191 protein-coding genes, 1 tRNA gene, 3 pseudogenes and 2 riboswitches (2 of these 197 running past the window's edge) are annotated in these 230,686 nt (G+C 56.0%); of the genes and pseudogenes, 83 read left to right on the top strand and 112 right to left on the bottom strand.

What is annotated here, in order from left to right; genetic code table 11:
- Positions 1-1,016, bottom strand: partial view of an acyl-CoA dehydrogenase family protein gene (locus I5192_RS21230; RefSeq protein ID WP_223118494.1) — the 5' portion only. It extends 145 nt beyond the left edge of the window; the window shows 1,016 of its 1,161 coding nt (coding positions 1-1,016); its start codon is at positions 1,014-1,016; its stop codon lies beyond the left edge, outside the window.
- 95 nt (positions 1,017-1,111) lie between these two features.
- On the opposite strand from I5192_RS21230, the gene I5192_RS21225 reads away from it, so the two are divergent.
- Positions 1,112-2,029 (top strand): GlxA family transcriptional regulator, encoded by a 918-nt coding sequence (locus I5192_RS21225; protein ID WP_223118493.1) that lies wholly within the window; start codon positions 1,112-1,114, stop codon positions 2,027-2,029.
- An 8-nt stretch (positions 2,030-2,037) separates the two neighbouring features.
- Here I5192_RS21225 and I5192_RS21220 read toward each other — a convergent pair whose 3' ends face one another.
- Positions 2,038-4,473, bottom strand: a complete 2,436-nt coding sequence (locus I5192_RS21220; protein ID WP_223118492.1) for an FAD-dependent oxidoreductase — start codon at positions 4,471-4,473, stop codon at positions 2,038-2,040.
- A gap of 189 nt (positions 4,474-4,662) precedes the next feature.
- Between I5192_RS21220 and I5192_RS21215 the strand changes: the two genes are divergently transcribed.
- The gene (locus tag I5192_RS21215) at positions 4,663-6,180 is read left to right on the top strand and encodes a trimethylamine methyltransferase family protein (protein WP_223118491.1); all 1,518 of its coding nucleotides are present in this window, start codon (positions 4,663-4,665) and stop codon (positions 6,178-6,180) included.
- A gap of 14 nt (positions 6,181-6,194) precedes the next feature.
- On the opposite strand, the gene I5192_RS21210 is transcribed toward I5192_RS21215, so the two are convergent.
- On the bottom strand, positions 6,195-7,169 hold the full coding sequence (locus I5192_RS21210; protein ID WP_170732758.1) for a LysR family transcriptional regulator: 975 nt from the start codon (positions 7,167-7,169) through the stop codon (positions 6,195-6,197).
- A gap of 100 nt (positions 7,170-7,269) precedes the next feature.
- The gene (locus I5192_RS21205; protein ID WP_170732757.1) at positions 7,270-7,956 is read right to left on the bottom strand and encodes a GntR family transcriptional regulator; all 687 of its coding nucleotides are present in this window, start codon (positions 7,954-7,956) and stop codon (positions 7,270-7,272) included.
- A gap of 102 nt (positions 7,957-8,058) precedes the next feature.
- Here I5192_RS21205 and I5192_RS21200 point away from each other — a divergent pair, with 102 nt between their 5' ends.
- Genes I5192_RS21200 through I5192_RS21180 form a run of 5 tightly spaced genes read left to right on the top strand, consistent with a single transcriptional unit; the run spans position 8,059 to position 12,877 of the window.
- Entirely contained in the window at positions 8,059-8,661 is a 603-nt protein-coding gene (locus I5192_RS21200; RefSeq protein ID WP_223118490.1) for an amino acid synthesis family protein, read from the top strand.
- Positions 8,633-9,445, top strand: coding sequence for an alpha/beta fold hydrolase (locus tag I5192_RS21195; protein ID WP_223118489.1), 813 nt, complete (start codon positions 8,633-8,635; stop codon positions 9,443-9,445). The genes I5192_RS21200 and I5192_RS21195 overlap by 29 nt, the downstream gene beginning before the upstream one ends.
- Complete coding sequence (locus tag I5192_RS21190; protein WP_170561568.1) at positions 9,442-10,362, top strand: flavin reductase; 921 nt, start codon at positions 9,442-9,444, stop codon at positions 10,360-10,362. Before I5192_RS21195 ends, I5192_RS21190 begins: the two co-directional genes overlap by 4 nt.
- Before the next feature lies 1 nt (position 10,363).
- Positions 10,364-11,401 (top strand): LLM class flavin-dependent oxidoreductase, encoded by a 1,038-nt coding sequence (locus I5192_RS21185; protein ID WP_170625539.1) that lies wholly within the window; start codon positions 10,364-10,366, stop codon positions 11,399-11,401.
- Between the two features lie 9 nt (positions 11,402-11,410).
- Positions 11,411-12,877, top strand: coding sequence for an aldehyde dehydrogenase (locus I5192_RS21180; RefSeq protein WP_223118488.1), 1,467 nt, complete (start codon positions 11,411-11,413; stop codon positions 12,875-12,877).
- A 33-nt stretch (positions 12,878-12,910) separates the two neighbouring features.
- Here the strand turns inward: I5192_RS21180 and hisD are convergent, their stop codons facing one another.
- The 4 genes from hisD to I5192_RS21160 form a co-directional block, all read right to left on the bottom strand.
- Entirely contained in the window at positions 12,911-14,185 is a 1,275-nt protein-coding gene (hisD, locus tag I5192_RS21175; RefSeq protein WP_223118487.1) for a histidinol dehydrogenase, read from the bottom strand.
- Between the two features lie 8 nt (positions 14,186-14,193).
- Positions 14,194-14,889, bottom strand: coding sequence for an aspartate/glutamate racemase family protein (locus tag I5192_RS21170; protein ID WP_223118486.1), 696 nt, complete (start codon positions 14,887-14,889; stop codon positions 14,194-14,196).
- Between the two features lie 35 nt (positions 14,890-14,924).
- On the bottom strand, positions 14,925-15,938 hold the full coding sequence (locus I5192_RS21165) for a D-cysteine desulfhydrase (protein WP_223118485.1): 1,014 nt from the start codon (positions 15,936-15,938) through the stop codon (positions 14,925-14,927).
- A 218-nt stretch (positions 15,939-16,156) separates the two neighbouring features.
- The gene (locus tag I5192_RS21160; RefSeq protein ID WP_170394403.1) at positions 16,157-17,131 is read right to left on the bottom strand and encodes a LysR family transcriptional regulator; all 975 of its coding nucleotides are present in this window, start codon (positions 17,129-17,131) and stop codon (positions 16,157-16,159) included.
- 176 nt (positions 17,132-17,307) lie between these two features.
- On the opposite strand from I5192_RS21160, the gene I5192_RS21155 reads away from it, so the two are divergent.
- From I5192_RS21155 to I5192_RS21145, 3 genes are all read left to right on the top strand, one after another.
- Entirely contained in the window at positions 17,308-18,303 is a 996-nt protein-coding gene (locus I5192_RS21155; protein ID WP_170394406.1) for an ABC transporter substrate-binding protein, read from the top strand.
- Between the two features lie 74 nt (positions 18,304-18,377).
- A complete protein-coding gene (locus tag I5192_RS21150; protein ID WP_170394409.1) occupies positions 18,378-19,184 on the top strand; it encodes a taurine ABC transporter ATP-binding protein in 807 nt (268 codons plus the stop codon).
- Positions 19,181-20,446, top strand: a complete 1,266-nt coding sequence (locus tag I5192_RS21145; RefSeq protein WP_170394412.1) for an ABC transporter permease — start codon at positions 19,181-19,183, stop codon at positions 20,444-20,446. The genes I5192_RS21150 and I5192_RS21145 overlap by 4 nt, the downstream gene beginning before the upstream one ends.
- Positions 20,447-20,581: 135 nt before the next feature.
- Here the strand turns inward: I5192_RS21145 and I5192_RS21140 are convergent, their stop codons facing one another.
- From I5192_RS21140 to I5192_RS21085, 12 genes are all read right to left on the bottom strand, one after another.
- Entirely contained in the window at positions 20,582-21,508 is a 927-nt protein-coding gene (locus I5192_RS21140) for a carbohydrate kinase (protein ID WP_223118484.1), read from the bottom strand.
- A gap of 39 nt (positions 21,509-21,547) precedes the next feature.
- Entirely contained in the window at positions 21,548-23,392 is a 1,845-nt protein-coding gene (locus I5192_RS21135) for a family 1 glycosylhydrolase (protein WP_223118483.1), read from the bottom strand.
- Between the two features lie 67 nt (positions 23,393-23,459).
- Entirely contained in the window at positions 23,460-25,373 is a 1,914-nt protein-coding gene (locus I5192_RS21130) for a beta-galactosidase (RefSeq protein WP_223118482.1), read from the bottom strand.
- The gene (locus tag I5192_RS21125) at positions 25,370-26,230 is read right to left on the bottom strand and encodes an SMP-30/gluconolactonase/LRE family protein (protein WP_170511969.1); all 861 of its coding nucleotides are present in this window, start codon (positions 26,228-26,230) and stop codon (positions 25,370-25,372) included. Before I5192_RS21125 ends, I5192_RS21130 begins: the two co-directional genes overlap by 4 nt.
- Positions 26,227-26,832, bottom strand: a complete 606-nt coding sequence (locus tag I5192_RS21120) for a 2-dehydro-3-deoxy-6-phosphogalactonate aldolase (protein ID WP_223118481.1) — start codon at positions 26,830-26,832, stop codon at positions 26,227-26,229. Before I5192_RS21120 ends, I5192_RS21125 begins: the two co-directional genes overlap by 4 nt.
- Positions 26,829-27,722: a 2-dehydro-3-deoxygalactonokinase gene (locus I5192_RS21115; protein ID WP_223118480.1), complete on the bottom strand. Its 894-nt coding sequence runs from the start codon at positions 27,720-27,722 to the stop codon at positions 26,829-26,831. Before I5192_RS21115 ends, I5192_RS21120 begins: the two co-directional genes overlap by 4 nt.
- Before the next feature lie 4 nt (positions 27,723-27,726).
- On the bottom strand, positions 27,727-28,494 hold the full coding sequence (locus tag I5192_RS21110) for an SDR family NAD(P)-dependent oxidoreductase (RefSeq protein WP_170625528.1): 768 nt from the start codon (positions 28,492-28,494) through the stop codon (positions 27,727-27,729).
- Positions 28,494-30,203: an IlvD/Edd family dehydratase gene (locus tag I5192_RS21105; protein ID WP_223118479.1), complete on the bottom strand. Its 1,710-nt coding sequence runs from the start codon at positions 30,201-30,203 to the stop codon at positions 28,494-28,496. Before I5192_RS21105 ends, I5192_RS21110 begins: the two co-directional genes overlap by 1 nt.
- 54 nt (positions 30,204-30,257) lie before the next feature.
- The gene (locus tag I5192_RS21100; RefSeq protein ID WP_170422850.1) at positions 30,258-31,598 is read right to left on the bottom strand and encodes an alpha-glucosidase/alpha-galactosidase; all 1,341 of its coding nucleotides are present in this window, start codon (positions 31,596-31,598) and stop codon (positions 30,258-30,260) included.
- A gap of 22 nt (positions 31,599-31,620) precedes the next feature.
- Positions 31,621-32,469: a carbohydrate ABC transporter permease gene (locus I5192_RS21095; RefSeq protein WP_170394442.1), complete on the bottom strand. Its 849-nt coding sequence runs from the start codon at positions 32,467-32,469 to the stop codon at positions 31,621-31,623.
- Position 32,470: 1 nt separating this feature from the next.
- Positions 32,471-33,397: a carbohydrate ABC transporter permease gene (locus tag I5192_RS21090; RefSeq protein WP_170394445.1), complete on the bottom strand. Its 927-nt coding sequence runs from the start codon at positions 33,395-33,397 to the stop codon at positions 32,471-32,473.
- 94 nt (positions 33,398-33,491) lie between these two features.
- Positions 33,492-34,751 (bottom strand): ABC transporter substrate-binding protein, encoded by a 1,260-nt coding sequence (locus I5192_RS21085; protein ID WP_170394448.1) that lies wholly within the window; start codon positions 34,749-34,751, stop codon positions 33,492-33,494.
- A gap of 140 nt (positions 34,752-34,891) precedes the next feature.
- Here I5192_RS21085 and I5192_RS21080 point away from each other — a divergent pair, with 140 nt between their 5' ends.
- From I5192_RS21080 to I5192_RS21070, 3 genes are all read left to right on the top strand, one after another.
- Positions 34,892-35,686: an IclR family transcriptional regulator gene (locus tag I5192_RS21080; RefSeq protein ID WP_170394450.1), complete on the top strand. Its 795-nt coding sequence runs from the start codon at positions 34,892-34,894 to the stop codon at positions 35,684-35,686.
- Positions 35,683-36,741: an ABC transporter ATP-binding protein gene (locus I5192_RS21075; RefSeq protein ID WP_170407775.1), complete on the top strand. Its 1,059-nt coding sequence runs from the start codon at positions 35,683-35,685 to the stop codon at positions 36,739-36,741. The genes I5192_RS21080 and I5192_RS21075 overlap by 4 nt, the downstream gene beginning before the upstream one ends.
- Positions 36,742-36,804: 63 nt before the next feature.
- On the top strand, positions 36,805-37,827 hold the full coding sequence (locus I5192_RS21070) for a proline racemase family protein (protein ID WP_223118478.1): 1,023 nt from the start codon (positions 36,805-36,807) through the stop codon (positions 37,825-37,827).
- 37 nt (positions 37,828-37,864) lie between these two features.
- Here the strand turns inward: I5192_RS21070 and I5192_RS21065 are convergent, their stop codons facing one another.
- A complete protein-coding gene (locus I5192_RS21065; protein ID WP_170561540.1) occupies positions 37,865-38,446 on the bottom strand; it encodes a YceI family protein in 582 nt (193 codons plus the stop codon).
- Between the two features lie 98 nt (positions 38,447-38,544).
- Between I5192_RS21065 and I5192_RS21060 the strand changes: the two genes are divergently transcribed.
- The 3 genes from I5192_RS21060 to I5192_RS21050 are packed head-to-tail and all read left to right on the top strand — an operon-like array spanning position 38,545 to position 40,942.
- On the top strand, positions 38,545-39,069 hold the full coding sequence (locus I5192_RS21060; RefSeq protein ID WP_255612221.1) for an RNA polymerase sigma factor: 525 nt from the start codon (positions 38,545-38,547) through the stop codon (positions 39,067-39,069).
- Positions 39,066-39,803, top strand: a complete 738-nt coding sequence (locus tag I5192_RS21055) for a hypothetical protein (protein WP_223118477.1) — start codon at positions 39,066-39,068, stop codon at positions 39,801-39,803. Before I5192_RS21060 ends, I5192_RS21055 begins: the two co-directional genes overlap by 4 nt.
- Positions 39,804-39,862: 59 nt before the next feature.
- A complete protein-coding gene (locus tag I5192_RS21050) occupies positions 39,863-40,942 on the top strand; it encodes a helix-turn-helix domain-containing protein (protein WP_223118476.1) in 1,080 nt (359 codons plus the stop codon).
- Positions 40,943-41,113: 171 nt separating this feature from the next.
- On the opposite strand, the gene I5192_RS21045 is transcribed toward I5192_RS21050, so the two are convergent.
- The 8 genes from I5192_RS21045 to I5192_RS21010 form a co-directional block, all read right to left on the bottom strand.
- Positions 41,114-42,190 (bottom strand): DUF2793 domain-containing protein, encoded by a 1,077-nt coding sequence (locus I5192_RS21045; protein WP_170646939.1) that lies wholly within the window; start codon positions 42,188-42,190, stop codon positions 41,114-41,116.
- 181 nt (positions 42,191-42,371) lie between these two features.
- Entirely contained in the window at positions 42,372-43,802 is a 1,431-nt protein-coding gene (locus I5192_RS21040; RefSeq protein WP_223118671.1) for a mannose-1-phosphate guanylyltransferase/mannose-6-phosphate isomerase, read from the bottom strand.
- Between the two features lie 77 nt (positions 43,803-43,879).
- Positions 43,880-44,773 (bottom strand): UTP--glucose-1-phosphate uridylyltransferase GalU, encoded by an 894-nt coding sequence (galU, locus tag I5192_RS21035; protein WP_170394477.1) that lies wholly within the window; start codon positions 44,771-44,773, stop codon positions 43,880-43,882.
- A 246-nt stretch (positions 44,774-45,019) separates the two neighbouring features.
- Positions 45,020-46,825: an ABC transporter ATP-binding protein gene (locus tag I5192_RS21030; RefSeq protein ID WP_223118475.1), complete on the bottom strand. Its 1,806-nt coding sequence runs from the start codon at positions 46,823-46,825 to the stop codon at positions 45,020-45,022.
- A gap of 1 nt (position 46,826) precedes the next feature.
- On the bottom strand, positions 46,827-47,756 hold the full coding sequence (locus tag I5192_RS21025; RefSeq protein WP_170732730.1) for an ABC transporter permease subunit: 930 nt from the start codon (positions 47,754-47,756) through the stop codon (positions 46,827-46,829).
- Between the two features lie 10 nt (positions 47,757-47,766).
- Positions 47,767-48,690: an oligopeptide ABC transporter permease OppB gene (gene oppB, locus I5192_RS21020; RefSeq protein ID WP_170422826.1), complete on the bottom strand. Its 924-nt coding sequence runs from the start codon at positions 48,688-48,690 to the stop codon at positions 47,767-47,769.
- A 66-nt stretch (positions 48,691-48,756) separates the two neighbouring features.
- On the bottom strand, positions 48,757-50,385 hold the full coding sequence (locus I5192_RS21015; protein WP_170407804.1) for a peptide ABC transporter substrate-binding protein: 1,629 nt from the start codon (positions 50,383-50,385) through the stop codon (positions 48,757-48,759).
- A 391-nt stretch (positions 50,386-50,776) separates the two neighbouring features.
- Entirely contained in the window at positions 50,777-52,012 is a 1,236-nt protein-coding gene (locus I5192_RS21010) for a lytic murein transglycosylase (RefSeq protein ID WP_223118474.1), read from the bottom strand.
- A gap of 132 nt (positions 52,013-52,144) precedes the next feature.
- On the opposite strand from I5192_RS21010, the gene I5192_RS21005 reads away from it, so the two are divergent.
- Genes I5192_RS21005 through I5192_RS20980 form a run of 6 tightly spaced genes read left to right on the top strand, consistent with a single transcriptional unit; the run spans position 52,145 to position 58,669 of the window.
- Entirely contained in the window at positions 52,145-53,107 is a 963-nt protein-coding gene (locus I5192_RS21005; RefSeq protein WP_170407810.1) for a cytochrome ubiquinol oxidase subunit II, read from the top strand.
- A complete protein-coding gene (locus I5192_RS21000; protein WP_223118473.1) occupies positions 53,104-55,194 on the top strand; it encodes a cbb3-type cytochrome c oxidase subunit I in 2,091 nt (696 codons plus the stop codon). The genes I5192_RS21005 and I5192_RS21000 overlap by 4 nt, the downstream gene beginning before the upstream one ends.
- Positions 55,191-55,823, top strand: coding sequence for a cytochrome c oxidase subunit 3 (locus tag I5192_RS20995; RefSeq protein WP_170394501.1), 633 nt, complete (start codon positions 55,191-55,193; stop codon positions 55,821-55,823). The genes I5192_RS21000 and I5192_RS20995 overlap by 4 nt, the downstream gene beginning before the upstream one ends.
- On the top strand, positions 55,816-56,142 hold the full coding sequence (locus I5192_RS20990; RefSeq protein WP_255612219.1) for a cytochrome o ubiquinol/quinol oxidase subunit IV: 327 nt from the start codon (positions 55,816-55,818) through the stop codon (positions 56,140-56,142). The genes I5192_RS20995 and I5192_RS20990 overlap by 8 nt, the downstream gene beginning before the upstream one ends.
- A 35-nt stretch (positions 56,143-56,177) precedes the next feature.
- Positions 56,178-57,155 (top strand): HlyD family secretion protein, encoded by a 978-nt coding sequence (locus I5192_RS20985; protein WP_170663498.1) that lies wholly within the window; start codon positions 56,178-56,180, stop codon positions 57,153-57,155.
- Entirely contained in the window at positions 57,152-58,669 is a 1,518-nt protein-coding gene (locus I5192_RS20980) for a DHA2 family efflux MFS transporter permease subunit (protein ID WP_170596162.1), read from the top strand. The genes I5192_RS20985 and I5192_RS20980 overlap by 4 nt, the downstream gene beginning before the upstream one ends.
- Here the strand turns inward: I5192_RS20980 and I5192_RS20975 are convergent.
- Together I5192_RS20975 and I5192_RS20970 are read right to left on the bottom strand one after the other, a co-directional pair.
- A complete protein-coding gene (locus I5192_RS20975) occupies positions 58,666-59,028 on the bottom strand; it encodes a CrcB family protein (protein ID WP_170465759.1) in 363 nt (120 codons plus the stop codon). The genes I5192_RS20980 and I5192_RS20975 overlap by 4 nt on opposite strands.
- Positions 59,025-59,432, bottom strand: a complete 408-nt coding sequence (locus I5192_RS20970; RefSeq protein ID WP_255612218.1) for a CrcB family protein — start codon at positions 59,430-59,432, stop codon at positions 59,025-59,027. The genes I5192_RS20975 and I5192_RS20970 overlap by 4 nt, the downstream gene beginning before the upstream one ends.
- 216 nt (positions 59,433-59,648) lie before the next feature.
- On the opposite strand from I5192_RS20970, the gene I5192_RS20965 reads away from it, so the two are divergent.
- A complete protein-coding gene (locus tag I5192_RS20965) occupies positions 59,649-61,229 on the top strand; it encodes an FMN-binding glutamate synthase family protein (protein WP_223118472.1) in 1,581 nt (526 codons plus the stop codon).
- A 6-nt stretch (positions 61,230-61,235) separates the two neighbouring features.
- Here I5192_RS20965 and I5192_RS20960 read toward each other — a convergent pair whose 3' ends face one another.
- Genes I5192_RS20960 through I5192_RS20945 form a run of 4 tightly spaced genes read right to left on the bottom strand, consistent with a single transcriptional unit; the run spans position 61,236 to position 65,152 of the window.
- A complete protein-coding gene (locus I5192_RS20960) occupies positions 61,236-61,892 on the bottom strand; it encodes an ABC-type transport auxiliary lipoprotein family protein (protein ID WP_170407827.1) in 657 nt (218 codons plus the stop codon).
- Positions 61,889-63,205, bottom strand: a complete 1,317-nt coding sequence (locus tag I5192_RS20955) for an MlaD family protein (protein WP_170394518.1) — start codon at positions 63,203-63,205, stop codon at positions 61,889-61,891. The genes I5192_RS20960 and I5192_RS20955 overlap by 4 nt, the downstream gene beginning before the upstream one ends.
- Positions 63,206-63,210: 5 nt before the next feature.
- Complete coding sequence (locus I5192_RS20950; RefSeq protein WP_170422811.1) at positions 63,211-64,026, bottom strand: ABC transporter ATP-binding protein; 816 nt, start codon at positions 64,024-64,026, stop codon at positions 63,211-63,213.
- Position 64,027: 1 nt separating this feature from the next.
- Entirely contained in the window at positions 64,028-65,152 is a 1,125-nt protein-coding gene (locus I5192_RS20945) for an MlaE family lipid ABC transporter permease subunit (protein ID WP_170422810.1), read from the bottom strand.
- A gap of 396 nt (positions 65,153-65,548) precedes the next feature.
- Between I5192_RS20945 and aspT the strand changes: the two genes are divergently transcribed.
- The 4 genes from aspT to I5192_RS20925 are packed head-to-tail and all read left to right on the top strand — an operon-like array spanning position 65,549 to position 71,528.
- Positions 65,549-67,234: an aspartate-alanine antiporter gene (gene aspT / locus I5192_RS20940; RefSeq protein ID WP_170394528.1), complete on the top strand. Its 1,686-nt coding sequence runs from the start codon at positions 65,549-65,551 to the stop codon at positions 67,232-67,234.
- Positions 67,235-67,252: 18 nt separating this feature from the next.
- A complete protein-coding gene (locus I5192_RS20935) occupies positions 67,253-68,869 on the top strand; it encodes a bifunctional aspartate transaminase/aspartate 4-decarboxylase (protein ID WP_223118471.1) in 1,617 nt (538 codons plus the stop codon).
- A 55-nt stretch (positions 68,870-68,924) separates the two neighbouring features.
- Positions 68,925-70,826: a PAS-domain containing protein gene (locus tag I5192_RS20930; protein WP_255612217.1), complete on the top strand. Its 1,902-nt coding sequence runs from the start codon at positions 68,925-68,927 to the stop codon at positions 70,824-70,826.
- A complete protein-coding gene (locus I5192_RS20925) occupies positions 70,827-71,528 on the top strand; it encodes a response regulator transcription factor (protein ID WP_170394537.1) in 702 nt (233 codons plus the stop codon).
- 76 nt (positions 71,529-71,604) lie between these two features.
- Here the strand turns inward: I5192_RS20925 and I5192_RS20920 are convergent, their stop codons facing one another.
- The 5 genes from I5192_RS20920 to I5192_RS20900 form a co-directional block, all read right to left on the bottom strand.
- Positions 71,605-72,915 (bottom strand): HlyD family type I secretion periplasmic adaptor subunit, encoded by a 1,311-nt coding sequence (locus tag I5192_RS20920; RefSeq protein WP_223118469.1) that lies wholly within the window; start codon positions 72,913-72,915, stop codon positions 71,605-71,607.
- Complete coding sequence (locus I5192_RS20915) at positions 72,899-75,031, bottom strand: type I secretion system permease/ATPase (RefSeq protein ID WP_223118468.1); 2,133 nt, start codon at positions 75,029-75,031, stop codon at positions 72,899-72,901. The genes I5192_RS20920 and I5192_RS20915 overlap by 17 nt, the downstream gene beginning before the upstream one ends.
- Positions 75,028-75,210 carry a hypothetical protein gene (locus I5192_RS20910; RefSeq protein WP_223118467.1) on the bottom strand — a complete coding sequence of 61 codons (183 nt, stop codon included), beginning with the start codon at positions 75,208-75,210 and terminating at the stop codon, positions 75,028-75,030. The genes I5192_RS20915 and I5192_RS20910 overlap by 4 nt, the downstream gene beginning before the upstream one ends.
- 367 nt (positions 75,211-75,577) lie before the next feature.
- A complete protein-coding gene (locus tag I5192_RS20905; protein WP_223118466.1) occupies positions 75,578-76,384 on the bottom strand; it encodes a SapC family protein in 807 nt (268 codons plus the stop codon).
- A gap of 64 nt (positions 76,385-76,448) precedes the next feature.
- Entirely contained in the window at positions 76,449-80,303 is a 3,855-nt protein-coding gene (locus I5192_RS20900; protein WP_223118465.1) for an Ig-like domain-containing protein, read from the bottom strand.
- Between the two features lie 349 nt (positions 80,304-80,652).
- On the opposite strand from I5192_RS20900, the gene I5192_RS20895 reads away from it, so the two are divergent.
- Positions 80,653-82,566 carry a hcalcium-binding protein gene (locus I5192_RS20895; protein ID WP_255612216.1) on the top strand — a complete coding sequence of 638 codons (1,914 nt, stop codon included), beginning with the start codon at positions 80,653-80,655 and terminating at the stop codon, positions 82,564-82,566.
- 20 nt (positions 82,567-82,586) lie between these two features.
- On the opposite strand, the gene I5192_RS20890 is transcribed toward I5192_RS20895, so the two are convergent.
- The 3 genes from I5192_RS20890 to I5192_RS20880 all read right to left on the bottom strand — a co-directional run bounded on the left by I5192_RS20890 (position 82,587) and on the right by I5192_RS20880 (position 87,325).
- On the bottom strand, positions 82,587-83,894 hold the full coding sequence (locus tag I5192_RS20890; RefSeq protein ID WP_170561493.1) for an HlyD family type I secretion periplasmic adaptor subunit: 1,308 nt from the start codon (positions 83,892-83,894) through the stop codon (positions 82,587-82,589).
- On the bottom strand, positions 83,894-85,633 hold the full coding sequence (locus I5192_RS20885; protein WP_170394562.1) for a type I secretion system permease/ATPase: 1,740 nt from the start codon (positions 85,631-85,633) through the stop codon (positions 83,894-83,896). Before I5192_RS20885 ends, I5192_RS20890 begins: the two co-directional genes overlap by 1 nt.
- Positions 85,634-85,993: 360 nt before the next feature.
- Positions 85,994-87,325 (bottom strand): nucleotide sugar dehydrogenase, encoded by a 1,332-nt coding sequence (locus I5192_RS20880; RefSeq protein WP_255612215.1) that lies wholly within the window; start codon positions 87,323-87,325, stop codon positions 85,994-85,996.
- 355 nt (positions 87,326-87,680) lie between these two features.
- Between I5192_RS20880 and I5192_RS20875 the strand changes: the two are divergent.
- Together I5192_RS20875 and I5192_RS20870 are read left to right on the top strand one after the other, a co-directional pair.
- Positions 87,681-87,806: pseudogene (locus I5192_RS20875) on the top strand (IS5/IS1182 family transposase); the annotation flags it as partial.
- Positions 87,807-88,046: 240 nt separating this feature from the next.
- Complete coding sequence (locus I5192_RS20870; RefSeq protein ID WP_223118463.1) at positions 88,047-90,026, top strand: bifunctional 2',3'-cyclic-nucleotide 2'-phosphodiesterase/3'-nucleotidase; 1,980 nt, start codon at positions 88,047-88,049, stop codon at positions 90,024-90,026.
- A gap of 89 nt (positions 90,027-90,115) precedes the next feature.
- On the opposite strand, the gene I5192_RS20865 is transcribed toward I5192_RS20870, so the two are convergent.
- The 11 genes and pseudogenes from I5192_RS20865 to glyA form a co-directional block, all read right to left on the bottom strand.
- Entirely contained in the window at positions 90,116-91,264 is a 1,149-nt protein-coding gene (locus I5192_RS20865) for an amidohydrolase (RefSeq protein WP_223118462.1), read from the bottom strand.
- 108 nt (positions 91,265-91,372) lie between these two features.
- Complete coding sequence (locus tag I5192_RS20860; RefSeq protein WP_170663629.1) at positions 91,373-92,389, bottom strand: GlxA family transcriptional regulator; 1,017 nt, start codon at positions 92,387-92,389, stop codon at positions 91,373-91,375.
- Positions 92,390-92,706: 317 nt separating this feature from the next.
- Positions 92,707-93,702 (bottom strand): helix-turn-helix domain-containing protein, encoded by a 996-nt coding sequence (locus tag I5192_RS20855; protein WP_170637185.1) that lies wholly within the window; start codon positions 93,700-93,702, stop codon positions 92,707-92,709.
- 96 nt (positions 93,703-93,798) lie between these two features.
- Positions 93,799-96,568 (bottom strand): annotated as a pseudogene (gcvP, locus tag I5192_RS20850) (aminomethyl-transferring glycine dehydrogenase).
- Positions 96,569-96,763: 195 nt separating this feature from the next.
- Positions 96,764-97,129: a glycine cleavage system protein GcvH gene (gcvH, locus tag I5192_RS20845; RefSeq protein WP_170393732.1), complete on the bottom strand. Its 366-nt coding sequence runs from the start codon at positions 97,127-97,129 to the stop codon at positions 96,764-96,766.
- 17 nt (positions 97,130-97,146) lie between these two features.
- Positions 97,147-98,241: a glycine cleavage system aminomethyltransferase GcvT gene (gcvT, locus tag I5192_RS20840; protein ID WP_223118461.1), complete on the bottom strand. Its 1,095-nt coding sequence runs from the start codon at positions 98,239-98,241 to the stop codon at positions 97,147-97,149.
- A 16-nt stretch (positions 98,242-98,257) separates the two neighbouring features.
- On the bottom strand, positions 98,258-98,680 hold the full coding sequence (locus tag I5192_RS20835) for a universal stress protein (protein ID WP_170393736.1): 423 nt from the start codon (positions 98,678-98,680) through the stop codon (positions 98,258-98,260).
- Positions 98,681-98,755: 75 nt separating this feature from the next.
- Positions 98,756-100,129: a sodium:alanine symporter family protein gene (locus I5192_RS20830; RefSeq protein WP_170393738.1), complete on the bottom strand. Its 1,374-nt coding sequence runs from the start codon at positions 100,127-100,129 to the stop codon at positions 98,756-98,758.
- 25 nt (positions 100,130-100,154) lie between these two features.
- Complete coding sequence (gene lipA / locus I5192_RS20825; protein ID WP_223118460.1) at positions 100,155-101,099, bottom strand: lipoyl synthase; 945 nt, start codon at positions 101,097-101,099, stop codon at positions 100,155-100,157.
- A gap of 14 nt (positions 101,100-101,113) precedes the next feature.
- Complete coding sequence (lpdA, locus tag I5192_RS20820) at positions 101,114-102,493, bottom strand: dihydrolipoyl dehydrogenase (protein WP_223118459.1); 1,380 nt, start codon at positions 102,491-102,493, stop codon at positions 101,114-101,116.
- Between the two features lie 11 nt (positions 102,494-102,504).
- Positions 102,505-103,758, bottom strand: coding sequence for a serine hydroxymethyltransferase (glyA, locus tag I5192_RS20815; protein WP_223118458.1), 1,254 nt, complete (start codon positions 103,756-103,758; stop codon positions 102,505-102,507).
- 146 nt (positions 103,759-103,904) lie between these two features.
- On the opposite strand from glyA, the gene I5192_RS20810 reads away from it, so the two are divergent.
- The 4 genes from I5192_RS20810 to I5192_RS20795 all read left to right on the top strand — a co-directional run bounded on the left by I5192_RS20810 (position 103,905) and on the right by I5192_RS20795 (position 106,967).
- A complete protein-coding gene (locus I5192_RS20810) occupies positions 103,905-104,507 on the top strand; it encodes a helix-turn-helix domain-containing protein (protein ID WP_170393747.1) in 603 nt (200 codons plus the stop codon).
- Between the two features lie 62 nt (positions 104,508-104,569).
- Positions 104,570-105,529: a dihydrodipicolinate synthase family protein gene (locus I5192_RS20805; RefSeq protein WP_223118457.1), complete on the top strand. Its 960-nt coding sequence runs from the start codon at positions 104,570-104,572 to the stop codon at positions 105,527-105,529.
- Positions 105,520-106,452: a proline racemase family protein gene (locus tag I5192_RS20800; RefSeq protein ID WP_223118456.1), complete on the top strand. Its 933-nt coding sequence runs from the start codon at positions 105,520-105,522 to the stop codon at positions 106,450-106,452. Before I5192_RS20805 ends, I5192_RS20800 begins: the two co-directional genes overlap by 10 nt.
- Positions 106,449-106,967, top strand: coding sequence for a putative molybdenum carrier protein (locus tag I5192_RS20795; protein ID WP_223118455.1), 519 nt, complete (start codon positions 106,449-106,451; stop codon positions 106,965-106,967). Before I5192_RS20800 ends, I5192_RS20795 begins: the two co-directional genes overlap by 4 nt.
- Here I5192_RS20795 and I5192_RS20790 read toward each other — a convergent pair.
- The 3 genes from I5192_RS20790 to thiB are packed head-to-tail and all read right to left on the bottom strand — an operon-like array spanning position 106,955 to position 110,137.
- Positions 106,955-107,647, bottom strand: coding sequence for an ATP-binding cassette domain-containing protein (locus I5192_RS20790; RefSeq protein WP_170393755.1), 693 nt, complete (start codon positions 107,645-107,647; stop codon positions 106,955-106,957). The two genes, I5192_RS20795 and I5192_RS20790, sit on opposite strands and share 13 nt — an antisense overlap.
- A complete protein-coding gene (locus I5192_RS20785; RefSeq protein WP_223118454.1) occupies positions 107,634-109,181 on the bottom strand; it encodes a thiamine/thiamine pyrophosphate ABC transporter permease ThiP in 1,548 nt (515 codons plus the stop codon). The genes I5192_RS20790 and I5192_RS20785 overlap by 14 nt, the downstream gene beginning before the upstream one ends.
- A complete protein-coding gene (thiB, locus tag I5192_RS20780) occupies positions 109,157-110,137 on the bottom strand; it encodes a thiamine ABC transporter substrate binding subunit (RefSeq protein ID WP_223118453.1) in 981 nt (326 codons plus the stop codon). Before thiB ends, I5192_RS20785 begins: the two co-directional genes overlap by 25 nt.
- 32 nt (positions 110,138-110,169) lie before the next feature.
- A riboswitch (TPP riboswitch) is annotated at positions 110,170-110,275 on the bottom strand.
- A gap of 179 nt (positions 110,276-110,454) precedes the next feature.
- On the opposite strand from thiB, the gene I5192_RS20775 reads away from it, so the two are divergent.
- Entirely contained in the window at positions 110,455-110,685 is a 231-nt protein-coding gene (locus I5192_RS20775) for a type II toxin-antitoxin system CcdA family antitoxin (RefSeq protein WP_223118452.1), read from the top strand.
- Complete coding sequence (locus I5192_RS20770) at positions 110,685-110,984, top strand: CcdB family protein (RefSeq protein ID WP_223118451.1); 300 nt, start codon at positions 110,685-110,687, stop codon at positions 110,982-110,984. The genes I5192_RS20775 and I5192_RS20770 overlap by 1 nt, the downstream gene beginning before the upstream one ends.
- A gap of 70 nt (positions 110,985-111,054) precedes the next feature.
- On the opposite strand, the gene I5192_RS20765 is transcribed toward I5192_RS20770, so the two are convergent.
- The 4 genes from I5192_RS20765 to I5192_RS20750 all read right to left on the bottom strand — a co-directional run bounded on the left by I5192_RS20765 (position 111,055) and on the right by I5192_RS20750 (position 114,565).
- The gene (locus tag I5192_RS20765; protein WP_170393765.1) at positions 111,055-111,465 is read right to left on the bottom strand and encodes a universal stress protein; all 411 of its coding nucleotides are present in this window, start codon (positions 111,463-111,465) and stop codon (positions 111,055-111,057) included.
- Between the two features lie 13 nt (positions 111,466-111,478).
- Entirely contained in the window at positions 111,479-112,786 is a 1,308-nt protein-coding gene (locus I5192_RS20760; protein ID WP_170393768.1) for a TRAP transporter large permease subunit, read from the bottom strand.
- A 160-nt stretch (positions 112,787-112,946) separates the two neighbouring features.
- Positions 112,947-113,996, bottom strand: a complete 1,050-nt coding sequence (locus I5192_RS20755; RefSeq protein WP_170393770.1) for a TRAP transporter substrate-binding protein — start codon at positions 113,994-113,996, stop codon at positions 112,947-112,949.
- Between the two features lie 68 nt (positions 113,997-114,064).
- A complete protein-coding gene (locus I5192_RS20750; protein ID WP_170393772.1) occupies positions 114,065-114,565 on the bottom strand; it encodes a TRAP transporter small permease subunit in 501 nt (166 codons plus the stop codon).
- Positions 114,566-115,193: 628 nt separating this feature from the next.
- Here I5192_RS20750 and I5192_RS20745 point away from each other — a divergent pair.
- The gene (locus tag I5192_RS20745) at positions 115,194-116,663 is read left to right on the top strand and encodes a PLP-dependent aminotransferase family protein (protein ID WP_255612214.1); all 1,470 of its coding nucleotides are present in this window, start codon (positions 115,194-115,196) and stop codon (positions 116,661-116,663) included.
- A gap of 58 nt (positions 116,664-116,721) precedes the next feature.
- On the opposite strand, the gene I5192_RS20740 is transcribed toward I5192_RS20745, so the two are convergent.
- The 8 genes from I5192_RS20740 to I5192_RS20705 form a co-directional block, all read right to left on the bottom strand.
- Entirely contained in the window at positions 116,722-116,937 is a 216-nt protein-coding gene (locus I5192_RS20740) for a hypothetical protein (RefSeq protein WP_170422521.1), read from the bottom strand.
- Between the two features lie 36 nt (positions 116,938-116,973).
- Positions 116,974-118,071 carry a hypothetical protein gene (locus I5192_RS20735; RefSeq protein ID WP_255612213.1) on the bottom strand — a complete coding sequence of 366 codons (1,098 nt, stop codon included), beginning with the start codon at positions 118,069-118,071 and terminating at the stop codon, positions 116,974-116,976.
- A 223-nt stretch (positions 118,072-118,294) separates the two neighbouring features.
- Positions 118,295-118,537: a hypothetical protein gene (locus tag I5192_RS20730; protein WP_170393778.1), complete on the bottom strand. Its 243-nt coding sequence runs from the start codon at positions 118,535-118,537 to the stop codon at positions 118,295-118,297.
- Positions 118,538-118,683: 146 nt separating this feature from the next.
- The gene (locus I5192_RS20725) at positions 118,684-119,913 is read right to left on the bottom strand and encodes an AGE family epimerase/isomerase (RefSeq protein WP_223118669.1); all 1,230 of its coding nucleotides are present in this window, start codon (positions 119,911-119,913) and stop codon (positions 118,684-118,686) included.
- A gap of 170 nt (positions 119,914-120,083) precedes the next feature.
- Positions 120,084-121,115, bottom strand: a complete 1,032-nt coding sequence (locus I5192_RS20720; RefSeq protein WP_170646806.1) for a YeiH family protein — start codon at positions 121,113-121,115, stop codon at positions 120,084-120,086.
- Positions 121,116-121,184: 69 nt separating this feature from the next.
- Complete coding sequence (gene pta, locus I5192_RS20715; protein WP_223118450.1) at positions 121,185-122,192, bottom strand: phosphate acetyltransferase; 1,008 nt, start codon at positions 122,190-122,192, stop codon at positions 121,185-121,187.
- A 193-nt stretch (positions 122,193-122,385) separates the two neighbouring features.
- The gene (locus I5192_RS20710) at positions 122,386-123,096 is read right to left on the bottom strand and encodes an aspartate/glutamate racemase family protein (RefSeq protein ID WP_170509055.1); all 711 of its coding nucleotides are present in this window, start codon (positions 123,094-123,096) and stop codon (positions 122,386-122,388) included.
- On the bottom strand, positions 123,093-123,797 hold the full coding sequence (locus I5192_RS20705) for a GntR family transcriptional regulator (RefSeq protein WP_170562158.1): 705 nt from the start codon (positions 123,795-123,797) through the stop codon (positions 123,093-123,095). Before I5192_RS20705 ends, I5192_RS20710 begins: the two co-directional genes overlap by 4 nt.
- A gap of 111 nt (positions 123,798-123,908) precedes the next feature.
- On the opposite strand from I5192_RS20705, the gene I5192_RS20700 reads away from it, so the two are divergent.
- Positions 123,909-125,603, top strand: coding sequence for a thiamine pyrophosphate-binding protein (locus I5192_RS20700; protein ID WP_223118449.1), 1,695 nt, complete (start codon positions 123,909-123,911; stop codon positions 125,601-125,603).
- Here the strand turns inward: I5192_RS20700 and I5192_RS20695 are convergent.
- Positions 125,564-126,484 (bottom strand): LysR family transcriptional regulator, encoded by a 921-nt coding sequence (locus I5192_RS20695; protein ID WP_170406952.1) that lies wholly within the window; start codon positions 126,482-126,484, stop codon positions 125,564-125,566. The two genes, I5192_RS20700 and I5192_RS20695, sit on opposite strands and share 40 nt — an antisense overlap.
- 96 nt (positions 126,485-126,580) lie before the next feature.
- Here I5192_RS20695 and I5192_RS20690 point away from each other — a divergent pair, with 96 nt between their 5' ends.
- The 6 genes from I5192_RS20690 to I5192_RS20665 all read left to right on the top strand — a co-directional run bounded on the left by I5192_RS20690 (position 126,581) and on the right by I5192_RS20665 (position 132,849).
- On the top strand, positions 126,581-127,714 hold the full coding sequence (locus tag I5192_RS20690; RefSeq protein WP_223118447.1) for an enolase C-terminal domain-like protein: 1,134 nt from the start codon (positions 126,581-126,583) through the stop codon (positions 127,712-127,714).
- Positions 127,711-128,961, top strand: a complete 1,251-nt coding sequence (locus I5192_RS20685; protein ID WP_223118445.1) for an FAD-binding oxidoreductase — start codon at positions 127,711-127,713, stop codon at positions 128,959-128,961. The genes I5192_RS20690 and I5192_RS20685 overlap by 4 nt, the downstream gene beginning before the upstream one ends.
- Positions 128,962-129,013: 52 nt before the next feature.
- Positions 129,014-129,988 (top strand): TRAP transporter substrate-binding protein, encoded by a 975-nt coding sequence (locus I5192_RS20680; protein ID WP_170393799.1) that lies wholly within the window; start codon positions 129,014-129,016, stop codon positions 129,986-129,988.
- Positions 129,989-130,058: 70 nt separating this feature from the next.
- The gene (locus tag I5192_RS20675) at positions 130,059-130,592 is read left to right on the top strand and encodes a TRAP transporter small permease (protein ID WP_170406962.1); all 534 of its coding nucleotides are present in this window, start codon (positions 130,059-130,061) and stop codon (positions 130,590-130,592) included.
- Between the two features lie 4 nt (positions 130,593-130,596).
- Complete coding sequence (locus I5192_RS20670) at positions 130,597-131,910, top strand: TRAP transporter large permease (protein ID WP_223118444.1); 1,314 nt, start codon at positions 130,597-130,599, stop codon at positions 131,908-131,910.
- A gap of 6 nt (positions 131,911-131,916) precedes the next feature.
- Positions 131,917-132,849, top strand: coding sequence for a hypothetical protein (locus I5192_RS20665; protein ID WP_223118443.1), 933 nt, complete (start codon positions 131,917-131,919; stop codon positions 132,847-132,849).
- Positions 132,850-132,879: 30 nt separating this feature from the next.
- Here the strand turns inward: I5192_RS20665 and I5192_RS20660 are convergent, their stop codons facing one another.
- Positions 132,880-134,196: a UDP-glucose/GDP-mannose dehydrogenase family protein gene (locus I5192_RS20660; RefSeq protein WP_223118441.1), complete on the bottom strand. Its 1,317-nt coding sequence runs from the start codon at positions 134,194-134,196 to the stop codon at positions 132,880-132,882.
- A gap of 580 nt (positions 134,197-134,776) precedes the next feature.
- On the opposite strand from I5192_RS20660, the gene I5192_RS20655 reads away from it, so the two are divergent.
- Positions 134,777-137,800: an AAA family ATPase gene (locus I5192_RS20655; protein ID WP_223118440.1), complete on the top strand. Its 3,024-nt coding sequence runs from the start codon at positions 134,777-134,779 to the stop codon at positions 137,798-137,800.
- Here the strand turns inward: I5192_RS20655 and I5192_RS20650 are convergent.
- Positions 137,774-139,435: a peroxidase family protein gene (locus I5192_RS20650; RefSeq protein WP_223118438.1), complete on the bottom strand. Its 1,662-nt coding sequence runs from the start codon at positions 139,433-139,435 to the stop codon at positions 137,774-137,776. The two genes, I5192_RS20655 and I5192_RS20650, sit on opposite strands and share 27 nt — an antisense overlap.
- Positions 139,436-139,453: 18 nt before the next feature.
- Positions 139,454-140,521, bottom strand: coding sequence for a hypothetical protein (locus I5192_RS20645; protein WP_223118436.1), 1,068 nt, complete (start codon positions 140,519-140,521; stop codon positions 139,454-139,456).
- A 119-nt stretch (positions 140,522-140,640) separates the two neighbouring features.
- Here I5192_RS20645 and I5192_RS20640 point away from each other — a divergent pair, with 119 nt between their 5' ends.
- From I5192_RS20640 to I5192_RS20620, 5 genes are all read left to right on the top strand, one after another.
- Positions 140,641-140,796: a hypothetical protein gene (locus tag I5192_RS20640; protein WP_170422553.1), complete on the top strand. Its 156-nt coding sequence runs from the start codon at positions 140,641-140,643 to the stop codon at positions 140,794-140,796.
- Positions 140,780-140,988: riboswitch (cobalamin riboswitch) on the top strand. Its footprint overlaps the gene before it by 17 nt.
- Before the next feature lie 101 nt (positions 140,989-141,089).
- Complete coding sequence (locus tag I5192_RS20635) at positions 141,090-141,446, top strand: DUF1636 family protein (protein ID WP_170393816.1); 357 nt, start codon at positions 141,090-141,092, stop codon at positions 141,444-141,446.
- A complete protein-coding gene (locus I5192_RS20630; protein ID WP_223118435.1) occupies positions 141,443-142,228 on the top strand; it encodes an ABC transporter ATP-binding protein in 786 nt (261 codons plus the stop codon). The genes I5192_RS20635 and I5192_RS20630 overlap by 4 nt, the downstream gene beginning before the upstream one ends.
- An 18-nt stretch (positions 142,229-142,246) precedes the next feature.
- The gene (locus tag I5192_RS20625) at positions 142,247-143,194 is read left to right on the top strand and encodes an ABC transporter substrate-binding protein (protein ID WP_170509081.1); all 948 of its coding nucleotides are present in this window, start codon (positions 142,247-142,249) and stop codon (positions 143,192-143,194) included.
- Between the two features lies 1 nt (position 143,195).
- Positions 143,196-144,209, top strand: a complete 1,014-nt coding sequence (locus tag I5192_RS20620) for an iron ABC transporter permease (protein WP_223118433.1) — start codon at positions 143,196-143,198, stop codon at positions 144,207-144,209.
- Positions 144,210-144,263: 54 nt separating this feature from the next.
- Here I5192_RS20620 and I5192_RS20615 read toward each other — a convergent pair whose 3' ends face one another.
- Complete coding sequence (locus I5192_RS20615) at positions 144,264-145,157, bottom strand: LysR substrate-binding domain-containing protein (RefSeq protein ID WP_223118432.1); 894 nt, start codon at positions 145,155-145,157, stop codon at positions 144,264-144,266.
- 255 nt (positions 145,158-145,412) lie between these two features.
- On the opposite strand from I5192_RS20615, the gene I5192_RS20610 reads away from it, so the two are divergent.
- Genes I5192_RS20610 through I5192_RS20595 form a run of 4 tightly spaced genes read left to right on the top strand, consistent with a single transcriptional unit; the run spans position 145,413 to position 151,732 of the window.
- Positions 145,413-147,866, top strand: a complete 2,454-nt coding sequence (locus I5192_RS20610; protein ID WP_223118664.1) for an FAD-dependent oxidoreductase — start codon at positions 145,413-145,415, stop codon at positions 147,864-147,866.
- Between the two features lie 15 nt (positions 147,867-147,881).
- A complete protein-coding gene (locus I5192_RS20605) occupies positions 147,882-149,402 on the top strand; it encodes a trimethylamine methyltransferase family protein (RefSeq protein WP_170393827.1) in 1,521 nt (506 codons plus the stop codon).
- 60 nt (positions 149,403-149,462) lie between these two features.
- Entirely contained in the window at positions 149,463-150,476 is a 1,014-nt protein-coding gene (locus I5192_RS20600) for an Ldh family oxidoreductase (protein ID WP_223118663.1), read from the top strand.
- A gap of 11 nt (positions 150,477-150,487) precedes the next feature.
- Positions 150,488-151,732, top strand: a complete 1,245-nt coding sequence (locus I5192_RS20595; RefSeq protein WP_223118662.1) for an FAD-binding oxidoreductase — start codon at positions 150,488-150,490, stop codon at positions 151,730-151,732.
- On the opposite strand, the gene I5192_RS20590 is transcribed toward I5192_RS20595, so the two are convergent.
- The 3 genes from I5192_RS20590 to I5192_RS20580 are packed head-to-tail and all read right to left on the bottom strand — an operon-like array spanning position 151,707 to position 154,285.
- Positions 151,707-153,095 carry an MATE family efflux transporter gene (locus tag I5192_RS20590; RefSeq protein WP_170562108.1) on the bottom strand — a complete coding sequence of 463 codons (1,389 nt, stop codon included), beginning with the start codon at positions 153,093-153,095 and terminating at the stop codon, positions 151,707-151,709. The two genes, I5192_RS20595 and I5192_RS20590, sit on opposite strands and share 26 nt — an antisense overlap.
- 12 nt (positions 153,096-153,107) lie before the next feature.
- Complete coding sequence (locus I5192_RS20585) at positions 153,108-153,695, bottom strand: helix-turn-helix transcriptional regulator (protein WP_223118661.1); 588 nt, start codon at positions 153,693-153,695, stop codon at positions 153,108-153,110.
- Between the two features lie 11 nt (positions 153,696-153,706).
- Positions 153,707-154,285: a carboxymuconolactone decarboxylase family protein gene (locus I5192_RS20580; RefSeq protein ID WP_170393839.1), complete on the bottom strand. Its 579-nt coding sequence runs from the start codon at positions 154,283-154,285 to the stop codon at positions 153,707-153,709.
- 269 nt (positions 154,286-154,554) lie between these two features.
- Between I5192_RS20580 and I5192_RS20575 the strand changes: the two genes are divergently transcribed.
- The 4 genes from I5192_RS20575 to I5192_RS20560 are packed head-to-tail and all read left to right on the top strand — an operon-like array spanning position 154,555 to position 157,950.
- Positions 154,555-155,301, top strand: a complete 747-nt coding sequence (locus I5192_RS20575; protein ID WP_304621969.1) for an amino acid ABC transporter ATP-binding protein — start codon at positions 154,555-154,557, stop codon at positions 155,299-155,301.
- A 1-nt stretch (position 155,302) separates the two neighbouring features.
- Complete coding sequence (locus I5192_RS20570) at positions 155,303-156,145, top strand: amino acid ABC transporter permease (RefSeq protein WP_170393841.1); 843 nt, start codon at positions 155,303-155,305, stop codon at positions 156,143-156,145.
- A 36-nt stretch (positions 156,146-156,181) separates the two neighbouring features.
- A complete protein-coding gene (locus I5192_RS20565; RefSeq protein ID WP_170393843.1) occupies positions 156,182-157,015 on the top strand; it encodes a transporter substrate-binding domain-containing protein in 834 nt (277 codons plus the stop codon).
- 53 nt (positions 157,016-157,068) lie between these two features.
- On the top strand, positions 157,069-157,950 hold the full coding sequence (locus I5192_RS20560; RefSeq protein WP_170646825.1) for an amino acid ABC transporter permease: 882 nt from the start codon (positions 157,069-157,071) through the stop codon (positions 157,948-157,950).
- Positions 157,951-157,957: 7 nt separating this feature from the next.
- Here the strand turns inward: I5192_RS20560 and I5192_RS20555 are convergent, their stop codons facing one another.
- From I5192_RS20555 to I5192_RS20545, 3 genes are all read right to left on the bottom strand, one after another.
- A complete protein-coding gene (locus tag I5192_RS20555) occupies positions 157,958-158,275 on the bottom strand; it encodes a non-heme iron oxygenase ferredoxin subunit (protein ID WP_170407016.1) in 318 nt (105 codons plus the stop codon).
- Between the two features lie 3 nt (positions 158,276-158,278).
- Positions 158,279-159,223 carry a fatty acid desaturase family protein gene (locus tag I5192_RS20550; RefSeq protein ID WP_223118660.1) on the bottom strand — a complete coding sequence of 315 codons (945 nt, stop codon included), beginning with the start codon at positions 159,221-159,223 and terminating at the stop codon, positions 158,279-158,281.
- 154 nt (positions 159,224-159,377) lie between these two features.
- Complete coding sequence (locus I5192_RS20545) at positions 159,378-160,463, bottom strand: hypothetical protein (RefSeq protein WP_255612254.1); 1,086 nt, start codon at positions 160,461-160,463, stop codon at positions 159,378-159,380.
- Positions 160,464-160,558: 95 nt separating this feature from the next.
- Between I5192_RS20545 and I5192_RS20540 the strand changes: the two genes are divergently transcribed.
- Entirely contained in the window at positions 160,559-161,488 is a 930-nt protein-coding gene (locus I5192_RS20540; protein WP_170407021.1) for a LysR substrate-binding domain-containing protein, read from the top strand.
- A gap of 96 nt (positions 161,489-161,584) precedes the next feature.
- Positions 161,585-162,634, top strand: coding sequence for an aromatic ring-hydroxylating dioxygenase subunit alpha (locus I5192_RS20535; protein ID WP_170422580.1), 1,050 nt, complete (start codon positions 161,585-161,587; stop codon positions 162,632-162,634).
- A gap of 34 nt (positions 162,635-162,668) precedes the next feature.
- On the opposite strand, the gene I5192_RS20530 is transcribed toward I5192_RS20535, so the two are convergent.
- Positions 162,669-163,472: a phytanoyl-CoA dioxygenase family protein gene (locus I5192_RS20530; RefSeq protein WP_255612253.1), complete on the bottom strand. Its 804-nt coding sequence runs from the start codon at positions 163,470-163,472 to the stop codon at positions 162,669-162,671.
- A 273-nt stretch (positions 163,473-163,745) separates the two neighbouring features.
- Here I5192_RS20530 and I5192_RS20525 point away from each other — a divergent pair, with 273 nt between their 5' ends.
- The 5 genes from I5192_RS20525 to I5192_RS20505 all read left to right on the top strand — a co-directional run bounded on the left by I5192_RS20525 (position 163,746) and on the right by I5192_RS20505 (position 171,699).
- Positions 163,746-164,996 (top strand): FAD-dependent oxidoreductase, encoded by a 1,251-nt coding sequence (locus I5192_RS20525; protein WP_223118659.1) that lies wholly within the window; start codon positions 163,746-163,748, stop codon positions 164,994-164,996.
- A 14-nt stretch (positions 164,997-165,010) separates the two neighbouring features.
- A complete protein-coding gene (locus I5192_RS20520) occupies positions 165,011-165,268 on the top strand; it encodes a sarcosine oxidase subunit delta (protein WP_170393857.1) in 258 nt (85 codons plus the stop codon).
- Positions 165,255-168,125, top strand: coding sequence for a 2Fe-2S iron-sulfur cluster-binding protein (locus I5192_RS20515; protein ID WP_223118658.1), 2,871 nt, complete (start codon positions 165,255-165,257; stop codon positions 168,123-168,125). Before I5192_RS20520 ends, I5192_RS20515 begins: the two co-directional genes overlap by 14 nt.
- 1 nt (position 168,126) lies before the next feature.
- Positions 168,127-168,615, top strand: coding sequence for a sarcosine oxidase subunit gamma (locus tag I5192_RS20510; protein ID WP_170509117.1), 489 nt, complete (start codon positions 168,127-168,129; stop codon positions 168,613-168,615).
- A gap of 291 nt (positions 168,616-168,906) precedes the next feature.
- Positions 168,907-171,699 carry a bifunctional aconitate hydratase 2/2-methylisocitrate dehydratase gene (locus I5192_RS20505; protein WP_223118657.1) on the top strand — a complete coding sequence of 931 codons (2,793 nt, stop codon included), beginning with the start codon at positions 168,907-168,909 and terminating at the stop codon, positions 171,697-171,699.
- Between the two features lie 74 nt (positions 171,700-171,773).
- Here the strand turns inward: I5192_RS20505 and I5192_RS22665 are convergent.
- A pseudogene (locus I5192_RS22665) lies at positions 171,774-172,083 on the bottom strand (transposase); the annotation flags it as partial.
- Between the two features lie 230 nt (positions 172,084-172,313).
- Between I5192_RS22665 and I5192_RS20500 the strand changes: the two are divergent.
- Complete coding sequence (locus I5192_RS20500; RefSeq protein WP_255612260.1) at positions 172,314-172,616, top strand: UDP-N-acetylglucosamine 2-epimerase; 303 nt, start codon at positions 172,314-172,316, stop codon at positions 172,614-172,616.
- Here the strand turns inward: I5192_RS20500 and I5192_RS20495 are convergent.
- Positions 172,613-174,115 carry a glycosyltransferase gene (locus tag I5192_RS20495; RefSeq protein WP_170562084.1) on the bottom strand — a complete coding sequence of 501 codons (1,503 nt, stop codon included), beginning with the start codon at positions 174,113-174,115 and terminating at the stop codon, positions 172,613-172,615. The two genes, I5192_RS20500 and I5192_RS20495, sit on opposite strands and share 4 nt — an antisense overlap.
- A 163-nt stretch (positions 174,116-174,278) precedes the next feature.
- Between I5192_RS20495 and I5192_RS20490 the strand changes: the two genes are divergently transcribed.
- From I5192_RS20490 to I5192_RS20480, 3 genes are read left to right on the top strand one after another with little or no spacing between them, the layout of a single operon-like run.
- The gene (locus I5192_RS20490) at positions 174,279-175,232 is read left to right on the top strand and encodes a Gfo/Idh/MocA family protein (RefSeq protein WP_170562081.1); all 954 of its coding nucleotides are present in this window, start codon (positions 174,279-174,281) and stop codon (positions 175,230-175,232) included.
- Positions 175,229-176,335, top strand: coding sequence for a formyltransferase family protein (locus tag I5192_RS20485; RefSeq protein WP_170562078.1), 1,107 nt, complete (start codon positions 175,229-175,231; stop codon positions 176,333-176,335). The genes I5192_RS20490 and I5192_RS20485 overlap by 4 nt, the downstream gene beginning before the upstream one ends.
- 4 nt (positions 176,336-176,339) lie before the next feature.
- A complete protein-coding gene (locus tag I5192_RS20480; RefSeq protein WP_223118655.1) occupies positions 176,340-177,422 on the top strand; it encodes a DegT/DnrJ/EryC1/StrS aminotransferase family protein in 1,083 nt (360 codons plus the stop codon).
- A gap of 63 nt (positions 177,423-177,485) precedes the next feature.
- Here the strand turns inward: I5192_RS20480 and I5192_RS20475 are convergent, their stop codons facing one another.
- From I5192_RS20475 to I5192_RS20455, 5 genes are all read right to left on the bottom strand, one after another.
- Positions 177,486-178,499, bottom strand: coding sequence for an NAD-dependent epimerase/dehydratase family protein (locus I5192_RS20475; protein ID WP_170611609.1), 1,014 nt, complete (start codon positions 178,497-178,499; stop codon positions 177,486-177,488).
- A 140-nt stretch (positions 178,500-178,639) separates the two neighbouring features.
- Complete coding sequence (gene phnY, locus I5192_RS20470) at positions 178,640-180,100, bottom strand: phosphonoacetaldehyde dehydrogenase (RefSeq protein ID WP_370644480.1); 1,461 nt, start codon at positions 180,098-180,100, stop codon at positions 178,640-178,642.
- Between the two features lie 29 nt (positions 180,101-180,129).
- Positions 180,130-180,465, bottom strand: coding sequence for a carboxymuconolactone decarboxylase family protein (locus I5192_RS20465; protein WP_223118653.1), 336 nt, complete (start codon positions 180,463-180,465; stop codon positions 180,130-180,132).
- 10 nt (positions 180,466-180,475) lie between these two features.
- Complete coding sequence (locus tag I5192_RS20460) at positions 180,476-181,237, bottom strand: amino acid ABC transporter permease (protein ID WP_170422752.1); 762 nt, start codon at positions 181,235-181,237, stop codon at positions 180,476-180,478.
- A gap of 10 nt (positions 181,238-181,247) precedes the next feature.
- Positions 181,248-181,988: an amino acid ABC transporter ATP-binding protein gene (locus tag I5192_RS20455; RefSeq protein ID WP_170407352.1), complete on the bottom strand. Its 741-nt coding sequence runs from the start codon at positions 181,986-181,988 to the stop codon at positions 181,248-181,250.
- 120 nt (positions 181,989-182,108) lie between these two features.
- On the opposite strand from I5192_RS20455, the gene I5192_RS20450 reads away from it, so the two are divergent.
- Entirely contained in the window at positions 182,109-182,879 is a 771-nt protein-coding gene (locus I5192_RS20450) for a transporter substrate-binding domain-containing protein (protein ID WP_170393886.1), read from the top strand.
- Between the two features lie 45 nt (positions 182,880-182,924).
- Complete coding sequence (locus I5192_RS20445) at positions 182,925-183,662, top strand: creatininase family protein (RefSeq protein WP_170393888.1); 738 nt, start codon at positions 182,925-182,927, stop codon at positions 183,660-183,662.
- A 31-nt stretch (positions 183,663-183,693) separates the two neighbouring features.
- Here I5192_RS20445 and I5192_RS20440 read toward each other — a convergent pair whose 3' ends face one another.
- The 6 genes from I5192_RS20440 to I5192_RS20415 form a co-directional block, all read right to left on the bottom strand.
- A complete protein-coding gene (locus I5192_RS20440; protein WP_223118652.1) occupies positions 183,694-185,406 on the bottom strand; it encodes an ABC transporter ATP-binding protein in 1,713 nt (570 codons plus the stop codon).
- Positions 185,407-185,410: 4 nt separating this feature from the next.
- The gene (locus I5192_RS20435) at positions 185,411-186,361 is read right to left on the bottom strand and encodes an ABC transporter permease (protein WP_170407343.1); all 951 of its coding nucleotides are present in this window, start codon (positions 186,359-186,361) and stop codon (positions 185,411-185,413) included.
- The gene (locus I5192_RS20430) at positions 186,358-187,335 is read right to left on the bottom strand and encodes an ABC transporter permease (RefSeq protein ID WP_170393893.1); all 978 of its coding nucleotides are present in this window, start codon (positions 187,333-187,335) and stop codon (positions 186,358-186,360) included. The genes I5192_RS20435 and I5192_RS20430 overlap by 4 nt, the downstream gene beginning before the upstream one ends.
- 88 nt (positions 187,336-187,423) lie before the next feature.
- Entirely contained in the window at positions 187,424-188,989 is a 1,566-nt protein-coding gene (locus I5192_RS20425) for an ABC transporter substrate-binding protein (RefSeq protein WP_223118651.1), read from the bottom strand.
- A 149-nt stretch (positions 188,990-189,138) separates the two neighbouring features.
- Positions 189,139-190,719: an ABC transporter substrate-binding protein gene (locus I5192_RS20420; protein ID WP_170393897.1), complete on the bottom strand. Its 1,581-nt coding sequence runs from the start codon at positions 190,717-190,719 to the stop codon at positions 189,139-189,141.
- A 209-nt stretch (positions 190,720-190,928) separates the two neighbouring features.
- The gene (locus I5192_RS20415) at positions 190,929-193,235 is read right to left on the bottom strand and encodes a Tex family protein (protein ID WP_223118650.1); all 2,307 of its coding nucleotides are present in this window, start codon (positions 193,233-193,235) and stop codon (positions 190,929-190,931) included.
- Between the two features lie 166 nt (positions 193,236-193,401).
- Between I5192_RS20415 and I5192_RS20410 the strand changes: the two genes are divergently transcribed.
- From I5192_RS20410 to I5192_RS20395, 4 genes are all read left to right on the top strand, one after another.
- A complete protein-coding gene (locus I5192_RS20410; protein ID WP_223118649.1) occupies positions 193,402-194,868 on the top strand; it encodes a DUF4173 domain-containing protein in 1,467 nt (488 codons plus the stop codon).
- Complete coding sequence (locus I5192_RS20405) at positions 194,846-195,523, top strand: response regulator transcription factor (RefSeq protein ID WP_223118648.1); 678 nt, start codon at positions 194,846-194,848, stop codon at positions 195,521-195,523. Before I5192_RS20410 ends, I5192_RS20405 begins: the two co-directional genes overlap by 23 nt.
- The gene (locus tag I5192_RS20400; protein ID WP_170422740.1) at positions 195,511-196,476 is read left to right on the top strand and encodes a HAMP domain-containing sensor histidine kinase; all 966 of its coding nucleotides are present in this window, start codon (positions 195,511-195,513) and stop codon (positions 196,474-196,476) included. Before I5192_RS20405 ends, I5192_RS20400 begins: the two co-directional genes overlap by 13 nt.
- 210 nt (positions 196,477-196,686) lie before the next feature.
- Positions 196,687-198,900 carry an NADP-dependent isocitrate dehydrogenase gene (locus I5192_RS20395; protein WP_223118647.1) on the top strand — a complete coding sequence of 738 codons (2,214 nt, stop codon included), beginning with the start codon at positions 196,687-196,689 and terminating at the stop codon, positions 198,898-198,900.
- A 385-nt stretch (positions 198,901-199,285) separates the two neighbouring features.
- Here I5192_RS20395 and I5192_RS20390 read toward each other — a convergent pair whose 3' ends face one another.
- From I5192_RS20390 to I5192_RS20335, 12 genes are all read right to left on the bottom strand, one after another.
- A complete protein-coding gene (locus I5192_RS20390) occupies positions 199,286-200,392 on the bottom strand; it encodes a transporter substrate-binding domain-containing protein (protein WP_170393909.1) in 1,107 nt (368 codons plus the stop codon).
- Positions 200,393-200,435: 43 nt separating this feature from the next.
- Entirely contained in the window at positions 200,436-201,698 is a 1,263-nt protein-coding gene (locus I5192_RS20385) for a transporter substrate-binding domain-containing protein (RefSeq protein WP_170465587.1), read from the bottom strand.
- A gap of 22 nt (positions 201,699-201,720) precedes the next feature.
- Positions 201,721-202,500, bottom strand: coding sequence for a PP2C family serine/threonine-protein phosphatase (locus I5192_RS20380; RefSeq protein WP_170393913.1), 780 nt, complete (start codon positions 202,498-202,500; stop codon positions 201,721-201,723).
- Positions 202,500-203,477, bottom strand: a complete 978-nt coding sequence (locus I5192_RS20375; protein WP_223118646.1) for an FHA domain-containing protein — start codon at positions 203,475-203,477, stop codon at positions 202,500-202,502. Before I5192_RS20375 ends, I5192_RS20380 begins: the two co-directional genes overlap by 1 nt.
- A 199-nt stretch (positions 203,478-203,676) precedes the next feature.
- The gene (locus tag I5192_RS20370; RefSeq protein WP_223118645.1) at positions 203,677-205,860 is read right to left on the bottom strand and encodes a protein kinase; all 2,184 of its coding nucleotides are present in this window, start codon (positions 205,858-205,860) and stop codon (positions 203,677-203,679) included.
- Between the two features lie 340 nt (positions 205,861-206,200).
- On the bottom strand, positions 206,201-207,490 hold the full coding sequence (locus I5192_RS20365; protein WP_223118644.1) for a dynamin family protein: 1,290 nt from the start codon (positions 207,488-207,490) through the stop codon (positions 206,201-206,203).
- Positions 207,487-209,529, bottom strand: coding sequence for a dynamin family protein (locus I5192_RS20360; RefSeq protein WP_223118643.1), 2,043 nt, complete (start codon positions 209,527-209,529; stop codon positions 207,487-207,489). The genes I5192_RS20365 and I5192_RS20360 overlap by 4 nt, the downstream gene beginning before the upstream one ends.
- A 68-nt stretch (positions 209,530-209,597) precedes the next feature.
- The gene (locus tag I5192_RS20355; RefSeq protein ID WP_170407298.1) at positions 209,598-210,461 is read right to left on the bottom strand and encodes a hypothetical protein; all 864 of its coding nucleotides are present in this window, start codon (positions 210,459-210,461) and stop codon (positions 209,598-209,600) included.
- A gap of 22 nt (positions 210,462-210,483) precedes the next feature.
- Positions 210,484-210,885, bottom strand: coding sequence for a hypothetical protein (locus tag I5192_RS20350; protein WP_170407295.1), 402 nt, complete (start codon positions 210,883-210,885; stop codon positions 210,484-210,486).
- 25 nt (positions 210,886-210,910) lie between these two features.
- Entirely contained in the window at positions 210,911-212,560 is a 1,650-nt protein-coding gene (locus I5192_RS20345) for a dynamin family protein (RefSeq protein WP_223118642.1), read from the bottom strand.
- 8 nt (positions 212,561-212,568) lie between these two features.
- On the bottom strand, positions 212,569-214,569 hold the full coding sequence (locus I5192_RS20340) for a dynamin family protein (RefSeq protein ID WP_170511876.1): 2,001 nt from the start codon (positions 214,567-214,569) through the stop codon (positions 212,569-212,571).
- Between the two features lie 2 nt (positions 214,570-214,571).
- Positions 214,572-214,985, bottom strand: coding sequence for a hypothetical protein (locus I5192_RS20335; protein ID WP_170393931.1), 414 nt, complete (start codon positions 214,983-214,985; stop codon positions 214,572-214,574).
- Positions 214,986-215,752: 767 nt separating this feature from the next.
- Between I5192_RS20335 and I5192_RS20330 the strand changes: the two genes are divergently transcribed.
- Positions 215,753-215,837, top strand: a tRNA-Leu gene (locus I5192_RS20330).
- Between the two features lie 50 nt (positions 215,838-215,887).
- On the opposite strand, the gene I5192_RS20325 is transcribed toward I5192_RS20330, so the two are convergent.
- Positions 215,888-216,505 carry a TetR/AcrR family transcriptional regulator gene (locus tag I5192_RS20325; RefSeq protein ID WP_223118641.1) on the bottom strand — a complete coding sequence of 206 codons (618 nt, stop codon included), beginning with the start codon at positions 216,503-216,505 and terminating at the stop codon, positions 215,888-215,890.
- Between the two features lie 161 nt (positions 216,506-216,666).
- Here I5192_RS20325 and I5192_RS20320 point away from each other — a divergent pair, with 161 nt between their 5' ends.
- The 5 genes from I5192_RS20320 to I5192_RS20300 all read left to right on the top strand — a co-directional run bounded on the left by I5192_RS20320 (position 216,667) and on the right by I5192_RS20300 (position 221,210).
- A complete protein-coding gene (locus tag I5192_RS20320) occupies positions 216,667-217,596 on the top strand; it encodes an AEC family transporter (protein ID WP_170509273.1) in 930 nt (309 codons plus the stop codon).
- A 102-nt stretch (positions 217,597-217,698) separates the two neighbouring features.
- Positions 217,699-218,532, top strand: a complete 834-nt coding sequence (gene fghA, locus I5192_RS20315) for an S-formylglutathione hydrolase (protein WP_170663463.1) — start codon at positions 217,699-217,701, stop codon at positions 218,530-218,532.
- 3 nt (positions 218,533-218,535) lie between these two features.
- Positions 218,536-219,996, top strand: a complete 1,461-nt coding sequence (gene sthA / locus I5192_RS20310) for a Si-specific NAD(P)(+) transhydrogenase (protein WP_170393939.1) — start codon at positions 218,536-218,538, stop codon at positions 219,994-219,996.
- Complete coding sequence (locus I5192_RS20305) at positions 219,993-220,448, top strand: YaiI/YqxD family protein (protein ID WP_170393941.1); 456 nt, start codon at positions 219,993-219,995, stop codon at positions 220,446-220,448. Before sthA ends, I5192_RS20305 begins: the two co-directional genes overlap by 4 nt.
- Positions 220,449-220,589: 141 nt before the next feature.
- Positions 220,590-221,210: an HAD family phosphatase gene (locus I5192_RS20300; protein ID WP_170625675.1), complete on the top strand. Its 621-nt coding sequence runs from the start codon at positions 220,590-220,592 to the stop codon at positions 221,208-221,210.
- A gap of 1 nt (position 221,211) precedes the next feature.
- Here I5192_RS20300 and I5192_RS20295 read toward each other — a convergent pair whose 3' ends face one another.
- Positions 221,212-222,453, bottom strand: a complete 1,242-nt coding sequence (locus tag I5192_RS20295; RefSeq protein WP_223118640.1) for an MFS transporter — start codon at positions 222,451-222,453, stop codon at positions 221,212-221,214.
- A gap of 148 nt (positions 222,454-222,601) precedes the next feature.
- Here I5192_RS20295 and zapE point away from each other — a divergent pair, with 148 nt between their 5' ends.
- On the top strand, positions 222,602-223,660 hold the full coding sequence (zapE, locus tag I5192_RS20290) for a cell division protein ZapE (RefSeq protein WP_223118639.1): 1,059 nt from the start codon (positions 222,602-222,604) through the stop codon (positions 223,658-223,660).
- A 43-nt stretch (positions 223,661-223,703) separates the two neighbouring features.
- Here zapE and I5192_RS20285 read toward each other — a convergent pair whose 3' ends face one another.
- From I5192_RS20285 to I5192_RS20270, 4 genes are read right to left on the bottom strand one after another with little or no spacing between them, the layout of a single operon-like run.
- Positions 223,704-224,978 carry a folylpolyglutamate synthase/dihydrofolate synthase family protein gene (locus I5192_RS20285; RefSeq protein ID WP_223118638.1) on the bottom strand — a complete coding sequence of 425 codons (1,275 nt, stop codon included), beginning with the start codon at positions 224,976-224,978 and terminating at the stop codon, positions 223,704-223,706.
- Positions 224,975-225,907: an acetyl-CoA carboxylase, carboxyltransferase subunit beta gene (gene accD, locus I5192_RS20280; RefSeq protein WP_170393952.1), complete on the bottom strand. Its 933-nt coding sequence runs from the start codon at positions 225,905-225,907 to the stop codon at positions 224,975-224,977. Before accD ends, I5192_RS20285 begins: the two co-directional genes overlap by 4 nt.
- A gap of 59 nt (positions 225,908-225,966) precedes the next feature.
- Positions 225,967-226,866 carry a CPBP family intramembrane glutamic endopeptidase gene (locus I5192_RS20275; RefSeq protein WP_223118637.1) on the bottom strand — a complete coding sequence of 300 codons (900 nt, stop codon included), beginning with the start codon at positions 226,864-226,866 and terminating at the stop codon, positions 225,967-225,969.
- Positions 226,856-229,951: an ABC transporter transmembrane domain-containing protein gene (locus I5192_RS20270; protein WP_223118636.1), complete on the bottom strand. Its 3,096-nt coding sequence runs from the start codon at positions 229,949-229,951 to the stop codon at positions 226,856-226,858. Before I5192_RS20270 ends, I5192_RS20275 begins: the two co-directional genes overlap by 11 nt.
- Before the next feature lie 233 nt (positions 229,952-230,184).
- Here I5192_RS20270 and I5192_RS20265 point away from each other — a divergent pair, with 233 nt between their 5' ends.
- Positions 230,185-230,686, top strand: partial view of a DUF6478 family protein gene (locus I5192_RS20265; protein ID WP_223118635.1) — the 5' portion only. 260 nt of this gene lie beyond the right edge of the window; only the first 502 of its 762 coding nucleotides appear in the window; the start codon lies at positions 230,185-230,187; its stop codon lies off the right edge, out of view.

The following is a 230,686-nucleotide window of genomic DNA, read 5'->3' as shown; positions in this document are numbered from 1 at the left end:
TGCAGCGTCGTATCCGTGACCTTTGCCAGCATTTCCGAAGCATAAAGCTTGGCCGAGGCAATCTCGCGATTTGAGGGCAAGTCCTGATCCAGTCGCCATGCGGCCGCGAGCGTCAGCCAGTCAGCAGCGTCGATCTCGGTGATCATGTCGGCGATCTGAAAGCCGACACCCTGAAACTTACCGATCGGCTGGCCGAATTGCTTGCGTTCAGCCGCGTAGTTCAGCGCATAATCAAAACAGCGCCGCGCGCGCCCGACCGAAAAAGCAGCAACCGTCAGGCGCGTTGCATAGAGCCACTCGTTCATCACGGCGAAACCGCCATCGACCTCGCCCAGAACCTGTGCGTCGGGCAAACGGCAATTGTCAAAATACAGGATATAGTTCTTGTAGCCTTTGTGGCTGACTGAGTTGTACCCCTCGCGCACTTCAAAACCCGGCGTACCACGATCTACGAGGAAGGTAGTGATCCGTTTTTTGGGGCCTTTCGGAGTTTCATCCACACCTGTTGCGATGAACACGATGAAGAAATCCGCGTGCTCCGCGCCCGAGATGAAGTGTTTCGAACCGTTGACGACCCAGTCACCGCCATCGCGAATGGCCTGACATTTCATGCCCCGAACATCTGACCCCGCGTCAGGTTCGGTCATAGCTAGAGCATCCATCTTTTCGCCACGCACGGCAGGCAACAAATAGCGTTCACGCTGGTCGGCGTTGCAGGCCATCAGGATATTCTGCGGGCGACCGAAGAAGTGGGTCAATGCCATCGAACCTCGGCCGAGCTCGCGTTCGACAAGAGTGAAATCAAGATGCGAGAGACCCGCGCCACCAACTTCTTCGGGGAAGTTACAGGCATAAAATCCCAGTTCAATGCATTTCCGCTTGATTTCGTCGCCCAGCTCTTGCGGCACCTGTCCGGTGCGTTCGACCTCAGCTTCGTGGGGGTAAATCTCGTTCTCAACAAAGCTCCGCACTGTTGAGACGATCATTTCCTGTTCTTCGGTTAAGCCAAATTGCATGACGCGTTCCCCTGATGTCTGATTGGCAATGAAACGTAATTGCCTGACACGATGACATGCAGTAATCGTACGATATCATGCCGAGTTAGAAAAATTTGACCCAGATCTATAACTTTTTGCTGTTCGACGGGTTCTCGAACCTTTGCCTCGCCAACATGGTTGAGCCATTGCGCGCGGCGAACACTTTGGCGGGGCAGGATCTCTATGCCTGGCAGTTTTATTCACCCCATGGTGCGCCAGTTCAAAGCTCCAGCGGGTTGCAGGTCGCGCCGCATGGAGCGATGGGCATTGAGGCGGGTGATGCTTTGGTTGTCATGCCGTCTTATGGGTATCTGGAACACTCGGTTCCCGATACTCATCGCGCTTTGCGCAGGGCCGCAACCCGTCATCGCAAACTGGCTGGTCTGGACACAGGGAGTTGGTTGCTCGCGCGTGCGGGACTGTTGGAAGGGCATCGCGCGACCATTCACTGGGATGAACTTTCCCGGTTCGAAGAAACTTTTACCGATGTCGAGGTCGTGCAGGAACGTTTTGTGATCGACCGGGACCGGATCACCTGTTCAGGCGCGATGGCTGCTTATGATCTGGCGACTGCGCTGATTCTCGCGGATCACGGGCCGCTGTTGTCGATGGAGGTGGCGCATCTTCTGATGAACCGTGGTGAACCAAGTGCTGCTTCACCACAGATGAAATCCGAAGACAGGCTGGTGAATCGGGTGCTGGGCGTCATGCAGGGCACGTTGGATGCGCCAGTAATGATAAAGGATATCGCTCGTCAGCTCGGGTGCTCTCAAAAGAAGATTGAGACCCGGGTTTTGTCCGAGCTGGGTGTAACACCGCAGGCGCTCTATCGTCGCCTGCGTCTGAATTTGGCGCGTAAACTTGCGGTCGAGACCCAGCAGTCCGTGGCCGAGATCGCCAGCCGCTGCGGGTATGAGAACCCAAGCGCAATGACGCGGGCGTTCCGGATGCAATTCGGGCAGACACCAACAGCCTATCGAAACGGGGAGTAACTTTGGGATTAGCCTCGCACGCGTGAGAGGTCCGGGTCATACGGGGACGGCGCAATCACCTCGGCAGCGATCATTTCTCCGCACAGGTCAAGTTGCATTCGGCTGCCGGGTTCGGAAAATTCCGGATTCACAAAGCCGTAAGCAAGGTTTAGCCCTGTTCTGTGGCCCCAGTCACCTGACGTGATCGTACCAACAACCATGTCGTCCAACATCAGAGAGGCTCCAGCATAGGCAGGTGCTTTGATTGTATCGATTTTCAGGCTTACCAGTTTCTTTTGAGGCCCGTTCTCAAGGCGTCTCTGCAACGCGTTTCGGCCAATGAAATCGCCTTTGGTCAGTTTCACGAACCGATCCAAACCGGTCTCAAACGGGTCGAACTCTGTGAGCAGATCGGCTTTCCAGTGCAAGAACCCTTTCTCCATCCGCATGGACTCGACGGCGCGAGCACCAAATAATTTCAAGTCATGTGTCTCGCCAGCTTTTCTGAGCGCCAGATAGGCCGCGTATAGTGAGGCGTTCGGGACATGTATCTCGTAGGCCAGTTCCCCTGAGAAGCTGATATTCAATACAGTTGCTGGCGCGAACCCGACAAAGCACTCGCGAACTGACAGCCAGGGAAAAGCTTCTCGCGACCAGTCTCCTCGAGCACAAGCGGACAGCACGTCGCGCGATTTGGGTCCGGCCAGCACTAATATTGTCTGATCATTGGTGAGTGAGCGGATTTGCACATCTTCGCCATCATGCAGATGCGCCTTTAGCCAGTCCATATCATGGTATTCGCTGGCGGCGGCGGACCCGTACCAGACCCGTGCCGGGCCGCGATCACTCGCGGGAAGGTTGGCGATGGTGGCCTCGGCTTTGACCATCCCGTGGTGGTTCAGCAGATAACCAAGGCCGACCCGCCCGTCGCGTTTTGTCACCGCGCCGCACATCATCCGATCCAGAAACCGATGCCGATCGGTTCCGGTGATTTCCAGCCGGTTGAAGCCGTTAACTTCGGCCAGTCCGACATTTTCTTGAAGGTTTCTGATTTCCGCTGCCACGACGTCAAAGGTCTCATCAAAACTGAAACTCAGCGTTGGGTGAAAATCTGGTGCAGGCTTGATGTAGTCGACCCGCTCCCAACCGTTGACCACTGTAAATTCAGCCCCTTCTGCTGCGAGGATCGGGGTCAGCGGTGTGGTTTTGGCGGGGCGACCGGCAGGCCGGTGTTCATGCGGGAAATGAAAGCGGAATTCATTCTGGTAATCTTCGATGGCTTTCAGCGCGGTCAGCTCCACATTTGTGTGGCCGGTAAACCGACGCGGATCAAGGCACCAGGTGTCATAGCAGGCTTCGCCATGAACGATCTGTTGGGCCAGCAGCCAGCCATGGCCACCCCCTTCGCCCAAACCCGCGCGCAGACCGATGATGCAGAAAGCATTGCGCTTTCCGGGGATTGGCCCGACCAAAGGTGCGCCGTCAATTGTGTAGGTGATCGGACCATTCACCACTGTATGAATGCCGACATCCATCAGTGCAGGCATGCGTGCGAAGGCACCTTCCAGCACATCCGTCACGCGGTCCAGATCGTCAGGGCACAGCGCGTTCACAAAATTCGGATCGATCCCGTCCATGCCCCAGGTTTTGCAATCCTGCTCGTAGAAGCCGACCAGCAAGCCGTTCTTCTCCTGCCGACAATAATAGTCGCTGATCGGACAGCGCAGCAGAGGCATCCGATGGCCTGCGTCGCGGATTGATGCGATTTCTTCTGTCAGAAAATACTGATGCTCCATCGAAGCGACAGGGTGGTGCACGCCCATCATAGCGCCCACTTCGTTGACCCGATAACCACAAGCGTTAACTACGATATCGCAGTCAATATTGCCGTGTTCCGTGTGAACCGTCCAGGTATCGTCCTTGTGCTGTGTCAGTCCTGTGACCGGAGTATTGCGATATACCTCGGCCCCGGCTTTGCGCGCACGGCGTGCCAGAGCTTGGCACAGTTGAGCCGGATCGATGTCGCCATCTAGCGGATCCCATAGCCCTCCTAAAAGGTTGTCGGTGGAAATCAACGGGTGCCGGCGGGCGCATTCCTCTGCATCTATGACCTCGAAATGCACATCCATTCCGCGCGCCATAGACGCAAAATGGTGGTACCCCTGCATCTGCTCAGGCGTATTTGCAAGCCGGATGCCGCCGTCACCGTGGTGGTAGTTGATAGGATAGTCCGGATCCTCGGCCAGTTCCTTATACAGGTTGATCGAGTGGGTCTTCAGACCAACCATGGTCTGGTTCATGCCAAAATTGGTCACTTGCGCGGCCGAATGCCAAGTTGTGCCGCTGGTCAACTCATCGCGCTCGACCAGCACCACATCGGTCCAACCTTCACGGGTCAAGTGATACAGAGTCGAGCAGCCGGCGATACCGCCGCCAATAACGACCACTTTAGTGCGCGATTTCATCAAGGACCCTCCGGTAGGTAGTCTTTTGGGGATTAGCCTGTTCTGTCAGTTGGTTCACAAGCGGTTGGATATTGTTACGTAAAAAATCGAAAATAAAAGCTCATTAACTCGTAGTAATTCGAATGCGGTTGAAATTGGCCCTGGGCGTTTAGTTGAATTGATCAACCTGATGCGGTTGGAGGATCACAAATGGCTGCGCAGCAGGCGAAAAGGTCCGGTCGAAAAGGACGTATCGCACAGCGAGCTGAAAAGCCTGCGCTCGACCCCTGTCCGCCAGGTCAACCGGGAGGCGCTTACAAACCCTTGACTGGGTTTGAGCTTGAGCGGATTTACAACACGGCTCTGGATCTTCTTGAGAAGCTGGGGATCGGCGAGGTGCCGGATCGCTTGCGTTCTGATTTGTTGGCGGTTGGGGCGCAAGATAGCGGGGAGGGGAGGATACTTTTTTCGCCTCAACTTGTGGAACAGGCGATTGATCAGGCCGCCAAGACCTTCGTTCTGCACGGGCGTGATCCAGCCCGATCCATCGAAGTTGGCGGTAATCGCGTCTATTTCGGAACCGGAGGGGCGGCGGTTCAGACGCTTGATCTGCGCAGTGGTCACTATCGGCCTTCGACCTTGCAGGACTTGCATGATTTCACGCGTCTTCAGGATGTCTTGCCAAATGTCAGCTGGTTCACCCGCTGTTGCGTTGCAACCGATCTGGAGGAAACCTTCGATCTGGATGTGAACACCGTCTATGCGCTGTTGAAGAATACCTCCAAGCCCACCGCGACGTCTTTTACATTGGCGCAGCACGTTGCGCCAATTGTTGAGATATTGGATATCGCAGCCGGGGGACCCGGTGAATTCGCAAAACGCCCGTTCATGAAAGCACATATAAGCCCGGTGATCTCGCCGATGCGCTACGGTGAAGACGCGGTGGATGTGGTCTACGCCTGCATCGAACACAATATTCCGATTTCTTGCATCACCGCTGCTCAGGCCGGCGCGACTGCACCGGCGACCTTGGCTGGTTTTCTGGCGCAGTCATTGGCAGAAACCCTTGCGAGTCTGGTAATGGTCCACGCGATCCAGCCCGGGTTTCCTATGGTCTTTTCGAATTGGCCACTGGTGATTGACCTTCGGACCGGCGCGTTCTCAGGTGGCAGCGGAGAGACGGCTGTCCTGAATGCAGCATCAGCACAATTATCAAATTGGCTTGGGCTGCCTTCAGGCGTGGCCTGTTCGATGTCTGATGCCAAGGCGATCGATGCTCAATACGGGATGGAAAAGGGACTGACCTCAATGGCGGCGGCGCTGGCAGGTGGTAATCTGATCTATGAAAGCTCAGGCATGACGGCCTCGTTGCTGGGTGCAAGTTTTGAGGCGTTCGTGTTGGATGATGAGATGCACTCGTACACCTACCGCGCTTTGAGGGGGATAGAGGTGACACACGAGAATCTGGGCTTTGACGCAATCTGCGAAGCAGTTCTGGGCGAGGGCCATTTTCTGGGTGGTCAGCATACTTTTGCGGCCATGGAACGGGATTACTTTTATCCCTCACTCGCAGACAGGGATGAGCCCCGGACTTGGGCAGAAAACGGAGCGCAAGATGCCTGGAGCCGCGCGCGACATCGGGCTCAAGAAATTTTGCAGACCCATACGCCAAGATACCTGTCAGACGAACAGGATCGGCAAATCCGAGATCGCTTCAACATTCTTTGAAAGCTGATCCAGTGCTATTCGATAAGTTTGAAACTATCCGTCAGCCACGGGATATCATCGCGCAGTGGGGAAATGATGCGGTCATTGATCAATGATCGGGTTTTGGCATCCACAAGCTCAATCACTGATCTTGAACAATCCGGCGTCGCGACCAGCGCCAGTGTGCGTGCAAAGCTCTTGCCCGGAAATGGGTGCATGCACAGCTTTGATTGGAACCGCTTTGCCCGAGAATACAGCAGCGGCGTCGTGATGGTCCAACCCGCACCGGAGGACACCATCGACATCAGCGTCTGATTGTTGCTGCATTCAAACCTGTGAGAGGACGAAATCCCCATCCGGCGTAATTGGGACTCGATCTGGCGCGCGATGATCAGATTGCTGGAATATCGTAGAAACGGCAATTTGGTTCTACCCTCAACAATGTCTTGCAAAGACTTGTCATTCACCGCAGGCAAAACGATCACAAATGGATCGCGCAGAAGGGGGCGATCCTGCAGATCGCGCATTCGTTCGCTAGGAGTAGTGGAAATCCCCAGATCCAACTGCCTGTCGCGCAGCATGTCGATAATCGCGTGGCTGGAATCCGTGTGGTACATGAAATCACAGGCGGGCATATTCGCGTAAAGATAGACCGCCAGCTCTGGAATGATGTCGCTGTCGAAGTCTTCGATCGTGCCGAAACGCAGATAGCTGGCCTCGGTGATGCTTCCTGCAGACGCTTCGGCCTTGGCCTTTCGGATCAGGTGCAGCGCATCGTCGATATTGCGCAGGAAGACCCGGCCCTTTGGGGTCAGAACCATGGGTCTACGGGTGTGGTTGAACAGCTCAACGCCCAGATGGTCTTCGAGATTGCGCAGGTGATGGGAAACGGTGCTTATCGTCAGCCCTGTTTCCTTTGAGGCCGCCTGTAGCGAGCCCTTTTGCGCGCATATCTGAAACAGTTCCAGCCATTTGAGGCTGAGGTCTTTCGGAGTAGACTGACGCGGCATTCCGGTGCTTTCGTGAGATCAGGGCATTCCCGGCAAATCTACGCAGATAATGAGAGCTTTGATATCAGAATCTTGGAATTCTGGCTCAATTGCCGAGCACTCAGGTTTCAGAGCTTTCCAAAAAGCCGCGCGCGGTCTGTGCAGCATCCGCGATATGGCTTTCGACTGCTTTTCGGGCTTTGGCAGGATCACCACTGAGGATGGCATCATGGATGGCAGTCATGTGGCTCATCCCAGAACGCTCTCGATTCCGCGCTGCGAGGGTCAAGGCCCGCAGGCGGCTGATCCGGCCGTTCAGACGTTGCACGACATCCCAGGCGATGCTGTGCCCAGCCTGTAAAAAAATCATTTCATAGAAGCGAGTTGTGGCCTGTAGCAGATTTGACCATTCGGTGTCATTCTGCGCCGCGCCCACTGCTTTCAATGCCTTGCCCAGATCGTTTGCGAAACCTGTCTCATGCGCTTGTGCACAGGCGGCGGCGGCTGAGCCTTCTAGCTGTAAGCGGATGTCATAGATTTGCCGCGCTTGGTCCCAGCTGAGGGTCGAGACGATTGGCCCGCGGTTGGGGATAATTTCAACCAAACCTTCGGCTTCCAGAAACCGGATCGTCTCGCGGATGACGGTGCGGCTGACACCAAGCTGATCGCAAAGCGGGCGTTCAACAAGCCGCTCACCGGGGGCAAAATGCCCGGCGATGATCGCTTCGCGCAGGCGCGCTTGCACGATATCCCGCAAGGTTTGCGGTGCTTTTTCGATCTTTTGTAGGGTGGAGTCGGTGTTCATCATCGACGCTTTCATATCTGTGGTACGGATCCGGAACAAGTATGATTGACATATCGTATTATGGTATACCATATTCTCGACCAAAGGCTTGCCAAAGGAATCACCATGTCCGCCGAAATTCGAAAAACGCTTCTGCATGTCGAAGACACTCTGATCGAGGGTGGTAAGTTGGCGGACACTCCGCTGAAGCTAATTGCCGCAATAGCTGTCATTCGGAACCCTTGGGCTGGTCAGGGTTTTGTCGAAGATCTTGGCCCCGCGATCCGCGATTGCGCCCCCGGATTGGGGGAGTTGCTGACCAAAATGATTTTGGATGCTTCAGGTGGCGGCGACCGCGTCGAAGCCTATGGAAAATCCGCGATTGTGGGCTTGAACGGAGAGGTCGAGCATGCGTCGGCCCTGATCCACACGCTGCATTTTGGCAATCATTATCGCAAAGCAGTCGGCGCGAAATCCTACCTTTCCTTCTGCAATACGCGCGGCCCTGCCAATGCGCCGCTGCTGATCCCCTTGATGGACAAACATGATGGGGGTCGTCGCTCTCACTACCTTACGATCCAGACTTCGGTCGCAGATGCACCTGCGGCAGATGAGATTCTGATTGCACTGGGTGCATCGATTGGAGGGCGGCCGCACCACCGGATCGGGGATCGCTATCGGGACATCGAGGAACTTGGTCATGACGTTGACAACCCTGCAGCTGTCTAACTCGGGCCGATCAGTCGCGTTCAGAGAGGCGGGCGAAGGGCAACCGGTCTTTATGATCCATGGCGTTGGCATGCAATCTGCGGCCTGGGGCCCTCAGTTTGACACGCTGAGCCAGCATTGCCGTATAATTGCGGTTGATCTGCCGGGGCATGGAGGCAGTGACCGTCTGTCATCTGGAAGCCAATTGCCGGATTTTGTTGGCTGGATGCATGATGTTGTCGACGCATTGAATCTGGCTCCGGTCGCAATCATCGGGCATTCAATGGGGGCTCTGATTGCCGCCGGCTTTGCGGCGGAGCACCCCGACATCACTAGCCGTGTTGCTATGTTGAACGGCGTCTTCTGTCGCGATGCCTCAGCCCGCGCCGCAGTCATCCAACGGGCCGCTGAAATCAGCGCGGGTCGAGTTGATCTGGAAACGCCGTTGTCGCGCTGGTTTGGTGACAGTCCGGGTGATCTGGCTGCCCGTGCGCAGGTGGCGTCGTGGCTTGGGTCTGTGGATCAACGAGGCTACGCCATCGCCTATTCCGCTTTTGCGCGGGGCGATGCCACCTACGCCAGCAAGATGAATCGGATTTCATGCCCGTTTCTGGCGCTCACCGGCGACGGAGACTCGAACTCAACCCCGGCTATGTCACAAGCTATGGCCGCAGCAGTTCAAAACGGTCGGGCCGTTGTGATCCAAGGCCACCGACATATGGTGAACTTGACAGCACCCGATGAAGTAACAGCGCATCTGGTTGAATGGCTCGGCCAGCCCGCCGAAGAAAGGATTGCGCAATGACCTCACTTGATCCCCGCACGCTGCGAAATGCATTTGGAGCGTTCATGACGGGCGTCACCGTGGTTACGTCGCATGATACCCAAGGTAACCCGATCGGGTTTACCGCGAACTCGTTCACATCCGTCTCACTAGACCCGCCGCTTGTGCTGGTTTGTCTCGCCAACAGTTCAAAGAACTATGACGCATTGATTGCCGCAGACGGGTTTGCCGTCAATATCCTGTCAGAGACACAGATCGAGGTATCCAATACCTTTGCCCGGCCCGTCGAAGACCGGTTTGCCAGCGTCGAGTGGCGGCGTGGACCTGCGGGATCGCCGTTGATCGATGGGTCGTCGGCCTGGTTTGACTGCTCTATGCACAAAACCGTCGAAGCGGGGGATCATGTGATCCTGATCGGCGAGGTCAAAGCCTTCGACAATACTCCGGCACCCGGTCTCGGATATGTAAGGGGGGCCTATGTAACACCATCAACAGCTGCTGGTGCCTTGATGCAGGACACCGGCCTGATCGTCTCAGCCTTGATCGAACGCGCAGGTGAGGTTCTGTTGATCGATGCCGGTGACGGCGCGCTTGCACCGCCCGAGGCAGTGGTTGGGTCAGAAGGTGTTTCAGCGGCATTGGAACAATTGATTGAGGCCACCGGGCTGACCGCAGAGCCGGGCTTTGTTTATTCGGTTTACGAGGATGCAGAGAAAAAGCGTCAACATATCGCGTTTCTGTGTCAGGCCGCAGATGGTGAGCCGAAGAAAGGTAATTTCGTCCCACTGGATGTCGTATCCTTTGGCACTGTAACCGACACGGCGACCCGAACCATGCTGGAACGATTGTCCGAGGAATCCCGGCTGGGAGATTTTGGCATTTACTACGGAAACAAGAACAGCGGCGAGGTTCGCCCGATTACACGAGGAGGTCACTGACATGCGGTTTTCGCTTTTCGTTCATATGGAACGCACCTCTCCCGATCAGGACCAGCAGGAGCTGTATGAAAACTTCATAGAACTGGCCAAGATCGCTGATGCGGGTGGTATGCATGCGGTCTGGACCGGCGAACATCACGGGATGGATTTCACCATCTCGCCGAACCCGTTCCTGAATATCGTCGATCTGGCACGCCAGACCAACAATGTGCGTCTGGGAACCGGAACCGTTATCGCTCCGTTCTGGCATCCGATCCGGCTGGCCGGAGAGGCCGCAATGACGGACATGATCACGAATGGCCGTTTGGATCTGGGCATCGCGCGTGGCGCCTACAGCTATGAATACGAGCGGATGGTGCCGGGGCTGGACGCCTGGGAGGCAGGCCAGCGTATGCGCGAGCTTGTTCCGGCAGTGCGGGGTCTTTGGGAGGGCGATCATGCGCTGGACGGAGAGTTTCATTCTTTCCCGGCAACCACATCTTCGCCCAAGCCTCTGCAACAAAACGGTCCACCGATCTGGGTTGCCGCGCGCGATCCCAACAGTCATGAGTTTGCGGTATCGAACGGTTGTCACGTGCAGGTCACCCCTTTGTGGCAGGGCGACGAAGAGATCACCCGGCTGATGGATACGTTCAACGCAGCCTGCGCCAAATTCCATGACGTCCCGCGCCCCGAAATCATGCTGTTGAACCACACCTATATCGCCTCGGACGAGGCGGATGCCCGTCGCGCGGCGGAAGAGATCAATCGCTTTTATTGCTATTTCGGCGCGTGGTTCAAAAACGAACGCCCTGTGTCGCAGGGTCTGATCCAGACGCTGAGCGATGACGACATCGCTAACCATCCCTTCTATTCGCCCGAGGCGATGATCCGGGACAATGTGATCGCCACGCCTGACAAAGCAATCGAACGCCTCAAGGGCTATAGCGATCTTGGATATGATGAGTATTCTTTCTGGATCGACAGTGGGATGAGCTTTGAGCGCAAGAAAGCCTCGCTAGAGCGGTTCATCGCGGACGTCATGCCCGCCTTCGCCTAAGGAGAGAAAATGCGGCAGTTTCAGCACTATATCGGCGGCACGTTTTCGGATGGGACCGCGCATTTCGACAGCCTTGATCCCGCGACGGGCACCGTTTGGGCGAAAATGCCTGAGGCCCGAACACATGATGTGAACGCCGCGGTTGAGGCTGCGTGTTCAGCGCTGAATGCCCCCGAATGGGCGACCATGACAGCAACGGCGCGTGGTAAACTGTTGTACCGGCTGGCCGATCTGGTCGCCGAAAATGCTCAGACCTTAGCCGAGCTTGAAACGCGCGATACCGGCAAGATCATTCGCGAAACCTCTGCTCAGATCGCCTATGTCGCGGACTACTACCGTTACTATGCCGGATTGGCGGACAAAATCGAAGGGGCGCACCTGCCGATCGACAAGCCCGACATGGAGGTTTGGCTGCGCCGCGAACCAGTTGGTGTGGTGGCCGCCATAGTGCCGTGGAATTCGCAACTGTTCCTGTCTGCGGTCAAGATTGGCCCGGCGCTTGCCGCCGGTTGCACAGTCGTTCTGAAAGCATCCGAAGATGGTCCGGCCCCGATGCTGGAATTCGCGCGTATTTTCGATCAGGCAGGCTTCCCGCCCGGAGTTCTGAACGTCATCACCGGCTTCGGGCCGGAATGCGGCGCCGTTCTGACCAGTCACCCGGATGTCGATCATGTTGCCTTTACAGGCGGCCCGGAAACCGCGCGCCATATCGTGCGCAACTCGGCTGAAAACCTCGCTTCGACTTCGTTGGAACTGGGCGGAAAATCCCCGTTCATCGTGTTCGAAGATGCCGATATCGAAAGTGCTGTGAACGCGCAGGTCTCGGGGATCTTTGCTGCGACCGGGCAAAGCTGCGTGGCGGGATCGCGATTGGTAATCTCTGACAAGATCAAAGATGAGTTTCTGGCCCGGCTCACCGAAAAAGCGGGTGAGATCGTGATCGGGGCGCCCGATGACCTAAAGACCGAGGTTGGCCCGCTGTGCACTCAGGCTCAGCTTGTGACTGCTGCAGATCTGGTTGCTGATTCCGTCTCGGCAGGGGCTACCGTGATAGCGGGTGGGCAACCTTTGGACCGTGAGGGGCACTATTTTCCACCGACAATCATTGATTGTACGGACGCGCCTGATGCGCCCTGTCTGACGCGCGAAGCCTTTGGTCCGATCCTCTCGGTGGTCAGTTTCGGGACCGAAGCGGAGGCGGTACAAATAGCCAACAACACCGCGTTTGGGCTGGCGTCGGGTGTCTTTACCAAAGACTTGACCCGCGCACATCGAATGATCCGCAGAATTCGGGCTGGCATTGTCTGGGTTAACACATATCGCGCTGTCAGCCCGATTGCTCCATTCGGAGGTCATGGACTGTCGGGCCACGGGCGCGAAGGGGGCCTACAGGCGGCGCTTGATTACACACGGGTCAAATCGGTCTGGTTGCGCACAAGCGACGATCCGATCCCCGATCCGTTCGTGATGCGGTGAATCTGACTAATCAACAGCATCCTTGGGCCAGATTTAGCACACTTTAGACAATCGCATTTCTGCCGCGCGTGCGTGGCCTTCCATGCCTTCCATCCGACTGATCCTAGCAGTGCGTTCAGCAAGCTCGTGCGAGGCTTGCGCTGAGCAGCGCTGCCATGTCACCGTTTTGGTGAATTTATGCACTGACAGACCGCCGGTATATCGGGCCGCTCCGCTTGTCGGCAAAACATGATTTGGCCCGGACGTCTTGTCGCCGAAGGGCACTGTTGTTTCGGCACCCAGAAACAGCGATCCATAGGTGGTCAGTTGGTCCAGCCACCAATCCAGGTCCTCGGCGATCACCTGCAGATGTTCGGGCGCGTAGTTATTGGCGACCCTGGCAGCCTCGTCGCGGCTGTTGCAAAGAATGATCTCGGCCCGGTCGCGCCATGCCGTGCGCGCTGCACTAGCGTTCGGCTCGGGAAGACTTTCGATCAGGGCATCGGCGCGCGCGATAACACCCTGGGCCAAAGCTTTATCGGTGCTGACCAGCCAGACAGGGCTATCGACGCCGTGCTCGGCTTGGCTCACCAGATCCCAGGCGACAGTCTCGATCGATGCTGTGTGATCGGCAATGACCAAGGTATCGGTTGGACCTGCAAACATGTCGATGCCAACCTTACCAAACAGCATCCGTTTCGCCTCGGCGACATAGGAGTTTCCCGGACCGACAAGAATGTCGGCTGGCCGCGCACCAAAAAAGCCATGGGCCATCGCAGCAATCCCCTGAACTCCGCCCAAATTCAGGATCAGATCTGCACCGCTAAGGTCCATCGCATAAACTATTGCATCAGGGATGCCCGCACCGGGACGCGGTGGCGAGACCGCCGTGATGTGGGACACCCCAGCCACCTTTGCCGTGGTAATTGTCATCAACGCACTTGCGATATGGCTATACCGACCACCAGGAACGTAGCATCCCGCGCTCGAGATCGGGATCTGTTTCTGACCTGCAATCAGGCCGGGCATCACCTCGATCTCGCATTCGCTCACCGTGGTCATCTGCGCTTCGGCGAATCGACGGATATTGGCATGGGCAAAGCGGATGTCGTCTTTGACCTGTTCAGGCACGCGGTCACATGCGGCTTTGCGCGCTTCATCAGTCAACACGAACTCTCCCGTCCAGCCATCGAGCGTTCCGGCATAGCGCCGAACGGCCTCTTCGCCCTCACGCTCGATATTGGAGAGCATGATTGCGACGATATCGCGGATATCCGAATTTTCTGCATCGGGGCGGGGCAGGGCGGTTTTCAGATAAGAGACGGCCATGGGAAACCTCAACGCGTCAGAGAGTGGGAGTGGATAGCGCCCGCCAGAACATCGACGGTGTCGATGATCGGAACGCTTTTGGGCAAGTCGCGGGTGAGCAGAGAGAATTCGGAGCAGGCCACAAACAAAAGCGCGGCACCCCGGCCCGAAAGGGCGTTAGCAGCGTCGGAAAGTGTGCTGAGTGCAGCGCCGGTTGGCCCTTCAGATTTGATGTGGCGGATCGTGCCGAGCATCCTATCTTCATCCTCGGGCCAGATTGCGGTAAATCCGGCGCGGTTCAGGGGGGCGTCAAAAATTCCGACCTTTCGCAGCGCTGGGGAGGCAAGAATTCCGACCTGGCTGCCAGAAGGCAGGAGCTGCGCCGCTTGATCCACGGACAGGTCTACCATGTTTAGAAAGGGGATCGAGACGGCGTCCTCTATCTGCGCCGCATAGTGGTGTGCGGTGTTACACGGCATCGCAAGCGCGGTTGCCCCTGATTGCTCCAATCCTCTCGCCATATCGGCCAGAACCGGCCCGGGATCAGACCCGTTGCCCTCGATCAGGTGCGCGATGCGGGAAGGCACCTGTGGGTTCATGTCAATCAATAGTGGCAGGTGATCGGCATCATCCGCCGCCTGTACCTTGGATAACACGCGCTGCTGCAACAGAATTGTCGCCTCTGGGCCCATTCCGCCCAATATGCCGGTGACGCGGGGTTTCATGCAAAGACCTGCTTGCTGGAACTTATCACCGTGATTTACAGATTGACCCAGCGGTCGGTGTGATCGAAAGCGAAATCATAACCGAACAGGCCAACCGAGCCTCCGGTATGCAAGAACACCACGCGCTCATCCTTGAACGAGCCCTTGCGCGCCAGATCGATCAGACCGGCGGCCCCTTTGGCGGAATAGACCGGGTCGAGCAGAATGCCTTCCAGTTCGGCAAACATGCGGATCGCCTCAATGCCGCTTTCGGTCGGCAAGCCGTAGCCGTCGCCTACATAGTCGGTATTGGCCATCACATCCTCGCGCCGCACCACGTCTGGGCAACCCAATTTCTCAGCCGTGTTGCAGGCTAGATCATAGACCATCTGCTCTTGTTTGGGCTGCGGCGCGCGGGTGCCAATGCCAAGAACCGGAATGCCCGTATTCATGGCGCAAAGCCCGGTGACCAGCCCGGCTTGCGTGCCCGAGGAGCCCGTCGCATGCACCACGCGATCGATTTTGAGACCGGCGTTATTGGCTTGGCTCACAAGCTCTAGCGCGCAGTTTACATAGCCAAGCGCTCCGGTCGGGTTCGAACCTCCGCCCGGAATGACATAGACGTTGTGACCTTCTTCACGCTTCTTCGCGGCCGAACGCTCCATCTCGGCGGGCATGTCGTGGCCGCCGGGAAACTTCTCGGTGGTTGCGCCATGCAGATGATCCAGCAGGACATTGCCATTGTTGTTGTAGTTGGCGTTGTTATAGCTGGTGCGGTCTTCCAGTAGGATATGACATTTCAAACCCAGCCGGGCAGCGAATGCAGCGGTTTGACGCGCATGGTTCGATTGCGTTGCCCCTTGTGTCATCACCATGTCTGCGCCTTGTTCGAGCGCTTCGCCGAACAGAAACTCTAGTTTGCGGGTCTTGTTGCCACCCGTCGACATGCCGGTGCAGTCGTCTCGCTTGATCCAAAGATCGATTCCCAGAGCCTCGGACATACGATCCATCCGTTCAAGCGGTGTTGGCAGATGGGCAAGAAAAACACGGGGAAAACGGGAAAGATGCATCAAGCTGTCCTGATCTGGGCCCGGCACATGGTTCAAGACCGGTAGGTCTTGCCAACATGGGCCGCTGGGTAGGTTTCTGGGTTTAGAATGCCGCCTGTAGTCAAGCTGCAAGGTCAGGCCTAATCACAGCGGATGGGGCGCGTCGGTCAAGCGCACTGTACCCGGTTTCGAAAAAGCCGGAAAATAACTTCGATATTGCGCTCAGATTACCTGGTTGCTCATTCGGGGGGTGCGGGAATGGTTCGAAAGTCGTCATTCAACCACGGAAACCGCGAATTCATAGGCTCGGTCACATGACGACGGATCAGGTTTTGCAGTGTGTTGTGGATCAGTCGTGTGGTTGTCGACGGATAGATATTGGTCGTGAACAACGATACGGTACGCGCAAAGCTTTTGCCCGGGAAAGGTAATGCGCGTGTATCTTTGTGGAATCGTCGTGCGCGATAGTAGCTGGCAGCAGTCGTGATCGTCCAACCACTGCCCCCGGCGACAAGTCCGATAATTGACTGATTACATTCAAGTTCGAACCGGTTGGGCAGGTTGATCTTGCTACGGGTTAGCTGAATTTCGATGAGTCTGCCTATGGTGTGATCACGCGAATATCGTAAAAGCGGAAGCGGACTGTCTGATTTGGTCAGTTCCTCGACCGGTCCGTCATATGCGGGCGGAAGAATGACGATAAACGGATCTCGAAGTAGCGGGAATTCGATTAACCCCTCAAAGTGCTCAGGAGGTCGGGTCGCAACGCCTGCATCCAGCTTTTGAGACTGCAGTTTGTCAAGAATCTCATGGCTGGGGCGGGTAAAGTGGCGAAAATTGCACCGCGGCAGGCTTGCAGAGAGATGACGGAACAGTTCTGGCGCGACCCGGCTGTCAAAATCGTCAATCAGGCCCAGACGCAAATCTGTTGCATGTTGCCAACTGCCCGAGCGAAGCTCGGCCTCGCCCCGTTTCAAGGCGATCAGGCCGTCATGCACATGTCGTGAGAACACCGTGCCTGCGGGTGTCAGACCCATTGGTCTGCGGCTGTGGTCCACCAAATCCACATCCAGCGCCTTTTCAAGACTGCGCAAGTGATTGGAGACCGTACTGATTGACAAACCGGTTTCAGCTGACACCTTTTGGATTGAACCCAACTTGGAAATAAGTTGGAAGACCTCCAGCCACCTGAGACTGAGTGCTTTCTTTGTCATCGGGTGCTCCCAAACCAGCGAACTATCAGTCAAAAGCGAAACAAAGTTTCGCTTTTTACGCAACCAGTATTTTGATTTACTAATTCAACGCGTAAGGACTATGGTTTTTCTACTGTTCCAGAGTTCGGACGTTTCAAGAGCCGACAAGTGGAACCAGCAGGGAGAAAATAGTCAAAATGATCAAGAAATATCTGCTCACAACAGCATATGCCGGGATTGCGGCCGTTACCGCTTCACAAGCCGCCGCGCTTGATGAACTGACGGTTGCATATTTCCTCGAATGGCCGATGCCGTTCCAGTATGCGAAAGCAAACGGAACCTACGAAGAAGAACTGGGCGTCAAGATCAACTGGGTGTCTTTCGACACCGGTACCGCCATGTCAGCTGCGATGGCCTCGGGTGATGTACAGATCGCGGTCAGCCAAGGGGTACCACCGTTTGTGGTAACCACTTCGGCCGGTCAGGACATCCAGATCGTCGATGTGGCGGTCAGCTATTCAGACAACGACAACTGCGTTGTTGCCGAAGCGCTTGAAATCGACAAGGGCAATGCGGGTGAATTGAACGGCAAGAAGGTCGGTGTTCCGATCGGCACAGCTGCGCATTACGGTTTCCTGTCGCAAATGTCTCACTTTGGTGTCGACATCGGTTCAATGGAAATTGTTGACATGGCTCCGGCCGATGGCGCCGCGGCATTTGCGCAGGGCAACCTCGATATGGTTTGCGGCTGGGGTGGCGCGCTTCGTCGCATGACCGAGCATGGCAACATCCTGCTGACCGGTGCTGAAAAAGAAGAGATCGGTATCCTGGTGTTCGACGTCACTAGCGCTCCGGCAAGCTTCATCGAAGAAGAGCCCGAGCTTCTGTCGAAGTTCCTTAAGGTTACCGCAGATGCCAACGCCAAGTGGAACGCAGGCGACAGCAAAGATGAAATGCTGCCGGTGATTGCCAAGGATGCTGGTATGGATCCTGCAGACGCTGAAGCCACAATCGCGACTTTCACCTTCCCGTCAGTTGAAGACCAGCTGTCCGAGAAGTGGCTGGGAGGTGGCGCGCAAGACTTCATGCAGGGTGTTGCAAACGTGTTCGTGTCGGCAGGCAGCATCGAATCCGCTCTGGATTCGTATGATGGTGCCGTTAATGCAGGCCCGCTGACAGCTGCGAATAACTAATCACGCAGGACATTTCATGCGACCGGCCCCGGTTTCGGGCCGGTCGACAGCTATGAAAGCAGGAAGGAGGCAGGATGCCTGAACTGGACATCGTAGAATTGTCCATGCGCTTTGACTTACCCAACGGCTCCTCAGTACAGGCCCTACAAGATGTTTCACTCAGCCTTAAAGAGGGTGAGCTGATGTCTGTCCTTGGCCCGTCGGGCTGTGGTAAAACGACGTTGCTGAACATCGTTGCAGGATTTCTGGCGCCGACATCTGGCAAGATTGAACTGAACGGCCATCTGGTCAAAGGCCCTGATGCTGAACGCGGGATGGTGTTTCAGAAGGGCGCGTTGTTCGAATGGATGAACGTGCGGGAAAATGTCGAGTTTGGCCCGCGTATGAAAGGCATGCCCAAAGCCGAGCGTGACCAGATTTCCGACCATCTGCTTGAGGTCGTGGGGCTGCAGGATTTCAAGGACAAGGCGGTTTATGAACTATCGGGCGGGATGCAGCAGCGTGTTGCGTTGGCGCGGTGCCTGGCAAACGAGCCGGACGTCATCCTGATGGACGAACCGCTGGGTGCTTTGGATGCGCTGACCCGTGAGAAAATGCAGGGCCTTGTCCTGAAGCTTTGGAAAGAAACGGGCAAGACGATCATCCTGATCACCCACTCGGTCGAAGAGGCCTTGTTGCTGGGTGAGCGTTTGATTGTCATGGCCCCCAGACCGGGGCGCATTCACCGCGAATACAATCTGCCTTTTGCTGAACGCGGTGTGAATGCCGATCTGCGTGATGTGAAGAAATCCGAAGGTTTTGCGGAAAAGCGCGATGAGATCCTCTCGATGATCTGGGAGATGGAAGAAGAAATTATGGGTCGGACGGAGCAGGCATCATGATTGTACTTCTCTTCTATATCGGCCTGTTCGGTGGCGCGTTTTTCATCGTCTACGCGTTACGCCGCGGTTTGCAATCGCGTCAGGATTTCACAAGCTTGAAAACTGTGACTTTCGGCGACGAAAGTGCCGTACGAGCGGATAGGGCTGCGTCGATAATCTCGGTTCTCGTGATCTTTGTGATCTGGGCGGCTTTCACCGGCTCGAAGTTGTTTCCGATCCATGTGCCGGGCCCATTTGTGGGTGATACGCAATTCACCTATACGCTCGAAAACGCGGATGGCAGCACGGATGAAGCCACGATTTTTGTTCGCGTTCCAGCCTTCGGTGAGGAAGCAGAGAAATTCGAGGTCGAGCCCGGCAGCGGATTTGCCAAAGACGATGCGGTTGCCGCTGCTGCGGGCCGCTCATCGACGATCCTGTTCGACAAGAACGATGATGCCAAACGTAATGAGGGTGCAAAGATCGTCGCGATCAACGGCACACCTATAGGTGAAGGCCAAAAGGTTGATACAGGCGATGGTACCGTAACGCTGACCGGGAAAGGGGCGATCAGTTTCACCCCCAAACAGGGCTTGCAGATGAACCCCATCTGGCTTCCAGCCCCTGAAACCGTTGTGGCCCGGTTCTTTGAGATTGCGAATGAAGGCTACCAGAACTTCTCGCTTTGGGAGCATCTGGGCTGGTCGCTGTTGCGCGTGATTGCTGGGTTTATCGCAGGTGCGCTTGTGGGGATTCCGCTGGGTTATGCAATGGGCCTATCCGGTTGGTTCCGCGGCTGGTTCGATCCGATTGTCGAGTTCATGCGACCGGTGCCGCCACTTGCGCTGATCCCACTGGTGATCATCTGGTTCGGCATCTGGGAGACCGGCAAGATCGTTCTGCTGTTCCTTGCGGCCCTTTGGATCATGACCATCGCCGCGCGGGCTGGTGTGTCCGGTGTGAACATCTCGAAAATCCACGCAGCGTATTCTCTGGGGGCGTCGAAATGGCAGATCATGCGCCATGTGATCGTGCCCAACTCGCTGCCCGAGATTTTCACCGGTGCACGTGTGGCTATGGGTGTCTGTTGGGGAACTGTTGTTGCGGCTGAACTGGTTGCCGCACAAAAGGGCGCCGGCATGATGATCATCGCCGCATCCAAATTCCAGCTGACTGACATTGTCATCATGGGGATCGTCCTTATCGGGGTGATCGGATATGGAATCGATATCCTGATGCGCAAGGCCGAGAACTGGCTGGTGCCATGGAAAGGCCGCAGCTGATCGGTCTTTCCGATACTGTGGTAACAAAGCGGCCCCCGAGCAATCTCGGGGGCCTTTTGTTTCAGCTGCGATTAAGAACGCGGCGTTGGACCTTGCTGCTGTCTTAGCTTGAACACGGCATCGGTCTGTATACCTTCAGAGCTCCTGTGCCCAAGGCGGGTTTGCCCCCGCTCGGGATACGGTGACGGCAGCGACCTTTGCACCGTATTCAAGCGCGTCGCGAAGACTGCTTGTGGGCAAAGTGCGCAAGGCGGGCTTGTTGAGATGACCGGTTTGGCTTAGCGCAGCCAGCACACCTGCGTTGAACGTATCGCCAGCACCAACAGTATCCACGACCTTAACTTTCTGGACGGGTACGGATACGTCCGTTCCATCAGAAAGATAGCCTGTCGCGCCATCCCCCCCTTTGGTCACGATTGCAATCGCTGGTCCTGCTCGAAGCAGCAGTGGAATTTTCTCGGCATGGCTTTCGGGGCCCGGTATAATCCAATCAAGGTCTTCATCGGAAACTTTAATGATGTCGGTCTTTGCGATCATACGGTTCAAGCGGGTCCGGTATCGCGTCTGATCCTTGATAAAGCTGGGTCGAATATTGGGGTCCAGCATTACGGCACGATCCGCGCCATGACGATCAAGTGTGGCCGCGTAGGCATCGGCACAGGGTTCGCAAGCCAGGCTGATCCCTCCGAAATACAGTGCGGAAACGCCCGGTAGTTGATCCGGCATGTCTTCGGGCCGCAGCATCCGGCCCGCCGTATTCTCATCGACAAAACTGTATGTGGCGTGCCCATCCCGCAACTGCACGAATGCAAGTGTCGTAGGACGGTCCGAGCGGATAACGTGCGAGGTCGCGACATGGCTGATCTGCAAGGCGGCGATCAACTGTTCTCCGAACATGTCCGTAGATAGCCCTGACAGAAGCCCCGTTTGAATGCCCAAACGACCCAATGCAATTGCTGTATTGAAGATCGCGCCGCCGGAATGTGGCACAAACCCTTTGCTGCCAGAAACCGTTGGTTCGGCAATCATATCGATCAGAGCTTCTCCACAGCACAGGATCATTCTGCTATCCCTCGGCCTGCTTGAAAATGCGCGGCCAAATTACCGTGCCAAGGCATTCTTACAGAAATTGTTAGCGCCAACAATGCCAAACTCATCCTGTTCTGACACATACAGGTTCATCGATTGCCGCAATTCATCGAACCGCCCACCCGCGTTGAAGGCACGCAGAAAATCCTGACCAAACAGCCAGCGGTTCTTTTCGGCCACCCCGCCAACCAGAAACACACCTCCGGAGGGGATAAGAGCAACAGCAAGATCGCCCATTATGGCGCCCAGATGCTCGGTAAACATTCGCGCCGCTTTGACAGCGCAGGTATCCGAGCCGTCCTGCGCATCCTGCAGAATGTCTTTTGCCGAACGTACCACACCCTCGGGCAGACCCTCGGCCATCCCGATCGCCTGATAGAGGACCGGCAGCCCGGTTCCGCTCAGGAACATCTCGGCCTCGATGGTGAGCGTATCGTCAAAAAAGCACTCGGGTATGATCTGGCGCGCTGCGCTGAAAACTTCGACCTCGTCAAGATGGCGCGGGGACAATCCAACATGGCCGCCTTCGCCGGAAACGGTGTGAAAATGTCCTTCAGAGTAGAGCAGGGCGCCCACGCCCAGCCCGGTTCCCGGCCCAACAACTAGCCGTGTCCCCAATGGTGGAGCGGCTGAGCCCTGCAATACCTCAACATCATTCTCGGTAATCTCGGCGACTGACCATGCGGCAGCAGTGAAATCATTGATGACATAGGTATGGTGCGCGCCGGTCGCTCGGGCCAGAGCGTCTTCGGAAAGATCAAGATTGGCATTGGTCAGGCGAATGGTGCCGTCCTGAACCGGCCCCGCCCCGGCAGCAACGACCGCGCGCGGTTTTGTTCCGACCTCGTCGCACAAACTGTGTAATGCGTCTTGCAGGTCGCTTACGGAGCCGGTGGGATGTTTGCGAAGATCGGTCAGCGCCCCCTCGGTTACGACGCCCAATCTTGTATTTGTGCCGCCGATATCAGCCACCAGATTCCAATGTGCGTGTAACCCTCCCTTGGGTCTAATCCATGGGGCCGGCTGGGCGTCACTTGTTTGGATTGTCTGTAACGCCTCGACGTCGGTCCCGGACTGAACGAAAATGCCGTGTACCAAGGTGTCGGATTCAAGCGCGTCATGCATGCGCTCCAGCGTATGCACCAAGTCGTGACCCGCATCGGCAGCTACGGTCACGAATGAAGGCAGCGATTGCTCATGTGTTGTGCGCATGAGCCTGTCTATGTCAGTGCCTTCTTTCACGACTACGCTGCACCAATCAATCGGCTCGGCGATGATGGAAAAATCATCCCGCCAATTTTCGGGAAAGTGGCTGGCCAATCGATCCAGCAAAGACTGCGAGTATTGCCCGTTGGTTATCGTATCAAGGATGAGCGGATCGACCTCTACACCCAGATTGGCCATCCCATAGCTCCGCATTTCCTGACGCGCCGCGCCCTGTGCAAGCAATTGATGGTGCAGGCTGCGGGCATTGGTGCGAGGGTCGCGTTCGATTCCGACGGACGGATTCAAGGTAGAGATGTTGAATATCCGATCACCCATCCGAGCGACGATTACCTCAGAAAACGCTGCAAAATAGTCGACCATTACTCGATTGCGCCACCCGCCGATATCCTCCAGCGCTGGGGGGATATCGTTGTGATCCAGCACGATGCATGGCCGAATGCTGTGTGCCAAAAGCTGATCAATCCGCTGCTCGCACTGATCCAATGCGCGTGCATCAGGAATGCGACCGTCTGGCATGATGTGTTGCCAACGAACTGTAAAGCGGTGCATGTCTAGGCCAGTTGCCGGTTCTGCAGGGGAAGCCGCACCAAACAGAAAGCCATTGGGAAAGTCAGAACGGGTATATTTCATTGTCGCAACCTGTTGGAGCCATGACCAGCGTCACGCCATCTAACAGGTTATGTTAGCGGTATCTAGATTAACGTTTATATGAACCGCGCGTCCTGAACAGGACATCACATCCCTCGATCTGCTGGCCGTCCCATGTCACTGAATGCGCATTATAGTTGATCAGCACTTCGTGCGACTGCGTCTCGCGCCGCCGCAGCCCTTTGGGCATCGGATGGAGCGCCAGATCCGTTTTCTGGGCCGCCATGGCTATGACGCGATCCCAAAGGGCCTCATCGGGGAACCCCGCCAAATACCAAAGACCGGCACCGCCATGCAACGCCGCAGCGCCATCTGCGAAAGAAAGCAATTTTTGGGCGGAGCCTGACAAGCGCTCAACCCAATGTTCCGCAGCACCACCCCCTTCGACAATACGGGTTACGCCGGGTGGCAAAGTTTCGATCAGATCGACATGGCTGCTGAGGCCATCAAGACCTGGGCGCCCCGAATCATGGATCTGAAAATCTGCGGTGATTGCCCCGCTGCGCGGTCCCAGAACGGCAAGATCACATCCTTGTAGTAGCCTTTGTTCAAGATCGCCTAGGGCAGCCAGGCCCGGTGCTAGGATCAGATTATAGTGCTCCTTGCCGACCTTGTCCTGAGGCACGAAATCCACCGACAACCCAGCGCGCCGCAACGCGCGGTAGGCAGAGAATACGAGCCGGAAATAGTCGAACCCCGCGCCCTGAGGCTGCGTTGTCCAGGCCCAGTCAGATGCATAATCGAAGACGATAGCAACCTGTGCATGGGCTGGTTTAACCGTGCCTATCGCGGCCAGATCATCGGCGGTCTGACGCGCCTCTGCCAAACCGGGTGCTTCGTCGCCATGCGGGGTAAGTAGACCGGCATGCATCTGTTCCTGCCCGAACGGTGCTTGCCGCCAGCGGAAATAGCTGACCACTTCGGCCCCATGGGCCACCGCCTCAAGCGACCAGAGACGCACCATGCCGGGCAGGGGTGCCGGGTTGTAGGGGGCCCAGTTCACTGGACCGGGTTGCTGTTCCATGACCCACCAACGGCCTCGACCGACGGCGCGGTATAGGTCGTGGTGAAAGGCCTGCATGTCCGGATCACCCTGCTGCAGAAATGCAGTCTTGTGCGGCTCGTCCACTTCCAACCGATCCGACAGGAAGCCAATAGGATAGCTGTCCCACGTCGCGATGTCCAAATCCCTGCCTACATCGAAATGATCGAATTCCAGCACACGCCCCATGTAATTGTGCAGCAATGGTTGATCCGTTAGCGGCCGCAGCGCATCGACCTGGGCCTTGTTGAACGCCACCACTTGATCCGAACTGAACCTGCGAAACGCCAAGACGTGTGCCGGGTTGGGCTCGGTTACGGGCTGGTTCGGCAGCTCGATCTGATCGAAGCTGTTATATTCCATCGACCAGAACACATTCCCCCAGGCATCGTTCAACGCGTCGATCGAGTTGTATCGGTTCGACAGCCAGCGGTGAAAAGCATACAGCGCCGCAGCACTATAGCTGAGCGTCGTATCGTGACAGCCATATTCGTTATCGATTTGCCAAGCAGCGATATACGGGTTGCGGCCATAGCGCCGACCCATGATCTTCGTGATCCGCTTGCATTCGTCGATATAGCCGGTGTGACTAAAGCAATAATGTCTGCGTGAGCCGAACTTGCGTAGATTGCAATCAGCATCCACAGCCAGCATGTCGGGATGCTTGTCCAGCATCCATCGCGGAGGTGTTGCCGTCGGGGTGCCCAGCACAATCTTCAGCCCTGCCGCACCCAAGGTTTCAATCGCGCGATCCAACCAGTCGAATTGCAGGTCTCCAGCAGTGGGTTCCATTCGGCTCCAGGCGAATTCGCCGATCCTGACCCATTTCAAGCCAATCTCGACCATGCGCGCGGCGTCCTGAGCCCAGTTTTCTTCGGGCCAGTGTTCAGGGTAATAGCAAACGCCAAGTTCCGGCTTCATAGTATAACTCTGTGTTCAGCTTGACCTTGCGCCACATTTGGCGCGGTGAGTGTCATGCCATTCGTCGGCGTTCTTACAAGAGTGTCCGCGTCCAGCCCTTGGCGGGCGGTGGTGCAGAACAGTGTAGTCAGGTCATCACCACCAAAACTCGGGCACGAAGTGTGTTTGGCATCGAAACCAACCGCTCTCAGGAATTGACCGCCGGGCGTATAGGCTGCAACCCGGCTGGCACCCCATTGGGCGATCCAGATGTTTCCGTCGTGATCAACCACGGCACCGTCCGGGTTCAGATCTTCGCTTTGCAGGTCAAGGAAGACCGCCGCTTTTCCTATGGGCCAGCCTGTCTGCGCGTCCAGTTCCCAACGCATGACCAGCTTGGTGGCGGTATCGCTGTAATAGGCGCAGGATCGGTCCGGCGCAAAGCAAATTGCATTTGAGATGGTGATATCTCGGACCAATGGCCGTAGCTCGCCATTCCAATAGCGATAGATCGAACCTGCGCCTACTTCTGCCTGTTTGCCCATGGTGCCAATCCAGAACCCGCCCCAAGGATCGGCGCGCCCATCATTGGATCGAGTCACCGGATTGTCGACCTCAAGCGGGGCGATCAAATCTTTGGCTCGACTCTCAAGCCCAAATCGCCACAGGCCGGTTTCCGACGCGATCAGCAAAGTGTCACGGTCTACCCATCCTGCGGCTGAGACATGTTCATCGAACGCCCAGCTATGCGCTTGTTCATTTTCTCGCGTCATCAATCGCTTGCCGATGATATCGAACCAGAAAAGCTGTTGCCGTTTAGGGTGCCACAATGGCCCCTCGCCCAATTCGCAGGGGCGGTCGTCATAGACCTGACTCATCCAACGGCCTCATCATAGGCAGCAACGATTTGCCGGGCACGGTTTGCTATATCTCCAACTGACATTCCGGGCTTATAGAGCGCAGATCCAATTCCGAAGCCGTCGGCGCTGGCCTCGATCCAGGCTCCAAAGTTCTCGGGGCCTGCACCGCCCACGGCAAAGACCTGAGCACCCGGCGGCAAAACAGGGCGCAGCGCAGCCAACCCTGCAAGACCGGCAAGCGAACCGGGGAAAAGTTTTAACCCTGTAGCCCCGGCCTGGAGCGCTGCGAAGGCCTCGGTCGGCGTGAACACACCTGGCCAGCTTTGCAGCCCAAGCGCGACAGAGCGTTGGATCACGGGCACATCGCAATTCGGCGAAACGATCAATCTACCTCCGACATCAGCAATCGCGTCAACTTGATCGGGGGTTAATACAGTGCCCGCTCCGATAAGCGCACGGTCCCCGATCTTCGAGGCGAGAACTCGGATACTTTCCAGCGGATCGGGAGAGTTCAGCGGAACCTCAATCCGGTCAATTCCCGCTTCTAGCAGGGTGTGACCGACCGGTAGCGCCTCGTCAGGGTTCAGCCCACGCAGGATGGCGATGATGGGGCGGCTCATGCGGTTTGCCTCGTTAATGTTCGGGCCTGCGACAGACCCGCAAGTGTTGCGATTGTGGCGTCTGCGGTTTCGACCATGGCACCTTGTTGCTGCAGGGCGGTCGCGTAGGCCTTGGTCAGACTTTCCGAGCCGATGATCGCCAATTGTTGGCCCAGCCAATAGGGCCGCGATGCGGCAAGCTCGGCGCCAATCAGGAACCCTGAAAGACGGGCGCGTGCAACGCTCTTGCTTTGACCGTGCAGCAAATCAGCAGCCCGTAGCCCGAATAGGCGCGCTGCCAGCTGCTCGGGTTTCGACAGCATGTCGGCAACCGCTTCGGTAAAATTCACGTCGTCCCAGCCCTCGTCAATTGAATGCTGCAGAACGGATTGCCCGCGCAGCAGATCAAACAACTCGCCGGTCATGAAGGTTCGGAAACTGACCACCTCTCCGGCACTGATCTGGGCCCATTTTGTATGCGTGCCGGGTAGGCAAATCACACCGTCCCAATTCTGATGCGTGCTGAGGAACCCCGCGATCTGAGTCTCTTCGCCGCGCATCACATCGGGAGGGCTGGTCTGTTTCAGCCCAGGAACAACGAAGGCCCGAATACGCGGATCGGTGTTTGGAACGCGGAAGGGTACGACCGGAATGGGCTCGGATGGAACCGCAGAATACGGGGCCTCGACCCAACCCTGTCGTGCCCCGACCATTCCGCAGGCGATCACATCTACCGGTTGCCCGGGCAGCCAATCTTCGATCAAAGCCAGCAGGGCTGCCTGAAAACCTCCGCCGGTTGTGCGGGACATACCATCTGACGACGCGGCCTGTGCCAAAACGCTATCACCTTGCATGGCCCATGCCCGCAGATGAGATGTTCCCCAGTCAACAGCGATCCACTCGACATTCATAGCGTCACCCCGTTCCTACCACGCCGCCGTCAACCACCATGCACTGCCCGGTCATTGCACGGCTTGCGCTTGAAGCCAGAAACAGGGTTGGTGCGATCATGTCTTCGGGCGTCAGATGCTCTTTCAGGCTCTGGCGATCCATATGCGCAGCCAGATCTTCGGGTGTGGCCCACATGTCCAGCTGTTTCTGTGTCAGAACCCATCCCGGTGCCAGCGCGTTGACGCGAATTTTATGTGGCCCAAGTTCACGCGCCAACGAGCGTGTCATGCCGGTGATTGCCGCATTTGAACTTGTATAGATTGGATAACCTGCGTTCCCCATCAGGTAACTGATCGAACTGAAATTGATGATCGAACCGCCTTTGTCCTTCATCTGTCGCGCGGCTTCCTGACAGGCAAAATAATAGGCCTTTAGGTTGACTTCGATCATCCAGTCCCAGAACTCGGTTGTAGATTCTTCAAGTGAGTGCCGCTTGTCATTCGCGGCGTTGTTGACCAGCACTTTAATCGGGCCATGGGCTTCAGCTGCTTTGGCCATGGTGGCGTGCAACAGCTCGGTATCAGTCATGTCACCCTGCAGGAACAAGGGGGCGCGGCCATGCTTGTCACGCATCTGTTCGACAAATTCACCGGCATCTGACCGACCGATAAAGGCAACTTTAGCCCCTTGGGCCATGAACCCGTCAGTCAACGCTGCACCAACGCCCGAACCGCCGCCGGTGATATAAACAGAGGCTCCGTTGAGGTCTTGAAATGTAGCAGGTTGATCCATCAGTGGCTCTCTCTCGTCACTAGGCGCGTGTCTTTGCCCACAAGGAAATCAAGGTCCGCGCCGCGATCAGCCTGCAACACGTGGTCGATATAAAGCTTCGCATACCCGCGCGAGTAATGCGGATCGTCCGGTTGCCACAGGGCGCGGCGGGCGTCCAGTTCCTTTTCGTCGACCAGCAGCTGCAGCTCGCCCTTGCTGGCGGACACGCGAATACGGTCACCGGTTTTGACCAACGCCAACGTACCACCAGCCTGAGCCTCAGGGCTGACATGCAGGATAACTGTCCCGAATGCAGTACCAGACATACGCGCGTCCGAGATCCGGATCATGTCGCGTACGCCGTCTTTGACCAGCTTGGCCGGGATCGGCATGTTCCCAACCTCGGGCATCCCTGGATAGCCCTTGGGCCCACAACCTTTGAGGACCAGAATGGTCTCAGGTGTTACTGGTAAGTCGTCGCGGTCGATATTGGCTTTCAGATCTTCGATGCTCTCAAAAACGTATGCTTCGGCCTCGGTTTCCAGCAGTGCATCTGTGGCCGCCGAAGGCTTCACGATTGCCCCGTTGGGCGCAAGATTGCCGTGCAGAACCCGCAGGCCTGCGGCGGGTTTTACCGGATCGTCAAATGGGCGGATGACGTCTGTGTTGAAACACTCAGCCCCTTCACAGTGGGCCGAGATGTCCTTGTTCAGAACTGTTCTTGCCGGGCGCAGGAAAGGTTTGAGTTCGCTCAGAACCACTGGCACACCGCCTGCATAACAGAAATCCTCCATCAGGTATTTGCCAGAAGGCATGCAATTGACCAGCAGGGGGATTTCCGATCCGATTTCAAAGTCTTTCAACGTCAAGTCGACACCCACGCGACCTGCAAGTGCCAACAGGTGGACCACTGCGTTTGTCGATCCTCCGACGGCTGCATTGGCGAGGATGGCATTCTCAAACGCCTCCTTGGTCAGGATATCTGATGGTTTGAGACCCTCGTCCACCATCTCGACAATGCGCTTGCCGGTCAGATGCGCCAGTGCCATGCGGCGGGCATCAACGGCAGGCAGGGCGGCGTTGGTGGGCAGCGATATGCCCATCGCCTCAACCAATGAGGCCATGGTACTAGCGGTGCCCATAGTCATGCACACACCCGCGCTACGCGACATGCCTGATTCAGCGTTCATGAAATCCTGAAGTGTCATTTCTCCGGCACGAACAGCTTCGGAAAACTTCCAGACATCAGTGCCCGAACCGATATCCTGACCCCGGTATTTGCCGTTCAGCATCGGGCCAGAGCTAACCACGATGGACGGCAAATCGACCGAGGCTGCACCCATCAGCTGCCCCGGGGTGGTCTTGTCGCATCCACCCAGCAGGACAACGCCGTCGATACCATAGGCGCGGATCGATTCCTCGACATCCATCGCCAGCAGGTTGCGAAACAGCATGGCGGTGGGTTTCATCTGGGTCTCGCCCAGCGACATAACGGGGAATTCCACTGGAAAGCCGCCCGCCTCCCACACGCCCCGTTTCACGCCTTCGGCTAGATCACGAAGGCCCGAATTGCAGGGCGTCAGTTCCGACCATGTGTTGCAGATGCCGATGATGGGGCGCCCGTCAAAAGCGTGATCCGGAAAGCCCTGGTTTTTCATCCAGGACCGGTGAATGAACCCGTCCTTATCGAGTTTTCCGTACCAATGCTGTGAACGGCGTTTCTTGGTCATTATTGGCTCTGTCAGTCTGGCGTTGGAATTGAGTGTTTTTTGAGAAGACGAAGATTAAGCTGCGCGGGCGGGGCGGCACCAATCTGGCAGCCAATCGCCATGGGCAGAAAGCAGATCGGTGACGAGGCCGCGAATTTGGCGCAGATCCAGCTCGGCTGCAGTATGGGGATCCATCATTGCGGCGTGATAGATGTATTCGGGGTTTTCTTCGGTCAGCGCGCGAACCGTTAGCTCTTGTACGTTGATCTGGGTCCGCATCAACGCGATCAGTTGTGGTGGGATATCCGTGACCACGGAAGGCTGGACGCCATTCGAGTCAACCAGACACGGCGTTTCAACCGCTGCACCTAGGGGTAATTGCGGAATCTGACCCGTATTTGGCAGGTTGCCGTAGGCTGTGTACGGCGTGTCTGTCACGATTGCGTTCATAAGGTCGGCGGCGAATTCATGGCTTCGGGTTACTTCGATGTTCCGACCATCTGTCAGGGTCTTGGCCTGTTCCTTCCAATTGGCCACCTGCTCGACACAGCGGGTCGGGTATTCGTCCAGCGGTATGCTGAACTGTTCGATCAGGTCATTGCGACCGTCTTTGATGAACCAAGGAACGTATTCTGCAAAATGCTCGGAACTTTCGGTGCAGAAGTATCCAAGATGGTCCATCACTTCGTACCGGACTTTGTTTGGACAGCGCGGCATTAGCAGCGGAGGCTTGGGTAAATGCCCGGCGCGATAGCCCTGACGCAAAGCCGGATACAGATCGCGGCCTTCATGCTCGAGCTTGAGGAAGAACGCGACGTGATTGATGCCGGCAACTTTGTAGCGAAAGTCCGCCTTGGGCAGGTCTAGATCATGCGCCAGTTCTTCGACCGTGTTCTGGACAGAATGGCACAGGCCGACATGTTTCAGATTAGGGAAGCGCTCAGCCAGAGACCAGGTGTTGATGGCCATCGGATTCACGTATTGCAGCAGCGTTGCGTTGGGGCACAACTGCATCATGTCCTGCGCGACGCCCCACAGAACGGGCACAGTGCGCAGGCCGCGCATAATGCCACCAACACCCAGCGTATCGGCGATAGTCTGACGCAGGCCATATTGTTTTGGGATTTCAAAATCTGTCACCGTGCAAGGCTCATACCCGCCAACCTGAAAGGCAGTGATCACGAAATCTGCGCCGTCCAGCGCCGCGCGACGATCCGTGTGGGTTGAGACGGTTGCACCCGTGCCGACTGAGCGGATCATGGCCTTGGCCACAGCTTCGCTTTCGGCCAAGCGCACCGGATCGATATCCATCAGCGCAAAGTGGCTGTCTGCAAGGGCAGGGGTGAGCAGGGCGTCGCCCACGATGTTCTGCATGAAGATCGTGGAACCTGCACCTACAAAGGTGATCTTGGTCATGAGGTAAACCTCTGGTTTGACGTTATTTTACGGCACCGAGGGTCAGGCCCGCGATGAAGTGTTTCTGCATCAGGAAGAACATGGCAACCGGCGGCAGGGCTGCCACTATAGAACCGGCACTCATCAACTGATAAGCAGCGCGAAATTGCGCGTTAAAGCTGGTGATCCCGGCTGTCACGGGCTGGCTTTCGGCCCCTTGGGTCAGAACAACAGCCCAGAAATAGTCGTTCCAGATGAAGGTGAAAATCAGGACACTGAGTGCGGCGATGGCCGGTTTCATCAGTGGTAGAACGACGTACCAGAAGATTCGCCATTCGCTAATGCCCTCGACCCGTGCGGCCTCGATCAGTTCGAATGGCAGGGCGCGGATGAAGTTGCGCATGAAGAGCGTGCAGAACCCGGTCTGGAAGGCGATGTGGAATAGCACAAGCCCTGTTTTGGTGTTGTAAAGGCCCAACTCCAGCGTGAGATCGCGCACAGGGACCATCAGGATCTGGAAGGGTACGAAATTGCCCGCCACAAACATGAAGAAGATCCAGAGGTTCGATTTGAATTTGTAGATCCCCAGCGCGAAGCCTGTCATGCAACTGAGTGCAACGGCCCCGATTACCGTTGGTACGGTGATCAGGAACGAGTTCATCAAGTAACGTGGCATATCCGAATTGAAAAAGACCTGACCATAGTTGAACGCGCCCTCAAAACTTGACGGCATCCCCCAGTAATTCGCATTGGTGAAGTCTGCGGCAGGTTTGACCGAGAAAAGCGCGACCGCCAAAAGGGGCCCCAGCCATAGTAGCAGTGCCAGAGGCAACATCGCCTGATAGGTGATCTGCGCTGCGCGGGGTTGTTTTTCGATCGGTTTGGGAAACATCTCAGTGCCCCCTTTCTTCGCGGTACATCGACCACAGGAAGTAGGCGATGAAGCAGAGCATAATCAGGAACAGGATCACAGCGATAGCTGCGCCATATCCCATGCGGAAGCCGTATTCGGACAGCGCGACCTCGAACATGTAGTAGGCCAGCACGCGGGACGAACCAAAAGGACCGCCCTGTGTCATGATCGAGATCAGGTCAAAGCTGCGCAGCGCGCCGATGATTGTCACAACGAATGCGATGAAGGTTGCCGGGCGCAGCTGCGGCAGAATAATGTGCCACAGCATTCGCCCACCTTTTGCGCCGTCCAGACGCCCGGCTTCGATCTGTTCGGGGTCGACGGCGTTCAGGCCGGTGAGGTAGAGGATCATGCAATAGGCCGTTTGTGGCCATAGACCTGCGAAGATGATGCCGTAGGTTACGAAGCGCTCATCCCCCAGCACGTTCAGTGGACCGAGGCCAAAGAGGCTTAGGAATTCATTTAGAAGGCCAAAGGTTGGGTCGTAGAACCATGTGAATACTAGCCCAACGACGACCTGAGAGATGACGAAGGGAAAGAAGAACAAAGACTTGTAGAGGCGGATGCCCCAGACCGTCTGGTTCAGGAACAGTGCGATAAACAAGCCTGCAGGGATTGCGGCCAGATACAGGATCAGCCAGATCAGGTTGTTCTTGAGCGAGATGTAGAAAGCGTCGCGGTCCACCCATTCCCAATACAGATCTTCATAGTTGCGAAAGCCGACATATTCAGCTGCACCTAAACCGTCCCATTCATAAAGAGACAGATTGAAAGACTGAAAGACCGGGATGATCACATAGACCATGAAGAACAACAGACCCGGAGCCAAAAACAGCCAGGGCGCGATGCGCTGTTGGTTTCTGTGGAACCAGCTTTCTTGCTCGGGGGCGTCAACGGCAGCGGTCATGGGCATCTCGGATCTGGTGGGTGAAGGCGGGCTGAAGCCCGCCCTACTATTGTGCAAGGTGTAGGCCGGGCTTCAGCCCGACCCTGGACAAGATTTAGTTGTCGTAGATGCGCTCGCGCGCACGTTCCAGCTTGGCCAGAATCTTGTCAGCGTTGTCCGGCTTGACCATGAATTCCTGGAAGCCTTCCATCGACACTTTTGCCATTTCCGCTGGTGCGTCGCGGTCCCAGAACTGTGCAACACCGCCGGGGCTGTTAGACGATAGCATGACAAAGCCCTGCTGCAGGAACTTGTCGTCGTCCACTGCAGATTGCGCGTTCACAGGCAACTGGCCGAGGTTTGCACCGTTGTTGATTTCGGTCTGTTCGTCCGCAGAGACTGCGAAACGCAGGAACTCACGCGCGGCTTCCTTGTTCGAGGCATTGGCCGGGATATGGAACGTATCGGTCGGCGCGTCTTCGGCCAGTTCAACATCGGGGTTGATGGCGACAAACTGATAGAAGTCCAACTGATCGTCGGTCAGGCCTGCTTCACGCAGCGGAGCCACAGCGAAGTTACCCATCAGATAGGCGGCGGCCTCACCGTTGACCATAAAGGGCAGGGCTTCTTGCCAGCTATATGTCTGGTGGTTGTCAATGAATGCGCCCATGTCGATCAGCTGTTTCCAGTTGGCGAAGGTCTGCTTAACCCGGTCGTCTTCCCAGCTGATCTCGCCATTTGCGAGTTGATTGTGAAAGTCGAACCCGTTGGTGCGCATGTTCAGATAGTCAAACCAGCCACCTGCTGTCCACAGGAACTTGGTGCCGATGGTATAACAGGCGCGGCCGGAATCGACGATCTTCTGGCAATTGGCCAGTTCTTCTTCCCAAGTGGTCGGCTCGGTCAGACCCAGCTCATCAAAGATGTCTTTGCGGTAATAAACGCCCCATTGATAGTAGGTGTACGGAACGCCCCACTGTTTGCCATCAATGGTCATCGCACCTTTGGTCGAGGCCAGATTGTCGGCGATTTCAGGTTCAGCCCACAGGTCCGAGACGTCTTCGAAAAGACCCGCTTCAACATAAGGCTTCATTCGGTTGGCTGCATACCAGGTGGCAACGTCTGGCGTGTCAGCCGTCAGGAAGTTGCGAATCTGGGTCTTGTAGGCCTCACGGTCGATCACGGTGGTTTCGATTTCTAGACCGGGATGCTCGGCCGCGAATCGCTCGATCATCGCTTCCATCGTCGCGCGCGGCGCCGGGTTGGACGTATCGAGGAAGATTCGCAGCTCGCCGGTCAGCTCTGCTGCGACGGGCGCAGCAAGTGCCACACTGGCAGCCAAAGCAGCCGCTGTGCGCTTGAACATGGAATGCATAGTTTCCTCCCTTAAGCTTCCATATTGGTCTCAAATATTGAAACCTTGTTTTATATATTGAAAACTACACATCGACTCGGCTACTCTTGTCAAGACCCTCGTGCCCAAAGCCGAGGGAAAGTGGAGGAGAACAGGCACCCGTGGCAGGTGACGGAACAATAGGAAAAGCATGTGACGTGTTGGAACAGGTCGCGGCCTTCGAACGCCCGGTGCGGTTCGGGGAATTGCTGGAGCGCAGTGAATTTCCCAAGGCGACGCTATACCGCTTTCTGCAGTCGCTAACCAATCAGGGCATGCTGCATTACGAACCGGAACGGCAGACCTATTCGCCAGGTATGCGATTGGTGCGCCTGGCACATTCGGCATGGACGCATAGCTCATTAGCTCCAATTGCGCGGCCTTTCCTGGACGCTCTCAGCGCCGAGACAGGGGAGACCGTGCACTTGGCGCAACTTGATTCCGGGCAGGTGCTTTATGTGGATAAGCGCAACGCGCAACGACCAATTGAGATGTATTCCGAGGCCGGCAAGGTCGGCCCGGCCTATTGCACAGGCGTTGGCAAAGCGATGATGGCCTATTTGGACGAGGCACAGTTGGAAAAGACGATCTCGCAACAAAGCTTTCATCGGTTCACTGACAAGACCTTGGCCTCGGAAAAGGCATTGCGGGCTGATCTCGTTAAGATCCGCAGCCGTGGTTACGCAGTTGATGATGAAGAGCATGAGCCTGGCATCATCTGCATTGCCTGCCCGATTCTGACTAACGGGGGCCGCATGTTGGGGGCCCTCTCGGTGACAGGATCGACGGGGCGAATGGATTTCGAACAATTGCAATCTTGGGTGCCGCGCGTCCGGCGCGTCGCTGAACAGATCGGCACAGAAGCACAGGCGTGGCGGTTCCCCGAGGGCCAACAGAATAGGATGCAAGCAACATGACAGGTGTAACCCTGAAAGGCGCGATCAAACGGTATGGCCAGACGCAGGTCATTCACGGGATTGATCTGCAGATTGAAGATGGTGAGTTTTGCGTGTTCGTGGGCCCCTCGGGCTGCGGTAAGTCCACGCTGTTGAGGATGATCGCGGGTTTGGAAGAAACCTCGGACGGGGAAATCCATATCGGCGCACGTGAAGTCACGCATGTGGATCCTGCCAAACGCGGAGTGGCGATGGTTTTTCAAACCTATGCGCTCTATCCTCATATGACCGTGGCCGAGAACATGGGATTTGGTCTGCGTATGAACGGTGTTGCCAAGGCCGAGATCGATCAGAAGGTTCAGGAAGCGTCAAATATTCTGAAGCTCGACCAATATCTGAAACGCAAACCCAAAGCGTTGTCCGGCGGTCAGCGTCAGCGTGTCGCGATCGGGCGTGCCATTGTGCGCGGCCCCGAGGTGTTCCTGTTCGACGAACCGCTCTCGAATCTGGATGCAGAACTTCGCGTGGAAATGCGGGTTGAAATTGCGCGGCTTCATCAGGAAATCGGCGCGACGATGATCTACGTTACGCACGATCAGGTCGAGGCGATGACCATGGCCGACAAGATTGTGGTATTGCGCGACGGTCGGATTGAGCAAGTGGGAGCCCCTATGGACCTGTATCGCGACCCCGACAATAAGTTCGTGGCGGGTTTCATCGGGTCTCCTGCAATGAACTTCCTTGAGTGCGATGTCGTGGACGGCATGGTGCGGCACCCAGCACTTACTGATGATGTCCCGGTCACCGAGAGCGTTCCCAAAGGAGCGACGAAAGTAACATTGGGTATTCGCCCCGAGCATATTCAGGTGGATCGAAACGGTGACACCTGCACAGTTGATCTGACCGAAGCGCTCGGTGGTGTTTCATATTCTTATCTGCTGACGCCAAATGGCGATAAGCTGATTGTGGAAGAACGGGAAGACCAACGCAGTACGACCGGTGACCGCATCGGGCTTTCGGTTCGTCCTGAGCGTGCGATGCTGTTCGATCCCGAGACGGGTCAGCGGCTGCGATAGGGCTTGCCAGACCGGATCTGTTTTGCATGACTGCGCATTATCCATCGGCTTTCCGGAGGCTTTATGCGCAGTTCCAAAACCATCCATGTGATCTCGGCCCATGCTGAAGGCGAAGTGGGCGACGTTATCGTCGGCGGCGTCGCTCCGCCTCCGGGAGAGACGGTATGGGACCAAAGGACCTTTATCGCTGAGGACCAGACATTGCGGGATTTCATGCTGAATGAACCTCGCGGCGGTGTCTTTCGCCATGTGAATCTGTTGGTTCCACCAAAAAACCCCGAGGCCGATGCAGCGTTCATCATCATGGAACCGGAAGACACGCCACCGATGTCAGGCTCCAACTCGATTTGTGTCTCAACGGTTCTGTTGGACAGTGGCATTCTTCCGATGCACGAGCCTGAAACCCATCTGACATTGGAAGCCCCAGGAGGGTTGATCCGCGTCCGCGCCGAATGCCGCAATGGCAAGGCCGAACGTATCTTTGTGCATAATGTGCCAAGTTTCGTCGACAAGCTGGATGCCCGGATCGAGGTTGAGGGCATCGGGACGTTGCGCGTGGATACCGCGTTTGGTGGCGACAGTTTTGCAATTGTCGATGCCGCCGATTTGGGTTTCGAGCTTACCCCTGATGAAGGAGCTGATCTTGCAAGGACTGGCGCGCGTATCACCGATGCCGCCAATGAGCAGCTAGGCTTCGATCACCCCACTAAAGACTGGAGTCACATTTCGTTTTGCCAGATTGCAGGCCCGCTCGATCGTCAGGGCGATATTCTCATCGGACGAAATACTGTCGCCATCAAACCGGGTAAGCTGGATCGTTCACCTTGTGGCACCGGTGCTTCAGCCCGGATGGCGGTTTTGCTGGCCAAGGGAGAAATGACGATGACCGATCGCTACCACGCGCGTTCAGTCATCAACAGTGAATTTCGCTGCCGTATCGTAGAGCGGCATGATCTGAACGGCCGCGTGGCGATCACCCCGGAAATCTCGGGGCGAGGCTGGATTACGGGTACGCACCAGCACATGCTCGACCCCGATGACCCATGGCCTGGCGGCTATCGCCTACGCGACACTTGGGGGGCATAAGCCGGGGCCAAATTCGACCCAGTACTATTCTTTGGTTTCAACCTTCGAGACTGAACATCAATCGTGCGGTCACCGGTACGGTGCGGGTGATGCTGGGTAGTTGCGCCAACTCCATCAGCTTGTCTACGCCTGCCGAAACGCCCGCATCCTCGGTGCTGATGAACACCATGTCGTTGGTTGAAACCATGACGGTATCTTCGGCCACACGCAGGACAAACATATCGGTGTAGAATTCCACCTCGGTCCCCGCCAGAGCCAGCTTCGCATCCACCTCAATCGTGTTACTGGCCCCCACATCCAGTTTCGACACTTGGTCCATATCAATGTTCGCGCTCAATGTCGCGGTCGCGGCCTTGCGAAACACATACTCGATCATCCGTTCGTTACGGATTTCGATATTCGTTTCGACCGACGACAGATCGATATCGATATTAACCTTGCCATCTTCGCTGACATGACCCGAAAGGTTGGTGAAAGAATTGACCTCTCCAACATCATCGATCTTGACCGTTCCATAAGCCAGATGAGACGCATCCGGGTTTAGTGTCCAATCTGCAGCCAGACCCGGGCCTGCAATAATAGCCGACGCAATCGTGATTGTTTTGAACAGAAGTTTCATTTCTTTCCTCCAGGATGTATGACAGTTCTGACCAAGCGGGCCCGGTCCCATGTCAAAGCAAACACACACAGGTCGCGTTTTATTCGATGAGTGTTGAGATGAGCACTGAACAAGCCGTGCGCGGCGCGATCCAGACCCACTCGAAACGGGTCTGGCGGTTTGGGCTGGCTTTGTCGGGTGCGTCGGACGTTGCGGATGATCTGTTGCAGGCGACGGCATTGCGTGCGTTGGAGAAGCACCACCAGGTCACCTCGTATGAACGGCTGGACAGTTGGCTGATGACGATCTGCCGTTCAATCTGGCTGAACGAGATACGGGCGCGATCCGTAAGAAAGGCGCAGGCGCTTTCAGTCACGCCCGAGGCGGAATTAGTCGCGACAGGGCCTGATTCAGAAACGAATATTTTCGCCGCTCAGGTGTTTACTCAAGTGATGCAGCTGCCAGAGGCGCAACGTGAAACGGTGATGCTTGTGTTTGTCGAAGGCTACAGCTACCGCGAAGCTGCGGATATGCTGGACGTACCCATCGGCACAATCATGAGCCGGCTTTCCAATGCCCGGCAGAAACTGAAGACCGTTATGCAGCACGATGCGGCTGACACCGTGCAACGGAGTGGCAAATGAAGTTTTCCGACGAAACACTTCTGGCCTATCTGGAAGGCAGCCTCGATGAGGCCGAAGCCCGCGCCATCGAAGACGCGGTGGCCGAGGATTCTGCACTCGAACACCGTCTCATGGCGCTCGACCCATTTGCCCAGGTTGTGCAGCAGGCTTTTGAAGGCATTCCAACTGAGGCACCTTCGATCGATCTGCCCATTCCGAGCGCTCAACAATCCAATGCCGGACCGCTCCGTTTGCTGACGGTCGCAGCCTCAGTTGCTGTTATTGCTGCGTCTGCAACATTCTGGGCCACGCGACCACAGGCATTGGGCTGGGCGGAGCAGGCTGCGATCTATCAATCGCTTTATTCACCGGACACGATTGCCGATCTGGACAATTCTCAGCAAACCCTGGACGCGCAGTTTGTTCAGGCCGAGGCTCAGTTGGGTCGTTCACTGAACCGGGACGTGTTGGAAAATCTGCCGGGCCTTGATTTGAAACGAGCTCAGGTGCTGTCGTTCAAAGGTAAACCCTTGGTGCAGGTGGTCTTTGCTGACGCCCAGGGCAATCCGGTGGCGTTTTGTGTGATCCGGCAAGGCGCGGGAGCACCGGTCAAGGATGTGAACCTTGCGGTGCTCAGTGGTCTTGCGACAGCGACATGGGCGAATGATGGCTACGGCTATATGCTGTTGGGTGGAGATGCGCAAACAGACCTGAGTGGAGAACTAAGTGTTTTGACCGAGGCGTTCTCAGGCTGAGCGACAAGAATCCGCAAAACCACTTGTGAACCGCGGTAAATGCCCGAAGAATACCCGACATGAAGCCGAACCCTCAGATACCGGACCCGGATGATGAGGCCTTGGAAAAAGGGCCGCGCAGCATCTATGACGCCGATCCGCCGGAAGACGACGATTTGTGGTTCCTTCCGCCCGACGGCGAAGAAGACCCGGGAGAATTTCTGCCCTCTGTACCGAGACCGGACCAGCGTTTGCTGTTTGACCCAAGGGACTGGCGTGCGGCCCAATCCGAGTTATCGGCTGAACTGGCCGATCTGGCCGTCACATTTGGAGCTCTGGATGAACGTTTGCGCGCGGGTCCCAAGGGGTGGGGTCACCGTCTGGCCCTGATGGAGGTCTCGGATCTGGGCTGGTGGACGGGCGATCGGATCAGCGTCGACCGCCTTGCGCTTTGGACCGGTTTGCGGATTGGAGCAACCGGTGATGATGTGCAGGCTTTGTATCGGGCGGGATGGGCAGTGAGGCGGCTGTCGTCGGGTGCTGCGCCATCAGAGGGCGGCTGGGATGCGGGGCTGACCGCTTTTCTAGACCGTCAGGCCCAAGGTTTCGAAGATACACCCGAAGCAGTGATTGATCTGGCGGAAACCATGCGAAATGTCGCCGGTTTGCACCCGGTTACCCAGGCCGCCATCGGATTTCACGCGTGGCGCGCGTTGTCTCCTGGCATCGGACAGGATACCGAGGCCGCGGTCATCGCGGCCCGCCATGCCGCCGCGATGGGTCGAGGTTGCGCATTGTTCATGCCGCTTTCTCTGTCGGGCCCAGGTGCATTGCGGGGGGCAGGATCGTTGGACGAGAAACTTTCGGCCTGGATTCAGGGGGCAGGCCAGGCCTCACTTGCGGCTTTGCTGCATTTGGACCGGATCAGCGCTTGGGAAGGGCGCGCCCGCGACGCCATTTCGGACCTAAGCGGTCGAACCCCACCCGTGCTGATCGATGCATTGGCGGCTTGGCCGATGGTTTCCGCCCCGCTGGCCGAAGAACTGACCCATGCCTCGCGTGCAGCGGCACAGCGAAATCTGGACAAATTCAGCGATAGGGGGCTGATCCGCGAAGTAACCGGGCAGGGTCGATATCGCGTATGGACGGCGGCCTTGTAACTGGCATTGATCTGTCGCTTTCACAAAGAGTGAAATGATAGGGTTGTTAGCTGGGTTCCTGGTATCGATCTTGGTACAGGATAAGACAGATCTTTGCGTGTTGTCTGGATCGGTCAGAAACCAATTTGCAAGAACGATAACCGTCCGGGCGATGGCCCGAACGGTCTTTATTCAGTACCAACGACCGACTGCGATCACTGTTGGCGCTATACTGGTAGCGTCCAAGGATGGAGCCATCACCTGATACGTCGCTTGAGTTTCTGAAGGTGCGTCAAACCCCATAAATCGGCCAATACCGCCGCCGTTCCCGCTGAGAGCGGGAGAACTGCTGTCAGCAAAGGCAATAGGGAAATCCCAATTGGCGGTACCGCTGGCGAACATACTACCAGTTGCAGTCGTGCAGGCCACCGCACTTAGAACGGCGGTGCAAATCTGGGTTCCGTCAGCAAAGCGCGTATAGTCACCATTTGCATTGCCGCCCCTCTCGATCACCGCTCCGCTGGGTACGCCGCTGCTTTCGGATACGGTGCCCAGCACATTGCCCGGTCCGTACCCGTAATCTGCCCGCATCAGGCGACCCGAGGTGGTGTCATCGGCGCTGCTTTGCACAGCCGCTCCGCTGGCTGTTCCGGTTGTGGCGTCAAACCGCAAAGCATCGACCCAGCTTCCGCCATCCTGCGAGACCTTGATTGAAAAATTTGTATCGCCGGATAGGCCCATTTCGGCATGGCCGGTCCAGTTCGATTGAAACAGCAGCGAGGCAGTATCACCGGCACCAGCCTTGTTGATCTTGAGTTGGTGGCCAGCGCCCTCATGCGTCAACAAGGTGGCAGGGCTACGTACGGCCAGACGGTTTGTGCTGTCTGATCCGGTTGCGATGCCGATCCCGGAAAGGTTCTGTGTATTGACCGGCGGGTCGATCCACGCCGACCCGTCCCAGACTTTCAACAGCCCTGCATTTTGATCCCAAGCCCGCCAGCCCATGTCGGGCGTCAAGAAATGCCACCCGTTGTCCAACCAAGCCGCCAGTTTTCCATCCTGTCCGGACCATGCTGCGGTCGGAGACGTGCCCAATGCATAGGTTTCACCCTGATCAGGAGCAGCTGGTGGGATAGTCGCGTTAACGGACGCAACGCTTAGCTGCACCACCAGATCTAGCGCACGCAGCGCTTCGTTATGGGTCACATGTTTTTGGGCCTGCGCGGGTTGCAGATAGGGCAGATTTAGACGGGGAGAGTTCTGTGGCATGGGCATCCTCCTGTGGTGTCGGTCCGATGATGATTGCGCGCCACACTGCCGTGATGTGCGTAAATCCCGCCTGACCCAGCCGAACGCCCAGGTTTCGAATTTTTAAGATTTGGTCTCAGAAATATGGAGACATCTGCCTTGCAGATGCCCCAAAACTTGGATCAGTTCTTGAAATCAGATCTCAGTCACGCGCGTAGACATCTTCGTAGCGAATAATGTCATCTTCACCCAAATAGGTCCCGGTCTGCACCTCGATAAGAACCATTGGCACTTTGCCTGGGTTTATCATCCGGTGCACGGCCCCGAGCGGCACATAGACGGATTCATTCTCAGACACGAGCTGTACCTTGTCGTCAATAGTCACCTCGGCGGTGCCTTCCACGACAATCCAATGCTCGGACCGATGGTGATGCGATTGCAAGCTCAGCGAAGCGCCGGGATGGACGTGAATGCGTTTGACCTGAAACCGATCGCCGATGACGAGGCTTTCGAACCATCCCCAAGGGCGATGATCAACGGGCAATGCTTCCGCCTGCTTGGCGCCTTTTGCCTTCAATGCTGCGACGGCCTGCTTGACGTCTTGCGCCCGGTCCATGCTGGCGACCAAAACCGCGTCAGGCATAGCCACGGTGATTACGTTCTCTAACCCCATTGCAACAACTTCTTGCGCGGGCGATTCAGAACGCACCAGCACGTTGCGACAATCTATGGCGGTCACTTCGCCGGCAGTTGCAACGCCGTCTGTATCGGGGTTGCTCAGCTCTTGTACGGCAGACCAGCTGCCCACGTCTGACCACCCGGCGGCATAAGGGACAACGCTGAGATTGTCGGCCTTCTCCATAACCGCATAGTCGATAGAGATGTCCTGAACTGTCGCCCAGGCCTCGGGATCTAACCGCAGGAAGCCCAGATCACACTGTGCATGCTCAACCGCCTTCTGAACGGGCGCAATTAGATCATGTGCATGCTGGTCGAAAGCCTCAAGGATATCTCGGACCGCGAACAAAAAGATGCCCGAGTTCCAAAGATAACTCCCTTCAGCCACCATTGCCCTGGCGTTTTCAAGATCGGGTTTTTCAACGAACCGGTCAAGTTGCACAGAAACGCCTGACGAGTCCGGTGCTTGGGCGAGCTTAAGGTAGCCATATCCGGTTTCGGGTCGGTCGGGTGTGATCCCAAACGTCACCAGATCTCCACGCTCGGCTATTGTGCGGACCCCTTCGGCGACGGCCGCATGAAAGGCCGCACTGTCTGGAATGACGTGATCCGACGCGGCCACCAGCATCATCGCGTCGGGGTCAGTGGATGAAAGGTGCAGGGCAGCGGCCAGCACTGCAGGTGCAGTATTGCGTCCTTCGGGTTCGATCAAGATCGGACCCGGATCGACTCCGATGGCCATTAATTGTTCAGGGACAACAAAGCGGAAAGCCTCGTTGGTCAGGATCAGAGGTTTGGCGTAAGGCGTGTCGGTCGGGCCTTTCAACCGCTCGGCACATTGCTGCAGCAGGCTGGTTTCACCAATCAGCGGAACAAACTGTTTGGGGTAGCTTTTACGCGACAACGGCCAAAGCCGAGTGCCGGATCCGCCACATAAAATTACAGGATAGACCATGCTCACGGTGCCTGCCCCTTCTGAACCTTTTAGCTTAAACTATTGAATTGAAATCGGAATAGCTGACACAACTAGGCCTACTGCGCGGCCCGATCAGAGGCCACGACTTCATGCAGATATTGGTTCAGGTCGTCGCGCAGATCATCGCGAGCCAATGCGAACGAGACCGTTGCCTGCAGAAAGCCAGCCTTTGAACCACAATCGAACCGCTGTCCGTCAAACTTGTAGCCAAAGACAGGGACACCATTGCCAATATCCTCAGCAATTGCGTCGGTCAGTTGGATTTCGCCGCCACTTCCCTTCTTTTTCTGGTTCAGATTGTACAGAACCGAAGGACCTAAGATGTAACGACCGATCACCGCAAGATTGGATGGCGCGTCCTCTGGTCTCGGTTTTTCCACCATTCCTTTGGCACGGACAACCGTTCCAACATTCTGGCCGGTATCCAGAATACCGTAGGAGCTGGTTTTTTCGTTGGGAACTTCCATCGCGGCGACCATGTTGCCGCCGGTTTCCTCATAGGCTTCGACCATCTGCTGTAGGCAGGGTTTGTCGGCGGCAATCACATCGTCGGGCAGCATCACGGCAAAGGGTTCATCCCCGATCAGTCGACGGGCGCACCAGACCGCATGCCCCAATCCCAAAGCCTTGTGTTGACGGATATAGGCAATCGCTCCGCTTTCCATATTGGTTGCGTTCAAGACTTCAAGCAGTTCGTCTTTGCCCTTAGACTTGAGGTCCTGCTCCAGCACGAGATTGTGATCGAAATAGTCCTCAAGTGCTGATTTTCCGCGCGATGTCACGAAGATGAATTCAGTGATCCCGGCCGCACGCGCTTCGTCGATGGCATATTGGACCAGCGGACGATCAACCAATGTCATGATTTCCTTTGGCACCGACTTTGTCGCCGGAAGAAACCGAGTGCCCATTCCCGCTACGGGAAATATCGCCTTGGTGACTTTGCGTACCATATTACCTCACTAATTCTATATATTGCCGACGACTCTCGGTGATGCCGGAGCCCCCACATATAATCTAAAATCCTACCAATCAATCACACCCGGCTGGTCTGTTACGGGTTCGCTGGAATCTGCCATTAACTTAAGGGCAGAGTCAAAACGAAACACGACCGAAAGCGGGATCACCGAACCAATCCACTAATCACTTGTTCAATAAAGTTTAAAACGCGCCCGATAGATTGGATCGGGCGCGTAAGCTTATGCATTGGCCATAATCGCCTCAAGCGGATCGTGTTCGGCGACGAAGTGATCCGGGGCAATCTCACTGAGTTGAGGTACATAGTCGGTCTCACCCATAGACAATCTGCTGGGCAAAAAGCGCAAAGCTGCTTTCGGATCCATGGGAGAAGGCAATTCTCCCGGTAGTTTAAGCCTTTGGCGGCTGCGCTCGACATCCGGATCAGGGATCGGAACCGCCGAGATCAGGGACTGAGTGTAAGGATGTTTCGGTTCGGAACAGATCACTTCACCATCGCCCAATTCAACGATGCGGCCCAGATATAGAACCATGATCCGGTTCGAAACCGCGCGTACCACAGACAAATCGTGGCTGATGAAGATCATCGATAGGCCAAACTCTTGTTGCAGTTCACGCAACAATCGTACGATCTGGGCTTGAATGGACACATCCAGCGCAGAAACTGCCTCGTCACAGATAATCAGTTTTGGTTTGTTGATCATGGCACGCGCGATTCCAACACGCTGGTTTTGCCCCCCGGACAGCTCGTGCGGATACCGGTTGATCATGTTGGCCTTCAAGCCAACACGCTCCATCATCTCTGCGACCAGCTCTTTGCGTTCCCGCTCGGTCAGATCCGGGCGATAGGTTTTCAGCGGTTCTGCGATCGAGGCCGAGATCGTCATCCGTGGATCAAGGCTCGCCAGCGGGTCCTGAAACACGATCTGCAGGTCCTTGCGGTACTTGTTCAACTCGGCCCGTTTCAGCCCGACGATCGGATGCCCCAGCCAGCTGACATTACCCGCGCTGGGTTCGATCAATTGCAGCACAGCCCGGGCCAGCGTGGATTTGCCACAGCCGGATTCTCCAACAACACCCAGGGTCTCGCCCTTTCGGATGTCGAAACTCACGCCATCAACGGCTTTTAGGGGTACCTTGTGCCCAAAAAGACCACCCGAGACATGGATCGGGAAATGCACCTTGACGTCATCCACTTTCAGTAACGGTTCTTCCGTCTGCGTAAGAGCTTTCGGAGCATCGCCCGCATCAATTCGCGGCATAGCCTCAAGTAGCGTTCGGGTATAATCATGCTGAGGAGAACGAAAGACTTCGCGCGTGTCACCGGCCTCGACAAACTCACCCATACGCATGACTTGAATATTGTCGCACATGCGCGCAACAACGCCCATGTCATGGGTGATCAGAGCTATGGCCGTACCTTCATCCTTTTGCAACCGTACCATCAGGTCCAAAATGTCGGCCTGAACGGTCACATCCAACGCAGTAGTCGGCTCATCCGCGATCAAAAGTTTGGGATTACACAGCATCGACATGGCGATCATCACACGCTGACGCATGCCACCAGACAATTCATGTGGATATTGATCCAGCCGCCGTTTCGCTTCGGGGATGCGAACGCGATTCAGCCAGTCAAGGCAACGTTGGCGGGCAGCCGAGCCTTGCAAACCTTCGTGAACCTGTAGCACTTCGCGCATCTGCTGGCCGACCCGCAGATGTGGGGTCAGGGCGGTCAGCGGATCCTGAAAAATCATGCCGACGTCTGAGCCACGAATCTTGTTGATTTTGTTCACAGGTAGATTCAGGATCTCCTGACCATTCAGCAAAGCAGAACCAGACGCATGGCCAGCGGAGGGCAACAGCCCCATCGCTGCCATGAACGTCTGGCTTTTGCCCGAGCCACTTTCGCCGACGATGCCCAGACATTCGCCGGGATTAATGTCGAAACTGATGCCCTTTACAGCTTCAACCACGCCGTCGGGTGTATCAAATCGGACGCTCAGGTCCTTCACGGAAAACAGACTCATATCAGCGATCCTTCGGGTCCAGAGCGTCGCGAAGCCCGTCACCGATGAAAAACATGGTGATGATGATGGCGACATAAAAAGTAAGTGGGAACATCAGCTGCCAGAGCGTACCATACGCCATGGTGCCAGCACCTTCGGCGATCAGGCGGCCCAAAGATGTGTAGGGTTCTGAGATTCCGAGGCCGAGGAACGAGATGAAGCTTTCGGTCAGGATCATCTCAGGCACCAGTAACGAAGCGTACACGATCACAACGCCCAACAGGTTGGGCAGAATGTGACGGTACATGATGGTAAATTCGCTGACACCGGCGGCGCGCGCGGCTTCGATAAATTCGCGGTTCTTCAGGGTCAGGGTTTGCCCCCGAACAATCCGTGCCATCGTCAGCCAACCAACAGCGCCCAAGGCGATGAACAGCATGAAAAAGGATCTTCCCGCCACGACAAGCAGCAAAATGATGATCAGTGTTGCCGGAATTGCAAGCAGGATGTCCACGAACCGCATCATGGCACTGTCGGTGCGCCCGCCAATATATCCAGCGGTGATGCCATAGCAGGTGCCGACGATCAGAGCGGTCGCGGCCCCGATCAAACCGACCAGCAGCGATGTGGTGGTGGCCTGAATGACACGGCTGTATAGGTCGCGCCCCAGATCATCGACGCCGAAAAAGTGTCCGGTTTCCATGGACGGCATACCCATGCCGCGCACGTCCCCCATGACGTTCCAGTCGATCTCTTCATTGTTCCAGACTGCGAAGTAAGGGCCAACAATCGTGAACAACACGATCAGACCCAGAATGAAAACGCTGGCCATAGCGGCCTTGTTGCGGACAAAACGTATCCGTGCGTCCTGCCAAAGCGAGCGCCCCTGAATGACCGTGTAATCAGTGATTTCCTCGGCCAGATGGGCGGCTTTTTGTGATTTTCCAAGCATTGCCTGCCCCTCAGTAACGGATTTTCGGATCGAACCAGGCATAAGCCAGGTCGGTCAGAAGATTCACAACCACGGTCAACGCGCCGTAAAGGATGGTGACCCCCAGCAGCACAGCATAGTCGCGAGACAAAGCCGAGCCGACATAGGCCTGCCCCAGACCGCCGGTTGAGAAATAGATGTCGACAAAAACCGAACCGGTCAGAACGTAGACAAAAACCGGCCCGAGGTACGAGACCACGGGAAGCAATGTCGGCTTAAGCGCATGGCGCCAGATCACGGTTCTTGTCGGCAATCCCTTGGCCCGTGCAGTTCGAATGAAGTTCGAGTTCAGAACCTCCAGCATCGATGACCGCGTAATCCTTGCGATCGATCCCATGTAGGAGGTCGCCAACGCAATCACCGGCATCACCAGATACTGCCATTGACCGCCATGCCAGCCGCCACCCGGCAGCCACCCCAGCCACAGGGTAAAGGTCAGGATCAGGATCGGCCCCATGATGAAGTTAGGAAGCGCCTGAGCGGCAATACCCAGACCCACCGCAAAGTAATCAATCCAGCTATTGTGTTTGATTGCAGCGGCAATTCCCAGCGCGACGCCAACGGAAGTTGCCACCAGGAAAGACAACGAACCATAGGTCAGCGAAATCGGGAAACCCTGTGCGATGATGTCGTTCACATCCCGATCCTTGAATTTGAAGGACGGTCCGAAATCGAAATGCACCACGATGTTATACAGATAGTCCCAAAGCTGTTTCCACAACGGTTGGTCCAATCCATAGCGCGCCTCGATATTGGCCAGAACCTGCGGCGGCAATGGCCGTTCCGAGGTGAATGGCCCGCCAGGCGCGATGTGCATGAGGAAAAAGCAGGCGACGATCAATAACAGGATCGTCGGAATAGCGACCAGCAGCCGCTTTAAACTGTAGGCAAGCATTTCATGCCCCCGTGTTTATTGGCCCTGCCCCGGATGTTTCCGGGGCAGGGCGTGGTTCAAAGACGATTATTCAGCGAGCTTGTAGAGGTTCTTCGAGTACCAGTTCTGCTCGACGTTGTTCACCGGCCAGTTGCCTACATCGCTGTCCATCATATAGACGCCTGCGTAGTGATAGATCGGGATCACAGGCGTTTCTTGGGCGATGATGCGTTCAACTTCGGTGTAAAGCGGAGCCGGATCGTCCGAGGTTTTGGCCTCGGCCAGCAGCTCATCAACGCGCGCGTTGGCATATTTGCCGTCATTATAGCCCGAGTCCGACTGCAGCAGGTCCAGGAAGGTCGACGCTTCGTTATAGTCTCCGCACCAAGCACCACGTGCCAGCTCAAAGTTTTGGTTGCCGCGCTCCTCGAGGAAGACTTTCCACTCCATATTTGCCAGTTCGGCGTTCACGCCAAGCTTCTGCTTCCACATCTGGCTCAGCGCAACGGCGACCTTCTTGTGGTTTTCCGCGGTGTTATAAACCATCTGGAAGCTCAGAGGGTTGTCAGGCCCATAACCTGCTTCTGCTAGTAGCTCCTTCGCCAACTCGTCGCGTTCGGCTTGGGACATGGATGCCATTTCAACGGCCGGTACGGTGAAGCCTGCGGTTGCTTCGGGGGCGAAAGTGTAGGCTTCGGGCTGACCGCCTGCCATCACTTTTTCGGTGATAATCGCACGATCAACGGCCAGTGACAGGGCTTGGCGGACGTTCGGGTCCTTGAAAGCCTCGGGGCCACCATCAGATAGGTTGAAGGTGTAATAATAGTTGCACAGGCGTGGGAAGCTGATGGCTTCTACAGGGTGCTCTTCCTTCAGACGTGGGTACTGGCCGGCTGGAATTTCGGTGCGGTCCAGTTCGCCAGCCAAATAGCGGGTCAGGGCGACGTTTTCATCATTGATGACCAGCGCCACGACCTTGTCGATGATGGTGTTATCGTTGTCCCAATAGGCGGTGTTGCGTTCACGTACCGAGCGTTCCTGCGGCAGGTGCTCGGTCAGAACATAAGCGCCGTTCGAGACGATGTTTTCCGGTTTGGTCCAGGCGTCACCAAATTCTTCGATCACTTTCTGCGGTGCCGGGAAGGTTGTCGAATGTGTGGTCATCTGCGGGAAATAGGGAAGGGGGGCGCTCAGGCGGACTTCCAGCGTTTTGTCGTCGATGGCTTTGACACCCAACTCATCTACCGGTTTTTCGCCCGCGATGATCTCGGCAGCGTTTTCGATCGACATCAGTTCCATGAACCACGCATAGGGCGACGACAGTTCGGGATCGACGGCGCGCTTCCAGGCATACACAAAGTCACCTGCGGTCACCGGATCACCATTCGACCACTTCGCTTCATCGCGCAGGGTAAAGGTGTAAACGTCCTTGGTATCGTTGACCGAGAATTCGGTGGCGACACCAGGAACCAGGTTACCGTCCTCATCCTGATTCATCAGGCCTTCAAACAGATCGCGAACAATTTCTGCACCCGACACATCTTCTACGACTTGCGGGTCGACCGAGCTGTGTTCATCGAGAATCCGATAGGTGAAGGTCTGATCGTCGGCCAGGGCTTCTCCGGTTTCGGGATGTGTACCGGCAGCAATTGCAGCACCGGTAATGATGGTCGAGGACAACAGTCCTGCCAAAGAGGTTCTGATTATTTTGTTCATGTGTTTACTCCCATTTTGTATGGTTTCGAACGTCCAAACCGCATTCGCGGTGGGCGCTTGTCTGCCATTTTGTCTCCGGCAATTGTCTGGACTTTACCTTGATCTAGATCGTGCCAAGATCGATAATTTCGGCATTCATGCATCAGGCAATGTCGGAGATCCGAATGCGAAAGCTATCTTTCACTGCCCATGAACCTGTCAGTTTTGAAGCAAAGGTAAAGGGTTTTGCGGTGGGTGAAGACCACAAAGGCTGATTAGAACCGCAGCCGGCGGAGGTGTTAAAATTTTATTTTGAAACACTTCGTGGCAGTGACATTTTCGTGAAGCTCAACATATCACCGTGGGTGAATGTGTTCGCATTGATGCTCGTAAATGGCGAATCAGTACGCTGCTACGGCTTCAGAACGGCCTTCAATGAGGCATCGGGGAAGCAGGTTGGTGTGCTTCCAGAAGCCTCTTGCCAGCGCCCGATCGAGCGTCGGGTTTTGTATCCGGGCAGGCCATCGACGCCACCGACGTCATGACCCTGTTGAACAAGCACCTGCTGCATGCTGGCGACATCTGAACGATAGAGATTGCCGACATCGCCCCAACGACCCCGAAAATCGCCAACTCCGTATTGGATGCGATCACCGACATGTCCCACAAACAGCGCATAAAGGTCGCTGGTGTTATAGTCTTTGAGGACATAGAAATTGGGCGTTACGATAAAGGCCGGACCGCTACGACCGGCAGGCATCATAAGATAGCCCTCGGCATCAAGTTCATGTGCAGGAAAAGGTTTGCCGGAAACGCGATTTACGCCCATGGCGACCCAATCGCGGATCAACCGCCCCTGATCAGGGCCCTCCAACGCGCAAGAAACGGTCGTGGGTAGGATAACTTCGAACCCCCAGTCGCGGCCTGTCACCCATCCGTGCTCGTCAAGATACGCGCCGATCGATGCAATCGTGTCCGAGGCTGAGCCCCAGATATCAGTTCGGCCATCGCCATCGCCATCGCGCGCGTAAGTCAGAAAATTTGTGGGCATGAACTGAGGCTGCCCCAAGGCACCCGCCCAACTGCTTTTCAGTGCGTGGCCTTGGCCGTGACCGGATTCAGCGATCTGTAGCGCAGCAATCAGTTCAGCCGTGAAATACTCGGCACGCGTACTCATAAACCCTTTGGTGCCCAGCACCTGAAACGCATTATGGCGGATCGGGACTTGTCCGTATCCGCTTTCGCGGCCCCAGATGGCCAGTATGATACGGACGGGTACACCGGTTTCTGCCTCGACACGCGCCAGTGTACCCGCATGGCGCCTAGCCATCTTGCGACCGACGGAGGTGGCACCCTGAACTGATCCGGCATTAAAATAACGACCAGGTGAGCCGAACTCGGCCTGCCGTTGTTGCTTGGGTGTCTTTTTAGAGCTGCCCGGCGGAACCAAGTCAGGAAGGTCCCAGTTTAGTGTTACCCCGTCAAAGGCACTTTGGAATGTGCGTTTCGAAACGCCCTTTGCTTTTGCCTGAGGCCATATGGCTTGTTGCAGCCAGTTCTGGAACTGACGTTCAACCTCAGCGCGATCTTGCGCTGCCGAGGGGGCGGCAAGACAAACCAGGGAGACTATAGCAAGAACCAAACGCATATGATTGGTCTCGCGCGCGCTTGACCTCATGTCAACAGCGGCGCCGCAGGGTGATTTTGGAAAAGTTCTTGAGAAAATCCGTGACTCTGCCGATAGTTGCCGGGAAACCCCGCCGCAAGAGGATCATCAGGTGTGACCTTGTCTCGGATACATTCAGTCGCTGTGCCAGCCTTGGTGATCTTTGTTGCTCTGTTGTTGACGGCTGAGTCTGCCGGGGCGAGTGATAGCTTCATGGACCCCCAAGGCCCGATTGCAGCGGTGCAAAAGACACACCTTTTGCGCGCGACGGCTCTTATCCTGATCGCTGTGATACCGGTTCTGGCTCTGGTGCCGCTGATTGCCCTGCGTTATCGCCGACGTAAGGGTGGAAATGCTGCATACACGCCGCATTGGGATTTTTCGGCGAAGCTTGAATTTCTGATGTGGGGCGTCCCGGTCGTGATCGTGATGATCCTGTCTTTCTATCTCTGGAAAGCGACACATCGTCTTGACCCTTATTCCGCCCCTTTTGGAGAGGAGCCTGCCCTAAATGTGCAGGTGGTTGGCCTCGATTGGAAATGGCTGTTCATCTATCCAGATCATGGCATCGCAACGGTGGGAGAACTGGGCATACCGATCAAACAGCAAGTTGCGATGACGCTGACCACAGACACGGTGATGCAGTCGTTCATGATCCCGGCGCTGGCGGGGCAAATCTATGCCATGCCGGGGATGACGACTCGGCTACACCTGGTGGCAGACTCGCCTGAAACGATGCAAGGCGAGAACACACAGTATAATGGCCGAGGATTCACAAAGCAGAAATTCCTGGCGCAAGCCATGCAGCCCGAGGATTTTCAGGCATGGGTCGCCAGCGTAAAAGCGCATGGCATACCGTTGACCGAAAGCACTTATCGAACGTTGGCGATGCGTACGGATCGGGATGAGGTGCAGGCAGCATTGGGCACCGAACTCATGCCGCTGAATGCGCTTTATTTCACGCTGGAAGAGGGCGACCTGTTCCATTCGATCCTGCGTCGTTATCACAGCGGAGAGCCTCTGCAGTTGGATCAGCAACCCGGAACGGCTGAATACGGGCAGGAGGCAAGCCAATGACAAATGCCGAGACCGGTTTCTTCGGTCGCCTGAGCTGGGATGCATTTCCCATCGCTGGACTGATCCAGAATCCTGGCGCAAATGAGATCATTGCAAACGCTGCTGCTGCCATTGTGATCGTGGGCGTAGTGGTAGTGATTGGCATCCTGACGTGGTTCCGGTTGTGGGGCCCGCTCTGGCGCGATTGGCTGACCAGCGCTGATCACAAGAAGATCGGCATCATGTACATTGTCTTCGCCATCGTCATGCTAGCGCGGGGCGTCCTGGAAGGCGTAGTGATGCGGGCCCAACAGGCGGCGGGACCGGGGGACGGATTTCTGGAACCCGAGCATTTCGCGGAACTGTTTAGCACTCATGGCACCATAATGGTGTTCTTCGTCGCGGTACCTTTTGTCTTTGGCGTCGCTAATTACATAATTCCACTCATGATAGGCGCGCGCGACGTGGCCTTTCCGGTGATGAACCAGATCGGGCTTGGTCTGACCGTATCGGCCGGGCTGATGCTGATGGTCTCGCTGGTGGTCGGAGAGTTCTCGACCGGTGGCTGGACCGCGTATCCACCCTATACCGGAGCAGCTTTTAATCCCGGCGTTGGGCCGGATTACTGGATTTGGGCCATCGTGGTCTCTGGCGTGGGCACAACACTGACTGGCATCAACTTTGCCGTCACGATCTACAAGCTGCGTGCGCCGGGGATGAAGTTCATGCGGTTGCCCATGTATTGCTGGACGATAATCTGCAGCTCGATTCTGATCATCTTTGCCATGCCCCCCCTTGGCGTAGCTGCATTGTTGCTGGCCGCTGACCGATATCTCGATTTCCACTTCTTCACCAATGACCTTGGCGGCAACATGATGAACTATGCCAACCTGTTCTGGCTGTTTGGTCACCCTGAGGTCTACCTGTTGGTCCTGCCTGCATATGGTATCTATTCCGAAGTCTTTGCCACCTTTTCGGCCAAGCGTCTCTATGGTTACAACTCACTGGTCATCGCAACAATGTCGATTGCGGTCATGTCCTTCACGGTTTGGTTGCATCATTTCTTCACCATGGGGCAAAGCGCTCTGATCAACGCGGTGTTCGGGATTGCCACGATGCTGATCGCCATTCCGACCGGGGTAAAGGTCTATGACTGGATGGCGACTCTGTACCGTGGGCGCATTCGATTCTCGGTCCCGATGCTTTATGGCCTTGCGTTCTTGATGTTGTTCGTCATCGGCGGCCTCAGCGGAGTGGTTCTTGCCAATCCAACCGTCGACTATCAGGTCCATAATACGCTGTTTCTGGTTGCGCATTTCCACAACGCGTTGCTACCAGGTGTGCTGTTCGGGTTGCTCGCCGGCTATAACTACTGGTTCCCAAAGGCCTTTGGGTTCCGTCTAAACGAGTTCTGGGGCCGCGTTTCGGTTTTCTGCTGGACGGTTGGGTTTCTGCTGACCTTCATGCCGCTCTACTTCGTTGGTCTGATGGGCATGCCCCGCCGGTCGTTCAGTTGGGAGGATCCCAGCTTTCACCCCTACATGATCACCGCCGCCATAGGATCGCTAGTGATTACTTGCGGGTTGCTTTCGATCCTGGTCCAATTGTGGGTCAGTATACGCGACCGAGAACAGACCCGCGCACCGGTCGGTGATCCTTGGGACGGGCGCACGCTGGAATGGTCGATCCCGTCTCCGCCGCCACCCTACAACTTCGCTATTATTCCGCAGGTTAGTGACCGCGATGACTTTGCTGCAGCTAAGGAGCGCGGACAAGCCTATCCTGCACCCGCGGCCTACGAAGATATCGAGATGCCGCGCAACACCGGCATCGGGTTTATCCTCTGCGTGCTCAGTGGCATCTGGATGTTCTCTCTGGTCTGGTGGATCTGGTGGCTGGCAGCACTGATGACCATCGCGATGATCCTCGCCATTATCATCTGGAGTTTCGACACCAGCACCGAGGTCATAATCCCCGCCGAAGAGGTCCGCAAAGAACACGAGGCGTGGTTGGCGCTGGTCCACAGCACCGCCGCTGTGGATCGCGATCATGAAAGTACACCGGAAAATTGCGGCCTCGCCCGCCCGGATATGGAGGCCGTGACATGAGGCGCGCACCCAAGCACAGCTATCCGGGGATAAACCTCGGCGAGGACCACGCCAGCGCCCACAAGGCGACCGAGGTCGTCACTTTCGGCTTCTGGGTCTTCCTGATGAGCGATCTGGTCTATTTCGGCCTGATGTTCGCGATCTATATCACCATGATAGACGCGCAGGCCGGCGGTCCAGGCCCGCATGAGCTGTTCGACCTGAAAAGCATCTTTGCCCAGACTCTCATTCTGCTGACCAGCAGTTTGACCGTCGGGCTGGCGATGTTGGCGCTGAAATACAACCTGCCTCGGGCACGGATCGTGCTGTGGTTCGGAGTGACTCTGTTGCTGGGGCTCAGTTTTCTGGTTTTGGAAATCCGTGATTTCATGAACATGGCAGCCCAAGGCGGTATCCCACAGCGTAGCGGGTTTTTGTCGGCCTTCTATGGTCTCGTACCGCTCCACGGCTTGCATGTTGCAGCCGGGTGTCTGTGGCTAATCGTGCTGGGTATTCAGCTGCGTATGTTCGGGCTGACCGATCTGCTGATGTCGCGTATGGTGCGGTTGGCGCTATTCTGGCATTTCCTCGATCTTATCTGGATCGGCATAATAACCATCGTGTATTTCGGAGGGCTGGCCTATGGATAAACGATCCGAGATGCATCACCGCGAACGGCGGCGTTACGTGATTGGCTATGGTGGGTCACTGCTGCTCACGCTGGTGGTATTTGTGATCGCCTATCATTTCGGTATTGAAACACCAGGCGTCTATATGACCATAGGCCTTCTGGGGTTGGCACAACTGGTTGTTCAACTGATCTATTTTCTACACATCGACCGCCGCCGCAGCAGCCGAGAGGATCTGGACCTGGTTCTGTTCTCGACACTTGTTCTGCTGATTATCATCGGCGGGACAGTTTGGATTCTGGGCAATCTGGCCATGCGCATGCATATGCAGGTGATGTGAGGTCGCTCGCTTAGGCACCAAAAAGGAAGCTGCTTATGAAGTCATTCAAGGCAATTGCCGCCGCAGGGATCCTGGTCACGATTGCTGTTGGATTGTTCCTTTTCTGGCGGCATGAAGAGCGGTATCCGTCAACAAAAGACGCCTATATCGGCGCGAATATCATCTATGTGGCCGCACAGGTGACCGGGCAGGTTTCAGACGTTGCGGTGGTCGAAAACCAGCCGGTCAATGCAGGCGATTTGCTGTTCTCGATTGATCCGACACAGTTCCAAGCCTCGGTCGATCAGGCCAAAGCTAATCTGGACAGTGCCATTCAGCAGGCTGACTCCTTCTCGAACCAGATCACCGCTGCACAGGCCGCTGTCGAAAGCGCCAACTCGTTCTACGAAACGGCTCAGAGCAATCTTGAACGCGCCCGAGCTTTGTTTTCGGACGGGGACCTCGCGCAGGCCTCGCTGGACCAAACTACATCCGAATTCGCACAGGCTTCGGCCCGGTTGACCACCAGCCGGTCCGAGCTTTCCGCATTGCAAAGTGGTCTCGCGGCCCGGCAGGACAATGTGTTGTCCTCACAGGCTGCGTTGGAAATCGCGCAGGCCGATCTTGTCTGGACCAAGGTCTATGCCGCGGCCGATGGCTGGATCGCAAATCTGACACTGCGGCCAGGGTCGTCTGTCTCGGCCAATGCGCCGCAGTTTTCCATTGTCGAGTCGTCTGACTGGTGGGTCGATGCAAATTTCAAGGAAACATCACTGCCACGCATCCGACCCGGTCAGCCGGTCACAGTGCAGGTGGATATGCTTCCAGACACGACCCTGACCGGCAAGGTTGCGTCGATCGGTCGAGGCTCGGGCGATACGTTTTCGTTGTTGCCGTCCGAAAACTCCAGCGGCAACTGGGTCAAGGTCACTCGACGGTTTGCGGTGCGGATCGAGCTTGATCCAACCGACGCCCCGCTGCGTGTTGGAGGCAGCAGCAAAGTTACGGTGGATACAACCGGAACCAGCCAATGACTGATGCCGGCCACATCAATCGCGTGATTGTCGTGGCCGTCGTGCTCAGCGCTATTCTCGAAGTTCTGGACAGTACCATCGTCAATGTTGCGTTGCCGCATATTCAGGCGGCTTTTGGGGCCACAACCGATCAGGCGACATGGATCTTAACCAGCTATATCGTCTCAGCCGTTGTGGTCATGCCGCTGACCGGGTTTGTCGCGCGTCGGGTCGGGCGGCGCAGGCTGATCCTGACTGCGGTCACGGGTTTTGCCACAATGTCTGTCATGTGCGGCCTGTCATGGAGTCTTCAGACTATCGTCGCGTTCCGCCTGGCGCAGGGGATGTTCGGCGCGTTCCTGATCCCGTTATCGCAGTCCATCCTGTTTGATGCCTTTCCGCGTGAAAAACGGGGACAGGCCATGGCGGTCTTTGGCTTGGGCGTGGTGGTCGCACCGGTGTTGGGCCCAACTGTAGGTGCAGTCCTGACTGAGTATTTTTCGTGGCGAATGGTGTTTTTCGTCAACCTTCCGGTCGCCGCCATGGCCCTGCTGCTTTTGGCGGGCGAGTTGCCGGACGACAAAACCGAAGAGGTGCGCATCGACTGGAAAGGCCTGGCGCTGCTGGCAGTTGGCATTGGATGCCTTCAATTCATTCTTGACCAAGGTGAGACCAAGGACTGGCTGTCATCGAGGATGATACAGCTGGCGCTGATCGCTTCGGTTCTTGGGGCGCTGGGGTTCATCGTCCATTCTCTGACATCCCGGCATTCTGTCGTTGATTTGCGCCTTTTTGCGGATCGCAACTTTGCCCTGTGCAACTTAGTGATAGCGGGGTTCGCGATCTCATTGTTTGGCGGGATCGCCATACTGCCAACCTTTGTGCAAAGCCTGCTCGATTACCCCGTGATCGAATCCGGTCATTTGTTCATACCGCGCGGGATCGCCGCAGGTGCATCGATGGTGCTGACCGGGGCCGTACTGGTCACCCGGTTTGATCCACGAGTTTTAGCCGGGTTAGGGATGCTGTTGACAGCACTGGGGAATTTCATGTTGGGCACGCTCAACCTCGACGCCGGTTTCTGGCAACTGGCTTGGCCGGGCTTTGTCAGTGGTCTGGGGATGGGGCTGGTGTTTGTGCCGATGTCTATTCTGGCATTCGAGAGCATCAGTAAATCAAGGCAGGATGAGGCCTCGGGCCTATTCAACGTCACCAGGCAGCTTGGCTCTTCGGTAGGTATTTCATTAGTGGGGACTTGGGTCGTGCGAGGCCTGCAAACCAATACGGCAGTGCTCAGCCAGAATGTGACACCCTACAATCCTGCTGCACAGGCTTATCTTGCGCCGCTGGGGCTGACACCCGATAGCGCTCAGGGCGCCGCCATTCTGGGGCAAGAGATCGCACGGCAGGCCGAGATGATCTCGTACCTTACTGTATTCAACAATCTTGGACTGCTGGCGTTGGCCACGATCCCACTGTTGTTCTTCTGCCGCGCGCCCAGGCCCGACCAAAGGGCTGCAGCACCCGTTCACTAGCGCGTCAGAACAAGGCCCAGCCATAGCGCGAACCAGCACAATGCTAGGCTGAGAGCGATGTTCCCGGCGGCAAATACGATCGTCCGTTCACGGTGCAATTGCAGCGATTGATAGGCGAAGCTTGAGAATGTGGTGAAGCCGCCGCAGAACCCGAATACAAGGCGTTTTTCCTCTTCGCCCATTTCCGCAGAGCCACCCAGATAACCAATCCATAGACCCAGCAGAAGGCTGCCCAGAACATTCACGATCAGGGTCGAGTACGGCAGATCATGCGTCACCCGAAGCGCCAGCCAATGCCGCAGTACAGCCCCCAATCCTCCGCCCAATGCGAACATGGCATGCAGATACAAGGTCGTCATTCCGATGTTTCCCGGGAATGATGCCGCCGACCCAGCGCTTCCCCAAGAACCGCCGCCGTAAGACCAAATGCGATCTCCGCGCTTACGGCGATAACCACAAACCAATTCCCGGTTTCTGCCAGTCTTTCCAGCTCGGCGACGAATGAGGAAAACGTCGATAGCCCACCGCAAAATCCAACGGCCCCTAGATGCAGGACGTGGGCGTGGACACGATTTCGAATGGCATAGAGCCAACCTAGAACGAAACAGGCCGCAACATTGATGCCGAAAGTCGCGGTCAGGAACGGAGCGCCGGGGATCTCCAGCGAAAATAGCTCGCGCAGCAACGACCCTGCAGCACCCCCCACAAAGACGGCTGTATACATCAGGGCGCGATGCCCGAATACAGGCGCTGTTTTCGACACTGCGGTTGATCCTGCTCTGACCAGCGTTTCATTTTGCATACAGACTGCTTTTGCTTGGTTCAACCGGCCTCGCTAACCCAACCGTTATCTTTGTTTGATTAGCAAGGGCTTGCGCAAACAGGTCAATTTGTTCCACGTTCTGGATGAAGAGCAGGGTCATGGACCCAATGTCCATTCAAGGTCACGCTGTCACAGCGCTACTCAGGGAGATAGGAAATGATTGTTCGCAGGCTTTACTATTTCCTCAGCTATGTCTGCTTGCCTTTGACTTTGCTTTGGGGTTTTTTCTGGCCACCCGCCCACTGGTTGCTGATCATACTGATCCCCTATGCGGTTGTCGGTCTCTACGATATGCTGACAACAAAGCATAATGTGCTGAACAACTACCCGGTACTGGGTCACTTCCGATATATGTTGGAGTTTGTCAGCCCTGAAATCCGGCAGTATTTCGTTGAAACCAATGAAAGCGGGCGGCCCTATAATCGGATCATCCGCAGTCTGGTCTATTCCCGCGCCAAGGGGCAGGTGGATACTCAGGCGTTTGGCACTCAGTACGATATCATGACGGTAGGTTATCACCGCGCTGATCACTCGCTATCCCCCAAGCACGTCGAAGAGAGCGAAGAACGGGTGATACTGGGCGGCCCTCAGTGCGACAAACCCTACAATGCGTCGCGCCTGAACGTATCAGCAATGAGTTTCGGTGCACTCAGCGCCAACGCAATCCGTGCTTTGAACGGTGGTGCAAAAGATGGGGGTTTTGCGCATAACACGGGCGAAGGCGGACTGTCCCCCCACCATCTGGCAGAAGGTGGAGACGTCATCTGGCAAATCGGAACAGGATATTTTGGATGCCGCACGCCTGATGGTGGGTTCGATAAGGACCTGTTTGCCGAAAAGGCCAAGAAAGATGTCGTCAAAGCGATCGAGATCAAATTGTCGCAAGGGGCGAAGCCGTCTCATGGCGGGGTCCTACCGGCAGCAAAGGTGGATGAAGAAATCGCCGAGATTCGTGGGGTTCCAGTACATCAGGATGTGATTTCCCCACCTATTCATTCGGCCTTTGATGGACCGACTGGATTGATGCATTTCGTTCAGCATCTGCGAGAGATGTCAGGTGGCAAGCCCGTGGGCTTCAAACTCTGCATCGGTCGTCGATCCGAGTTTATGGCGATTTGCAAAGCGATGTTGGAAACTGAGATTCTGCCTGACTTCATCACGGTGGACGGCGCGGAAGGGGGCACTGGCGCTGCCCCGGTCGAGTTCACCAACCGATTGGGGATGCCGCTTAACGAGGCACTGATCTTTGTAAACAACTGTCTGCGCGGTATTGGAGTCCGCGACAAGGTGCGGGTGATCTGTTCGGGCAAAGTGGCCACTGGGTTCGATATGGTCGAGAAATTCGCTTTGGGTGCGGATATGTGTAACGCGGCGCGGGCGATGATGTTTGCGGTGGGGTGCATTCAGGCGCTGCATTGCAACACCAACAGGTGCCCTTCGGGGGTGGCAACGCAAGATCCGATCCGTGGTCGGGCGGTGAATGTGCCACAGAAACGACAGCGCGTACATCGGTTTCATGACGCGACGCTTGAAAGTTTCCGCGAGATATTAGGGGCTATGGGCAAAGCAAAAGTTTCCGACCTGCGCCCTGCTGACATCCGGCGCCGAAATGCGGATGAACGAGAGCGGTCTTATGCCGAGCTATATAGCTTTCTGGATGACGGCTCTCTGTTGGGCAAGACCATCCCCGAAGAGTTCGCCGCTGACTGGCAAGTCGCCTCAGCGAGCCAGTTCTAGCGACCACTAGCTAGGTCTTGATCGCGGGTTATTGAGCGTATGCGTATGGATTTTGCGGATGCTCCATTCCACGGCATCCCGCATTGTCTTGCCCAACGCGATATCAAAGGCCTCAACCAGTTCGGGTGTTTTATCGCTGGTCGCCAGCACTGCTTCCTGGAATGAGCTTGAAGCGATGATCTTGTCCTCATACTCATCGATGATCTTGATATTGATGCGCACTTCTACGCGGACCGTTTTCGTGTCTTCGGTTTCGCTGATGACGATGCCCTGAAATTCGCGCAGATCAGGCGCGATCACATAGTCCGCTCTCAGGCCTACGGTCGAACGTCCTACGGCCGCGACCTTGCCCGAATTTTCGTAGCTTTCGACCATCAGCGCCTGCACAATTAACGGCGCGCGATCCACCCATCGGGCCCGCGGCAGATACTGTACCTGAAGCAAGGTGGGCTGCACGGCGATCTGATCGGTGTTCACGGCCGCCGTCGCTGTGGGCTCTTCGACAACGATCTGTTTTTGGATTCGCGGCAGCGATGACGAGAACGTGCTTTTGGGTGTCAGCAAATACAAGTCATTGGGTTTAGAAGCCTGCCGCAGCGTGCCCAAGCCCGTGCAGCCCGTCAAAGCGGCCAAAACCAGAGTCAATATTAAGGGCCGTATCATTGACGAAACTCCGATGCTTGGGTGCCTAACAAAAAGCGGGCCGGGTCGCGTTCGACCTTGTCGACCAATCTATCCAGACTGATGACTAGACGCTGTGATTCCTCGATGAACCGGATGAACTGAGGCAACCCAACGCGCAAGAAGTCCGAAACCTGACGGCGGTTGTCCTGAACGATCCCGTCGATGGTTCCCAGCAGATCCGACGCCGATTGGGAGGCGCTGAGAACATCGTCGGAAATCTTGTCGATCTTTTCGGTGATATTCGAGACGGTTTCCGCAACCTGATTAGCCGCCTTACTCACATCTTCAGCGACAGGTGAGATATCCTCGTCCATCACCCGGTTTGCCGAGTCAAACGCCCTCTCTGCTGAATCGAGCGCCCCTTTGGCTGAATCCATAGTCGATGTAACCGACTCAAGGGTGGTGTTTGCATTCAGAACAGTCTCGCTGATTACCTCAAGCGTAACGCTGCCTTCATCTGACAGCCGAGTCAGCCTTTCGGCCAGGATTGACCCGCGTTCGATAAAGGGCCGGATATCTTCCTGAATCACGCTTTCAGCACTGGCAATGGCGTTATTTGCAGTCTCTAGCGTTGTTTTGGCGGATTCTGAGGTCTCTTTGATGCTCTTCAGCGTGTCCGTTCCTGTGCTCAACGTCGTCTCGGCCGTGTTCGCCAACGTATCCAGTCTCTTGGTAAATTCTCCAACGTCTTTGGCCGCACCGCCCAAATCGGACGAGAGCGACTGGAAATCCGTCAGAGTTTTATCCAGCTTGCCCGACGCTTCTGCCAGATTGTTCAGGATATCCGACACCGCCTTTCGGTTTTTGTCATCAACAACCGAATTGAGGTTCTCCAACAGGGTGACTGCCTTTTCCAGAACCTCTGGCGCACCCTCAAGCAAGGATTGAATCGAACTGCGCTTGCTTGGGATGACACTGTTCTGGGCTAGCCTTTCTGCGGTTGGAGACCCTCCGGAAAGCTCAACATAAGCAACCCCTGTCACACCCAGAGATTGCAACTGTGCGATGGTTTCTTTGGTAACAGGGATGTCGGCATCAACCTCAAGCCGCACTCGCACCTTTGACGGGTCATCTTTGTCCAAGTCCAGGGAAACCACCTGACCCACAGGCAAGCCGTTGTAATTTACGCCACCTGCAGCCGACAGGCCCGAGACATTGTCGAACAACACATCATAATAGGCGTATTGCCGGGTCACTTCGAATTTGGCGAGCCACAGAAAGAACCCGAAGGCACCAAGGATGCCCGCCAGGGTGAACGCACCGATCAGGATGTAATTCGCTCGGGTCTCCATCGCCTCTACCTGTCCTGCCCCTTCTGTTGTGCCGCACGGGCGCGGGGGCCTGTGAAATATTCCTGAACCCAAGGATGGTCGACCTTGGTCATCTCTTCTATCGGACCTTCAACCAGCACGCGTTTTTCCGCAAGTACCGCAACGCGATCACATATGGCATAAAGGCTGTCCAGATCATGCGTTACCATGAACACGGTCAGCCCCAACGTGTGCTGAAGTTCCCCGATCAGGTCATCATATGCGGCGGCCCCGATCGGGTCCAACCCGGCAGTTGGTTCGTCCAGAAAAACGATTTCGGGGTCCAGCGACAGTGCGCGGGCCAACGCAGCGCGTTTACGCATTCCGCCGGACAGTTCCGAGGGGAACTTGCTACAACTTAGTTGAGGTAAGCCAACAAGACTGATCTTCAGACCACCCAGTGCGGCCATCAATTTTTCACTGATACCCGTGTGCTCGCGCAGAGGCGCCATCACGTTCTGCAATACAGTCAGTGAGGAAAACAGCGCACCGTCCTGAAATGCCACACCCCAGCTTCTTTCGATCCGCTGACGTTCTTCTTCGGGGCCGTTAAGAACATCGACGCCAAGAACCTCAATACTTCCCGACTTGGGCTTGTTCAGCCCGACGATGGTACGCAAAAGCACGGACTTCCCAGTGCCCGATCCACCGACAACACCCAGCACTTCACCGCGCCAGACATCGAGGTTGAGGTTGTCGTGGACCACTTGCTCGCCGAACTGGTTGGTTAAATTGCGCACACGAATAACGGCCTCGCGTTTCGCGTCGGATTGGGGCTTGTCCTGAAGCGCGGCTCCATCCATGTCAGATCCCCAACTCTGAGAAGAAGATCGAAAACAGGGCGTCGATGGCGATGACCATAAAGATCGATTGCACGACCGAGGCTGTCGTCCGCTGACCAACGCTTTCGGATGAACCTTTGACCTGCATAGCCTGCCAGCAGGCAATGACACCGATCACCAGTGCAAAGAACGGTGCCTTGATCATCCCGACGGCAAGCTGTGCGACGCCGGTATTTTCCTTCAACCGGGTCAGGAACATGCCGGGGCTGACACCGAGGTCGATCCAACTCATCAACGCTCCGCCGATCAGGCCAGCCATATCGGCAACAAAGCCAAGAATGGGCAACATGATCAACAGCGCCAGAACACGGGGAATGACCAGAACTTCAATCGGATCCAACCCCAGGGTGCGCATCGCATCAATCTCTTCCTGCACCTTCATCGAGCCAATCGAAGCCGTAAAAGCCGAACCGGAGCGACCAGCGACGATGATCGCTGTCAGCAGGATACCAAGCTCACGCAGGATCGAGATGGAGATCAATTCGACAACAAAGATCTCAGCCCCGAACTGTTTCAACTGCGTCGCGCCCTGAAAGGCCAGAACGACGCCGATCAGGAAACCCATCAAGGACACAATCGGCAGCGCCTTGAAGCCGACTTGCTCCATCTGTGACACCAAGGCAGCACGACGCAGTCGCCATGGCATGATCAGAGTCCGGACCAATCGATGCAGAGTAAGGCCAAGAAAGCCGATGATTGATAATGTGTCCTGCCAGGCGCCAAAAGTTTTTTGCCCAATCCGGGCAACCCAATTCACAAAGCCATGCGGCGGCAGTTCTTCTCCTGTAACCTCGGATATGTTGTGCGATACTGTTTCGATCAATGACGAATGCGCAGGGGCCAACCCTTCGAGCTGGACCTGAGCGCCCTCGCTTCCCATCCGCTGCACCAGATTGGCGACTAGCCAGGCCCCTCCGGTATCCAGCGATTCCACCTGCGACATGTCCACAATGACATCTTGGCCGTTGGGCTTTTGGGCAGCAAAACCCGCTTCGACACGATCCAACGATTGAGTGCGCAGATCTCCGGCAAGGCGGATACAAACGCCGGTTGCGCTGGTCTCGGAAATAATCGTCGGCCGTGTCATAGCGGTATGTGATGGCAAACACCGGGTCGCTGCAATGGATTTGTTCGAACCCCTCAGGATTTTGCACCCGCGCATTGCGGTAGAGCGACAGTGAAGCCCATGGTTCCGGTTCTGGAGCAGGCAGAGCGGGCGAGCCATGCGTTTCGCGTGTTTGCATTGTGGCGCAGGCTCAGTCGGGGTGTTCTGAATGAGGGCGGACAAGCAGAACTATTAATATTCAGATAATTATAGACAAATGTCCTTTGTAAGGTATCGTGAAGCCGAAGTTTTCCTGTTGCGGTTGTGTGTTCGAACAGGCGGCTTGGTCGGGCAGTAAGTGGGCCAATTGGGCGCTTCTTCACCTTGTCTCCGGCTTTTGCCTCAAATGCCTGTCAGGCGCGGATTGAGAGGTGATTGATGGTCGATTGGCTGGTGCATATTCTTCAAAATTACCCTGAACTGGCGGTGTTCCTGTCCATCGGTATCGGCTTTCTCGTTGGTCCTTGGAAACTGATGGGGTTCAGTCTGGGCACGGTCACGGCAACCTTGTTGGCGGCGGTGGTGATCGGACAGGCCCAGATTGAAATCGACTCGGCGGTCAAATCGACTTTCTTCATCTTGTTCATCTTTGCTGTGGGCTACGGTGTCGGACCTCAGTTCATCCGCGGCCTGAAAGCAGACGGCGCTCGCGAGGTGTTCTTTGCGCTCAGCGTACTTGCGCTTTGCCTTGTTATCCCAATCATCGCAGCTAAGGTCGCGGGTCTGGAACTTGGCTATGCTGCGGGGCTTTATGCCGGATCGCAGACGATTTCAGCGGCGATCGGTGTTGCCACCGACCAAATTGGCCAGCTGGGCCTGTCGGCGGAACAGGCCAAAACCTATGCTAACCAGATTCCGATTGCCTATGCGGTGACCTATATTTACGGCACAATCGGGTCGGCCATCATTCTGGCCAAGATCGGCCCGCGTCTGATTGGCGTCGATCTGGTCGCGGCCTGCAAGGAATATGAGGCTAAGCTGGGTGGCACGACGTCGGTTGAAACCGGTGATGGCATCGTCTCGGCATATCGCGCGATCGAGGCGCGGGCCTTTGAGATCCCAGAAGGTAGCGATCTGCTGGGGCAACCGGTCAAAGATCTGATGCCCGGTATCCGCATCTATGCCGAACGCCTGAGACGTGACGGGAAGATCATAGAGGTAGATGATAACACCGTATTGCAGGCCGGAGATGTTGTGATGTTCTCAGGCCGCCGCGCTGATCTGGTGGGTTTGCTTGAGACCAATCTTACAGAAGCTGACGCGCCTGATCTGCTGAGCATACCGTCGGAAAAACTGGATGTGCTGATCACCAGCAAAGAGGTTCATAACAAGACGCTTGAAGAGCTAAGCAAACTGTCGATCGCGCGGGGCATTTATGTCTCGAAACTGATGCGAAACATGCAGGATTTGCCGCTGCTACCCGGGACAGTCGTGCATCGTGGTGACATCGTCACAATTCAGGGCAGCAAGCGGCATGTCGAGGCCGCAGTTGCCCAGATTGGCTATGCCGACCGCCCGGTAGACACCACAGATCTGGCCTTTGTAGGCTGGGGGATTTTCATCGGCGGCATCATTGGAACACTGTCAGTCATGATGGGTGGTTTCCCGATCAGCCTTTCCACTACCGGAGGCGCGCTGCTGGCTGGGCTGGTGCTGGGTTGGCTGCGTACGGTGCACCCGACCTTTGGGCGCATCCCGGGTCCGGCGCTTTGGTTGATGAACACTCTGGGTCTGAACGTGTTTATCGCGGTGATAGGGATCACCGCAGGGCCGGGATTTGTCGCGGGACTGCAACAGGCCGGTATTGCGCTGCTGCTATGGGGAATCGTCGCGACTTCGCTACCAATGATCTTTGCAGTTTACGTCGGGCATTACGTGTTCAAATTCCACCCGGCCATTCTGTTTGGTGCCTGCGCAGGTGCGCGCACCACGACGGCGGCGTTGGGTATGATCCAGGAAGCCGCGCAAAGTCGCATCCCGGCGCTTGGCTACGGAATGCCGTATGCGATCGGAAATACATTATTGACCATCTTCGGGATGGTCGTTGTTTTGATCCTAAGCTGATTTGGAGAGGTTCACGTTATGGATAGAGTAACGCTGCACGATTACGAAGCACTCAGCCCGTTTCAGATCAAGGATGAGCTGATCAAACTGGCCTCGGCCGAGGCGCGTAAGGCCAATAGTGCTTTCCTGAACGCGGGGCGCGGCAATCCTAACTGGGTTGCCACCCGTCCGCGTGAGGCGTTCTTTGCCCTTGGTCAATTTGCCATAACTGAATCCAAACGTGTGATGGACCACCCCGCTGGTTTAGGCGGAATGCCGGCGCAGAAAGGTTGCCATGGACGGCTGCAGAGCTGGGCGTCTGATCATTCCGACACGCCGGGCGTCGATACGCTGCTTGAGGTCGTGGCGCATGCCATATCCGCATTTGATTTCGATGCGGACGAGTTTGTGCATGAACTGACGGATTCGATCATCGGTGATAACTATCCGGTGCCTGACCGCATCCTGAAACACAATGCCACCATTGCCCATGAATACCTGATGTGGTCCATGTGTCGGGGCAACCGGCCTGACGCTCAGTTCGATCTGTTCGCAGTCGAAGGCGGCACGGCGGCGATGTGCTACATCTTCAAGACGCTCAAAGCCAACCGATTGCTGAACCCGGGTGACACGATAGCTCTGTGCACTCCGATCTTCACGCCTTACTTGGAAATGCCTGAGTTGGAGGATTACAGCCTTGAATCCGTGCATGTGGAAACCGATGAAGAGGATGGTTTTCAACTGACCGACCAAGCAGTGGAAAAGTTGAAAGATCCCAAGGTAAAGGCGTTCTTCCTAGTCAATCCCGGCAATCCGTCTTCGGTCGCGCTCAGTACCGCGTCACTTCGCAAACTAGCGGACCTGGTTGAAAATCACCGGCCTGATCTGATCGTGTTAACGGATGATGTTTACGGCACCTTTGTGCACGATTTTACCTCGGTCATGGGCCATCTGCCGCGCAACACAATCGGTGTGTATTCCTACTCGAAGTATTTTGGCTGCACCGGCTGGCGTCTCGGCGTGATTGCCGTGGCGCAAGACAACATCTTCGATCTCAAGCTGGCGGATCATCCGGATGAGATCAAACAGGCCCTGGACAAGCGCTATGGCACGCTTAGCCTGACACCACGTGACATTCGCTTTATCGACCGGCTTGTGGCCGATAGCCGCGATGTGGCTTTGAACCACACGGCGGGCCTGTCGCTGCCGCAGCAGGTGATGATGACGCTGTTTTCACTCAGTGAATTGGTCGACAGCAAGAAAATCTATCAGACCGCCTGCATGGAACTGGTTCATCGCCGTTTCAAACTGCTGACCGAAGCGATGGGCATCGAGGTGCAGGCAGGTGAGCATTACGACGCCTATTACGGCATCATCGATTTCGAATATTGGTTGCGAAAATATGTCGGTGAAGATGTCGTGGCTTGGATCAAGCAGAATGTTCACCCATTGGATATTGCGTTCAAATTGGCGGAAGACTATGGGATCGTTCTGCTGAACGGCAGCGGATTTGATGCTCCGGGCTGGTCGGCTCGCGTGTCCTTTGCGAACCTGCCGGACGAGGCGTATTCTCAGATCGGGACAGCCGTTCGATCAGTGGCACGCGGCTATGTTCAAGCCTACCGTGCCGCGAACAATTTGCCGCTGCACGGATAGGTGAATCTCCCTACACCTGCGCCTGAACTGGTGATACCCATGGGCGCAGGGGAGGATGAATTTGGACATTTCCGAACAGCGCATCAAGGCGATGACCACGGCTGGCCTGAACCTGATCGGTCAGGCGCTGTCAATTTATGACAGCCAATTGCGTCTTGTGGTCAGCAACCTGCGGTTTCAGGAAATGTTCGACCTGCCAAACGAACTTGTCGAGCCGGGGGCTCTGTTTCGTGACACAATTTATTTTCTCGCTAGCCGCGGGGAATACGGTTCGGTCGGCGATGTTGACGAGATGGTCGAGCTACGCGTTTCACAGGCCCTCGCGTTCGAGCCGCATTATATGGAGCGCACACGGCCTAATGGTCAGGTGATCTCGGTCGAAGGTGCACCTTTGCCCAATGGGGGTTGGGTGGCCGTCTATACCGACATAACTCGCACGAAGCGGGTAGAAGATTTGCTGCGTGCCCGTTCAGAAGAACTGTCTGGCCAACTTCTGAGCCATGCCGAAGAGCTTTCCGCAACCAACCGCAAACTGGCCGCGACCATCACCGCGCTGGAAGAAGCCAAGCGTCAACTGACAGAGATCGAGGCCCGCACGCGGATGACGACCGAGATGATGCCGGCTCATATCGCGCATCTGGATGCCGATGGACGATACGATTACTCAAACCGCCGCCTCAGTTCGGTCATGCCCGGCCGTCCGTCTGACATTCTGGGCCTTCATATATCAAAGGCTTTGGGGTCATCTGCCTATGACCGGGTAAAGCCACATCTGGAACAGGCCTATGGAGGCCAACCTTCGGTTTTCGAGTTTACCGAAGATCAGGATTCACGCCGCATTCGGGTATCATTCACCCCGGATAAAGCGGGTGGTGTTTATGTCATGTCGGTGGATATCACCGAAGAAACTCAAGCCCGTGTCGCCCTTCAGCAAACGCGGCGCAGAGCCATGGCGGCGCAGATGACAAGCGGGCTTGCCCATGACTTTTCTAATTTGCTGACCATTATTCTGGGCATGCAGGCGCGATTAGAGAGGATGGATCTACCCAAGGAAGCCGATCAGCTAGTCACGGCTACGCAACAAACTGCCCGACGCGGGGGGCAACTGCTGAATCGCATCGCAGACATGACCGGCAATCGCACGCCGCAACCTCAGGCGACGGATATGCGCGGTTTACTTGAGGATTTGCGAATCCTTGCCACCCCGTCCTTGCCGCGGGGCATGGGGTTGTCGGTGGTCAATACTCTACCCGACAAGGCGCTGATGCTCGATCCCGGCATGGTTCAGGATGCACTGCTGAACCTGGTTCTGAATGCGCGGGATGCTTGCGGCACATCGGGCCAGATCACGATCACTGCGCATGCAATCGGGACAATATGGGTTGAGATCACGGTGTCGGACACTGGCCCGGGGTTTACCGGGGAAGCATTAAAGAAAGCGTTAAACCCATTCTTTTCCACCAAAGGCAGCGATGGCTCGGGGTTGGGACTTCCAATGGTCTACGACACGGTAAAGCTGGCGGGCGGTGACCTTAATTTGCGCAACACGCCTTCTGGTGCTTCGGTCGTGATACGTTTGCCCTACCGTCCTGCCCCGTCCGCGCAAGCGGGTCTCGTATTGTTGGTTGAAGACAGCGATGACCTGCGCAGTCAGTTCCGGGACATGCTGGTCGATTTGGGGTGTTCGGTGATCGAGGCAAGCTCGGTCGATGAAGCTTTGACCTTGACGTCGGAAATCGGTGATATCGCGCTGGTTCTATCAGATATTAAGCTGGAGGGCGAAGGCACTGGGATCGACATTGTCGACCGCCTGAATGGTGCGTTGCCCTGTATACTGATGACGTCGCTGCCGCTAAATGACCCGCTACATCATCAGGCATTGACCCGTGCACCCGTCCTAAGCAAACCATTCACATCGTCGCAATTGTCGGCGTTGATCCGAACCGAGGCCGCCTGAATGACACAACCTTTGGTGACCATTCTCGATGACGAACCTGAAATCCGCCGTATCCTAACGGAAGCGCTGGAAGATGCCGGGTTTCAAACTCAGAGCTTTTCACGTGCCCGTGAATTTGAAGCTTCGCTGAAAAGGGTCACTCCGGATCTGTGTTTGGTGGATTTATCATTGCCGGATACTGATGGACTTGCACTTGTGCACAAACTTGCGCTTGAGCAAGGTGCTGCAGTCATCATCATATCAGGCCGCGCTCAGGTGCAGGACCGGGTAACGGGATTGGAGCTTGGCGCAGATGATTACATCACCAAACCATTTGATCCAGCCGAAGTAATTGCTCGGGTCCGCGCCCGGCTACGCTCTACTGGACCAGCAACGCCGAATTCAGACATAGCCGAATTCAATGGTTGGACCGCACAGTTTGATCGATATGTCTTGATCAATGCCGATGGCGTCGAGACACCTTTCAGTCATGCCGAAGGTGAGGTTCTGCGATTGTTTCTTGAAAGTCCCAAACGCCTGATCAGCCGCGCGCGCATGCAGGACATGTTGGGTGGCGGGGCAGGTGACAGCTTTGACCGCGCTATGGATGTTCGGATTTCCCGCTTGCGAACGAAGCTGGGCGAAGATCCCAAAAACCCGCGCCTTATTAAAACGATATATGGTGCGGGATATATCTTTCTTGGTGACGTGACCTGGTCTTAGTCGTCGGTCCCCTCCCCGACGCCTAAGATGTCTATCGGCTGGCGCTTTGCTATCTGCTGCCCATCTGTCGTTCTCTTCAATCGCGCAGCGCCTCGTCTTTTATTTTCAGAACAGGTTGGATCAGATAACCCAGAACTGACTTTCGGCCTGACAGAATATCGACCTGAGCGATCATTCCTGGGATGATTTCAACCGCTGTACCACCCGCATCCAACATCGTGTCTGAAGTCTGAATTTCGACGACGAAAACCTCTTCTTCACTTCGTTCCGAGCGAGTGATGGTGTCGGCACCGATGCGAACGATCTCACCATCCAGACTGCCGTACCGCGAAAAATCGTAGGCCGTGATCTTGATTTTGACCTTTTGCTCTGGATGCAGGAAGGCGATGTCCTTGGGCCGGACATAGGCTTCCACCAACAATCTGTCGTCCAACGGAACAATCTCAATCAGTTCCTCACCGCTTCGGGCCATCCCGCCGATCGTCGTCCGGTGAATCCGGTTTACGACACCCCGTACGGGGGCCCGGATCAGCGCGCGAGACGCACGGTCACGCAAAGAGGGCAGGGCAGGTTGCAAGGCGGCAAGCTCTGCCGAAACCAAAGCCAGATCAGTTAGTGCGGCACTACGAAACCGACTGCGCGTCGCGCGGACTTTGTCATCCACTTCATCCAGCCCGGCCTTCAACCGGTTGATCATCGCCTCTGCTCTGACCTTGCGGCCTTTCCATTCCGCCTCGCTACGGCGCAGGGCCAAAAGGGTTGTTGCCGGTTCCATCTTCTGTTCGACCAATGGCACCATCATAGCGCGCTCATCGGCCAACACATTCAGGGTCTCGGTTGACGTGACCTGGTCAACCAATCCCTCTTCGTACTCGCGTTGCCGCTGTTCGCGCTGTCGAGAGAGAATTGCAATCTCAGCTTCAAGTTCTGCTTGCCGACCGTGGTACAGCGCAGTCTCCGACCGCACGACATCTGGCGCGCCAGTCAGAAGATCGTCGTCGAACTCAAGCTCAGCCCCATCGATTTCGGCACGTAGTCGTTGTGCGCGGGCCATCAAACCAAAGGCACGCTGTTGCTCTTGGCTCAACTCTCGTTCGATCTGAGTAGTATTCAGCTCCATCAGCAATGTACCAGCCTCAACCACCAGACCCTCGCGCACGTGAACGGACCGCAAAACACCGGGTTCGGTCGCTTCGATCACCTGAATATCGCCGGATGGCACGATACGCCCATCTGCCCTCACGACATCGTCGAGTTCAGTTAAATGAGCCCAGGCGACGGCGCTTATCAAACAACTGAGTATCAGGAGCAGCAGCAATGATCCCCGCAGCGGTGACCCGCCACGCATTTCACGGGCGAGGCTTTCCAGATCAGGATGCCGCGACATTCAGATGCCTCCCGGGTTTGCGAACTGTCTGGGTCAGGATGTTTTTGGGTCCGTCCATTGCAACTTTGCCATCCTCAATCACTATGACCCGATCAACCAGTTCCAGCAGGCTGGTTCGGTGCGTCACGATGATCATCGTGGTATCTGGCGTGGTCTTTTTAAGGCGGCGTATAATTTCGGATTCGGATTTGACGTCCATCGCGCTCGTAGGCTCATCCAGCAGCAGGACAGGAGGATGCCCGATAAGCGCCCGGGCCAATGCAATCGCCTGCCTTTGACCACCTGACAATCCTTCTCCTCGTTCGGCTACAGGCTGATCATAGCCCCGTGGGTGCCGCGCGATAAAATCTTCGACACCTGCAATGCGCCCTGCACGGATCAGTTCATCATCACGCGGGCGCACCGACCCGCTGGCAATGTTTTCCCGGACGGTACCGGAAAACAGCCAGATGTCTTGCAAGACTGAACCAATATTTCGCCGCAAGTCGCCGGGATCAATCTGGCGAATGTCCAGCCCGTCCAACATCACCGAGCCCACACGCGGTTGGTAGAGGCCCAACAGCAGTCGCGCAATCGTACTCTTGCCCGACCCAATCTGGCCCAGGACAGCGACTTTTTCACCGGGTTCGATTGTAAATGAAACACCTTTCATCGCATCTTCCGTTTGATCAGGATATGCGAAATGAACATTGTTAAACGTTATCCGCCCGAAAAACTCGGATCTGCTGATCCAAGATTTGCCTTCAGGCCGCTCATTGCTCGCCTGCATTAACGTGTCCAGATTGCGGTAGGCACTGCGTGCCTGATTGACACGTGTCAGGGTTTGCGCCAATTGTCCCAGCGGTGCCAGGGCACGGCCGGTCAGCATCACCGACGCAACAAGTGCCCCCATGCTCGTCTGGCCATCCGTGATCAGAAATACACCATAAAAGACGATAAGTACTTGCGCGGCCTGCTGAGTAAATCCAGTTAGGTTCAGGGCAAATTGAGTAACGGCCCTGCTGCGTGATCCGTAGTTTGACTGGCGTGCAATTGCACCTTCCCACCGCATTCGCATCTGCCGACTGGCGGCGGTTGTCTTGATGGTTTCCAAGCCTGATACAGCCTCAACCAGAACAGATTGCTTGGATTGTCCGTCTGCAAAACTTTGTTCAGCAAGACGCGACAGGATCGGTTGAACAGCCAGTCCGCTGAGAAGAACGACTGGTACAGCGAGTGCCGGAACAAGCGCCAGCGGGCCGCCCACCATATAGATCGCGAATATGAATACCGCGATGAATGGCAAGTCTACGACAGCGACGAGTGTGGCAGAAGTAAAGAATTCACGCAAAGTTTCGAATTCGCGGATGGTACTGGCCATTGCACCCGTTGAGCCCGTTCGGGACGACATGCGAATATTCAGCACCTGGTCAAATACTCGCCGTCCCATGGACATGTCAGCATTCTGGCCGGCGCGATCTATGAACCCCGCGCGAAGGAGCTTCAGCGCGAAGTCAAAAAGAAGCGCCAACCCCACGCCAAGCGTCAAAGCAATCAGCGACTCGGTCGCCTCGTTGGGCAAGACCCGGTCGTAGACGATCATGATAAAGACTGAGGTCGTAAGCCCCAGAACGTTTGCCATCGCCGCAGCCAGCGCCACCTGAACATAAGACCAGCGGTTTGCGGAAAGGGACGACCAGAACCAATGACCCCGCTGATCCGCTTGATCTGCGTTAACCTCGTCGCGGTGCAAGGGTCGAAACAACAATGCATAGCCCGTGTAGACTTCGTCCACGCCGCTTTCGGGAACCTCTCCGATACCGTCATCCAAAGTGGGGTCGTAAAGCAATAGATCGCCATTGCGCGTGCGCCCGTGGTACACAACGGCGCGATCGCCTTCCAACAACAAGATCGCGGGTGCCAGCGGTGCATCAAATGCCGACAGCTTTCGCGCACCAAACCCGACCTGCAGGCCTGCTCGTTGTGCCGCGTACATCGCATCGCGCACGGTCAACTCACCTGTATCACCAGATTGGCAGGCGTTCAGTGCTGCAACTGTCAATGGCCGCTCAAGTGTCGCTGCGACATTCAACAAGCAAGCTTCCAATTCGGTCAGAGTTGCACGATCAACATTCATAGCGACTTATCCAGCGTGTCCATCGTGAACCCCGGAGAACCCAGAATGGTCTCGGTTCGGATCGATGAGGTGTAATTGGCCAAAGCGAAGTTCTGTTCTGCCAGAATCAGCCGTTCCTGTAGCTGCATGTCGTTGCGTTTCGTACCCGACACTCGGGATCTCGCAGTCAATACATCCATTCTAGGTTCATGACCTTCCGATACCCACCAGTAAGGGGGCACTTCACTATTATTGGAGTTCGTCTGAACGGGCCGCGCTATCAACCCCAATAAGGCCTGAGCCAAGAATGCACCGCCAGCGGCATTCTGGTAAGCTTGGATTGTCCTTGTTTTGGACCCACTTCGTGCCACAATCGAACTGCTCTGAACAGCCTGTCGCACTTGTTGGTCAAAAGCGTTCTTTGAAAGTTGTTTTGATCGTGCTGTTGCGCTTGCTCCGGTCGTTCCTCGCGTTAAAGATGTCTCGACATCGGCTAGGTTGGGCGTTGAGGTGCAGGCTGAAACTGACAGTAACCCCGCTATTATGCCAAGGATTCCAAGCCCGAACTTAACCCATTGCATGGATCGCGCCCTCCTTGCATTGTCCGTGCCGAACCTCTTCAGCAAGTGCAGTCATGAATCCGCCAAAGGTGTCTTTTTGTTCTGAACTCCTCGTGCCTGATTGGCTCTGCGCGCTGGACAGCCACATGCAATGCGACAGGGATACTTGATGAGCGTGAATCAGCCGTAGCGCGCCGCTGGAAAGCAGGGCCAATTTGTTAGACTCGGGCAATCGTTCCAGCAGAATTGGATCAACGCCCCAGTAACCCTCGGTCAAAGTGATGCCATTCTGTTCGTCCAGTGGTACAAGCAGACCCATTTCAGCGATCAAAGAGCAGACTTGGTCCGTTTTGTTTGCCGAGGCCAGGCGATTTTGCAGAAAGCGGCGCACATCGCATAGATCCTGCGTCAAAAGTCCGTCCACTGTAAAAAATGGTTGGTCCTTAGGGTCATGTGTAACCAACCCTGAATCCTCGTCGACAAACAGACGTGACCGAGAGTCGCCCTTTTTTAAAGCTTCTGCCTGGAATGGAAAGCAACGCAACGCTGAGGGCACATAAGGCGCAAGCCAGCGACCGTTTTGGTCGACGAAAGGCGGTGCTATTTCCGGGATGACTGAGAATAGTGCGACGGGAGAAAAACCTGTTTGGTTTGACAGGAACACAATCGGAAAAGATGTGGCAATTTGCGGAACTTCTGAGATGACGATGGGACAGGCGTCCATCTCTGCAACAAATTGGTATGATGTGAACCGGCGCCAGAATCGATTCCTGTGCCGTACAAGGCTGACTGGGAAAAGGCCGTTCTCTGCCATGTGATCCTCTTGTTCTGAAGAGGCGAGGCTACATTTGTGCATCGCCCCAAGCTACGTGCGCCGTTTAGGCTGAAGCGCCAGTTGGGTCGGTGATCAGGATGTTGTCGTCGGACAAACTGCTCAGATCGGAAAGGCCATCGAACTGTGCAAGCGCTTCGACCGACGCCGAATCTGGGCCAGAGTAGTCAACCTTGACCAGAATGCTGTCAGTGCCGTCCGTTGCCAGCAGATACATCTCATCACCTGATTGAGCACCATTCAGGTTTTCTGCTGCGTTAGTGATTGTATCCAGATCAAGGTCCGAAAGCGTGGTCTCCAGCCCGACGAACCCGGTGTTGGCACCAATTGTGCTGCCGGCCACCAAGGTCTCCACACCGGTCCCGTCGCCGCGAAGCGATGTGGTATTCAACCCCTGGAACATCAAGGCGTCAGAATCGCTGGCTGCTGGGCCCAGTGTGAAACCATTGATCGTATCAATGCCATTTGAAGATGGGTCAGCTTCGAAAACGATGACGTCTCGACCCGCCCCGGACACATCTATGGTGTCGTCGCCCTGGTTGCCGCGGATGACATCATCAACATCCGAGCCCGTAATGGTATCATTCCCACTGGTGCCGAGATGGAGCTGTGATGGCCCTCCGTCTGGAGTGGTCAACGTCAAGACGATGGGTTGGTTCGCGTCCTGAACTGTCATGGTAAATGTCACCACAGGCTGCGATAAATCCCCATAGCTCGTGGCCGCGCCCGCGAAACTGATTGCGGAACCTCCATTCGGGTTAGCCAGAAAGAGATTGAAGTCAGGGTTTTCTGTCTCGGAGCCGCTATCGTAGGTCGCCACCGAAGGATCGAACCCCAGCTCGGCGGTAAAGGCCAGACCGCTTGAGATATCGCGATCGGAATCTGCGTAGACCTCGAACGTCACTGTCGTTCCGCTGCGACCGGCTTCAACGATGGTGTAGGCCGCCGGAACATGAGCAATTGCCTGTTCGGACACCGGATCAGGATCGGGGCCGCCTGCGACTGTCGCCTGTGCCGCGAAATCGAGGGCGTCTCCCGCTTCAATCGAGGCAAAGCTTGCAGCAGGCGCGGACAGGGTCCAGCTCCCATCGGCTGCAACTGTGGCCGAACCAAGCGAGACCGAGTTAAGCGTGACATCGACCGCTTGTCCGGCAGACAGGCCTGCGGAACTGCCTGATACGGTCATTCCAGTGTTTTGTGCATCGCTCAGCGAGACGGCATTGTTGGAACCCAGATCATCGATATAGAGGATAGGCTTGAAATCCGTAGCCAACATGGTTGTCGCATCGGTTGCGGGGTTTCCTGCGGCGTCTTGAACCGAGGCCGTGACCGCAAAACTGCCGCCATCTGCCAAGCCGGTCAAATCCGCCGAAGGAATGCTTGTGCTCCACAAGCCACCCGAAACCACCGCGCCGTAGGTCTGACCATTCAGGCTTACAGTGACAGTCTGCCCGTCCTCGGCATTTGTTGTCCCCGACACGCAGAGATCCGTTCCCTGTTCAACGATATCCAGAACGGAACCAACCGAAAGCGGGTTCAATGCAATTGTTGGTGCGCTGAGGTCGGTGCCGAAGCTGGTGGTCGCCGCATTCGTGTTGCCAGCCGCATCCGCGATCGATGCATTCACGTCATAAGGTTGACCGTCCTGCAGGCCGCTCAAATCGGCAGCGGCAGCTGTGTAAGTCCAGGTGCCGCTGTTGACTGTAGCGGTCCCGCCGACCAGAACTGCACCTCCGGACTGGACAATTTGTACTGAAACTTGCGTGCCATTCGCGGCGTCAGATGTCCCCGATACGACCAGATCCGTTGCCTGTTCGGCTAGGTTCACCACGGCTCCGTCGGATAGCGATGAAATGGCAAGCGATGGGGCGGTGAAGTCCGTGTCGAAGCTGTTGGTCGCCTGTATCGCCAGATTACCGGCGGCATCCGAGACATCCGCTGTCACGCTGATCGTGGCCCCATCGGGTAGCGCCGCCAAATCCGCCGAGGGGACACTCACCGACCACCCCCCGGTTGAGGCCTGTCCAGTGTAGGATTGGCCGTTCAGATTTACGGTGATTGTCTGACCATCTTCGGCGGATGTAGTGCCCGTAATGGTCAAGTTCGTACTACGTTCCGCAGCATTCAAAACCGCTCCGCCCGAAAAATTGTCGATACTCAGAGTTGGGGCGGTAACATCTTTGGATAAGTTGACGCTGGCTTGCGGGGCGACAAGGCCGTCGGCGTCCGTCACGTCGCCCGTGATATTGAAGTCTCCACCATCGGCAAGCGCTATGAGATCGGCGCTGGGGATTGTCACAATCCAACTGCCGCCCGAGACCGAGTCGGTATAAGTCTGCCCATCAAGGGTTACTGTTACCTGCTGCCCGTCGGTTACGTTCCCTGTTGTCCCGCTTACGACCAGGTCAGATCCGGTTTCGACCGCATTCAGGATAGCCCCGACCGACAAGGGAGTGATTGCAATTGATGGGCCCGTAAGATCGACCGGAACGGAGACCGATATTGGTGTTGCCGAATTGCCTGCTGTGTCGCTGACGGCAACTGAAACGGATGCGGGCACACCGGTAGCCAAACCAGACAAATCGGCATTCGGGATCGTCACTGACCAACTGCCGCCCGATACAGAACCCGTGTAATCCTGACCGTCGAAAGATACATTGACCACCCGGCCGTTTTCAGCTGTGGTCGTGCCCGACAAGACAAGATCCCCAACGACATCGGCCAGATCTATTGAACCGCCACCCACTGGGTTTAGTGTCAGATCAGGCGCGGTCAGATCAGTGTCAAAACTTCCATTGGCCTGAGCTGCTGGGTTCCCAGCGCGATCCGATACATCAGCCGTCACCGTGACGCTTGACCCGTCTGGCAGCGTGGTAAGATCTGAAGCGGGCACCGAAACGCTCCAGCCGCCGCCCGAAACGGTGCCACTATAGGATTGTCCACCAATCGCTACCGTTACGGTCTGCCCATTCTCGGCATCCGTTGTGCCAGAGATTTCGAGATTTGTGCCTTGTTCTGCAGCATTCATTACCGCACCCGCCGAGAATGTATCGATGGTCAGGACCGGCGGAATGGTATCAACGTCGAACCTTGCGGTTTCAGCCGATAGCTCCATCCCGCTACCATCCAGATGGCGCACGGAAACATCCGAGATCCCCTGAGGCAGGGCCGCTGCCTCGGCCTGCGTCAGTGAAACGCTCCAGCTTCCGTCGCCTGCAGGAGTGACTGATTTTGTCACCGATCCGATGGTAACTTCGACAGTCGTTGTTCCATCCGGCGCTGTTGTTTGGCTGCTGAGATTGCTCAATGCGTTTGATTGCAGCTCAGCCAGGTTCAGGCTGGGCGGTCGAGGAGGTGAGGGGGTAACGGTGGGTTCGGCATCAGTTTCATCGTCGCTGTCTCCACCGCCGCCGCCTCCGCCACCGGCAGCTGCAGCACCGGCTATTCCCAGCCCGCCCAAGGCCAGCCCGGCACCGCTTACGCCACCTGCGGTCGCTGCGGTCGCACCTGCGGCCTCTGCGGCTAGACCTAATTGTGCAATTTCGCCGACGACTTCATCTGCAACCATTATGGTGCCGTTTTCCAGAATCTGTACGTTCTCGGCAGAGACAACAATCGTCCGCCCATCTGTCAGTTTCAGCTGCACGTCGCCATTCGAAAGCAGCTTTGCCACCCGAACGCCCGGAATTGACTCAGCAAACTGATGTGACGCAAGCTGTTCATCGGTGGCCTGCGCAAGAGCTGGTAATGCGAATAGTGTCGAGCCAAGGCCGCCAGCAACCCCGCGTCCTACCCATCGCTGAAGTTTTTTGTCGAACCATTTGCGGATATGGCGCGTACGTTGCGCATCGGGCCCGGCGTCCGTGGTCGATTTATTGGTCGAAACGGTATCTTTGGTCATTTTGCCCTCTCATTAGATGGACGCTGGTCGTTGCGTGATATGCTGTTTTCGGCCGATCTGGTCTGTGGTTTGATCTTCTGAGCCATTCGACCGCTGCGAAAAATTTGAGTTAATCTGGAACTGAAGTCCTTGTTTTCACCACATTTCTGTTCTGGTTCAGAACCGAACATCGCTTCATCCTGTATGTGTTGCCAGGGGTGGCAGGGGGTAACGGGCGATGATGCTTCAGTTCGAAAGAGTGGTGGCAACGGGGACCGCAGCGCTCGATTCAGGTATCGGCGATACGGCTTTAAAAACGTTTAACGGGGAAACGTATCTTTACAGCACGAGCGGATCCGGGGGAGGGCTCGTGTCTTGGCGCCTTGTGGAGGGGGCTGGCCCACAAGAACAGGACCAACAATATTTCGATGCCTCGATTGCCTATCAGGTCGGGCACAGCGGAACCCCGATTCATCTGGCGGGCAATGATCAACTGGTCCTCGACGTCGATACTGCCACAGGGCTTGTGGGTTATGAACTAAACGCGGATGGCACTATCGGTGCCTTGCAAGAAACCAATGCCTTGACTGGCGGCGGGGATATCGCTGCAGCGGTCCAGGTAACGATTGGGGCTGGCGACTTGCTTGCGCTTGCGCATGAGGACACAGGCCAGATCGGCACCTATAGTATCAATGGTGATGGATCGCTGAGCCCGGCGCATAGCATCAACGCGTCTGCCAGTACGCTTCAGACCCTGCAATCGGGGTCGAATCATTTCATTGTCGGCGCAGATGCAACCAGTGGAACAATCTCGTCATATTCGATCGATCAAGGCAGTGGCGTGCTCTCTGAGGTTGCCGGTAATGACGATATCCAAACGCTGGGCATCAGTTCTCCTACGGCGGTTGAGACAATTCAAGCCTATGGAAAGTCATGGATTGTTGTGGCTGGATCGCAAAGCAATTCGCTAAGCGTTATGGAATTGGGCGTCAGCGGGCGGTTAAAGCCGACGGATCATATTCTGGACACCCTGCATACCCGGTTTGGGGCCGTACAGGATCTTTCAGTCCTTGAGGTTGATGGTCGGGTTTTCGTGGTGGCTGGGGGCGGGGATGATGGGATCACACTGTTTACAATGACGCCGGACGGGCAGCTCATCCATATGGATAGTTTTGCTGATACCCTGGACAGTGGATTGCAAAATGTCCAAACGATCAGCGTTGCGCATATGGGGGATGAGCTGCAGATATTTGTATCATCTCAACAGGATGCAGGGCTCACTCAGTTGAGCGTATCGATTGCCGACCTTGGAATTGTTGTCGAAGGCTTCGGTACAGTAACCGGTACCGCGCAGGACGACATGCTAAAAGGCGGCATACTGGACACTATTCTGGACGGCGGAGCAGGGGACGATATGCTGATTACGGGCACTAGTTCCACGACCATGACGGGTGGTGCTGGCGCGGACATCTTTGTGATCCGTCAAACAAGTGGCCCGACTGTGATCACGGACTTTCAGGCCGGCACCGATCGTTTGGATCTGACCGATTATCCTTTTCTGCGCACCCCAGCGCAGTTGGATTTCACTTCCACCGCTCAAGGCGCCCAAATCGCTTATCGCGACGAAACGATAGAACTTGTTTCAGCTAATGGCACCTCCCTGACAACTGAGCAGGTATTCGGCGCAGGGTTTGGTGGTCCCGATCATATTCCTGTCAATCTGGGTAGCGGGCCGGATAACAACTCATCAGACGGGGTAGCTGGTGGGTTCACGCTGAATTCGACGACTCCAAACGCAGCGTTGGGAAATGCTGAAATCCGGTTCACCCCAGACGGAGGGTCTGCAATTGTTGCGCAGGCAAATGCACAAGGTGAATTTGATCTGGATCTACCAGACGGCGCGTTTCCCGGCCAATTGGACATCATTAAATCGTATTCAACGGCAAGCAGCGAGATAACAGCGCTGGATGCATTGCAGGTTTTGCGCATGTCGGTTGGACTTGATCCGACATGGGGTCCGGCAACGGCCGAAAATTACATCGCGGCCGATATCACCCGGGATGGATCGGTAAACGCGTTGGATGCACTGGCAATTCTTCAGGTTGCGGTTGGCCAGCCTTCTGCGCACAACGCTGAGTGGGTTTTTCTGGATGCAAATGCGGATCTATCCGGAATTTCACGCAGCAACGTCACCTACGAAACCGGAGCAGAGGTCACTATTGTTGATAGTGATCTGTCGGTCGACATGACCTCAATACTGCTTGGCAATATCGAGGCAGTTTGAATGAGACTGCGTGACCGGTGCTATTCTCGAAACGCGCGGTAGAAGTAATCTGCCAATGGTTTGACCAGGTAAGAAAGCGGAGTGCGTTCATCAGTTTTGATCATGGCTTCGACAGGCATACCCGGCAACAGTTCCTGGCCATTCAAACGGTCCAGTTGTCCTTCGTCAGGCACAACTTCAGCACGGTAGAAGGTAAAGCCGCTTGTCTCATCTGTGAATGAATCTGCTGAGACATTGATCACACGGCCATTCAGCTCGGGCGTGTCGCGTTGATTGAATGCGGGAAAGCGCAGGGCGACTTCCTGTCCGCGATGTAACTGATCCACATGCAACGCATCCACCCGTGCTGCGACCAACAAGGGCGTATCCTGCGGCACTACATACATCATCGGCTCACCCGGCTGGATCACAGACTGGATGGCAAAAACCTGACTGTCGTAAACTGTGCCAGCGACGGGTGCACGGATGTCTAGACGCGACAAACGCTCGGAAAGGGAAAGACGACGTTCTGCCAGTTCTACAACGCGAGACTGCACATCCCGAAGCTCGGTGATGGCTTCTTCGCGCCGCGTGGCCTGCAATTCAACAATTTGAATTTCGGTCGTAGCGATCTGGCCTGTCAGTCGCGCAACTGTGGATTCGAGGCTGCCAATTTGCCCTGTTAGATTTGCCTCTTCCCGCTGCAATGCAGAAACGCGGCTGGCCTGCGTCAGGCCGCGATCAAGCAAACCTTGCTGATCTTCGAGCTCCGTTCTGATCAATTCAACCTGAGTATTCAGTGACGCCAATTGCGCCTGCGTCCCCTCAATCTCGTTCTGGATCTGTATCTTCTGTTTCCCAAGCTGGTCGATCTGCTGGGTCAGCGTTTCCAACCTGGCGTTGAACAGACGTTGTTGGCCTTCCAACAGATCGTCGTCGATCGATTCGCGGGTTTTGAGCTCTTGCAGATTTTTCTTCAACGTATCTGCGTTCGCACCATCCCGTTCAGCCTCTAGCCGGGTCTTTCGGGCAAGTAACTCAAATAGCTGAGATTCCACGATCGTTTGTTCCGAGGCCAAAAACGTATCGTCAAGCCGCAGCATCATGTCCCCACGCGCCACTGCGTCACCGTCACGAACGAATATCTCGCCTACAACGCCACCATCGGGGTGTTCGATGACCTGACGATTGCTCTGAACTTCGATCACACCTTGCGAGATAATAGCACCGGCCAGCTCAGTGCGGACGCTCCATAATCCCAGTCCCAGGATCAAAACTGCCAGAGCCAAAAGGCCGACAAAAGCGGGCGCTTTAATACTCCAAACGGGACGTGAACTCTTGTCTGCCATTATTCACCCACCTTGTTCAGGTGCCTTTTGATAACGTTGGCGTTTTGGACCATCGTGTTCAAAACTTCATCGCGCCCACCGGATTTGACGATCTGGCCTTTCTCGACAACGACAAGATCGTCGCATTCCGAGATCGCTTGAGGCCGGTGCGTCATGATAATCGTGGATTTGCCCGCGCTCTTGAGCTCGCGGACCGCGTTGTTCAGGGCGAGGGTTCCGTCTGCATCCAGGGCCGAGTTTGGCTCATCCAGAATCAACAATACCGGATTACCATAGAGAGCGCGCGCCAATGCAATCCGCTGTTTCTGCCCACCGGAAAGCTGGCTGTCATTGCCCTCAAGGAAGGTATCGTATCCTTTCTCAAGCCCCAGAATCAGCTCATGCGCATTGGCTGTTTTCGCTGCGGCAACTACAGCTTCGGGATCAGGGGTTTGTGACATCCGGGCGATATTTTCAGCAACCGTTCCGTTAAAGAGGGTCACTTGCTGTGGCAAATAGCCAATATGTTGCCCAAGATCATCAGGGTCGTATTGATCAAGTGTAGCGCCGGCCAAACGGATTTCCCCTGCCGCCGGTTGCCAAAGGCCCAACAACGCTTTGGCTAGGGTTGTTTTGCCAGACCCACTTTTACCAATCACACCCAGAGCTGTGCCGGGGCGCAACTCAAGTGCCGCATTCCGTAGTGTCGGTGTCTTCGCGCCCGGAGGGATCACCGTCAGGCCCTTTGCGACAAGATGTGCTTTGGGAACGGGCAGTTTGGTGCGCGACGCCTCGGGGGGCGTTGAATCAAGAAATGTGTTCAGGTTAATCCATGCCGTGCGCGCGCGTTCGATCATCGACCATTGACCCACCGCCATTTCGACCGGAGCCAAAGCGCGACCTAGAAGGATCGTGCCAGCAATCATAGCACCGGGCGTCATTTCGTTGCGCAGAACCAGCAACGCGCCAAGCGCCAGCATGGCGGATTGCAAAAACAGCCGCAGAGACTTGGTCAACGAAGTAAAGCTGCCGGTCCAGTCGCTTGCGGATATGGATTGAGAAAGCGCCTCGGTGCGTTGGTTCAACCAGCGTTTTGAGACATCTTCCTGCATGCCCTGAGATCTGACGACCTCGGCAGCTTGTCTGGCGTGTTCAGAAAATGCATTTGCTTTGGCAGAGGCGATTTGAGCATCTGCCACTTTGCGATGGGTCAACGCTTGGTTTAGTAGGGCGATAACAACCAGAAGCGTTCCGCCTGCGACGGCCAACCAGCCTAGCAACGGGTGGAACAGGAAAATTGCAGCCACAAAGATTGGAGTCCAAGGGATGTCCATCACCGCCAACAAAACGGGCGAGGCACATAGTGCACGGATCGATTCTAGATCTCGCAATGCAGTCGCAGGTGCTGATCGAACCTGTGGGAACAATGCGCGTCGCATGGTCCCTTCAAACACGCGTTCATCGAGTGCTGATTGAAATCGCGCTCCGAACCGAGCCACAATTCGGCCGCGCGCATAGTCCAACATCGCCATCAGCGCATAAAGCAGCGCGACAAGCAGAAATAGCGCTGATAAAGTCTCGACCGAGCGTGACCCAAGGACCCGATCATACACTTGCAGCATGAACAGCGGTCCGGTCAGCATAAGCAGATTGACAAAAACGCTGAAAATGAAGGCAAGCGCCAGGAAACTGTTCCCCTGATTACGCACCTTTCGCAGCTCATGGCGCTGAGGCGGGGTGTTGCGGTTTTTCAAGCTCACGCGTTTTGGCCCTTGATTGCTCACAATTGGAACTCGTCAACAGCCAATCTTCCTGTACCCGAAGGCGGCCTGACATTTCCCGCAACTATATCTGCCTACCTGCACCGGAACAACGCGCGTTTCATGCGCCGCCAGTTGTTTAGGCGGTGTTCGTACCTATGAATTGATTGGAATGGCAGGAAAGTGCCGACATTTTTTCCTTGCGGGTCCAATTCTCAGCGCATTCATCCAGCGCTTAGGACACCGTCAAACCATTCAGAGTTTTGGTCCCGCGTAAGCGGTCATACGAGCGACAGCCGTTCCTAAGTACCATCCGCCAGATGTTCCGGCCCAGCTACGCAGAGCCGGTCGCAGTTTCATTTAAGCACGAACAATATTTTGCTCAGAGGTACGGTATTTACCGCGGGTGTCGATGAGGAGCTTCGCGTGTTTTTTGATCAACTCATAATCAAAGGCATCGTGATTAGTCGCCAGAATAACTGCATCCTGCTCCGACAGAACCTCAGGGGTAAGGGTCTCAGATGACAATTCGAAGAAGTGTTCCCGCATCGTGGGAAACTCGGGCACATGGGGGTCCGAGTAGCTGAGGTCTCCGCCATTGTCTCGGATCAGCTCCATCAAGCTGACAGAAGGGCTCTCACGCATGTCGTCGACATTTTTTTTGTACGCGATGCCCAAAACCATAATTTTACTGCCACGAATCGCTTTGCTGCGATCATTCAGCGCATTGGCGAGTTTGCCAAACACATATTCCGGCATCGCCGTGTTCACTTCACCGGCCAATTCGATGAAGCGTGTGTTGATGCCGTATTCACGTGCTTTCCAGGTCAGGTAAAATGGATCGATAGGGATGCAGTGCCCTCCTAAGCCGGGGCCCGGATAGTAGGGGGTGAAGCCAAAAGGCTTGGTCGCAGCCGCGTCGATAACTTCGAATATATCGATCCCCATCCGGTCGGCAACAATCTTCATCTCGTTCACAAGGCCGATATTCACTGCCCGGTGGATGTTTTCCAAGAGTTTCGTCATCTCGGCAGTCTCGGTCGAGCTTACCGGTACGAGCTTATCAATCGCGTGCTCATAAAGCGCGATGCCCGCCCTCAGGCAAGCCTCTGTATGTCCGCCGACCACTTTTGGGATTGTATTAGTCGTAAAATCAGGGTTGGCGGGGTCTTCGCGTTCGGGTGAGTAGACAGCAAAAAGATCCTCACCAACCTCAAGTCCATTTTTCTCAAGCCGAGGCAAAACTTCTTCTTTGGTTGTGCCTGGATAAGTCGTGCTTTCCAGCGCAATAACCTGACCCGGACGCAAATGATCTGATATTTGGTCACACGTATCGGTGACAAAGCTCAGATCTGGCTCGCGATATTTGTTGAGTGGCGTTGGCACGCAAAGCATAATGCCATCCGCCTCAGCTATACGCGAAAAATCCGTGGTAGCCTCGAACCCATTTTCCCGTGCCGCTGTGATGCGGGCATCGTCGATATGCTCAATCGAACTGTGACCGGAGTTTAAGTCCTGCACCTTTGTGGCATCCAGATCGAAGCCAATGACCCGGTATCCAATTTCGGTATATCTGAGGGCCAGGGGCTGTCCGACATATCCCAGTCCAACAATCCCGATCACAGCCTGCTTCGCATTAAGTTTGTGTAGCAGGTTGTCCAGTGATGTCTGTGTCATGACAAAATCGCTCATTATCTAAGTCTGCGCAGGAAAGTCAGAGGGGGCCCGAATACGAAGTCGCGTCTCTACTAGTTGCTTTGGTGGAAAAGGCAATGGGTATTTGCTTTGCAAACAGTTTTGGCCATTGTAACTTCGTCAAGTTCGGAAGCCATTGACTTGCAGCTTTCACTTTTTTCCCGATTGGAAAATTGAACTGAAATCATGATTGAGTTCATCGGCTGGCTGACGCGCAGATAGCACGCCTAGACCCTTCATCCCGAAGTCGCCTAGAAAGCCCCGGTTCGACGATAGGTGTGTATTGAGAGAAATAGTCTTTTTCATTCACAATGATATGCGCTGACGTGCCGCTCATGCCGATTATGGTCCGCGCAAGACCCCGGTCAAATATGACAAGCGCCGGTATAAACGGCAAAACCGCATCAAGATCATATCCGATAGGCTCAAGGGTCTAATGCGCGTTGCGACGCGCTTTGACCGCTGTTCGGGGGTCTGACTCTCAGCTAGCGCTCTCGCGGAAACCGCCATCCATCGGTTGGAAGGCCTGACGATGGGGGCAGTTCGCTGCAATCGCCTTTGGTGCGTAAAGTGGCTTGGACTGTGCAATTCAATACAATAGGCTTTTAGGATCCTACCCCCAAGTTCGACATGTTTGTTGCAAAGATCTTCACTGTCATACCCTTGTTGTGAAAAGCATCCAGAACACGCGTCGATCCACAAACCTGAGAGGTGCCTTATGTCCTATTCCAATCGTAGTTTGATTTCGCGCCGTCAGTTTCTTGCCACTACGACCGCCAGCGCTGCTGCCATCACCTTGCATCCCTTTTCGGCGGCGGCGGCCAACAATCAGGCGCATCTGAGGATCATGGAAACCACTGACATCCATGTTCACGTGTTCCCATACGATTACTATGCGGACAAACCGCGCGATACAGTTGGCTTGTCGCGAACCGCTTCGATCATCAATGAGATTCGTTCCGAGGCGACAAATTCGCTGCTCGTCGATAATGGAGATTTTCTGCAAGGCAATCCGATGGGCGATTACATCGCCTATGAGCGGGGCATGAAAGAAGGCGACAGCCATCCGATCATCACTGCCTTCAATACTGTTGGTTATGACGCTGCCACTTTGGGCAATCACGAGTTCAACTATGGCCTAGATTTTCTTGAAAAAGCGCTTGCTGGTGCAGAATTCCCCGTGGTTCTGGCCAATGTTGCAAAAGAGACTGGGGCGTCCCCCCGCGATGATACGACTCTGGTGAAGCCCTATGCCATCCTTGAGCGTGAGATTGAAATGGGGGATGGCAGCAAGCATCCGATCAAGGTTGGTGTCATCGGATTTACTCCGCCTCAGATCATGAACTGGGATCGCAAGCATCTGGAAGGCAACGTGCAGGCGCGTGACATAGTCGAAACGGCGCAGGCTTATGTCCCCGAGATGCAAGAGCAGGGTTGCGACCTGATCATCGCCTTGTCGCATTCCGGCATTGGGGATGCGGATCACGCTGATGGAATGGAAAATGCTTCAGTCGTTTTGGCAGGGGTCGATGGCATCGACGCGCTGGTGACCGGGCACAATCACCTCGTATTCCCGTCCGCTACCTTTGCTGATCGTCCCGGCATTGATGTCGACAAGGGGACCTTGATGGGCAAACCGGCGGTGATGGGCGGATTTTGGGGGTCACATCTTGGCCTGCTGGATCTGCTGCTTGAGCGCGACGGAAACGAATGGCGGGTTGTGACGACAACGTCTGAGGCGCGCCCGATTTCAAAGCGCAACGAAGATCGTTCGATCGCGGCACTTGTTGGCGACGATCAGAAGGTGCTGGACTCGGTGGCGAAAGATCATGACGAAACACTGGCCTATGTACGCCGCGCGGTCGGCAAGACTTCGGCCCCGCTGCACAGCTACTTCGCGTTGGTTGCGGATGATCCATCGGTGCAAATCGTCTCGATTGCGCAGAAATGGTACGTCGAAGAGATGATGAAGGGCACCGAACATGAAGGTCTGCCCATTCTATCGGCTGCAGCGCCGTTCAAGGCAGGGGGTCGCGGCGGCCCGGACTATTACACAGATGTTCCGGTGGGCGATGTTGCGATCAAAAACGTGGCTGATCTTTACCTGTATCCCAATACCGTGCGCGCGGTGCGGGTGAACGGTGCACAGGTTCGGGGTTGGTTGGAACGCTCGGCGGGTATGTTCAACCAGATCGAGGCGGGATCCGAGGATGCGATTTTGCTAAACCCGGACTTCCCGTCTTACAATTTCGACGTGATGGACGGTGTGACCTACCAGATCGACTTATCGCAACCGTCGCGCTTTGGACCCAAGGGGGAAGAGATCAACCCGGATGCAGCCCGTATCGTAGATTTGGCCTTCAACGGTGAGGCGGTCACGGATGACATGGAGTTCATCATTGCCACCAACAACTATCGTGCTTCGGGCGGCGGCTCTTTCCCGGGCGCAATGGGTGATACCGTCGTGTTCGAAGCCCCTGACACCAACCGCGACGTGATCGTGCGGTATATCGTCGAGCAAGGAACAATCGATCCCAAGGCCGATGCAAACTGGTCGTTTGCGCCGCTTTCTGACACCACCGTGTTGTTTGAAACTGGTCCAAAGGCGCGCGACTACATGGGCGAAGTCAAAGGCGTCACCATCGAGGATGCCGGTGAAGGCGCTGATGGGTTTGCGGCATTCCGCATCAGGCTCTAGCAAGGGTAAGGTCCAAATTACAGTGTGAGCGGCCGTCTTAGATCATTCATCTGACGGCCGTTCGAAGGTGCTATGTTGCTGGGCCCCGTTCAGTCTTCGTCTTGAAGCGGAAGCCTATCGCGCACGAGATTTGCCCAGAATTCCGCGCCGATCGGCAGTAACGCATCGTTGAAGTCGTAGTCATTCGAATGCAGCGGTTGCCCATTCGGGCCAGTTTCACCGTTGCCCAGTAGAATAAAGCAGCCGGGTACGGCTTCGCAGAAATGCGCGAAATCCTCTGAAAAGCTCATCGGTTGACGATTGGGAAGTGTGTCCAGCCCGGATTGCTGCGCGACGCGGATGGCAGCTTCGGTCGGGATCGGTGCGTTGATCGTTTCGATGAACTCAGTTTTGAAATCCACTTGGACTTCGACGCCATGCGCGGATGCGATGCCATGCGCAATCTTGCGCATGTGTTCTTCAATCATATTTCGATCTTCAGGGCTGCGAGCCCGCGCATCACCCTTTAGCGTTGCAGTTCCAGGTAGAACGTTGCGCTGCCCGTCGGTCAGAAACTCGGTCACTGACACAACCGCCCCGGCGCCCGGGGCCAGCTTGCGCGCGACAATTGTCTGAAGCGCCAGAACGATTTCTGACCCAACGGTTAGCGCATCACGTCCAGACTGCGGCATGGACGCATGGCCGCCTTGCCCATTGATCGTAATTTCGAAAAGGCTTTCCGATGTGCATATTAAACCGGTTCGGGTCGACATCTGCCCGACGGGTGCCCCAGGCAGGTTATGTATGGCGTAGACTTCTTCGATTGGAAATCGCGTCAAGACATTCTCGTCCAGCATTGCTTTAGCCCCAAGGCCAAGCTCTTCATTCGGTTGAAACAGGAACACCACCGTGCCGCTGAAACCGGGATCCGAGGACAAAGTCTTTGCTGCGCCCAACAGCATCGTCATGTGACCATCATGGCCACAGGCGTGCATAATGCCGGGATTTTGTGACACGTAATCATGATCGCTGGCTTCCTGAATGGGCAGTGCGTCCATATCTGCGCGTAATCCGATCGCGCGGTTGCCTTGACCGGCCCTGAGGATACCCACCACGCCCACGCCTTCATGAACTTCAAGCCCGTATTGACGCAGCAGCGCCGCAACTTTGGCTTTGGTTTTCGTTTCATTGAAGCCCAATTCGGGGTGTCTGTGGAATGACCGCCTAAGTTGGCGCAGTTCGGGTTGGTTCAATTCCATGGCGGTTAATGTTCCCAGATTACAGGTGCTATCCGAGCGGGGCGAACTCGGACTCTAGCCCTGATTGGTAGAGTACGATCGCAGCCGGGTCCACCGGCACGGCATCTCTCAATCGTTCTGTCCCGACCAGCCTCGCCTGAATGAGGTCGGCGCTGCGCCGTATCGTTTCTTGAACCGAACTGTCAGTTGGGTCGCGCTGCCAAAACCCGTGGCGGCCGCAATTTCAGCAACGGTCATTTCTGTTTCGCTTAGCAACGCGTAGGCGCGCGCCACACGCAACTCGATGTAGAATTGTACCGGGGAAACCTCGACATACTTTTGAAACAGCCGCTCCAACTGTCGGCGAGAAATCTGAACGATCTTGGCAATCTCAGAGATATCCAGAGGCTCTTCCAGATTCTCATGCATGATCTGGATGGCGTTGATCAGGTATTGGTTCCGACTGCCCAACGCGACAGAAAACGCGGATTTCTGGAGCGTTTTTTGATTGTTGGATCGTGAGTGGATGCACATGTCCGAGACGATGATGGCCAGATCCTTTCCGAAGTCGGTTTCAATCATGTCCAGTACCATATCGGTTGCCGCGTTACCTCCACCGCAGGTCATCAGATCATTGTCAATCTCATACAGGTTCGCCGATGGTGTCAGGTGTTCGAAGTGTTCAACAAAGGCGGGTTGGTTTTCCCAATGCAGTGTGAACCTCTTGCCGGTCAGCATACCTGCCTTGGCCAGCGTAAATGCGCCGGTACAAATTCCACCAAGCTTGCAGCCAAACGCTTTCTGACGGCTGATCCACGAAAGGATCGTTGAATTAATGCTTTCCGATGGTTCGATCCCTGAACACACAAACAATCTGGATGATCGCGGTAAATTATGCAGAGCCAAGTCAGCTGCTATTTCGACTCCGTTGGAGCATCGAACAGGGTTCCCATCCTCGGAGATCAGAAACCACTTGTAGAGCTCTTTGTTGGTGACCTGATTGGCGATCCTCAGCGGTTCAACCGCTGCGCTAAAGGCAAGCATGGTGAGTTTCGGCAGTAACAGAAAATAGATCTCGTTGGATGGTCCGTCATAATCGATGTCGAACGTCGCGGCCCCTTTCGGAACGAAATTCCTAGGTTTCATGCTCTCTTTTCCTAGTGCGGACCTGGATGGTAAACCGACCCGTACAAAATCGCATCGATCGAAACACTAGCGTATCAACTTCGCAGATCACAAGCGAGAGGTCCCACGACAACAATTAGCCAGCGCGTAGCTGCGAACTTGTCTGAAAGACGGCAACTGAGGATTTAGCCGGGCCAATATTTGGGCCGGTGGCAAAGCATTGTTAACTGGACTAACAATCGTATCTGTCGTCAACCTCATGAATGGTGAATGCCAAAAGGTCAGGCCCAGTGTGGTATCAACCGCATTCGACTGCGCTGTCGATTCACACGATCAAGCTAAACAGCCTGAGTTTTGCCTGCAAATCGCCGATTTCGTACACTTTCGGGCGATGCATCATAGTGATCCCGGAACGCACGCACCAATGCACTTGTGGAAGAAAAGCCCGTAGCAGTCGCCACTTCAAGATAGGTCATCTCGGTAAATTGAAGCAGGCCATAGGCCCGTTCTAGGCGAAGTTCCCGATACGTTGTCAGCAGTTTTACACCCGTTCTGTCCAGAAACCGCCGCTGTAACTGGCGCGTTGATGTACCAAGCGCCATCGCAAGTTCCGGTATCCTAACCGGATCCTCCAGATTGTTCTGCATCTTTTCAACAACCTGTCGCACCATTGGGTCGGCTTTTGAACGTCTGATCAATCGAGCTGCCAGTTGGCTTGCGCATGTAGTTTGCCTGTCGGCCAACCCGATATAGCTGCGTACTGACTCGGCAAGATGCTCGCCGTGATCAAAGGCAACAAAATCGGACAACAAACGCAACGTGCCCAATCTGGTTGATGCGCTATGGGTGCGGCTATCTGAGGACCAGTATGTACCCGAACCGACGTCGATCAGTCCAACCTCTTGCGCTGCGGCAGAAAAGTTGGGGTGAACCGATGCAATCCGCTTGGTTGCGCGACTAGTCTGGGCGAGAAGAAACACTGCACCGCCAACGAGAATTGATCGGTAGGACAGGTTCAATACTTGGGCGATCCAGGTTTTGTCCGACGGTGTCAGAGGCCAGCTTTTGTAGATATCCCCCCAGAAAATCGCGGTTCGCCCGGCCCAGTGCAAGGGTCCGCCCGCAGCACCGTCGGCAATGGTGCGGATATTTGTAATGTATGTATGGCCTTCGTTCAGTTCATTCAGGGCACGATAGAAATCAACCAGCATATCTGCCGATGCTTCCGCTCCGCCCTCGCAAAGAATGATCTCGATCTGATGGTCTCGTTTGGGTCGTGCCAACGTGGTTTCGGTCAAATGCGCATGGTCATTTGCAGGGACATAATGCTTCATTTCTCCTCCACCTTCTTTAGCGCTTCGGCCGCGAGCAATCGTTCCCGAATTCGGATTGAAACCCCCGCCAGTTGGCGAGGGTTTATTGATTGAGGTTTATTCAGCTGCGTCCATGTATTCGGTCATTGGCGGGCATGTGCAGATTAGGTTTCGGTCTCCGTATGCGTTGTCGACGCGGTTGACGGGGGACCAGTATTTGTCGACGCCCATGGAGCCTGGGGGGAAGCAGGCCTGTTCACGGGTGTAGGGACGGTCCCAGTCGCCGACCAGATCGCGCACCGTGTGGGGAGCGTTTTTCAGCGGGTTGTTTTCCGCGTCGATCTTGCCGTCGATGATGTCCTGTGCCTCGGAGCGGATGGACAGCATGGCGTCGCAGAAGCGGTCCAGCTCGTCCATGGGTTCCGATTCCGTAGGCTCGACCATCAGGGTGCCGGCCACCGGCCAGGACATGGTGGGCGCGTGGAAGCCGCTGTCCACCAGACGCTTAGCGATGTCATCGACGCTGACATGGGCCGCTTCGTCCAGCGGGCGGGTGTCGAGGATGCATTCATGCGCCACGCGACCCGTTTCCGAGGTGTAGAGGATCGGGTAGGCATCCTTGAGCCGCGCCGCGATGTAGTTGGCGTTCAGGATCGCCACTTTCGTGGCCTGCGTCAGACCCGCGCCGCCCATCAGCAGCACATAGGCCCAGCTAACCGGCAAGATCGAGGGCGACCCAAAGGGCGCCGCCGAGACCGGACCCACGGCAGTGCCGTATTCCGGGTGGCCGGGCAGATGCTCGGTCAGATGCGCTTTGACGCCGATCGGACCCATGCCGGGGCCGCCGCCGCCATGGGGGATGCAGAAGGTCTTGTGCAGGTTCAGGTGGCTGACGTCACCGCCGATGTCTCCGGGACGCGACAGACCCACCATGGCGTTCATGTTGGCGCCGTCGATATAAACCTGACCGCCATGATCATGGGTGATCTGGCAGACCTCCTGCACGGTGGTCTCGAACACGCCATGGGTCGAGGGGTAGGTGATCATGCAGGCGGCCAGATGATCGGAGTGCTTTTCAGCCTTGGCGCGGAAGTCGGCCAGATCAATGTTGCCCTTGTCATCCGCCTGCACCGGTACAACCTGCCAGCCCACCATCTGGGCCGAGGCCGGGTTGGTGCCATGCGCCGAGGTTGGGATCAGGCAGACATTGCGCTGACCCTGCCCGCGGGCAAAGTGATAGTTGCGGATGGTCAAAAGGCCCGCATATTCGCCCTGCGCGCCCGAGTTGGGCTGCTGGGAGATCGCGTCATAGCCGGTGATCTGGCACAACTTGTCGTTCAGATCATCGATCATCTCGTGATAGCCCTGCGCCTGATCTTCGGGGCAGAACGGGTGCAGGTTGCCGAACTCGGGCCAGGTGACCGGGATCATCTCGATCGTGGCGTTCAGCTTCATGGTGCAGGAGCCCAGCGGGATCATCGCCCGGTCCAGCGCCAGGTCGCGGTCGGCCAGACGGCGCATATAGCGCGTGATCTCGGCCTCGGCCCGGTTCTTGTGGAAGATCGGGTGGGTCAGGTACTCGCTTTCGCGCAGCGCGTAATCCGGCAGGCGATAGGCCACGTTCGAGCTGTCATCCTTGCGGTCGATGCCGAAGGCCCCCCAGACCGCCTCGATGGTCTCGGGCCGGGTCTGTTCGTCCAGGCTGATGCCCACTTTCGTGTCGCCGACCTTACGCAGGTTGACGCCCCGGGCCACAGCGGCCTCCATGACCGTTTTCTGCAGATGGCCAACCTCAACCGTGATCGTGTCGAAGAACACTTCCGGCTCCACAGCAAAGCCTGCCTCTTCCAGACCGGCGGCCAAACGCGAGGTCTTGCGGTGCACCGATTGCGCGATGGCCTTGATGCCGTCGGGGCCGTGATACACGGCATACATCGAGGCAATCACCGCCAGCAGCGCCTGCGCAGTACAAACGTTCGAGTTGGCTTTCTCTCGCCGGATGTGCTGTTCGCGGGTCTGCAGCGCCAGGCGGTAAGCCTTGTTGCCCCGGCTGTCGATGCTGACACCGATGATCCGGCCCGGCATCGAGCGCTTCAGCTTGTCGGTGGTCGCCATATACGCGGCGTGCGGGCCACCATAGCCCATCGGCACACCAAAGCGCTGGGTCGAGCCGATGGCGATATCCGCGCCCATCTCACCGGGCGACTTCAGCAGCGCCAGCGACAGGATATCGGCGGCGACGATGGCAATCGCCTTGTGTTCATGCAGGGCCGCAATCTCGGCGGTGAAGTCGCGCACATGGCCATGGGTGCCGGGGTACTGGAAGATGGCACCAAAGACCGCGCCCGCATCCAGCGTGTCCGGATCAGCCACCTGCACCTCGATGCCCAGAGGCTCGGCGCGCGTTTTAATCACCGCGATGGTGCGGGTGGCAGTTCTTGTCGACAAAGAAGGCCGCGTTGTTGGCCTTGGACCGACCGCCGCGCTTGGCCATGGCCATCGCTTCGGCGGCAGCTGTGGCTTCGTCCAGCAAGGACGCGTTGGCCACGTCCAGCCCGGTCAGGTCGCTGACCATGGTCTGGAAGTTCAGGAGCGCCTCAAGTCGGCCCTGGCTGATCTCGGGCTGGTAGGGCGTGTAAGCCGTGTACCAGGCCGGGTTTTCCAGAATGTTGCGCAGGATCGGCGCCGGCGTGGTGGTGCCATAATAGCCCTGACCGATCAGCGAAGTCAGAACCTTGTTCTTGCTCGCCACTTCTTTCATGTGAAAGAGCGCATCGCGCTCAGTCATCGCCGGACCCCAGTCCAGCGGCTCTTTCTGCCGGATCGCCGGCGGGACGGTGGCGTCGATCAGCTCGTCCAGCGTCTTGAAGCCGATCACCTTGAGCATGTCGCGCATCTCGGTCGGGCTGGGCCCGATATGGCGGCGGTTGGCGAAGTCATAGGCTTCGTAATCGGTCAGTTTGAAGGCCATGTGTGCGCTCCTCAAGGATAGGTCAGGCCCGGCGGAGACGGCAGGAGCCTCCGGCGGAAGTATTTGGAAACAGATGAAGGGGCGGGGCCGCGCACGGACCCGCCGCCTGAGTTAACCGATGAAGGCCTTGTAGCCGGCCTCGTCCATCAGGTCTTCGAGCTGCGAGGCGTCCGCGATCTTGATCTTGTAGATCCAGGCCTCGCCTTCGGGGTCTTCGTTCAGCGCGCCGGGATTGTCGGCCAGTGCCTCGTTCACCTCGGTGATCTCGCCGTCGACCGGTGCGTAAAGCTCGGACGCCGCCTTGACGGATTCAATCACGCCGATCTCGCCGCCTTTTTCGAACTCGTCGCCTGCTTCCTGCTGTTCCACGAACACCACGTCACCCAATTGCTCGGCGGCGTGTTTGGTGATGCCCAGCGTGGCGGTGTCGCCGTCAACGCTCAGCCATTCATGCTCTTCGGAATAATAGGTTGCCATGTCTCTCTCTCCTGACTTCAACGCTTGTAATTCTGTTTGACGAAGGGCAGCGCCACGATCTCAGCCGGTTGCGGCTTGCCCCGGATGATCAGGTTCACCTTCTCGCCCGGCTCGCCATGGCCTTTGCTCACATAGCCCATCGCCACCGGTCCACCCACCGTGGGGCCAAACACGCCCGAGGTGATCTGGCCGATGCTGTTGCCCTCAAGGCACTGCACTTCCACACCCTGACGCGCAGGCGCACGGCCTTCGGGCTTGATGCCCACCAGCTTTTTGGCGGGACCTTCGGCCAGTTCCTTCTGCACGCGGTCCGCGCCCGGGAAACCGCCCTCTTCCTTGCGGCGCTTTTGCATCGCCCAGCCCAGCGAGGCCTCGACCGGCGAGGTGCTCTGGTCGATGTCATTGCCATAAAGGCACAGACCTGCCTCAAGCCGCAGGCTGTCGCGCGCGCCCAGACCGGCCGCTTCGCAATCCTCATGCGCCAGGAAGGCTTTGGTGATCTCGATCGCCTTGTCCTCGGGGATCGAGATCTCGTAGCCATCCTCGCCGGTATAGCCCAGCCGCGAGATACGGCACTCAACACCGTTGATATCGGCAACCGTGGTTTCCATGAACTTTAGATCACGCGCGGCGGGGCACAGTTCGCCCACAACGTTTTCCGCCGCAGGGCCCTGAACCGCCACCAGCGCGCGGTCGAAAATCTCGATCACTTCGACGCCTTCAAGGTGCTCACGCATATGCGGAATGTCCTGATGCCGCAGCGCCGCGTTCACCACCACAAAGTAATGATCGCCCGCATTCGACACGATCAGGTCATCCATGATCCCGCCTTCTGCGTTCGTAAAGAACCCGTACCGCGCCTTGCCTTCCTTCAGCGTCGCATAGGCCTGCGGGCAAAGCGCTTCCAGCTTCTCACCCACATTCTCGCCCCGCAAAATCACCTGACCCATATGAGACACATCAAACACCGCCGCCTTCTCACGACACTGCTTATGCTCCCCCATAATCCCCAAAGGATACTGAACAGGCATCTCCCATCCCGCAAAATCAACCAACTTACCCCCCAACTCAACATGCAAAGCGTGAAGAGGCGTGCGTTTTAATTCGGTCATCAGACTAACCTTTCAATCAGCGGGACTGGTCGCGAACAACCGTGACGGTGCAATGCGCGTTGCGCACGACACGGGCCAGGTTCGGGCCAATCTCGTAGTTCGGAAAATCGCCTTTGGTCGAAGCCATGACGATCAGATCAAAGCCCTCTTTGTAGGCGAGCTTCAGTATCTCACGATAGACGCTGCCTTCTTCGATATGGATCGCCACATCAGATGCACCGTTGTGATCCAGTATGGCCTGCACCGCATTGCGCACGTGGTCTTTTGCGCCTGCGCCATAGTTGGCGGGCAGGTTCGGCAACTGGATGATCTCAGGAATGACGGCAATCGCGTGCAATTCGGCACCGTAGAACTTTGCTTGTTCTTGTGCGAGCGGCAGGGCGTTCTTCCACGAACGGTCGTCGGTGTGATCAATCGGCAGCAGGATTTTCGTGGCCATCACGTCTCTCCTCGAGAAATGGAATTCTGTTTGAAGCCGGGGGGCCGGGATGGCCCCCCGTATTTTCATCCGAGATTATTCGGCGGGTGTGCCGCCTGGCTCTTCGGACTTGCCGCCCGAAGCGAAGAACTCTTTCGTCAGTTTGAAGACGATCGGGCTCAGCAGCGCCAGGGCGATCAGGTTCGGAATGGCCATCATCGCGTTCAGCGTATCGGCCAGCAGCCAGATGAAGCCCAGATCCGCTGTTGCGCCAAAATAGATCATGACGATCCACAGGACGCGGTAGGGCATCAGGGATTTCACGCCTAGCAGAAACTCAACACATTTCTCACCATAGAAGGACCAGCCCAGAATGGTGGTAAAGGCAAAGATCGACAGAGCGATGGCGATGAGATACCCACCGATACCCGGCAGCGACAGTTCGAACGCGTGACTGGTTAGTGCTGCACCGGATTCACCCGATGTCCACGCACCCGACGAGATGATTGCCAGACCGGTGATGGTGCAGACGATGATTGTGTCGATGAACGTACCCAGCATCGCGATCAGGCCCTGGTTGACCGGACCTTTGGTCTCGGCTGCGGCGTGTGCGATCGGAGCGGAACCCAGACCGGCTTCGTTCGAGAAAACACCACGTGCCACACCAAAGCGGATCGCGGCCCAAACGGCAGCACCCGCGAAACCACCTTCGGCGGCCGACGGGGTGAAGGCGTAGGTGAAAACAAGCGACAGAGCGGAGCCGATGTTACCGATGTTGATCAGTAGAACCAGCAGGCCTGCGACGATGTAGGCAATCGCCATGAACGGAACCAGTTTACCTGCAACCGCACCGATGCGGGTGATGCCGCCCAGGATCACGGCCGCGGTCAGAACCATCAGGACAACGCCGGTAACCGAAGTGTTCAGGCCGAAGTTCGACTCCAGAACCTGTGCAACACCATTGGCCTGTACGCCGTTGCCGATGCCGAACGCCGCGATTGCGCCGAACAGAGCAAATGCAACACCCAGCCAGGCCCATTTCGCGCCGAGGCCATTTTTGATGTAGTACATCGGGCCGCCGACATAGTTACCAAGCTCGTCTTTTTCGCGGTATTTCACCGCGCAGACAGCTTCGGCATATTTGGTGGCCATGCCCACCAGGGCGGTCATCCACATCCAGAACAAGGCACCCGGACCGCCCAGGAAGACAGCAGTGGCCACACCAGCGATGTTGCCCGTACCGATAGTCGCAGATAGCGAGGTCATCAGCGCGTTGAACGGGCTGATCTGGCCCTCGCCCTGACCTTCGCGGCCTTTGAACAGCAGGCTGAAGCCCGTGCCAATGCGCAGGATCGGCATGAACTTCAGGCCGACCTGCAGGAAGAAGCCAACGCCGAGAATGAGAACCAGCATCAGCGGCCCCCACACGACGCCATTGATGGCCCCTACGATTGAATTTAACGCTTCCATGGTTTCCCTCCCATTTGCGTTAGGTTTATGCCCTGTTCGCCAAAGCCCGCTGGCGGGCCTGCTTGAGGGCGGCAAAGTCTTCGTCCGCGTGGAACGATGATCGGGTCAGCGGCGTTGCCGACACGTGCAAAAAGCCCTTGGAACGCGCGATCTGTTCCAGTTGGGCAAAATCTTCCGGTGTCCAGAACCGGTCAATCGGATGGTGTTTAGGGGTCGGTTGCAGATATTGGCCGACGGTCAGGAAATCGACATTGGCCGCGCGCAGGTCGTCCATGACCTGACGGACATCGTTCAGACTTTCGCCAAGCCCGACCATCAGGCCAGATTTGGTAAAAAGCTCCGGGTTCGCGCGTTTGGCAACATCCAGCAGACGCAGCGAGGTGTAATAGCGTGCACCCGGTCGCACAGTTGGATAAAGGTGCGGCACAGTTTCCAGATTGTGGTTGAAAACGTCTGGCGCCGCTTCAAATACGATCTCTGACGCAGTGCCTTTTCCAAGAAAATCGGGTGTCAGAACCTCGACAGTCGTACCGGCGTTCTGATGGCGCACGGCACGGATGGTCTGAGCGATATGCTCGGCCCCACCATCTGCCAGATCATCGCGATCGACCGAGGTGATCACCACATGACGCAGGCCCAGTTTCTTGACGGCGGCGGCGACTCGCCCGGGTTCAAACACATCCAGAGCATCCGGGCGACCCGTTGAGACATTGCAGAACGAACAACCCCGCGTACAGACCTCACCCATAATCATCATGGTCGCGTGACGCTTGGACCAGCATTCGCCGATATTGGGGCAGGCGGCTTCTTCGCAGACCGTTGCCAGATCATGCTCGCGCATGAGGCGTCGTGTTTCATAGTATTCAGCGCTGTCGCCCTTTTTCTTGCGAATCCACTTAGGCTTGCGCGGGATGACACTGTCGGCCTTTTTGGCTTTTTCCGGGTGGCGAGGACGAAGCTGGATGGTCATCTGGCTGGTCTCCCTTATGCGTGGATCGCGCGGCCCAGGGCGTCGAGGCAGGCTTCTTTGACGGCCTCGCCCATGGCCGGGTGCGCATGGCAGGTTGCAGCGACTTCGGACACCGTTGCGCCCTTTGTCATCGCCAGAACCAGTTCAGCGATCAGATCGCCGCCATGGGCTCCGCATATATGCGCACCCAGGATCTGGCCGTTCGGGTCTGCCAGAACCTTCACTGCACCGTCTGTTTCACCGGTCGAACGCGCGCGTGAGTTCGCCATGAAGGCGAATTTGCCGACCGAATACTCGGCACCGGATTCTTTCAGTGCTTCTTCGGTCAAACCAACCGAGGCGACTTCGGGGTCGGTGTACACCACGCCGGGGACGGTGTTGTAATCGACGTGGCCAGCTTCGCCTGCCAGCATCTCAACACAGGCGACACCATCTTCTTCGGCCTTGTGCGCCAGCATAGGTCCGGGAACGCAATCACCGATGGCGTAGATGCCCGGGACAGATGTCTGAAATGCGCCATCAACTTCAATGAAACCGCGTTGGTTCACGGCCACGCCCAGCTCTTCCAAGCCAAGGCCACGTGTGACTGGGCGGCGACCCACGGCGATCAACACCTTGTCGGCCTCGATCACTTCTTCTTTGTCCTTGCCGACGCGGTCCACAGTTAGTGTCAGACCAGTATCCGTTTTGTCGACGGATTTCAGTGCCCGGCCCAGCTGGAATTTCAGGCCACGTTTTGACAGCGCGCGTTGCGCCAGTTTGGCAATTTCACCATCCATGCCGGGCAGCACGCGGTCTAGATATTCGACGACCGTAACTTTGGCTCCGAGACGCGCCCAAACTTGCCCAAGTTCCAGTCCGATGACACCGGCACCGATCACCACCAGATGCTCGGGCACACTCTCCAGCGCAATCGCGCCCGTCGAACTGAGGATATCTTGCTCGTCAATCTCAATTCCTGGCAACGGGGTAGGTTCGGAACCAGTGGCAATGAGGATGCTCTTGGCCTCATGGACTTCGTCACCCACCTTGACCTGACCAGCGGCCGGAATTCTGGCCCACCCTTCGATCAGATCTACGCCGTTTTTTTTGAACAAAAACGCAATGCCCTTGGTCAGGTCGCCTACGATCTTGTCCTTGCGTCCCATCATTGCGGGCACATCGATGCTGGCCCCCTCGACCGCAATACCGTGGGAGGAGAGATGTGCAAGTTCGGCATATTTGGCCGAGGAGGTCAGCAACGCTTTGGAGGGTATGCACCCCACATTCAAACAGGTCCCGCCAAGTGCGCCACGTCCTTCGACGCAGGCAACTTTCAGGCCCAGTTGTGCCGCGCGGATCGCGGCGACATAGCCGCCCGGACCGCCCCCGATGACAATAAGATCGTAAGTCATTTGGTCTTCTTTCAGTAGATCGGGTGGCTTGCGCAGAGCGCGCGGACCTTTTCACGGGTTTCCTTTTCGACGGTCTCGTCACCGTCAGACGATTGTGCCAGCGCGTCCAGCACATCACCAATCATGTGGCCAATCTGTTTGAACTCTTCTGGTCCAAACCCACGGCTGCAGCCTGCGGCCGTACCGAGACGGATGCCGCTGGTGACAGTGGGCTTTTCGGGATCACCCGGAACGCTGTTTTTGTTGCAGGTGAATCCTGCACGCTCTAGCGCCGCTTCGGCGTCTTTGCCGGTTACGCCGACTGGGCGCAGATCAACCAGCATAAGGTGGTTTTCAGTGCCGCCCGAAACGATGTCGCACCCGCGCGCCATCATCACGTTGGCCAGTGCCGAGGCACTGTCGACAACGCGCTGCATATATTCTTTGAATTCAGGCTGCAGCGCTTCACCAAATGCGACTGCTTTGCCTGCGATCACATGCATCAGGGGGCCGCCCTGCAGACCCGGGAAAACAGCCGAGTTGATCTTTTTTGCCAGCGCTTCATCGTTTGTAAGAATAATCCCACCGCGCGGACCGCGCAGCGTCTTGTGCGTAGTCGACGTAACAATGTGTGCGTGCCCGATGGGCGAGGGGTGCAGGCCAGTCGCAACCAAGCCGGCGATGTGGGCCATGTCTGCCAGAAGCCATGCGCCAACTTCGTCGGCAATGGCGCGGAAGCGTGCGAAATCGATCTTTTGCGAATAGGCCGATGCGCCTGCAATGATCAGTTTGGGCTTTTCGGCTTTCGCTAATTCTTCAACCTGATCATAGTCAATCAGCCCGGCCTGGGTCAGGCCATATTGAACCGGACGGAACCACTTGCCGGACTGGGCAGGTTTTGCGCCATGGGTCAGGTGACCCCCAGCATCCAACGACATACCAAGAATCGTGTCACCCGGGCTGAGTAGTGCCAGCTTAACCGCCCCGTTGGCTTGCGCGCCCGAGTGCGGCTGAACGTTTGCATATTCGCAGCCAAACAGCTTCTTCAATCGGTCAATGGCTTCGGCCTCAACCTCATCCACATATTCACACCCGCCATAATAGCGGCGACCCGGATAGCCCTCGGCGTATTTGTTTGTAAGTACGGAACCCTGCGCATCGATCACTGCCTGAGAGACGATGTTCTCGGAAGCGATCAGTTCGATCTGTTCAGCCTGGCGCATGCCCTCGCGTGCGATCGATGCTGCGATGACGGGATCAGCCTCGGTGAGCGGTTTTGTGAACATGATCTCCTCCTGTAATCTCGTTCCAGTGTACGAAATTTTGTTTCCTATAGTGGAATTAGTGTACGCAAGGCAACAAAAATTTCATCACAGTAAAGTTGTTTGGCTCGGGGGAAATGAGTAAGCTTTGATAAAACAAGGAGATTCCCATGTCTGAGGACAACCTGAAAGATGGTGCCGGACCGGAAGAACAGGACGAGGGGGCGGCTTTGGGTCGGTCGATCCGGGATGCACGCCGCGCAAAAGGCTGGACATTGGAGGAGGCCGGGCGCGAAGCGGGAATCGGTCGATCAACACTTTCAAAGATCGAAAACAACCAGACACGTCCAAGTTTCGAGATCGTGCGGCGGCTGACACAGGCCTTGGACATGAACACGCCACAGCTGTTCTTGCAGTCCGCACAATCGGGAATTTCGGGGCGACGTGATTTTACGCCGAAAGGGCAAGGCGAGATAAGAAATACGCCGACCTACATGCACGAATTGCTGTGCTCGGACCTGACCAGTAAGCGAATGCTTCCTTATATCGCGACGATAAAAGCGCGTGACATATCAGAATATGAGAACTGGATCAGGCACACAGGCGAAGAATTTATGTACGTTATCAGTGGCGAGTTGATATTCGTATCCGAGCATTACCGCCCCTTACCGATGAAACCCGGAGATTCTCTGTACTACGATAGCGGTATGGGGCATGGCTGTATTTCTACGAGTAAGGAAGACGCCAGGGTCCTGTGGGTTTCGCTGGAATGACACGTTAGGCCACGGCGCTTTCGCGCAGAATACCAATACTAACCTGAGCAAACGGATATCTCATGGACCGGACTATTTTCACTGGAACTATGCCTGCCCTTATGACGCCGTGTAAGGCCGACAGGACACCTGACTTTGACGCGCTGGTCAAAAAGGGCAAAGAGATGATCGCGGCCGGCATGTCCGCTGTCGTCTATTGTGGCTCGATGGGGGATTGGCCGCTTCTGACGGATGCCCAACGGATGGAGGGCGTGGAACGACTGGTCGACGCTGGCTTGCCGGTTGTCGTGGGGACGGGTGCCATCAACTCGAATTCCGCTGTGGCGCACGCAGCACATGCACAGAAGGTCGGCGCGGCAGGGTTGATGGTTATCCCTCGGGTTCTGTCACGAGGCTCATCGGTTGCCGCGCAAAAGAACCATTTCAAGGCTATTCTTTCTGCGGCACCGGACGTGCCTGCGATCATCTACAACAGCCCTGTCTATGGGTTTGCCACTCGTGCGGATTTGTTTTTTGCACTGCGGGCCGAGCATCCGAATTTGGTTGGCTTTAAGGAGTTCGGGGGCAAGAGCGACCTGCGCTATGCCGCCGAACATATTACATCGCAGGACGATCAGGTCACTTTGATGGTAGGCGTCGATACTGAAGTCTACCATGGGTTTGTGAATTGCGGCGCCACCGGATCGATCACCGGGATAGGAACGGCGCTGCCCAAAGAGGCATTGTTGCTTGCGGCGCTTTCGAAAAAGGCAGCAGAGGGACATGCCGAAGCACGGTTGCGTGCGCGCGAACTGGACGAGGCATTTGGCGTTCTGGCAAGTTTTGACGAAGGCACGGATCTTGTTCTTTACTACAAGCATCTGCTGGTGCTGAACGGCGACGAAGAATACCGCCTGCATTTCAATGAAACCGACGTGTTATCCGACGCCCAGAGAAATTACTGCGAGCAACAGTACAATTTGTTTAAGTCGTGGTTTACCGATTGGGTTCGTCAGGGTGGGGTCATTGCGGAATGCATGTGATTGACAGCCATACCGGTGGAATGCCCACACGGGTCATTCTGGAAGGGGGGCCTGATCTGGGTTCAGGATCACTGGCTGAACGCGCCAAGCGACTGGCAACGGAACATGAGCGGTTCTACAAGTCTGTTCTACTGGAGCCGCGCGGCCAGCCCGGCATGGTCGGGGCGCTCCTTGTCGAACCGGTCAGTGCTGAATGCAAAGCGGGCGTGATCTACTTTGACGCGGATGCGGTACTGGGCATGTGCGGCCATGGGACGATCGGGTTGGGCGTAACATTGGCGCATCTTGGACAGATCGAGGTTGGCGCGCACCGAATCGAAACTCCGGTAGGTGAGGTTAAGATTGATCTGCTGGACGCCAACACCGTGCAGGTCACCAACATTGAAAGCCGCCGCGTACATCATTCCGTGACGGTCGAGACTGCAGAGTATGGCCCCGTCACCGGCGATGTCGCTTATGGCGGCAATTGGTTCTTCATTGTCGAGCCAAGCCCGATCCCGATTGCGCCTGAGAACATTCGCCCGCTGACCGACATGGCTATCGCAATTCGCGAAGCCTGCATTGCGCAAGAAGTTGGTGGCGAAAATGGCGAGCCGGTTGATCACGTGATCTTTCAGGGCACCTCACCGAATGCAGGTATTCATAGCAGAAACTTTGTTCTGTGCCCCGACGATGACTATGACCGCTCGCCTTGCGGCACCGGCAGCTCGGCCCGGCTGGCCTGCCTCGCGGCCAGTCGGCGCTTGTCCGCTGGGGAAGAAATCGTTCAGGAAAGCATCATCGGAAGTTCGTACAGGCTGTCCTATCAGCCGGGGCAGGGCGGAGGCATTGTTCCCCAGCTAACTGGCCAGGCGCATGTGATGGCAGAGGGTAAGCTCTTCTTTGCGCAGAATGATCCGTTTCAATTTGGTATTGCGCGTTGACGCAGGGAGACGAGCAAGACGGAATCCCATTCGGGCGTCGTGTTCAGAAAATCGTATCAGGTGGACAAACCGGCGTAGACACTGCCGCATTGGAGTTTGCCCGCGCAAACGGCATCCCTTACGGCGGCTGGGTGCCGAAGGGTCGAACAAATGAGGATGGGCTGATCCCGGCTCATCTCAGCGGGCTTGTTGAAACGAAGTCTGAAGATGTCGCTGAACGGACAAGGCTCAACGTCTTTGCCAGTGACGCCACGCTTGTTTTTATCGACGGGTCAGACAGTCCCGGCACGCGGAAAACGGTTGAGTTTGCAGTTGATGCTGAAAAACCGCATCTGGTGGTGGACATCAGAAAAGGAGAGGCCAATTGCGCGCTACAGGTGCGGGATTGGCTGAGCGCCAACCCTGTTACTGTTCTGAACATTGCAGGCCCGCGCGCTTCGGAGGCCCCCGAGATTGGTCCGCGTGTGCACGAGGTGCTGGACGCTTGTCTGGATCAGTTCATTCAGCCCAAATAATCGCGCAGCGCTGGCGGAGGATTGTTGAAGAGTGTCTCGGTCTCAGCAGGTGGATGTGCGATTTGATCCGCAACCAATACGGTTTGGTCGGTTATCCGAAGCGCATCCCGTGGGTCGTGGCTGACCATAAGCAGGGTGGTTTTGGTCTCGGCGACTAATTCAGCGACCAGATCGAGCATCTCTGTTTTCAGGGCAGGGCCAAGGGCGGCGAAAGGTTCGTCGAGCAATAACACCTGACGCTTTTGCACGAGGATTCTGGCCAGCGCCACGCGGCTTTGCTGACCACCTGATAATTCAGCGGGCTTTCTGGCCGCCATTCCCTGCAGGCCAACGCGGCCGAGGGCCGATTGAATGTGGTGTTGGTCGTCTGCAGTCAAACCTCCATTGGGCCTTAGGCCCAGGGCGACATTCTGTTCGGCGCTCAGGTGAGGAAACAGGTTTCCGTCCTGAAACAGCATTGCCATCGGTCGACTGCCTGGTGGTAATGTCGATAGGTCATGATCCTTCCAGTGGATGTGCCCACTTCTCAGGTCTCGAAAACCGGCGATAGTTTCAAGAAGTGTTGATTTTCCTGCCCCCGACGGACCGATGATCGCAACGCTGGATCCGGCCTTGACCTCAAAGTCAGCGCTTAATTGGAAATCGCCATTTGCGATGATGCAATTGTCAAGCTTCAGCATGCCAGCGACCCCCTCGATCCAGAACCCAGAAAACACCCATCGATAGTATAAGCAGCAGCAGCGCGCCTCCTGCTGCGGCCTGCATCTGGTAGGCGCCCATCAGGCGGTAGATTTGCAGGGGCAGCGTTGCGATCTGCGCATCTGCAAACAGGGCGATCACACCCAGATCACCCATGGACAGTGCCGCCGTCAGGCCCGCGGCAAAACCGATCTGGGGGCGCAGGCGTGGAAGCATGACACGCAAGAAAAAGGACCAGTTGTTCATGTTCAGGGCCAGTGCCAACCGCCCGTGCCGTTCCAACACATCGCGCGCTGCGGGAACCAAAATTCGAAGGGCGAAGGGCAAGGCCATGACCGCGTTTACAAGCGCGGTTACCGGCAACGCAAGAGTTGTAGGATTGGCCAGCGGGCGGATCAGAATAAAGAGACCCGTACCAATGACCAAGGGCGAGGCGGCGAGGCCAAGAAGTCCGCCAAGTTCGACGATGCCGAACCGGCCTGTCGCGACGGCTGTCGCCATGGGCAGTGCCAGCAGTAATAGGAGCATGGTACTGGCGGCGGCAACACAGATTGAAATTATAGCAGCACGGAACACCAAAACCGGCATCTCAAACAGCCCAGCGATACCCGAAATCGTGACGGATGCCAGAGGTAGCAGCAGGAACGCGGCGGCGGTGATAATCCAAAACGCATCCAGCAGTGGTCCTCGGCCATCCCAGCGCCGGATCTCACGATTCAGGCCGGTACCGAACCCGTCGCCGCGCGAGAACTTTAAGGCTGCCAAAGCAGCCGCTGCGGTCAGGACAAGTTGCAAAGCGGATAATAAGGCGGCGCGCCCTAAGTCAAAATCATATGTAAAGGCCTGATAGATCGCGAGTTCAATCGTGGTGGCGCGCGGCCCTCCACCCAGCGTCAGGGCAACCGCAAAACTGGTCAGGCAAATGGCGAAGATTACGGCCAACACTCCGGGCAGAATGCGGCGAAGCATTGGCAGTTCGATCAAACGGAACATTGCCATTCCTTCGCACCCAAGTTGGGCCGCTAGCCGGAAACGCTCGGCAGGGATCTCCTGCCAACCCTGCAAGATCAGGCGTGTTGCCAGAGGTAGATTAAAAAATACGTGGGCCAGAACGACACCGTGCAGCCCATAGATTCGAATGGGCGGCAGACCGAAATAGCCCAACGCGTCCGAGATCCATCCTGCCCGGCCAAAGACCTGAAGCAATCCCAGAATGGCGACGATGACCGGTAGGATGAAAGGTGCACCCAACAGCGTGATCAGGACTCGCCTGCCGGTGAACCGGCGGCGCGCCAGTGCGCGGGCGACCGGAATAGCCAGACCGGCGCTGAACATTGCAGAGAGCGTCGCCTGGAGCAGGGTAAAGCGTAAGGCAGCCCAGTCGGCGGGACCAAACCCGCCGCCTGCATCTGCCCGCACCGCCACCATGAACAACGTGCCCAATATCAGTGCGGCAACGATGGCCGCCGCACTGACACCGGGGAGTGGGTTTACTGGCTGAGTGCGCCCAACCATTCCGAAAGCGCCTGTTCCCGCGCAATGGCGGCTTGGTCCTGATCAAACAGCAGAGACTTCTGAGGGATCGTTAGAGTTTCAAAACCTTCGGGCAGACCGGAAGATGGAGTTACGGCAGGGTACATCCAGTTGGTCGTTGGAATGATCGTCTGAAACGCGTCAGACACCATGAAGTTCAGAAACTGATCTGCCAGCTCGGGCTGATCGGAATTGGCTAGCTTGGCCGCAACCTCGATCTGCATATAATGGCCTTCGTCAAAGGCTGCTGCTGCTTTGCTGGCATCTTCCTCGGCAATCAGGTGATAGGCTGGCGAGGTCGTATAGCTTAGAACCATGTCGGCCTCACCTTCAAGGAACAAGCCATATGACTCGGACCAGCCCTTGGTAACCGTCACGATATTGTCAGCAAGGTCAGCCCAGATTTCTTGGGCTTCATCGCCATACGCGGCCTTGACCCACAGCAGAAGACCCAGCCCCGGCGTCGATGAACGCGGATCCTGAATGATGATCTTGATGTCACTATCTGCCAACTCGCGGAAGCTGTTAGGAGCGGCAAAATCTGCATTGTGAACAAATGCAAAGTAACCCCAGTCGTAGGGGGCAAAAACTGTGTCGGTCCACTCGATGGGCAGAGCATACTCGGCAGTGACTGAATGAGGTGCAAACAGGCCGGTTTCTTTAGCTGCCGATATCAAGTTGGTATCCAAACCCAATACAATATCGGCGTCGCTGTTTTCGCCTTCCAGCCGAATGCGTGACAGCAGTGCCGCGCCATCTTCGACGCCGACAAGGTTCAGGTCGCATTCGCATTGCGCTTCAAACGCCTCTTCGACCTTCGGGCCGGGGCCCCAGTCCGAAACGAAGCTGTCGTAAGTATATACGGTCAACGTGGGCTTATCGGCTGCCACAGCCGAAGTCGCAGTCAGTATTCCCGCAGCAATTGCCAGATGTTTCATATCATCCTCCAATGCGGCGAGAGGGTAAGGATGGATGAAACCTGTACCTTTCCCTCCGCCGGTTCTAGCCGGTTCAGGTTCAACGGGTTTGCCAATTGGCATCTCAGCGCGGTCTTTAGCGCACCCCGAGGTAGGGTCGTGATTAGGGGGATGAGAGGATGATTTCAACCGAAATCGTTAGGTTCTCGTTCAATAAGCATTGAATGAAATACCATAAGAACGAGCCACGAAGCCAGAGAAGTCCTTTAGGAGATATGCGCATATTTGACGCGCATATAGTATATTGATATTCTCAGGCACATGGAGGCCAAGAAAGAATGAACACTCAACCACGCAAACCGACCAATCTATCACTTGATAGCGCATTGCTCACCGAGGCCAGAGCGCTGAACGTGAACCTGTCGCGTGCCGCCGAAGAAGGATTGCGTGCCGCCGTTGCCGCTGCGAAGGCAGCACAGTGGAGGGCCGAAAACGCGGAGGCACTGCTAAGCTCAAACTCGTATGTTGAACGGCACGGGTTGCCCTTGGACCGCTTTCGTCAGTTCTGATGCCGAAATACGATGTATTCCCCAACCCATCCGGCGATGGCTATCTTCTGGATGTGCAAACCGATCTTTTGAGCGATCTGAATACCCGCATAGTGGTGCCGCTTTTGTCAAAAGCACGTGCGCCGAAACCAGCGACCCGCCTCAACCCTGAGTTCCTGATAGATGGTGAGCAGGTTGTAATGGTGACCCAGTTCATGGCTGCTGTTCCTGTGGGACTCCTCAAATCACCAGTGGGTAATCTGAAAGATGATTTCGAGCAGATCACCGTGGCCGTAGACATGCTGATGCAAGGTTTCTGAACGACAATAGCTGGCCTCATTGGCCAGCCACTTTGCGCGCATAACACCTGTCAGGTGTTATGCTTCTGCTCTACTTGTCGCGCAGTACCACGACACTGCAATGTGCATGACGGACCACACGTGCAGCCGTTGAACCGATCAGATAGTCCGAAAGGCCCGGTTGGTGTGACGCAACCACTATGCAGTCCACTTTGTGTTCCTCGGCCCAATCCAGAATGGAATTTGTTGGATGACCTGTAACAACATGAGTGCCGATCTTCGGAGACTCCATCGATGCGTTCAGTTTGTCCTCAAAATCAGAAACGCTTTTCTGAACCTGCTCGGGCGGAAAGTACGACCCGATATACGAAGGTAGTTCTTCGAGAACGGACAGCACCGATACTGTACCGCCATCCGACAGCAAGCGGCTTGCTGCATCCAGAGATTTGGCACAGTCGTTGATGTGATCAGGGGCGACTGGAACGAGGATATGGTTATACATCTGTACCTCCGGATTATTTCAGGATGTTGGGCAACCAGGTGGCGATCTGCGGGAAGATGAAGATCAGGGTCAGGCCAACGAACTGGAGTGCCACAAACGGGCCAACCGAATTGTAGACATCCCCCATGCTGACATCCTTGGGCAGAACCCCTTTGATCCAGAACAGCACAAAACCGAACGGAGGTGTCAGGTAAGCGATTTGGATGTTCACGATGAACAGCGCGCCAAACCACAGCTTGTCGATCCCCAATTCGTCGATAATCGGGATGAACAGTGGTGTGCACAGCATGATGATGGCCCAATCATCCATCACCATACCCAGGACGAGGATGATCAGCATCATCATCAGCAGGATGCCGGTTGCACCGCCGGGCATGGAAAGAACCAGATTGGTCAGCAGGTCCTGGCTGCCAAGCGTGTTGAACACATTAAGATAGACGGTGGCACCAATCAGAATCCAAAGCCCCATACCGCTGAGCTTCAAGGTGGACACCAACGATTCCCTCAGCACCTCCCAGGTCAGTTTGCCGTAGATCAGGTTGATGACAAAGGCGCCTGCGGCACCAAATGCGGCAGCTTCCGCCGGCGTCGCGATACCGCCCCAGATGACGCCCAGAACGATGATGATGAGTAAGGCAAACGGCCAGATGCTGAGAACGGCGGTCAGTTTTTCGGTGCGGGTGAATTTCTGATCAGCGGGCAGGGCGGGGCCCAGCTCGGGCTGGATTTTACAACGTACGCCGATATAGATCGTGTAGAAAGTTGCCAGCATCAGGCCGGGCAGCAACCCCGCCATGAACAGGTCACCGATCGAAACCTTGGCCAGCAATCCATAGAAGATGAACGGAACGCTTGGTGGGATCAGCGCACCCAATGCACCGCCTGCCGCGATACAACCGATCGCGATACGGCGATCATATTTGTAGCGCATCATCGAAGGATAGGCGATCTGACCCATTGTGGTGGTCGCCGGTGGTGTGATGCCGGTGATTGCAGCAAAAACAGTACAGACCTGAACTGTACCCATCGCGAGACCACCATGAATGTGGCCGATCAGCTTGTAAACGGCGTCATAGGCCGTTTCGGCTATCCCCGAAAATCTTATGAGTGAGCCCATGAACAAGAACAATGGCACTGTGACCAGTACCGAATTCCAAGGCGTTGAATAGAATGCACTGGGCACGGACAACAGCGCGCGAGGTTCGAAAACCAGGGCAAATAGAACCGCTGTTCCGCCCAAGCCGAACGCAACCGGCAGCCCCATGAAAAGGATCCCAAACAGTATTAAGAAATACAGCGCTGTAATTAGTTCGAGGCTCATGATCTTTAGTTTCCCTACCTAGTGGCCGTTCGCGCGGTCTTTGCCGGGTTGTGTGTCAGCAGTGCTTTTAACACTGACATGCGCCCGTCTGGTCCGCTGGCCCGACGATCAGGCCAGCGAAAGAGTTTTAGCTATATTGGAAAGATGACATTGCGCGGGATTATTGCGCGTTCGCCTTGTCTTCCAGGAACCTCTTGAAGATTTCCACGCCTTTGGCGTTGCCCTCGGATGCGGCTGCAACCTGCGGCCACACTTCGGCAATGGATTTCTCGCGCATACGAGCAACTTCTTCATCGCTCAGCTCGATTACTTCACCACCGGCATCGCGCAGGATTTGAAGCGCTTCTTCGACACCTTCCGCATGCATGCGGCTGGTTTCGAAATAGGTTTCTTCAAAAACTCCGTTGATCTTTTCGCGCTGCCAGTCGGTCAGGGCGTTCCAGCTCTGCAGGTTGATGAAGATCTCCTGGTGCTGAGCAGGGTTCCAGCCGGGCATGATCGCATAGTCGATAACTTCCTGGAACGACATGTCATCGATGCCGCCTGTATCCCAGTAGGTGCCTTCGATGGTGCCCAGTTTGATTGCGGTGTAAATCTCACCACCGTTCATCGAGACCGGCGCGCCGCCCATGGTCGAGTGGAAGATGGCCTGGGGTCCACCGGCGCGCATCTTGCGGCCTTCCAGATCTTCCAGTTTTTCGACACGGAACTTGGTGAACATTGCGTTCGGTCCCTGGTTGGTCCAGCCTGCCCACTGCAGGTTCCGCGCGTTGGCGGCCTCTTGCACGATGTCCCCAACGCGGTAGTCGGGGTTGCCCCACATCACTTCCCACGCTTCTTCGGTGTTGTCGGCGCCCATGGCCATGCCAAACGCCAGCATGCCTTCGGGCATGTCGCCACCATAGACTGAACCCCAGCCCGCGTAGCCATCGGTCAGACCAGCCGCCGCTGCGCCAAAGGCCTCTGCACCGCTGACCAGCGCCCCTGCGGGCTCAACACGGATTTTGACCGTGCCTTCAGTCGCTTTTTCAACTGCTTCAACCCAAGGGATCAGGCCATTGTCCCAGCCGGCATCGGTCTGGTCAAATGCGGGCTGGAAGGTCCACTCGGTTACTTCATCCGGCGGCCCATCTTGTGCGACGGCAATGCTTGCGGTCACGGCTATGGCGCCTGCCCACATGGTTGTGTGCACAAACCTGTTTGGTTTCATGATAATTCCTCCTCGTTAGTGGATCAGTCTATTTTCGTTTGTATTTGCAGGCGCCCAGAACAGCGTGTCTAACTGCGCCCGAAGATCGTTTGCAGATCGCGGAGCAAGTGTTTCAGGACCACCAAGAGAACCATTGCACCGCTGAGTGGGATCGCAAATTTGATCGGATAAATCGGGATCGGAATGGATGTCGGGGTCTTCTGATTAAGCATCAGAGACAGCGATGCGGCTTCGTAACCCTTCCAGATCAATGCGACCAGAAACAGGATTGCAATCGGTGCCGTCAGGACATCCAAAATCGCTTTTGACCGCTTGCTGGCGTTTGCATAAAACAGGTCGAGTTTGACGAAACTGTCATGCTGCAACGCATAGACGCCGCCGGTGCAGGCCAACAACACCATCGCAGCTTGCAATGTGGTGCCGATCCACTGGGAGGGCGCGTTCAGTACATAGCGCATGAATACGTCCGACACGCCAAACGCCATGCAATACAAGATGAGAAACCAGCCGATGCGGCCCATGACTTCTGAGATTGCGCTTGTCAGCTTTTCCAGACCGCGCATCAGCATGCCAACCTCGTTGTGTTTTTCATGGATCTGGTTCTCCCTCAAAAAATCTGTGCGCTGAATTGATGTACCGGACCCTTCGCGTCGGGGTTCGGACGGACATCAGAGAAACGTCTGCTGAATCGCTGTTCACAGAGTCGACGCATATCCCACTCCTGCAAAACCATGCGAACGGTCTCCCTCCCTAGTCGCATCGAACGGCCCGGGTGATCCCTAATTTCGACATGGAACTTCCCGGATCGCTACAGCAAACGCGAAGGAGTTCGACTGAGAAAGATACAGTTGTTTGTAATAATGGGTACAGATTTCATCGCGCCAAGTGACTGTTCGATGCCGCGATTCAGTCCCGCGCGTTAAGATGTTACAAGTTCAACAATGGCAGCGCAGGTTGCTTAAGCACATCTCTGGTCTGTATAAGTACTTTAAAAACATAGCGTTGGCTGAAGTCTCTTTTTTGAGTTATCATCAACCCGCTTTTAGTAAGAGCGCTATTGCTTTCAGTATTGCCAGTACAGAATTGGGGAATTTGGCGTCGTTTCCACTTTGCATGGAGCACTTGAAAACATGGATACAGTTTGCAAATCGCGTCGCAGAATTTGCGACTAGAGCCTGACAGGACATGACACAACGGTTGAGCATCGACAAAACTCAGTCCAGCGGTTTGCGAGATCAGATCGTCTCGCAGATTTCACGACTCATTTTTGAAGGTTTGATGCCGTCTGGACTAAAGCTTGCCTCATGTCGGGGGTTGGCGCGGGATCTCGATGTTTCGATCAATACGGTCGTCGCGGCTTATCGAAAGCTTGAAGAAGAGCAACTGATCGAGGCCCGGCCCCGCTCGGGTTATTATGTCTGCTCTGACGTGGGGATTCGCACGGACGGTGATGCGATTGGGCGAACCAGCACCAGACAGCGCACATCGATTGGCCAGAAACTGAACAAACTGCGCCGCACCGAAGAAATCGAAACCATCCAGCGCCCGAATGACTGGTACAAGTACGACTATCCGTTTGTGTGCAACCAAATCGATGATGGCGCATTCCCGGTTGCGGATTGGCGCGAATGCACTCGGTTGGCCATGAATCGAAAGCACCTGAAAATCTGGTCAGCGGACGGGCTGTACGAGGATTGCTTTGAACTTATCGAGCAGGTCCGGCAGCGCATCCTGCCCCGTCGCGGTATTTTTGAACCCAGCGACTCAATCCTGATCACATTGGGTTCGCAAAACGGGTTGTTTATCACCAGCCTGTTGTTCGGCGGGCGCGATAAAACTGCGGTTATGGAGGATCCGGGATATCCGGATGCACGCAAGATCCTTCAGGCAAATTTTGGGAATGTAAGGTTTCAACCCATTGATAGCGAGGGTTTGATCGTCGATGAACTTCTGCGCGAGGCTGACCTGGTATTCGTAACCCCCAATCGCCAGCACCCAACCACCGTTACGATGTCCGAGCGCCGCCGCAAGGCCTTGCTGCAGGCCGCTGAAGAGTATGATTTTTACATAGTCGAAGACGATTACGAATGCGATGTGGATTACCGGCATTCTACTTTGCTGCCGCTGCGCAGTCTGGATGACACGGATCGACTGATCTATTTGGGCAGCCTTTCCAAAGGTCTTTCACCAGGTTTGCGCCTGGGGTACCTGGCGGCTGCGCCAGAATTTATTGACGCCGCGCGCGATTGCCGGGGCATGATGATGCGCCATCCGCCGATGATCCTTCAGCACACTGCTGCAGCGTTTATCAACTTGGGGTACTATGATGGCTTGTTGCGCAGGGTTCGCCAGAATTATGAGCTGCGCTGGCATCTGGCTGATACGACGATCCGTGAAAAGCTACCCCATTTCCTGAAAACGGGCGAATTTGGCGGAACGGTTTTTGTGCTTTCTGATCCCGAGGCCCGGTTGGATGCCATGACGATATGTCAAGCCGCCCTAAAACGCGGTGTTATTGTGGAGCCGATCGGGCCCTGTTTTTCAAATAAAACCGCAGGGAGATACCACTTTCGTCTTGGCGTCTCGTCAATCCAACCCGGTTCTATCCGAAAAGGGATTGAGCTGTTGTCCGAAGTGATTTCAGACCTACGCGCAACAAACTCGTAATGTACCAGGGCGGGAGGCAAACCAATAGTCCGCAAGCTTAAAAAGATTGATCGATGGTTCAATCTCCGACAGCTGAGTTTTCCCCCCACAGCATACGTGACACCAGGCTGGCTAGAAGGCTCAGGACGTACCAAGTCAGCAGAAAGCCGACGCATTCCAGGGCGAATGACCCCCATTTGTAGAATAGGTCAGCAATAACAAAGGCGATAAGTAGCCAGGGGGCTTCCTGCCGCAAGAATGACTTTACGCCTTGTGATTTAATCGCTCTGTGCATGATGTATATCCCTGAATTATAAATGGTTATAATGTTTTAGACGATAACGGGCGGATGGCGACGTGGTGCGTCATAGCGCTGCTGTGCGAACCAGGTCATGGTTGGTTCGATGTCAGTTTGGGTGTTCCCGCCCTGCAGCGTGTACCCGGCTGCCAGCCAGGTGAAGCCATCATCGGCAACCTCGGCACAGTTGGTGTAGTCGCCCCATTTTCCCAGACCCGGAGTGTCTGTGCCACGTCGAGCGAGGGCCAGCCGCCAAGTCAGATCGATATCGTCGTATGAGCCAACAACATGGCTCGGATGCAAATTCCCACCACCCGCAAAGACCGAAAGCCCTACATCACCAACCCGGTTTACAGCTGTTGAGGGGTAGGCGAACGCGATCTGACTGTTCCAGATATCTGGTTCGTCAATCAATGACATGGTTGCTTCGTCAATGCGGACGGTCCTGACGAAAGGGAGTGGCCTGTTGGTCTGACGATTAGCTGTCCACATAAAGCCCAGAACGCCGCGTCCCAGCCAACCAGCCATAATGCGTGGATCAGTGCGCGACATCCAGTCGCCACCGGTGGTCAGCGCGGAATAATTGCCTGCGGACCAAGGCGTGACATCGATGTCGAATTCATCTACGTCCGAGGCGTTCTCGGCCCATCTGAATACGCGGATCTGCGAGTTCGTGTTGTGGCTGGCAAAGTACATCGCGCCGCGTGCGCCTTGTACGCAGCGCAGAGAGAAGTTGTCTTCTGTTTCGAATATGTCGAATGATAGCGTTGCCGCGGTCGCCAGTTCGTCCAGTGAAATCCGCAGAATGACCGAGCGGGTAAACTGGTTAGCCCCGGCCGAGAACACATTGGTGCCTGCATACATATAGTTTTCGGACAACGAAACGTGATTATAGTCGAACCACTCATTGTTCCACGCGGGATCAAGCCCGGCGGGGGTGAAATCCCAAATGTTCCATGTGTCGTTCCCCAAGGTGCGCCCTTGTTTGACCGCAACCCGCAGTGTGTTGGTGCCCCCCTGTTCGATATATTGAAGCAGCCAGATAAGCAGATCCCGGCTTGGGTCGTAAATCGTGGTCTGGTCACAGCAAAACCCCCCGTCAACAGGTGGGAACAACGTGAAAGGACTCATGTGAGACCAGCTTTGGCCGCCGTCCAGTGACCGACTTGCATACCAGTTGCCAGTGGCCAGAATCTGGCCTCCATTGCTGGAAACTGTCGGCTCGCCCACAGTAGAGGTTTGGCCGTTAGTATCGAAATCCGTAAGGTTTATTGTGTTGAAAATCCTTGGCTGATGGGTCGAGGGCATAGCAGCCTCCGTAATCTATTCATGTCAAAAAAATGTGCTTAATTGATTAGTAATCCAGTTCCGTCGGATCAGCGTCATTGCCGGATTGATCCGAATTATCTTCTTCCAAAGCAGGCCCGCCCTTTTTGCGAGTTTTTGAGACGCGCTCATCGCGTTCGCTCAGCATTTGCGGGGTCATGAGGCCTGACGCCCCGGCCCGTTCGCTCAGGGCGGAATGGGCCGATGGTTGTGGTCTCACCTCAAGTGTGCCCTTTCGGGTCGTTCGCTTTCCACGTGCTTGATTTGCCATTCAACTCTCCTATCCGTTCGTCAAGAAACGCATCCGAATTCGCAGGTCGTCGGATGGTGTTGAATGCACTATACATAGCAGATTTGCCCCGACTCTTCAATTGAGCCGGCTCGATGCGGGTCTCGCTCTGCTTGAATTCGCGCGCGTTAAAGCGGCACCATCCGCGATAAGCGCCCCGATAGCGGGAACAGGCAAGCCTGCAATGAATGATAGATATCCGGTTTGCCGTCAAAGATGGATGTCACGATGTCACCGGATTCATCCACCGCAGGGAACCAGCCGCCATGTTGGTGATCCACGAACGTTTCATTCGCAAAGGTCCAGAGATTTCTGTACCAAATTTCATCCTCTTGCCTTTTATCCAGTGCGATCAGGGTTCCAACCGCACCAATGGCTTCAGCTACTGGCCACCAGAACCGCGACGCATTTGCGACCCGACCCCCGAAATCCAGCGTATATGCCATGCCGCCGCCGGCCAGCCATGCATCCTTGAGGGCCTGCTCAATCAATCGTCGCGATGACTCGGGCGCGCCCGAGTTTGGTCGGCCTGATAAATCCCAATGCTGCAGCTGAAGTCGCCCAAGCTCGAACGAATGGCCCGGGGTCGTGCCTGCGGGACGGAACATCGGGTCACCGGCATAGCCCCGGTCAATCTGCCAATCTGAGGTGAAATGCTCGGGCAAGCGCCAGTTTTCAGCAGGTGCGATCCGGCCGATAAAGAAATCCAGAATACGACCGGCGCGCGTAAGATAGATTTCGTCGCCTGTCGCCTCAAAAGCTGCAAGCAGTGCCTCAACTCCGTGCATATTCGCGTTCATTCCGCGATATGTGGAAAACGGAGTCCAATCGCGGTTCCACTCGTCACAGTACAACCCGGCCTCATCATCCCAGAAATGGGTGTCCAAAACATCTCGGACTTCGGTCAGCAGTTTGTCAGCTTCCGGGTGCCCTATCTGTTTTGCGCTTGAGGCAGCGAGCAGAACAAAGACATGCCCGTAGGCAAGTTTGCGATCATCCTTGATGTTGTCGCCATCCAAAGCCCAAAGGTAACCGGTGTGATCCCGGTCTTTGTGGTGGCTGTTGAGGTAGGCCATACCGTGATCGATGATCCGCTCTGCGCCTTGAAATCCAATCAGATGCCCCAGAGCGTAAGAATGCACTAGGCGTGTAGTCGTGTGCAGTTCCTGCAATGTGTTTGGCAGCGGGCTGCCATCATGGTCGAGGATGAAAAATCCTGGCTCGGTCCGACAACTTGCGCTGAAAAACGCCAACTGTCGCATAGCCTGATCTTTCAACCACGTGCGGTGTTCAGATGTATCAAGCCAAAAGCCCGGTTCGGAATGCGGGCCGGGTGGCAGAGGCAAGGTGTTGTCCATATTCTTCATCTCGCTTGAGGGACCATTCGGAATCGAACGAAAAAGCGCTGCAAAGCGCCAGTCGCCAATGAACCAAACACCGCGCACGAAGGCAATCGGCAAACCCGCACCGGACTGTCAGGGGTTGCCGTTCAGCCGTCGCAGTTGGCGGAAAACTCTTGGTAACTGCTTCAGGTTAATAGGTTAATCCCGGCCAGAATTACCACGGCGATGAACAACGTCTCCACTATGATGAGGGCGATTGCGGCTGCACCGACCGACAGGATCTGTTTAAGGTTTGTCTTCATCCCCACAGCTGCGATCGCAACAAGCAACAACCATCGAGAGCATTGGCTTAGAAATTCTGAAATCGCTGGCGGGATCAATCCGAATGAGGATGCCGCAGCGAGAACCAGGAATCCTAACACGAATCCCGGCAACAGCGGTGGACGTTTCCCGTCTTCGTCCATTTCAGCAAAGCCACGAATAATCAGTGAAGCGACCAAAACCACCGGTGCCAGCATCGCCACGCGGAACAATTTTACCAGCGTCGCCGTATCTCCGGTTTGCTCCGAGATCGAAAATCCCGCGCCGACAACCTGAGCCACATCATGGATGGTGCCACCCAGAAACACACCGCCCGCAATCTCGTTCATCCCCAATGTGCGTACGAGGATCGGATAGGCGATCATGGCGATGGTGGACAAAACGGTCACGCCCATGACCGTAAAAATCAGACGCTCTTCCGAGCGTTCGTCCTTGGGCAGGATTGCACTGATCGCCATTGCCGCCGATGCACCGCAAATTGCGACCGAACCGGCGGTCAGAAAGGCAAAGCGCCATTTGTGGCCAAAAAAACGAGCTACGGACAGGCCAAAACCTATGGTCAACAGCACTCCGACGATCACAAGGGCAATCAGGTCCCAGCCCAGACCCAGCATCAGGGTCATCGACACGCGCACACCCAGCAAGGCCACGCCAAGGCGCAGAAGTGTGCGTGCGGCGAATCCGATCCCCTCAACGGTTTTTCCTTCTTCGCCCAGAAAGCTGACCGCAATCCCCAAAAGAAGGGCAAGCAGCATGGCCGGGGTAGCATAATGCTCGGACAGGAACTTGGCGGCGACGGCAACGGTTACGGCAATCATGACGCCGGGAAAGAGCGCGCGAACACGCTCCTTGCTCCGCTCGGTGAGGGATAGGGCTGAGGGATCGGCGGACGCCATAACGGATGGTCCTTTGTTTTTAATGAATGGGTCGCGGGCCTGCGCGATAAAGCAGGCGGGCTGCCGAGTTTAGGGTTCGCGCGCCTGCAGGATGGTCACCGCGATGATCTGCGTCACATCTTCTGCGCTGCATCCGCGCGATAGATCATTGGCCGGTTTGGCGAGCCCCTGCAAAACCGGACCGATCGCCAGATAACCGCCCAGCCGTTGAGTCATCTTGTACCCGATATTTCCGGCATCCAGATTTGGGAAAATCTTGACGTTCGACTGACCCGCGACCGAGGACCCGGGGGATTTTCGCTCACCAATCGACGGCACGAAGGCGGCATCAAATTGCAGCTCTCCATCCACATTCAACTCTGGGTGTTTCGCCCGCAGAATTTCTGTCGCGTTGACGACTTTGTCCACCGCTGGGTGTTGGGCGCTGCCTTTTGTTGAGAAACTCAACATCGCGATCTTTGGCTCTTCCTGCAGCAATGCCCGCGCGGAAACCGCTGAAGCAGCTGCAATGTTTGCCAGTTCTTCGGAGGTCGGATCGATCACCAAGCCGCAGTCAGAATAGAGCATGGCGCGCGCGCCCTCAGCGGCGGCCTCGGGTGGGTACATCAGAAAGAACGAGGATACCATACCAGCATCGGGCTTCATTCCAATAACCTGGATGGCAGTTCTGACCACATCGCCCGTGGTATGGACCGCGCCGCCCACGGTCCCGGTTGCGTGGCCCAGCCGTACCAGCATCGCTGCATAGACCAGCGGAGTTTCTGCGGCCTTGCGTGCCTTGGCTTCATCGACACCTTTGTGTTTGCGCAGAGAATGATACTCGGCCGCAAAAGCGTCAGTCAGTTCCGAATGCGCAGGATCATGGATGGCAATACCGTCCCCGGTTGAGCCACCCTCTGCCGCGAGCGCCGCTTTAACGTCGGCCTCAGGTCCAACGAGAATAATATTGGCCAGACCAGCCTTATGGGCGGCTAATCCTCCGGCAACAATGCGGGGATCGGTGCCTTCGCTCAGCGCTACAATTGGGCGGGTTTCCGAGGCACTGGCCGCCAACAGCTCGATCGGTGTTTTCGTCATGCGTCTCGGTTCCTGAACTGTTGTTAATCGGCGTCGGAACAGGTGCCTTGAGGTTAACGATGATCGTTTTGGCGCTGTTCTGATTTCGTTTCTTGATTGCTTGGTTCTGGTTCACCGTCAAGCTGTTGCCGATAGGTCCAGAATCGCCATCTGGCTATAGGCGGCGGCTACTCTGGACTTACTGTTCACTTGATCAGAACCTTGGCGGGTTTAGTCCGGCCTGAAACCAGTTGATGAAAGTAACAATAGAAAACACTGGCAAACCAGTCGCCTGCTGTATGTCCGCCGCGTAAGGGCACATGTTTGTACATTCCAGTACAATTGCACCAAGGTCGGGATTGCCCGCTTGCAGCGCAAGCGCTGCTTCGACATTGTCGTCGCGGGCTTTGTCCACATCAAGCGTCAATGCGTTTTCGAGAATAGCGGTTGTGAATTCGCTGCCGCCTTCGGTGGTGCCAATTGGAGTTCCGTCGGGGACCTGTGCCTTTCGCAGGTGCTCATCCGTAAGTGTTGAGGCGGAGATGGTTAGAATGCCGGCGCGCTTTCCTGCAGGAAGGATACGGTTCACCATATCGACCTGCATCATCGAGGACGTCGCGACCGGAACAGGAACCGCCTCGGCCAGTTCATCCTGAAACAGCGAAAGAAAGCCGCAATTGGTGGTGATCCCGTCTACTCCGTCTTTGACAAGTTCCCGTGCGGCATCGATGAACGCTCCAAGCATTCCTTCAGCACCTTGTCGGACCACAAGATCAGGCGAGGCGTTGCGCACGATGCGATAGAGCACGGGAAACGGCCATGTCCGAGCGTTGCCCATATCACCGGGAATACGTGGAAACTGTGCGTCCAACATCAGGATGCCGACAGATGCGCCGTATATGGATTTTCCGCCCTGCGCGATCATGACTGCGCCTCCTGAATGATGCGGGTCGAGATATCGTCCGACCCTTCCATATAGATGCTTGATATCCCATGGCGCACCGCGTCCTGCACCTGATCCATCCGCTTGTTGATATGGGTGCCCAAAGCCTGCGCGGCCTCATCAGCGTCGCGATTCATCAAGGCCTGCATGACGCGCTTATGTTCGTCTTTTGAGCGTTGGACCCGGTCCAGACTCATGGAAATCCATCGGATATAGCGAATGCGCTCATTAATCCGCATCAGAGTTTGCAGCAATTCCATGTTGCCAGACAGCCGGGCGATGCCCAGATGAAACGCTTCATCTCGCGTGACGGCCTCTTCAACGGTAAGCCCCGTGATATCGATACCCGTCGCATAAAGTTCGTCGTGAAGCGCCTGCAGTTGTTCTGTGGTGGCCTTGGTGCACGCTGCGCGGACGGCGGCGGTTTCGATGATTTGGCGCAGCTCGAACAGGTCAAAAATGCTTTGGGCATCCAATGGGCGGCAAAAGAAACCCTGTCCCGGGCGGAAGTCGAACAAACGTTCGGCGACCAGCCGGTTCAGTGCTTCGCGCAAAGGGGTGCGGCTGACGCCCAGCTCCTTCGACAGGGCGACCTCGTTCAAACGATCGCCGGGACGCAGGCGGAATGAAACCGCCATGGCCTTCACCTGATCGTAGATATCATCAACGCGTGGACCTGCCATTGGTACTGCCTTTTGGTCATTGCCCCACAGGTGCCACAGGCCAGTCTTGAAATCAATATACAAAACTGTATACAGGTCTGTGTGCAGATTAGATTGAGGGAGTCGCCGACCATGACAGGAACGAATTACCTGACCGGAGCCGAGGCAATGGTCCGTATGCTTGAGGCGCATGGCGTGAAGCACATGTTCGGCCTATGTGGTGATACAACCTTGCCATTCTATGATGCGCTATCTCGGATGGATCACGGTATTCAGCACATTCTGACGCGGGATGAACGTCATGCGGCCTACATGGCGGATGGTTATGCAAGGGTGACAGGTAAGCCGGGTGTCTGCGAAGGCCCGTCTGGAGGCGGGGCGACCTATATTCTACCTGGCGTGGTCGAAGCCAACGAAAGCTCGGTTCCTATTCTTGCGATCACCTCGGATGTGGCGACAACCAGCCGGGGAAAGTACCCGCTGACCGAATTGGACCAACCCGCGCTGTTCAAGCCGCTGGCCAAGTGGAATGCGTCGCTGGATGATGCCAGGCGATTGCCGGCCATGGTTCGTGCGGCATTCCGTGCAATGACCACCGGTACACCTGGGGCCACACATCTTGCCTTGCCCTTCGATACTCAGAAAGCGCCGGTGGACGAGGCAGAGATCTGGGCGGATGCAAGACATCGCAGCTATCCGGCGGAACGTGCAGGCCCCGACATGGATGCGGTCGAGGCGGCAGCAGAGATACTTTCAAAGTCTAAATCCGCCGTAGCCGTTTGTGGCGGTGGACCCGTTCTATCAGGGGCAAGCGACGCACTGCGCCGGGTTGCGGGACTGTTGGATATGCCTGTCGCCACGACCGTGTCGGGGCAGGGCTCGATTGCCGAGACAGACTCGCTCGCGCTTGGTGTTGTCGGATCGAATGGCGGGGTGCCTGCCACCCGCGCTGTGGTAGATGCGGCGGATGTCGTTCTGTTCATCGGATGTCGTGCAGGATCCGTCACGACCGAGCGCTGGAGAAGCCCTGCGCGCGATGCCACCATCATTCATATCGACAGTGACCCGATGGTGATCGGAGCCAACTATCCGACCGAAGTCGCTATTTGTGCCGACGCGCGTCTTGCGCTGGAAGCATTGGCGGACGCACTGGCGGCACGCCAAGACCTGCCCAGGCTGGGCGGTGCGGCCAAATCAAACGCGGCATGGGCGGCCAAATTGGCTACGTTTGCCCCGCATGCAGCCAGCCGAGAAACGCCGATCCGGCCTGAGGCTGTCATGGCTTCGCTAATGGACATCCTGGATGACGATGCAATTGTTGTCGCTGATCCCGGCACGCCGTGCCCCTATTTCAGCGCGCACTACCGTTGGCGGACACCTGGGCGGCATTTCATCACCAACCGGGCGCATGGGGCGCTGGGATATTCCTTGGGTGCTGCAATGGGTGCGCATATTGGACGGCCTTCGGTCAAGACCTTGTCGGTGATGGGTGACGGCTCATTCGGCTTTACCTGTGGTGAGTTCGAAACCATGGTGCGGCACAACATGCCGATCACCTCAATTGTATTCTCGAACTCGGTCTTTGGCTGGATCAAGGCCGGACAGGACGCAGGGTTTGGGCAGAGATACTACAATGTTGATTTCAACCGCACCGACCACGCCGCTGTTGCAAGCGCCTTTGGTGTGAAATCATGGACTGTCAAAGATCCCGAAGACCTGTCCAAAGTTCTGAAACAGGCTATCGAGCATGATGGCCCGACATTGGTCGACATTCACTCACAACCGCTTCACGAGGCCGCTGCACCGGTTTCGGAATGGGTGGCATAAGAGGCGATCGAAGGGGTTAGCTGAGCCAGAAAATCTTGTGCAATCGTTGATAGGGGTCGCCCTTTCGCGGTGATAATGGCCAGATCAAGCATCACAGCCGGTCGGAAGGGGCGGGTTTGATACCCGCTCTCGTCGTCAAAGGTGACAGTGAAGGGATCGATCATCGCGACCCCCATGCCCTGCTTGACGAAACTTAGCAGGTTTTCTGACAGATGGGTGTGAATCTGGGTCCGCCAGTTGCGCCCTGCTGATTGGAAGATGTCCCGAGTTCGTCGGTGGGTTTGATGCTCTGGCCCCATCACGATGAATGGTTCGTTTTCTAGAATTTCAGGTGTGAGTACATCATAATCTGCCAAAGGGCTGGTTTCCGGAAAGGTCGCCAGCGTTTCGAACTCAAAGACCTGATAGTTCAGTGTGTCATGCAGAATGGGCATCTCGACAATGCCGATCTCAAACAGGCCAGAGATTACCCATTCTTGAATCTTCGAGGAATACTGCGACTGAAAACTCACCGACAGGTTCGGGCGGCTTTCTGCGAAGCGAGCGATCTCACGCGGCATGAAGCCGAAGGATAGCAGATGTGGTGCGGCGATCTGCAATTGACCCGGATGCTTGTTCTGCAGATCCGTGACCGCCTGCGCTACGTGATCCAGCCCCCGAACAACCGTATCAACCTCGCGGTATAGAAGTTCAGCTTCTGGCGTAGGCAGCAACCGGCCTTTGTTGCGTTCAAACAGCGGCAAACGCGCTTCGCGCTCTAGCTGTGCCAACAGATTGCTGATCCCGGGCTGTGAAATCCCAAGCACCGAGGCCGCACCCGTGACAGTGCCGGTTTCCATGATGGCGTGAAAAGCCTGTAGCTGACGAAATCGCAGGGACATCGCTATAGTATCATTTTTCCTGATGACCTCTAGATAATATAGTATTTGAAATGATATCCTCGTCAAGGCAGGCTTCGGCCATTGGCAGGGGGTGCAATGGGCGATCTGACACAGAAAATCATCGGCTATGATCTTTGGCACCTTGAGTTGCCCGTGACGTCTCGCCGTGATCATGGCATCGGGTCCGTCGAAGGAACATGCGAAGTCGTCGTCCTGCGGCTGAGATCCGAGGACGGCAGTGAAGGATTTGGTGAGGCCTCTCCCTGGTCTGTCTTCACGGGCACCCCAGAGGCCACTTATGCAGCCCTTGATCGCTATTTGCGCCCACTTGTGGTTGGGGCCAGAGTGGGCGACCGTTCAGCGATCATGGCACAGGCAGCTTATGCCGTGGCTCATTGCACCGAGGCGAAAGCTGCATTGGAAACCGCTTTGCTGGATCTTGCGGGCAGAATCAGCGAGGTTCCTGTTTGGTCTCTGCTGGGCGGGAAGTGCCGAGGAACCATTCCACTCAGTTGCTCAATTGCGAACCCGGATTTTGCTCAGGATGTTGAGCTGCTGGCACAATTGCAGGCCGACGGCGTTCGGATTGTAAAGCTCAAGACCGGGTTCAAGGATCACGCCTTCGATATCATGCGGTTGGAGTATCTCGCGCAGAACCATCCGGATTTCAGGGTTCGTGTTGATTACAATCAGGGGCTCAGTATCGAGGACGCACCGGCACAGGTTCGCGATGTTGCGCAATTCGCTCCGGATTTCATTGAGCAACCTGTCCGCGCTCATCAATTCAGCATGATGGGCAAGTTGCGACAGATGATTGACGTCCCACTTCTAGCTGATGAGAGCGTCTTTGGCCCCGAAGACATGGAACGGGCAGCGCGTGACGGTATCTGTGACGGGGTTTCAGTGAAAATCATGAAATCAGGTGGCCCGACGCGAGGCCAGACTGTGGCCCGTATCGCTGCTGCACATGGTTTGACAGCCTATGGCGGTGATATGTTCGAGGCCGGATTGGCGCATCTGGCAGGCACACATATGATTGCTGCAACACCTGAGATAACGTTGGGCTGCGAGTTCTATCAAGCCTCCTACTTCCTGAAAGAAGACATTCTTGAAAGCCCCTTCCAAGTAAGCAGCGGCGAAGTTGTAGTCCCTGACGCACCCGGCCTCGGAAACAGGCCTGATGTAACCAAGCTTGAGCAGTATGCAGTGGCCAAGGCGGTCGTGGCATGAGCGAGAAGAAGACCATAGCGATCATCGGCGCCGGGATCGTTGGCGTGTCTGCTGCGGTATGGCTGCAGCGGGATGGTCACAAGGTAATCCTGATCGACAAGGCCGGACCGGGAGAGGGCACCTCACATGGCAATGGGGGCGTGCTGGCGTCCTGCTCGATTGTTCCGGTGACTGTTCCAGGGCTGCTCCGGAAGGCGCCCAAAATGCTGCTAAGCCCGTCTCAGCCGTTGTTCCTGAGATGGGGGTATCTTCCAAAGCTGATCCCTTGGCTAACCCGCTATCTGAGTCATGCGAATGCATCAGATGTGGAACGCATCGCGTCAGCTTTGACGCCAATTGTTGGCGATAGCCTGAACGACCACAAAGCGTTGGCCGAGGGAACAGGCGCTGAAAAGTGGATTGTGCCGTCTGACTATCTGTTCTTGTACAAGGACCGCGCGCATTTCAATGATGATGCGTTTGGCTGGGACATTCGGCGCAGAAACGGATTCACATGGGACGAATTGGAAGGCCCGGGCTTTCACGCCTACGACCCGGTCTATAGTGAAGATATCGGTTTTGCGGCGAAACTTTCGAATCATGGCCACATCACGGATCCAGGTCGGTACGTCAAAGATCTGGCGGCGTATGTCGAGGCACATGGGGGCACAATCCTACGTGCAGCGATCGATGACGTGGTTCAGGAAAATGGCCGCGTAACTGGTATACGGGCGGCAGGCGAAACCATCGCGTGCGATACGGCAATTGTAACTGCGGGCGTTTGGTCGGGGCCTTTGGCTAAGCGTTTAGGCATTTCTGTTCCCCTTGAAACCGAACGCGGCTATCATCTTGAATTGGTGGAGCCTTCTGCCATGCCGCGCAGTCCGGTCATGGTGGTTTCCGGCAAATTTGTCGCCACACCGATGGATGGCCGCATTCGTTTGGCTGGCATCGTGGAATTTGGCGGTCTTGATGCGCCACCCTCACGCGCGCCGTTTGAATTGATGCGCAAGAATGCCCGGATGGCCTTCCCGGGTTTGACATGGAAGGAGGAAGTGGAATGGATGGGGCACCGCCCAGCACCAACCGACTCGATCCCGATTATCGGTGAGGCTCCGGGGATCAGCGGTGCGTATATGGGCTTTGGGCACCATCACATTGGCCTGACAGGCGGGCCGAAAACGGGGCGACTTCTGGCCCAGATGATTGCGGGCAGAACACCGAACACTGACATGAGCGTCTACGCGCCCTCGCGTTTCGCAACATAGAAATGACTGGCGAAGAACGCCGGCACCTCAAAACTCAACAGGGAGAAACATGATGAAAAAACTGACAAGCCTTCTGGCAGCAACCGCTCTGACGGCTGCCGCAGCAGCGCCAGTAATGGCAGAGAAATGGGATATGCCGATGGCCTATTCGGCATCAAACTTCCACTCGGCCACGGGCGCGGAGTTCGCCAAATGTGTGACCACCGGCACAGGTGGTGAGATTGAGATTGTCACGCACCCTTCCGGCTCGCTGTTCAAAGGTGCCGACATCAAGCGTGCGATCCAGACCGGGCAAGCCCCGATTGGTGAGCGTCTGCTGTCTGGGCACCAGAACGAAAACGCGCTGTTCGGCTTTGATTCCATCCCGTTCCTGGCCACGTCATTCGATGATAGCGCCAAGCTGTGGGATGCGGCAAAGCCGTCCATCGAAAAGCTGCTGGCTGAACAGAACCTGACGCTGCTTTACGCCGTGCCTTGGCCGCCTCAAGGGCTTTATTTCAAGAACGAAGTGAACTCGGTTGCGGATATGGAGGGGATCAAGTTCCGCTCCTACAACAACGCCACCTCACGCCTGGCCGAACTGACTGGGATGCTGCCCGTCACCATCGAGGCGGCTGAGATTAGCCAGGCCTTTGCCACCGGAGTAGCGGATTCCATGGTATCATCCGGGTCGACCGGCTATGACCGGAAGGTCTGGGAAAGCCTGAACTACTTCTATGAAGTGGATGCCTGGTTGCCGCGCAACTACGTGATGGTGAACTCGGATGTCTGGGCCGGTGTCTCGGATGCGAACAAGAACGTCATCAAAGGCTGTGCGGAACTGGCCGAGTATGCAGGTAACTGGCGCGCCAAGGAATATACCGGCTTTACGCTTCAGGGTCTGCGCGATGGCGGCATGACAGTTGGTCCTGCATCCGAACAGATGACGAATGAGCTGAAAGAAATCGGCGTCACCATGACCAACGAATGGCTTGAGGCCGCCGGAGACGAAGGCAAAGCTATCGTCGACGCGTTCAACTCTCAGTAACCATTCGAATGCGGGCGGCAGTTCATCCTGCCGTCTGCTCCCAATCCACAAAAAGCACAGCGGGGACAGCATGGCGGCAATGCGAGGGCTCAGGTCCGTACTGGATTTCATTTATCTGGCAGCAGGGGTTCTGGCGGCGCTCAGCCTGATTGCCATTCTGGTGTTGATTGTTGTGCAAATGCTGGCCCGTTGGACCGGTGAGGTGTTTCCCGGCGCGCCAGACTATGCTGGATATGCGATGGCCGCTGCGTCTTTTCTGGCCTTCGCCAACGCCCTGAACCGAGGCAGCCATATTAGAGTCTCCATTCTCCTGAACGCGGTTCCCGATGGCTTTCGCAGAATTCTGGAAATCTGGTGCTTTGCGATTGGTTCGGCGGTCATGTGGTATTTCTGCTGGTATGCCTATCGCTTTGTGTACTGGAGCTGGAAGTTCAACGATATCAGCCAGGGGCAAGATAAAACCGCCCTTTGGATACCGCAATCTACCATGCTGATCGGAGCGGTCATTCTGGCCATCGCGCTGACTGATCACCTGTTCCATGTCCTGTTCAAGGGTGATCACCGCATCACCCGTGATCTGGCCGATCAGAGCCACGGAGAGTAAGAGCATGGAAAATATATCCGTTATTATCCTCTTCCTCTTTGTCCTTTTCACCTTGCTGGGCACCGGTGTCTGGGTCGGGCTCGCTCTGATGGGCGTCGCCTGGGTCGGGATGGAGCTGTTCACGACGCGCCCGGTGGGTGATGTGATGATCACGACGATCTGGTCGGCTTCGTCATCCTGGACGCTGACCGCCTTGCCGATGTTCATTTGGATGGGCGAGATCCTCTACCGAACGCGATTGTCCGAAGACATGTTCAAAGGCCTGTCGCCGTGGATGGCACCTTTGCCCGGAGGGCTGGTTCACACGAATATCGTAGGCTGTACGGTGTTTGCCGCGGTATCGGGGTCATCTGCCGCGACGTTGACCACGGTTGGCAAGATGTCGATCCCGGAACTGCGAAAGCGCAACTATCCCGAACGCATGGTCATCGGCACGCTGACCGGCGCGGCAACACTTGGGCTAATGATCCCACCGTCACTGACGTTGATCGTGTACGGCGTTACGATCAACGAGTCCATTACCAAGCTGTTCTTTGCAGGCATCCTGCCCGGTCTTGTGCTTGCCGCAATGTTCATGGGCTATGTCGCCATCTATTCGAAAGTTGGCAAAGACTGGAACCCCAACGATGAGAGCAAGCTGACCTTTTCCGAAAAGATTAAGAACTCTCGCTTTCTGTTGCCAGTGATCCTGCTGATCATGGTGGTAATCGGATCGATGTATCTGGGTTATGCTACGGCGACCGAGGCGGCGGCTTTCGGTGTGATTGGCGGACTGCTACTGGCAGCAGGGCAGGGATCGTTGAACTGGAAGACCTTCACTGAAAGTTTGATGGGCGCAACCCGCACCAGTGCGATGATTGCGCTGATCCTAGCGGGTGCTGCGTTCCTGTCATTGTCGATGGGCTTTACCGGCCTGCCGCGCGGGCTTGCGGATTTGATCGCGGGCTGGGAACTGACCCGGTTCGAACTGCTCATGGTTCTGCTGGTATTCTACGTCATTCTGGGATGCTTCCTTGATGGGATTTCTTCGGTTGTGCTAACCATGGCCGTTGTCGAGCCTATGATCCGGGACGCCGGGATCGATCTGATCTGGTTCGGAATCTTCATCGTGGTCGTTGTCGAGATGGCGCAGATCACACCGCCTATTGGTTTCAACCTGTTCGTGATGCAGGGCATGACTAACCATGAAATGAGCTATATCGCCCGCGCTGCGATCCCGATGTTCCTGATCATGGTGCTGATGGTGTTCGTTCTGATCTGGTTCCCCGAGTTGGCGACGTGGCTGCCCGAAAACCTGCGTCAAAGCCCCGGTGGGTAGACTCCGTTGAACCCGCTTCACCTCGCGGCGCGTCACGGCCCATATGTGTTGGTATCGGGCCTTGCCGCAGGCCTTCTGCTGCCGGGGCTGGCCGCACCGATGCGGCCTCTATTGCCGCCCTTGGTCATGCTCCTGCTGTTTTTGACGCTGCTGCGAATGCAGCCGGGGGCCATTGTGGGTTCGCTGGTTGACCTGCGAAAAGTTGCGGGAACGATTACCGCCTTTCAATTGGTTTTGCCGTTGTCTGTCGTTGGGATTGGAATTGCCTGCGGATGGACCGGTTCGCCAGTTTTTTTGGCATTGCTTGTCATGGCTGCAGCCCCATCAATATCCGGCAGCCCCAATATGTGCCTGATGATGGGCTATTCTGCGGAACCGGCGATGCGACTGGTCGTGGTTGGAACGGCTGTTTTGCCACTGACCGCGTTACCGATCTTTTGGCTGATGCCGGAACTGGGTGATCTCAGGGCGGTCCTGATGACCGCGCTTCGGCTTTTTCTTACCATCACAATAGCAATTCTCGCGGCTGTCATATTGCGCCGCACGATGCTGCGCCAACCTTCAAAGTCTACGCTTTTGAACGTGGAAGGTGCGGCAACGATTACTCTGTCCGTTTTCGTTGTTGGCCTGATGCCATCACTGAGCGCAACCGCACTTGTGGACCCGCGTGTCGCGCTGTTCTGGATCGCGTTTGCCTGTCTGATCAACTTTGGGGCTCAGGTTGTCTCATTCCAATTCACACGAACTCGAATGCCCGGTGCCGAGGCTACGGCGGTGTCTCTGATCGCCGGAAACCGGAACATCGCAATATTCTTCGTTGCACTGCCACCTGAAGTGACCGCGCCGATCATGGTGTTCATCGGGGCCTATCAGATACCGATGTACCTGACGCCGCTGATCATGCGCCGACTGTATCAGACGGCTTCCGCAACCAGTTGATTTAAGTCAGAGACGTTGGTGGAACCAGCCCTACTGCCGATCCCCGACCCCGACACTGACATAGGCCTCAAAACCCGATCCCAGCACCATGGTGGACGAGTAGATATTGCGCAGGTCGACCATGCGGGGCGATTTCATCGTCTCCGCCAGTTCGCTCAGGTTCAGGGCGCGGAACTCGTTCCATTCTGTCAGCAAGACAACAACGTCCGCATCTTTGGCCGCGGCGTAGGGATCATCCATCCACTTGACGCCAGGAAGCAGCGCTTCCCCCTCGGCACGGCCTTGCGGATCGACAACGCGGACCTGGGCACCGCCACCGATCAGGGCGGGAACGATAGTCAGGGAAGGTGCGTCGCGCATATCATCGGTGTTGGGCTTGAAAGTCACACCCAGAACCGCCACGGTCTTGCCATTGAAGCTGTCATCGCAGGCATCCCGGATCTTCTCGATCATCCGCTTCTTGACCTCATCGTTCACACGAATGACGGTTTCGGTGATCTGCATCGGGTGGGCAAAATCCTGTCCGATCCGGGCAAGTGCAGCGGTGTCTTTCGGAAAACACGAGCCGCCATAGCCAGGGCCTGCGTGCAGAAACTTGTTGCCGATCCGCCCATCCAGACCAATACCGCGCGCCACCTCTTTGACATCGCCGCCTGCCCGCTCGCAAAGACCGGCGATTTCATTGATGAACGTGATTTTGGTCGCCAGGAATGCGTTCGCCGCGTATTTGATCATCTCGGCGCTTTCTAGATCAGTGGTCAGGATCGGAAAGTCACGCAGATAAAGCGGGCGGTAAATCTCGGCCATGACATCCGCCGCTCGTTCGCTTTCGACCCCTACGACAACACGATCCGGGCGCATAAAATCATCAATTGCAGCGCCCTCGCGCAGGAATTCGGGGTTCGATGCGACGTCGAATTCCGCCTTCGGATTTGCACCCGAGACAACTTCATGAACCTTGCGGTTGGTGCCGACCGGGACAGTCGATTTGGTTACGACAACCGTATAGCCGGTGATGGCCTGAGCGATTTCTTCGGCGGCGGCCATCACATAAGTCAGATCAGCGTGCCCGTCCCCGCGTCTCGTAGGTGTGCCCACCGCGATGAACACCGCGTCCGCGCCGTCGACCGCAGCGGCCAGGTCGGTGGTAAAGGTCAGGCGGCCAGCAGCCACGTTCTTGGCCATGAGCACATCAAGGCCCGGCTCGTAAATCGGCACCTCTCCATTCTGAAGCATCTTGATCTTGCGATCGGATTTATCGACGCAAATCACATCATGGCCAAAGTCCGAAAAGCAAACCCCGGACACCAAACCGACATATCCGGTGCCAATCATCGCAATGCGCATTTATCGAATTCCTTCTTTTGGGTTTCGCCAATGGCGCATTTCCTGGTCTCTTTCAACCGCTGAACTAAGAGCTTTTGGGGCTCGATAATTACAACCGCCTAGGCATTGCCGGCTGCTTTCGACAACAGCTCGGCACTTCTGAGGTGTTGCGGGCGATAGGGCAAAATCATCAGACTGTCTCTTGGCGACCGAATATGCTTGTTGTGGTGAATTGTTCAAGTGCTGTTCGTGGCTTGCGTTGAACTGGCTATCTGGTCTCGGCGAAGAACGGCGTGTTGCGATCAAGATTCGTTGCCAGATCGGATTTTCGACGATGGCATTCGTTCGACCGCTGGCGCGCATTCTCAATCCTACACGTAATATCAGGCACTTCTTCGCTTCAGCAGGCGTTGGGCATAGCCAGAATGCGAAGCTTCATATAGTCTCACAATCAGTTTTCGTGGTGTCGAGCGGCGGTGCGAGCAATCTGTTAATTATTTTAAGGCTTCGCGATGGGGGGCATGTTCTCGTTTTTGGGTTCCGGGGAAGGCGTTGGCCTTAAATCTCCACGCCGCATGAGCGCCGGTCGCGGAGCGCGCTGATGGTGCTGCACCCCACCGGCCCGGAAACTGATCTTGGCGCGATGGAGCACCGCCATCTGACTGTCATGATGGTGGATCTTGTCGAGTCCACGGTATTGGCTCAAATGCTTGAGCCCGAAGATTTGCTGTCTACGACATTACGTTATCATAAACTGGTCGAACAAATTGCCGATGAGTTCGGGGGCAGGGTGCTGCAGATCGTGGGCGACGGTATCCTCGTCGCCTTTGGTTGGCCTGCTGCGTCTGAAAATAATGCCGAGCGCGCCCTACGCGCGGCGCTGCGCATCCACACTGATCTGCCCGCAATGGCGGGTCCGCTCGATCTCAGGTGTCGGATTGGGATCGCATCCGGCGTGGTTCTTGTCGGGGACATCGCGCTTGGGACCAATATTCAGCCCGACGCGATTTTTGGATCGACGCTAAATCTTGCGGCACGTCTTCAGTCGTTGGCGACCCCCGGTGGAACAATGGTTTCTGCGGCAACACGAGCGCTTGGGGCCGAGCAAATGGAGTTCGAGCCGCAAGGCGTTCAGAACCTCGCGGGGTTCGACCGGCCTGTTCCAGTTTATCGATTGACCGGTGAAGGCAAGGATCAGGCCCGCCGCCATAACCGCACCCCGTTGCTTGGCCGCAAAGCCGAACGCGGACAACTCCGCCGCGCGTGGAAAGATGTGGAAGCCGGAAGAGGGCGGGTGATTCACATATTGGGTGAGGCAGGGATTGGCAAATCGCACCTGATCCGTGATCTGCGTTCGTCGGTCGGGCCGCAGGCATGGGTGACCTATCACTGCAGCCCGTTCCATGTCAGCACACCGTTCTTTCCCTTCATATCACAGGTCGAACGGTGGTGCGGCATCCACAATCAGGACGATATTGCCGCGCGTCGCAACCGGTTGTCAGAACATCTGAGCGATATTCTGGACGACGCGCAACTTCGCACGCTGTATTTCATTCTTGCCCCGGGCCCTGGCGACAGCGGGACGACCAGTGAGGACGAACTGCGCGCGCAACTGAGTGACATATTCATCCGCGTCTACCAAAAACTCAGCCGAGAGGGGCCGGTGCTTGTCGTGGTTGAGGATATGCAATGGGTCGACCCATCGACCCTTTCGGTGCTGCGCGACGTGGCCGAGCATCTGACATCACTTCCCGTCCTGATGTTGATGGTTTCGCGGATGCCGGCGCCATCAGCGATCAAAGAGAGCATACCGTCTCTTGAGCAATTGTCGCTTCCACCGCTCGATGATGCGACATCGTCAGAACTGGCCAAGGCGGCCTCGGGTGAGCGCCTTGACGACCGCACCACGGCGCAGATTTTGGCGCGGGGCAATGGCGTGCCCCTTTTCATCAAGGAGTGCTCTGCCGCCATCGCTGCGTCGCCTGAACGTATCGTGGACAACATTCCCGCCACGTTGCATGACCTCCTGGCGCAACAGGTGGACGAGGTCGGAGAACTCCGACGCGCCGCGATCGAGGCCGCTGTTATTGGTGGTGCCTTTGGGGCACCTTTGCTGGCTCAGATCAGTGAACTGACTGAAGACGAGTCCGAAGACGCTATCTTCGGGCTCGCCGCCACGGGTATTTTGCAACATCTGCCCGGCGCGAATGACGACGCAGAAATGATCTGGCGGTTCCGCCATGAATTGGTGCGCGAGGCGGCATATCAAAGCCTTGTGCGGGACCGTCGCATTCATTTGCATCGACGCACGGCAGAAGCCCTTGCCGCCCAACCGGAAGCCGCCCGACAGCCTGAACAAATAGCGCGGCACTGGGAACTGGCCGGTGAAACAACGAAGGCGGTGGCCGCCTGGTCGGAGGCCGCGCGGCTGAACCTGAGGCGGCACGCAAATCGCGAAGGGGCTCAGCATGCCCGAAACGGATTGCGGCTGTTGGACGAGTTGCCCGCAGACCAACGCGATGAAGCTGAATTGAACTTGCAATTCCTTCTGGCCGCTGCCGAACGCGTGCATGTCGGTTATGGTGCCGAGCCCGCAATCGATGCCTTTGGGCGCAGTTTTGAACTGGCTGAAAAGCTGGGCGACAGACGTACTCTTGTTCGCGCGGGCAGGGGTCTCTTTACCGCTGCAATGGTCAAAGGTGATTACCAGAACGCCGAGCAATGGGGGCAAGCGATCATCGATGCGTATGACGATCACCACACCCGAATGGTCGGAAACTACATCTGTGGGGCCGCGCTATCCCCGCGCGGTCGGTTTCAGGATGCGGCAGCAGCTCTGGAACAAGCGGCGTCTCATGCGGATGCGCATCGCGCCGAAGCTGGAAACAGCCCCGATATTGCAGCCGTGATACAAATCGAGAGTATGAGCGCGCTGGTTGACAGCTTTCAGGGCAAAACTGAGGCGGCACTCGCCAAAGCCAAGCGGGCAGTTGACGCCGCGATTGCATCGGGCCAGCCCTTGATCATCGCAAATGCAATGCATTGGTTGACCGAAATCCACATGCAGATGGACCACCCGGATTATGCGCGTATGGCCAAGGCGCTGAGCGCGGCTGTTCAGGACAAGGGCGGCCCTTATTACCAAGCTGTTGCGACGGCCCATCTTGCCGGGGCTGCCATCAGAACCGGCGAGGCCACAGAGGGCGTGGCCATGCTGCAGGCCGCTTGGGGAAGGATGCACGCAACGGGTGCCGAGGCGGCTGGCGTGCTCGTCAACGCCGAGCTCGCACGGGGCTATCTTGCTCTGGGTGAGATTCAAAAAGGGTTGGATGCGGTGGGGGCTGGTCTGACATGTGCAGAAAACACTGACGAGCGGAACTATGAAGCTGAAATCTACCGGATAAAGGCGGCTCTTCTACTGGAACAAGGTGGTCCGTTCGACGCGGCTGAGGCGGCTTTGCGTGAAGCTATTGCCGTGGCAAATAATCAGGGCGCGGCGCTGTATGAATTGCGCGCGCTGAGTGATCTTGCCTGCATCCGGCCAGCCGATACGGAAGTTGCCGCGCGGATTACTGAGCTGGAAGAGCGCGGTCGCGTCTTAGGTCCCGCCGGGACGTCGACCTAAAGTGCAGTCTTCGGGTTGCAGGTCCAAGCCAACAAAACGCGCCACCTGCGAGAATGACGAAGTTTTCTTCAACAACTGAAAACCTTTCTCTGAAAAAGTCTCAGCCGAGTACAAGTTTTTGGACACCATCGGGTTGTTCATAAGCTGCGTGATTGCGTCATACGCCACCATCGATGTCATCAGATCGCCCATGATCACATCGCCCTTGTGCTGTTCCGCAAAGAGACCAGGGAACAACTCGACCCTATTGACGTCGCAATAAAGCCGGCTCAGGTCGGCAATCAATTCGTCCGCAAACGGCTGATCACCAACCATCTCAGTAAAGTTTGAATGCGGTTTGCGGCAGAAATGATGACGATAAGTGTTCAGCGACGGAAGACGCGCCTTACGCGTCAGGGCAATTGTAGCTTCGACAGGGGCAGGAGCACCGGGCGCAGGCCTTTGGAACAGGAAATCGGGCGTGTTGCGCAGCGACATGCGGGCCGCAGGTTGGCGCGACAATGATCGGATCATTTCCGCCAAGCCCGTTTGTTCGACCAGTCGTGGATTGAATCTGAACCCCTCCGGGCCAACCTGTGCGCCGTCGATTATGAATCGCTCGGGGATCATCGAATGCCAGCGGTAGAGCAAATTGAACTCAATCGCGATCTGGTTGGAATGATGCCACGGTTGCCAGCGATTGACGCCAACAGGCAGTTTGAATGGCATATTGGCGATGTGGGCGATGTAGTCCTCAAGCACAAGCTTGATCAGCAATGCGATCAAGGTGCAGCGTGTGGTCTGGAACACACGCTCTTTATCCCAGCCTGATATGCCGCGCTTTTCGCGCCACAACAGATCGGCAAAGGTGTTATGGGCGCGCAACATCAGTGTATTGATCGCGATATAACCTATGGTACCATTGCCATTATCGAGCCCGGTTGCATGAAAATCGAGCAGTAGCTGGTCAATCGCGTGATCGCTGAGACCCGGATGCGCCCGTTTCACCGCATTCCACAGCTTGCATGGATCGTGCAGGGGCTTTCCGTAATTCTCGCCAGTGGCAAGACTGCCATCAAAGGGGGGCGCAAGCTTAACACCACCGGATTGGTTCTTTTGAAACAGCTTCGGGGCCCACATCTCGCCTTGTGTATCCAGACGAAAGGCCAACCGGTGGGTTAATTCATTGGTATCGGGATCGCGTTCGCGCAGCATGTCGGTCTGAAAATCGTTCAGCCCGTAGATTTGGCACAGATCGACCTCGTGGTTCGAATCCGTCTGATCAACCGGTCCTTTCGCCCCAAAGGTGCGCAGGAAACTGTCGGTAAACCATTGTGCGGCCGAGATAAACAAAAGTGTCGATCCTTGCGGGCACATCAAGGTAAGCGGGCTGCCATCCATTTGTGTCCGTCGGCGAAAGAGATCAGCAACTTCGCTTTCCGACGGCAGGACGGGTGAGAGGTCTTCTGGCGTTGTATGCCGACCGATCCAGCGATGGGAAAACACGCCGGGCCATGTCGTGTAGTCTGCGCCCATCGTATAGGGCCGCGGTCGGTGGATCTTCGCGGCGTTTGCAAGCCTGATCGCGGCTAAATAGCTCGTAACGGGTGGGGAGATCTTGAATCCGAGTTTGATCAGATCATCAACGTCCAGCATCAATACATCTCCGTTTGGTCATCGATTCGGGAACCGGGCGCTGGCCAAGCTCAGATAGGTTCTGAGCCGGATCGCATTAATCGGTCCTAAAGGTTCGTGATCTGCCGTGACACGCCAGGGCGCGAAGCTCATCGCGTCTCCATTCTGCGGATCAAATTCTGCACCTTTGGGAATCGTGATATCCGCCACGGGCGTGACGGTATGATGGTACGGATCAAGAGGTGCATCTGGTTGCGGGTCGCATGCCCACCGGATGCGATTGTCGAGCACATCGAATTCGTCGGCCGGGCGCGGGGGCTCAATCACACACAGCTCGAAGTGATTTTCTCCATCGGCCACGTCTTGCCGCAAACACTGCCCGATCCCATCTGGGTCGTCTACCGGATGTGCCGGAATTTTTGGTTTCGCGCTGCGGGCCAAGTATCTGACCGTTAGATCGGGGCCCAGCCGATACGGTGTTGTCGACCAGAAATGGACCTCAAAAGGCGAGTGCATATAGTTCGAGGCAAAATCACTCGCGACGCGAAACTGACGCTTGCCTTCACGAGTGAGGAAGGCGCGAAATCCTGCGCGCAGCCCTTTGGTGATCAACCTAAGGCTCCATTTTCGTCGCCCTTTGATCGCGTGCTGGACCGCTTGTAATGTGGCGACAAGCCTGCCCAATCGCTCATATTCATCGGGGACGTAGCTGGGAAACACATCCTGATCGACCAATACAAAATCGAACTCGTCGCTGAGTTGTGTGGTCCCCAGATGCGCAAGTGCTTCGGCGTCGATCAGCTTGGGGCCTGGCACGTCAAAAAGCTTGATCGCCATCCCGTGGGCATCCGATTTCCGGTCATCCAGATGCGCGCCGTTGGAAAAGCGAAGTGCGGCTGAATAGGCTGCGGGCTGTTCAAACAGGCCGTGACGGAACTGTTCTGGTAGATCGTTTCTGACGGTGAATATTGCAGCCACACACCCGTGACTGCGCCCATGCTGAGCCCTTAAGCGATGGCCTTTCCACCGTGCAACGGCCTCGAGATTGTGGTCAATGACATCATCAACAATATCCGGCGGCAATGCGTTTTGCGAAACATGTGTCAAAGAACCGTCTCCTTGGATAAACCCAGGCAATGATCAAACAGGGGTAAGGTGCTGACAAAGCTAAACCTCTAAATTTGTTCAGCTTACCTCAGATTGTCTAATTTCCAAACACACCAACTATGGACAACCGTGGCCAGACAAATTCGGCGCGCAGCCCAAGCTATTCGGTTGGTGCTTCGGACACGTGGTTGGCGGCGCTCGATCCTCGACCAGAGTTGGGTGCCTTCGACTTTATCATTGACGTGTCCGGTGTTCTCGGGCACTCAATCGATTGATGGTTCCCGGTGGCGTTGCCGCGGGATGAAAAGGGAATACGGTGAGGCTTGCCAAAAGGTGCCAATTCCGTAACTGCCCCCGCAACTGTAAGCGGTGAGCAAGGCCAAACAGCCACTGGTCCACAGGATCGGGAAGGTTGGCCGAGCGCGGACCCGCAAGTCAGGAGACCTGCCATCAGATGTTTAACCAACCCGGGGCGGGGCGTCCTGGAAGGAGGCTTTGATGGCGCGTCAATCGCGTGTTTACATTGTCGGCAGCTTCCGCATGCGCTTGGAAACAAGTGGAGTGGACCATGCCAGATACGCCTGATCATTTCATTCTAGTCTGCGAAAGCTGCACTGAAGGGCTGCCCCTTGATGAAATTTGCGATGCGTTGACTGGGAAATTACCTCGCAGTTTTGCGATCCGCGCGTCGTCTTGCATGGCAGGCTGCGATAGTCCCAGAACGGTTGGGTTCCAGGCCGTAGGAAAGGCGCAATACCTTTTTGGTGGCATTCAGACCGCGGATGAGGTGCAGGCGCTGGCTGAGTTTGCAGCGCAGTATCGTGAAAGCCCGGATGGCTGGACAAATGCCACTGATCGCCCGCAGGCGTTGTCCAATAAAACCCTCTCGCGCATGCCGCGGATCGAACAGGGAGCATCGCAATGACGTTGCCACCCTTTCTGATTGCCGAAAACCTTGAGTATTATGCCCTTAACGGAGATGTCCTGTTGCAGGGCGTCTCGTTCGAGTTGGACGAGGGTTCCATTCTAGCCATCGCCGGCCCGAACGGGGCGGGGAAAACGACGCTTCTCAATCTGTTGTGCGGCGCTGAGCCGCTGGCACTTGGCGATGTTCGGATCAAAGGACGCAGTCTGAAAAAGCTCACGGCCAAAGAGCGTGCGCGCATGATTGCAGTGGTAGGTCAGCAGGAACTGCCCGATGGACGCTTGGCGTTACGCGATTATGTTGCGCTGGGGCAAATACCCATCCGTGCGGACCGCTCTGCCGAAGGCCACGCGCAAGAGCTGGACCGGATTTTAGACCTGACTGGTCTCGCCAATCTCGCGGACAAGCGCATGGCCCAACTGTCCGGAGGCGAACGTCAGCGTGCCCATATCGCGCGCGCTTTGGCGCAAAACCCTTCGTTGCTGTTTCTGGACGAACCGACCAACCATCTGGATCCTGATGCAAAAGGGCGGATGCTGTCTTTGGTCGCCGAGCTTGGGATCACCGTGGTCATGATCGTACACGATCTGGTCATGATCCCCGAATTCGCCACACACGTGGCGCTGATGAAATCGACCCGCATGATCGAGTTTGGGTCGGTGGACAAGGTGCTGACACCCGAAAGAGTCCGCGAAACTTTTGGCGTTGATTTCCTCTGCTTTCTCCACGAAGGCCGCGTGATTCCGGCGCTTGATATTCGAAGAACCACAGTCTCAACTTAGTCGAAGGAACACACTGAGATGAAATACATCTGGCCCGTGGCGTTGGCCACCGCCATGGCAAGCGGTGCTGCTGCGCAAGAAGTCACCGTAGACAACTGCGGCGAACCGCTGGTTTTTGATACCGCGCCCGAGCGCCTGGTTGTGCATGACATGAACATGACCGATATGGCCTTTGCATTGGGTCTGCAGGACAAGATCGTCGGCCTGACCGGCATCACCGGCTGGTACAAGACCAGCCCTGATTTTGATGCTCTGCGCGGCGACATCCCCGAGCTTGCGCCGAAATATCCGACCGTCGAAAACCTGGTGGCGGTTGAACCCGACCTGTTCTTTGCCGGTTGGTACTATGGCATGAAGCCGGGTGGTGATGTGACCCCAGATACACTGGAACCGTTCGGAATCAAGACCTTGGTTCTAACCGAAAGCTGTGTCCATCTGGACAAGGATCGCCCCGAAGCCAGCATGGATCTTCTGTTTGGCGATGTGTTGCGCTTGGGCAAGGTGATGCAAGTCGAAGACAAGGCCGAAGCTCTGGTCTCGGGCTGGAAAGAGCAGCTGGCAGCGATCGAAGCCAAGACTGCTGAACTGCCCAAGCCCCGCGTCTTTCTTCTGGATGGTCCTGCAGATGCTCCGTTTACCGCTGGTAAATTCGCGATTCCCGATGCGATGATCACAGCCGCCGGTGGTGAAAACGTCACTCATGACATGGACACGAGCTGGGGCCGCACTTCGTGGGAGGCCGTTGCCGCATCGAACCCGGAATTCCTGGTTTTGTTGGATTATCAGACCGGCAATGGCGCCGAGGACACCTTCAAGTTCCTGCAGGAACATCCCGTCATGTCGCAGACTGACGCCGTCAAGAACGAGCGCTGGATCGGATTGCGCTACGAGGAGCTGACGCCGGGACCGGCAAATATCGAAGCGATCTCGAAGATGGCGCGCGCGATGCATCCGGGTCAGAGCTGATATGGGCCGATTGGGCCTGACGTTGTTGCTGGGGGCGGTCGTTCTGACCGCCCTTTTGCTGATTTCCACGATCTACGGCACAACCTCGATTCCTTTGTCCGACACCTTCACCGCGATATTGCGCGGTACCGGGTTGCAGGACGGAGAGATGTCACCGCTGCATAGGATCGTATTCGACCTGCGATTGCCCCGCGCTTTGTTTGCAGCCGTGATCGGTGGCGGGCTGGGCATCGTTGGCGTGGTGCTGCAAACGACCACACGTAATGACCTTGCCGATCCATTTCTGTTCGGCCTGTCCTCGGGCGCGGCAGCGGGGGCGGTGTTTGTAATTACCGTGACCGGAGATATTCTGGGTTTCTGGACTCTGCCGCTGGCTGCCTTTTGCGGCGGTCTTGTGGCGTCGGGCATCGTGCTGGCGCTGGTTCATGGGCTTCGCACTAGCGCACCGGAAAAGCTGATCCTTGCGGGTCTGGCTGTGTCATTTTTGTTTTCGGCCATCACCAACTATCTGATCTTCGCCGGTGATAGCCGCGCCGCTCATTCTGTCATCTTCTGGATGCTGGGGGGGCTGGGCCTGGCCCGTTGGGAGACGTTCCCGCTGGTGTGCATCGGTCTGCTGCTGATCCTGAGCTATTCGCTTTATCGCAGCCGCTGGTTGGATGCGCTGCTGACCGGGGATTTGACTGCCGCTACTCTGGGTGTGCCGGTTCGGGGTCTGCGGTTCAGCATGTTTTTCACCGCAGCGTTGGCAACGGCCGTGTTTGTTTCCGTAGCCGGAGTGATTGGTTTTGTCGGTCTGATGGTGCCGCATATTGCACGCGGGATCGCAGGTCCCTTGCACAAAAACCTTCTACCAACCGCCGCTATGGTTGGTGCTGCCTTGTTGACCGGCTCTGACATTCTCAGCAGGCTTATGCTGGCTCCGCAGGAATTGCCGGTGGGGATCGTCACAACTTCAATCGGATCGGTGTTTGTATTCTTGCTTTTATTCAGGACTGCGAGAAATCAACGGTAAGGCCCTCGATCTTCGCTCACAAGATATTTCGTCCTGATCAGGTCTGAGCCGAGTTTAAACCTTTCCGTCAGCCGCTTGGCCGAGCCACTTGAACACAAGCTTGGCGCGGTCGGATGAGGTGTTGTGTAGTTTCACGTAGAAATCCAGTTGCGATGAGATGGTTTGCGGCAACAGCCTGACCAGCTTTCCGGATGCGATCAGTTCCGAGGTCAGTCCTTCCCATCCCAGCACTGCGCCCATATCGTCCTGAGCGGCCTGAAGCGCAATCGTGTAATTGTTGACCCGATGCGCGGAATTCAGCGGGCCTTCATAGCCCAGTTTACGGGTCCAGGCACGCCAGTCGGTCCAGCCGGTATCCGGAGCGTCGAGATGAATTAGGGGGACCCTGGCAATATCTTCAACACGTTTGATGGGATTCTGTTGCGCAAACCTTGGGCTGCAAAGCGCCATGATCTTGTCGTGAAATAGTGTCTTGAAGATGCCCGCTTCGCGACTGGAATCGCCGTAATGGATACTTAGGTCGCATTTTGACGTGTCGATGCCGAGGTCAGTCACGACCTGCGTCACGGAAACATGTCCGTATTGCTTCCAGAATTGCGCAAGGCGCGGGGTGAGCCAAAGTGAACTGACAGCCGTGGTTGAGCGGATCGTTACACCTTTTCTGTCATATTGACGCCGCAACTGCCCAAGTGCTTCGCTGATGCCTTCCAGACCACGTTGAAGGGCAACAAGAAGATAAGCACCGCTTTCAGTAAGTTCCACGCCGCGATGATGGCGCAGAAACAGCGCGCATTGCAGCTCGTTTTCCAGCGCTTTGACCTGATGGCTGATTGCGGCCGGCGTGACGTTCAGCTCTTCTGCAGCGGTCTTGAAGCTTACATGCCGCGCAGCAGCCTCAAAGCTGATAAGCGAACTTACAGGTGGAAGATCGTAGGGCCTGTTGAGCAAGGTGATTTGACCTGTGATGTTTTTTACATCCAATATTATATAAGCACTATCCGAAGATCAGGCTTAGCTGATCTTATTCAAAGTGAATCTTTTTGCAATTGCCCGCCAGCGGTTCACGGTGAAAATTCGCCACAACCGTTTGAGACATGATCAAGGGATGTGCCAAAGGTCCTCAAAACTCTTGGCGTTCATATCGATCTTTCCTCATGCAATGCGACCCCCGGTTGGTCGTGCACAAGTTGAAGGAGTTGCAGTATGCAGTCACATGCAAAAGTCGTGGTTGTCGGTGGCGGATGCGTCGGGGCGTCAATTCTATATGGGCTGACCGAACATGGATGCTCTGATGCCGTTATGCTGGAACGCACCACACTGACCTCGGGTTCGACGTGGCATGCGGCTGGTTTGCTAGTAACCTTTGTGCGGTCGCACAACGTGTCGAAGATGACGATGGAAACCATCCGCATCTACACCGAGGTGGAAGAGAAGATGGGCAGTTCGGTCGGGCTGCGTAAGGTAGGACAACTGCGGGTCGCCAATACCGAAAAGCGCTGGGATGAGTTCCAGTCCTATATCTCGATTGCCGAAGCTGCAGGCGTGCCCTGCCAACTGCTGACGCCGGAGGAGATTGCCGAGATTCATCCCTTGCTGAATCAAAGTTCAGATATTCGGGGTGGTATTCTGCACACGGAAGACGGTTATGTGAATCCCGCCGACATTACCATGGCATTGGCCAAGCTCGCGCGGGATGCCGGCGCCAAGGTATACCAGAACACCGAAGCGCAGGCTTATGAGAAGCTGGACAATGGCCACTGGAAAGTGACCACCAATCAGGGTGAGATCACCTGCGAGCATCTGATCTTTGCCACCGGCAACTACGCCCGCGAAAATGCGCGCCGCGTGGGGCTGGACCTGCCATGTATCCCGATCGTTCACCAGTATTGGACGACCGAGACGGTGCCGCTGTTGAAAGAGCGCCGGGCGCAAGGCTTGCCCGAATTCCCAATCCTGCGGGATGAGGACTACGGCGCTTATCTGCGCGAAGATGTGGGCGGGATCCAGTTCGGGCCGTATGAATTCACCAAAGACCTCAAACTGTTTGCCGAGGATCGTGTCCCGCCCGAGTTCGGAGCCGATCTGTTGCCCGAGGATTTTGATGCCGTGGAAACCCAATGGGAACGCGCCATCGAACGGGTGCCAACCTTGGGTGAGGTTGGGATCAAGGCCAACACCCGTGGCCCGTTCCAGATGACCCCGGACGAGCTGCCTCTGGCCGGACCCGCACCGGGGCATGAGAACCTTTGGCTGGCCGAAGGCATGCCAGGTGGCATCCTCTGGGGCGGCACCGTTGGTAACCGTTTGGCCAAATGGATCGTCGATGGCGATCCGGGCATGGATATGTCGGAGCTCGACCCGCGTCGATTCTCGGACTACGCCTCAAAACGTTGGACCATGGATAAGGTGCGCGAGACATGGGGCACCCATATGGATGCGCATGTTCCGGGTGAGGACTTCCCGGATGCGCGCCCGATGAAGACCATGGGGTCATATGATCTTTTGACTGCTCAGGGCGCGGTTTGGACCAGCTTTAACGGCTACGAATTTCCTCGCTGGTTTGCCAAATCGCCCGAAGAGGCGATCCCCGAACACAGTTTCCGCCGCACCAACCATATGGAGCGTGTTCAGGAAGAGGTGCGCACCACCCGTGAAGAGGCTGGCTTCATCGAAATGTCGCCGATGACCAAGTTCACAGTGCGCGGGCCGGGTGCCGCCAAATGGCTGGATAGCCTGATGGCCAACAAGCTGCCCAAGGTGGGCCGCATGACCTTGTCGCTGATGTTGAACGATAAGGGCGGCATGGATGCGGAGTACACAATCGTGCGCTATGCCGACGACGATTTCTACCTGATATCGACGCCGAACTGGCGAGCCTACAATTGGGATCAGTTACAGCGCGTGCTGCCAGGTGATGGCTCGGTGGTGATCGAGGATATCTCAGAACAGCTGGGCGTGATCGCACTGGCCGGGCCCAAGGCACGGGACATCCTGCAACCATTGACCGATAATGATTTGTCGAACGAAGCATTCCCATGGCTGTCGGCACAGATGGGCGAGGTGGGCTATGCCAAAGGTGTGCACTTGTTGCGCGTCTCCTACACCGGTGAGTTGGGATGGGAACTGCACCACCCGGTCGGGTACAATCGCCACCTCGTTGATTTGCTGCTGAAATCGGGTGTGAAACCTTTCGGGCTTGAAGCGTTGGAGTCGATGCGGCTTGAGAAATCCTATCGCGCAATCAACCGCGAAATCTGCAAGGACCTGACCCCATATGAGGCCGATTTGGGCCGTTTCGTTGCAATGACCGAGAAGATCGGCGGGCAGGTGGCCGAACGTGATTTCATCGGCAAAGCCGCGTTGCAACAGCAGCAGGAGCAGGGTGGATACAACACACTGGTCACACTGAAGCTGCCGTTCTGCGACACCTCGGTGATGTTTGACGAAGGCGTCTATGCCGATGGCAAGCTGATCGGACGCGTCACTTCGGGCGGGTTCTCGTATTACTGCAACCACGACATTGCGATGGCGCTGGTTCCACACGAGATGACGGCACCCGGCACCAAAATGCAGGTGCTCATCCACAATGAAATGCGCGAGGCCGAAGTGATCGATACCTGCGCCGTTGATCCCACCAGCGCCCGCGCGCGCGCCTGATCCGGAGGATTTGAGATGGCAGAAGTCAAAGCACGCTCGGGCCGTGGCGGTGGACGTGCCGCGCGGGTCAAGGCTCGCACCAACCCGCCCCCAGTCTACTTGTCGACGCTGAACCGCAAAGTTGGCCCGATTGATCTGCTTGGTCCCGAAGGCGTTGAGAAAATCCACAACGCGGCCATGACTATACTTGAAACCACAGGGATTGAGTTCCGCGATCCGGTGGCATTAGCGGATTGGAAGAAGTACGGTGCGGATGTGCAGGGTGAGCGGGTGCGCATCGGACGCGAGATGCTGATGGACCTGATCTCGGCCGTTCCCTCGGAATGGGGCTATGCCGCGCGCAACCCGGAACGCTCGCTGCGGGTGGGCAATCGGCATTCGGTCTTTGCCAATGCGTATGGTGCGCCGTTTGTCTATGGTCTGGATGGTGTGCGCCGCCCTTCGATGCTGGAGGATGCGCATAACTTCTTCAAACTCAGTCAGATGAGTCAGTCGATGATGGTGCCGGGTATTTTGCCGGTTGAGCCGCAGGATGTCCCCGTGCCGCAACGCCACTTGGAGCTGGTTCATGCCGCGCTGACGCTGACCGACAAACCGATCAAGGGTTCAGTTCTATCCGAACAGGCAGCGTTGGACTCGGTAGAGATGACTCGCATCGTGTTTGGTGAGGAGTTTGTTGACAACAATGTGGTGATGGCAGCCCTGCTGAACTGCAACACACCGTTGGTCTGGGATGAGACCATGTTGCAGAGCCTACGCGTCTATGCCGCCGCCAACCAGCCCTGCCTGCTGTCGCCCTTTGTTCTTGCCGGGGCGAGCACACCTGCAAGCCCGCAGGGTGGTGTCGCGCTGCTGATTGCAGAATCTCTGGCCGGTATGGCCTACAGCCAGATCATCCGGCGCGGAGCCCCGATGGTGCTGGGGGTGGCAATCATGGGCGTTTCGATGAAGACAGGTGCACCGATGATGGGCTCTCCGGAACCCGGGCTGATGAACCTTCTGGTGGGGCAGATGGCACGGTTTTATGGTGTGCCATGGCGGACCTGTACCATGTGGACCGGATCGAAATCCCCGGATATGCAGGCTGCGTTCGACACCGCAAACACCATGTGGCCGGTGCTTCTGGGCGGTGCAAACTACATCGTACACTCAGCAGGCTTCCTTGAAGGCGCGCTTGGGGTCAGCTACTCAAAATGGGTGCAGGACGCGTTGCAGTTGGAGAACTTCCACCGTTTCTTCAGCGGCCTGCAAGAGGAAAATCTGGACACGTTGCTGGGCGACATTGACAAAATCGGACCGGGTGGGCACTTCCTTGGTACTGACCACACGCGCGAAAACCCAATGCATATGAACCACTTGCAAAACAATGACAGCTTTGAACAGTGGGAAGCAGAAGGTGCTAAAACCGCAGAAACCGTTGGCACGGAAGAGGCGCAGCGTATGCTGAACACCTACGTCCAACCACCAATGCCGGACGATCAGCGCGGGGCGTTGGATGAATTCGTCGCTAAGAAGCGGGTGGAATACAGCGCCTAAACAGATCTGCAAGCGGGCACTTATGTGCCCGTTTCCTCAACCAACGACAGGATTAGGCACATGGCCGATAACTCGACGATCGCTCTCTCACTCGACGAAGTAGAGGAATTGGCAAAATCTGTCCTTGTGGCTGCAGGCATGGATGAACATGGCAGCACGGTTCTGGCCGGGCTTGTGCGGATGAGCGAGCGCGACGGCCCGCGTAGCCATGGGTTAAGGATGTTGCCTGTTTATGCGCAGAGCTTTTCTTCGGGATATGCCAACCCCGAGGCCGACCCGAGTGTCGAACGGATCGCACCGGGGGTTCTGCGCGGAGATGGTGACAATGGCTATTACCAGATCGTGGCCGCCAAAGCGCGAGACGAACTTATTGAAATGGCGCGCGCGAATGGTATTGCCGCGTTTACTTGTGCCAATTGCCACCATCTGGGGGCACTACGTTTCGATACAGGTCTGCTGGCGGACGCTGGGCTGGTAGCGCTAGGTGTTGTGAACTCGCTCTCGATGGTGGTGCCGCAAGGCGGCACCCGCCCTGTTTTTGGCACCAATCCGATGTCCTTTGCTTGCCCGCGACCGGGTCGTGCGCCGGTTGTTTGGGATCAGGCCTCGTCAATGGTTGCGCTGATGGACATCCGGATGGCCGCGGCTGAAGGGCACGAATTGCCGCGCCCTGCGGGGCTTGACCCGAACGGTCAGCCAACCAGCGATCCCAACGCGATTTTGGAGACCCGCAGTCTGTTGCCGTTTGGCGAGCACAAAGGCGCGGCGATCGCCTTCCTGATCGAAGTTCTTGGCGCGGCACTGGCCGGTGGAACATTGTCCGTGGACAATGCCAACCGCGAAGCGCACGGTGCCTTGAATATCAAGGGCGGCTCAACGTTGATCGCGATTGATCCGGCGCGTTTCGGGAATGCCGCATTTGAAGGCTATGTCCAACGCATCTGCGCTGAAATTGAAGGTAACGGGGATGCCCGCGTTCCCGGAGATGGCCGCTTGAAGAACCGTGCTGCCGCCGAAGCGGATGGTGTTCGCGTCACGGCGGACTTGATGAAGCAACTTCGCGAACTTCTGTAGGGGTCCCAGTAATGGCACGGGTGGTTGTAATTGGCGGCGGCATCGTCGGAATATCCTGTGCGCTGACATTGCAGTCGCAGGGCCACGAGGTCACCGTCGTAGAACCGGGTCCGGTTGGTGAGGGCGCGAGTTGGGCTTCCTGCGGTTGTATCGCAGTCGGTGAGATCGTGCCGTTGTCGCAGCCGGGGATGCTGATGAAAGTGCCGGGCTGGTTGCTGGATGCCGAGGCCCCGTTGACATTGCGCCCGGCCTCAGCGGTGAAATTGCTGCCGTGGTTTGCACGGTTTACGGCCAATGCGCGTCGCTCGAAAATGCGCGCAATCGCCTCCGATCTGGCAAGACTTACGTTTGCTGCAACAGCGGATTTCAAGGCTCAGCTTTTAGATGTAGGCCATCCTGAGCTTTTGGTCGAACGGCCGGTAATCAAGTTGTTTGACGACGACAATGACCTTGCGACCATGCGCCCAGCTTTTGAGTTGGCGCGTGAGTTGGGCTGCACGATTGATCAAGTTACAGGTCAGGAAGCGCATGAAATCGATCCTGCAATAGCATCTGATTTCAAACATGCAGCTTTGCTTAGAGACTGGAGTTTTGTGACGGACCCTAAAGTATTGGTTGAAACGCTGACGCAGAGTTTTAGCAGCCGCGGCGGGGCAGTCGTGGCAGGAAGAGCAATCGGTTTTACGCAGGACGGACAACATGTGAAAAGCGTGAAGCTGAGCGATGGGCGATCGATCAGCGCAGATGATTTCGTCATCGCTGCGGGAACGCCGTCTAGGAATTTGGCCAAGACGCTGGGTGTTCAATTGAGGATGGAAGGGGTGATCGGATATTCGACTGCGTTGAAAGATAGCGGGGTCGAGCTCCGCCATACGGTGTTTTATGCCAAAGGCGGGTTTGGCATTACACCGTATCAGCAGGCGCTGGCAGTGGCCGGTACCGCAGAATTTGCCGACCTGAACGCGCAGCCGAATTGGAACCGAGCCGATGTGCTGGTCAGGCGTGCGTGCCGCGTATTACCGGGTTTGAAGACCGATAGTGCGGAACGCCGGATGGGTCGCCGCCCGTTTACACCGGACACACGTCCGATCATTGGCCGCAGCAGGCGACTGGCTAACGTCGCCTTTGCGACGGGTCACGGACAGCTTGGCCTGACACTAGGCGCGACGACGGCGCGGATAATCGCAGATGTAATTGCTGGCAGATCACCGGACATCGATATAGAAGCCTTCAGCCCAGATCGGTTCTCGTCCTGAGCCAAAGCCCGCCCAGCTCTTTTTGAGCCACATGGGACGTCATCAGCAACGCGATCATCCAGCCAGTCACCACGGCACCTGCGGTGCCGAACCAGACACCAATTTCGTTAAAGCCGAGCAGGCCGACGAAAATCCAGACAAAAAAGGCGACGCCAAATCCTTGACGATATAGGCTGATCCACACGGTCCAGATCGGTCGCTTCAAGGCTTGCAATAGCGAGTTGATGGAAAAAAGCATCATGTAGATCGGGAGGATCAGACTATCGACACGTAGATAGCTAAGTCCGACGCGGATCACTTCGGGATCGTCGGTGAAAAAGCCCATCATAAGGCGGCCAAAAATCCACAATATGGGGGCTGCGATGGCGGTCATGATGAACCCGACTTTCCAGCAATAAAACAGTGCCTCGCGAACCCTTTCATAGTCGCGGGCACCGAAATTCTGGGACGCGATGGGCAGCAGTGCCCCCGTGACCCCCAGCACCGGCAAAAGCAAAATCTGCTCAAGCCGAATGGCAATGCCAAAGCCAGCGATTGCGTGCTCTCCAAAGATTTTCAGGGCGAACTGCATGACGAAACCTGACAGCAGCATCACGAAGAAAGATGTCGCTGTGGGAAGTACCTGAACCGAGATCTCTTTGAACTTCTGTAGGCGCGGAATGAAGTTTCGGGGGCGCATGCGCCTCATCCTGCGGCGTCTGAGGACCTGACGGATCAGAAACACCATCACACCGGTCTGGCTGATCACCGTCGATACAGCGAGGCCATCAAATCCGATGCCCGGGATCACGCCCGGAATGCCGTAGATCAATAGGGGGTTCAGACCGATATTGGCAAAAAACGCCACCATGAGGGCGCGTTGCATCGATACCGCGTCACCATGTGCCTGAAGAATGCCATTGCAACCGAAGGCCAGAAGAAATCCGGGCAAGGCCAATAGGAGCCAGTGGAAATAACGTAAACCTGCATCGCGATAAGGTCCCGGTTCCGAAACCAGATTTATCAGCGCAGGGCCGTACCAGAGACCCGCCGCCGCCAGAACACAGGCTGCAATGAAACCATAGATCATTCCCTGTGCTGCAAAACGCCGCGCTGCGCGAGTGTCTCCAGCGCCTAACGCGTTGCCGACCAGCGCGCTCATCGCGGCACCCAACCCGACCCCGACCGAAATGGCAATGAAAAAGGCCTGAAACCCTAGTGCCAATCCAGCCTGCGCGCTGGTCGAGAGAAGGCCGGCGAAGAACATGTCGACAACGTTGTAGAGAGTGTTGAACAACATCCCGATTGCGCCCGGGATCGCCAGGGTTCTGAAATGGGTCGAGATTGGCCCGCGTGTCAGATCAATTTCAGTTGGGATGGCCATATCAACTGGCCACTACGGACGTTCGGCCTGAACGGTCAGGAAAACGAACTCTGGCGTTAGGACCTCTTCGAAGCCGTGATTCAGCTCTGCATCGACGCTGATGCTGTCTCCTGCTGAAAGAGTAAATCGGGCTTCGCCATACCGATAGATGGCCTGCCCTTCGAGAACCTGCACAAACACGACGCCATGGCCGACATAAGTGGGCGGCTGCCCCTCGTCCTGCAACAACGTGACACGACGGGCCTGAAAGCGCAGGTCCTTCCGGGAATGCAGCGCAAGGTTGACGTATTCGTGCGAATGGCCGCCCGCCAGTCGCGTAGACTTTAGTCCTTCGCCATGGCGAACCAGCGTATAGTCGGTGTGATCTGTCCGCGCTTCGCGAAACAGCGATACGATTGGTACTTCCAACGCCTCGGCAAGTGCAGCCAGCGTATCGATTGACGGAGAGACCAACCCGTTTTCGATACGGCTGACCATTGCAGCCGAGATACCAGACTGTTCTGCCAACCGACGGGCGGATTGCTTGCGGCTTTGGCGCAGCTCCCTGAGCGAGGCACCAATAGCGCGATCAATCTGTCTTCCCGGCGTGTCATCGTGCATGATTCAATCCGTCAATCCTCGGCGTAGTAGCCCACCACGTCCCCTTCCGTTGTGACACCCAGACCATTCAGCAATCGGTTGGCATAATTGAAATATCCGACGATCTGGTTGATCTCGAGAATCTCTCCGTCTTCCCAGCCGGCATCTTTCAATGCGCGAACTTCGGATTCCTCCATTGCACCCGGCGACAGGGTCAGCTTTTGCGCATAGATCAGCGCGGCCAACTGCGCACCTTCAAATGCGTCCTGCGGACGATGGGCCTTTAACGCGGCCTCGATTGCGTCGGCGCGTGCGTCGTCACCGATCAGATGTCGGGCGTTTGCCCAATGGTTGGCATAAGAATAGGGGCAGGTGTTCAACGTCGATACGTAAGAGCTGATGACTTCCTGAAACCACATGGGTATGGAATTGGCTTCATCATGCAGGCACGCGCGATACAGAATGACGTGACCTTTCATGGTGTTGGGACGCAGTGAATGCACGCGCATCACGTTGTCCACGGTCCCGTGTGGTGTGCGCGCCAGATCCAGAGTCGCTCTCAGGTGCTCGTCGGCATCTTCGTCAGATATCATCCGAATCCAGGCGGACATTCACGTTTCCTCTCGTGTTTTCTGTTTCTATTTTCGCGGCGTGTGCCGTTCGGCTGAGTTTTTTATTGACGAATATTGCACATTAAGCAACCATATTGAACAGCGCGCAACGAATTTGAGGATTCTGAAGCTTTGCCAGATCTCTCCACTCTGCCTGAATCGCCGCGAATGACTTCGTGCGCATGCGTGCATGACCTCATGTTGCGATCGCACTACCACAGCGTCATAGATCAGCGACGCCAGCTGATCCGCATCTTGACAGGTTCGGCATGACACAGCTCTCCCCCATGATCGAAGTGACCAATCTGGATAAGTTCTATGGGACTTTCCATGCGCTCAAGAACATCGATCTGACCGTTCATCAGGGCGAGAAGGTGGTAATCTGCGGCCCGTCCGGATCGGGAAAATCCACGCTGATCCGCTGTTTCAACGGGTTAGAGTGGCATAATTCCGGGCGTCTCGTGATCGATGGGATCGAAGTCTATGAGGGTGCCAAGGAAATCCGTGAACTGCGACAGGAAGTCGGCATGGTCTTCCAGCAGTTCAACCTGTTTCCGCACCTGACTGTGCTTGAAAACCTGATGATCGGACCGATGAAGGTGCGCAAGCTATCCAAGGCGCAGGCCGAGGAAACCGCGCGCAACTATCTTGATCGCGTTCACATCCCCGAGCAGGCCGACAAGTACCCGGCGCAATTGTCGGGGGGGCAGCAACAGCGCGTCGCGATCGCGCGGTCCTTATGCATGGAAACACGGATCATGCTGTTTGATGAACCGACATCCGCGCTTGATCCCGAAATGATCAATGAGGTGCTGGATGTGATGGTTGAACTGGCCGATACGGGCATGACCATGGTGGTTGTCACGCATGAGATGGGGTTTGCGCGCAAGGTCGCCGACACGATGGTCTTTATGGAGGCGGGGCAGATCGTTGAAATCTCGCCGCCCGATCAGTTCTTCACCAACCCGTCAAGCGAGCGCTGCCGTCTATTCCTGAACCAGATATTGGAACACTAACGTGACCGATCTGGGCATATCACAGGGACGCGGGCAAGCGCTGCCGAAGCCGCCACTATACAAGCGGTTCTTTGGCTCGGTGTTAGTGTCCGTCGTGATCTATGCGGTTATTGTCGGGTTGATCGCCTACGGGTCATATGTTGGCGCGCAGGGTATGGGCTATAATTGGCAGTGGTATCGCGTGCCCCAATTCCTGTACCGCAACACCGAGATTGGGTTCGAGTGGGGCGAAATCCCCATCGGACTGGTTGCCACGATCAAGCTGTCAGTTACCTCGTTTCTGCTGGCCACAGCTATCGGGTTGCTAGTGGCGTTACTGCGCTTGTCCGGCTTGGTAGTTGGCACTGCTGTCGCGGTTGCCTACCTTGAACTGATCCGCAATATCCCTCTGCTGGTTCTGCTTTACCTGTTCTATTATGTCCTGGGTCCTATCTTTGGATTTGATCGATATACCGCCAGCATCCTGACTTTGGCGGTGTTTCATTCAGCCTTGATTTCAGAAATCCTACGGGCGGGGATCAACGCCATCCCATCTGGTCAGTGGGAGGCGGCCAAGTCTATCGGTATGACCCCCTATCAGACCTACAGATATATAATTCTGCCGCAATCTGTTCGCTTTATGCTACCGCCCATGACGGGCGAGGTCGTCCACTTGATCAAATCCTCGGCTATTGTCAGCGTCATTGCCGTGGCCGAACTCACCACCTTCGGGCGCAACATTATATCCGACACGTATATGAGTTTTGAAATCTGGTTCACTATCGCGCTGGTCTATCTGGTGGTGACCCTGATCCTGTCGATTGGCGTTAGCTATCTGGAGAAGAAATATGCCGTCGACCAATAACCACAAGAACTTAACCGGACAACAAGGAGAACCAAGATGAAGCTATCTCGCAGAATGCTCGGGGCGGCCCTGGGCGCGGTCGTGGCAACAGGCATGGCGACCTCAGGCTGGGCGCAAAGTGCGACTCAGGAACTGTCCCGCGAAAGTGTGATTGAAACGATCAAACAGGATGGAGTGATCCGGATTGGTCTGTCGCTGTTCGTGCCGTGGTCGATGCGCGACAAGAATGGTGATCTGATCGGGTTCGAACTGGATGTCGGTCGCAAGCTGGCCGAGGATATGGGTGTAGAGGTCGAGTTTGTACCGACCGCCTGGGATGGCATCATCCCGGCGCTCGTATCCGGCAATTTCGACGTGATCATCTCGGGCATGTCGGTGACTGCGCAGCGAAACTTGACGATCAACTTCACCGATCCTTACGCGTATTCGGGCCTGGCTATTATGGCTAACAAACAGTTGACCGATGGTATGTCTTTGGAAGATTTCAATAAACCTGAGGTCACCTTTGCCGCTCGTCGCGGGGCGACACCAGCTACGGTGATCGCGGAAAACTTCCCCAACGCGACGCTGCTGTTGTTTGATGAAGACGGTGCATCAACGCAAGAAGTGCTAAACGGAAACGCGCATGCTTCGATGGCGGCTCAACCTACGCCGAACCGCGAGGCCGGTCGCCATCCGGAAACTCTGACCGTTCCGTTCGATAACCTGTATGATCCGCGTGGCGAAGCGTTCGGAGTACGCAAGGGCGATCCGGATGCCATGAACTTTTTCAACAATTGGATCGCTCAGAACTGGCGGTCGGGTTGGTTGGAAGAGCGTCACAACTATTGGTTCGCAACTGAAGAGTGGGCAGACCAGGTTGCCCAATAACCAATTAGCCGGGGGCGGATCAGCCGCCCTCGGGCCTGAAGCGGAGCGCCCAGGTGCCTGAATTTCTTAGAAAACTCAGATGGCCGGATTATCTGATCGTGGCGGTATTGATCGCCTTCTTCGGATATATCTGGCTGTCGATCGAAGGCACGCTGAACTATAAGTGGCGGTGGGAATTGATCCCCAGCTACATCGTCGGCTGGCATACTGGGCGAGAAGAGTATTTTGCCAATCTATTGCTGCAAGGCTTGGTGGCGACGGTTCGTATCAGCATTTATTCCGGCATTTTGGCGCTCATTCTGGGTACGATTCTGGGGATCGCGCGCTGTTCTGCGAACCTGACCATACGCATGCTGGCACGCACTTATCTTGAATTTCTGCGTAATGTGCCACCGGTTGTTGTTGTCTTTATTTTCTTTTTCTTCCTTTCGCAGCAACTGATCGACGCACTAAACCTTGAACGCTGGGCGCGTGGAATTGCGCGGCAGGAAGACAACCAGATCTGGACATTTTTCTTTGGTGAGATGCGGCGCTTTCCGTCGCTTGTCTCAGGTGTCATCGTTCTGGCGCTGTTTGAAAGCGCATTTGTCGGCGAAATTGTCCGAGCAGGTATCCAGTCGATCCCGAAAGGTCAGCGCGAAGCTGCACGCTCGATCGGTATGAGCCGCATACAGGAATTGCGCTATGTCGTTCTCCCGCAGGCGATGAAAAAGGTTGTGCCACCGTTAGCGAACCAGTTCATCTCATTGATCAAGGACAGCTCAATCCTGTCGCTGATCTCGGTTCAGGAACTGACCTACAAGACCGTCGAGTTGGTCGCTTCGTCCCGGATGATTTTTGAGGCATGGATCACAACGGCTGCATTCTATTTTGTCGTCTGCTTCGGCCTCAGCCGCATCTTTGCGCGGCTAGAGAAACGATCTGACAAGCGCTAGGTTCAGGTCACATTCGGACCTGAACCATTCCATCCTGAATCCGTGTCTCAAAGACCCGCATTGCTCGGGTCGCAGGCGCTGAAACGGGCTTGCCATCACGCACATCGAACGCGCCCTGGTGCAATGGGCATTCGATAACATGCCCATCAAAATAGCCGTCACACAGATCAGCCCCACCATGGTTGCACAATGCCAGCGAGGCATAGACACCGCTGGGTGTATCATAAACTGCAATCAATCTCGGCCCGATCTGAACCCGCGTGACCCAGTTTTCTTCCAGCTTCGATGCCTCGATCACATCGCGCCAAGATTTGTCTGCCACCATCTCTCAGGCCTCGGCTTTGCGTTGCATGATCTGCCGCAGAATGTCGCGATGCGCAGCCAGATATCCACCTTTCTCGACGAAGATATGATCCTTTAACTTCTCATGCAGACGGGGCAGAGCGTGAAAGGGAACTGAGGCGACATAGTGATGTTCGGCATGATAGTTCATATTCCAGCATAAAAATGACATCGGCTTTGACACCAGATTGGTGCGCGTGTTTTCTGACATCTGCGCCACGGTGGGACGTCCGACATGCTCGGTCATTCGTATGAATCGCATCACCGGCTCACCCAGAAACAGGGGTATGATCCAATACCAGATCAATCCCCACCATCCGGTGGAGGCCATAGCCAGAAAGATCAAAGCGTAAATGGCCAGCATGCGGCGCGCGTCCCAATAGACCGACTGATGCTCCTCTTTGGGAATGAAACTCAACTCGGCCTTGCTGAGCTTCCCAAAGGCATGTCGGAACAGCTCAGTAAACTTACCGCGCCAATAAGGCAGGGCTGACAGGTACAAAAAGTACTCGCCAAGGGATTTGGGCAGCGGGATCAGTTCGGGATCCTCTCCGTTCAGTTGCGTAAACGTGTGATGATCACAATGTTCGTATCGGAAGAACCGATGGGGCAGAATGATGATCAGCCCGCAAATCTGACCAACCAGATCATTCAACCACCGGGTGCGAAACACGGTATAGTGCACACACTCATGCTGAAGTGAGAAATGATGCACCAAGACGACCCCTTGCAGAAACATCGCGGGCCAAATCAGCCAACTGTTCCAGGCTAGGGTGATCAATGTTGTCGTGCAGGCCAGCACTAAAATCCACATTGCAAGATGACGTAACCCGTGCGCGTTCGAGCGTTGCATGAATCCTTTGAGTTCTTCGCGCGTCAGTTTTCCTTCGGCCAGAGCCTGAGTCAGCGGCGTAACAATAGCTTTTGACATGTGATTTCCATGATTTTGCCGGAGCGGGGGTCTTGCCCTCTGCGCATATTCCGGCACCGGAGACGGGAGTGCTCCGCACCATAGGGCCAACTCGAACAGACCCTATTATCTAAGAGTATTTCCACAGCTCGTGATTCGATCAAGCCGCTATTGATCAGCCAACTGCACGCAGACCGATATCCGGATCGGGATGGGCGAACAGGGCGGCCGCGCAAGGGTGCCGATCCAGGATTGATTGGCCGCAAGGCAACCGTTCGGCATGGAATGTACCGTGGTTCCAATAAGTTACGCCATCGATTTCGATGGAAGGATCAATAACGTTCCAGCTGATTTCACCGGGGGCGTACGCCCCGCAGGTGTGGAAATGCAGGATGCGTGGATTTCCGAAAGCGGAGCCGCCCCAGCGTTCATAGTTTTCGCGCATATCCCAGGGGTAGCCGCAGCCCGGATGGATACCTGCATGCCAAGAGTGCACGAAATTGCGATCAATTCCCAACTGATTGGCTACCCGATCATAATGCGCCTCGGCCCGTGCGGCGTTGGCGGGATCGCCGTCAAAACGCTGCAGCCGCCCATTCTCCATCATCGCAAAGACGGGGCGGTCGAATTCGATGGTGTAGTCATCGTAATACTTCGACCCCGTTCCCGTCAGAAAACTAATCGCCACACGGCCCGAGAAACTGTGGGCAGGAACCGGGGTAAAGACTGACATCGGAAAACGCAGGATCGAGGTGTCGCCCGAGGGTTGCAGGTTCATCACTGGCCGACCGCTTACATCAGTGCCCAAAGGGCAAGTGATCCGCACCTCGCTGGCCGCGTCCAAGACCGCGTTGATATCGGCCTTAAGCTCCATGAACGCATCGTGGTGGCCGTTGGAAAAACCAGATCCCAGCATTTCTTTGGTTAAAGCGAAGCTAACGATGACTTTCTTATCCTGCGGCATGTCCGAGAACCGCAACTGATCCCCAAGCCGGGCCAAAAATAGAATGATGTCTGCCGCTTCGAACCGGGCAAGCAGATCGGGCGATAATTGCGGATTGTCCGGATTGAAGCCCACATCAATCGTGTCGACCCCCAGCCCAAGTTGACGGGCCGCCTGACTGACAACATTCACGCTGTCGGCGTCGAAATATCCAAACTCTGCAGGTTCATAGGCAATCAGCAGCCTTTCACCCGCCGCCGCGCGGGCGCAATTGACCAGCAGATTGTAAGCGCCCCGCTCTGGCGTCATGTCGGACATCGACATCTCCTGATTACTTGACACTATCAACTTACGGCCTAGGGCCGCCGGCAATCCATTTGAAAGTGATAATGGCTGACATTAGGATGACTAATATGATCTTGAATCTGCCATACTCCGCGCTGCGAGCCTTTGAGGCAGTTGTACGCCATTCCGGCTTTTCGCCCGCCGCCGAGGAACTGGGGGTCAGCCAAAGTGCCGTCAGCCAGCACGTCAGATCGCTCGAAGAATGGCTTGGGCGGGATTTGCTGGTGCGCGGTGCGCGGCAATCGCGACCTACCCGCGAAGGTGAGCAATTGGCGCAGGCAATCTCGGATGGGTTGGGGCGCATTTCAGATGTGTGTGCGCAACTTCGCGATCGAACGCGTGCGGACCGGACCATCGTGATTTCATGTTTGCCGGGGTTTGCATTCAACTGGCTGTTTCCAAGACTTCTGCACTTTGATTTGGCCCACCCGGACCTGTCTATTTCGATCGCGACGGATACGGGATACTATCCGTTTTCCGGCGCAGATTCCGATATCGGCATTCGATATGGTCTTGGTGAATATCCCGGGTTTGAAGTGGATTTGCTTATGCGGGAAAGGCTGTTTCCCGTTTGCGCGCCCGCGCTGTTGCCTGAACTGAAGCGCATTGAAGATTTGTCACAGCACACACTGCTGGTAGATGAAAATCTGCACCATGGTACGTCCAGCCCAACATGGGAGTTCTGGGCGCGGCAAACCAATCTGACATTGCCGTCTGGAGTGCGCACGCGCCGATTGGGCCAATCAAACATGGTCATACAGGCAGCGATTGAGGGGCTGGGGGTGGCGCTTGGGCGCGAACCGCTGGTTATTGATGCGTTGTGCGATGGCCGTCTGGTGCGACCGTTTCAGCAACTGACCCAATCGCCACTTTCCTATTGGCTCGTCCGGCGCCCTGATAGCAAAGACAGCCAAAAAGTCAGCGAGTTCCTGAACTGGATCAAGGCCGAAGTTGCTTCGCAGCCCGATCTGCCCCCGTCGGTAATGCTGCCGAATTAGCTTGCCTTATATGTATCATTACAAATCCAGAATGGTGTATTGCACTGACGCTGCCATAATGGCGCTAAGCCAACTGATCAAATTGGAGAGCAAACCATGTACCTCAGAAATTGCTGGTATGTTGCCGCCTGGAGCAAGGATATCGGGCGTGAACTGAAGGCTGAGACATATCTGGGTGAGAACATTGTGCTCTATCGTCAGCAGGATGGGACGCCCGTTGCGCTTGAGAATGCCTGCCCGCATCGCAAGCTCCCGCTATCCGATGGCAATCTGAAAGGGGATCTGGTCGAATGCGGCTACCACGGGCTGACATTCGATTGTTCGGGCAAATGTACGGACAGCCCAACGCAGCGGGGGATGACGCCTCGGCGCGCGGTGGTGAAGTCTTATCCAGTTGTCGACCGCTATCGCCTGCTCTGGATCTGGATGGGCGATCCTGAACTGGCTGATCCGGACCTGATTTTCCCAATCGAAAACTTTGATGACACGAGCTGGGGCCTGACCGATGGCGGGGTGATGGATATCGATTGCCATTATCTTTGGGTTTGCGACAACCTGCTTGATCCCAGCCACGTGGCCTGGGTACATGTCTCGTCATTCGCCGGCGCGGGAACGGATGAAGAGCCTCTGGACGTCAAAAAGACAGATCGCGGCGTGATTGTCTCGCGCTGGATCGAAAACAAACCTCCATCGCCTTACTATGCCAAACTGGTCTCGTTCGACGGCGATTGCGACCGCTTGCAGCATTACGAAATGTGCATGCCCGCAATCGGGCTGAATAAGTCCATCTATACTCCGGTTGGCACGGGTGGATATGACAAAGATCCTGTCGATGAGACATTCATCAACATCTCTTACAACTTCATGACGCCAATCAACGAGGATCAGACCAGGTATTTCTGGTTCCAGCATCGCAACTCTGATCCGGACAATGCCGAGGTTTCGAAATTCATGAATGATGGTGCGCGGATGGCGTTTCTTGAAGACAAAGATGTGCTGGAAAAAGTGCACAAGGGCATGAAAAACGCTCAGACACCGCATATTGATCTGGGTTTGGATGCCGGGGCAAAAACATACCGACGCGTGCTCGACCGAGCGATCGAGGCCGAGGCCGCTGTGCCAGAGGGTGCAATTCGGCAAGCCTGAAACCTGAACATGGGCCAGTTCCCGGCCCCTTATCTTAGGTGTTGCTATAGATGACAGGGAAGCGCCCACCGGCAAAGGGAGCACCCGGTTTCAGGTCGTCATCATGCAGCCATTCAGTAACGCTATCGCGCGGTTCATAGGTGGCACCTTCAACGGCAAAACGTACCGCATATCCACGCCTGCGACGGGTCGAGGTTCGGTTGCCCATCGCCGAATGCACAGTCATTCCATCGAAGGCCAGGGCATCGCCAGGTTCCATCTGTTCATAGTGGAATATGTCATATTTAGTGCGATCCGCCTCGAAATCGGGCATGTCGATATAGTCCGGGTTATCCTCTTCCAGATAGTGAAGAAACTTGCCAAGCTGGTCAGTTTTGAAAGGCCGGTATTTTGCGCCCCAAGCGTGCGAGCCACGGACAAATTCCAGCGCTCCATTGTCTGGGTCGACAGGATCAAGTGCGATCCACATTGTCATGATGGGACCGGCCACAGGCCAATAGGGCTGATCTGTATGCCAGCCGGTCTGGGTGCGTGTGCCAGGTTCTTTCACGAAAATTTGGTCATAGATCAACGAAGTCCAGGGGCTGCCCGCCACCTCGGCCACGCGCTTTCCAATATCTGAGTTCAGACAATAGTCCTGAAAGATACCCGGTTTTTCACGCATATTTTTATAGGCAAAATACCGGTCACCCTTTTTGACCTCTTCGTCCACGGCATCACGCAACTTGTTTAACCAATCGTCTGTGAGGATGTTTCTCAATAAAACGACGCCGTCGCGCGCATACGCTTGCTGAACAGTATCTGTATCCGGTGTGTTTATCATAGTTCTTCCATCCATAGCATCCGCCTCATTTCCCGTCGGGTTTGAATTCAGGCGCAAAGCGCCACGGTCTGCATGGAGTCAGAGAGAGGGTGAACTGCGGCAGTTTATGATGAAGCAGGGCCAGCGGGATCGGGCCGACCATTTGCCAGCAAGATTCCGATGAAACTGTTCAATTTTGAAGGTCATGCGCCATGGTAGCCCACCACCTTTGATTGCCCAAGCAGTTTTTGCGTAATGGTAAATATATTTATTGACGATATATTTTTTCTGATAAATATTGTGCTTGCTATGCAAAAATATTCGGCATTTTCACTCGCCCGTAACGCGATTTCTGGTCATAAGAACTGGTCCCGAGCCTGGCGGAGCCCGCCGCTCAAAGACCGGTACGAGGTGGTGGTGATCGGGGCAGGGGGTCACGGGCTGGCCACGGCTTATTATCTGGCCAAAGAGTTTGGCATAACCGACGTCGCCGTGCTGGAACGGGGCTGGTTGGGTGGCGGAAACATAGCGCGCAATACGGTTACGATCCGGTCAAATTACATGCGTGACGAGTCGATCCCGTTCTACGTCAAATCCGTCGAGATGTACGAAGGGCTGACGCATGAGTTGAACTTCAACATGATGCATTCCAAGCGCACCATGGTGGATGTGGTGCAGACCTGGCCCAAACTGCGAGAGTTGCGGCGTCGGCAGTTGATTATGGACATATATGGCTCGACCTATGAGCAGATCACCACAGACGAATTGCGCAAACGCATACCTGCTCTGACAGGTGGTGGGCCAGTTGCGCGCCTGCCGATCATCTGCGGCATGGTCCACACGGATGCAGGTGTAAACCGGCATGATGCGGTGGCCTGGGGCTATGCCCGTGCGGCGGATGCGATGGGGGTCGAGATCCACCAGCAGACCGCCGTGCAAGCATTGATCCGTGGCGCTGATGGGCGCATCGAAGGTGTCGAGACCAATCGCGGCACCGTGCGGGCAAAAAAGGTTGTGGTGGCCGTATCGGGCCATACCACGACATTGACCGAGACAGCGGGGCTCAAGCTGCCATTGCGCACGATGAACCTGACGGCCTTTGTGTCCGAACCAGTGAAGCCCTTGGTGGATGTCATCGTAAATTGCCCGGACAGTGGGTTCTATTTCAGCCAGTCTGACAAGGGTGAGATGGTGATCGGCGGCGCTCCTGATATGGGGCAAAGCTTTCGTCGCGACATCAAGCAACATGTGTTCGAAGACACTGTGACCGCGATGCTATCGCTTTTCCCGAGCTTCAAGAAACTCAAACTAATGCGCCAATGGGGTGGGCATCTTGATATTGCCCATGATGCCTCGCCCATCATGGATCAGACTGACGTACCGGGGCTGTTCGTGACCGCTGGCTGGTGGGGCGGATACAAAGCCATTCCTGCGGGCGGACTGACGCTTGCGCATCTGGTCGCCAAAGGCGAGCCGCATCCGCTGATGGCCTCGTTCACTTTGGACCGCTTCCGCCATCTAGAGTTTGTGATGGAAGCCGGCACCACAACGGCGAGATAGGAAGGGACAGGATCATGATGCTCATCCCCTGCCCATTCTGTGGCAAGCGCAATGAAAGCGAGTTCGTCTATGGCGGCCCGGTCGGAGCTGCTCGACCCGATACCAACGCCGTCAGCGATGCTGATTGGGTCGAATACCTGACCATAACGCCCAACCCGATGGGGCCTGTGCAAGAGCGGTGGTGGCACGCACGGGGCTGCGGCGAGTGGCTGACAATCTGGCGGGATACCGTGACACATGACATTGTGGAGGTGCCCGATGGCTCAGATTAATCGCCGCGCGGTGGGTGGTCGTGTTGATCGAAGCCGCCTTCTGACGTTCCAGTTCAATGGGAAAACTTACGAAGGGTTCGAAGGGGACACTCTGGCCTCGGCCCTGCTGGCGAACGGGGTGCGAGTAACAGCCCGTAGTTTCAAGTACCACCGCCCACGCGGCATTGTCGGACACGGGCCTGAAGAGCCGGGAACCCTTGTGGAGCTGGAAGGCGAGGACGCCTCGGGCAACCGTCCAGCGACCACGGTTCCATTGCGCGAAGGGCTGAATGCACGCTCGGTCAATTGCTGGCCATCGCCCGAGTTTGATCTGGGCGGGATCAATCAATTGATTGGCCGTTTTATTCCTGCGGGCTTCTACTACAAAACTTTCAAATGGCCTAACTGGCATCTGTTTGAACCATACATCCGCAAGGCGGCGGGGCTGGCAGCAGCGCCTGCGCAACCGCCTTCATCGGGGCATTTCGAAGCGCGCTACGCTCATGCAGATGTCTTGATTGCAGGTGCAGGTCCCGCCGGCCTGCAAGCTGCACTTGAGGCTGGTCTGGCAGGCAAGCGAGTCTTCCTCGCAGACGAGGGAACCGAAGCGGGCGGCAGCCTCCTGAACCGCACCCTGACCATTGGCGGGCGTCCGGCGATGGATTGGGTAGGCGAAGCGGTTGAAGAACTAAGCCAAATGGCAAACGTCACCCATCTTCAGAACGCGACCGTATGGGCCTATCGCGAACACAACCTAGTGATCGTCAATGAACGCGAGCCGGATCAGGCCAGCATTCTAGAACGCAACTGGCGGGTCCGTGTTGCTGAGGTGGTGATTGCCACCGGGGCCACGGAACGGTCGATGGTGTTTGCCAATAATGACAGGCCGGGCGTCATGTTGGCCTCATCCGTGCAGGCCTATGTTAATCGTTGGGGCGTGACACCCGGTCAGAGTGTGGTTCTGTTCACCAACAACAACAGCGCTTACGCAGTGGCCGCCGATCTGGTCGCAGCTGAGGTAACGGTTAACGCGATCCTCGATAGCCGCGACACGGTTCCAAGGGAAGCTCTTGATCTGGTGTCGGGGATAACCGTCCATGCCGGAACAGTAGCCGCCGATATCCGAGGGTACAAAAGCATCCGTGCTGTCAAGGCCGTTCCCAAGTCCGGGGGCGCAGGCACCTGGATCGACTGCGACTTGCTGGCTCATTCCGGCGGTTGGAATCCGACGGTGCACCTGTGGTCTCAGTCCCGCAGCACACTTCGGTTTGATGAAGAACTCGCTGCGTTTTTGCCCGATCAACCGATTCAATCCTGTCGGGCCGTCGGCGCGGCGGCGGGGGATCTCACACTGGATCGGATCATCGATGACGGTTCAGAGCTGCCTTGTTCGATTGAACCGCTATGGCGCGTAAATGTGCCAGGGCAACGTGGAAAGGCATTCCTGGATATTCAGAACGATGTTGCGGTCAGCGATGTGCATCTGGCGCTGCGTGAAGGATATGACAACGTGGAACATGTCAAACGCTACACCACTGGCGGGATGGGCATAGATCAGGGCAAGACGGGCAATATCAACATTATTGGCACCGTTGCTCTGCAAAAGGGCGTTCTATTGCAAGATGTTGGCACGACGACATTCCGCTCTCCCTACACGCCGGTCTCATTCGGTGCGATTGGGGGGCTGCGTGAGGACTCGGTGTTGTTCCCCTACCGGCACACGCCGGTGACCCAATGGAACAAGGATTATGGCGCAGTGATGTATGAGGCTGGTGCCCGATGGCGCCGTCCGGGGTTTTTTCCCAAACCCGGTGAGGGCCTGCAAGAGGCGGTGAACCGGGAATGCCGCGCGGTGCGTGAAGGCGTTGGCGTATACGACGGTTCGCCGCTCGGCACGTTCGAGCTTAAAGGGCGCGATGCTCCGCGCTTTCTGGATTTTCTGTATTCGAACATCATGTCCAGCCTGAAGCCCGGCGATGGTCGCTATGGTCTTATGTTGTCGGATGACGGTCTGATCATAGATGACGGGGTGGCCTTTCGGCTGGATCAGCGCCGCTGGATGATCTCGACCTCAACGGGCCATGCAGACGCCGTCAACCAGCACATGGAAAAGCTGCTTCAGACCGAGTTTCCTGACTGGCAAGTCATGATCACAACTGTGACAAGCCAGTGGAACAACGCCACCATTTGTGGACCCCGCGCGCGCGATGTCATGCACGCGCTGTGTACGGATATCGATCTGTCGCCCGAGGCATTCCCCTTCATGTCGTTCCGGGACGGTACGGTAGCGGGGTTCCCTGCGCGGGTTGTGCGCGTCAGTTTCACCGGTGAGCTATCCTATGAGGTCAACGTTGCCCCACGCCACATGGCCGCCTTGTGGGACAAGGTGATGGAGGCTGGTGCACCCTTTGATATCCTGCCTGTAGGATCGGAATCCAGCCATGTCTTGCGTGTGGAAAAAGGCTTTCTTTCGCTGGGTCACGAGGTCGATGGTACCGTGGACGCCTATGACCTGGGCATGGGCTGGGCAATGTCGAAGAAAAAGCCCGACTACCTAGGCAAGCGCTCGGTCCACTTGCGCCGTGAAGCGGAAGGGAAACGCCGGGAATTGGTCGGCATCTTGCCCGAAGACCCTGACAAGCAAGTGCCCGAAGGCGCGCCACTGACCCCTAAAGGTCGCAAAGAAGCGACCGAAGGATTGGTTACCGCCTGCGTCTGGAGCGTCGTCAACAATCGCTGGGTTGGCCTGGCGTTGCTGAAGAACGGGCAGGAGCGACACGGGCAAACCGCGCATGTTCGGCTGAAAGACGAGGTGATCCCGGTGACCATCACAAAGCCTGTATTCCATGACCCCGAGGGTCAGCGCCTGAGGTCCTGAGATGAGCTACGACGTCAAGATCGAACGCCAAACCCTGAATGCGCTGTTTGACCTCAAAGGGGATCCCGAGGTCGTTCAAAATTGGGCCGAGTTTTCTCTGCCAAGCCGCCCCAACACAAGGGCGATGCAGGAAGCGGTTGAGGTATATCACATTGGACGCAATCACTGGATTGTACGTGCTTCGCTGGAACTGGAAGAGGCACTGGAAGCACAGCTCAAACCAACGGATTGCCCTGCGGACATCAGTATAGTGCGGATATCGGACACCCTTACCTTCTTTAGTGTCGCCGGACCCCAAGCCGCTGAAGTGATGGCTATTGCCTGCCCGCTTGATCTGCATGTCACTGCTTTTGATGAAGACGCAGTAACCTATTCCGAGTTGTTTGGCCTAAAAGCACTTGTGATGCGCTGCGAGGCTGGTTTTGAGTTTGCGGTTGAACAGAGTTTTGGCGACATGGTTCAGGATTATCTGACCCGAGCAACTGCCTGACGCAATTCGAAGCAGGGGCGGTTTACGCCTTATGGCTATTCATTACCTCGCCGGTCTATATGCATATCGTCCAGGAACGGGGTTCAGATAAGGACATAGCGGACTTATCGAAAGTCATTGGCTGGCACAAGATCCTTTGTGAAGTGTTGCTTTTAGACGGGACATCGCGCCACAGGTGCAAGGCTTGCAAGTTCCGATCATTTAGTATACCGCCGCATACAATTAGGATCCTCGGGCGTTCATAACGTCTTTGAGCCCCTGCTAATCGAGCCACATATACCGGAACGAGCCATGAGCCTTTACACCAACTACCTCGACGAAATTGAAGCCCGCAAAGCGCAGGGTCTGCATCCGAAACCGATTGATGATGGCGCGCTTGTCAAAGAGCTTGTTAGGCAGATCAAGGACGTCGATCATGCGCATCGTGCGGATTCTCTAAACTATTTCATCTATAATACGCTGCCCGGCACGACCAGCGCCGCTGGCGAGAAGGCACGTTTTTTGAAAGAGATCATTCAGGGCGAAGCGCTGGTTGACGAAATTTCAGTACCCTTTGCCTTTGAACTGCTGTCGCACATGAAAGGCGGTCCTTCGGTTGAGGTTCTTCTTGATCTGGCTTTGGGTGGTGAACCCGAGATCGCAGGGCAGGCGGCTGAAGTGCTGAAAACACAGGTCTTCCTATATGAGGCTGATACGGATCGTTTGAAGGAGGCGTTTTCTGCCGGAAATCCGGTCGCACGCGACATTCTTGAAAGCTATGCGCGGGCCGAGTTCTTCACCAAGCTGCCCGATATCGAGGAAGAGATCAAAGTTGTCACGTATATCGCTGCCGAGGGCGATATATCGACTGACTTGCTGTCGCCGGGCAACCAGGCACACTCGCGCTCGGATCGGGAGCTGCATGGCAAGTGCTTAATCTCGCAGCAAGCGCAAGACGAGATTCAAGAATTACAGCGCCAGCACCCAGATAAACGCGTGATGCTGATTGCTGAGAAAGGGACAATGGGCGTTGGCTCGTCCCGGATGTCGGGTGTCAACAACGTTGCGCTTTGGACCGGCAAGCAGGCCAGCCCATATGTGCCATTCGTAAACATTGCCCCGATCGTGGCCGGTACGAACGGTATCTCTCCGATCTTTCTGACCACCGTTGGTGTGACGGGCGGGATTGGTATCGACCTGAAAAACTGGGTCAAGAAAGTCGATTCCGAGGGGAATCCGATCCTCAACAATGACGACAGCCCTATCCTGGAGCAAAAGTACTCGGTCGAAACCGGGACAGTGCTCACGATCAATACGAAAGACAAAAAGCTTTATGACGCCGATGGCGCCAAAGAGCTTGTTGATATTGCCTCGTCCTTCACTCCGCAAAAGCAGGAGTTCATGAAGGCCGGCGGATCCTACGCCATCGTGTTCGGCAAGAAGTTGCAAACATTTGCAGCACAGACACTGGGAGTCGAGCTGAAGTCGGCATTTGCGCCGTCGAAAGAGATCAGCCGAGATGGACAGGGCCTGACCGCGGTCGAAAAGATCTTTAACCGCAACGCTTTGGGAGTAGCGGAAGGCACGGTCTTGCACGCCGGGTCGGACGTACGGGTCAAGGTCAACATCGTAGGATCGCAGGATACCACTGGCCTGATGACCTCGCAAGAGCTTGAGGCGATGGCGGCGACCGTGATTTCTCCAACCGTCGATGGTGCGTATCAGTCCGGTTGCCACACCGCCTCGGTCTGGGACAAGAAGGCGCAAGCCAACATCCCCAAACTGATGGCGTTTATGAACAATTTCGGCCTGATCACAGGGCGCGATCCCAAGGGTGAATATCACTCGATGACTGACGTGATCCACAAGGTTCTGAACGATATCACCGTGGATGATCGCGCCATCATCATTGGGGGCGACTCGCACACGCGCATGTCCAAAGGTGTGGCTTTCGGGGCGGATTCGGGCACCGTTGCCTTGGCACTGGCCACGGGCGAAGCAACCATGCCCATTCCGGAATCCGTGAAGGTGACGTTCAAAGGCAAAATGGCCGACCACATGGATTTCCGCGACGTGGTCCACGCGACACAGGCGCAGATGCTGAAGGCGTTCGGCGATAACGTGTTCCAGGGGCGTATTATCGAAGTTCATATCGGTACCCTTCTGGCGGATCAGGCTTTCACCTTCACCGACTGGACGGCCGAGATGAAGGCGAAGGCTTCGATCTGTATTTCCGAAGACGAGACCCTGATCGAGTCACTGGAAATCGCCAAAGGTCGGATTCAGATCATGATCGACAAGGGCATGGAGAATGAGGCGCGGACCCTGCAAGGCCTGATCGACAAAGCCGACGCACGTATAGCCGAGATCAGATCCGGCGCAGTTCCAGCCCTGAGGCCGGATGAAAATGCCGAGTATTTTGCCGAGCTGGTCGTTGATCTGGACGAGATCAACGAGCCCATGATCGCCGACCCTGATGTGAACAACGCGGATGTCTCCAAGCGTTATACGCACGATACGATCCGGCCTGTTTCCTACTACAAAGGGGAAAAGAAAGTGGATCTGGGATTTGTCGGATCTTGCATGGTCCACAAGGGTGATCTGATCATCGTATCGCAGATGCTTAAGAACCTTGAGAAGAAGGAGGGCAAGATTGAATTCAAGGCCCCTCTGGTCGTCGCGGCGCCAACCTACAACATAGTTGATGAGTTGAAGGAAGAAGGTGAGTGGAGCATTCTTCAGGAATATTCCGGTTTCGAATTCGACGATCTTTTCCCCAAGACATCAGCGCGAACCGAATACGAAAATACGCTGTATCTTGAGCGTCCGGGCTGCAACCTTTGCATGGGTAATCAGGAAAAGGCTGAGAAAGGTGATACTGTTCTGGCGACATCTACCCGCTTGTTCCAAGGGCGTGTTGTCGAGGACTCGGAAGATAAGAAAGGTGAATCCCTTCTGGCTTCCACACCGGTAGTTGTACTGTCTGCCATCCTCGGGCGAACTCCGAAAATCGAGGAATACAAGGCCGCTGTCGAAGGGATCGACCTGACCCGCTTTGCACCTCCGGTCGCCAAGCCCGCAAATTCCAATTCGGCACATTTCTGATTGGAAAAGGCCGGTCGCCGCTCAGGCGCACCGGCCTTATGCTGTCTAATAGAATCCATTCTGAATCGATAAGTCTAGCAATGCTTGTATTGCGGAATGAGATTTAGCCATTTCAGTAGGGTCATGATCCCCAACCAATAGAGACGGTTTCCGCGAGAGCGATGTCTGCGAGAAAGACCTTTGGGCAGCCTTCATAGCGCGTTGCGCCGCGTCTACAGCCCTTGAGCCGGCCGAACATGATTTCAACGCGGTTTTGCCGCTTGCATCTGCGTTTGTCGTATTTGAAGTTGTACTTTGTTGCTTTCGGCCTGGAATGCCAGCGCGTATCCCCTTGTCTTGTGAAGACTCCCTGAACTGGTTTGCATCAGAGCCGCGATCTGCGAGGTGAGTCCAAGCAGAAATCAACGATCTCGACTGACATTGGGGTTGACGCAAAGGGATTCATACTCGCGACGATCCTTAGAGCTAAAAATACGGGTTCGCTAGAAACGTTGACGAGCATTGTGGATGGTCTGGAGGCGGTTGCGAAACAAAATCCGGTTGTCTTGCCATTTCATCAACGTACTGCCGCAAGGATAAATGGAATCGGTCGTAAATTCGGACATGTCTAAACGATAAACCCAGTCGGGTACTTGGATATGGTCGCTCTAGAAAGCAATGCGGTGCTGGTTTCTACGGGCTCTAGCGGAATGCAGAAAGAAGCGTATCTCTACGGCGTACCCTGCGTCACTATTAGAACGGAAACAGGGTCGATTGAGCTTGATGAAAGCGGCTGGAATCGTATCGTTTCGCCCATAGAAAGGGATATCGAGGATGGTATCCTAAGTGCGATAGGGACTAGCGGAAATCAGATAGAAATCTATGGTGATGGAACCGCTTCGCAACAAATCGCACAGATACTAGCCGCGCGAGTTTAAATACCTTCATAGAGCGCCGCCAACTTCTTGGCTTGCGCAGGCCAGCTGTAGGTCTCCCAAAGCTTCCTTCTGTTGTCGACGCTTAACGTAAAGCGTTCGGGATGGTCCAAGACATCCCGAATAGCTTCAGCAATGCTCTGAGGATCTGTTTCGTCCATTGCTCGCCCCAAACCGAGCGATTCTGTAAAACGGCGCATGTCGGGAAGATCGGAGACACAGATCGGCAATCCTGCAAACGCGGCTTCGAATAGCTTATTGGGCATTGCAAACCGATAGCTTAATGACGCATCTTGAATCGGAATGACTGCAACATCTGCGGTACTAATCGCTATGGGTACATCTGGAGCAGCCACTGGTGGAAGCAAGGTAACGCGATCATCCACACCTAGGTCATGAGCGACACTCATGAACCACTTGTCGTTTCGGAGGTGCCGTGGGCCCATCGAAGCTAACTTGACTTCGGGAAGATGAACCAAAGCCTCAAGTACTTTATCTAACCCACGATGCGATGTTTGAATGCCGCCAGTAAAAATAATCAAGGGCGCCCCGTCTGCAACTTTTGCCTGAGCACGAATTGAAAGCTGATCCAATTCCTGTTTATTACGACCGTCTATGTAATCGACATCTATCTCTGGAGCGTTGAGGATTAGTGTCGGACTATCTTTGAAGCGTTTGGCATACAAATCTGCGATGGACGACGATACGGTGATCATATAATCGACGAAGGGGAGGCAATCGTCTTCTAGGTTTTCTGCAAAGTTCGATCCATCAGTTGGATTCTTCGTCGCCCGTGCTGGTTCATATTCATGTGCGTCATATACAAGCTTCGCCCCAAACTGTTTTGCAAGCACAACGCCCGCCGGGAGACAATAGATGTCATGAGCGTGAATGACGTCCGGGGTATCATCAAATTTAAGGTGGCAAAGGTTTTCTGCGTAAATCAATGATTCCAACTGATAGAGTTTAAAGAAATTCTCTCTGACTTTTCGGGCCATCAACATAAATGACTTGAGGTTTTTCGGGCCCTTTCCGAATCCAAGTCCAAGCCGTGTTTTCCAAAGCAGCCGCTTGTGTACGAGTTTTCTAGCCCGCCTTTCATCACCACCGAAGTTTTTGTAGTACATCGGGTCAAGCTTTTGGACGGCTTCGTCCGTGAGGAAAGTCTTCAACCAGGTTTTTAAAGAATTTAGCTGAATAGCGGATTCGACATACGGTAAGACACGTTGCTCGACTTGAGCGGACGTTCGCTCCATAAACGAGAAACGTTCAAGCAATTTTTCAGTGATGTTCTCACAAGACTGCCAGTTGAATCGAGTGATCTGAATGCCATCAATGACCTCTTCTTGCGGCGAGCCTCCAGGCCAGTCGCAGAAAATGTGGACATTGTGGCCCGCTGCTTGAAGCGCGCGCGCTTCTTTGAGAACGCGCGCATCCGCCGTAATTTCGTGGTAGGTAAGACAGAATACGGTTTTTTGAGATTTGGCACGGGTGTCTGACATCGGTCGAAGATCAATCTAGCTCTGACAATTCCGAACTGCTCTAACAGAGGTTGATCGGGGTTTCCAGCGCGATTGGTGATGCTTGAAATGCCTGCCTCTATTGACTTCCCAAAGAAATTCTTGGAAGCGCTGTAGCACAATTTGAGCACTTGGGACGCACCGAATGAGCAACTTCGCACTGATAGGAACCGCAGGATACATCGCGCCGCGCCACATGAAGGCGATAACGGATACCGGAAACACGTTGTTGGCTGCTCTAGACACAAGCGACTCCGTTGGGATTATCGATAGCCACTTCCCCGATGCACATTTTTTCACAGAGTTTGAGCGTTTTGATCGCTACGTTGACATGTTACGTCGCAGCGAAACGGGCAAAGTTGATTATGTTTCGATCTGCTCGCCGAATTATCTCCATGACAGCCACATGCGGTTTGCCCTTCGTTCAGGCGCTGATGCGATTTGCGAGAAGCCGCTGGTGTTGAACCCCGAGGATATCGATGGTCTGGAAGCGATCGAGCAGGCGACCGGACAGACCGTAAACACGATCCTGCAGTTGCGCGTACATCCATCGATCATTGCTCTGAGGGACAAGATTCGAAATAGCCCCAAAGATACCAAGTACGAGGTCGATCTGACTTACATCACGTCCCGTGGACGTTGGTATCTGGAGAGCTGGAAGGGGGATGTCCGCAAATCTGGTGGTATTGCCACCAACATCGGCGTACATTTCTTTGACATGTTGCATTTTCTCTTCGGAGACCTTCAGGCAAACCACGTCCATCTCAATGCCCCGACAAAGGCTGCGGGTTATCTGGAGTTCGAACATGCCCGGTGCCGTTGGTTCTTGTCGTTGGATATTAACGACGTTCCGGCAGATGCGCGGGAAGCTGGAGCCAGAACCTATCGGTCGATCACGATCAATGAAGAAGAGGTCGAGTTTTCTGGTGGTTTCGCTGATTTGCATACGCGAAGCTACGAAGAGATTTTGAAAGGGAACGGGTTTGGGCTTAACGAAAATCGACCAGCGATTGGTATGGTCAACTATATCCGCAATGCACCAATCGAAGCTCGCAAGGGCGAGCAGCACCCCAAGTTGAATTCCGGCACTGATCAATGATTGCAGTGTTCGCCTACGCGTTTCCTCATCGAAAATCTCATGATTTTCTCGTAGAGCTAGCGCTGATGGGTCAACGAGAGGTGACCGTAATCGGTGCACCTTTTCAAAAGCTGCCATCAATGGATCGCACAGTTTACTTCCCACATACGCTCAGGGCAGTACCACCGCTTGATACAAAGGAACTCTGCGAGCGCTTAGGTTTTTCTTTCGTTGAAATGCCGCATAGTGATATCGACGGCATCATTAATCTGGTTGATGAGCATGGTTTGGAGCTAGGTATCATATCCGGCGCGCGAATCCTCAAACGACCAGTTATCGAAGCCTTCAAGCAGGGTATTGTGAACTTTCATCCTGGAAAGATTCCCGAGACATCCGGCCTGGATGCATTTTTCTATACTCTCAAAAATGGAGTCGATGCCGGGGTTACGACTCACCTGATAGACCCCAGGGTTGACGCGGGGCAACATCTGGCATTTGACGCTACTCAAATCAGCGCGACGGATACTCCTGAAATAGTTCAGGAAAACACCTATCGACTGCAAATCACAGCGCTAAGACAATTCTTGGATTGCTGGACCAAATCGGAGCTGTCGCCAACTGCGCTTCATAGGCCCACTAAAAATGAGCCCATGGCACCCTCCAAAAAATGGGAAACCTTACTTAACTTCCCAGCTTGGCGTGCAACTAGGGTCCGTATGCAGGCATTTGAAAGCATGAAGGTGGCGTGCAACCAGGGTGACGTACAGGCTGTTTCGAAGATACTTGAAATCCACCCTGATCTTCTGGAAGAGCGCACTGAAAAAGGGTGGACGCCACTGATCATGGCTGCCTTCAATCAGCGCCTTGAATTGACAAACTACCTGCTAGAGCACAGGGCAAATCCGAACGCGACCGGAAGAAACGGCACTACTGTTCTAATGTATGCAAAAACCGCGCTTATGGCTCATCCAAATGCAAGTTTTGAACTTTTGGATACGTTGTTGGCAAGTGGAGCAGATCCTTTGCGAACAGATATGCATGGCCGAGCACTTATGGATTATGTTAAGGATGCAAAGGCAGAGCACCTAGAACGATATTTTCAAGAGAAGATAGGGCGTCATTAGATCAATGCAATTTATTGACCTGGCGGAACAACAGAAACGTATCAAGGATCAGCTTGATGCCGGCATTGCCAAAGTGTTGGCGCATGGAAAGTACATTCTTGGCCCAGAAGTGGCTGAACTAGAGGCACGGCTGACTGCCTTTACGGGTGCCAAACATTGCATCACTTGCGCCAATGGAACGGATGCATTGCAAATTGCCTTGATGGCGCTTGAGGTCGGGTCGGGGGATGAGGTCATCACGCCCGGATTTTCATATATCGCCACGGCTGAAGCCGTCAGATTGCTGGGCGCAAAGCCGGTTTATGTCGATATTGACCAGACTAGTTATAACATTGATCCCAACAAGCTTGACGCTGCGATCACACCCCGGACAAAGGCAATTATACCGGTGTCGCTGTATGGCCAACCTGCTGATTTCGAACGAATTAACGAGGTAGCTGTGGCAAACGGCTTACCTGTCATCGAGGATGCTGCTCAGAGCTTTGGCGGATCGTTGCGTGGCAAACGGTCAGGAAACCTGTCAACGATTTCCTGCACCAGCTTTTTCCCATCGAAACCCCTTGGCTGCTACGGCGATGGTGGTGCGATCTTCACCTCGGACGATGATCTGAGCGTCATTCTTCGCCAGATTGCCCGGCACGGGCAGGATCGGCGTTATCACCATATCAGGGTTGGCGTTAACAGCCGTCTGGACACGTTGCAGGCTGCGATCCTGCTGTGCAAGCTGGATATTTTCGAGGATGAACTGGTCCTGCGAGACACCGTCGCGGACCGTTACAAAGTGCTACTGAAGGAAACCAATATCGCCGCTCCAACGCTGATGGAGGGGGCGACCAGCGCCTGGGCGCAGTATACGATACGCGTGGACAATCGTGAGGATGTGCAAGCTAAGCTCAAAGACGCCGGGGTTCCGACCGCCGTGCATTATCCACTGCCGTTGAACAAGCAACCAGCTGTTTCTGACCCAAATGCCGACTTGCCTATTGGCGATCAGGCCGCCGCAACAGTGATTAGCCTGCCGATGCACCCGTATCTGCAGGAGAATTCGCAAGAGCAGATAATCGAGGCACTGAGAAAAGCGATCTGATCGCGCTGACGGTTTAATCGGTGCTGTGGCCGGCGAATTCAGGTTTAGGCAGGTTTGCAGGTTCTATTTACCGTAATATGCGCGATACCAGTCCACGAAGGCCTGAATGCCGTCCCTGATTTCGGTTTTTGGGCGATAACCGGTCAGGCGGTGCAGCAGATCGGCATTGGCCCAAGTTGCAGGCACATCGCCCAACTGCATCTCCATATAGTTTCGGATCGCGGGTTTGCCGAGGCTTTCTTCGATGGCGTCGATGAAATCCAACAAACGCACTTTGTCTGAATTTCCAATGTTCACTATGCGATAGGGAGCGACCGGGCTCAGGCTGTCACCTTCGGCGATGTCTTCGGGGGCTTTGGGGCGAACAGGCACAACGTCGATCAGCAGAGAGATTGCGCGCACCAGGTCATCCACATATGTGAAATCACGATACATGTCGCCGTGGTTGTAGATGTCTATCGGGCGGTCGTTGAGGATCGCGTCCGTGAATTTGAAGAACGCAAGGTCCGGGCGCCCCCAAGGACCGTAGACTGTGAAGAAGCGGAACATTGTCGTCGGAATATCCCAAAGATGGGCATAGGAGTGTCCCATCGCTTCATTTGCCTTTTTGGTGGCTGCGTACATAGTGAGTTGATGATCTGCTTTTTCGCACTCATCGAAGGGCATGTCAGGATTTGCCCCGTAGATCGACGAAGTCGAAGCCATCAGCAGATGCCGCACTTTGTGCCGCCGCGCAGCTTCCATAACGTTGAACGTCCCGACAACATTGCTTTCGACATAGGCGCGCGGGTTCTCCAGGCTATATCGGACGCCAGCTTGCGCCGCGAGGTGGATGATCACGTCCGGTTCAAAAGCATCAGCGATCTGGTCGAACTTGGCGGTATCTTCCAGCATCCCTTCATCGCACGAAAAATTTGGGTTCTCCAGCAACAGCGCATGTCGGCTCTGTTTGAGGCGGACATCGTAATAATCAGTCATCCCGTCAAAGCCATGAACCCGGCAACCGTTCTCAAGCAAAAGTTTGGCAAGATGGAACCCGATAAATCCGGCAGTACCTGTGATCAGAACCTTTTGCATGAGGTATTTCCTTGTTTCGGGGCATCGCGCGTGCGTTCGAAGGCACATATGACGCCAAGAGCCGAAGGGCTCAAGCGGTCATTTCATGGCTGAGTGAGCATGAATCTCTAGTGGTGTGCATTGCAATCTTCAACAAGTCTTCAACCGGGCCAAGGAAGCGAGTAGGTTTTGACATTCGTAAAGAACCTCATTGCCTCGATGACCCCTTCTTTGACACCATTGCCCGAATCCTTGATGCCGCCAAAGGGGGACATTTCGATACGGTATCCGGGTTGTTCCCAGATATTGCAGGTGCCCACGTTCAGCCCATTGATATAGGCAATTGCGCGGTTCAGGTCATTGGTACATACCCCCGACGACAGGCCGTACACAGTAGAGTTCGAGATGCGCATGACCTCGTCATCGTCGTCGGGCACGCGAATGATGGGAATAATGGGGCCGAAAGTTTCCTCCATCACTAACGCAGAGTCGTGGGGAACGTCGTCGACCACGATCGGCGGCAGCAGCGCGCCCTGACGTCCGGGGTGGTAAAGGACTTCTGCTCCCTCTTTCTGGGCCAAGTGAACACAATCTTCGAAAAGCTTGGCCGCATCCTCGTGGATCACGCAACCCAGCTCGGTCTCAGGATCCTGCGGATCGCCGAACCTGATCTTTTTGGCCCTCTCCAGCACCAAAGGCACAAAGGTGTCCGCGACACTCTCTTGCACCAGTATTCGCTTGATCGCAGTGCAGCGTTGTCCCGAATTGCCGGTGGCCCCGGCTACGGCGATCGTTGCGGCCCTGTCTAGATCGGCATCGTTGAGGTCATTCAGAACAATCAGTGGATCGTTACCGCCCAACTCCAGCGCCTGACGTTTGTAAACCGCTTTCTCTGCGATCATCTTGCCCACGGGAACACTACCGGTGAAGGTTATGATGTCGATGTTTTCATTGGTGATCATCTCATTCCCAATGTCCTGTGGCCAGCCAGTGACCACCTGAAACATCTCAGGCGGCAGGCCTGCCTCATAAAGGATATCGGCCAGCGTCAGGCAGGTCAGAGGCGTCAACTCGGTCGGTTTGCAGACCATGCAGTTATTGGTGGCGATCGACGGAGCAACCTTGTGGCTGACCATGTTGAGTGGATGGTTGAATGGAGTGATCGCGCTGATAGCGGTCACAGGCTCGCGCATCGTGAAAATCTTGCGGGCTTTACCGTTTTGGGTCAGATCGCACGCAAAGATTTCGCCATCATCCTTCAGTGCCTCGGCCGCTGCAAATTGAAAGACATCCTGCGCGCGCTTGGTCTCGTAGATCGCGTGTTGATGGCAGATGCCAAGCTCAAGCACCAGCCATTTGGTGAGGTAATCGCGACGTTCACCAATCAGCTCTCCAGCCCGTTGCAGGATTTGGCTGCGTTCATAGCGGGTCAGTTCGGGCTTGTAGTGGGCCGCAATTTCGAGGGCGCGGCGCGCGTGTTCAGCCTGCCCTGCGGGCACATGGCCCACGACCTCATTGGTATAGGGGTAGTGAACCGGGATGGTCTCAGCGGTAATGATGATCTTGCCACCAATTCGCATCCCTTCATTACGGATTTCGGTGACTGCCATGGCAAGAACCATCCAATGAAATCGGACCGCGTACCGGTCTATTACTCTGAAAACACATCAAACGCCTTCAACGCCTTGGCGCTGTAGGCGTAAGACGGGCCGCCGCCCATATAGGTGGCCATAGCCAGCGCTTCGCACAGCTCTTCGCGGGTCGCACCCAGCCGCACCAATGAGCTGACATGGAAGCCGATGCAGCTGTCGCAGCGCGTCGCGATGGCAATCCCCAACGCCATGAATTCCTTTGTCTTTTCACTCAGCGCACCATCTGTTTTGGCGGCCTTACCCATGATGCCAAAACCACGGATGGTTTCGGGCACTTCTTTCGAGAATGCACCAATATTGGCCTCGGTCTCGGCCATGAAGTCTTTCCAGTCCATCTTATGCTCCTTATCCGCGCTCATCTGCGCCCATCCGGCGCTCGAGCCAACGCACACCGGCGCTGATGATCAGTACCAGCACCAGATACTCGAAGATCAACAAGGTATAGATCTCAAGCGGGCGGTATTCCGTCACTACCAGCTCATTCGCACGGCGTGTCAGTTCTTGCATGCCGATGACGCTGGCGAATGCGCTCATCTTCACGATGTAGATGAACTGGTTGGCCAGCGGCGGCAGAATGCGCCGGATCGCTTGCGGCAGGATCACGTAGCGCATGGTCTGAAAATAGTTCAGGCCAATCGTTTGCGCCGCCTCGCTTTGCCCTTTTGCGATAGATTGTATACCGGCACGGTAGATCTCGGCGGTAAAGGCGCTGTCCGATATCGCAAGGGTGATAATTGCGCCCCAGAAGGGATCGATTGGGATGTTCATACCCATCGACTGAAAAACAATCGGCAACCCGTAGAACACCCAAAACAGCATAGGTAACAGAGGGATCGAGCGAACGAACTCGACATATACCCGGTTTACCAGCCGCCAGCCGCGCTTTTCCGATAAACCGGGCAGGGCAACCAGCAGCCCGATGACAATCGATAAGATCGCCGCAATCAGCGAAATCTGAATGGTCGCACCCATGCCCGAAATCAGGAATTTTACATTGGTCCAGCCTGAAGCCGTGGTTGGGTCAATGACGTACCAACCCCAGGTCTGTGAGGACGAACAGCCCGTGATCAGCATGAAAAGGGGAAGGAAGAGAAGTGTTTTTTTCATCGGACCCAACTCAATGCTGCAGAATTTGGCTCAGGAATTTCTGACACCGCTCAGACTTTGGATTGGTGAAGAAATGCTCGGGCTTACCTTGTTCGACAATCTCGCCTGCATCCATGAACACCATGTTGTCGGCCACTTTTCGGGCAAATCCCATCTCATGGGTCACCACAACCATGGTCATGCCTTCCTCGGCAAGTTCAACCATCACGTCGAGCACCTCGGAGATCATCTCAGGGTCGAGCGCTGAGGTGGGTTCGTCGAACAAAAGGACCCTGGGCTCCATGCAAAGCGAACGGGCAATTGCCACTCGCTGCTGCTGTCCACCCGAAAGCTGTATCGGGCGCTTGTCGGCCTGATCGGGTATATGAACACGTTCGAGGTAATGGCGCGCTTTGTCTTCGGCTTCTTTTCGGCTCAACCCGCGGGCCTTGATGGGGCCAAGGGTCAGGTTTTCCAGCACTGTTAGATGCGGGAACAGATTGAATTGCTGGAACACCATGCCAACTTCTGACCGGATGGTGGCTGCAGATTTGGCATCATCGTTCAGTTCGACCCCATCGATGCGGATGGTGCCCTTTTGATGTTTCTCAAGCTGATTGATGCATCTTACGACCGTTGATTTACCCGATCCGGATGGGCCGCAGATCACAACCTTTTCACCACTGTTGACTGTCAGGTTGATGTTCTTGAGCACGTGAAATGTGCCAAACCACTTGTCTACGTCGACAAGCTCGATCGCTGCGTTTGGCATCTGCTGGCCCACTTGTGATTACTATGAGTTAATTAGTTGCTTGAGGTTATCTTTTTCTTTACGCTTAAATCAAGAAGCAATGTCGTGATAAAAGACTAACGCCACCAACGGGAGAACCACATGAAACGTTTTGTTAAAGTCGCGGCTGCGGCTGCGCTCGGTCTTGTGATCAGCGGCGCTGCGCAAGCACAGTCGGCTCTGAATGAAATTTTGGATGACGGCGTGCTGAAAGTGGGGACAACCGGTGACTGGAATCCGATGTCACTGCGCGACCCGGCGACTAACAGCTATAAAGGCTATGATATCGACATCATGAACGCGCTGGCCGCTGATCTGGGTGTTGAGGTCGAATATGTGCCCACCGACTGGAAAACATTGGTCAATGGTGTGGTAGCGGGGAAGTACCACATCACCGGTTCGGCTTCTATCTCACCTCCGCGCATGAAAGTTGCAGGGTTTTCCGACAGTTACATCGCGGTTGAGTTGTTTCCCTACACAACCAAGGAAAAGGCCGACAAATTTGATGGCTACGACTCGATCAACAAGCCGGACGTGAAGGTTGCTACTACCCTGGGCACCACCTTTGAAAAGCGCGTGCGCGAATGGTTCCCCGATGCGGATATCAAAGTGGTCGAAGCTCCTGCACGTGGTTTTCAGGAGGTCTTGGCCGGTCGTGCAGATGTGTTCATAACCTCGAATATCGAGGGATCGACCCTTGAAGCAAAGTTCCCGGTCGTCCGCGTCAAGAATGCCGGTCCACGTTCTCCTTCTCCCATCGCGATGCTGTTGCCGCAAAGTGATCAGGTCTGGATCAACTATGTGAACAACTGGATTGAAGTGAAAAAAGCCCAAGGCTTCTTTGACGAAAACCGGGAACGCTGGGGTCTCTGATCAGAGGCCCTAGTAACTGGAGCGCCTGCGAGAGTTTTCAAAGTCATGAAACTTGAGCACATGACATGGTACGAGGTTAACACTCGTATCAATGCCGGTGCGGCCGTGTTGCTGCCGGTTGGATCGACCGAGCAGCACGGCCCGATGGGTCGCATTGGCACCGACACGATTTGCGCCGAGGCTGTCGCGCTCGCTGCTGCCAGGCAATGCGAGGGTATCGTCGCTCCGGCGCTGGCCTACACGCCAGCGCCTTTTAACACGGGATTTCCCGGAACGGTGTCTATTTCAGCCGAAACCTTTCGCACCATCGCAGATGAGGTGATCCGGGGGCTTTTGAAGCAAGGTTTCGTTGGAGTGTTCATAGTGAACGGACACGGGGCCAATCTGGCGCCTCTTCGGCAGATCGAAAGCGAAATTGCCGGTGGTCAATTGCTGATCCGTAGCTGGTGGGAGCCGAACGCAGTGAATGTTCTGCGACAGCAGCTCTATGGAGATTGGGAAGGGATGCACGCCACCCCCTCGGAGATTGCCATAACCCAGTCTTTGCTTGGACCATTGCCTGCCAATCAGGCCGCTGAGCCGCCCCAGAAACTCAGCGCCGAATACATCCGGGATCACGCAGGGGATCGCCATGGTCCACCTGACGAGCATCGCGCGGACTTCCCGGATGGCCGCGTTGGATCGCATTCAGCTTTGGCCAATCCTCAGGATGGCGAGCGTCTGCTGGCGATAGCAGCTGCGGCTATCGCTGCCGAGTTCCGGGCATTCGAACAAGGCCTCTAGTCACGGAGCGCCTGCAACGGGTGTCGCGGCCCTATCCTGCTTCGACCCCAAGCCCGTCAGTCGACAGGTCATCGAGTTTCGGCATCAACCGTAACAGTTCTTGCGCGTATTCGGTTTTCGGACTGGCAAACAGATCGCTGGTGTCCTGAACCTCGACGATTTGTCCCTGTTTCATGACCGCAACTCGGTCACACATCTGGCGCACCACAGGTAGGTCGTGGCTGATGAACAGCATGGTCAGGCCCAGATGCTCTTGCAGGTCTTTCAGGATGTTCAAAATCTGCGCCTGGATCGAAACGTCGAGCGCGCTTGTGGGCTCATCGCAGATCAGGAACCGGGGTTGTGTCGCCAATGCGCGGGCAATCGAAATACGCTGGCGCTGACCGCCCGAGAACTCATGTGGATATTTCAGCCCGGCCTCTGACCCCAGCCCCACTTGATCCAGCAATTCGTCCACGCGGCGCTTGACGTCGGCACCTTCCATCAGGCGGTGATGGCGGATCGGCTCCGCCACAATTTCATCCACCCGCATACGCGGATTGAGAGACGAGTAGGGGTCCTGAAAGATCATCTGGATGTTCTTGCGGTACTCTTCCTGCACCGTACGATTACTCAGATCGCTTACCAGTTGTCCGTCAAAGGTGATGGTACCACCATCCACAGGATAGAGCCCTGCAATCATCCGCGCGACGGTGGACTTGCCCGATCCGGACTCACCGACAACCCCAAAGACCTCACCTGAACGAATGTCAAAGCTGACGTTGTCGACAGCGGTGAAGTAGGTACGATCCCAAGGCAATAATCCACGCTTTTGCAGGAATTTCTTCGTCAGGTTGCGGATTTCAAAGATCGGTTTGCTGGCGTCGTTATCCACCTTGGGCCAGTGGCGTGCCATATCCTCGATCGCGAAACGCGTTTCACGCCCGCCATAGCTGATCTGAGGGAAACGATGCAGTTTCAGCGTCGGGCGTGGTACCGCGGCGATCAGGGACTTGGTGTATTCGTGTTGCGGCTGGCCCATCACCTGTGCCGTGGTGCCGCTTTCAACCACCTTGCCCGCATACATCACGGTCACGCGGTCAGTTGTATCGGCGATCACGCCCATATCATGGGTGATCAGGATGACACCCACCTGACGCTCTTGTGCCAGTTCCTTGATCAGGTCCAGAATCTGGGCCTGAACGGAAACATCCAAAGCCGTCGTGGGTTCATCGGCGATGATCACATCCGGTTCGGTGCAAAGTGCCAGAGCAATCACCACGCGTTGCCGCATGCCGCCCGAGAACTGGTGCGGGTACTGATCCAGCCGAGTATCCGGGTCTGGGATGCCAACGCGATCAATCAAATCACGGGCGCGCTTGCTTGCTTCGGCCTCGGATCCACCCAGATGGGCCTGGATCGTCTCGACCAGTTGTTCGCGCACTGTAAATAGCGGGTTCAGCGACGTAAGCGGGTCTTGAAAGATCATCGAGATCTTCTTGCCGCGTAGCCCGCGCATCGCCTCGGCATCGATGCCGCTGATCTTATCGCCGCCCAGCTTAATCTGGCCGCTGGCAATGCGACCTGGGCGTTCCAGAAGGCCCATCACGGCAGCGCCGATGGTGGATTTACCTGCCCCGGATTCGCCCACAAGTCCGTGGATTTCGCCGGGTTCTACAGAAAGGCTGGCGTGGTCCACTGCGGTAAACAGCTGGCGGCGGGTCGGGAATTCGACGGTGAGGTCTTGGATGGTCAGAAGGCTCATGAAATCACCGCAGTTTTGGGTTCAGCGCGTCGCGCAACCAGTCGCCCAACAGGTTGACCGACAGGGCAAGGGCCAGAAGCGTGCAGGCCGGGAAGAACAAAATCCACCATTCGCCCGAGAACAGGAAACCCTGCCCGATCCGGATTAGTGTCCCCAGCGACGGCTGGGTCGGGGGAGCGCCCACACCCAGAAAACTCAATGTGGCCTCAGCAATGATCGCAAGCGCCAGCGAGATGGTCGCAATAACAAGAACAGGGCTGAGGACATTGGGTAGGATGTGACGGAACATGATCGGGAACGATCCACGCCCGATCAGGCGCGCGGCTTGTACATATTCTTTGTTTTTCTCGACCAGAGCAGCACCACGGACGACGCGTGCGAACTGCACCCAGTCCGACAACGCAATCGCGATGATCAGAACATAGATTGCCATCTCATCGCGGTATTCCGGCGGAGTGATTCCTTTGGCAATCCCAAAGATCAGCATTGCGACCAAAATGGCCGGGAACGTCAGTTGCACGTCTGCGATACGCATGATCAGCGTCTCGATCCAACCTCCGAAATACGCAGCGATCAGACCGAGGATCACGCCGATGATCAAGGCAAGAAGCACAGCAGAGGCACCTACGAACAATGAAATGCGCAACCCGTAGAGGATGGTCGAGAACACATCGCGCCCTTGGTCATCTGTGCCTAGCAAAAAGGTCTCTTGCGTAAACGCATTGGGCGTACCTGGTGGTGTGAACCCGTTCATCAGGTTCAGTGTTGCTGGATCGAACGGGTTATATGGCGCGATCAGCGGGGCAAAGATCGCCGCCAGCACCAGAATGACCACGACCAAAGATGCGATCATGGCTACCGGAGAGTGCCGGAAAGACCAGGCGAAATCGCTGTCCCAGAATTTAGCCATACGCGATTTAGGCGCGACTTTCGGGGTTTCCATCGTTTCGGTCATGTGGCCCTCGCGTCGACACGCAGGCGCGGGTCAATGGCATAGTACAGAAGGTCGACAATCAGGTTGATTGTCACGAACATCACCGAGATCAGCATCAGATAGGCAGCCATAACGGGGATATCCACGAACTGGATCGCGTTGATGAACAGCAAGCCGACGCCCGGCCATTGAAACACCGTTTCGGTGATGATGGCAAAAGCGATGATCGACCCCAGCTGAAGGCCCGTGATGGTGATCACCGGCACAAGAGTGTTCTTCAGCGCGTGGCGGAAATTGATCACCCGGTCCGACAGCCCTCGGGCGCGTGCAAAGCGGACATAGTCAGCGCGCAGAACCTCCAGCATCTCGGACCGGACGAGCCGCATGATCAGTGTCATTTGATAGAGGCCCAGCGTGATTGCAGGCAATATCAACGCTTTGAGCCCCGAGGTCGTCAGAAACCCGGTGGACCAACTGCCAATCATAACAGTCTCGCCCCTCCCGAAACTGGGCAGTAGGTCAAGTTCAACCGAGAAAACATAGATCAGCAGGATACCGATGAGGAACGTCGGCAGCGAAACCCCGATCAAGGAAACGGTCATGATCACATTGGCAGCGATCCCTTGTCGTCGGATTGCAGTAAAGACACCGAGGGCAATGCCCATCGTGATCGCAAGAAAGCCGGACACAAAGGCCAATTCCAACGTCGCCGGAGCGCGTTCCACCAGGATGGTCGAGACCGGTCGCCCCTGGCGATAAGACACACCGAAATTGCCCTGAACAGCGCCTTGCAGGAACTTGGCGTATTGCACAACAAAGGGTTGGTCCAACCCAAGCTCGGTCCGTAGGCGGTCAATGTCGGCCTGCGTGCGCTCTTGGCCCAGCATGTTGTCGATCGGGTCGCCAACAAATCGGAACATCGAAAAGGCGACCAACCCCACGACCAACAGCACTATGACGGACTGGAACATCCGTCTGACGATATATGCGAACATATGTTTCCCTCGTAGATCGGTCTCTCTAGGCCGACCTTGACCAGATGGTCAAGAGAGTGCTGTCAACTCAACGCGACGTTGCCGCCGATCAATTCACATTCACCCAACGCAGCAGAAAGAAGTTGTCCGGACGCTGCGTGACCTCGACATTGCTGCGCGTGCCCCAAACCAGCGGCTGGACATACATCGGCACATAAACGTGTTCGTCCTGATAGATTTGAGTAACCTCGTCCAGCATCGCCTGACGCTTGGCCTCATCCAGTTCTGACTGGATCATCGGCAACAGCTCATCGACACGTGCATTTGAGAACCCGCCGAAGTTCCAGCTACCCAACTTTTTCTCTTCGTTCGGGGTTGCGACAAGGAACCGGACCGGATGCTCGGCGTCGAATGTACCGGGGCTCCAGCCCAGCAGGTACATGTCGTAATTATCTTCGCGTAATTCGGGCCAATAGTTCCGCACTGGCATGGCGTCCAGCTCGGCGGTGATCCCGATCTGAGCCAGCATACCGACGACGGCCTGACAGACGGCCTCGTCATTAAGGTAGCGGTCATTGGGGCATTTCAGGCCAAATGAGAAACCATCTGCATATCCGGCCTCGGCCAGCAGCGCCTTTGCCGATTCCACATCAAACGCGGGGCGCCCGGCGTTCGCTTCGGAAAACCCGCTCATGGCTGGGCTGACGAGCTGCGATGCGGGCTCGGCATTTCCGCGCATGATCGTGGCCAGAATGGCGTCGACATTCACCGCTTGCGCAACTGCCTGCCGCACGCGCGCGTCACGGAACGGGTTGGGTTTGCCCGCATCGTCTGTGTATTTCAGCGTGTCAGCCTCGTGGTCGAAGCCCAGCATGATCACGCGCGCCTCAATGCCCTGGATGACATCGACCTCTGCGTTCTGCTGCAGCCGTGCGACGTCCTGAATGGGGACCGGGTTGATCATGTCCACATCGCCCGATAGCAGCGCCGCTACGGCCGTGGCAGGATTTTGGATCGGATTAAATTCTGCACGGGTGATGTTGTGTTCAACATCCCCCCACCAGCCTTCATAAGGTTCCAACACGGTCTTAAGACCCGGCTCGCGCTCGGTCACCTTGAACGCGCCGGTGCCGTTGGCGTTGATGGTGGCGTAGTTTCCGGTTTCTTTGTCGGGGACCACGGCGTCGTTGGCCTCGGTCCAGTCTTGATCCATGATCATCCAGTTGGCAATCGATGACGGAAACAGCGGGTTAGGTGCTGTGGTCATGATATCAACTGTGTAGTCGTCAACTAAGATGACGTCACTGACAGGAGCGAACCAGCTACGCGTGTCCGCAGCCTCACCCGAGGCGCGTTGGTAGCTGAACAGCACATCTTGCGCGTCAAAGCTGCTTCCGTCGTGAAAGGTCACGCCCTGACGCAGATTGAAGCGCCATCCTTCGCCGTCGCCGATCGGCTCCCAACTGACAGCCAACGCGGGCTCAACGCTCATATCCTTACCGCGGCGGACCAGCCCTTCGTAGACGTTGTTCAGGAACCCGAGAACTGGGGCCGAGTTGACCGCGTGAGGGTCCATCGTCTGCGGATCGGTGGTCGAGGCCCACTTGAATTCGGCCGCCTGCGCGGCGCTTGCAAGCAACATGGTCAGGCCGATTGCACTGTTTCTGAGGATCATGGCGAAATCTCCCTGTTAGCGCTGAAACAATCCAGCTTTTTCGCTGCCACGTAAAGCCGTTCCTGCGCCGAGATCACATGTCCGTTACCGACGGCGCAAACAAGAACAGGGCGCGTTTCCGCGCCCTGCATACCATCACAGAGGATAGTTTAGTTCATCTCAAAGTATTTGATCTTCGGTGAATCTTCCGGCTCGACGATGGTGCCCACGCCCGATTTCATGCCCCAGTTCAGCACCTGATGGTGGATCGGGATATAAAGCTGTTCGTCCTGAACAACCTGCCAGATATCACCGATCTGCTGATCACGTGCGGGCAGATCAGTTTCAGAGGCAAGGGCCACGATTTTGGCATCCAGATCCGGGTTGGAGTAGCGTGTGCCATTCCACGAGCCGTACTTTTCGCCCTTCGAATGGACGAGGAAGTTGAAGATGTACTCCGAGTCATAAGTCGGAACACCCCAGCCCAGCATGTAGAAATCTGTTTCTAGGTTGTTGATCAACGGGAAGTGCTGGGCTTTCGGTTTGGCGTCCAAGTTAACTGTGACGCCGATCTGGGCCAGCATTCCAACCGCTGCCTGACAGATCGCCTCATCATTGATGTAGCGGTCATTCGGGCAGTTCAGGGTCAGCGAGAATCCATCAGGATAGCCTGCTTCGGCCATCAACGCCTTGGCCCCTTCGATATCGGTTGACGAGGACGCATCCATATCTGCATCCCAACCATTCACAAACGGAGGTGAGATCATACCAGCAGGAGCAGACTGACCACGCATCACGACCTGTTTGATCGCATCACGATTGATCGCCTTTGACATCGCCTGTCGAACGCGGACATCAGCCAGCGGGTTCTTACCATCCACATTGTCCGAGGTCAGATCAGCATCGCCCATGTTCATGCCAAAGAAAATCACCCGGTTCTGCGGCGCGGTGCGTACGTCCAGACCATCGGTTCCGGCTACACGCTCGAGGTCCTGTACGGGCACGTCCTGAATGAAATCAACCTCACCCGACAGCAGCGCGGCAACACGGGTCGCGGCGTTCTGGATCGGGGTATAGATGATCTCGGTTACCTGCAGCGGGAACTCATCCTTGCCCCAATAGCCGTCATAGGCGGCCAGGACGGTTTTCACGTCGGGCTCGCGGCTGACCAGCTTGTAGGGACCTGTGCCATTGGCGTTCTTGGCCGCAAACGTGTCTTCGCCGCCCTCATAGTCCTGAACCTTGACAGCGTTGTTTGCCTCGGCCCAACCTTTGTCCATCATGAACATGTTGGTCAGGTTGTTGGGCATGATCGGGTTCGGTCCGTCAGTTTCGATCTCGATCGTGAACTTGTCGGGCGCACGCACCTCTTTCACAGACGCCAGCAGTTCTTTGTAATCCGAATCCGGCGTCATCGCGCGGTTCAGCGAAAACACGACATCCTCGCTGTCGAACTCGGCACCGTCGTGGAAGGTAACGCCCTCGCGCAGTTTGAACACCCAGACATTCGGATTTTCTTCCGATGGTGCCCATTCGGTCGCCAGCGATGGAACCAGTGCACCTGAGTGATCACGCATCACCAGCGTTTCCATGATCTGGTGCGCCATGGCCGAGGTCGGGCCTTCGTTTTGCGCATGCGGGTCCAGCGTCAGCGCATCACCTGCACGGGCCCATCGCAGCGTCTCCGCCGAAGCGCCCGCCGCGATCATCGCCGTTGCACTGGCGGCAAGCATCAGAGTTTTGAATGACATAAGTCGTCTCCCCATTTTTTGTTGTGGCCGCATTTTCATACGGTTGGCCGAATTTTTCGGCCATCATGGGCCAGCATCATCCAGATCATGGTCCGAGTTGCAACACCCGAATGTTAGCGCCCTGCTTTTCTTTCTGTCTGCCGGGGCTTAGGTGAATGTAGGTCATGCAGAAACACGCCTCGTATTTAGCCCTATGACAGGGTTGCCACCTAACGTTTATTGAAGGCGTCTCTAAGAGCGTCACCAAAGGCCCCGTTCTGGGTGCTCTGCCCCCCATGGCTGCGCCGCTGTTCCCCTGGCTGGGGTGTTCGTGCCGGTTTGCCCTTGCCACGGAGTGCATTGCCCTCGCGTGCCGAAGCGCCACCGTCCTTGCGCATGGACAGCCCAATGCGCTTACGTGAAACGTCGACTTCGACCACCGTCACTTTGACAACTTGCCCGGTTTTGACCACCTCATGCGGGTCCTTCACGAACCGATCGGCCAGTTGGCTGACATGAACCAACCCGTCCTGATGCACGCCAATGTCGACAAACGCGCCGAAGGCGGCGACGTTGGTGACGGTACCCTCCAGCACCATGCCGTGCTTCAGGTCCGTGATTTCCTCAACCCCGTCCGTAAACGACGCCGTTTTGAAACTGGGTCGCGGGTCTCGGCCGGGCTTCTCCAATTCGGTGAAAATGTCCCGAACCGTTGGCAAGCCGAAGGTTTCACTCACAAACTGCTCGGCGCGCAGGTCTTTCAGTACGCCTTCATGCCCCATGATTTGGCGAATGTCGCGCCCACATGCTGCCACTACTCGACGGGCAACATCGTAAGCCTCGGGGTGAACCGAGGAGGCATCCAGAGGCTCTGAACCGTCACGAACTCGCAGGAAACCTGCACACTGCTCGAAGGCGCGTGGACCAAGGCGGGCCACCTTCAACAGTTCGTTCCGAGACGCAAAGGCACCATGAATATCGCGGTGCGTGACAATCGCCTCGGCCAATCCCGGTCCCAGACCCGAGACGTGCGAAAGCAAAGGGGCTGAAGCTGTATTCAGATCCACGCCCACAGCGTTCACTACATCTTCGATCACCGACTCCAGTGACTGTGACAAGCGGTGCTGATCCACATCGTGCTGATACTGGCCGACGCCGATGCTCTTGGGTTCTATCTTGACCAGTTCAGCCAAGGGATCCTGCAGCCGGCGGGCAATCGAGACCGCTCCACGTAGCGAGACGTCGAGGTCGGGAAATTCGCGCGCGGCAAGCTCGGATGCCGAGTAGACCGAGGCTCCAGCCTCGGAAACGACGACCTTGGTGGGCGCTTTGACGGTCTTGGGCAGAAGCGACAGCGTATCGGCCACCAAACGCTCAGTCTCGCGGCTGGCTGTGCCGTTGCCGATGGCAATAAGCTCGATTTTATGTGTAGCGATAAGGTTCAGTATTGCCGCTTGTGCACCACGCAGATCATTCTTGGGCTGAAACGGATATAGCGTATCCGTTGCAACCACCTTACCGGTTGCATCGACCACGGCGGCTTTGACCCCGGTGCGAATGCCGGGATCCAACCCAAGCGTCGGACGTGCCCCCGCCGGAGCAGCGAATAGCAGATCCTTTAGGTTGCGCGAAAACACTTGAATTGCCTCGTCTTGTGCGCGGCTGCGCAGGTCGGCCATCAGTTCGACCATCATCGACAGCGACAGCTTGACCCGCCATGTCCAGCCCGCGACCTTGCGTAGCCACTTGTCACCAGGAGTATCACCGCGCGTGTTCAGATGAGCCGCAACCATGGCCTCGGCCCGCGCGGCGCCCGCTTCGGGTTCGGGAGCAATGTCTAGCGTTACGATCCCTTCCTTCGAGGCGCGCAGCATTGCCAGCGCTCGATGCGACGGGGTTTTCGACCAAAGCTCGGAATGATCAAAGTAATCGCTGAACTTGGCACCTTCCTGTTCCTTGCCCTCGACGATCTTTGCGCTCAGCAACGCCTCACGTTGCATGAAGTTTCGGAGCTCTCCCAGCAAAGCAGCGTTTTCGGTAAGCCGCTCTGTGATGATGTCCCGTGCACCATTCAGCGCGTCTTTGGTCGTGGGGACAGCCTCAATCAGATACCCTTCAGCCAGCCCTTCTGGTTCAGCCAACCGGTCCGACAGAATCGCATCGGCCAGCGGCTCCAGACCATTCTCGCGGGCAATCATCGCCTTGGTCCGGCGTTTGGGCTTGTACGGCAGATAAATGTCTTCCAACTGCGCCTTGGTTTCGGCTTGGGCGATCGATTTCACCAGATCGTCCGTCAGTTTCCCCTGATCCTTGATCGAGGACAGAATCGCCTCGCGCCGGGCCTCAAGCTCACGCAGATAATTCAGTCGGTCGGAAAGGGTGCGCAATTGGGTATCATCCAGCCCGCCGGTCACTTCCTTACGATAACGGGCGACAAAGGGCACGGTCGCACCTTCATCCAACAACCTGACCGCGGCCCCAACCTGTTCCGCGCGGGCGTTAATCTCGGTGGCGATGGTGCGGGCGATACGGTCCAAAGGGGCCTCCTGACTTGCGGTTGGAAGATCGTCTTAGCCACCGGCACGCACAAGGGGAAGAGGCTGCGCTGCGAAAAGCACCTCTGCACAAAAAATGCACGACCCTTACGCGGTGATCTGCACCTGCCTAGGCCAGACAGAACCAACACAAACAAGGAGCAGTTAAATGGGACAGTTCATCGTGCGCGGTGTACCGACATCAGTTTTACAAGATAGTTGGTGGCTGGACACCCCTGATCGAGGCACAAACCGAGCCGATGGCTTAGCGGAACCCGGCAATCGCCACGCTTTTTTGGGTTTGGTGTTTCTGGTTGCGCTCGCCGATTTTCTGTTTTTCGACCATTCTCCTGGCCTTTCAATCGCACTCTTTACGTTGGCGGTTTCCGCTGTAGTGTTTGCCTTGCTGCGCCGCCGTGGTGGACTTGTCGGGCCAACCCTTCTTTTGCTGCTTAGCATTCTTCCGGTTGTGGAATATGTTCAGGCCCTGTCCGTAGCTTTCTTGCTGGGTGGATCGACCATTGCGCTGTGTTGGGCCGTGCTGGGCAATCATGAGGTCGCTTCGGTTCGCCGGTTTCTGTCTCTGTTTCCAATATTGGCGCTCAGACACGGGATAGAGGCGGTTCAGAAAGGTCATTCGGTTTCCCGCATTGACGGGGTTGCCCTTCGTGCACTGCGCAACTGGAGTTTCCCGATCGGAGGCGCACTGATCCTTGCTTCGCTGATGGTTGCGGCCAATCCGGTCTTGTCTGATTGGATCGATCGGATTTGGCGATTTGATCTGCGGTTCGACCGACTGCTATTCTGGACCGGGGCAGCAATCACGATCTGGCCCTTTCTTGCGGTCACCTTGCGGCCTGACTTGCTTGCCCCCCGATTTGGCCCCGGACGCAAGCGCCCATTGCCTGCCTTTGGCTTGAATGCCCAATCCGTTGCCAATGCGCTAATGGTGTTCAACTTGCTGCTGGTGGTGCAAACGGGGATGGACATGGTTTATCTCTGGGGCAGCACCAAGTTGCCCGAAGGGATGACCTATGCTGAATATGCTCATCGCGGGGCATACCCACTCTTGGTCACAGCTTTGCTGGCGGGCGCATTTGCCTTGGCCGCCCGACCCTATCTGAACGAGCGGCAAGGGCTGACAAGATGGATGATGCTGTGGCTGGCGCAGAATGTATTGCTGGTGATCTCATCGCTGATGCGCCTCTCGCTTTACGTTGATTTTTACGGGCTGACCTATTTGCGTGTTCATGCGGCAATATGGATGGTGCTGGTCGCTGTGGGTTTGTGTCTGACCGGTTGGCAAATTTTGCAGGGTAAATCGAACCGATGGTTATTGCTGCGATCTGCGATCTTGGGGATTGGCGTGCTCTATGCATGCTGCTTCGTGAATTTTTCAGCCTTAATCGCCCGTTGGAATCTGGAAAATCCGATACGGTTTGATGCCTACTACGCATGTCAGCTCAATGAGATGGCGGCGGCAGAGTTGCTGAATGACAAACGGGTACGCGCTTGCGCAACCCCTCCGGTCGTCGACAATTGGAGGAATTGGGGCTTTCGCGCAGATCGGGTGATCCGTAATCTGGCCGTCGAACCCATGCCGGAGAAGGTATATGAAAATCCTCGTCGTGGATGATGATCCACGCCTGCGAGAGCTGGTCTCGATCACGCTTGAGCGCGCGGGCTACCAGACGGTTACCGCCCGCGATGGCCAAATGGCGCTAACCCACGCGATGCGGGAAGCGCCTGATCTTGTCGTGCTGGATGTCGGCCTGCCTGAGATCGATGGGCTTGAGGTTTGCCGCCGCTTGCGGGCACGCTCGGAGGTACCAATCTTGTTCCTGACCGCGCGTGATGACGAGATTGATCGCATTTTGGGCCTCGAGTTGGGAGCGGATGATTACGTCACCAAACCTTTCAGCCCCCGTGAGTTGGTTGCACGGATCAAAGCTATCCTGAAACGCAGCAAACCGGGTGCTGCAGAGCTTCTCCTGCGGCATGGCCCGGTTGAAATGGATGTGTCGGCGCATTCGGTTCGGGTCGACGGCAATGCGCTTGCCTTAACCGCAACCGAGCTGTCGATTTTGCGTCGCCTGATGCAAACGCCCGCCGCCATCGTCTCGCGACCACAATTGGTTGATGCGATTTATGGCGCAGGCAGTCCGGTCTCGGATAGGACACTGGATAGTCATTTGCGGAACTTACGACGCAAGTTGGGGGATCAGGGCTGGGCCGGTGCCATCGAAACCGTGCATGGAATCGGATTGCGGATGGGTGCATGGCCGGGCTGAGACGCAAATGGCGCCCTTCGCTGGGTTTTGTTCTTGGCGGAGGTCTCGCGGGTACGCTCGCCCTGTCTCTGCTGGGTCTGATCGCGCTGCGGTATCTTGGACCTGAGATCGGGTTTCGAAACGCTGCGGGCTTGCTGGCGATCGTGATCGGATGTGCGACCGGAGTGGTCGGATACCTTATGGTTCGGCTTCTGCTCCGCCCCATAACGTCGCTGGCGACCTATTCAGGGGCCATTGAACAAGGGCAACGCGCCGAGCCGCCCGATCACTACGGCACACAAGAACTGTCGCGCCTCGCCGGTTCGGTTCTGAGCATGGCGGATACACTGCAACGGCGCGAAGCTTCGATCCGCGTCTTCGCAGATCATGTCACGCATGAGTTGAAAACACCCGTCACCGCGATCCGTGCGGCAGGAGAGTTGTTGGCCGAGGCCGAAACGCTCTCGGACCAGGATCACGCATTGCTGCAACAGATATTGGGCGCAAGCGATCAGATGCAAACGCAGCTCAGCGCTCTTAACACGGTTGCACAGGCACGAGTGCCGGAACATCATGGGGAGGCAAGCCTGAACGATCTTGCCGATCAGTTACGCGCTTCGTTTCCCGAATTGGACATCAGCATAGAAGGCGGCGATCAGGCATTGAACCTTGCAGCCTCTGGCCTGAAAATTGCCCTGCAACATCTTCTGGACAATGCACGCCGTCACGGGGCAAGGCAGGTGGTCCTGCACGCAGAACTCGGTCGATTGGTTGTCCAAGACGATGGTTCCGGCATATCCGACGGTAATCGGGACCGCATCTTCAACCCATTCTTTACAACCGCGCGCGAGAAGGGAGGGACCGGGATGGGCCTGACCATCGTTACAAACCTGTTGGGGGCACATGGCGGGCGGATTTTGCTGGTGCCTTCCAAGACCGGTGCGCGATTTGAGTTGGTGTTTCCGGGTGTGTGATATCACTCAATAGCCCAAACTAATTCGACCCGTGTCAATTTGCGCCGCTCAATACGATTGATCCCAAGCCAATCCTCATTTAAGGGAGGCCCTGTCAAATCAGAGTCACCCGTGGGGCCGTCATGTCCCCTTTGGGATTGGTGCCTATGTCACGGCGGCACATGCTCTTGGATCGCACGCCCCTGAAAGGCTTAAAAAAGGTAAGGGAATATGGCAGAAAAATCGAACTTCGACGTATTGTATACCATTGTAGACGAAGCGCCCGAGCTGGCGAGCGCCTCGTTCCTGCCCATTATCCGCAAGTTTGCGTCAGCAGCCGGTGTCAGCGTCGGAACCAAAGACATTTCGCTGGCCGGGCGTATTATCGCGACCTTCCCCGAAAAGCTGACAGACGAACAGCGTATTACTGATGATCTGGCTGCTTTAGGTGAGCTGGTGAAAACACCGGACGCAAATGTCATTAAACTACCCAACATCTCGGCGTCGGTGCCCCAGCTGGTGGCTGCCATCGAAGAGCTGCAATCACAGGGTTATGACATTCCGAACTACCCCGAAGAGCCTTCGACGGACGACGAAAAGGCGATCCGTGCGCGTTATGACGCCATCAAGGGTTCGGCCGTGAACCCGGTCCTGCGCGAAGGCAACAGCGATCGCCGCGCAGCGCGCGCTGTGAAGAACTATGCCCAGAAGAACCCTCATTCGATGGGAGAGTGGAGCGCGGACAGCAAGACCAAAGTGTCTTCGATGCCGTGCAATGATTTTTACGCCAATGAGAAATCGGCAACGATCACTGCGGCGCAAGCCGGCGATGCCAAGATTGAGTTTGTGGGCAAAGATGGCAGCGTTACGGTTCTGAAAGACGCTTGGCCACTGGCCGAAGGAACTGTGGCCGACGCAACATTCATGTCGGTCAAGGCGCTGTCGTCGTTCCTGACCGAAGCCATTGAGGACACCAAGAAAGACGGCACCATGTTCTCGCTGCACATGAAGGCGACGATGATGAAGGTCAGTGACCCGATTATCTTCGGCTATGCAGTCAAGGCGTGGCTTGCCCCCGTGTTCGAAAAATTCGGTTCAGAGCTGGACGCACTGGGTGTAAACCCGAACTCGGGTCTGGGGGACCTGCTTGAGCGGGTTCAGGGCAACGCAGACATCGTCGCCGCAATCAATGCGATTAAAGGGGATCGTCCGTCGATGTATATGGTGGATTCGGACCGTGGCATCACCAACCTGCATGTCCCGTCTGATGTTATCATCGACGCCTCGATGCCCGCAGTGATCCGTGCTGGCGGCAAGGGTTGGGACGAAACCGGCGCCAAGGGCGATACCAACTGTGTGATCCCTGACCGTTGCTATGCACCGGTGTATGATGAGGCCATCAATTTCTTCAAAGCCAATGGTGCACTGAACCCAGCCACCGCAGGAGCCGTCGCCAACGTTGGATTGATGGCGCAGAAGGCCGAGGAGTACGGCTCGCACCCGACGACGTTTGAAGCGCCCGCAGATGGTGCAATCCGTATCGTTCTGGCCAATAGCGAAACGCTGCATTCCCACAACGTCGAAAAGGGCGACATCTGGCGCGCCTGCACCGTCAAGAAGGCCCCGATCGAGAACTGGATCCAGCTGGCGATGGACCGTCAGCGCCTGACCGGGTCCGAGGCGATCTTTTGGCTGGACGCAAACCGTGCCCATGACGCCGAGCTGATTAAGTATGTCAAACCAGCGCTTGAAGCTGCAGGCGTGGCCGACAAGTTCTTGATTATGGCCCCGCGTGAAGCAACCCGCCAGTCGCTGGAAACTATCACGGCGGGCAAGGACAGCATCGCCATTACCGGTAACGTTTTGCGGGATTATCTGACCGACTTGTTCCCGATCCTCGAACTGGGGACGTCGGCCAAGATGCTATCAATCGTCAAACTGATGAATGGCGGCGGTCTGTTCGAAACCGGTGCAGGTGGTTCGGCGCCGAAACATGTTCAGCAACTGGTTGAAGAAAACCACTTGCGCTGGGACTCCATGGGTGAATTCTGTGCGCTCGGAGAATCCCTGAACTTCCTTGCTGACAGCAAGGGCAACGCCAAAGCGGGCGTCCTGGGTGCCGCTGCCGAGGCTGCCACGCAGGGAATTTTGGATAACAACAAGTCACCCAGCCGCAAAGTCGGCCAGCCGGATAACCGCGATAGCCACTACTGGTTCGCTCGTTACTGGGCCGAAGCTTTGGCGGGGCAATCCGATGATGCTGGGCTTGCCGCCGAGTTTGCACCGCTCGCGAAAGAGTTGGCGGACAAAGAAGAACAGATTTTGTCCGAGTTGGCGGCAGCGCAGGGCGCACCCGCCGATCTGGGTGGATACTACCACACTGATCCGGCCAAAGCGGCTGCGGTGATGCGTCCAAGTGCGACCCTGAATGCGATCATCGGATAAGCCAAGGGTTGCATAAACGCTTAAAAAGAAACCGTTCCGAAGAGGGCCGGTTTTTTCATGCCCTGAAAAAGAAAAAGGCCAGCCCCCATAGCCAGCCTCTTTCTGAGTGAGTGGCGGGGCTTACGCCTCACCGGTGCAGTTGAGTTCATCCTACGCTTATCGTTCACGCTGAATATTCGGGGATTCCCGTAGACGGCCGCCTTTTATGAGCGATTAAGGATAAAAATAGTCATTATGTATGTGCAAATAAGACCAAATGCTGACTGCGCCACGTCTGAGGCCTAGTCAGTTGGCTTTGCCGTTATCATTGAAGATTCTGACCCACCGACAAAAAAAGGGCCAGTCCGAAGACCGGCCCCTAAGAAAGGTCATAACGACCGAGGGATTAGTTTGATGCTGCGTTCAGCTTTTCATTTTGTTCGCGCAGCGTGTCGGAAATAATCGCGTACCATTCGCCGGATTCGCGCATCTCGATCAAACCCTTGTTCATCATCGCGATGTACTCGCGCGCGAATGGATTGGTGCGGTGTGCAAGGAAGCTCATCGAAGACAGTGTCGAGACATACGGGTTCTCAACAATATCCGCCGAGGTCAAACCCATGTCTTTCATTGTCGAGGCAAACAGATCAACTTCGAATGCAGCCACGTCTGCCGTACCGGTCAATACGGCATCGAGACATTCGCGAGCCGAATTGGGTTGGACCACGGTTGTGTTCTCGCGGTTCAGCCCTTGTTCTTCCAGCACCACCATGCTCCAGCCTGCCATGCGGCAAACGGTCGAGCCCTCAAGGTCGGAGAAATCTGTCGCCTTTGCGTATTCGCTTTCAGGCAAAGTGAAGAAACCTCCGACAATGTCATATACCGGAACAGAAGCGACAAATTGGGTACACCGGGCTTCGGTCTCTGCAGACCACTCATAGGAGCGGTTGGTACAATCCGGAACAGTCCACGCGATCGAAATATCAAACGCACCCAGTGGCAACAGTGTGTCCAGATGCGAACTCCAGTCATCTACAAAGCTGACCGAGAAATCACGGCTGTTACCAGCACGCTGAAGGCTTGTCGTCGCCAGACGGGTCATGATGCCACCGCCGCTCAGATCTTCAGTAGTGAACGGTTCCCAACCGTTGCCAGCGACCATCTTGATCGGAGGCGCGTAGACATTCGAGCGCTTGACGCTTGCAGCACGTTGTTCTTCTGCCGCGATCAGTTCTTGCGCGCTCTGACCGTTGGGCAGGCTGCCATCCTCACAGGGCAGCGCCAGTACCAGACCGGGGGTTAGCGAACCGGGATTGGTGATTGCATTGCGGTTAGCGTTAAAGATCGGCTGATAGTTTGAGGTGCCGTAGGCGGCAATGGCGATGGTCGCCAATGTGTCGCCATCCTGAACCGTATAGTTGGAGCAGGCCTCTTGAGCGGCGGCTGCACCTGCGCTCAGGGCGGTGAAGGCTGATGCCGACAGTACTGCTTTCTTCAATTTCTTGTTAAACATGTCCACTTCCTCCAGACTTTGTTTCGTTGGGCCAATCAAGGCCTTAGCCATTTTCCATTTGATAGCGCAGTGCGGTAGATACGATGTCGCGCCACTCGCCTGATTGCTGCATGATCGCCAGACCCTGGTTGAGCGTCTCAAGGATCGCTTCCCCATCCGGATTATCTTTGTGGGTCATGACGTTAAGCGACTTGATTGCCGCTAGGTTGGGGTTTTCGATGATCTGATGTTCGTAGCCCAGACGCCCGATTGCTTCGACCGCCAGATGCGCTTCGATCGCGACAATATCGGCTGTGCCATCCATGACTGCGCGAAAACAATCATCGGGTGAAACGGGGCGCATCAAAGTGATTGCAGGCTCGTAAAGACCAACTGCATCCATATGCGACAATGACCAACCTTCCGGCCTACAAATCGTTGTGCCCGCGAAATCTGCATAAGTCAGAGTCTCTTCGTAACCCGAACCGCTTTTTGCGAAGAACGTATCAACGACCTCGTAGAATGGGTTTGAGAAATTATAGGTTTCGCACCGTGAACGATCATTTTCCGACAACGTAGCGGCTTGTTCACAGTTCGGCCGCGACCAAGGGAATGTGGCGTCAAAGGCGAGTGTCGGCATCAATAGGTCCAGATGCGACGACCAGTCATTAACGAACTGAATCTTGTAGGACTGCTCGGGCGCGGCCCTCAGCATCGCGGTTTCAACCAGGTTGGTATAAAGCCCACGATTTGGCAGCGCTTCATCCGTAAACGGGGCGTAGTTACCACCCGTGATCAACAAAATCTGACGGTCACGAATTTCAGGGCTTTCGCCACCATCCGCGTTGCGGATCAATGCGGCACCTTCCGCACGGGCTGCTTCGATCTCTTTCTTGGCCGCAGCCTTGGCCGCGATTACGGCTTCTTCGCTGGTCTTTTTAGCTTCGGCCTCTGCAGCGGCCACGCGGGCTTCGGCCTCGGCAATGGCTTTTTCAGCCCGTTCCTCGGCAGCTTTGACCAGTTCCGAGGCCATTTCGGCAGCCATGCGGCCAGCTTCGGTATCCGGCAGTTGCGCCGCGCGCCCGATATCTTCAAGACAAGGGAAAGTCAGGACATCACCGACGCGAATGATATTGGGGTTCGACCCGATCGTATCCCGGTTCGCATCATAGATGATCCGGTAATCTTCCGTCGCGTAGACGGCAATTGCCAGTTCCCGCAAGCTGTCACCGGGCTGGATTTCATAAGTCGAACACGCCTCTTGCGCCGATGCTGCACCTGTTGCAGCAGCAAGAGCGAGGGTGGATATGATAAGATGGTTTCGCATTTTGTCCTGTTTCACTGCCTGTCTAAGTCTGTGCCGGTTTGACCACGGCGATTGAAATGTTGTCCTGATCCGGGTCTGCCTTTGCATGCAGTGCTTGAAGCAGCGCATCAGCAATATCGCGAGCCGGGGAATGAATATGCGTGCGCACCAGCGTTTCGATCTCGGAATTGCCGAGATATTGCAGACCATCACTGCCAAGGATCAGTACATCTGCCGCAATCAGCGCTAATGGTTGTTCCGGACAATCCACTTTTGGAATCGCAGCCCCCATGATCACCGAAGTCAGTTGGTTACGATCCGGATGGCCTTGTGCCTCTTCCGCGCTCAGTAATCCTTGTGCGAGCTGTTCGTCGATCACCGGGGCCATCGAGTGATCTTCGTTGACCTGTGACAGGGCATCATTGCGGAACAGGTAAAGTGGACTGTCACCGATCGAGATCCAGAATACTCGTTGATCCAGCATCAACATGCCCAGAAGGGTGGAGCCCAGATTGACCTCGTTTTCCTCACTATGGCTCGCCATAGCGGCGTTGGCCTGCATTGCGGCCAACGGCAGAGCGTCGAGCAGTGCGCTCTCAGCAAGGTCGGGCCCATCCAACTGGGCATCCATCGCATCGCGCCAGGCTGAAATGACCAACTGCGAAGCGACTTCACCCGCTTCATGACCACCCATACCGTCGGCAATCACGACATAACCCGCGTCTGCCGCGTCAGAGACCCGCGCAGCAATCGCGTCTTCCTGCGAGTCGCGCTGACCCTGGTCCAGGATCAGGGCAATATCATATGCAGGGGTCGCCAGCATTAATCGGCATCCCGCCAGTCAAAGCCGTCATCACAGAAAGCGGTGAAGCGGATCGAGGTTTCGCTGATCCGGATCAGATCGCCGCTGGACAAGGCTATGGTGCTGAGCACAGGCTTGCCATTCAGGCGCACCAAGTTGGCCTTGCCGCCATGGCCCAGATAGCATTTCCGGTCCTCTGGGTCATATGCGATGACGGCGTGATTGCTGCGAGAGATCCCGGTGTCGCCGAAATCCAGCTGAATAGCCTGATCGTCATTCCGACCGATCTGCATCAATCCCTCGGTCAAGGTAATCGCGGCACCCCGACCCGGTCCGGCGGTCACGACCAGCCAGCCAACCGGGAATGTCTGTTCGGCCGCTTCTGTCTTTTCAACGGGCTCAGCTGTTTCCATCAGCTCCTGAACATGCGTGTCTGCACGCTCGAAACCCAAAAACGTCGTCTTCACACGAGAACGCCGATCTTCAGCCGGTGCAGGTGCAGGTGCGACCATGGCGGGTTCCGGGGTTACATCAACAGGCTCCGGTTCCGGTGTGGGTTCTCCGACGATTTCCACCTCGCCCGCAACTTCAGATACGACTTCAGGTTCGATGGCCTCTGGTTCTTCTACGGTGACTTCGGGTTCATCGTCCTGAACCTCGTCTTCCGCAGTCAGATGAAGCGTGACAATCTGTTCATCTTCTTCGACCTCTTGAACCTCGGCCACTTCTTCTTCGGTCGCCTGATCTTCGATCTGGTCTTCCGAAAACTCGGGCATCGGTTCTTCGGGGATCAGTTCGTCTGCTTCCTCGTAGCTGTCCGAGCTAACGTTTCCACCCGCAAGGGCCGCGCGCAGGGCGTTGAAATCCGCAATCGGAGCGGCGCTTTCTGTTTCGACCGCTTCCGCAACGGTTTCGGTTTCGGTTTCCACCGCATCTTCTTCTTTCGGTTTTCCGGCACCTTCTAGAAGCCGGCTCAGAGGGCTTTTGTATTTGAACATGGTGTCGTCACCTTCTTTGATTTCTGATGCGGGGTTTTACCCGCGGGACTGCTACAAACCGCTTCGCCGTAGGCGCAGGGCACTGATGAAGAGGAAACAGAGAAACATTTACGTCGCGACGGGTTGGTCCCCGACGGGGTGACGCGATGGGCGGCACCCCCAGCACACTGACCTGGCGATAGTCACATCAACTGGGCGATCACTCCTGCGTTAGTTGCATGACCGCAGTACTTTCAGCTCCGTTGCGCAAAATGCTTAGGCGCGCCTCGGGTTGGTTGTCGGAAACAAGTTGAGCAAGGATGCCGTCCAGACTCTCGGGCTCATTGATCGAGACACCAGTCTGTGTTTCGCGCAGCAGCACATCCCCCCGCTGCAAACTGCCAGCAACTTCTTCCGGAACAGATGCGACGACGGTTTGCCAACCTGCCTCGCCCGCATGAGCCACATCAAACGAATAACCGTTCAGAAGGCCAAAACTGCGGAAGGCGGGCAGGGCCAGCAATCCATTCTGCGCGCGCGTTTCGCCCAGACTGCGATAGCGCGCTGCTACACGGATATACCCGTCTGGATCGACCGAGAAATTATCTAGAACATACGATGCAAGCGTTGTGTCCGGACGAATAGGTTCACCATTCAGAGTAAAAATCGTAGCGCCCCGTTCGACCCAATCCCCGATCACCGACCTATCTTGACCGGTGTTCAATCCATTGATGGCAATGACACTCCCGGTCGAGCTGCGACGCTTGGACATCGTGAATGGAATCTCAATATCCCAGTGCCCAAATGCAACCTGGTTTTCGGCTAGATTTACCGGCGTCGCAGGTGCGATGGGTGTGATGTCTTCAACCGTAGGTTCCGTCACTTCAGGTTCCACTACTTCAGGTTCCACCAAAGCGATTTCTTCGGGTTGCTGCTCTGACACAATGGCGGCTTCCGGCACCTCATTAGCCTGCTCGACAGGTTGTTCCTGCGCCGCTTCTGGTTCTGATGCCAAAGCGACTTCGGCCTGTTGCGGCTCTGTTGTGGCTTCGGCGGTCTGCTCGACGGGTTCCGGAGCTGCTTCTGCGGGCACCGGAGTAGTCGGAGCCTCTGCAGTCACCGGAGTTGCCTCGGGCGATTTCTGATCGCCCGTCATTACGAAGTATCCACCTCCGGCCAGTGCCGCCAATACAATCGCGATACCCGCGATCATCTTGCCACTGCCGCCCGAGCCGCTTTTTACAACGGTGTCGACTGCAGCAACGGCCTCGTCCTGAGGTGCAAATTTAGCAAGAGTGTCTTCCGTTTTTTCCTCGTTCCCGAGGGCCAGATCAGAGTTCCCGGCCAGCAGCGCGGTCACGACGGCCTCCGCATTCTCGCTTTCGGCTTTGATCCGTTCTTTTTCGGCCTCTTCGTCTTTGCGATCCATGCCAACAATGACCGAAACAGGGCGATACGCGAAACTGTCGAACATCACACCGGGACCACGGAACATACGCAGCCAGTCCAATGCGGTTTGCACACGGTCAGTGGCGTGCACTTCCATTGCTTTGTCGATCGCCTCAAGGAACCCGTCAGGATAACCTTTGAATCGCCCTGTCAGCGGTTCATAAGGATCGTCTTGGCCGTTGTTGAACGCATTCAAACGTGTCTGGCCATCAATCGGTCGCTCGCCGCTGATCGCATGATACAGCGTTGCAGCCAGTACATAGAGGTCACTGCTGGGGCCCTGATCCGCGCCACGCACATAAAATTCGTGCGGCGAGTACCCGTCCTTAATCACGCGCAGCGTCAATAGCGCCGCTGACTTGTGTGCCGCCTGCTCGCGTGCTGCGCCAAAGTCGATCAGGATGGGTTCGCCATTCTCATCGATCAGGATATTGTCGGGTGAAATATCGCGATGTAGCATGCCGCTTTGGTGAATGAACGACACCGCAGACAGCATTTTTTCGGTGACCTGAACGATAAAGTCCGGTCCGCTCTTGTTTTCGGGTTTTTCGACATAATCCAGAAGATCGCATCCGCGGATCAGGTCCATCGCGATATAAGCGGTGTCGTTGTCCTCAAACACCTGATGCACGTCGACGATGTTGGGATGAACCAGCCGCGCATGGTTGCGTGCTTCCTGAATGAACAGGTCGATAATGGAGCGCAGGTCTTCTTTGTGGTCAGGGTTGGCAGGTTCGACCAGATCACCATTCCGCTGACAGAGCGCCCCCGGATAGCATTCCTTGATGACCACATCGCGATCCAGACTATCGCGCGCGAGATAGGTGATCCCAAACCCGCCGTTGCTTAGGAACCGGAGGATTTCATACTGTCCGCGCAGCAGCTTTGCGCCTGGCTGCAATCCTTCGATTTGAGGTTCGTCGTGCGTTGCGCCGACCGCCTGGTTGTGGCTCATTTCTTCCCGCCCATTCTACTCGTTTATTGCGGCATAGATAACCAGGGCTTCAGCCCGCGAACTCACAACCAAACACAACCGCAGGACACTTAAGACGGTTAGACGTTTCAAATTTGACTTTATTGGGGCCGCCTGATGGCTTCACTATGGATCACAAAAAACGAAATCGCCTATATAGTCAGTCCAAACCTTCATTACACTATATGTCGTGTTTGCCTGATGGAAGAAATGGATTCTATACCGCCGAAATAGACGCTTGGTCCACGAATTCGAAACAATATCGCGCTGATTCCGAACGCTTCGAATCGCTGCGATGCGGCTCAATTCAAGCGGGAAAAACTTATGTGCCGGTTTTTGGGGGCGCCGACGCAACAGAGCTGCCCGCCCAAGCCAGATTGTCGCTGAGTTGTGCGAGAATGCTTATTGCATCCTTCAGCGGTGCGTCCCCGGTTTCAAACTGCAGCAACAGCAACAGGTCAGTGGCCTTTTCAAACTCGGCCGGAACCCAGTCTGCTTTGGGATCGATTTCGGTACCAGATTCTAACCTTTCGGCAAAATCCTCGACGATTTCCTGACAGCTTTGCAGGAAGGCCGCCGGTTCAATATCCGAGCTTTCACGCAGATCGTTGTAAATGCTGGCGATGGCCGCAAGCCAGTCTTCAAGGATCGGATTGTCCAGGGGGGGCAGGGCGGCCTCTAGGCTTGCCTGCACAGTATTGCCGTCGGCCTCAACGCCATCTGTCGAAGCCGCACCAGTAAGGTTCTCCAGATAAGGCATAAACTCTTCAGCCAGATCTTTTTGGGCGGCCTCAAGATCATGGCGACGGTGATCAGAGGCTATGTGCAAAACCTGTTCTGCCAAGTTCTGCCCGCCACAGGTTTCCCACAAAGCAAAGTCGGGTTCAGGCTCTTGTTCCATGGCCCGTACCGCAACCGGGGTGCCGATGGTCACAACCGCGCGAAACAAATCGCCCTTCTCCTTGTTCAGGCGTGCGACTACCCGATCCAGAGCATCCCGCACCGGAGGCAAATCGGCATGTGTTACAGCCAACAAGCTGTTATTGCGCAGCTTTTGGGGGACCTGCGACCACAAATGGCGTTCGGTTTCACGCCAGGCGTTGGTGCCGTTGGTGCACCAGATCGCACAATCCACATAGTCGAGCAAATTTAGAGTCTGCTTGTAGGTATCATCCAGTGCACCGGCACCGGGCAGATCAAACAGCGAAATCTCCTGCAGGGCCGGGGTGTTCAACCCGACCGAGATGAAATCGGGTTCGTCAGCCGCTGCCTTTTCCAGCGCTATACCCGAATAGACTTTGGGTTCCTTGTCCCACCAACCAACGGTTGTCTCAGGCGTATCAGCATAGGCCACGATCACCAGGGGCAATTTCAGATGCTGCGGCCCGGTGGGCAGAATGTCTGCCCCCGCCAGCATGTTGGCAAGGCTGGACTTTCCGGCTCCAAACTCCCCGGCAAAACCAATGGAAACCGCGTTCGAAAGCCGCTCGGCATGGGCCAGCGCGCGGGCGCGCATATCATCCAGCTCTGCCGATGAGGGTGCATTTTCGGTGGCGGTCAGGAAACGCTCTAGCTGGCGCACTTCCTTCTCGGTTCCGGGGAATTCAATCATTCTGCGGCCTCTGCCTGTCGAGTGTCCACGGGTGCAGTTCCGTGCACCGCCCCTAGTTCATCGCTGATGCGCCGCGCTTGGTCAACCGCACGTTGCGCTTCGGCGCGCGCGTTCGACCCATCGGGGCCTGCGCGATGTTCCAGATGCCCGGCCAGCAGCGCCATATAGTGGTCAAGAACGGTTTTCATCCGTTCGATCAGGTCGCTTCTGGCGGTATCTACAAGATCGTCTCCGATCATCTCAAACTCTTGCACGATCATCCGTTCGGCGCGGTTCAACACACTGCGACGCGATATCAGTCGCGACAGCCATGTCACACGCAACTCAACCGTAATGCCACGCGTCAGCGCGCTTGTGTTCGGACGGAACCAACGCACCGCACTGGTATTCATGCGATTGTCCACGGGTTCCTGCCATCCGGGCAGGGCGCGCAAAGCAGCATTGGTCTGCATATCGATAGCGTAAAGCTCACTAAGCATGCGCTGCCGTACCACCTGTGTCGCGCCCTGGACAAGCTCGCGCATCCGCTCACGCAGAGGCGTAAAGTTCAGCTCAGTATCTCCGTCTTTGGCCAGCAAAGGCGATTGCCCATCAGGGCCGCGCACAACGATCGAGACAGCCTCGGCGACGGTGTCATCCATAACGCCCCGCAAATTGGCCAATACATCGTCCATATCATTGGTGATGGCCTTGGATTTATCTTCAACTAGCGCACGCAACTCAGAAAGCGATTTGTTGTTTTCTTCGACATCCGCTGTGTCAGGACCATCCTTTTCCTCAATCGCACGAAGCCGCGCCGTGCTGCGCTCAAGCTCACCTTGGGCAAAACTGTTTAAGTGCTGCCACGCAATATTAAGCTGTTCTTGGCGTGGCCCTTCGGTCAGGGCTTTGGTCACATGACGGCGCAGATCGGGCAGACCCGACGCGATCATCGCGGCAAATCGCAATACACCTTCGCGGCTAATGGGGCCGGGGCCTTGTTTGATCTCTTCGACGCCGTCAAGATATTGCTTCATCTGTTCGGGATGCGCCCTCAGCCACGCCAAAATCTGATCATGGTCGATTCCGGTTTCATCCCCGGTCAGCGCATAATGGGCCCATTGGGCGCTGCCCATCAGAACGTCAATCTCCGAGTTGCCAAGCGCCTGTTCGAGCCCATCCAATACGTCAGTGCGCACCTTGCCGGCATCTTCGGCGCCACCGCCCAATTCGTCCACGCGGTTGATGAAGACCACGATCTGACCAAGCTCTAGCGCTTGCATCAGGCGGAATAGCTTCAGATCAGCCCTCGACAACGCCTGATGCGCAGACAGCACGACGACGAAAAAGTCGGATTCCTTGAGATACTGGCGCGAAATCTCTTCACGGATCAGCAGCGGGTCATTGACACCGGGTGTGTCTGTGACTGTCACCGGATACGGAAAATGGCCAATGTCAAAATAGACCTCGGCCTTACGGGTGATGTCGCTGTAAAGGCCCCGATCTGAACCGGGGTCATACTGGTCTTCATCTGTCGGGTCATCCCCGGCACAGACATAGCGCGCCAGGTCATCCGAGGTCAGCTCATCCAGATCGTGATGCTCGCCAAGAAGGTGCTTGTAGCTTTCCCCCAAGCGCAGCTTGGCGCGGGTTTTCATTGCCTCGACCTGCTCTTCGATCATCTCGCGCTTGTAGCTGTCCTCTTCATCAGGGAACATGTTGCGCAACTCTTCACCTTCGGCGATCAGGGCCTGCCATTGGCGATTGTCGAAGAAATGAAACTCGGCGCCCGACGTCCGACCGGACGGATGACCGAAATGCATGTCGGTGATCACTGTCGTCCATGGGTTCACGTCCGAGGGTAGATATTCTGCATGCCCGGTGAAACCGTTGATCAAGCGCGATTTTCCGGCCTTGATTTGACCTACGAATGCTATCGAAGGCTTGAGGTTCGACAAGTCGTCAACGATGCGCGAGATGAAGTGACGCGTTTCGTCATTGCTCGTCCCGTTCATGTCTTCTGCGATGCGAATAAGCTCGCGGCGGTTTAACTCACTCATAAGATTTACCCTGGTAACTCGTATTTTGTTTAACTTTGCAAAGTGGACACTATTTGGCAGGAACGCGGTTATTCAACGGCGCTATTCAATGTTTTCCATAGGTTGACGACAGCGCCCAGCTTGCGGGCGTCATGAACGGCGGCGGCGGTTTCCTGACCGTCGCACAAGATGGCGAGACCCGCGCCTTGTCCACCTGTCGGGCGAATGACGATCAGCTGTGGATCAGTTAAAGCATCGGAACCATCGGCCTGCCATCCGGCCAGATCCCGGGTGAATCGGGCCAATATATCCGTGTCCGGATGTGCGTCTTGGCCTTGCGCACACAACCCGTCAAATTGCATCTCGTCTTCAGTCGACCCAATCAGTATTCGACCTAATGCGAACCGATCCGCGCCCTCAAAGAATTTTCCGGCAATACTGGTGGCGCCTTGTGACGCAGTTTCTGGCTGGGCTTCTGGTTCTAAGGTCTGGTCGGAAACGATGGCCATGCGCGGCTCTTCGATTAGTTCAATCCGCGCGCAGGCCGCTTCGACCTCCGAAAAGGTAACCCCTACGTCATCAGCCTCAAGCGCCGTATCCGGGCGCAGAGAAACCAACTCAAGCGGGCCGGGTGCCGTTGCAATTTCCGACACCACTTGCGCCAGTCGTTCGATCAGTTTTTCGCGTGCTTCGGTTTCAAAATCCGGGACAGGGCCCGAAGCACAGCGGAATACGTCGGTGACCCGAGAGCTGTTGACTTCGATAGCCAAAGTTGCCCCGTCAGCCGCCGTAAATTCCAAACGCCGAGGCAAGATCGTGCCCCGGATGGCCCCCAGCACCTCATTCCGGCGTAACAGTGCGCTGCTACCCGATAGGTAGATTGCAGGCGATAAGCGCGCGATCGAAGTCCGCCCGATCCCTTCGAGCATATCCAGTATTTCACTATCCATCATGCGTGACCCCCTCTGGTCCCGTCTACACCGCGGCCGCCACCGGCCCGAGGCTGAGATGTGATTTCGTAAGCGCCAGCCCGACATTCGCGCTGTCGCGGCAGATATAGCATACCACGTGATCAGGATATTCTGTTGTCCTGAGAAAGATGTGCAGCCGGTCGTTTGAGAACACCGCGATTTCCCCAAATCCGGGGTGTTCAGTATCGTCGATTTTTGCCGCACGCAGGAGTTCTTCGAATCCCTTCATTCCGCGTCCCTGAAACAGATTAGCTACTGCAAGTGCGAGATTTTCGAGCGCATCAGCGCTGTCTTGGTCCGACGCGTCGACGCCCAATAACATGCCGGTCTCCATGTCGACATACCCAGCTGCGATGCAGTCGGGTATGGTTTCGATGGCCGAAGCCAGAGCAGAGTCAATCGACATTCAGATGCCCACCTTCGGGTTTAATCTAAATCGCATGCCATTCCGCTCCGCCGTTCTTGCGAGCCTCAGAAACGGCGCGCGGTATGTCTTGATTCCGCTTAGCGTCATGTTCCAACGCAATCTGGTCAAACTCGGACAAGAATGCTGCAAAGGCGCTTTTCAGGCCATTTGCATCGTCAGGCAGGTTCTCACGCGCCACGATTTCACCCCACATTGCTGCAGCACTGAGTGGCGCTTCTATGAGGCGATCGCCCAAATCATCTGCCTTGTCATCGGCTGCATCTTCAATCTCTTCGGCAGCAGCTTCACCCACCATTGATACGACGCGGTTTGGAGCCAGCGCATTCGATTCGGGCTCCGGTTCATATTCGTCTGCCGAGTTTTCCGACTGTTCCGCCAACAGGGCCGTAATCGACGAAACCGATACTTCGATATCTGATGATTCTTCGGCGTCTTCCGACGGCTCTTGTTCGGTGTCCGCAGCTTCGACTGCTTCCGCTTCGTCCTCTTCTTCACCCAAGACGATCAGTTCGGCATCTTCCTGCTCTTCCTCATCATCGTCATCCATGAAATCAAACTCATCCACGTCGGTGATGGGGTTTGCCAAGAGGTTCAGATCCAGCGGATCTTCCGTCTTGTCAGAGAACAAGGCACGTAAGTCTTCATCAGCAGGCTCCGCTTCGGTAGCCATTTCCGCGCGCATCCGCTCGGCTTCTTCTGCATCAATCCGCGCCTGTCCCGACTCCTCGGTGCGACGCTCCACGCGGGCAGGGCGTACCGGGAAACTTGTAACCACATCATTCTCGGCAGAGTCATCTTCCATCGGCGTGACAAGTTTCAGCGGTGCATCACCAGAGGTTTTCTCGGGCCGCGATGGCTGAACTTTGGGTGCGTCTGACAGGGATTTGTCAATTTGATAGCGCGACAGCATATCCGCACGGCTGTCCATGATCTGCTCAGTGATCTCAAGGAAACTGTCGACCATCTTGCCGCCGCCGCTGCGTGACCACAGCTCGGCGTCACCGGTTTTGTCACGGGCCATGATAGCATCACGGGCCGAGAACAGGATCGTGCGATTGAACAAATGACCCGCTTCGCGATTTACGCGGCGCAAGACCTTCTGCCGGTCTTTCTGATTCAATGCATCTGCGCGCGTCACCAGCAAAAGCGATTTATGCTGCAGCCGTTCCGGCAGCGAAACCCATGTGGCACGTTCAGTTTCGCGCCAAGCCTGGGTCGAGTGCGTGCACCACAACACACCATTGGCCTGGCCAACTGCGCGTTGCCAGACATCCGTCGAAATCTTCGGGTCCGAAATGCCGGGTGTGTCGATCAGGTCGACCGCCTCAAGAATGTCGGCTTCAAGGAAGATGCGAATGAACTGGGCGTCGTTGACACCAACCTGTTCAAGCTGATCCAATTCGATATTCTGCGTACTACCATCATGGCGTTTGATATAGGCGGGTCGATTGCCCCAGCTGAACCAGATCGGCGGCAGTTGCGTCGCTGTGACCTGCGTCGGCAGTGCCTGTTTGCGCAGCAGGAAATTCATCAACGTCGATTTGCCTGCACTGAATTCCCCCATGAGCGCAAACACAGGTTTGCGGCGGGACCACTGCTCGATGCGGTTCCAAGCCTTGGGAGAGACGAAGCGGGTTTGTGATTCTTTTACCATAACTCTTCTTATGCTGCTTCGTTACTAAGGTCTTTCAGGATATCGCCCAGAATATCGTCACGTGATTTCTGCGGCTTCTGCTCGGCCATCTGGGCCGCAGCCCTTTCAGGCGATTGCGAGATGCTGAGCAGCGTGTCTTTCTGTTCGGCAATAAAGTCGGTCAGCGCGGCCCGCACGTTCTCTAGGACTGCGGCGATCTGGTTTTCCTCGATGTCTTTAGTGATCGAGTTCGCCTCGGACGCGATCAGTCGCGTATAATCTGCGGCATAGGCTTCGAACCCTTTGCGGCGTTGCCACCAACGTCGCCACCATGTGCTCTGCAGGTCCAGTGCGATTGTGCGGCCAATCCCTAATGGCGGGGGTACACGCGGCACGATCGGAGCTTCAATGTTGAATTCACCCAAGTGGTTGCCCAGCAGCTTCTGATACAGTGCCTCCACGTCCGCTGCAGCAGCCGAATACAGAGCACCGGCATCCTTACGCATGGATCGGGCAAAGCTGAAATATGCCGCCTTCTGCAAGGTGCGCAGACCTGCTGGATCATATTGCCATGTACCCTGCTCACCATTCTGTTCCAGATGTGAGATCAGAGAATCCGTCGCACGTTTGACAAAATTTGCTTCCGCAGACGCAAGTCGCTCTAATACCTTGTCGCGAAGCTTGGTTGTCAGTTCCGAGGCTTTCTTTTCGTACTCAGCCGAAACCTTTGCGATCGCTTCTTCGGGCGACGCACCGTCCAGATCCCGAACGATACCGTCAGAGTTAGACAGCGTCTTGGCCACTGCAGTCGCCCGGATCTGGCTGGCAATGTTGCGCGCCCGATGGCGAACGCGATCTAAAAGACGCGTTCCTGCACCCTCAGCGATACGCTCATTCATGGCGAGCAGCAGATCAGGCAATCCTGATAGCGCCCAGATCTTATCCAGCGATGCAGCCTGATCGCCAAATCCAGCCGCCAGATAGAAGGTGTTCAACGCCTCGCGCGATTCCTCAGTTAGAATGTCCGGGTTTCCGGTTAGCGCAGCCTCGGCCCACAGAGCGCTGCCAAAAACAACGCTGGTGTTGGCGTCTATGTTGTTCTGTTTCAGTGTGTCTTGAATACGATCACGTATCTCAGGCACTTGATTGACCGGGTCTGACAATTCATCGATGCGGTTCACGAACAGGATGATCTGGCGGTTCTCGAACTGTGCGATGATCCGCATTAGCGCCATGTCCATCGTGGTCAGCGCCTGGCTGGCAGCCAAAACAACAACACACACCTCTGATCCACGCAGGCTGCGTAGGGTGATTTGTTCGCGTACCATAAAGGTATCGTTCACACCTGGGGTATCGCAGAGCTTGAGCGAGATCGGATATTGCGGGATATCCATGAACAGCTCGGCCGATTTAGTCACATCGGCGAAACGGCCCGTCTTGGGGTCGATATCCGGGTCATCCTCATCCCCGAGGCAGACATATCGCTGAATCAGTTCATCGTCGAAATAATCATACTGGTGGCTCTGACCGAGAATCAGGTCAAAGTGCTTCCCAAGCCGCTCCTCTGATTTGGCCTTCATCTCGCCGATTTGACGGCGAATATCGTCCATCTCATCATCGGCACCGGCTCGATTGGCCAACTCGCCCAGACGACCGCCGCCAACCATCAGATTGTCCCATTCTTCCTGCTCGAAGAATGTGAATTTGGAACGGGTGTCGCCTTCTGTGCGGGTGTTGATGTTCAGCGTTGTAACCACCGAGGTCCACGGGTTCACATCCGAAGGCAAAAGATTTGGCCGCCCGGCCAATATGTTCACGATCGAGGATTTGCCGGCCTTCACCTGCCCCACCATCGTGACACTGGCGGTAAAATTCTCCATTTTGGTCTTGAGCGCAGCCAGCCGTGCGGAAGACCGCGCATCCGCCACCTCTGTCAATTGGTCGATCTGTGTCGTCAACGAGGTCATTGCCTCTGTCATCTCAGACAGGGACTCGTTTCCGACAGACAGAAGGTGGTCGTTACGCGCCATGGTCAGCCTCCGGTACCAGTTGCAGCGATGTGGTTCCCTGCCCCGTCAGGCAGGCTTGCAAGCGTGTCGATTCGTGCGATCAGATCCAGCGCGTTGCCGAGGATTGCGGCCTCGGTTCGCGGTGAAATCGATTCATATGCGAAAGAATCAGCCAGAACTTCGATTGAACTGAAGCCTTCACCATTTTCCAAACAAGCCACACGGCGTCCGGTCGGAAAATCATCTGTTTTGTTGGCAGGCAGCGGCATGCGGGCATTAGCCAGCAAGTAGCGATTGCCCGAATGCGTACGAAGAGCGACGCCGAATCCTGTGCCAGGGTGCTGACGGTTCAGGGTTTTCAGTTCGCCAATAAAGCTTTCACGCGCAAGGCTGACAGCGTCTTGCTCGGAAGCAACGGATTTGATCTGGTTGGTCACGACAGAGACCCTTGTTCTGGAGTTGAGCAGAAACTCGCACGGTGCCAGAAGGCAAAAAGACTCATTAACTCCTGCGCCCAATCAATTACGATTACCGCGGTGTTATTTTGACGCGAATAGGATATTTTGGCGTTTGAAATGTGGCACAATTATGATGGCGTCTCATAGAAAAACCTCAACCTATGAGAGTGTAAACCACGACGTTGACGAGTTGCCCAAGTTTTTATGGCTTTGATTGCTTGTTAAAAAGTCCGAGGTTCCGTAGCGTCAAGGATTTACATGCTGCTTCTTACTTTTTTGAAATATATAGAAATAATTTCTATTTCTGTGATCGAAGGAACCTCTGATTGAAATTCGATACGAAACCACTCACCTCAAGTTACACTTTTTGGAATGTGCTCCACACAAAGAAGTCTTTGAGCGACTCAACGTATGCGAGTTTAAGATAAAGAGAAAAATTGCGATAAATGTTCGCTAAATGGAAACAAAAAGAAGGACCAGAAAACGGGCCTTCACACAGGTGAAATTACGACCAAAACCAGCACCTGAGCACTGTTCGTGCTGGAAAGACTGGCCAAACTGCATTTTCACTGTCCAAGGCACGTTCTTTAACATTTGGCACATGCGAGTTCTGGTTAAACTTACTTGGGCAAAAGATTGTTTCCAGCGAGACGATAATAAACTGCCCTCTCGCTTGATTTTACCTCTCGCACTCATTCAAAAGCTTTGCTATTCAGCGCGTCGTCGCGGTGCTTCGGCATCGGGTTGCGGGTGTGGCGAAATTGGTAGACGCACCAGATTTAGGTTCTGGCGCCGCAAGGCGTGGGGGTTCAAGTCCCTCCACCCGCACCAACACGACTTCTTACCATCAATGTGATTGATCGCTGGCGAACTTACGCAGTTCAAACGCCGTAGCGGGCCATAAACATGTCGACGGCCTGTAATGCAACCTCGTCTATCTCGTTCTGGTCAAATCGATTTTGGATACCGAAAGCCGCGCGGCCCCATAGTCGGACTTTGCACAGTTCAGAAAACTGCTCGGCCGCGATGTTGACGTCTTCAACCGCCAACTCACCTTTGCCAACTGCCTTGGTCAGATATTCGGCCATCTGGCGTTGGCCGTTCCTCGGTCCTGCTTCATAAAACGCTTTACCAAGCTCGGGGAATCGGTCGCGTTCGGCCACACATATGCGAAAGACCTGTTGCGCGAAGTCCGAGACGAGAAAAGCCGTAAGCTGAGTGGCTGCTATCGTCAGCACCTCGCGGGCTGGCTTGGTCTCATCGATCATCGACAGGATGCGCTCGGACATCAGGCGACATTCGGTCTGGGCAACCTCGGTGAACAACAGTCGCTTGTCGGGGAAATAGCTGTATAGCGTTGCCTTCGAAACACCCGCCGCACGCGCGATGTCATCGACGCTTGCACCTTCAAACCCATCCGCCATGAAAACCTCTCGGGCCCCACGTAACACCTGGTCGAATTTACGGCCTGTACGCAGGATGGTGGCGGCTTGGGTCATGGTGTCTCCGGATTGCGATATCCTGCAACACTATAAACCGTTCGGTTCAGTTTCAACGCTTTTCACTCCGATAGCGGTTTTGGCACAACGTTACGGCTTCAATCGTACCGCCGACCGTGCGTCAACCTTGCGAGCCAGACCAGCCATGTTAACACGTTGCCATGGTCGAGATATTTCTGCGCACTCTCCCCTTTTTCGCAATCATCGGCCTGGGGTTCTGGGCCGGACGCAGCCGGTTTTTCCCTCCCGAGGCGACAGCATATCTAACCAAGTTCGTGTTTTTCTTTGCTTTGTCGGCTATGCTATTTCGGTTTGCCGCCACCCTGCCCTTTGCCGAAATTTTCAACGGTCGGCTGGTGATCGGGTATCTGATCGGCACTGCTGGCGTCTATGCGCTGGCGACGGCTATCGCTTATCTCCGAGGGCTGGACATCCCCACCGCCGCGGTCGAGGCGCAATGTGCTGCTATTGGCAATGTTGGGTTTCTGGGCCTGCCCATGCTTGCGCTGTTATTCTCCGAAGCCGCCATAGGTCCAGTGATGTTGGTGCTGACGGTTGATCTGGTTGTGTTTTCCTCATTGATCGTGATCCTGATCAACGGTGGCCGCGATGGTCGGCTCAGCCTGGGGACGATGCGCCTGATCGGGATTGGCCTGCTGAGAAACCCCATGATCTTGTCAATCTCCGCCGGATTGCTCTGGTCTGCATTAAAAGCGCCTGTACCGGTGCCTCTGAATGATTTTCTGACGATTCTGGGCGGCGCTGCTACGCCAGGTGCGTTATTTGCCATCGGGGCATCACTGGCGGACAAATCGGCCGAGCGCATCCAGATCGCGGGTTGGTTAAGCTTTTGCAAGCTGGTGCTGCATCCGCTTTTCGTCGCACTAATGGTGATTTGGCTGATCCCGGTTGCCGCCTTTCCGGCGATGGTCGCAATCGCGGCGGCGTCTTTACCAGTAGCGGGCAATGTTTACATGCTGGCCGCGCACTACGGTGTGGCCCCGCAACGGGCATCTGCTGCCATCCTGTTATCTACCATCGCCAGCATTCTGACCGTCCCGCTGGCGATAGGATGGGTCAGCGGATTCTGATCTTCACCTTTTCGAAAAATGAGCTTTCCAGAGGTGGCTGCACTTTACGCCGACGCTGCAGAGCGTTAGCCATGGCCCGGACACAACGTAAGGATCAGCTTGATGGAAACCCTTTCGGAAAATGCCTGTTTTGGTGGTGTGCAGGGCGTTTATCGCCATGCTTCCTCGGCCTGCAAATGTGATATGACATTTGGCCTTTTTCTTCCGGCCGAAGCCAAGGACGGCCCCGTTCCTGTTCTGTGGTATCTGTCGGGCCTGACCTGCACCCATGAAAACGCCATGACGAAGGCGGGTGCCCAGGGTTGGGCGGCCGAACAGGGCATTGCGCTGGTGTTCCCCGACACTTCACCACGCGGCGAAGGCGTGGCAGATCACGAAGACTATGACCTTGGCCAAGGCGCAGGGTTCTATGTCAATGCCACGCAAAGCCCTTGGACGCCTCACTTCAACATGTGGGATTATGTTGCCGAAGAGCTGCCGGCCCTTCTGGCCGAGAACTTTGCGATTGATCCTGATCGTCAGGCCATCACCGGGCATTCGATGGGTGGGCATGGCGCATTAACGCTGGCGATGAACCTGCCCGGGCGTTACCGGTCTGTTTCGGCCTTCTCGCCGATCTCGAACCCCATGGGGGCGGATTGGGGTCGCAAGCAACTCAGCGCGTATTTAGGCGATGATGAGACCGCATGGGCCAAGCATGATGCGTCGGCGATGATGAAAAGCACAGGCTTTGACGGACCGGTCCTGATCGACACCGGTGCAAACGATCAGTTTATGGATCTGTTGCGCCCGGAGGCACTGGCGCAGGCAATTGCCGAGCGTCGCCAGCAGGCCACTTACCGACTGCAGCCCGGCTATGACCATTCCTATTATTTCGTGTCCACCTTTATGGAGGATCACATCACCTTCCACGCCGAAGCGCTGTATGGGGACTGAGGCATGAGCAAATATGACTATGACCTGATCATCATCGGCTCGGGCCCTTCAGGCCGGGCGGCGGCGATTCAGGCAGGCAAATTGCAGCGCCGGGTGCTGGTGATTGACCGCAAAGATCGTTTTGGTGGTGTCTCTGTTCATACCGGAACGATCCCATCGAAAACCTTGCGAGAGACGGTGCTGAACCTGTCAGGCTGGCGCGAGCGCAGTTTTTATGGGCGCTCCTACCGGGTCAAGGATCAGATCAGCGCCGAGGATCTGAAAGCACGGCTGCACATGACACTCGATCATGAGGTCGATGTGCTGGAGCATCAGTTCAACCGCAACCATGTTGAAACGCTGAACGGGTTGGCGACGTTCACGGGGCCACACGAGATCGAGGTGGCTACGGATGCAGGCGAATCCACGCGTCTGACAGCAGCCAAATTCCTGATCGCCACCGGCACCAAGACCTACCGGCCAGATTACGTGCCTTTCAATGGCAAAACTGTCGTCGATGGGGATGATTTCCTTGAGATGGAGGAAATCCCGCGTTCGCTCTGCGTGATCGGTGCGGGCGTGATCGGCGTTGAATATGCAACTATGTTCTCGGCGCTTGATGTCCGGGTGACGTTGATCGAACCGCGCGAGACGTTTCTGGATTTCATCGACAAGACACTGATCCACGATTTCACACATCAGATCCGTGAAAATGGCGTCGATCTGCGGTTGGGGGCAGCCGTCGAGAAAATAGAAGACGCCGGTAGCCATGTTGAGATCACGCTGGACAATGGGCGGCACGTCCGGGCCGAGATGCTGCTGTTTGCAGCCGGCCGGATGGGGGCGACCTCGGCGCTGAACTTGGACGCGGTTGGCATTGAAACGGATCATCGCAATCGTATCAGCGTGGACCGCAAGACCTATCAGACCTCGGTGCCGCATATCTATGCCACCGGAGACGTCATCGGGCATCCGTCGTTGGCCTCAACTTCGTTGCAACAAGGGCGGGTCGCGGCCTGTCATGCGCTGGAGACTCCAACCCTGCCGGAAAGCCCCTGGTATCCGTATGGGATCTACTCGGTCCCCGAAATCTCAACCTGCGGGATGTCCGAGGAAGAACTGCAGGAGCGTGGTATTCCCTACGAAGTGGGTGTGGCCCGGTTCCGCGAAACCTCGCGCGGGCACATCATGGGGTTGGAGCATGGCATGCTGAAGATGCTGTTCTCGCTCAAGACCCGCCGGGTCTTAGGGGTTCAGATTGTCGGCGAAGGCGCAACCGAGCTGATCCATATCGCGCAGGCGGTGCTGAACCTGAAAGGCACGGTGGATTACTTCGTGCAGAACACGTTCAACTATCCGACCCTTGCCGAAGCTTACAAAATCGCGGGGCTGGATGCCTTTAACCGGATGCCCATTCCGGACGAATTCAAGGTGCGCAAATCGACGCCAAAGGCAAAGTCAGCGCCAAAGGTCAAAGAGGCGTGACGACGCTTTACATCGACGGGGATGCCTGCCCGGTCAAGGCCGAGGCTGAACGGGTGGCAACCCGGCACAAGGTGCCGATGGTTCTGGTCTCAAACGGAGGGCTACGCCCCTCTGCCAACCCGTTGGTGCAGGTAGTGATCGTCGCCTCGGGAGCAGATGAGGCGGATAAGTGGATTGCCGAACGCTGCGGCACCGGCGATATTGTCGTTACCTCTGATATACCGCTGGCCGCCAAGTGTATTGAAGCCGAAGCACGCGTGCTTCGGCCCAGTGGTGAGGCTTTCACCGCGGCCAATATCGGTCAGCAATTGGCAATGCGCGATCTGATGGCGGACCTTCGCGCGGCAAACCCGCTGGGGACAGGTGGCGGAGGAAAACCATTTGGCAAAGCCGACCGTTCGCGTTTTCTGGATGCGCTTGAGCGCGAGATACGCGCTGCCCTTCGCAGGTAGTGCTCCCGCCGGTCAGAGACGCATCAAAGATGCATATCCTTCCGTTGGGCTGGGCAGCGCGTGCCGCGCTGCGGTTGGCGCTTGCATCTCTGACCTGCGATTGGTTCAGTCGTTGTGATTGAACTGGTATGGGATTAAGTCATGGCCATTGAAGCCGTCATCTTTGACATCGGAAATGTGCTGATCGAGTGGCAGCCCGAGCGCTATTATGATCGGGTAATCGGCGAGGATCGTCGTCGCGCCATGTTTGACGAGGTCGATCTGCATGGGATGAATGATCTGGTAGATCAGGGCCATCATTTCACGGATACGATTTACAATTGGGCGGACAAGTACCCGGAATGGCGCGATGAAATCCGAATGTGGCATGACAACTGGATCGAACTGGCCGCGCCCGAGATCCCACATTCAGCGCGACTTCTGCGCGCGTTGCGGACCAAGAAGATCCCGGTCTTTGCCCTGACGAATTTTGGGGTTCAGAATTTTGACTATGCCACTACCGTTTATCCGTTTCTGAATGAGTTTGATCGTCAATACGTCTCGGGTCGGATGAAGACGGTCAAACCTCATATGCCAATTTACGAAATGGTTGAGGCCGATTGCGGCATCCCTCCCTCGGCGCTTTTGTTTGCAGATGACAGGATCGAGAATATCGAAACAGCAAGGGCGCGCGGATGGCAAACGCATCACTTCATCGATCCGCAGGGTTGGGCGGATCGATTGGTTTCTGAGGGGCTGCTGACCGCTGAAGAGGCCGCATAGCTCAGGCTGTCACGCCGGTTGGTGAACGATTTTCGCGGATGGGCAGGTGAATGATGGCGCTGAACGCTCCGATAGCGACGCCGATCCACCAAACCATGGTGTAATCACCGAATTGGTCGTACATGCGCCCGCCTAACCAGATGCCCAGAAAACTGCCGATCTGATGGCTCAGGAATACGATCCCGTAGAGCGTGCCCATGTACCGCAGGCCATAGAGATGTGCGACAAGGCCAGATGTTAGCGGTACGGTCGCCAACCAGAGCGATCCCATCACAAGCGAGAATGCGATCACGGACAAGGGCGTGATTGGGAACACGATGAAGGCACCTGCGGCAAGCGTTCGGCCGGTGTAAACCGCCGCGAGCAGGTACTTCTTCGGAAAGTGATTTCCAGCCCATCCGGCCAAAAGGGTTCCGCCGATATTGGCCAACCCAATCAACGAAATCGCAATCGCCCCCAAGGCTGAAGTTGTGGTGATCCCCATCGAATGTAAGAAGCCACCGGGTTGGATCGGGCCGCACATCTCGGTGACGAAGGCGGGGAAATGGGCTGTGACAAAGCCCAGTTGATAGCCACAACTGAAAAAGCCGATCGCAATCAGCGAATAAGACGGGTCGCGGAATGCCTTGGACAGGATCTGCCCCATACTCTCCTCTAGCTCCGTCCTGCTGATGGGCTGAGGCGCGCGCATGAATGGCAATGTCAGAATCAATGCAAGGATAGCCACCGCAAAGATCAGAAACACTTGCTGCCAGGGTAAGAAAGTCAGCAACCACTCTGCTGTGGGTGCGCCAATGACTTGCCCGAAACTGCCCGCTGCGGTGACAATCGCCAATGACATCGAGCGGTTCGCATCCGATGAGGCACGACCTACGACCGCAAGGACCACGCCAAACCCCGTCCCAGCGATCCCGAAACCCACGAGCCAAGCATACATCTGATGTTCAAACGGGGTAACGGACCATGCCGTCAGGACCATTCCCGCCGTATAGGTCAGAGCGCCCAGAACGATGGCGCGCCGATCACCTATCTTTTCCGCAATGGCGCCAAAGATCGGCTGGCCGATCCCCCAAGCCAGGTTTTGTATGGCGATCGCCATCGAAAAATCGCTGCGTAGCCAGCCGAACTCATCCGCAATCGGTATCTGGAACACACCAAAAGAGGCGCGTACGGCAAAACTGACTGTAATTACGATACAGCCGACGATCAGGATCGGGTTCAGCAAACGGGTGGATTGCGACATTAAGGCTCCGAAGATTGGTCCCAGCAGACGTTAGCGGTACAACTCGGCGCGTCAATTCAGGAGTTTTGTGACGCCAGTTCAGCAAAATTGATGTGTCTGGAAAAAAGGTTTCTTTTCAACACACGAAGCGATCGGTATGGCTCAACTCATGACGGATCTAATTTCACACTATGAAGATCTTATTGCTGATGGGACACTGACCCGGGACGACGCGCAAGAGGCTGTGCTGCCCCGGTTTGAGCGCATTCGGGCAACCTTGGCCGAACCGGTTAAGCGTGGATTTTTCCGCAAAGCGCCGCCGCCACCTAAGGGTTTGTATCTTTGGGGAGGTGTTGGGCGCGGCAAGTCGATGTTGATGGACATGTTTGTCGAGACATTGGGTGAAATCCCAGTTCGACGGGTGCATTTTCATGCGTTCATGCAGGAAATCCATTCCGGTCTGCACAAGGCGCGTGAAGACGGCGTTGAGGACGCGCTGGTCCCTGTAGCCGATGCAGTCATCAAATCGGCGCGGGTGCTGGCCTTTGATGAGATGCAGATCATCGATATCACCGACGCGATGATCGTGGGGCGGTTGTTTGATCTGCTCTACAAGGGTGGTGTCGTTATCGTTACGACTTCGAACAGACATCCGGATGATCTATATAAGGATGGGTTGAACCGGCAGCTTTTTCTGCCTTTCATACAGCACATCAAAGAGCAACTGGAAGTGTGGGAGTTGGTTTCACCCACGGATTACCGGCAGAACCGACTTGAAGGCTCGCCGGTTTACTTCACCCCCATCGGGCCCGAAGCGCGGGAGAAGATTCGTGGGGTTTGGAATGATCTGTCGGGTGGACCGGCAGAAGAGCTGGCTCTTCAGGTGAAGGGTCGCGAAGTTGTCCTGCCCGCCTTTCGCAACGGCGTTGCACGGGCCTCGTTTTATGACCTCTGCGGACGAATGTTGGGTCCGGGAGACTACCTGGCCATCGCAGAAGCGCTGAAGGTACTGGTTCTTGAAGATATCCCGCGTTTGTCACGCAATAATTTCAATGAGGCCAAGCGCTTCGTCACCCTGATCGATTCGCTTTATGAGGCGAAAGTTCGGCTGATTTGTTCCGCCGCTGCCGAGCCCGAGATGCTCTATGTCGAAGGAGAAGGAACTTTTGAGTTTGAGCGTACGGCCTCGCGCCTGCGGGAGATGCAAGACAAGGATTGGGGCAGATAGGGGGTGCTGCCCTGGCGCAGGATCTTTTTCATCAGGCGGAGGATCAGGCGTTTTCTCTAAGGATGTTTCCCGCAAGATAAAGCGACCCGCAGATCAGAATGCGTGCATCAGGGGTTTGAGCGGTGATTGCGGCGAGCGCGTCTGTGACGCTGTCTGCTGTTGTGGCGGCCAGATTCACCTTAGCAGCAGCGGCGGCGGTTTCGTCCGCGCTCAGCGTATTCTGCTCACCCGGGATCGATACGGCCGTCAGGCTGTCTGCCCTTTGGGCCAATGGCGCGAGATAACCGGTGACATCTTTGGTATTCAGCATACCACAAATCAAATGCGTGGGACGTTCTGGTAGTGAGGCTAGAACCTCGGCCAAAGCAGTGCCTGCAGCCGCGTTGTGACCACCATCCAACCACAACTCAGCCTGAGGGGCCTGCTCGACCAGAGGACCGGTTTTTAGCCGCTGCATGCGCGCGGGCCATTCGGCCTTGGCCACAGCGGCCTCGTAGGCATCATCGCCCATTTGCAGGTGGCGCAACGCAGCCAGAGCCGCGCCTGCATTTTCGATCTGATGAGCACCCAGTAGGTTTGGCATAGGCAGATCGCGCAAACCGGTTTCGTCCTGATAAATAAGGCGACCGTTCTCAATATGAACATGCCAGTGCTGCCCGTGGACCAATAGCGGAGCGCCCAGACGGGCTGCGGTATATTCGATGACTTCCAGCGCCTCATCCTGCTGCGGGCCGACGATGCAGGGAACGCCCGGCTTGATGATTCCGGCTTTTTCAGCGGCGATCTTGCCCAAAGTGTCGCCCAGGAACTGCTCATGGTCGATCGAGACGGGGGTGATGACCGTCAACTCGGGCCGTTCGATCACGTTGGTGGCGTCCAGCCGCCCGCCCAGCCCGACTTCGAGCAGCGTATAGTCAGCTTTGGTGCGGGAAAATACCAGCAGCGCGGCGCAGGTGGTGATTTCAAAATAGGTGATGTTCTCACCGCCATTGGCGGCGTAACACTCATCCAGCACGGCGGTAAGGTCGGGTTCGGAAATCAGCTCACCTGCCAGTCGGATTCGCTCGTGAAACCGGGCCAGATGAGGTGAGGTATAGGCATGGACCGCATGTCCTGCCCCTTCAAGCCCCGCCCGGATCATGGCCTGGGTCGAGCCCTTGCCATTGGTCCCAGCGATATGAATGACCGGAGGCAGCTTAACCTGAGGATTGTCTATTGCCGCCAGCAAACGCCATACCCTGTCCAAGGTCAGGTCGATGATCTTGGGGTGCAGCGCCATCATCCGGTCTAGGATGGCATCCGAAGATGGGGAGGTCATTTTTCGACCGCGTCCTCGGTGGGTGCCTCGGTTGGGGCTTCTTCCGGCTCGGGCGCAGGAAGGTCGCCTTTGACCGCAGGGGGCTGCTTCATCAGCATTCGGGTGATGGTGATCAGCTCATCCCGCATCTCGGTGCGTTTGGTCACTCGGTCGAGCATCCCGTGATCCAGCAGATATTCAGCGCGCTGGAATCCTTCGGGCAGTTTCTCACGAATGGTCTGTTCGATCACACGGGGTCCGGCGAAACAGATTAGGGCATTGGGTTCCGAAATATGAACGTCACCCAGCATCGCGTACGAGGCTGTAACGCCGCCTGTAGTCGGGTGGGTCAGGACAACAATATAGGGCAGGTTTGCTTCTTTAAGCATCTCCACTGCGACCGTCGTACGCGGCATTTGCATCAGGCTCAGAATGCCTTCCTGCATCCGCGCGCCGCCGGCTGCCGAAAACAGGATCAGGGGCCGCTGTAGCCTAACAGCCTCCTGTGCTGCAGCAATGATGGCATTGCCTACATACATGCCCATCGATCCGCCCATGAACGAAAAATCCTGCGCGGCTGCCACGATCGGGGTACGGCCGATTTCGCCAACGGCGACCAGCATCGCTTCTTTCTCGCCGGTCTTTTTCTGGGCCGCCTTCATACGGTCAGGGTATTTTTTCTGATCCCGAAACTGCAGGGGATCGTCTTTCGGTGCCGGGACATCAACCTCGGAAAAAATACCGCCATCAAACAGATGTTGGAACCGATCGCGCGGCGTGATTGCCATGTGATGGTCGCACTGGGTGCAGACATTCTGGTTTTCCGCCAATTCGCGGTGGAACAGCATGGTTCCACACTCATCACACTTGTGCCAAAGGTTTTCGGGCACTTCGCGGCGCGAGAAGATCGAATTGATCCGGGGGCGGACGTAGTTTGTGATCCAGTTCATGTCGGAACCTTGATAATGCGGCGTTGACGTCAAATAAGACGCAATGCCGGGAAATGCAATCAGCGCCTGAGGACCAATCTTGCGGTGAGCCACCCCACGATCATCAGCGCAAAGTCGACTAGCAACCAAGGTCGCAACGCTTCGGCGTCCGATGCCTCATAAGGAAGATGGAACAAGGCCAGGCCACCAAGGTTGTCGGGAAACGAAATGACAAGCAGAGCCGCGATGTTATTGAAAAAATGCAGCGCAATGGCGGGGCCCAGCGTACCCGCTCGCGCGGTCAGATCGGCGGTCAAAAGCCCAAATGTCAGCGCCCAGATGGCAATCAAGACCGCATTGTCTCCGACCGTCGCGGGGCTGTAGTGGCCAGCTGCGAACAAGATTGATGGCAGACCCATCCAGATCAGCGGAGACCGAAACCGCGCGGCGAGGCCCTGTTGCATATAGCCTCGGAACAGGATTTCCTCGGCGCTGGTCTGAATCAGCACCGCAACAGCGGATAAGGGAAGCAGCAAAAGCCATTTGGTTAACGCGAGGTTCGCCACCAATGGTGCACCAAGGTCATAGGGGGGGAGTATGAATATGACTGCACCCAGCAGAAGCAATGCGCGAACAACGCGCCAAAACTGCCAGATTGCGATGGATTGTTCGCCCAGGACCGAGGCAAGTGACCGGTGCTGAAATAGTCGTGCCCCCAGCGCCACGCCAATAGTGACAAAAATAAAGCTGGAGAGCACAATAAGGAGCGCTGTTGGCGACGATCCATTCAAGAATGTGACCGCCGATCCTGATGAGCCAAGACTGGCAACGATTGCGAACAAGATTGCATTGAGCGTGACCACAACCACTGAGACCAGCGCAAGACCAGCCAACAAGCGCCATATCTCGGGATATCTGCGGGCGGCACCTAGCAATTGCTGATGACTTGAATAGGCCCCCCGCCTTTCATTAGTGCTCATCGGTTTGCTCAGCACTTACCGAAGGCAGGTCATCCCCAATTGGAGTGTTGGGGTCACGCAACCGCTCGGACACCGTGGACAGGTATCCGGCCACGGTTTCAAGCAGCCTCATCGCAACGCCCGCGTCACTTTCAATCACAGCACGCAATTCCTCCGCGCCGATCCGCAGGAACGAGCAATCCGTGAGGGCCACCAAATCCAATTGTCGCGGCTCATTGGTGATAATCGCAAGATCGCCGATAAGGCGCCCGGGTTCTACTATCGAGAGCGAACGCATTTCACCGTGTTCATTCAGCCAATTCAGGCTTGCCGAACCTGAAATACACAAATACGCCGCATCGGGAGCCTGGCCACGTGCGAAAATGGTTTGACCTGCCGCGACCTCGTACCATTGGGCCGAAAACGCCAGAAGACGCTGGTTGCGCCCATCGACTCGTGAAAACAACTCGGTCGAAGAAATGATCTTGAGTTTCCGGCTCAGGTCGTCCGTCCCGGTGTCTTCGGCATCGGTGGACACGCGTGAGACACCATCGATGCGACCGTCCTTTATTTCAACAAACAAATCATAGGCTTCCGGATGGGCAAAATGATCCTCCATAAAGATCATAATCGAGTCGGGTAATAACTCGCGCAGCTTCAGACGAGTCCGCAGGCGGCTTTCAGAGTCGTGGCTGGCCAGTGCCTTGTCGAGTATCAGGATATCGGGGCGTTTGATCCCGGCACGAGAAAAGGCAGCACGCTCCTGAAACACTGTCGGAAGGTTGTTCCCACCTAACCCGGACGGCAGGTCGTAGATGATCGCGGCGGCCCTTCGGCGCAGCCCGGCCTCGTTCAGAACCTCCGCGACCAGATCTTCGATCTCTTCTGCATGAGCACCAGCCATGATGGATACCCGACCATACAGAGCGTTTTCCATTGCTGTCAGGCGGGGAACGTAGACGTCCGGTGACACCGGCACGAACATCGCACCCATAGCGCCCCGCAGCCGTTCGGCCTGACTGTGACGAATGGAAAGGATTTTGTCCTTGTACTCCTCAGGGAAACTCGGGCCGATTTGTTCAGCGGTCAGCATGAATGGGACGGTCAACAGCAGCGCACGTTCCTGATCGCCGATGGCTTCTTCGCCCTTGGTTTTGCGGCGCTCTTCGATATCAAGCAGACGGTGGTACATGTCTTTTGACATGCCAAGCCGCAAGAACAATGGGTGATCGGCCCCATCTCGCCCGAAAGTCTGGTTTAGGGTTTCCAGAACGGCCTGAGCGATGCTGAGCGCGTCATCATCCAGGCCATTGCCCGTAAGCAACGACAGAAAGCGGTGGTCCCCCGCCAGAATGTCCGGTGCGATATCATGCGTCGGTGAAGCGAACAGCAGGTTCCCGCCCAAGGGCACGGCGGGATTGAACTGGTCAGGATCGAACCGATAGACATACTTGTCCAACCCGCGCTCTTGCAGGCGTGTGGCAACGGTATCTCGCAGATCGACTATTTCTTTCGCCAGCACCGGGTGTACTTCCGGGTCGAACTGAGAGCGCAAAGTGCGCCGGAACATAAATTCATCAATGCCCATCGCTTCGACAAGCTGGAACCACCAATCGCGAATATCCTCGATGTCATCAAGACCCGCGAGGCTTGGATCGATCCATTCATCGGACAGTGAATCGGGTGGGTTCCCGGCGCGCACGGCTTCGATCTGGCGGCGTGAGGGGGCCTGCAATGAACCACTTTCGTGTTGAGGATGCGTGCGCAGCGGCATTAGCAGGTTATCACCCAATGTTCCGTCGAACAGGTAAGGGCGTGAATAGGCATAGCCGATCCGCGCCGCAATCACCGCCTGATGCAGGCTGTTGAGGTTGTGGCCAGCCATCAGAACCTCGCCTTGAACCGGCAGCACTTCGCGCGTCAGCAACTGCGCAAGCGCACTGCGTTCCGAAGCGTGTTTCGACTGAATCGCAACCCGAGCGCCTTGGGGAATGGTAAGATCAATATCCTCAAGTATGGTCTTGCCGTCATCATCACGAACGGTCACGTTGCGCAGTTCGATATCGCCGGTTAGGTGCGGGATCGCCTCGGGGACGCCCTCAAACAACTGTTCGGGTATCATATTCGATGGGGCAAACCGTTCGGTCACAATTTCCCAGCGCAGTGACATGTCCTGTACCTGGTTGTAGTAGGTCAGAAGATCCTTCCAAGGGCCGCTGAGGTCTTTATATGCACCCAACGCGGCGACCAATGCGCCTACTGTCACCTCGCCCGTGATCGCCAGATAGCCGCCCACTGAATAGAACAGGAAGGGTGTCATCTGAGTGATCAGATTGTTGAGGAACTTCATGAAGAACTTCTTGTTGTAGATCTTAAAGCGGATCTCGAACAAGGTTCCTAGCCGATGGCTGAATTGCGCCAGACGATAGCGCCAGCCGCCATTGGTGCGCAGATCGCTGATACCAGCAGCACTTTCGCCAATCTCAGAGCTCAGCCGCCTGACCTCCTGAATGCGATCCTTGTTCAGAAGGTTGATCTGACGCTGCAATTTGGGAATCAGCCAAGCCTGCAAAGGGATCAATGCAATACTGGCCAGACCAAACCACACGCTTTGCATGAAAAGAAACGTGACGATCGTCATCATCTGGCCGAACTGAAAAACGGGCTGCGCGATGGCATCTCCCATCAACCCGCCCATGGGTTCGGCCTCGGACGTGATCATCGATACCAGTTCACCTTGGCTGGTGGTGGCGAAATAGGATTTGGGAAAGCGCATCGAGCGGCTGATCAAGGTAAAGCGAAGGCGACGCAACATCCGCTCGGCGAGAATGCCTTTCATGGTATTGATGCGCATTTTCATCACGCCACTGGCGATGACAGTTGCCAAAAAGGCAAAGCACAGAATCAGCAGGTACTGCACCTGTGTCACGGTGATACCAAGTGCTGTCACGGTGTCAGCGGGCGCACCAATCGCGTCGTTGATGATCTGCTTGGGAAGCTCCAACGAAGCGTAAAGGAACGGAAATGACAGAACGGTCAGCAATAGCAGGACCAATTGCTGTTTTTTCGAATGCTTCCATATGAATGAAAATAGGGTGGGTTCCATTCCCCTGCCTCATGATGAGCCTGTATGATCCGGGACAAATGCCGATTGCCCGAGCGCCGACGGTAAGCCTCGGCCCGAGCTATTGCAAGAATGGCGGCTCTTTGCGACGCAGAAACCAGCTGGATAGGAGATCACATTTAGGATTCGGGAAGATTTATCCGCTAATCAAGTAAGACTGGTTTGTCCCCTACCCCGACTTTGACTAAAGAGGGGCTGTCTTGAAAGATGGGGCGATGGGCAGATTACTGGATCGATATATTCAACTAAAGGCTCTGGGGCGCTGGCAGCGTGCCGCGCAGCAGTCTGACCACCTCGCACTGCCTGAGCTTCGCCGCCAACGTGATGACGCCCGGCGGTTGCGCGGCAAACTTGAACAAGCAATTCAAAAAGCTGATGCTCGCCTGATCCAACCCTTGATTGGGGCGACCCAATTTCCAAAACCCTTGGGAACGGATTGGTCGTGGCGACCGGACCTGTGGCGGACGCCACTGATCCGCAAAGGTATAGCCTCGGCCCCGCGCAAGGCGCGGATGGATGGGCAGGTCATCCTGTTTCACGATTGCAGCCAGGTCGAGATCGGGCTGCAGCAAATCCGAAATCGGCGAGACAAGGATTTGGCGCCTTTCAGTCTGGCCGTTGAGGTATTTGATTTTCAGGGATCTTTCCTGTCGCTTTCCATTGATCTGCCCACGGATGCCGCCATAAATCTGTCCCGCCAGCATCTGATGCGGGTCG

It is taken from the genome of Ruegeria sp. SCSIO 43209 (genome assembly GCF_019904295.1).
Classification (GTDB): domain Bacteria; phylum Pseudomonadota; class Alphaproteobacteria; order Rhodobacterales; family Rhodobacteraceae; genus Ruegeria.
The sequence above is the reverse complement of the archived record's forward strand: the minus strand, read 5'-3'. Positions and strand labels throughout refer to the sequence as shown.

What these genes read in the sequence shown, in the direction of transcription:
- I5192_RS21200 (WP_223118490.1), top strand. Translation starts at nt 8,059, where the DNA reads ATGTCCGCCGAAATTCGAAAAACGCTTCTGCATGTCGAAGACACTCTG.
- I5192_RS20435 (WP_170407343.1), bottom strand. Translation starts at nt 186,361, where the DNA reads ATGACCGAAACGATGGAAACCCCGAAAGTCGCGCCTAAATCGCGTATG.
- I5192_RS21045 (WP_170646939.1), bottom strand. Translation starts at nt 42,190, where the DNA reads ATGCCACAGAACTCTCCCCGTCTAAATCTGCCCTATCTGCAACCCGCG.
- I5192_RS20430 (WP_170393893.1), bottom strand. Translation starts at nt 187,335, where the DNA reads ATGTTCGCATATATCGTCAGACGGATGTTCCAGTCCGTCATAGTGCTG.
- I5192_RS20610 (WP_223118664.1), top strand. Translation starts at nt 145,413, where the DNA reads ATGCAGTCACATGCAAAAGTCGTGGTTGTCGGTGGCGGATGCGTCGGG.
- I5192_RS20540 (WP_170407021.1), top strand. Translation starts at nt 160,559, where the DNA reads ATGATCTTGAATCTGCCATACTCCGCGCTGCGAGCCTTTGAGGCAGTT.
- I5192_RS21040 (WP_223118671.1), bottom strand. Translation starts at nt 43,802, where the DNA reads ATGGTCTATCCTGTAATTTTATGTGGCGGATCCGGCACTCGGCTTTGG.
- I5192_RS20425 (WP_223118651.1), bottom strand. Translation starts at nt 188,989, where the DNA reads ATGATCCTCAGAAACAGTGCAATCGGCCTGACCATGTTGCTTGCAAGC.
- I5192_RS20955 (WP_170394518.1), bottom strand. Translation starts at nt 63,205, where the DNA reads ATGGAGACCCGAGCGAATTACATCCTGATCGGTGCGTTCACCCTGGCG.
- I5192_RS20445 (WP_170393888.1), top strand. Translation starts at nt 182,925, where the DNA reads ATGAAACTTGAGCACATGACATGGTACGAGGTTAACACTCGTATCAAT.
- I5192_RS20375 (WP_223118646.1), bottom strand. Translation starts at nt 203,477, where the DNA reads ATGTTCAAATACAAAAGCCCTCTGAGCCGGCTTCTAGAAGGTGCCGGA.
- I5192_RS20585 (WP_223118661.1), bottom strand. Translation starts at nt 153,695, where the DNA reads ATGCACGATGACACGCCGGGAAGACAGATTGATCGCGCTATTGGTGCC.
- I5192_RS20385 (WP_170465587.1), bottom strand. Translation starts at nt 201,698, where the DNA reads ATGCGAAACCATCTTATCATATCCACCCTCGCTCTTGCTGCTGCAACA.
- gcvT (WP_223118461.1), bottom strand. Translation starts at nt 98,241, where the DNA reads ATGACCGAATTAAAACGCACGCCTCTTCACGCTTTGCATGTTGAGTTG.
- I5192_RS20790 (WP_170393755.1), bottom strand. Translation starts at nt 107,647, where the DNA reads ATGCTGAAGCTTGACAATTGCATCATCGCAAATGGCGATTTCCAATTA.
- I5192_RS20675 (WP_170406962.1), top strand. Translation starts at nt 130,059, where the DNA reads ATGGCGGCAATGCGAGGGCTCAGGTCCGTACTGGATTTCATTTATCTG.
- I5192_RS20900 (WP_223118465.1), bottom strand. Translation starts at nt 80,303, where the DNA reads ATGACCAAAGATACCGTTTCGACCAATAAATCGACCACGGACGCCGGG.
- I5192_RS21155 (WP_170394406.1), top strand. Translation starts at nt 17,308, where the DNA reads ATGATCAAGAAATATCTGCTCACAACAGCATATGCCGGGATTGCGGCC.
- I5192_RS20835 (WP_170393736.1), bottom strand. Translation starts at nt 98,680, where the DNA reads ATGGCCACGAAAATCCTGCTGCCGATTGATCACACCGACGACCGTTCG.
- I5192_RS21105 (WP_223118479.1), bottom strand. Translation starts at nt 30,203, where the DNA reads ATGACCAAGAAACGCCGTTCACAGCATTGGTACGGAAAACTCGATAAG.
- lipA (WP_223118460.1), bottom strand. Translation starts at nt 101,099, where the DNA reads ATGACCATCCAGCTTCGTCCTCGCCACCCGGAAAAAGCCAAAAAGGCC.
- pta (WP_223118450.1), bottom strand. Translation starts at nt 122,192, where the DNA reads ATGACGAAAACACCGATCGAGCTGTTGGCGGCCAGTGCCTCGGAAACC.
- I5192_RS20735 (WP_255612213.1), bottom strand. Translation starts at nt 118,071, where the DNA reads ATGAGTCCTTTCACGTTGTTCCCACCTGTTGACGGGGGGTTTTGCTGT.
- sthA (WP_170393939.1), top strand. Translation starts at nt 218,536, where the DNA reads ATGAGCAAATATGACTATGACCTGATCATCATCGGCTCGGGCCCTTCA.
- gcvH (WP_170393732.1), bottom strand. Translation starts at nt 97,129, where the DNA reads ATGGCAACCTATTATTCCGAAGAGCATGAATGGCTGAGCGTTGACGGC.
- I5192_RS21195 (WP_223118489.1), top strand. Translation starts at nt 8,633, where the DNA reads ATGACGTTGACAACCCTGCAGCTGTCTAACTCGGGCCGATCAGTCGCG.
- I5192_RS21180 (WP_223118488.1), top strand. Translation starts at nt 11,411, where the DNA reads ATGCGGCAGTTTCAGCACTATATCGGCGGCACGTTTTCGGATGGGACC.
- I5192_RS20765 (WP_170393765.1), bottom strand. Translation starts at nt 111,465, where the DNA reads ATGTATAACCATATCCTCGTTCCAGTCGCCCCTGATCACATCAACGAC.
- oppB (WP_170422826.1), bottom strand. Translation starts at nt 48,690, where the DNA reads ATGCTTGCCTACAGTTTAAAGCGGCTGCTGGTCGCTATTCCGACGATC.
- I5192_RS21060 (WP_255612221.1), top strand. Translation starts at nt 38,545, where the DNA reads ATGAGCACTGAACAAGCCGTGCGCGGCGCGATCCAGACCCACTCGAAA.
- I5192_RS20690 (WP_223118447.1), top strand. Translation starts at nt 126,581, where the DNA reads ATGGGCGATCTGACACAGAAAATCATCGGCTATGATCTTTGGCACCTT.
- I5192_RS20545 (WP_255612254.1), bottom strand. Translation starts at nt 160,463, where the DNA reads ATGTCCGACATGACGCCAGAGCGGGGCGCTTACAATCTGCTGGTCAAT.
- I5192_RS20380 (WP_170393913.1), bottom strand. Translation starts at nt 202,500, where the DNA reads ATGCTGGCGACCCCTGCATATGATATTGCCCTGATCCTGGACCAGGGT.
- I5192_RS20590 (WP_170562108.1), bottom strand. Translation starts at nt 153,095, where the DNA reads ATGGCCATCCCAACTGAAATTGATCTGACACGCGGGCCAATCTCGACC.
- I5192_RS20930 (WP_255612217.1), top strand. Translation starts at nt 68,925, where the DNA reads ATGAATTTGGACATTTCCGAACAGCGCATCAAGGCGATGACCACGGCT.
- I5192_RS21145 (WP_170394412.1), top strand. Translation starts at nt 19,181, where the DNA reads ATGATTGTACTTCTCTTCTATATCGGCCTGTTCGGTGGCGCGTTTTTC.
- I5192_RS21190 (WP_170561568.1), top strand. Translation starts at nt 9,442, where the DNA reads ATGACCTCACTTGATCCCCGCACGCTGCGAAATGCATTTGGAGCGTTC.
- I5192_RS20405 (WP_223118648.1), top strand. Translation starts at nt 194,846, where the DNA reads ATGAAAATCCTCGTCGTGGATGATGATCCACGCCTGCGAGAGCTGGTC.
- I5192_RS20980 (WP_170596162.1), top strand. Translation starts at nt 57,152, where the DNA reads ATGACTGATGCCGGCCACATCAATCGCGTGATTGTCGTGGCCGTCGTG.
- I5192_RS20505 (WP_223118657.1), top strand. Translation starts at nt 168,907, where the DNA reads ATGAGCCTTTACACCAACTACCTCGACGAAATTGAAGCCCGCAAAGCG.
- I5192_RS20925 (WP_170394537.1), top strand. Translation starts at nt 70,827, where the DNA reads ATGACACAACCTTTGGTGACCATTCTCGATGACGAACCTGAAATCCGC.
- I5192_RS20785 (WP_223118454.1), bottom strand. Translation starts at nt 109,181, where the DNA reads ATGGTTGGGCGCACTCAGCCAGTAAACCCACTCCCCGGTGTCAGTGCG.
- I5192_RS20525 (WP_223118659.1), top strand. Translation starts at nt 163,746, where the DNA reads ATGCAAAAATATTCGGCATTTTCACTCGCCCGTAACGCGATTTCTGGT.
- I5192_RS20440 (WP_223118652.1), bottom strand. Translation starts at nt 185,406, where the DNA reads ATGAGCCTTCTGACCATCCAAGACCTCACCGTCGAATTCCCGACCCGC.
- I5192_RS20285 (WP_223118638.1), bottom strand. Translation starts at nt 224,978, where the DNA reads ATGACCTCCCCATCTTCGGATGCCATCCTAGACCGGATGATGGCGCTG.
- I5192_RS20520 (WP_170393857.1), top strand. Translation starts at nt 165,011, where the DNA reads ATGATGCTCATCCCCTGCCCATTCTGTGGCAAGCGCAATGAAAGCGAG.
- I5192_RS20910 (WP_223118467.1), bottom strand. Translation starts at nt 75,210, where the DNA reads ATGGATGTATTGACTGCGAGATCCCGAGTGTCGGGTACGAAACGCAAC.
- I5192_RS20870 (WP_223118463.1), top strand. Translation starts at nt 88,047, where the DNA reads ATGTCCTATTCCAATCGTAGTTTGATTTCGCGCCGTCAGTTTCTTGCC.
- I5192_RS21025 (WP_170732730.1), bottom strand. Translation starts at nt 47,756, where the DNA reads ATGCTTGGAAAATCACAAAAAGCCGCCCATCTGGCCGAGGAAATCACT.
- I5192_RS20535 (WP_170422580.1), top strand. Translation starts at nt 161,585, where the DNA reads ATGTACCTCAGAAATTGCTGGTATGTTGCCGCCTGGAGCAAGGATATC.
- I5192_RS20995 (WP_170394501.1), top strand. Translation starts at nt 55,191, where the DNA reads ATGAGGCGCGCACCCAAGCACAGCTATCCGGGGATAAACCTCGGCGAG.
- I5192_RS20595 (WP_223118662.1), top strand. Translation starts at nt 150,488, where the DNA reads ATGGCACGGGTGGTTGTAATTGGCGGCGGCATCGTCGGAATATCCTGT.
- I5192_RS20935 (WP_223118471.1), top strand. Translation starts at nt 67,253, where the DNA reads ATGGATAGAGTAACGCTGCACGATTACGAAGCACTCAGCCCGTTTCAG.
- I5192_RS20705 (WP_170562158.1), bottom strand. Translation starts at nt 123,797, where the DNA reads ATGGCAGGTCCACGCGTTGATGATATCTACGATCAGGTGAAGGCCATG.
- I5192_RS20775 (WP_223118452.1), top strand. Translation starts at nt 110,455, where the DNA reads ATGAACACTCAACCACGCAAACCGACCAATCTATCACTTGATAGCGCA.
- I5192_RS20485 (WP_170562078.1), top strand. Translation starts at nt 175,229, where the DNA reads ATGATTGCAGTGTTCGCCTACGCGTTTCCTCATCGAAAATCTCATGAT.
- I5192_RS20685 (WP_223118445.1), top strand. Translation starts at nt 127,711, where the DNA reads ATGAGCGAGAAGAAGACCATAGCGATCATCGGCGCCGGGATCGTTGGC.
- I5192_RS20710 (WP_170509055.1), bottom strand. Translation starts at nt 123,096, where the DNA reads ATGATCGCGCAGGGCGGAAAATCCATATACGGCGCATCTGTCGGCATC.
- I5192_RS21030 (WP_223118475.1), bottom strand. Translation starts at nt 46,825, where the DNA reads ATGAGTCTGTTTTCCGTGAAGGACCTGAGCGTCCGATTTGATACACCC.
- I5192_RS20985 (WP_170663498.1), top strand. Translation starts at nt 56,178, where the DNA reads ATGAAGTCATTCAAGGCAATTGCCGCCGCAGGGATCCTGGTCACGATT.
- I5192_RS21095 (WP_170394442.1), bottom strand. Translation starts at nt 32,469, where the DNA reads ATGTTTCCCAAACCGATCGAAAAACAACCCCGCGCAGCGCAGATCACC.
- I5192_RS20370 (WP_223118645.1), bottom strand. Translation starts at nt 205,860, where the DNA reads ATGAGCCACAACCAGGCGGTCGGCGCAACGCACGACGAACCTCAAATC.
- fghA (WP_170663463.1), top strand. Translation starts at nt 217,699, where the DNA reads ATGGAAACCCTTTCGGAAAATGCCTGTTTTGGTGGTGTGCAGGGCGTT.
- thiB (WP_223118453.1), bottom strand. Translation starts at nt 110,137, where the DNA reads ATGAAACATCTGGCAATTGCTGCGGGAATACTGACTGCGACTTCGGCT.
- I5192_RS20725 (WP_223118669.1), bottom strand. Translation starts at nt 119,913, where the DNA reads ATGGACAACACCTTGCCTCTGCCACCCGGCCCGCATTCCGAACCGGGC.
- I5192_RS20450 (WP_170393886.1), top strand. Translation starts at nt 182,109, where the DNA reads ATGAAACGTTTTGTTAAAGTCGCGGCTGCGGCTGCGCTCGGTCTTGTG.
- I5192_RS20510 (WP_170509117.1), top strand. Translation starts at nt 168,127, where the DNA reads ATGAGCTACGACGTCAAGATCGAACGCCAAACCCTGAATGCGCTGTTT.
- I5192_RS20855 (WP_170637185.1), bottom strand. Translation starts at nt 93,702, where the DNA reads ATGAAGCATTATGTCCCTGCAAATGACCATGCGCATTTGACCGAAACC.
- I5192_RS20810 (WP_170393747.1), top strand. Translation starts at nt 103,905, where the DNA reads ATGTCTGAGGACAACCTGAAAGATGGTGCCGGACCGGAAGAACAGGAC.
- I5192_RS21070 (WP_223118478.1), top strand. Translation starts at nt 36,805, where the DNA reads ATGCGCAGTTCCAAAACCATCCATGTGATCTCGGCCCATGCTGAAGGC.
- I5192_RS20345 (WP_223118642.1), bottom strand. Translation starts at nt 212,560, where the DNA reads ATGGTAAAAGAATCACAAACCCGCTTCGTCTCTCCCAAGGCTTGGAAC.
- I5192_RS20530 (WP_255612253.1), bottom strand. Translation starts at nt 163,472, where the DNA reads ATGGATGGAAGAACTATGATAAACACACCGGATACAGATACTGTTCAG.
- I5192_RS20575 (WP_304621969.1), top strand. Translation starts at nt 154,555, where the DNA reads ATGACACAGCTCTCCCCCATGATCGAAGTGACCAATCTGGATAAGTTC.
- I5192_RS20750 (WP_170393772.1), bottom strand. Translation starts at nt 114,565, where the DNA reads ATGCTGATGCGCGGTCTGGAAAAGCTGACAAGCGCAATCTCAGAAGTC.
- I5192_RS20270 (WP_223118636.1), bottom strand. Translation starts at nt 229,951, where the DNA reads ATGGAACCCACCCTATTTTCATTCATATGGAAGCATTCGAAAAAACAG.
- galU (WP_170394477.1), bottom strand. Translation starts at nt 44,773, where the DNA reads ATGGTACGCAAAGTCACCAAGGCGATATTTCCCGTAGCGGGAATGGGC.
- I5192_RS20760 (WP_170393768.1), bottom strand. Translation starts at nt 112,786, where the DNA reads ATGAGCCTCGAACTAATTACAGCGCTGTATTTCTTAATACTGTTTGGG.
- I5192_RS20475 (WP_170611609.1), bottom strand. Translation starts at nt 178,499, where the DNA reads ATGCAAAAGGTTCTGATCACAGGTACTGCCGGATTTATCGGGTTCCAT.
- I5192_RS20890 (WP_170561493.1), bottom strand. Translation starts at nt 83,894, where the DNA reads ATGGCAGACAAGAGTTCACGTCCCGTTTGGAGTATTAAAGCGCCCGCT.
- I5192_RS20650 (WP_223118438.1), bottom strand. Translation starts at nt 139,435, where the DNA reads ATGCTGGACGTTGATGATCTGATCAAACTCGGATTCAAGATCTCCCCA.
- I5192_RS21085 (WP_170394448.1), bottom strand. Translation starts at nt 34,751, where the DNA reads ATGCATTCCATGTTCAAGCGCACAGCGGCTGCTTTGGCTGCCAGTGTG.
- I5192_RS20830 (WP_170393738.1), bottom strand. Translation starts at nt 100,129, where the DNA reads ATGGAAGCGTTAAATTCAATCGTAGGGGCCATCAATGGCGTCGTGTGG.
- I5192_RS20580 (WP_170393839.1), bottom strand. Translation starts at nt 154,285, where the DNA reads ATGTCCGCCTGGATTCGGATGATATCTGACGAAGATGCCGACGAGCAC.
- phnY (WP_370644480.1), bottom strand. Translation starts at nt 180,100, where the DNA reads ATGGTTCTTGCCATGGCAGTCACCGAAATCCGTAATGAAGGGATGCGA.
- I5192_RS20920 (WP_223118469.1), bottom strand. Translation starts at nt 72,915, where the DNA reads ATGTCGCGGCATCCTGATCTGGAAAGCCTCGCCCGTGAAATGCGTGGC.
- I5192_RS20640 (WP_170422553.1), top strand. Translation starts at nt 140,641, where the DNA reads ATGGACAACCGTGGCCAGACAAATTCGGCGCGCAGCCCAAGCTATTCG.
- I5192_RS21210 (WP_170732758.1), bottom strand. Translation starts at nt 7,169, where the DNA reads ATGCCGCGTCAGTCTACTCCGAAAGACCTCAGCCTCAAATGGCTGGAA.
- I5192_RS20400 (WP_170422740.1), top strand. Translation starts at nt 195,511, where the DNA reads ATGGCCGGGCTGAGACGCAAATGGCGCCCTTCGCTGGGTTTTGTTCTT.
- I5192_RS21065 (WP_170561540.1), bottom strand. Translation starts at nt 38,446, where the DNA reads ATGAAACTTCTGTTCAAAACAATCACGATTGCGTCGGCTATTATTGCA.
- I5192_RS21160 (WP_170394403.1), bottom strand. Translation starts at nt 17,131, where the DNA reads ATGACAAAGAAAGCACTCAGTCTCAGGTGGCTGGAGGTCTTCCAACTT.
- I5192_RS21125 (WP_170511969.1), bottom strand. Translation starts at nt 26,230, where the DNA reads ATGAGTCAGGTCTATGACGACCGCCCCTGCGAATTGGGCGAGGGGCCA.
- I5192_RS20730 (WP_170393778.1), bottom strand. Translation starts at nt 118,537, where the DNA reads ATGGCAAATCAAGCACGTGGAAAGCGAACGACCCGAAAGGGCACACTT.
- I5192_RS20990 (WP_255612219.1), top strand. Translation starts at nt 55,816, where the DNA reads ATGGATAAACGATCCGAGATGCATCACCGCGAACGGCGGCGTTACGTG.
- I5192_RS20320 (WP_170509273.1), top strand. Translation starts at nt 216,667, where the DNA reads ATGGTCGAGATATTTCTGCGCACTCTCCCCTTTTTCGCAATCATCGGC.
- I5192_RS20625 (WP_170509081.1), top strand. Translation starts at nt 142,247, where the DNA reads ATGAAATACATCTGGCCCGTGGCGTTGGCCACCGCCATGGCAAGCGGT.
- hisD (WP_223118487.1), bottom strand. Translation starts at nt 14,185, where the DNA reads ATGGCCGTCTCTTATCTGAAAACCGCCCTGCCCCGCCCCGATGCAGAA.
- I5192_RS20805 (WP_223118457.1), top strand. Translation starts at nt 104,570, where the DNA reads ATGGACCGGACTATTTTCACTGGAACTATGCCTGCCCTTATGACGCCG.
- I5192_RS20740 (WP_170422521.1), bottom strand. Translation starts at nt 116,937, where the DNA reads ATGCACAGAGCGATTAAATCACAAGGCGTAAAGTCATTCTTGCGGCAG.
- I5192_RS21015 (WP_170407804.1), bottom strand. Translation starts at nt 50,385, where the DNA reads ATGAACAAAATAATCAGAACCTCTTTGGCAGGACTGTTGTCCTCGACC.
- I5192_RS20680 (WP_170393799.1), top strand. Translation starts at nt 129,014, where the DNA reads ATGAAAAAACTGACAAGCCTTCTGGCAGCAACCGCTCTGACGGCTGCC.
- I5192_RS20860 (WP_170663629.1), bottom strand. Translation starts at nt 92,389, where the DNA reads ATGAAACCTAGGAATTTCGTTCCGAAAGGGGCCGCGACGTTCGACATC.
- I5192_RS20295 (WP_223118640.1), bottom strand. Translation starts at nt 222,453, where the DNA reads ATGTCGCAATCCACCCGTTTGCTGAACCCGATCCTGATCGTCGGCTGT.
- I5192_RS20865 (WP_223118462.1), bottom strand. Translation starts at nt 91,264, where the DNA reads ATGGAATTGAACCAACCCGAACTGCGCCAACTTAGGCGGTCATTCCAC.
- I5192_RS20555 (WP_170407016.1), bottom strand. Translation starts at nt 158,275, where the DNA reads ATGGTGGCAGACAAATCTTGGCGCGATGTGATCGAGGCATCGAAGCTG.
- I5192_RS20395 (WP_223118647.1), top strand. Translation starts at nt 196,687, where the DNA reads ATGGCAGAAAAATCGAACTTCGACGTATTGTATACCATTGTAGACGAA.
- I5192_RS21090 (WP_170394445.1), bottom strand. Translation starts at nt 33,397, where the DNA reads ATGACCGCTGCCGTTGACGCCCCCGAGCAAGAAAGCTGGTTCCACAGA.
- I5192_RS20670 (WP_223118444.1), top strand. Translation starts at nt 130,597, where the DNA reads ATGGAAAATATATCCGTTATTATCCTCTTCCTCTTTGTCCTTTTCACC.
- I5192_RS20565 (WP_170393843.1), top strand. Translation starts at nt 156,182, where the DNA reads ATGAAGCTATCTCGCAGAATGCTCGGGGCGGCCCTGGGCGCGGTCGTG.
- I5192_RS20605 (WP_170393827.1), top strand. Translation starts at nt 147,882, where the DNA reads ATGGCAGAAGTCAAAGCACGCTCGGGCCGTGGCGGTGGACGTGCCGCG.
- zapE (WP_223118639.1), top strand. Translation starts at nt 222,602, where the DNA reads ATGACGGATCTAATTTCACACTATGAAGATCTTATTGCTGATGGGACA.
- I5192_RS20695 (WP_170406952.1), bottom strand. Translation starts at nt 126,484, where the DNA reads ATGTCCCTGCGATTTCGTCAGCTACAGGCTTTTCACGCCATCATGGAA.
- I5192_RS20360 (WP_223118643.1), bottom strand. Translation starts at nt 209,529, where the DNA reads ATGAGTGAGTTAAACCGCCGCGAGCTTATTCGCATCGCAGAAGACATG.
- I5192_RS21140 (WP_223118484.1), bottom strand. Translation starts at nt 21,508, where the DNA reads ATGATCCTGTGCTGTGGAGAAGCTCTGATCGATATGATTGCCGAACCA.
- I5192_RS20800 (WP_223118456.1), top strand. Translation starts at nt 105,520, where the DNA reads ATGCATGTGATTGACAGCCATACCGGTGGAATGCCCACACGGGTCATT.
- I5192_RS21150 (WP_170394409.1), top strand. Translation starts at nt 18,378, where the DNA reads ATGCCTGAACTGGACATCGTAGAATTGTCCATGCGCTTTGACTTACCC.
- I5192_RS21215 (WP_223118491.1), top strand. Translation starts at nt 4,663, where the DNA reads ATGGCTGCGCAGCAGGCGAAAAGGTCCGGTCGAAAAGGACGTATCGCA.
- I5192_RS21100 (WP_170422850.1), bottom strand. Translation starts at nt 31,598, where the DNA reads ATGACCAAGATCACCTTTGTAGGTGCAGGTTCCACGATCTTCATGCAG.
- I5192_RS20340 (WP_170511876.1), bottom strand. Translation starts at nt 214,569, where the DNA reads ATGGCGCGTAACGACCACCTTCTGTCTGTCGGAAACGAGTCCCTGTCT.
- I5192_RS21170 (WP_223118486.1), bottom strand. Translation starts at nt 14,889, where the DNA reads ATGAAACCCCGCGTCACCGGCATATTGGGCGGAATGGGCCCAGAGGCG.
- aspT (WP_170394528.1), top strand. Translation starts at nt 65,549, where the DNA reads ATGGTCGATTGGCTGGTGCATATTCTTCAAAATTACCCTGAACTGGCG.
- I5192_RS20480 (WP_223118655.1), top strand. Translation starts at nt 176,340, where the DNA reads ATGCAATTTATTGACCTGGCGGAACAACAGAAACGTATCAAGGATCAG.
- I5192_RS20655 (WP_223118440.1), top strand. Translation starts at nt 134,777, where the DNA reads ATGGTGCTGCACCCCACCGGCCCGGAAACTGATCTTGGCGCGATGGAG.
- I5192_RS21135 (WP_223118483.1), bottom strand. Translation starts at nt 23,392, where the DNA reads ATGAAATATACCCGTTCTGACTTTCCCAATGGCTTTCTGTTTGGTGCG.
- I5192_RS20635 (WP_170393816.1), top strand. Translation starts at nt 141,090, where the DNA reads ATGCCAGATACGCCTGATCATTTCATTCTAGTCTGCGAAAGCTGCACT.
- I5192_RS21205 (WP_170732757.1), bottom strand. Translation starts at nt 7,956, where the DNA reads ATGATGAACACCGACTCCACCCTACAAAAGATCGAAAAAGCACCGCAA.
- I5192_RS21055 (WP_223118477.1), top strand. Translation starts at nt 39,066, where the DNA reads ATGAAGTTTTCCGACGAAACACTTCTGGCCTATCTGGAAGGCAGCCTC.
- I5192_RS20755 (WP_170393770.1), bottom strand. Translation starts at nt 113,996, where the DNA reads ATGAAACCAAACAGGTTTGTGCACACAACCATGTGGGCAGGCGCCATA.
- I5192_RS20410 (WP_223118649.1), top strand. Translation starts at nt 193,402, where the DNA reads ATGGGACAGTTCATCGTGCGCGGTGTACCGACATCAGTTTTACAAGAT.
- I5192_RS20300 (WP_170625675.1), top strand. Translation starts at nt 220,590, where the DNA reads ATGGCCATTGAAGCCGTCATCTTTGACATCGGAAATGTGCTGATCGAG.
- I5192_RS20365 (WP_223118644.1), bottom strand. Translation starts at nt 207,490, where the DNA reads ATGATTGAATTCCCCGGAACCGAGAAGGAAGTGCGCCAGCTAGAGCGT.
- I5192_RS20550 (WP_223118660.1), bottom strand. Translation starts at nt 159,223, where the DNA reads ATGTCAAAAGCTATTGTTACGCCGCTGACTCAGGCTCTGGCCGAAGGA.
- I5192_RS21110 (WP_170625528.1), bottom strand. Translation starts at nt 28,494, where the DNA reads ATGGATCAACCTGCTACATTTCAAGACCTCAACGGAGCCTCTGTTTAT.
- I5192_RS20880 (WP_255612215.1), bottom strand. Translation starts at nt 87,325, where the DNA reads ATGAGCGATTTTGTCATGACACAGACATCACTGGACAACCTGCTACAC.
- I5192_RS20630 (WP_223118435.1), top strand. Translation starts at nt 141,443, where the DNA reads ATGACGTTGCCACCCTTTCTGATTGCCGAAAACCTTGAGTATTATGCC.
- I5192_RS21220 (WP_223118492.1), bottom strand. Translation starts at nt 4,473, where the DNA reads ATGAAATCGCGCACTAAAGTGGTCGTTATTGGCGGCGGTATCGCCGGC.
- I5192_RS20960 (WP_170407827.1), bottom strand. Translation starts at nt 61,892, where the DNA reads ATGATACGGCCCTTAATATTGACTCTGGTTTTGGCCGCTTTGACGGGC.
- I5192_RS21115 (WP_223118480.1), bottom strand. Translation starts at nt 27,722, where the DNA reads ATGAATGTCGAGTGGATCGCTGTTGACTGGGGAACATCTCATCTGCGG.
- I5192_RS20465 (WP_223118653.1), bottom strand. Translation starts at nt 180,465, where the DNA reads ATGGACTGGAAAGACTTCATGGCCGAGACCGAGGCCAATATTGGTGCA.
- I5192_RS21185 (WP_170625539.1), top strand. Translation starts at nt 10,364, where the DNA reads ATGCGGTTTTCGCTTTTCGTTCATATGGAACGCACCTCTCCCGATCAG.
- I5192_RS20660 (WP_223118441.1), bottom strand. Translation starts at nt 134,196, where the DNA reads ATGCGCATTGCGATGATTGGCACCGGATATGTCGGTTTGGTGTCCGGG.
- I5192_RS20915 (WP_223118468.1), bottom strand. Translation starts at nt 75,031, where the DNA reads ATGAATGTTGATCGTGCAACTCTGACCGAATTGGAAGCTTGCTTGTTG.
- I5192_RS20350 (WP_170407295.1), bottom strand. Translation starts at nt 210,885, where the DNA reads ATGTCGATTGACTCTGCTCTGGCTTCGGCCATCGAAACCATACCCGAC.
- lpdA (WP_223118459.1), bottom strand. Translation starts at nt 102,493, where the DNA reads ATGACTTACGATCTTATTGTCATCGGGGGCGGTCCGGGCGGCTATGTC.
- I5192_RS21050 (WP_223118476.1), top strand. Translation starts at nt 39,863, where the DNA reads ATGAAGCCGAACCCTCAGATACCGGACCCGGATGATGAGGCCTTGGAA.
- I5192_RS20720 (WP_170646806.1), bottom strand. Translation starts at nt 121,115, where the DNA reads ATGGCGTCCGCCGATCCCTCAGCCCTATCCCTCACCGAGCGGAGCAAG.
- I5192_RS21010 (WP_223118474.1), bottom strand. Translation starts at nt 52,012, where the DNA reads ATGCGTTTGGTTCTTGCTATAGTCTCCCTGGTTTGTCTTGCCGCCCCC.
- I5192_RS20275 (WP_223118637.1), bottom strand. Translation starts at nt 226,866, where the DNA reads ATGAGCACTAATGAAAGGCGGGGGGCCTATTCAAGTCATCAGCAATTG.
- glyA (WP_223118458.1), bottom strand. Translation starts at nt 103,758, where the DNA reads ATGTTCACAAAACCGCTCACCGAGGCTGATCCCGTCATCGCAGCATCG.
- I5192_RS21075 (WP_170407775.1), top strand. Translation starts at nt 35,683, where the DNA reads ATGACAGGTGTAACCCTGAAAGGCGCGATCAAACGGTATGGCCAGACG.
- I5192_RS21165 (WP_223118485.1), bottom strand. Translation starts at nt 15,938, where the DNA reads ATGCATCTTTCCCGTTTTCCCCGTGTTTTTCTTGCCCATCTGCCAACA.
- I5192_RS20515 (WP_223118658.1), top strand. Translation starts at nt 165,255, where the DNA reads ATGGCTCAGATTAATCGCCGCGCGGTGGGTGGTCGTGTTGATCGAAGC.
- I5192_RS20325 (WP_223118641.1), bottom strand. Translation starts at nt 216,505, where the DNA reads ATGACCCAAGCCGCCACCATCCTGCGTACAGGCCGTAAATTCGACCAG.
- I5192_RS20355 (WP_170407298.1), bottom strand. Translation starts at nt 210,461, where the DNA reads ATGATGGATAGTGAAATACTGGATATGCTCGAAGGGATCGGGCGGACT.
- I5192_RS21120 (WP_223118481.1), bottom strand. Translation starts at nt 26,832, where the DNA reads ATGAGCCGCCCCATCATCGCCATCCTGCGTGGGCTGAACCCTGACGAG.
- I5192_RS20600 (WP_223118663.1), top strand. Translation starts at nt 149,463, where the DNA reads ATGGCCGATAACTCGACGATCGCTCTCTCACTCGACGAAGTAGAGGAA.
- I5192_RS21130 (WP_223118482.1), bottom strand. Translation starts at nt 25,373, where the DNA reads ATGAAGCCGGAACTTGGCGTTTGCTATTACCCTGAACACTGGCCCGAA.
- I5192_RS20950 (WP_170422811.1), bottom strand. Translation starts at nt 64,026, where the DNA reads ATGGATGGAGCCGCGCTTCAGGACAAGCCCCAATCCGACGCGAAACGC.
- I5192_RS20770 (WP_223118451.1), top strand. Translation starts at nt 110,685, where the DNA reads ATGCCGAAATACGATGTATTCCCCAACCCATCCGGCGATGGCTATCTT.
- I5192_RS21000 (WP_223118473.1), top strand. Translation starts at nt 53,104, where the DNA reads ATGACAAATGCCGAGACCGGTTTCTTCGGTCGCCTGAGCTGGGATGCA.
- I5192_RS20975 (WP_170465759.1), bottom strand. Translation starts at nt 59,028, where the DNA reads ATGACGACCTTGTATCTGCATGCCATGTTCGCATTGGGCGGAGGATTG.
- I5192_RS20905 (WP_223118466.1), bottom strand. Translation starts at nt 76,384, where the DNA reads ATGGCAGAGAACGGCCTTTTCCCAGTCAGCCTTGTACGGCACAGGAAT.
- I5192_RS20700 (WP_223118449.1), top strand. Translation starts at nt 123,909, where the DNA reads ATGACAGGAACGAATTACCTGACCGGAGCCGAGGCAATGGTCCGTATG.
- accD (WP_170393952.1), bottom strand. Translation starts at nt 225,907, where the DNA reads ATGAACTGGATCACAAACTACGTCCGCCCCCGGATCAATTCGATCTTC.
- I5192_RS20495 (WP_170562084.1), bottom strand. Translation starts at nt 174,115, where the DNA reads ATGTCAGACACCCGTGCCAAATCTCAAAAAACCGTATTCTGTCTTACC.
- I5192_RS20620 (WP_223118433.1), top strand. Translation starts at nt 143,196, where the DNA reads ATGGGCCGATTGGGCCTGACGTTGTTGCTGGGGGCGGTCGTTCTGACC.
- I5192_RS20965 (WP_223118472.1), top strand. Translation starts at nt 59,649, where the DNA reads ATGATTGTTCGCAGGCTTTACTATTTCCTCAGCTATGTCTGCTTGCCT.
- I5192_RS20490 (WP_170562081.1), top strand. Translation starts at nt 174,279, where the DNA reads ATGAGCAACTTCGCACTGATAGGAACCGCAGGATACATCGCGCCGCGC.
- I5192_RS20945 (WP_170422810.1), bottom strand. Translation starts at nt 65,152, where the DNA reads ATGACACGGCCGACGATTATTTCCGAGACCAGCGCAACCGGCGTTTGT.
- I5192_RS20390 (WP_170393909.1), bottom strand. Translation starts at nt 200,392, where the DNA reads ATGTTTAACAAGAAATTGAAGAAAGCAGTACTGTCGGCATCAGCCTTC.
- I5192_RS20460 (WP_170422752.1), bottom strand. Translation starts at nt 181,237, where the DNA reads ATGAAAAAAACACTTCTCTTCCTTCCCCTTTTCATGCTGATCACGGGC.
- I5192_RS20420 (WP_170393897.1), bottom strand. Translation starts at nt 190,719, where the DNA reads ATGTCATTCAAAACTCTGATGCTTGCCGCCAGTGCAACGGCGATGATC.
- I5192_RS20455 (WP_170407352.1), bottom strand. Translation starts at nt 181,988, where the DNA reads ATGCCAAACGCAGCGATCGAGCTTGTCGACGTAGACAAGTGGTTTGGC.